Origin of the sequence: Streptomyces sp. NPDC048370, from assembly GCF_043200825.1 — a bacterium.
Taxonomy (GTDB): Bacteria; Actinomycetota; Actinomycetes; order Streptomycetales; family Streptomycetaceae; genus Streptomyces.
Genome location: NZ_JBICYI010000005.1, coordinates 1 through 226,195 on the forward strand (window position 1 = coordinate 1; position 226,195 = coordinate 226,195).

A 226,195-nucleotide genomic window follows, 5' to 3' on the forward strand; every position below is an offset into this window, starting at 1 on the left:
GGGAGCGGGGTCTGGTGCGTGCGATCGCAAGGCGGAGGAGGGAGTCAACGCGGAGCGTTGGCGACCGACGACAACGCGGCGAGCGCGCGTGCCAGACCCCGCGAGCCCGGCATGATCCAAACGAAAGGCCCTGAGGCGTGTGGGCCCGGGACCGCGGACGGCAGCCCTTGGCCCCGGGGGCGCGTGGGGCAGCCCCCGGGCCCGGGGGTCCGCGGACGGCAGCCCCCGGGCCGCCGTCCGCGATCCCCGCGGGTTCGCTACGCGCAGACGAGCGGGCCCCGCGGGTCGGCGGCCGTGCGGGCTGTCGGCGCCGCCAGGCGCGCTTCGAGGATGCCCCGCACCATCGGCCACTCCTCGTCCAGGACCGAGTAGAAGGCGGTGCTCCGTACGGCCCCGTCAAGGCCGCGCGAGTGGGCCCTGCGCACGCCCTCGCAGGTGGCGCCGAGGCGTTCGATGGCGGCCCGGGAGCGCAGGTTGCGGGCGTCGGCGCGCATCGAGACGCGCCGTACGCCCCACGCCTCGAAGGCGTGCCGCAGCATCAGCAGCTTGGCCTCGGTGTTCACGCCCGTGCCCTGGGCACGGGGCGAGAGCCAGGTGTTGCCGATCTCGGCCGCGTCGGGCACCGAGGTGAGCGGGTCGCCGTGGGGCACCCCCGGGACCGAGGGCCAGACCAGCGGCCCCTGCCAGTAGTCGAGTTCCAGAAATCGTGTCGATCCCACGACCCGCCCGTCGGCGGTACTGATGACGGCGAAGGGCAGCGCCCGGCCCGCGGCCTGTTCGGCCAGGGCACGTTCGATGTAGATCTCCGCCGCGTCCAGGCTGTGGGGGACGGGCGTGAACGCGTACGTCGTACGGTCCTCGGTGCCGGCCGCGGCGATCGCGGCGGCGTGCTGTGGTGCGAGGGGTTCCAGCCGTACGGTGCGGCCGGACAGCACAACGGAATGTGGCACGGGGCCTTCGGTCCTTCTGCGAGTGGGAGCTGCCCCGCGCCGACGTCACGGCGCGAAGGCGGTGGCACAGTCTCCGCCCCGCCACCCACGGAGTGGGAAAAGAACAGGTAAAGAACGCCCGAAGGTCGCGTGAATCCACCCTTCTGGCTGCTACCCCACTCGGCCCTTGACAAGGGGCAGCTCCAGGGTCCCGGTGTCCTCCGGCGCGGCGGTGACGATCACCGGCTTCACCCCCCGGTTCCCGCCGTACGCGTCGTCGCTCGCGGCGATCACGAACTCCAGCCGGTGCCCCGTCTCGTAGCGGTGGGCGATGCCCGGCAGCTCCACCGTGAAGAGCCGGGTCACGTCCGGTACGCGCACCGGCGCCACGAGCCGGTTGACCAGGGTCTTCCTGCCGTCCGGCGCGATGTCGTAGACCTTGGCGAAGAGCACCAGCTTGTCGGCGGCGTCGCCGGAGTCCTGGACCCGCTCGGTCTTCGGCGAGACGACCCGGAGCGTGGCCTTCGGGGAGCCGACGAGGTCGACGGGGGCGGTCAGCGGGGCGCTGGTCCAGCCGAGGTAGGTGCCCTTGGTGTCGTACGGCTGCGGGTCGGGCAGCCCGATCAGACCGGTGAGCGAGGACTCGGAGTGGCTGGTGGGGACCAGCCAGTTGCTGTACGTGCGCGAGCCGCGGGCGACCTTGGCGCGGTTGTCGACGAGCTTGCCGTCGCCGGAGAGGTAGAGCTTCTGGCTGAGGGCCGGGACGCGGGACGCCGTGGCGTAACCGCTCTGCCAGGAGCGGTAGTACGCGAACTCCGCGCCGGTGTCGGTGCTCGCGTCGCCCCGCAGGTACCGGTCGAACCAGGCGAGGACGCGCCCGCCGACGTACGTGGACTCCAGATTGCCCTGCCCGAGGTCGAGTTCGCCGGGCGCCTGTCCCCCGCTGTGCCCCCAGGACTGCCAGATCATCTTGGTCTCGACACCGCGCGACTGGAGCCGCTCGTAGGTGTCCTGGGCCTCGTTGAGGTTGAAGAGGCTGTCGGACTGGCCCTGGACGATCAGGGTCGGCGCCTTGACCCGGTCGAGGTACGAGACCGGGGAGACGCTCCGGGCGAAGTCGAGCATCTTCTTGGTGTCGGCGGCGGGGTAGCGGCCGGAGTTGAGCAGCCGGAGGGTGTCGCAGGCGTCGGTGACGAAGTGCAGACAGCGGAGGCTGTTGATGCGGGACGGATCGAGCGACGGGACGAGCAGCGGCTGCCCCTCCCCCATCAGGTAGAAGCCGTTGGCCCACTGCCATTTGAAGACGCCGGGGGTGGCGCGGTCGGCGCCGTTCGGGGCGAGGGAGTAGGCGAGGTCGTTCCAGGTGATGAGCGGGACGAGCGCGTCGAGCCGGGGGTCGACGGAGGCGGTGGCGAGCTGGATCGCGCCGCCGTAGGAGCCGCCGATCATGCCGACGCGCGGGTCGCCCGCACCGTCCTTGACGACGAAGTCCGCGCGGGTTCCGTCGTCGGCGGCACGCGTGCCGCCGAGGAAGTCGAGGAGCCGGGTGGCGGCCTGCCCGTCGATGCGGGGGTCGTCGAGGGAGATCAGGCAGCCGGACCTGCCGAAGCCGAGCCCGGAGTAGACCAGTCCGACGTAGCCCCGCTCGGCGAAGGCCTTCCCGATGGCGTCCGTGGACCCGTCCGCCTTGCTCCCGCCGAAGCCGTTGGTGGCGACCACGGCGGGCGCCGGGTGCGCCGCGTCCACCCCGGCCGGCCGGTAGAGGTCGGCGTCGACCGCACAGGTGCGCCCGCCCGCCTCGACGGTGAACGTCAGCGGGGTGACGGTGTAGGCCTGGGCCGAGGCTCCTGTCTCCGCGCCGCTCGCCGGACCGGCAAGGAGGAGCGGCGCGGCCAGCGCCGTACTCGCGGCCAGGACGAGGACCTTGCGGGAGAGCGGCAGCGCGCGGGACACGGACACGGGGCCTCCACACTGAGGATTACCGACTGGTAAGTACCGAGCGGGCCCATGGTGTGACACGTGTCAGACCGCGTCAACGCGGCTGACAGAGGTTGTTGACGGAGATTCAGTGAAGGTGTGCGCTCGCCCGGGACGGGTGCCTCGGCCACGCGCCTCAGCGGGCGCCGCCTCGTGCCACGCGCCTCAGGCGAGCGCCGGTACGTCCAGGGTGAGGGTCGCCGCGTCCGCGTCCAGGACCGCCGGTACGCCCAGCGGGAAGGTCAGCGCCGTGTCGCTGTGGCCGAAGCCCAGCTCCTCCACCACCGGGACGCCGAGTCCCGCCAGCCGGTCGGCGAGGACCGCGCGGACGCCCTCGTAGGGCCCGCACTCGGCCCAGGAGCCCAGGGCGATGCCCGCGACGCCGTCCAGCCAGCCGGAGCGCAGGAGTTGGGTCAGGATGCGGTCGAGGCGGTACGGCTCCTCCCCCACGTCCTCCAGAAGCAGCAGGCCGCCACGGGCCGAGGGGCGGGCGTGCGGGGTGCCGAGGTCGGCGGCGAGGAGGCTCACGCAGCCGCCGAGGGTGACTCCGTGGGCCCGGCCGGGGGCCATCGGGCGGGCGGTGTCGAGGCCGAGGGTCCGTACCGTCTCGGGCTCGAACAGCGTGGCGCGCAGGGACTCCTGGGTGCGCGGGTCCTTGAGGAACGTGGCCGCCGCGACCATCGGGCCGTGGAGCGTGGCGAGGCCGGCGCGGACGGCGAACGCCTCGTGCAGCGCGGTGACGTCGCTGTAGCCGACGAACACCTTGGGTCCCGCGGCCCGTATCGCCGCCCAGTCGATCAGGTCCACCATCCGCTGGGCTCCGTAGCCGCCCCTGGCGCAGAGCACCGCGGACACGCCGGGATCGCACCAGGCCTCCTGGAGGTCCCGGGCGCGACCCTCGTCGCCTCCGGCGAGGTACCCCAACTCCCCGTGGACATCGAGCACATGGGGTGCGACGACGGGTTCCAGATCCCAGCCTCGCAGGATGTCGAGGCCCGCCGCCAGCCGGTCCTCCGGGATCGGCCCGCTGGGGGCGACGACGGCGACCCGTGCGCCGGGGCGGAGGCGCGCGGGCCGGGCGAGCGGGGTCACGGTCACTTCTTCAGCTCCAGGAGGGGGACGTCGGGGCGCGCGATGCCGAAGGTCTGTGCGTACAGGGAGAGTTCGGCCTCCAGGGCGCGGATCATCGTCTCGGCGCGGCGGAAGCCGTGGCCCTCGCCCTCGAAGGCGATGGAGGCGTGCGGGACGCCCCGTCCCGCCATCCGGGCGAGGAACCGCTCGGCCTGCGCGGGCGGGCAGATCACGTCGTCGAGGCCCTGGAGCAGCAGGAAGGGGGCGGCGATCCGCTCGACGTGGTCGAGCGGCGAGCGTTCCTGGTAGCGGGCCGGTACCTCGGCGAGGGGCCCGACGAGCGACTCCAGGTACTGGGACTCGAAGTCGTGGGTCTCGTCGGTGGCCCAGCCGAGGAGGTCGAGGATGGGGTAGATGATCGTGCCGCAGGCGTAGACCTCGGAGGCGACGAGGGATGCGGCGGTCGTCCAGCCGCCCGCGCTGCCGCCCCGGACGGCGAGCCGGGCCGGGTCGGCGGTGCCCTCGGTGGCGAGCGCCTCCGCGACGGCGGCGCAGTCCTCCACGTCGACCACGCCCCACTGCTCGCGCAGCCGTTCGCGGTACTCCCGCCCGTAGCCGGTGGAGCCGCCGTAGTTGACCTCGGCGACTCCGATGCCCCGGGAGGTGAAGTAGGCGATCTCCAGGTCGAGGACGAGCGGGGCGTGCCCGGTCGGTCCGCCGTGCGCCCACACCACGTAGGGCGGCAGCTCCTGTCCCGGCGGGGTGCGGTCGGGGCTGTGCGGCGGGTAGACGTGGGCGTGGATCTCGCGGTTGTCGGGCCCGGTGAAGGTACGGATCTGGGGCTCGGGGTAGTACGACGGGTCGACCGGGTCCTCGTGGGCGGAGCCGATGACCCGGGCCCTGCCCGTGCAGGTGTCCAGCTCCACGACCTCGTAGCCGCTGCGCGGGCTGGCGGCGACGCCGACGACCCGGGTGCCGTGCGCGGCGAGGGTGGCGGCCCACTCGGTCCACGGTCCGGCGCCGTCGACGAGCTCGCCGCTCTCGGGGTCGAGTATCCCGAGCGCGGTGGCGCCCTTGCCGTGGATGACGGCGACGAGGCCGTTCTCCAGGGGCTGGAACCAGGTGATGCCGATCTTCCACAGCGGGCCGCCGAACTCCTCGGGGCGCGGGCACAGGGCGACCGGCTCGTCGCCGGCCGCCGTTCCCGCGCGGTAGAGGTTCCACCAGCCGCTGCGGTCGCTGACGTACAGGAGCTGTCCGCCGGCGGACCAGCCGACCTGCGGTACCGACTCCTCGGGTCCGCCGGCCACGGTCCGCGCCGGGCCGAACGTGCCCTCGGGGGTGACGTCGGCGAGGAGGACCTCCGTGCCGTCCCAGGGCATGCGGGGGTGGTCCCAGCCGATCCAGGTGGCCTGCCGGCCGTCCGGGGAGAGCCGGGGTCCCGTGACGAACCGGTGCTGCCCGTCGGAGAGTTCACGGATCGCGGCGCGGTCGTCGGCGGCCGATCCGTCGAGGGGTACGGCGACCAGGGCGCGGCGCACATCGGTGGGTCCGGTGCCGGTGAACTCCTCCAGGACGCACCAGACTTCGCCGCGCTCGGGGTGGATCACGGGGTCGACCCAGCGCAGTCCGCCGCCGACGGGGGAGACGGGGGTGAGCGGCCGGGGCCCGGAGTCGGTGGGGGCGTCGGGTTCGTACGCGTACAGCCGCTGGTCGGCGAAGTGGACGAACACGACGAGCGGCCCGTCGTCCCCGCGCGCCAGGCCCGCCCAGGGCAGTCCGCCGTACTCGATCACCCGGCTGCGGACGTTCCAGGGGGCCGGGAGCACCGACTCCTCGGTGCCGTCGACGCGGCGGCGTACGAGCGCGCGCCGGCCGCCCTCGGTGGGGCGGGGCGCGGTCCACCACACCTCGTCGCCGACGACGCCGACGTACTCGGGCCGCCCGTCGTGGCGGGCGGCCAGCGCGGCGTCGATGGGGGAAGGCCAGGTGCCGTAGGCGCCCGTGGGTACCATCGCGACTTCCTTTGCACGGACGTGGGGGAACGGAAGCGAACTTACGCGACCTGGCGCGGTGTTGGCGCTCGTACGCGGACTTACGCGGACTTCAGATAGCGGTCGAGGACACGTACCCCGAAGTGCAGGGCGTCGACGGGGACGCGCTCGTCGACACCGTGGAACAGCGCTCCGTAGTCGAGCCCCGGGGGGAGCTTCAGCGGGGAGAAGCCGTAGCCGGTGATGCCGAGCCGCGAGAACTGCTTCGCGTCGGTGCCGCCGGACATGGCGAACGGGACGACGTGCCCGGCCGGGTCGAAGTGCTCGACGGCCGCGCGCAGTCGGGCGAACGTGGGCGAGTCGACCGGGGCTTCCAGAGGGACCTCGCGGTGGTGGTACTCCCACTCCACGTCGGGCCCGGTGAGGAGATCCATCGTCTCCTCGAACTCCCTCTCACCGCCGGGAAGCGTCCGCCCGTCGATGTACGCGACGGCGTGCCCGGGGATGACGTTGACCTTGTAACCGGCGTCCAGGATCGTCGGGTTGGCGCTGTTGCGCACGGTCGGTTCGACGAGAGCGGCGGCCGGTCCGAGCTTGTCGAGGAGCAGGTCCACCTCGAAGCCGTCGGCGGTCACATCGGCCTCGATGCCGTACAGGGCGGCGAGTTCGCCGAGCGCGGCCCGTACGGTCGGGGTGAGGCGGACGGGCCAGTCGTGGGCGCCGATCCGGGCCACGGCCTCGGCGAGGCGGGTGACCGCGTTGGCGGTGTTCACCTTGGAGCCGTGGCCCGCCCGGCCGCTCGCGGTGAGCTTGACCCAGGCGGTGCCGCGCTCGCCCGCGGCGATCGGGTAGAGCGTCATCCCGGGGTTCGGATGGAAGCTGAACGCGCCGGACTCGCTGATGCCTTCCGTGCAGCCCTCGAAGAGCGGGGCGTGCCGGTCGGCGAGGAAGCCCGAGCCGTCCTCGGCGCTTGCCTCCTCGTCGGCGGTGTAGGCGAGGACGATGTCGCGGCGCGGTCGGATGCCCTGGCGCACCCAGGAGCGGACGACGGCGAGGACCATCGCGTCCATGTTCTTCATGTCGACGGCGCCGCGTCCCCACACCACTCCGTCACGGACCTCGCCGGAGAAGGGGTGGACGGCCCAGTCGGCGGGCTCGGCAGGGACGACGTCGAGGTGGCCGTGGACGAGGAGGGCGTCGGCGGAGGGGTCGGTGCCTTCGATCCGGGCGACCACGTTCGTACGCCCCGGGGTCCGCTCCAGCAGGGTCGGCTCCAGGCCGGCGTCGGCGAGGCGCTCGGCGACGTACTCGGCGGCCGGCCGCTCGCGGCAGTCCCCGCCGCCCCGGTTGGTGGTGTCGATCCTGATCAGCTCGGAGGTGAACGTCACCACCTCGTCGAGCGCCGTCCCGTCCGGGCCCTGGACCCGCTCAGCCATACTGCTCCTCCACCGCTGCGGAGACGATCGTGGTGACCGCCTTGAACGTGCGAATGCCCTCGTACATCGTCCCGCTGGTGTACGCGACACGGCGCTCGCCGCTCCGTGCCACGCCGGGGACGACGGTGGCGGCGGCCGCCAGATGCTCGGCGTCGAACTCGAGCTCGACGGTGAAGGGACCGCCCGCCACCGGCTCGTGCCGTACGGCGAGGGAGGCGGCGGCCTTCGCGGCGGCCCGGATCTCGCTCGCCGTGCGCTTCGGGGTCCGGCACACCGCCGCGTACCGCGAGACATGGTCCTTGACGGCGACCTTCTGTGCCTCGGGCGCGTATCCGAGGGCGTCCTCGCAGGTCAGGTCGTCGCCCGTGACGAGGACGACGGGGACGCCGTACTCCGCGACCACATGGGCGTTGAGCAGGCCCTCGCTCGCCCGCACTCCGTTCAGCCAGACGCCGGTGATGGAGTTGGCGAGGTAGGTGTGGGCGAGGACGCCCTCGGTTCCGGCGCCGGTGTGGTAGCCGACGAAGGCGATGCCGTCGACGTCGCCGTGCTGCACGCCCTCCACCATCGAGAGGGACTTGTGCCGACCGGTGAGCATCTCGGCCCGCTCGTCGAGCCGTTCGAGCAGCAGATTGCGCATGCTCCAGTGCGCCTCGTTGATCAGCACCTCGTCGGCGCCACCGTCGAGGAAGCCGAGGACCGCCGCGTTCACGTCGGAGGTGAACATGGCCCGGCACCGCTCCCACTGCGGTGTCCCCGGCAGCACGTCGGCGGGCCAGGTGACGCCGGTGGCGCCTTCCATGTCGGCGCTGATCAGGATCTTCACGAAAACCCTGTCCCCTCACGTTCGGTGACGACGACGCTCCTCCGGCGTCACGTTACGCCCCGGGGAAGGCCCAGGCCAGGACCACGGGAAGGTTTAGCGGTCTAGACCTCTAGGAGGGCTCGGCGGCGCCCGATCTCGGGCAGGAGCGACAGCAGACCGAGGACGGCGAGCACGGCGCCGAGCCAGAGCGGCGAGCGGAGCCCGTGGGCGTCGACGAGGAGGCCGCCGACGGACGAGCCGATGATGACGCCGAGGGTGATGAACGAGGAGTGGACGGTGTTCACCAGCGGTCCGGCGTTGCCGGCGCGCTGGACGCGGGTGACCATGGCAGGGTTCATGGTGACGCCCACCAGGCCGATGCCGGTCATGAGGACCACGGCGGCCGGGCCGACGTCGGCCAGCAGGGCGAAGCCGGTCAGGAACAGGACGTTGAGGGCGAGGCCGACGACCTGGACGCTCACGGTACGACGGTCCGCGAGTCGGCCGACGACCGTGTTGCCGATGACCGTGGCGGCGCCGTGGACGACGAGCAGGACGGGCACCGTTCCCTCCTCGAAGCCGCTGACCCGCGTGAGTATCGGGTTGAAGTAGCTGAAGGCGGAGAAGGTCGCGCCGATGACGAGCGTGCTGGTGGTGAGCACCAGCCACAGCCGGGGCCTGCGGAAGACCTGGACCTCGGCGCGGAACGAACCGCCAGCGTTCCCCGGCAGCTCCAGCCGGGGCACGCCCACCGCCACCGCCGCGGCGGCGAACACGGCCAGCGCGGTGATCGCCCAGAAGGCGGCGCGCCAGCCCAGGTGACCGCCGATGAACGTCGCCATGGGCAGCCCCAGGAGAGTGCCGAGCATCAGGCCGTTCATCACCACACCGATGGCCCGGCCGCGGACCTCCTCCCGGGTCAGCACGGAGCAGACGGAGATGGCGACACCGAAGAAGGCCTGTGAGGCGACGCCGGTGATGACGCGGGCCACGACCATCGCGCCGTACGAAGTGGCCGTCGCGGCCAGCAGGTTGCCCGCCAGGAAGACGCCGAAGAGCACGAGGAGCGCCGACTTGGGGCGCAGCTTGAGTACGGCGACGGTCAGGAAGGGGCCACCGACCGCCATGGCGACGGCGAACGTGGTGATGAGGTAACCGATCTGAGGGATGGTCACATCGAGCCCGGCCGCCAGCTGCGGCATGAGGCCCGCGACGACGAACTCGCTGGTGACCATGGCGAAGATGCCGATGGCCAGTACGTACACGGCGCGTGGCACGTGGTTCACGTCCTTCGTTGCTCGGGGAGAGTCTGGGATCCAGAGTTTTGGACTGATCAGTACGAAATGAGGACAGGGCTGTACGCGGCAGGGCGCGCGAAGGCACGGAAGCGAGGCGCTCGGGACGTCAGCCGGTCAGGGCGTCAGCCGGTCTGCGCGTCAAGCGGCCAGGGCGTCCAAGGCGATGGCGGCGATGGACTCGATGACGGCGCGGTCGGCGCCGTTCTGCGCGGAGACGCGCATCCCCGCGACGGCGGCGGTGAAGAACCGGGCGAGCTCGTCCGGCCGCCGGGAGCGCGCGAACACCCCGGCGCCCTGACCGGCGGCGATGGTCGCCGCGAGCGCCGCGAGCCGGCGCCCCTGGTCCCGCCCGAGGAGCGCGGCCGCCTGAGGGTCGCGCCCCGCCAGTTCGACCGTGCTGTTCACGCCGAGACAGCCGATGCCGATCCCCGCCCGACGATGGGTCTCCTCGATCTCGACGACCGACGCCATGACGCCCTTGAGACGGTCGAGGGGCGAGAGCGTCTCGTCCTCCAGGAGCGCGAGCTGCGTGCTCGTCGTCATCTCGGTGTAGCGCGTGAGCGCCCGCAGGAACAGCGCGTGCTTGCTGGAGAAGGTGTTGTAGATGCTGCTGCGCCCGAGCCCTGTCGCCTCGCACAGGTCCTGGGTGGAGGTGGCTTCGTAGCCCTTCTCCCAGAACAGATGCATCGCGGCGTCCAGGGCGCGCGCCTCGTCGAACGTCTTCGGGCGTGCCATGGAAGGACCGTAGCAAGTATTGGACCGCCCAGTCCAATACTGGGATCCGCCCGTGTCCGCCTTGATCCGAATCGGGCGATTTCCCGTCAACAGGTGCGTATAGGCTGACCGCTGCAGTTGCCCGCCCCGTCATGCCCCTACGGTCATGCCCCCTACCGTCAGGAGACCTCTCGGTGACCACCGCGATCGCCCCCGCCGAAGCCACGACCCCCGAGGAGCCCGAGGCCCCCGAGGCTCCCATGGCGACGGACTTCGTCGTCCAGGACATGCCCGACGTCGTGGTGCGGGACGCCCGGGAGTTCGGCGTCTACGCCCGGACCGGCGGCTGGGCGTTCGCGTTGAAGGTGGCGCGGAGCGTGCGCCCCGGCGGGCAGGCCGCCGGGGAGTCGGGGAAAGTCTCGGCGAAGGCCTTCGCCGAGCTGGCCGAGTGCTCCCCGGAGCGGGTCATGCGCTTCTACAAGGCCTGGGACATGGCCGCCGACGACGGGCTCGTCCCGCAGTTCGAGGCGCTGGTCCCGGGTGAGGACATCGAGCTGCCCGAGGCCGACGTCTGGCTCTCGTACTACTCCTCCCGCTCCAGCGCCTCCTCCGTGCGCGGGCACGCGATCACCGCCGCCGCCGAGGCCGAGGGCATCCGGCCGACGAAGGCCCTCGAGGTCGCGGAGAACCCCACCGCCCTGCGGGCCGCGATCCTCGCCGACCCCGGCACGGCGGAGGCCGCGCGCGGCGCGCTGCTCGACCGGATGAAGGAGGACCCGGCGCTGCAGACCGAGATGGCACGGGCCATCGCCAGGACCGGCGACCTGAAGAAGGCCGTCGCGAACGAGGCCAAGGCCGCCGACCGGATCGGGTACGTACGGCAGATCGTGGAGAACGGCCGGATCAGGACGCCCGCCGGGCAGACGGTCGAGGCGCCCGCCGCGCTGCGCGCGGAGGCCGAGCGGCACCTCTCCCTCATCGACGAGCTCGACGACGCCGAAGAGGCGGGCGAGTGGGCCGGCGAGGCGTACGACGCGGTGAAGGTCATGGTCGCGGAGGCCGTGGAGGCCGATCCCGCGCTGCGCGTCCAGGAGCGCCGTACGAAGTTCTACAACAGCCTGCAGAAGGCCACGAAGGTCTTCGAGGAGCTGACCCTCGACGAAGTCCTGGAGGAGGACGTCGTCGACGACGACATGCTCCAGCGCCTCGAAGCCCTGCAGGCAGCGATCAGCAGCTGCATCGACACGCTGCGCAAGGCGACCGCCGCCTCCTGAGGCACCTCCAGGGCCGACGCGGGCTCAGTCCTCGTGGCCGAGCTGGAGGTCGCGTTCGGTGCGTCCGCCGCCCGCGACCTGGAGCACGGTGGCGACCGGCGGATAGCCGGCCGCGATGACCGTGTACTCGCCCGAGGACAGGTCCACGAAGCGGAAGGTGCCGTCAGGCCCTGTCGTCAGGGTGTCGACCACGTTGCCGGCCGCGTCGAGGAGCGTCACCCTCGCGTCCTCGACCGGCCGGCCGCCGCCCGCGCGCACCGTCCCGCGCAGCACCGCGCCGCCCGCCAGCTCGATGTCCTGGCGGGTCTCGCGGGCGGCCTGCACGCTCACGGGCAGCGCGGCGGGCCGGAAGGCGGGGGCGCTCGCGGCGAGCGTGTACTCGCCGGCCACCAGCTCCGTGATGACGTAGCCGCCCTCGCGTCCGCTGCGCGTCGAGGCGACGACCTCACCGCGTACGTCGGTCAGGGTGACCGCCGCGTCCCGTACGGGAGTTCCGTCGGCGGTCACGACCGAGCCGGCGAGCCGGCCCGCGCCGCCGAGGACGACGTCGAGCTCCACAGGCCGCTCGCCGACGGTGACGGAGACGGCCTGCGGCTGGTGGCCGCCGGCCGCCGCGATCAGGACGTACGAGCCGGGTCCTGGGACGCTGAGCGCGTACCGCCCGTCCTCGCCGCTGCCGCCCCGGCCGATCTGCCGCCCCTGGACGTCGATGAGGGTGAGCGCGGCGCGCGGGACGCGGCTGCCGTCGTGGTGCTGGACGGTGCCGCAGACCGGGAGCCCTGCGGTGTACGCGGCGGGGGTGGGGGCGGCCGACGCGCGGGCCCGTGGGACGGCGGTGGGGGCCTCGGTGGTGGGGGTGTGGTGGGACACCAGCGGTTTCTCCTTGAGGAAGAAGGCGAGGACGAGACCGAGCACGAGGACCGGCACGAGGTAGAGGAAGATGCGCGGCATCGCGTCCGCGTACGCCTGGATGTATGCGTCGCGCAGCGCGGGCGGCAGGGCGTGCACCGCCTGCGGGGTGATCGATTCGGCGGCGGGCAGCGGCATGTTCGCCGTACGGGGCAGGGAGTCGGCGAGGGCGTCGTCGAGCCGGGAGGCGAAGAGGGTGCCGAAGATGGCGGCGCCGACGCTGCCGCCGATCTGGCGGAAGTAGTTGTGGGCGCTGGTGGCGGTGCCGAGGTCCGAGGGGCGGACGGAGTTCTGGACGGCGAGGATCAGGACCGGCATGACCAGGCCGATGCCGATGCCGAGGACGGCCTGCCAGAGGCTGTGGTGGAGGCGAGGGGTGTCGGTCTCCATGCGGGAGAGCAGCCACATGCCGAGGACGGAGACGGCTCCGCCGACCACCGGGTAGATCCTGTAGTGGCCGGTACGGGTGATCAGCTGCCCGGAGACGATCGAGGCGAGGACGATCCCGCCCATCAGGGGCAGCATGAGCAGGCCCGACTCGGTGGCGGTGGCGCCCTCGACCATCTGCAGGAAGGTCGGCAGATAGCTGGCGGCGCCGAAGAGCGCGATGCCGACGACGGCTCCGACGAGGCTGGTGACGGTGAAGACCGAGTCGCGGAACAGCCGGAGCGGGATGAGGGGTTCGGGGGCGAAGTGCTCGACGACGAGGAAGAGCAGGGTCGTTCCGGCCGCGCCTGCGGCGAGGCCGATGATGACCCTGGAGCCCCAGGCGTACTCGGTCCCGCCCCAACTGGTCAGCAGGACCAGGCAGGTGGAGGCGGCGGCGAGCAGGATCGCGCCGAGCACGTCGAGCCTCGCCCGGGTGCGGGGCTTGGGAAGTTTGAGCACCACGGCGACGACGGCGAGGGTGACGAGCCCGAAGGGCACGTTGAAGTAGAAGCACCAGCGCCAGGAGACGTGGTCGGTGAAGAAGCCGCCGAGCAGGGGTCCCGCGACGGAGGCGAGGCCGAAGGCGGCGCCGATGAGGCCCATGTAGCGGCCGCGTTCCCTGGCCGGGACGATGTCCGCGATGATCGCCTGGACGCCGATCATCAGGCCGCCCGCGCCGACGCCCTGGACGGCGCGGAAGGCGATGAGTTCGTCCATCGACCGTGACCAGCCGGCCAGGGCCGAGCCGATGACGAAGACCACGATGGCGAAGAGGAAGACGCCCTTGCGGCCGAAGAGGTCGCCGAGCTTGCCGTAGATCGGCAGGCCGATGGTGGCGGTCAGCAGATACGCGGTGATCGCCCAGGACATCCGGTCCAGGCCCTGGAGTTCGCCGACGATCTTCGGCAGGGCGGTGGCGACGATCATCTGCTCCAGCGCGGCGAGCAGCAGCGCGAGCATGAGGCCGAAGAAGACGAGCCGGACGCGGCGGGGGTCGAGGGCGCCGTCCTCGGGTGCGGCCGGTGGTGCCTGGTCGGAGGGCGGATCGTCCGCGACGCGCGGTACGTCGTCCTTCACCAGCGTGATCGCACCCACGTGCTGCTCCCCTCGTCACGACTTCAGCGCCGCGCCATTCTTCGCATTGGGCGCGAAGCGGGAGCAAGTCGGGCGGTACGGAGGCTCAGCGCCGCCCATGATCGCGAACGGGCCTGCCACGCGGCGCACTTGGGGCGCTCATCAGCGCGTTTACGGGGAGGCGTGCGACCCCCGAGCGCGCGGGGCGCTCTTGTGGGGGTCGCACGAAAACCACTCGAATCGGTGAGCGCGCGGGCGTTACTTCTCCACCTCGGTGGCGAGGTTGGCCAGCACGGCGTCATAGATCCGGCCAAGTCCCTTGGGCGCGAAGGTCTTCTCGAAGAAGCCGCCGATGCCGCCGGCGCCGTCCCAGACGGTGGTGACGACGGCCTTCGACCTGCCCTCGCCCGCCGGGGTGACGGTCCAGGTGGTGACCATGGAGGAGTTGCGGTCCTTCTCGACCAGCTGCCCGTCGGTCGGCTCGGTGACCTCCAGGAGGCAGTCGCGGATGCGCTTGCTGGTGGCCTGGAGCTTCCAGTGGACGAGGGTTCCCTCGCCGTCGCCGCCCTCGCGCACCTCGTACTCGCTGAAGTGCTCGGGCAGCACCTTCGCGCGCGTGCCGCTGTAGTCGGCGAGGGCGTCGAACACCGTCTCCGGGTCCGCCGCGATGATCCGCTCCGTGGTGGCCTCGACCTGCGCCATGGCACTTCCTCCAGCACTTGTTCTTCAGGGGTGTGGCGCCCAGCCAACCACCTGGGCGCGGGCCTCCCAAATCCGGGTTCCCCAAGGGATCCCCACGGGTTCCTTCTCGCTCCGCAACGATCAAGGGAACATGTGTTCTATTCTGGGGGCGGCTGAGGACACTGCTACCGAGGAGGCGTCCATGCGCTGGGACAATCTGGGCGACAACGGCGTCGCCGCCGAGACCGCGCTGTTCGGCACGGACGCGGTCACCACCCGCACGTTCGACACCCCCGAGTTCCGCGGGATCACCTTCCACGAGGTGCGGGCCCGCTCGATCGTGAACCGGGTGCCGGGCGCCTCCCGCATGCCGTTCGAGTGGACGGTCAACCCGTATCGCGGCTGCACGCACGCGTGCGTGTACTGCTTCGCCCGCAAGACCCACAGCTATCTGGACCTCGACACCGGCCTCGGCTTCGACTCCCAGATCGTGGTGAAGATCAACGCGCCGGAGCTGGTGCGCCGCCAGCTCTCCTCACGCCGCTGGCAGGGGGCGCACATCGCGATGGGCACGAACGTCGACTGCTACCAGCGGGCCGAGGGCCGATACCGGCTGATGCCGGGGATCATCGAGGCCCTGCGGGACCACGCGAACCCCTTCTCCATCCTCACCAAGGGCACCCTGATCCTGCGCGACCTCGATCTACTGGTCCAGGCGTCCGAGGTGACCGAGGTCGGCATCTCGGTCTCCGTCGGTTTCACGGACCAGGAGCTGTGGCGCACGGTCGAGCCCGGCACCCCCTCCCCGCAGCGGCGCCTCGACGTCGTACGGACGCTCGGCGAGCACGGCATCGGCTGCGGGGTGCTGATGGCCCCGGTGATTCCGTTCCTGGGCGACCGGCCCGAGCAGCTGCGGGAGACCGTGCGCGCGGTCGCAGAGGCGGGCGCGACCTCCGTGACCCCGCTCGTCCTGCATCTGCGGCCCGGAGCGCGCGAGTGGTTCTTCACCTGGCTGCGGCAGCACCACCCACGGCTCGTGGGGCGGTACGAGCGGATGTACGCGGATGGCGCCTACGCGCCGACCTGGTACCAGCGCCGGATCACCCGTCAGGTGCACGAGCTGGCCGCCGAGTTCGGCATCGGGCCCGCCCACCGGGGCGCGGCGCGCCGGACCCCCGTACCGGAGGAGCCCGCGCTCGCGGGGGCGCCCGAGCAGCTGAGCCTCCTCTGACTCCCCCCGACGCCCCAGCCTCCGGTCGGATGAACTGACGGATCGTCTGTTCGGGTCAACTCTGGGCGGAACAGGTCCGTTCACCTTCCCCGCTGGGCACGGACGCCCTATGACCACACGCGCAGGAATGCTGATCGCCGCTGGGGCTCTGGTCGCCGGGACGACCACCGTCCTGCCCGCTTCCGCGAATCCCCGGCCCGAGCCGACCCCCCGCCCGATCGCGCCGCTCGTCTGGAGCGGCTGTGCCACCCAGGCCTATCCGAAGCTCCAGTGCGCCACCCTCAAGGTGCCGCTGAACCACGACGACCCGGCCGGCCGGAACATCACGATCGCGCTCACCCGGATCCCGCACACCGCCAAGGAGTCCCAGGGTCCGCTGGTCGTCAACCCGGGCGGACCGGGCGGAAGCGGCCGCACGATGGCCGGGTTCGTGGCCGCCTCGCTGCCCGCGAAGGTGGCGGCGCAGTACGACGTCATCGGCTTCGACCCGCGCGGGGTCGGTAGAAGCGAGCCCGCGCTGAACTGCCGGCCCGGCCACTTCGACCCGGTGCGCCACGACTCGGTGCCGAGCGGGGCGGAGGGCGAGCAGCGGGGCGTCGAGCGGGCCCAGGCCTTCGCGAAGTCCTGCGGGGAGAAGTACGCCGACGTCCTTCCGTACATCGACACGGTCAGCACGGCCCGGGACCTGGACGCGATCCGGGCGGCGCTCGGCGCACCCAAGCTCACCTATCTGGGCTACTCCTACGGCACCTATCTCGGCGCCGTGTACGCGCGGCTCTACCCGGAGCGGGTGCGCCGCATGGCGCTGGACTCCGTCGTCAACCCGCAGGGGGTCTGGTACGAGGACAACATCGCGCAGGACTACGCCTTCGACACCCGCCACAAGGACTTCATGGCCTGGGTGGCCCGCCAGGACGCCACGTACGGACTCGGGACGGACCCGGCGGCGGTCGAAGCCGCCTGGTACCGGATGCGGGGCGCGCTGCGGCAGAACCCGGCGGGCGGCAAGGTGGGCCCGGGCGAGCTGGAGGACACGTACCTGCCGGGCGGGTACTACAACGGCTACTGGCCCAAGCTCGCCGAGGCGTTCTCGGCGTACGTGAACGACAAGGACGCGGTCCCGCTGACCCGGGCGTACGAGAACTTCGGGGCGGCGGACTCCGGGGCCGACAACAGCTACTCGATCTACACGAGCGTGCAGTGCCGGGACGCCAAGTGGCCGCGCGACTGGAACACCTGGCGCACGGACAACTGGGACGTGCACGCCAAGGCACCCTTCTCCACCTGGAACAACGCCTGGTACAACGCTCCGTGCGCGTTCTGGCCGGTGGACTCGCTCACGCCGCCGGACGTCTCGAACGACGAGGTGCCGCCGGTGCTGATCCTCCAGGCGACGGACGACGCCGCCACGCCCTACGAGGGCGGGGTCGCGCTGCACCGGATGATCCAGGGCTCCAGCCTGGTCGTCGAGGAGGGCGGCGGGAACCACGGGGTGACCCTGGGCGGCAACGACTGCCTGGACGAGCACCTGGCTACCTACCTCGCCACGGGAACCGTGCCGCGCGGCGACGGGCAGACGGAGGCGGACGCGGTGTGCGCGGCGCTCCCGGAGCCCGAGCCGAAGCCGAAGACGCAGGCGAAGACGCAGACGAAGAAGGTGGGCGAGAAGCGCACCGCCACCGTCGCGCCGGCCACCACGGCCGCCACCGGCGGCGCGGTCCTGCACGCGCTCCTCGGCCACGAGCGCTGACGGCCCGGGGGCCGGCCTCGACTGTCAGTGGCGTGCGCGAGGATGTCGGGCATGAGTTCGCACCTGACCCACGTGTCCGCCCCTGACGGTGTCGCCGCCAGCCCCCAGTACAGCCATGTCGTGTGGGGCACGGGCCGGTTCGTCGCGATATCCGGCCAGTGCTCCCTCGACGCCTCGGGCGCCGTCGTCGGGGCGGACGACCCGGTCGCGCAGGCCCGTCAGGTCTTCGCGAACCTGCGGCGCTGCCTCGGGGCCGCGGGCGCGGGGTTCGAGGACGTGGTGAAGCTGACGTACTTCGTCACGGACGTCGCCCACCTGCCCGCCGTCCGGGCGGCGCGGGACGAGGCGTTCGGCGCCGCACCGCTCCCGGCGAGTTCGGCGGTCCAGGTCGCCGCCCTGGTCCGCCCGGACCTGCTGATCGAGATCGAGGCCTTCGCGCTGGTCCAGGAGGACAGCTAGGGTCTTTCGTTTGGATCAGGCCGGATCAGGGAGCCGGGTGAGGGCCGCCGCTGCCGCCGGGCCGAGGCGGGGGTGGGGCAGGGCGGCTTCGAGGGTCGGCCTTGCGCGGGTGTCGGCGAGCGTGCCGAGGCCCTCGACGCAGGCGAGGCCCACCCGCCAGTGCGGATCGTCGCTCGCCAGGCGCCGTTCGAGGACGGCGACCAGGGTCGGTACGGACTCGGGGGCGCGCAGGTCGGTGAGGAGCCTGACCGGGAAGAGCGCGTAGGCGACGCGGAGTTCGTTGGTGGCGAGGGCGGCGGCGGCGCGCGCCGTGCGGGGGTCGCCGAGCCGGGCCAGGGCGTAGGCGGCGGAGACGCAGCGCTCGGGGTCGCGGTGGTTGAGGAGCAGGACCAGGGCCTCGAAGGCGCGCGGGTCGCCGGCGAGGCCGAGCCGGAAAGCGGCGATCTCGCGGGCCCAGAGGGGTCGTCCTGGCGCGGTCAGGACGCGTGCGAACTCCTCGGGATCGTCGAGCGCGGCGAGTTCTTCGAATGGCTTTCGATCGGCTTCGCCGGCCTCGTGGATCTCGTCCCGCAATCGATCGATCATCGAGCAGAATTCGGGGTCCTGGGCGATTTCCATGGCCGTCAGCGTATCCGCGATCCAGATCACATTTTCCGAACTCCCCGGGACTGGCGCGCTCGTTACCCGCCGGTTAATCTCAGGTGAGCGGGTAACCCCCGCACCTCACAACGGCCTGGTGACGCAGCCGTCGTGAGATCGAGTGTGTCGGTTCGGCAGTTTCAGACGTGACTCCGGGACAGAGTCCGTCGCCCCTTTTCCCGCGCGGCCCTCTCGCGCCCTCATGCGACCCGTTTCGCCCCGCACCGCGACCCGTTTCGCCCGCACGCGATCCGTTCGCCCGCTCGTACGCGATCCGTTTCGCCCCCGCGATCCGTTTCGCCCTCGCGATTCGCCTTTCGCGCCCGCAATCGCCGCCTTCAGTCGTCACTCTTCACCTCCTGGAGTCCCCTGATGGACACCCCTCTCTCCACCATCGCCGTCGTCGGTCTCGGCACCATGGGCAAGGGCATCGCCGATGTCCTCGCCCGGGCCGGCCGCGAGGTCATCGGTATCGACATCAGCGAAGCCGCCGCCGGCCAGGCGGTCGCCGCCCTGGAGGCGTCCACCGCCCGCGCGGTGGCCCGTGAGCGGATCACCGAGGAGGAGCGGCGGGACGTCCTCGCCCGCTTCCGTACCTACTCCGACCTGCAGGCGGCGGCCGACGCCGACCTCGTGATCGAGGTCGTGCCCGAGTCGTACGAGGCCAAGCAGGAGGTCTTCCGGGCGCTCGACACGATCATCCGGCCCGACGCGATCATCGCCACCGGCACCAACGCCCTCTCCGTGACCCGGCTCGCGGCCGACTCGGCGCACCCGGAGCGCGTGCTCGGTCTGCACTTCTTCACGCCCGTCCAGGCCATGAAGCTGGTCGAGGTCGTCTCCTCCGTCCTCACCGCGCCGCAGGCCGTCGAGGCCGTCACGGCCCTGGCGCACGACCTCGGCAAGGAGCCGGTCGCGGTCGGCGACCGCCCTGGCTTCGTCGCGGACGGCCTGCTCTTCGGCTACCTCAACCAGGCCGCGGCGATGTACGAGGCGAAGTACGCCTCCCGCGAGGACATCGACGCCGCCATGAAGCTCGGCTGCGGCCTGCCGATGGGCCCGCTGGAGCTGCTCGACCTGATCGGCATCGACACGGCCCGTACGGTCCTGGAGGCGATGTACAGCGAGTCGCGCGACCGGCTGCACGCCCCGGCCCCGATCCTCAAGCAGCTCAGCGAGGCGGGCCTCACGGGCCGCAAGTCGGGCCGCGGTTTCTACACGTACGACGCGGCCGGTTCGGCCACCACGGTCCGCGACGCCCTGACCCCGCTGGAGAGCGCCGCGACCACCGGGGGCCGCGAGGTCCGCTCGGTCGGCGTGGCCGGCTCCGGCACCATGGCCTCCGGCATCGCCGAGGTCTTCGCCAAGGCCGGTTACGAGGTCGTGCTCGCCGCCCGCTCGCAGGAGAAGGCCGACACCGCCAAGGCCCGGATCGCGAAGTCCCTCGCCCGTTCGGTCGACAAGGGCCGGATGACCGGCGAGGCCCGCGACGAGACGCTCGCCCGGATCACCGCGGCCGGTTCGCTCGACGCCTTCGCCGAGGTCGACCTCGCCGTGGAGGCGGTCGCCGAGGACCTGGGGATCAAGCAGGAGCTGTTCGCCCGGCTCGACAAGATCTGCAGGCCGGGCGCGGTGCTCGCCACCACGACCTCGTCCCTGCCGGTCGTCGCCTGCGCCCGCGCGACCTCGCGCCCGCAGGACGTGATCGGGATGCACTTCTTCAACCCGGCGCCCGCGATGAAGCTGGTGGAGATCGTCCGTACGGTCCTGACCGCCGACGACGTCCACGCCACGGTCCGCGAGGTCACGACGAAGATCCGGAAGCACCCGGTGGACTGCGGCGACCGGGCCGGCTTCATCGTGAACGCGCTGCTCTTCCCGTACCTGAACAACGCGATCAAGATGGTCCAGGAGCACTACGCGAGCCTGGACGACATCGACGCGGCGATGAAGCTGGGCGGCGGCTACCCGATGGGGCCGTTCGAGCTCCTCGACGTCGTCGGCCTGGACGTCTCGCTCGCGATCGAGCAGGTGCTGCACCGCGAGTTCCGTGACCCGGGCCTGGCCCCCGCGCCCCTTCTGGAGCACCTGGTGGCGGCCGGCTGCCTGGGCCGCAAGACGGGGCGCGGCTTCCGCGAATATGCCCGTCGCTGAGCCCTCCGCGGGCTGGGGAGGGCTGCTGAGCCCCGGGAGTGCCTCCGGCACCCCGGGCACGGGCCCCGGCGACCCTCCCCCACCTGGGCACACTCCCGCACTGATGCAGTACGTTCAGGACATGTCCAAGGCCGCGAAGTCACCCCGTGCCACGTCCCTGTCCACCACCGACACGGAGAGTGCCGCGGGCACCCGCGCGGCCGCGCAGCGGCTGAAGATGCGCCGTGAACTGGCGGCCGCGGCCATGGAGCTCTTCGCGACCAAGGGGTACGAGGCCACGACGGTCGACGAGATCGCGGCGGCGGCCGGGGTCGCCCGCAGGACGTTCTTCCGCCACTTCCGCTCCAAGGAAGAGGCGATCTTCCCCGACCACGACGACACCCTGGTGCGGGCGGAGGCGGTGCTGAACGCCGCTCCCCCGCACGAGCACCCGCTGGACACCGTCTGCCGGGGCATCAAGGAAGTCATGAAGATGTACGCGGGGTCCCCTGCGGTCTCCGTGGAGCGGTACCGGCTCACCCGCGAGGTACCCACCCTGCGGGAGCGCGAGATCGCCTCGGTGGCCCGCTACGAACGGCTGTTCACCCGCTATCTGCTGGGCCACTTCGACGAGCGGGACCACCACGACGGCAACGACGACCCGCTGCTGGCCGAGGTGGCGGCCTCGGCGGTCGTCACGGCCCACAACCACGTGCTGCGGCGCTGGCTGCGGGCGGGCGGCCAGGGCGACGTGGAGGCGCAGCTCGACCACGCCTTCGCGATCGTGCGGGAGACGTTCGGCTCCGGCATAGGCGCCCGGCCCGCGTCGGCGACCCAGGCCGGCCCTCAGACGTCCGCACCGGCGTCAGCGCCGGCGTCGGGTCCGGCGGCCGCCACGGTGACCGGCGAGGGCGACGTGGTGATCGCCGTGGCCCGAACGGACGCCCCGCTGGACGAGGTCATGCGGACGATCCAGCAGGCCCTGAAGGGCTGAGACAGCGCCGCTCACGACGAAGGCCGCCCCCGGCACAGGGGGCGGCCTTCGTCGCTTTTGCGGCGACCTTCGATCGATCATCGCTCATGTGTGACCAGCAGATTGCATATGAGTGAAATTGTTGGCACGCAGTGCCTTGTCAGGTGACACGCGGTGCCATACGTTGATGTTGTCCGGGCGGCCGGCGCGCCGAGGTCTCCTCGTGCGCCGGCTGTCCCCACAAGCCATCGTGATTGTGCGCCCGGACGCCTGCGTCACAGGCAACGTCAGCGCCCACCAGGCGCGGCTCACCGCACCACCCCCGCCGAACCGACGGCACACCTCCAGAGCAGCACTCCAAGACGTAACCCCCAGTGCGTCCCCCTCAGACGCCGCACCGCCGGAGGCACCCCGTGAAGGACATCCTGGACGCGATCCAGTCCCCGGACTCCACGTCCTCGGACTTCGCCAACATCAAGCTCCCCGAGTCGTACCGAGCCGTGACCGTCCACAAGGACGAGACGGAGATCTTCGCCGGGCTCGAGAGCCGCGACAAGGACCCGCGCAAGTCGCTCCACCTGGACGACGTGCCGCTCCCCGAGCTCGGCCCGGGCGAGGCCCTGGTCGCCGTCATGGCCAGCTCCGTGAACTACAACTCGGTCTGGACCTCGATCTTCGAGCCGGTGTCGACCTTCGGCTTCCTGGAGCGCTACGGCCGGCTCAGCGACCTCAGCAAGCGTCACGACCTGCCGTACCACGTCATCGGCTCCGACCTCGCGGGCGTCGTGCTGCGCACCGGCCCGGGCGTGAACTCCTGGAAGCCCGGCGACGAGGTCGTCGCCCACTGCCTCTCGGTCGAACTGGAGTCCTCGGACGGCCACAACGACACGATGCTCGACCCCGAGCAGCGCATCTGGGGCTTCGAGACCAACTTCGGCGGCCTGGCCGAGATCGCGCTCGTGAAGTCCAACCAGCTGATGCCGAAGCCGGACCACCTGAGCTGGGAGGAGGCGGCGGCCCCCGGCCTGGTCAACTCCACCGCGTACCGCCAGCTGGTCTCCCGCAACGGCGCCGGGATGAAGCAGGGCGACAACGTGCTGATCTGGGGCGCGAGCGGCGGACTCGGCTCGTACGCCACCCAGTTCGCGCTGGCCGGCGGCGCCAACCCGATCTGTGTCGTCTCCAGCCCGGAGAAGGCCGCCATCTGCGAGGCCATGGGCGCGGAGGCCGTCATCGACCGCAACGCCGAGGGCTACAAGTTCTGGAAGGACGAGCACAACCAGGACCCCAAGGAGTGGAAGCGCTTCGGCAAGCGCATCCGCGAACTCACCGGCGGCGAGGACGTGGACATCGTCTTCGAGCACCCCGGCCGCGAGACCTTCGGCGCCTCCGTCTACGTCACGCGCAAGGGCGGCACCATCGTCACCTGCGCCTCGACCTCGGGCTACAACCACGAGTACGACAACCGCTACCTGTGGATGTCGCTGAAGCGCATCATCGGCTCCCACTTCGCCAACTACCGCGAGGCCTGGGAGGCCAACCGCCTGATCGCCAAGGGCAAGATCCACCCCACGCTCTCCAAGGTCTACTCCCTGGAGGAGACCGGCCAGGCCGCCTACGACGTCCACCGCAACCTCCACCAGGGCAAGGTCGGCGTCCTCGCCCTCGCCCCCGAGGAGGGCCTGGGCGTGCGCGACCCGGAGATGCGCGCGAAGCACATCGACGCCATCAACCGCTTCCGCAACATCTGAGACCGGGACACCTCCATGACAGAGCGTCAGAAGGACCGGCCGTGGCTCATGCGGACCTACGCCGGTCACTCCACGGCCGAGGCGTCCAACGAGCTGTACCGGCGCAACCTCGCCAAGGGCCAGACCGGCCTGTCGGTCGCGTTCGACCTCCCGACGCAGACCGGCTACGACCCCGACCACATCCTCGCCCGCGGCGAGGTGGGCCGGGTCGGGGTCCCCGTCTCGCACCTCGGTGACATGCGCCGGCTGTTCCAGGACATCCCCCTGGAGCAGATGAACACCTCGATGACCATCAACGCCACGGCGATGTGGCTCCTGGCGCTCTACCAGGTGGTGGCCGAGGAGCAGGGCGCGGACGTCACCAGGCTCCAGGGCACCACCCAGAACGACATCGTGAAGGAGTACCTGTCGCGCGGGACGCACGTCTTCCCGCCCGGCCCCTCGCTCCGCCTCACGACGGACATGATCACCTACACGGTGAACCACATCCCGAAGTGGAACCCGATCAACATCTGCAGCTACCACCTGCAGGAGGCGGGGGCCACTCCGGTCCAGGAGATCTCGTACGCGATGTCCACCGCGATCGCGGTGCTCGACGCGGTCCGGGACTCCGGCCAGGTCCCGGCGGACCGCTTCGGCGAGGTCGTCGCCCGCATCTCGTTCTTCGTGAACGCGGGCGTCCGCTTCATCGAGGAGATGTGCAAGATGCGCGCCTTCGGCCGCATCTGGGACAAGGTCACCCGCGAGCGGTACGGCATCGAGAACGAGAAGCAGCGCCGGTTCCGCTACGGCGTCCAGGTCAACTCGCTCGGTCTGACCGAGGCGCAGCCGGAGAACAACGTCCAGCGGATCGTCCTGGAGATGCTGGCCGTCACCCTCTCCAAGGACGCACGCGCGCGTGCCGTCCAGCTGCCCGCCTGGAACGAGGCGCTCGGGCTGCCCCGCCCCTGGGACCAGCAGTGGTCGCTCCGCATCCAGCAGGTGCTGGCGCACGAGTCCGACCTGCTGGAGTACGAGGACATCTTCGCCGGCTCGCACGTGATCGAGGCCAAGGTCGACTCGCTCGTCGAGGAGTGCCTGTCGGAGATCGACCGGATCCAGCAGATGGGCGGCGCGATGGCCGCCGTCGAGTCCGGCTACCTGAAGTCGCAGCTGGTCTCCTCGCACGCCGAGCGGCGGGCCCGGATCGAGGCCGGCGACGAGAAGATCATCGGCGTCAACATCTTCCAGTCGACCGAGGAGAACCCGCTCACCGCGGACCTCGACACGGCGATCATGACGGTCGACCCGGCCAACGAGGCCAAGGTCGTCGCGAAGCTCCACGAGTGGCGCGACAACCGCGACGAGAACCGTGCCCAGGAGTCGCTGGCCGCCCTCAAGGCCACCGCCGCCGGGGAGGGCAACCTCTTCGCCGCCACCCTGGAGTGCGCGCGCGCCGGTGTCACGACCGGCGAGTGGTCCTGGGCGCTGCGGGACGTCTTCGGCGAGTTCCGCGCCCCGACGGGCGTCTCCTCCGCCCCGGTCGCGGTGACGGCCGAGGCCGGCACCCCGCTGGCTCTCGTACGGGAGAAGGTGGCGCGGACGGCCGCGGAGCTGGGCTCGGGGCGGCTGCGGCTCCTGGTCGGCAAGCCCGGCCTGGACGGGCACTCCAACGGGGCCGAGCAGATCGCCGTACGCGCGCGTGACGCCGGATTCGAAGTGGTCTACCAGGGGATCCGGCTGACGCCCGAGCAGATCGTCGACGCGGCCCTCGCGGAGGACGTGCACTGCGTCGGCCTCTCGATCCTCTCCGGCTCGCACGCCGAGCTGGTCCCTGACGTCCTCGACCGCCTCCGTGAGGCGGGGGCGATCGACGTCCCGGTCATCGTCGGCGGGATCATCCCGAACGCCGACGGCGCAGAACTGAAGCGCGCGGGTGTGGCCGCCGTCTTCACACCGAAGGATTTCGGTATCACAGAGATCATCGGCCGTATCGTCGACGAGATCCGGAAAGCGAACAAGCTCGACCCCCTGGAGGTCCCCGCATGACCAGCCCCGTGAACCGGCTCCGCCCGCGTCGCTCCTGCCTCGCGGTCCCCGGCTCCAACCCGCGCTTCCTGGAGAAGGCCCAGGGCCTCGCCGCCGACCAGGTCTTCCTGGACCTGGAGGACGCCTGCGCGCCGCTCGCCAAGCCCGAGGCCCGCCACACCATCGTCAAGTTCCTCAACGAGGGCGACTGGACCGGCAAGACGCGGGTCGTGCGGGTCAACGACTGGACGACCCACTGGACGTACCGGGACGTCGTCACCGTCGTCGAGGGCGCCGGCCAGAACCTCGACTGCATCATGCTGCCGAAGGTCCAGGACGCCCAGCAGATCGTGGCGCTCGACCTCCTCCTGACGCAGATCGAAAAGACCATGGGCTTCGAGGTCGGCAAGATCGGCATCGAGGCGCAGATCGAGAACGCCCAGGGCCTCAACAACGTCAACGCGATCGCCACCGCCTCGCAGCGCGTCGAGACGATCATCTTCGGCCCGGCCGACTTCATGGCCTCCATCAACATGAAGTCCCTGGTCGTCGGCGAGCAGCCGCCCGGCTACGACGCCGACGCCTACCACTACATCCTGATGAAGATCCTGATGGCCGCCCGCGCCAACAACCTCCAGGCGATCGACGGCCCCTACCTGCAGATCCGCAACCCCGAGGGCTACCGGGCCGTCGCCCGTCGCGCCGCCGCCCTCGGCTTCGACGGCAAGTGGGTGCTGCACCCGGACCAGGTCGCCGCCGCGAACGAGATCTTCTCGCCCTCGCAGGAGGACTTCGACCACGCCGAGCTGATCCTGGACGCGTACGACTACTACACCTCCGAGGCCGGCGGCAAGAAGGGCTCGGCCATGCTCGGCGACGAGATGATCGACGAGGCCTCCCGCAAGATGGCCCTCGTCATCTCGGGCAAGGGTCGCGCCGCCGGCATGGAGCGCACCACCAAGTTCGAGATCCCGGAGGCCTGAGTCCCATGCAGTTCGGCCGCACCTACGAAGAGTTCGAAGTCGGCGCCGTCTACAAGCACTGGCCCGGAAAGACGGTCACCGAGTACGACGACCACCTCTTCTGTCTGCTGACGATGAACCACCATCCGCTGCACATGGATGTGAACTACGCCGAGAACACGACGGACTTCGGCAAGAACGTCGTCGTCGGCAACTACATCTACTCGCTGCTGCTCGGCATGTCCGTCCCGGACGTCTCGGGCAAGGCGATCGCCAACCTGGAGATCGAGTCGCTGCGCCACGTGGCGCCGACCTTCCACGGCGACACCATCTACGGCGAGACCACGGTCCTCGACAAGACCCCGTCCAAGTCGAAGAACGACCGCGGGATCGTATACGTGGAGACCAAGGGCTACAAGCAGGACGGCACCCTCGTGTGCGTCTTCCGCCGCAAGGTGATGGTGCCCACCGAGACGTACATCAAGGAGCGCGGCGGCGAGCAGCCCGGCCGCCCCACGCTGATCGAGCCCTCCAAGAAGACGGAGAAGTAGCCATGGCCCGACTCGCCCAGACCGCCGGGCTCACGGACGTCCAGCAGGAGATCCTCAAGACCGTCCGGGAGTTCGTCGACAAGGAGATCATCCCGGTCGCGACCGAGCTGGAGCACCGTGACGAGTACCCGCAGCAGATCGTGGACGGGCTCAAGGAGCTCGGCCTCTTCGGTCTGATGATCCCCGAGGAGTACGGCGGTCTGGGTGAGTCGCTGCTCACCTACGCGCTGTGCGTGGAGGAGATCGCCCGTGGCTGGATGTCTGTCTCCGGCATCATCAACACGCACTTCATCGTGGCGTACATGCTCAAGCAGCACGGCACCCAGGAGCAGAAGGAGTACTTCCTTCCGCGGATGGCGGCCGGCGAGACGCGCGGCGCGTTCTCGATGTCGGAGCCGGGCCTCGGCTCGGATGTGTCGGCGATCACCTCGAAGGCCGTCAAGGACGGCGACGAGTACGTCCTCAACGGCCAGAAGATGTGGCTGACGAACGGCGGAACGTCAACGCTTGTCGCCGTTCTCGTCCGAAGTGACGAAGGACACCCCGAGGGCACGGCGGCCCACAAGTCGATGACGACCTTCCTCGTCGAGAAGGAGTCCGGCTTCGGAGAGGTCCGACCGGGCCTCACCATCCCGGGGAAGATCGACAAGATGGGTTACAAGGGCGTCGACACGACCGAACTCATCATGGACGGACTGCGCATTCCGGCCAATCGGGTCCTCGGCGGGACCACCGGCCGAGGGTTTTACCAAATGATGGACGGCGTGGAGGTCGGCCGCGTCAATGTCGCGGCACGTGGCTGCGGCGTCGCTCAGCGTGCGTTCGAACTGGGTGTCTCGTACGCCCAGCAACGTCACACTTTCGGCAAGCCGATCGCCCAGCACCAGGCGATTCAGTTCAAGCTGGCCGAGATGGCTACCAAGGTCGAGGCCGCCCATGCCATGATGGTGAATGCAGCACGCAAAAAGGACTCCGGGGAACGAAACGACCTCGAAGCAGGGATGGCGAAGTACCTCGCCTCCGAATACTGCAAGGAAGTCGTCGAGGACGCCTTCCGTATCCATGGCGGATACGGGTTCTCGAAGGAGTACGAGATCGAGCGCCTCTACCGTGAGGCCCCGATGCTGCTCATCGGTGAAGGTACCGCCGAGATCCAGAAAATGATCATCGGTCGCCGGCTGCTCGAGGAGTACCGGTTCCAGGGTTGATTGTCGGCTTTGGGTCGGTTCGGTCGCGAAGAAGATCACACCCTGTGTTCGTCTTCCGGCCGCCGACTCGGGTTCTGGCTTACCCAGTTGCGGCCCGCAACCGATAGCATCGTTTGAAAGCCGCCGTCCCCCGTTCCCGTGCGGCATCATCCGCTACGAAGGTCATCCATGCCCCACAGCCAAACCTCTGCACCTCGCGACAGCCTCTCCGGCGTACGTATCGCACGCGGAGCATCGCCGTGGCTTCTGCCGACCGTCGCCACCGCGGCGCTGAGCCTCGTGCGTGCGCGCAAGTCCCGGCGAGCCGCGGCCATCGCCGTGCCCACCACCGCGCTCGCGGCGGGCATGCTGTGGTTCTTCCGCGACCCCGAGCGCGAGATCGCTCAGGGCCGGGTCATCTCCCCCGCCGACGGTGTGGTGCAGAGCATCATGCCGTGGAAGGACGGACGCACCCGGGTCGCCATCTTCATGAGCCCGCTGAACGTCCACGTCAACCGCGCGCCGCTGGCCGGCACGGTGACGTCCGTGGAGCACGTCCCCGGCGGGTTCGTCCCGGCGTTCAACAAGGAGAGCGAGAACAACGAGCGCGTTGTCTGGCACTTCGACACCGAGCTCGGTGACATCGAGATGGTGCAGATCGCCGGTGCCGTCGCGCGGCGCATCGTGCCGTACATCCCCCAGGGGACGAAGGTCGAGCAGGGCGAGCGCATCGGTCTGATCCGCTTCGGGTCGCGCGTTGACATCTACCTTCCGGAAGGTGTCGACGTCGCCGTCGAGGTCGGTCAGACCACGACCGCGGGGGTGACTCGCATTGACCGTGATTGATCCCGACACCCGGGCAGCCGACTGGGCCGCCGACGCGGACGCGGAGGAGGCCGAAGAGGCCGAGGAGATGCCGCTGTCGTTGAGGCTGTCCATAGCGGACGCCCTCACGCTCGGTAACGCGACGTGTGGATTCATGGCGGTGTACTTCACCACCACCGGCATCCTCATCCCGCACCTCACCGGCAGCACGGAGACCGGCATGGCGCGCAACAGCGCCGCCACCGCCGTGATCCTCATGCTGGCCGCGGCGATCTTCGACCTCTTCGACGGCATCGTGGCCCGCAAGCTGCGCTCGTCGCCGATGGGCGCCGAGCTCGACAACCTGTCGGACCTGATCAGCTTCGGTCTGGCGCCGGCCTACTTCGTACTCGTGTACGGCATGGTCACGCCGGGCGCGCAGCAGAAGGTCTCGGCGGTGGCCGCGATCGTGGTGCTGCTCGCCGTGGTGCTCAGGCTCGCGAGATTCTCGTGCGTGACGATGAAGGACGGCATGTTCCAGGGCATGCCGAGCCCCTTCGGCGCGCTGACGGTCGTCTCGATCGTGCTCCTGGAGCTGCCGTTCATCCCGACGCTGCTCGCGATCATCGGTGTCGCCTGGCTGATGGTGAGCCGGGTCGAGTACCCCAAGCCGCGGGGCATCCTCGCGGTGGCGATGCTCAGCTGGATCGTGGGTGCGATGGGCATGCTGGCGGCCTGGGCGTTCGACGCTCCGGGCGGACAGCTCCTGCTCCAGACCGGCTGCGCGCTGCAGGTCGTGCTGGGCGCCGTGATCCCCCTCTTCGCGACGGCCCGGCGAGTGAACACCTTCCGTGACAACCGCCGCGAGAGCCGCGAGGCCCGCCAGGCGGAGGCCGCGCAGGTGCCGTAAGCGGTACGCGTACGTGTACGACGAAGGGCCCGGGTGCTGGGAAGCACCCGGGCCCTTCGTCGTGTCCGCGTCGCGGTGGACGATCAGCCGGGCGCCGTCGACGGCGGGGCCTCCCTCGGCTTCCTGGAGACGACGTGCGGGAGCCCCGCCGCGCGGGATGCGCGGCGGGGCTCGCGTACGCCCGGCTCAGCCGGCCTTCGGGGTGAACCCCTTCGCCGCGTCGGAGACGAAGGGCTCACGGACCGTGCGCATGCCGCCGGGGACCGTCTTGTCGGGCTGGACGATGACCGACTCGCGGGACGACGGGGCCTTCGGGTCGCTGAAGTCGTGCACCATGCCGAAGCCGAGGTCGACGTCCTTCAGGGTCAGCAGCGCCTTGTCGATGCCCTCACGGGTGAGGTCCTTGGAGCCGCAGGCCTTCTTCAGGGCCTCGCCGAAGACGCTCGCGGCCGTCCAGCCGGCGACGATGCCGTTGTCGAGGCTGTCGCCGGGGTAGGCGGCCTTGTAGTCGGCGACCAGCTTCTTCGCGGACGCGGTGTCCGCGCCGATGGGCAGGCTGGGCGAGGCGAACCAGTACATCTTCTCCAGGGCCGGACCCGCCTGGGTGCCGAGGAGCTGCGGGGCGAAGGCCGAGTTGTTGCCGATGACCGGCACCAGGAGCTTCGTCGCCGCCGCGACACCGACCAGGGAGGCGGCCTGGCGCGGGCCCGCGCTGATGACGATGCCCTTGACGCCCGCCTGCTTGAGCGCGGCGACCTGCGCGGACATGTCGTTGTCCGTGGGCTTGATCTTCTGCTCGACGACCGTGAGGCCCGCCTTCTCGGCCGCGTACTTCGAGCCCGCGAGCGCGTTCTCGCCGTAGTCGCCCTCGAAGTAGACGTGGCCGAGCTTGTCGCCCGCCTTCAGGCCCTTCTCCTTCACCAGGAAGTCGACGGCGTTGATCGTCTCGATGTCGTACGTGGAGCCCAGGACGCGGATGTACGGGGAGCCCAGGAGCGAGGCGGACCAGGCCTGGGGCAGCACGAGGCCCTTGTCCTGGCCGTCGACGCGCTGCTTGACCGCCGCGACGAACGGGGAGCCGATGAACTGGGTGTAGCCGACCACCTTCGGCTCCAGCTCGGTGTACGCGGAGAGCGCCTTCTGCGGGTCGTAGCCGTGGTCGCGGACCGTCAGCTCCAGCTGCCGGCCACAGATCCCGCCGGCCGCGTTGACCTGCTTCACGTACAGCTGCTGCGCCTGGGTGACGCTCTTGCCGAGGGTGGCGTACACACCCGTCATGTCGGTGAGCGCGCCGAGCGCGATCGTCTTGTCGGTGACGCCCTTGCCGGCCTTCACGCCGCCGGCTCCGGTGCCCTTGTCGTCGCCGGTCTTGGCCTTGGAGCTGCAGCCGGCGGCGGTCAGCGCGACGAGGGTGGCGAGCGCGACGGCCAGGGTTCTGGTCGTCTGTCGTCGGTGGATCATCGTTCCTCCCCAGAGGAGTGCGAGGGTTCGGCGGTTCGCTTGGGTTTCCGGGCGGCCAGCCGGACCAGGCCTCCGGGCAGGAAGAGCACCACCGCGACGACGGCGGCGCCGTAGAGGTAGCGCGCGGCCTCCCCCGGTGCGATCCCGCCCGTCCCGGGGGCGGAGACCAGGGGAAGCGCGTCGCTGTACCGGTTGAGGAGCTGCGGCAGGAGGGAGACGAAGACGCCTCCGATCACCGCACCGGCGACCGAGCCGAGACCGCCGATGACGATCATGGCCAGGTATTCGAGGGAGAGCAGCATGCCGAAGTACTCCGGCACGGTCCGCTGGAAGACCAGCGCGAGGAGCACGCCCGCCAGACCCGCGTACATGGACGACAGGACGAAGACGGCGGCGCGGTAGCGGGCCACGGGGATGCCCATGACGCCCGCGGCGATCCGGTGGTCCCGGATGGCGTTCATGGCGCGGCCGGGGCGGCCGCGCAGGACCCCGCGTGCGAAGAGGGCGCCCGCGAGGAGGAGGACGAGACCGAGGTACCAGAGCTTCTCGGCGGAGCCGAAGGGGACCTGGGCGACGAGCAGCTCGCTGTCGTCGAAGGTGATCCCGAAGAGGCTGAGCGGGGGCACCGCGCGGCCGTTGAAGCCGCCGGTCAGGTCGTGGGCGTTGAAGAGGACGTGCTGGCCGATGAAGATCAGCGCGAGGGTGGCGATGCCGAGGTACGCGCCGCGCAGCCGGCCCGCGATGGGGCTGAACACCCCGCCCGCGAGGCCCGCGAGGACCACGGCGAGGACGGCGGCGAGCCAGCCCGGCAGGCCGAGGCCGGTGAGGCCGTCGGAGCCGTCGCCCGCGAACGCGCAGTAGCCGTAGGCGCCGACGGCGAGGAAGAAGGCGTGGCCCATGGAGAGCTGGCCGGTGGCGCCGGTCAGCAGGTTGATGCCGATGGCGCCGATCGCGGCGGCCATGGCGAAGAGCCCGGCCTGGAGCCAGAAGCGGTCCAGGTAGAAGGGGAAGGCGGCGAGGACGAGGCCGGCGGCCGCCCAGCCGTAGACGCGGGGTCGGGCGAGCGCGGCGAAGGACCGGGGTGCGAGGGTCTCAGACACGGGCCAGCTCCTTCGTACCGAAGAGTCCGGCCGGGCGGATCAGCAGCACGGCGACCATCACCAGGTACGGGGCGAGGTCGCCGATGCCCCGGCCGAGGAAGGTCAGGTCGCCCTGGTAGCCGGTGGCGAGGGACTCGGTGACGCCGACCAGGAGGCCGCCGACGAGGGCGCCGGTGGTGGAGTCGAGGCCGCCGAGGATGGCGGCGGGGAAGGCCTTCATCGCGGCGAAGGAGGTGGAGCGCTCCAGGCCGGGGGTGGGGAAGACGGTGAGGAAGAGCGCGGCGACGGCGGCGAGCCCGCCGGCCACCGCCCAGGCGCCGAGGGAGACCCGGCCGAGCCGGATGCCCATGAGGGCGGCGGTCTCCTGGTTCTCGGCGGCGGCGCGCATGGCCACGCCCCAGGAGGTGTACCGGAAGGCCAGCAGGAACGCCGTGATGAGCAGCGCCGCGAGGAGGAGGGCCGCGATCCGGGTCTGCGCGATCGTGACCGGGCCGAAGGTGACGACGGAGTCGCCCCACGGATCGCCGAGCGACAGGATGTCGGTGCCGATGCGGCGGGTCAGCTCGGTGGCGAGCAGGATGTCGACGCCGATCGTGACGATGGCGAGGACGCTGTGGTCGGAGCCCCGGTAGCGGCGCATGACGAGGAACTCGACGGCCGCGCCGACCAGGGCCGCGCCGCCGATGCCGACGAGCAGCGCAGGCCAGAAGCCGATGTCGTCGTGGAGGACGGCCGTGAAGTAGCCGCCGGCGAGGAGCAGCGAGGCGTGGGCGAAGTTGACGACCTCGGTGGCGCGGAAGATCACCACGAAGCCGAGGGCGATGAGGGCGTAGATGGAGCCCAACGAGACGCCGTTGAGCAGGAGTTCGGCGAAGGTGGTCACTCGGCGGTCTCCTCTCCGAGATAGGCGCGGACGACCGCCGGGTCGTTCTGTACGTCGCCGGGGGCGCCGTCGGCGATGCGACGGCCGAAGTCGAGGACGGTGACGGCGTCGGCGAGCCGCATCACCACGCCCATGTCGTGCTCGACGAGGACGATGGAGATCCCGAGGCTGTCGCGGACGCCGGCGATGACGGCGGCGGTACGGCGCCGCTCGTCGGCGGTCATGCCGGCCACGGGTTCGTCGAGGAGGAGGAGCTTGGGCTCCATGCAGAGGGCCCGGGCGAGTTCGGCGAGCTTCTGCTGCCCGTACGGAAGGGAGCCCGCGGGCTGCTTGAGCTGCTTCTCCAGGCCGACGAAGGCGGCGATCTCCCGGACACGGGCCCGGTGGCGGGCGTCCTTGCGGGCGGCGGAGGGCAGCCGGAGCCCGGAGGCGAGGAAGCCGGTCCGGGTGAGCCGGTGGCGGCCGAGCATCAGGCTGTCCTCGACGGTGGCGCGGGGCGGCAGCGCGAGGTTCTGGAAGATGCGGGCGACGCCGAGCCCGGCGATCTTGTGCGGGGCCAGGGTGGTCAGCTCGTGGGCGCCGAAGCGGACGCTGCCGGATGTCGCCCGGTAGACGCCGGAGAGCACGTTGAAGCAGGTGGACTTGCCGGCGCCGTTGGGGCCGATGACGGCGTGGACGGTACCGGGACGGACGGTGAAGGAGACGTCGTCGAGGGCGGTGAGCCCGGCGAAGCGGACGGTGAGGTCACGGACTTCGAGGCTCTCGGGTTGCTCGGCCATGGGGGTCATCGCTTCGTGGCCTCCTGCCAGCGGGAGAGCACGGGGTGGACGGTGGCGGCGGTCGCCGCGTCGGCCGCGGCGTCCTCGTCCACGACGCCCAGGTAGCGGCGGCGGACCTCGTCGGACGCGGCGAGTTCGGCGGCCGGCCCCGAGAGGGTGACCTCGCCGACCTCCAGGACGTACGCGCGGGTGGCGAGCCGCAGCGCGAGCGCCGCGTTCTGTTCGACGAGGAGCACGGCGGTGCCCTGGGCGTTGATCTCGCGGATGGTGTCGGCGATCCGGGCGGCCATCAGCGGGGCGAGGCCCAGCGAGGGCTCGTCCAGGAGCAGCAGCTTCGGCGAGGCCATCAGGGCGCGGCCGACGGCGAGCATCTGCTGCTCGCCGCCGGAGAGGAGCCCGGCGCGCTGGTGGGCGCGTTCGGCGAGGACGGGGAAGAGTTCGTGGACCCGTTTCAGGGCCGCAGTCCTCCCCGCGCGGTCGCCGCTCGCGCCGAGCGCCCCGGCGCGCAGGTTGTCCTCGACGGTCATCCGGGCGAAGACCTGCCGCCCTTCCGGCACTTGGGAGACCCCGGCGGCGACGACCCGGTCGGGGGCGAGCCCGCCGATCGGGCGGCCGCCGAAGGTCACGGTGCCGGAGGTGACGGCTCCGCCGTGGAACGACAGTGTGCGCGAGACGGCTCGCAGCAGCGTGGACTTGCCCGCTCCGTTGCCGCCGAGGACGGTGACGACTCCGCCCTCCGGCACGGTGAGCGACACCTGCCTCAGCGCACGTACCGGTCCGTATCCCGCCGACAGGTCCGCGACCTCGAGGGCGAGTGCGGTCCCTCCCATGGCTCCCCTTCCGTGGCCCGTTCAGTGGCGCTCACCCCAGCACCGCGGTGCCCGTCCGTCCACGTGCGGCGGCCGAATCGCTGCCGGTGACCAGCGGGCACGGCGGTGGGTTGTGCACGCGCACAACACCGCGTGTCAGGGGCCTGTCGGGAAGGGGGCGGGGGTGGCATCCTCCGGGCATGGGACGGCGCAGACCGCGGACCGGCGACGACTGGAAGCTGCTGTCGGAGGCGTGCACGGCGCTTCTGGAGCGGCTGCCGGAGCTGGTGGACGAGCATTTGAGGGAGCTGCACGAGTACGAGCCGGCGTACGGCCGGATCGTGCCGTACGACCAGCACTGGCGTGAGGCCCAGGAGGCCCTGCGGATCGGGATCGAGATGATCTCGGCGCCGCGGGACTCGCCCCGGCGGGATCTGCAGCACGCGGACGAGCTGGGGCGGCGGCGGGCGGAGCAGGGCATGCCGCTGGAGCTGGTCGTGCACGCGTACCGGCACGCCGGGCAGCTGGTGTGGGACGCGCTGATCGAGGACGCGTCGGGGTTTCCGTCGCGGCTCGCCGCGCTGACGCAGTCGGCGACGATCATGTGGTCGGCGGTGGACGCGCAGGCGGACACGGCGTCGGAGGCGTACCGGGCGACGGAGCTCGAACTGCGTCGGCGTACGGACGAGCAGCTCCAGGCGCTCCTGGACGCGCTGCTGCACGGGCAGCGCTCGCCGGAGGTCACGTCACGGGCGGCGGCGGGTCTGGACCTGCCGGAGCACGGCCGCTACGCGGTGGTGGTGCTGCGGCACGACCGCCGGGAGGTGCCGGAGCCGTTCCATCGGCGGCTTCAGGGGGCCGGGGTGCGGTTCCTGTGGCGGATGGGCGCGGACTGCGAGTTCGGGGTGGTGTCGCTGGCGGAGGGCACGGGTCTGGACGCGCTGTCGGAGCTGCTGGAGGGGCGGTGTCCGGGTCCTGGTGGGATCAGTCCGGTGGTGACGGGGCTCGCGGAGCTGGGCCGGGCGCGGCGGCTCGCGGAGCTGGCGCTGCGGACGAGTCCGCCGGACTCACGGCAGATCGTCCGGCTCGACCGGCGGTTGGCGGGTGCGCTGGTGGTCGGCCAGCCGGAGCTTGCGGGGCTGCTGGTGACGGACGTGCTGGGCGCGTTGCTGGAGCTGGACCCGGCGGACCGGGCGATCCTGCTGGAGACCTTGGACGTCTGGCTGGACTGCGAGGGTTCGGCGGGCCGGGCGGCGTCCCGGCTGTACTGCCACCGGAACACGGTCTTCAACCGCCTGCGCCGCCTGGAGCAGCTGACGTCGAGGTCCTTGTCCCGCCCCCGGGACCTGACGGAGATGACCCTGGCCCTGGACGCGTTCCGCCTGACGGGGGCGGCGTCGGCGTGAGGCTCCCGCCGTGCGGCGCGTGGGCCCCCGTGCGGTGGGCCCCCGCCCGTGGGCGGGGGCCGGCGGTTACGCCAGGTAGTCGCGGGCGATCCGCGCCGCGACCTCTTCCAGGAGCGGGCCCGCGTTGGGGATGGACTTCGCCGGGTCGGGTTCGAGGTCCGAGAGGGGGTAGGCCCGGCGGATGCCGGCTGCCGTGAGGGCCTGCTGGGGCAGGGCCAGGCGGCCGCAGACCGCGACGACCTCCTTGCCCGCCGCCCGCGCCGCCGCCGCGACGCCCGCCGGGGCCTTGCCGTGCAGGGTCTGCTCGTCGAGCGAACCCTCGCCCGTGATGACGAGCGTGGCCCGGTCGAGGGCCGGGGCGAAGCCGAGGACGTCGAGCATCAGCTCGATGCCGGGGCGGAAGCTCGCGTCCAGGCCGACGAGCGCCCCGTACCCGATGCCGCCCGCGCCGCCCGCGCCCGGCGCGACCGCGCACTCCGACGCCTTGGGACCGATGGCCTTCTCCAGGACCGTGACGAAGTGCGCGAGGGCCGCGTCCAGCGTCTCGACGTCCGCCGGCGTCGCGCCCTTCTGCGGACCGTAGACCGCCGGCGCGCCCTTCGGGCCCGTCAGCGGGTTGTCCACGTCGCTCGCCAGGATCAGCTCGACGGAGGCGAACCGCTGGTCCAGGCCCGACAGGTCCGCCGTCGCCAGGGACGACAGGGCCGCTCCGCCCGGGCCCACCGGCTCGCCGGCCTCGTCCAGGAAGACCGCGCCGAGCGCGGCCAGCATCCCCGCGCCGCCGTCCGTCGTCGCGCTGCCGCCGACGCCGAAGACGATCGTCGTGGCGCCCGCGTCCAGCGCCGCGCGCAGCAGCTCGCCCGAGCCGTACGTCGTCGACGTGAGCGGCGCGAAGACGCCCGCGGGCAGCAGCTGGAGGCCCGAGGCCTCCGCCATCTCCACGACGGCCGTGGTGCCGCGCAGCGCGTACGCCGCCGTCACGGGGTCGCCGACGGGCCCGGTCACCCGTACCTCACGGCGTTCGAAACCGGCCGCCACCGCGGCCGCGACCGTACCGTCGCCGCCGTCCGCAACCGGCAGGGTCTCCACTTCCAGCTCCGGGACGACCCGTCGCAGACCTGCTGTGACCCGCTCCGCGACCTGTACGGCCGTGAGCGAGCCCTTGAACTTGTCGGCCGCGACGAGTACGCGTGCGACCTCAGTTACTGCTCCGTCCGTCACCTTGCATCCCTTGCTTTCGAACGTGCAGTCGCGCCGTGGCCGACCCTATCCGCACCCCAGACGGCGTGCCACCCCCTGATAAAGCGATATTCCGCACCATAGTGGGTCCATATGAGCACGGAATCGGATCCGATCGATCAAAAGTCCCCGGACCTGACGGTCGTGGGCATCGGTGTGGCGGCGGTCGTCGCGATGGTGGCGTGGGCAGCCCTCGGCAAGGACTCCTTCGACAGCGTCTCGTCCTCCGCCCTCGGTTGGGTCCTGAACAACTTCGCCTGGCTGTTCGTGATCGCCGCCGACACGTTCCTGGTCCTGTGCGTGGTCATCGCCCTCAGCCGTTACGGACGGATCCGGCTCGGCCCCGACGACTCGGAGCCGGAGTTCACCCAGCTCGCCTGGATCGCGATGATGTTCAGCGCGGGCATGGGCATCGGTCTGATGTTCTACGGGGTCGCGGAGCCGCTCCAGCACTATCTGTCGCCGCCCCCGGCGAGCGGCGCGGAGCCGGGCACCGGCGCGGCCGCCCTCAACGCCATGGAGTACTCGTTCTTCCACTGGACGCTCACGCCCTGGGCCATCTACGGCATCGCGGGCCTCGCCCTGGCCTACGCGGGCTTCCGCAAGGGCAGGGGCTCCCGGCTGAGCGCCGCGTTCGTCCCGCTGATCGGCGCCCGCAGGGCGGCGGGATGGCAGGGGCAGGCGATCGACCTGCTCGCCGTCTTCGCGACGGTCTTCGGCACGGCGACCAGCCTCGGCGTGGGCGCGCTCCAGGTCTCCAAGGGCCTGAACCTGACGATGGACGTCGAGGACTCCACGGCGACCCAGCTGATCATCATCGGCTCACTCTCCGCCGCCTTCGTCCTGTCGGCGTTCTCGGGGCTGCACAAGGGCGTGAAGTGGCTGTCGACGATCAACATCGTCCTCGCCGCCTGCCTGATGCTCTTCGTCTTCCTCCTCGGCCCGACGGTCTACATCCTGGACGCCATCCCCGCCTCCGTCGGCGGCTACCTGCACGAGCTGCTGCCGATGGCGAGCCGTACGGGCGCCTTCACGGACCCCGGGTGGCTGGGCGCGTGGACGATCTTCTACTGGGCGTGGTGGCTGTCCTGGGCGCCGTTCGTCGGCACGTTCATCGCCCGGATCTCGCGGGGCCGCACGATCCGGGAGTTCCTCATCGGGGTGCTGCTCGTGCCGAGCGGTGCGACGGTCATCTGGTTCTGCGTGATGGGCGGGACGGCGATCCGGCTTGAGTCGACGGGTGCGGCGGATCTCGCGGGCGCGGTGAAGGACGGGGCGGAGGCCTCGCTCTTCGCGATGCTGGACGCGCTGCCGATCGGCACGGTGACGTCGGTGATCGCGATGCTCCTGGTGATGACGTACTTCGTCACCAGCGCCGACTCGGCGTCGCTTGTGATGGGCTCGCTGACGAGCCGAGGGTCTCTGCACCCACCGACGTGGCTGGTGGTGACCTGGGGCATCCTCATGGCGGCGGTCGCCGCGGTGCTGCTGGTGGCGGGCGGCCTCAACTCGCTGCAGACGGCGACGATCCTGGTGGCGCTGCCGTTCGTGATCGTGATGCTGGGTCTCTGCTGGGCCCTCCTGAAGGAGCTGCGCGAGGACCCTGGGGCGGGTCCGGCCCGGCACCACGCGCTGCACGGCGTGGGGGACGCGGTGCGGGCGATGGTCGGCGACGCGCTGACGGAGCGGGGCGGCACCCGCCATCACCGCCTGCGCCGCGCGGCGAGGTCCCGCAGCGACACGGACGACGAGCGTGGCGGTGGGAGCTGAGGCGGAGAGGGCCCAGGCGGAGAGCGGCGTGTTCGGCGGGCGGGTCGGGGTGGCGTTCGGTAGACCGGATGTATGGCGTTCAAGCACAGCGAACTCGGTGACCGCATCCTCGGTGGCTGGACCGGACGGATCGCCGGGAACATGCTCGGCAAGCCCGTCGAGCGCGGCGACCTGTGGACGCCCGAGCTGATCGACCGGTACCTGCGGCTGACGGACGCGCTCCCGCTGACCGACTACCTGCCCCCGCCGCCGCCCGACGCCCTGGCCCAGGGGTTCGAGCTGCGGCCCGAGTGGCCGCAGTGCGTGCGCGGCCGGATCCAGGGGAGCTGCCGGGACGACGACATCGACTACTCGATCCTCGGCCTGCACCTCCTGGAGACCCGGGGGTTCGCCTTCACCACCGAGCAGGTGGGCGAACTCTGGCTGCTGCGGCTGCCGTACCTCCAGACGTTCACCGCCGAGCGGACCGCCTACCGCAACCTCGCCAACGGTCTGAAGCCGCCGCTCACCGCGACGTACGACAACCCGCACCAGGAGTGGATCGGCGCGCTGATCCGGGCCGACGTGTACGGCTGGACCTCCCCGGGCGACCCCCGGCGCGCCGCCTCGCTCGCCCGCAGGGACGCGGTGCTCTCCCACACGGGGAACGGGGTGTACGGCGCGATGTGGGCGGCCGCCCTGATCGCCGCCGCCTTCACCGCGCCGGACGCCCGCGCCGCCCTGGAGACGGCGCTCGAGCGGATCCCGGCGAGCAGCCGGCTCGCGCGCACGGTCCGGCACACGATCGCGCTGCACGAGTCGGGGGTGGAGTGGTCGGACGCCCTCGCCGAGCTCGCGGAGGGCACGTCCGGCCTGGGCTGGATCCACACGGTCCCGAACGCGGGGGTCCTCACGGCCGGACTGCTGTACGGCGGCGGGGACTTCACCGCAACCATCGCCCTGACCGTCAGGGGCGGCCTGGACACCGACTCGAACGGGGCGACGGCCGGCTCGGTGGCCGGGGTGATGTGCGGGGCGACGGCGATCCCGCCGCAGTGGTCCGAACCGCTGCGGGACCGGGTACGCAGCGCGGTGTTCGGCTTCGACCGGGTGCGGATCAGCGAGCTTGCCGAGCGGACGCTGCGACTGGCTACGCTGACGGCATGACGTCGACCGATTACGCCATGTACATCGCCGGCCTGCCGCGCGTCCTCGCCGGTGCGGCCGCGCTCTTCCGGGACACCGAGGGCCGCGTCCTGATCGTCGAGCCGAACTACCGCGAGGGCTGGACGCTGCCCGGCGGCACGATCGAGTCCGACACGGGTGAGACGCCCCGCCAGGCGGCGCGGCGCGAGACGGCCGAGGAGATCGGCCTGGACGTGGAGTTGGGTGCGCTGCTCGCGATCGACTGGTCGCACGGCACCGGGCGGCCGCCGATCGTCGCGTACATCTACGACGGCGGGGTGCTGCCGGAGGAGCGGTTCGCCGCGATCCGGCTCCAGGAGGAGGAGTTGCTCTCCTGGAAGCTGATCGACCGCGCCGAGGCGGCCGCCCATCTCCCGGGCTCGCTCGGCCTGCGGGTGGTCGCGGCGCTCGACGTCCTCGCGCGGGGCAACGGGCCGGTGGAGCTGGAGAACGGCCACCCGGTCCGCTGACCGGGCGCGGCCTCACTCGTCGGGCATCAGTCCTCGGGCGGCACGCAGAGCACGGGGACGTGCGACATGTGCAGGAGCTTGTGGGGCGTGGAGCCGAGGAGCGCGCCGCGCATCGGGCTCTCGCCCCAGCTGCCGACCACGATGACACGTGCGGCGTGGCGGTTCGCCGCGTCGATCAGGGCCTGTGCCGGCCTCTCGTCGAGCACCTCGACGACGGTCGGCACGCCCGCCCGGTCGGCCTCCGTCACCGCGTGCTGCAGGCCGGTGCGGCCTGCCTCGCGGATGGCCGCGATGTGGGAGCGGTACTCCTCGCCCGAAGGGCCGGGGGCCGCGGCCCCGTAGACGAGCACGAGCGTCTCGTCGAACGCGGTGGCCACTTCGACGGCGATGCGCAACGCGCGTGCGGCGCCGGGTGATTCGTCGTATCCGAGCACGACCGACATCTCAGGTCTCCTCGCCGGGACCGTGGTCGCGGCCGCGACCGTGGACCAGTGCGGGGTCGGCCACGCCCGGGCGCTCCTGCCAGAACGCCGGTGCCCACAGCCGCCGCGCGAACATGGCCACCACCCCGGTGAGGGCGATGCCGATGCCGATGACGAGCGGCGGACCGAGGCCGAACCACGAGGTGCCGGTGTACGAGTTCGCCGGGTCGGACATGTCCGAGACCGACTGCACCAGCAGCCACGCCAGCAGCCCGGCGCCGACCAGCGGGCCGAGGCCGATCAGCAGGAAGTTGTGGACGCTCTCCAGGAGATGGCGGCGGTAGTAGATCACGCAGGCGAGGCCGGTGAGCGCGTAGTAGAAGGCGATCAGCAGCGAGAGCGCGGTGAGCGAGTCGAAGAGGGCGTTGCTGCTGATCTGGTTCACCACGAGGTACCAGCCGATGGCGATGGCGGCGACCCACCACGTACTGACGTCAGGGGTGCGGAAGCGCTGGCTGATGTGCCCGTAGTGGGCGGGCAGCGCGTGACGGCGGGCCATGGACAGCGCGGTCCGCGAGGCCGGGATGATCGTGGTCTGGGTGGAGGCGATCGCCGAGGTGGCGACGGCGATCAGCAGGATCCAGTCCCAGCCGCCCAGGACGTCCCCGGCGAGCTGGGCGAAGATGAACTCCTCCTCGTCGGCGTTCTCCGCGAGGAACGCCGGACCGGCGTAGGCGACGACCGCGAAGCCGACGGACACGTAGGTCACGAGCAGGATGACGGTCGACCAGAGCCCGGCCTTGCCGGGGGCGGTGGCGGAGTCCCTGACCTCTTCGGTGAGGTTGACCGCCGATTCCCAGCCCCAGTAGATGAAGACGCCCAGGAGCAGCCCGCCGGTCAGCGCCGCGCCACCAGCGCCGAAGGGGTTGAGCCAGCTGAGGGAGGGGTCGACCGAGTCGTACACGCTCGTGCCGGCGTAGACGGCGTAGAGCGCCACGCCCACGAAGATCAGCAGGCAGGCGACCTGCGCCAGGATGAGGACGTTCTGCACCTTGGCCGACAGCTCGGTGCCGATGACGCACACGGCCGTCATCGCGAGGATGAGGAGCACGGTGAGCAGCTGGCGTACGAAGGCGTTGTCCACCCAGCTGTCGAGCCCGAAGGCGAGCAGGGCGAAGCTCACGGCCACGTCGGCGAGCGAGCCGACGACCAGGACTCCGGTCATCGCGATGGCCCAGCCGCCGAGCCAGCCGGCCCAGGGGCCCATGGCGCGGGTGACCCACGAGAAGGTCGTGCCGCAGTCCTGGTCGACCTTGTTCAGGTAGTAGAACGCCGACGCGATCAGCAGCATCGGTACGAAGGACGCGAACATCACGCCGGGCGCGTAGATCCCGACCAGGGCGACGACGGGGCCGATGACGGCCGCGAGGGAGTAGGCGGGAGAGGTGGAGTTGAGCCCGATCACGAGGGCGTCGACGAACCCGATGGCGTTCGCCTTCAGGCCCGCGGGTCGCCCGGCGGCCCCGGCGTCCTCGGTGGCGGCATCTTCGGTGGCCATGGTCCCTCCGCCCCGGTCGTACCCGAACAGGGAGACTGCTGCATTCATCGTAAGGAGGCCCGGTCCGCCCCGCATGTGCGGGAGGCCGGGCTCGACGGTCACTGTTCGCGCATGCCCCACGGTGCTCCGTACTCCGCGAGCAGGTCGAGGAAGGGGGTCGGGGGCAGCGCCTCGGGGCCGAGGACGCCACGGCCCTGCCAGGCCCCGGTCGCGAGGAGTTCGAGGGCGGCGACCGGGTTGATCGCGGTCTGCCACACGACGGCCTGGCTGCCGTACTCGCGCATCGACCACTGGTTGTCGACCACCTGGTAGAGGTACACCTCGCGGGGCCGCCCGTCCTTGGTGCCCTTCACCCAGGTGCCCGCGCAGGTCTTGCCGTGCATCCGGTCGCCGAGGGTCGCGGGGTCGGGCAGACAGGCGGCGACGACGTCCCGCGGGGAGACCGCGACCCGTCCTTCGGCGCCGGCCACCGTGACCGGGTCCGTACGGTCGAGCCCCAGCTTGTGGAGGGTGCGCAGGACCCCGATGAACTCGTCGCCGAGACCGTACTTGAAGGTGACGCGGCGGGCCTTGAGCCATCGGGGGACGAGGAGCACCTCCTCGTGTTCGACGTTCACGCACTCCACCGGCCCGATGCCCTCGGGGAAGTCGAAGACCTCCGGTTCGCTGAAGGGCTCGGTGGTGAACCAGCCGCGCCCCTCCTCGTAGACGACCGGAGGGTTCAGGCACTCCTCGATGGTCGTCCAGATGCTGAAGGACGGGGCGAAGTCGTATCCGTCGACGACCAGGTTCGCGCCGTCGCGGACGCCGATCTCCTCGATCTCGTCGAAGAGCGCGTCGGAGGCGTAGCGGGCGAAGACGTCCGCGAGGCCGGGCTCCACGCCCATGCCCACCAGGGCGAGCCGGTCCGCCGCCTCCCACTCGGCAGCCCGGTCGAACTGCGCGTCCCCCAGCTTCACCCCGCACTCCTCGTACGGGCGCGTGGGGTGCGGCCGGGACAGGGACATGGCCATGTCCAGGTAGTGGGCGCGCTCGGCGAGCGCGGCCTCGAAGAGCGGCAGGACGAATCGGGGATCGGTGGCGTTGAGGAGGACGTCGCAGCGGTGCTCGGCGAGGGCCGCCCGTACTCCGGCGGGGTCCGATGCGTCGAGCCGGACGGCGGTGAACCGGCGCTCGTCCGCGCCGAGTGCGGCGACGGCGGACTCGGCCCGCCGCAGGTCGTAGTCGGCCACGACGAGGTGTTCGAAGAACGAGCGACGGGCCGCGATCCTGGTGATCGCCGTGCCCACGCCGCCCGCCCCGACCATGAGGACGCGCATGGTGCAGCACTCCTTACGGAGGTGGTCGCCTCCTCCCGATGATGCCGCCTCGCCGCCGGTTCAGCGCGTGGGGCGGAGCGTTCCCCCGCCGGTGGTGCCGACGCTCTCCTTGGGCTCCGCGGGCCGGTCGAAGTGGCTGGTGACCATGACGGAGGCGAGCAGGAGGCCGACCACGACAAGGAGGACGGCGCCGATGACGGCGTAGAGGCAGCCGAAGGTGAGGAGCCCGGCCCGTCTGTGGGGATCCTCGGTCATCGGTCGAACCTGGGGGTCACATTGGCCATGGGCGGGAACCTAGCAGCAGGAAATCCGATCGCGGGAGGCCCGTGGACCGGCCTACGCTCGGCAGCATGACCATGGTCGCGATTCTCAGCGGAGCCGGTATCTCCACGGACTCCGGCATCCCCGACTACCGGGGCCCCGACGGGGTGTGGACACGCGACCCGGCGGCCGAGAAGCTCGCCACGTACGAGCACTACATGGCCGACGCCGACGTCCGGCGCCGTGCCTGGCGGATGCGGCTCGACGGCCCGGTACTGCGGGCCGAGCCGAACGCGGCGCACCGCGCCGTCGCCGGGTTCGAGCGGACCGGGAACCCGGTGCGGGTGATCACGCAGAACGTCGACGGGCTGCACCAGCTCGCCGGGCTCCCGGAGCGCAAGGTCCTCGAACTCCACGGCTCCGCGCGGACGGTGGTGTGCACGGGCTGTCACGCCCGCTCCTCGATGGAGGCGGCGCTCGACCGGGTGCGGGCCGGCGAGGACGATCCGAAGTGCCGTGCGTGCGGCGGGATCCTCAAGTCGGCCACCGTCATGTTCGGGCAGCGGCTCGATCCGATGGTGCTCGGCAACGCGATGTCGATCGCCAAGGCCGCCGAGGTGTTCATCGCGGTCGGTACGAGCCTCCAGGTGCAGCCGGCCGCCTCGCTCGCCGGGATCGCCGCCGAGCACGGGGCCCGGCTGATCATCGTGAACGCCCAGCCCACCCCGTACGACGAACTCGCCGACGAGATCGTGCGCGAGCCCATCGGCACCTCGCTGCCGGCGCTCCTGGAGCGGCTCCACTGAGGAGCCGGGAGCGCGTCTAGAAGAGCGCTTCCGGTCCCTCGCCCGATTCGAAGGCAAGGAGTCGCCGTTTGCGGTCGAGGCCGCCGCCGTAGCCGGTCAGGGAGCCGCTCGCGCCGACGACGCGATGGCACGGTACGACGATGCTGACCGGGTTCTTGCCGTTGGCGAGGCCGACGGCGCGCGAGGCCCCGGGGTTGCCGAGCTCCTCGGCCAACTCGCCGTAGGTACGCGTCTCGCCGTACGGGATGTGGCACAGCCGCTCCCAGACGCGCAGCTGGAACGGCGTGCCGATCAGGTTCAACGGCAGCTCGAACTCCGTCAGTTCACCGGCGAAGTACGCGTCGAGCTGGCGGATCGTCTCGCCGAAGGGGCGCGGGTCCGGTGCGCCGAAGGTCTCCTCGGCGGGGCGGTGGCGCTGGTCGGTCATGTGGACGCGGCTCAGGACGCCGTCGACGGCGACCAGGGTCAGCGCGTCGTACGGGCTGTCGATGACGGTGTGCCGGACATCGGTCATGGCGGGTCGACTTCCTTATGCGGGGAGATGGTTGATCGGGTGGCTGTCGGTGGCCCACAGGTACTGGACGGCGTACGCGCGCCAGGGCCGCCACCGCGCGGCGCGGGCGGTGAGCGCGGCGGGCGTGGCCGGCAGGCCGAGCCCCTCGGCGGCGCGCCGGACACCGAGGTCGCCGGGGAGGAAGGCGTCGGGGTCGCCGAGCGCCCGCATCGCGATGACCTCGGTGGTCCACGGGCCGAAGCCGGGCAGGGTGAGGAGCCGGGCGCGCGCCTCCTCCCAGTCGGTGGCGGGGCCGAGGCTCAGCGAGCCGTCGGCGAGGGCCCCGACGAGGGTGAGGAGGGTCGTGCGGCGGCTGCGGGGCAGCGCGAGGGAGTCGGGGTCGAGGCCGGCGAGCGCCTCGGGGGTCGGGAAGAGGTGGGTGAGGCCGCCCTCGGGGTCATCGACGGGGACACCGTGCGCGGCGACGAGCCGGGCGGCGTGCGTACGGGCGGCGGCCGTGGAGACCTGCTGGCCGAGGACGGCCCGTACGGCGAACTCGGCCGCGTCGACGGTCCTCGGGACGCGCCGCCCGGGCGCCCGCTCGACCAGTGGGGCGAGCAGGGGGTCCGCGCGCAGCTGTTCGTCGACGGCGACCGGGTCGGCGTCGAGGTCGAGCATCCAGCGGCAGCGGCTGATGGCGAGGGTGAGGTCACGGGGGTCGGTGAGGGAGAGCCGGCAGGCGATGTGGTCGGAGCGCGGGCTGAGCGCGACGATGCCGTGGCCGTGGGGCAGGGTCAGGGTCCGCCGGTACGCGCCGTCGAGCCACTCCTCCACGCCGGGGACGGCGGTCGCGGCGAGGTGGCCGAAGAGGTTGGAGGGGTTGAGCGGGGCGCGGTACGGCAGCCGGAGCGTGATCACACCCGGTGTGCGCGGGGCGTCGTCGAGAGCGGTGTTGCGGGCGACCGAGGCCCGGGCCGCCCGGGCGCGCAGCTCGCCTGGGGCGAGCGCGAAGACCTCGCGGACGGTGTCGTTGAAGGTACGGATCGAGGAGAAACCGGCGGCGAAGGCGATCTCGGCCATCGGCATCGGTGTCGTCTCGATGAGCAGCCGTGCGGTCTGGGCGCGCTGGGCGCGGGCCAGGGCGAGCGGTCCCGCGCCGAGTTCGGCGAGGAGCTGGCGCTCGATCTGCCGGGTGGAGTAGCCGAGCCGGGCGGCGAGCCCGGGGACGCCCTCGCGGTCCACGATCCCGTCCTGGATCAGCCGCATCGCCCGGGCGACGGCGTCGGCGCGGACGTTCCACTCGGGGGAGCCGGGGCTCGTGTCGGGGCGGCAGCGCTTGCACGCCCGGAACCCGGCGCGCTGGCAGGACGCGGCGCTCGGGTGGAAGACCATGTTCTCGGCCTTGGGCGGGACGACCGGGCAGCTGGGACGGCAGTAGATCCGGGTCGTGAGCACGGCGGTGAAGAACACGCCGTCGAAGCGGGCGTCCTTCGACCGGACGGCCCGTACGCAGCGCTCGGTGTCGGTGTACATGGCTCCATGATCGGGGACCGGAAGGGCCTCCGCTGGCGAGAAAACGACATGGACCTTCCCCGGGCGGGCTCCTTCCGGGCGGCTTTCGGGCGGCTTTCGGAGGGCGTCTGCCCCCTTCCGCCTCGAAATCCGGCCGCCACGGGAGGAGCATGGAGGAAGCGGATCCCCGATGCCGCCGGCGGGCCGAGGAACCGAGGAAGTGGACGGGTGACTGCAGAATCCCAGACGACAGCCGAATCTCCGAGAAGAAGAAGCACCCCATGAGCGGACGGCTGGGCCGCCGGCCCAAGGGGCTGGGGCTGCGCAGCGTCGCCGGGCAGGTGTTCGCCCTCCAGGCGGTCATCGTCGTGGTGCTGGTCACCGTGGGCACGCTCGCCCTGCTCTTCCAGGCCCGGTACGACACGGAGACCGACGCCCGCAACCGCTCGCTCGCCGCCGCGGAGGCCTTCGCACACGCTCCGGGGCTCGTGGACTCCCTGAAGGCCCCCGACCCGACCGCCCTGCTCCAGCAGCGGGCCGAGGCCGCCCGGTTGGCCGCGGGCCTCGACTTCCTCGCCGTGATGACCCCGGACGGCATCCGCTACACGGACTCCCGGCCCGAGCTGATCGGGGAGCGCGCCACCGGCGACATCGCGCGCGCCCGGGCGGGCGAGTCGTTCACGGAGGTCTTCAGCGGCGAGCCGACGGCCGCCGTACGGGCCGTCGTCCCGGTGCGCACGGAGGACGGTGACATCGTCGGCCTGGTCAGCACCGGCATCGACGTCGAGAACGTCGGCAACGTCGTCGAGGGCCAGCTGCCGCTGCTGCTCGGCACGGCAGCGGGCGCCCTGCTGCTCGCCGTGGGCGGCGCGGCGCTGGTGAGCCGGCGGCTGCGCCGGCAGACCCACGGTCTCGGGCCGGTCGAGATGACCCGGATCAACGAGCACCACGAGGCGGTCCTGCACGCCGTGCGCGAGGGGGTGCTCATCATCGACGCGGACCGGCGGCTGCTGCTCGCCAACGACGAGGCCCGGCGGCTGCTCGACCTGGGGCCCGACGCCGAGCGGCGGCACGTCACGGAGCTGGGTCTCGATCCCCGTACCGCCGCGCTGCTCTCCTCCGACCGGGTCGTCAACGACGAGGTGCACCTCGCGGGCGACCGGCTGCTCGCCGTCAACGTACGCCCCACCAAGCCGTACCGGGGCCGGCCCACCGGCACCGTGATGACGCTGCGGGACTCGACCGAGCTCGCCACCGTCTCCGGCCGCGCCGAGGTGGCCAGGGGCCGGCTGCAACTGCTGTACGAGGCGGGGGTGCGGATCGGCACCACCCTGGACGTCGTACGGACCACCGAGGAGCTCTCGGAGGTGGCCGTGCCGCGCTTCGCCGACTTCGTCACCGTGGAGCTGCTCGACCCGGTGCTGCGGGGCGAGGAGCCCACCGGCGCGTTCACCGAGATGCGGCGTACGGCGCTGTCGGGCATCAGCCCCGAGCATCCGCTCCAGCCCGTGGGAGACCGGATCCGGTGCGTCGTGCCGACCACGCCGATGGCGCAGGCGCTGGACAACGGTCACGCGGTCCTGGTGGCCGATCTGGCCCAGGCCGAGGGCTGGCGGGCGCAGGACCCCGAGGGGGCCGCTGCGGCCCTCGCGTACGGGCTGCACGCGCTCGTGTCGGTGCCGGTCCTCGCCCGGGGCGTGGTGCTGGGGATGGCGAACTTCTGGCGGTCGGAGACCGAGGAGCCGTTCGACGAGGAGGACCTGAACTTCGCGGAGGAGCTGACCGCGCGCGCCGCGGTCTCCATCGACAACGCCCGCCGCTTCACCCGCGAGCACGAGATGGCGGTGACGCTCCAGCGCAGCCTGCTCCCCCGGATCCTGCCCGACCTGTCGGCGGTCGACGTCGCGTTCCGCTATCTGCCCGCCAAGGCGGGGGTCGGTGGGGACTGGTTCGACGTGATCCCGCTGCCGGGGGCGCGGGTGGCGCTGGTCGTCGGCGACGTGGTCGGGCACGGCCTGCACGCGGCGGCCACGATGGGCCGGCTGCGGACGGCGGTCCTCAACTTCTCCACCCTCGACCTGCCGCCCGACGAGCTCCTGGGCCACCTCGACGAGCTGATCGACCGCATCGACCGGATCGACCGCGGCGGCTCGGACGGCGGGTCCGAGGACGGCTCCGACGGCGCCTCGGGCGGCGGCTCCGGGAGCGGAGGCGGCGGCGCGGGAGCGGGGCGTACGGAGTCCGGCGATGCCGGGGGCGACGAGGGGCAGGAGCGGATCACCGGCGCCACCTGCCTGTACGTCATCTACGACCCCGCCGACGGCCGCTGCACCATGGCCCGGGCCGGCCACCCGGGACCGGCGCTCGTCCATGCGGACGGCCGGGTCGAGTACCCCGAGCTGCCCGCCGGGCTGCCGCTGGGCGTGGGCGGGATGCCGTTCGAGACCACCGAGATGCACCTGCCGGAGGGGAGCCGTCTGGTGCTCTTCACCGACGGCCTCCTGGAGGACCGCGACCGGGACTTCGACACCGGTCTCGCGCTGCTGCGCGAAGCCCTGGCCACCACCGGCCGCAGCCCGGAACAGGCCTGCGCGGACGTCCTGACGGCCGTGCTCGTTCCGGCGCCCGACGACGACATCGCGCTGCTCATCGCCGACACCCGCCGCCTCGAGCCCGAGCGGATCGCGGAGTGGAACGTGCCCCCCGACCCGGCGGAGGTCTCCCGGATCCGCAACGCGGGCGCCGCGCAGCTCGCCGCCTGGGGCCTGGACGACATCGCGTTCACGGCCGAGCTCATCCTGAGCGAGCTGATCACCAACGCCATCCGGTACGGCGCCGAGCCCATCCGGGTCCGGCTGCTGCGCGACCGCCGGCTGATCTGCGAGATCTCCGACGGCAGCAGTACCGCTCCGCACCTGCGCTACGCGGCGACGACCGACGAGGGCGGTCGCGGACTCTTCCTCGTGGCCCAGTTCGCCGAGCGGTGGGGCACCCGGTACACCGACCGCGGCAAGGTCATCTGGGCCGAACTGCCCCTGACCACGGCCGGCTCGGAGCTGGCGCCGCTGCCGGTGCCGGACCTGGACGCGCTGGAGAACCTCGCCTGGTGAGGCGGGTGAGGCGGCCGCTGAGGCTGGTGAGCCTTGCGACGGGGCCGGTGAGCCGCTGTCACTTCAGGGACGTACGGGCCAGCAGCACGGCCACGTCGTCCGGCGGGGCACAGGGCAGCAGCTGCTCCAGGATCGCGTCGCACAGCTGGCTGAGCGGCCGTTCCAGATGGAGCAGCGCCTGCGCGAGCCGGTCCATGCCCTCGTCGAGGTCGCGGTCCCTGGCCTCGATGAGGCCGTCGGTGTACATCACGAGGAGGCTGCCCGGCGGGAGCAGGATCTCCTCGGTGCTGAAGTCCTGCCACCCGGTGCCGAGCGGCGTGCCGGGCGGCCCTTCCAGGAAGGTGATCGCGCCGTCGGCGGTGGCCACGGCGGGCGGCGGGTGTCCGGCCCTGGCGAGGACGACGCTTCCGGTGGCCGGGTCGTGGACGGCGTACACGCAGGTCGCCATCTCGTCCTCCCCGAGGTCGGCGACGACGGCGTCGAGGGAGCGGAGCAGCTCCGCGGGCGGGACACCGTGCCGGGCGAGGGTCCGTACGGCCGTACGGAGCTGGCCCATGACGGCCGCCGCGTGGATGCCGTGGCCCATGACGTCGCCGATGACGAGCCCGGTCCTGCCCTCGGGCAGGGCGATGACGTCGAACCAGTCGCCGCCGACGTCGTGGTCGCTCGCGGGGAGGTAGCGGCCGGTGAGCTCCAGGCCCTCGACCTTCGGGAGGACGTTGTTGGTCAGGCTGCGCTGGAGGGTGAGGGCGGCCTCGCGCTGGGTGGTGTACATGCGGGCGTTGTCGATGTTCAGGGCGGCGCGGGCGACGAGTTCGTCGATGAGGACGAAGTCCCGCTCGTCGAAGGGTTCGCGCTCGTAGAGCCGGGTCACGGAGACGGTTCCGAGGACCTTGCCGCGGGCGACGAGCGGGACGATGCGCGCGGAGCCGATGCTGTCCTCGAAGTAGCTGCGTAGGGGGGCGGTGCGCGGGTCGGGGAAGAGCGCCGGCAGGTCGGAGTGGTAGAGGTTCATCGGCCGGGCGTCGGTGATGACCTGCTCGTACGCCGTGCCCAGCGGGATCTGGAAGGTCTGTCCCGGGACGAGCATCGCGGTGGGGGCGGTCGGGTCGGGGAAGACGGCGGCGAGGCGGCGCAGCAGTCCGTGGGCGGAGGCGCCCGCCTCGTCGGGTTCGAGCACGGATTCGAGCAGCTGGACGTCGGCCGAGTCGGCGAGCTGCGGCACGAGGACCTGGACGATCTCCTCGGCGGTCTGGACCAGGTCGAGGGTGGTGCCGATCCGGGTGCCCGCCTCGGCGAGCAGGGCGAAGCGCCGGTTGGCGCGTTCGGCCTCGACGAGCGCCCGCTGGCCGTCGGTGATGTCGATGAGGGAGGCGATCACGCCGAGCCTGCGGCCGGAGCCGTCGACCAGCGGGGCGTAGGAGCAGGACCAGGTGCGGTCGTGGTCGGGGTCGGCCGGGGTCCGTCCGGTGCGGCGGACGTCGACGACCGCCTCGCCGCTCTCCAGGACCTTGCGCATGGTGCCTTCGAGGGCGAGGGCGTTGACCCCGGGCACCACCTCGGTGAGCCGTCTGCCGACGTGGTCGGCGGGCGGGACGCCGTTCATCCGCGCCAACGCGTCGTTGACGCGGATGAACCGCAGGTCGGGGCCGAGGGTGGCGAGGCCGATCGGCGACTGGGTGAAGAGGCTCTGGAGCGCGGCGAGCGAGTCCCGCATGCGCAGGACCTCGGAGGTCTCCACCGCGATGAGCATGGCTCCCGGCCGTCCCCGGGGGTCGACCTCGGGGACGATCCACATCTCCATGGTCACTTCGTGACCGTCCCGGTGCCGCACCGGGAGGGTGCCGACGACGGTCTCGCCCGCCTGGACGCGCCGGGTCAGCTGTTCAGCGAGCTCCTGGTTGGCGTCGGGCACCAGAATGGGTGCCGCGGCCCGTCCGAGCACGTCCTCGGGGCGGTATCCGAGCAGGTCCTGGGCGGCGAGCGACCACTCGACGACGCGCCCGTCCTCGTCCTCCCGCCACAGGGCGATCGGGAGCACCTCGCGCAGGACACCGGCGTACCCGATGGCCGCCGGCGGCCGTCCCGGCGTCTCGCTCGGCGACTGAGTAGTGTCCAACGCTTCGACCTAACCCCGGGGGGTGTCTTCCTACCCGATCACCCTATCCGAGCCCTCGGTACGGGGCCCTGCGGTACGGCTCCGCGGGGTGGGAGACCGCTCCAGGACCGAGGCGATCCGGAACCGCCTCGGGTCACCTGCCGGCCGGTGCGGTGAAGGGGTTCCACTCGTACCGACCCGCCGGTAACTTGGCGCCGCCCACTCCCCCACCGTCCTGGCAGGTACGAGATGCAGAGCTTGTTACGTGTGGTCCGAGGCGCCCTGCTCGTGGGCACCCTGCTGGCCCCGGCCGTCGTCCCGGGCGCCGCCGCGGCGCAGCCCGGGCCACAGTCCGCGGCGCAGCCCGGGCCATCACCCGCGGTGCGCACCGCGGCCGCCGTCGACTGGACGCCGCCGCTGTCGACCCGTGGCCGGTACATCGTCGACGCCGACGGCGACCGCTTCCGGCTCCGCTCCGCCAACTGGGACGGCGCCCAGGGCTCGTGGAACGGCTCGGGCGACATCGCCGACCCCGCCAACCACCACGCCGGGCAGAACGCCCACGGCATCCCGATCGGCCTGGACCGCACCCCTCTCCCCACCCTCCTCGCCGACTTCCGCGCCCTCGGCCTGAACAGCATCCGGCTGCCGTTCTCCAACGAGATGCTGCGCGCCACGGCCCCCGTGCCGGACTCGGCCGTCGCCGCCAATCCGGCGCTGCGCGGCAGGACGCCGCTCCAGGTCTTCGACGCGGTCGTCGCCGCCCTCACCGACGGCGGGTTCGCCGTCGTCCTCAACAACCACACGGTGACGACCCGTTGGTGCTGCGGCGTGGACGGCAACGAGCGCTGGAACAGCAGCGGACAGTCCACGGCCGGGTGGGCCGACGACTGGGTCTTCATGGCCAAGCGCTACCGCGCCAACCCGCGCGTGGTCGGCGCCGACCTGTACAACGAGGTCCGCCGCGACATCTGGGACGACCCCAACTGGGGCCTGGGCGACAACCACGACTGGCACGCGGCCGCGCAGGAGGCCGGCGACCGCATCCTGGCCGAGGCCAACCCGGACCTGCTCATCGTGGTCGAGGGCATCAACTGGCAGGGCATTCCGGTCGACGGCTTCCCGCACGGCCGCCCCACCCTCACCCCGGTCCGTACCCTCTCGCACACCCTGGTGGTGTCGAACAAGCTCGTCTACTCCGCTCACTTCTACGGCTACACCGGCCCGAACCACAGCGGCGCCACCGGTGTCGGCGAGACCAGCGACCTCCGCTACCAGGACTTCACCCGCGATCAGCTCCGCCAAGTCGTCCATGACCAGGCGCTCTACGTCTCCGCCGAGACCGGCCGGCACTTCACCGCCCCGGTCTGGGTCAGCGAGTTCGGCATCGGAGGCGACGAGCGCGTCGACAAGCCCCGTGACTGGTTCCGCAACCTGACCGAGCTGTTCGCGGACGCCGATGTGGACTACGCGTACTGGCCGCTGGTCGGCTGGAACAACAGCGGTGGCGGCGGCGACAGTTGGGCGCTGCTGCGGTACGACTCCGAGGGCCGGCGGACCGGGGTCCTGGACGCGGGCGACTGGCGCACGCCCCTCTGGACCGGCCTGACGGCCGCGTCGGGTCGTACAGGGCCCGTACCCGTCTCCCCCGCCTGGTACCAGCTGACGACCGACCATCGCGACCACAACGCCTCACTGCGCGTGCGGGCCGGCGGGGACTGGGACAGCGGCGCCCGCAAGGCCGTCTGCCCCGACGGCTCCCGGCTCGCGGGGCTCAGCCACACCGGCGGCCGCGGCCTCTGCGTGAGCTCGGGGCTGCGGGCCGCGACCGGCGGGCACACGGTCGTCCGCGACGAGTCGCACGTCCCGGCGGGCGGCGACTGGGCCTCCGGCTACACCAAGTACCAGTGTCCGGCAGGGCAGTTCCTCATCGGCTACAGCCTGCGCGGCGCCCGGGTCTCCGCCGCCCTGTGCGCGCCCGCGGGCACAGGGCTCCCGTCGGGCGGCGGCCGCACGGTGTGGTTCGACCGCGGTGACAACCGCCCGGCCGGCGCGCCCGGCGGCGAGTACGCGCGGGGCCACTACAAGGGCCAGTGCGCACCCGGCGAGTACGCGGCCGGGATCGCGTTCACCACGCGTGTCGCTGCCCGACCGTCACCGGCGGCTCTGCTGTGCCGCCCGGGGGCGTAGCGGGAGAGTCGAGCGATGCGGCTATGCCCTGCGCGAGGAACGGGATCCGATGCGCGCAGACCCCGGCGATGTTGATGCGGCCCGCGTTCGTGCCGTAGATGCCGGACCGGCCGCGCATCCGGCGCATCTGCTCCGGCGTCAGAGGCAGCATGGAGAACATGCCCTTCTGGCGCCGGAGCGACTCCGCCACCTCCGGGCGTCCGAGGGCGGTCAGGTTCTCGACGAGGTCCGCCCGGTTGGCGGCGATCCGCCCGCGCATGCCGTCGAGTTCGGCCCGCCAGGTGGCCCGGAGGCCGGCGTCCTCGAGGACGGTGGCGACGACGGCGGCGCCGTGGTCGGGGGGCATCGAGTACATGACGCGTGCGGCGTTCTGCAGGGCCGTCTCGACGTGCCGGAGCGTCTGCCGTGACGGGCCGAGGACGATGGCGCAGCCGGTGCGGTCGCTGTAGAGGCCGAAGTTCTTGGAGCAGCTGACGGCGATCAGCACCTCGGGCAGCCGGTCGGCGAGCATCCGGGTGGCCCACAGGTCGGCGTCGAGGCCGTCGCCGAGGCCGTGGTACGCGAGGTCGACGAAGGGGACCCAGCCGTTGGCCTCGGCGAGCCCGGCCAGCTCCTCCCAGGTCTCGGCGTCGGGGTCGGTGCCCGTGGGGTTGTGGCAGCAGCCCTGGAGCAGGACGACGTCGCCCCGGCGCGCGGCGCGTAGGTCGTCCACCATGCCGTCGGCGTGCCCGTACGTCCGGACCGTGAGCCCGGCGCCTTCCAGGATCGGGCGGTGGTTGACGTACGCCGGGTCGCTGATCCACACCGTGGTGCCGGGGCGGGTCTGGCGTACGAGATCGGCGAGGAGGCGCAGGGCGCCGGTGCCCGCCACGGTCTGGACGGCCGTCGCGCGGGCGGTCCTGGCCTCGGTGCCGAGGACCATGGAGAGCATGGCGCGGTTGAAGGCAGTGTTGCCGGAGAGGCCCCGGTACTCCTTGGAGACGGCGCGCTCGGCGAGGCGTATCTCGGCCTCCTTGACGGCGGCCATCACCGGGGTGGCTCCGGTGTGGTCGCGGTAGACCCCGAGGACGAGGTCGAGCCGCTCGGGGCGCGGGTCGGCGGCGAACTCGGCCGACAGGTCCCACAGCGGGTCCACGGGCGGGGCGGCGAGCAGCTCAAGCATGGGCGGAGACCTTGGTTCGGGGGCGCCGGTTGGCGAGCGCGACGCCGAGGGTGATGAGGGGGACGCCGACGAGGACGGACAGGGTCGGCGACTCGTCGAGGAGGGGTACGGCGAGCAGGACGACGGCGACCGGGCTGAGGGAGCCGACGACCGAGCTTCGCTCGGGGCCGAGGCGGCGGATGGCGAAGGCGTACAGCAGTCCGGCGCACAGGCCGACGCCCAGGCCCTGGACGACGAGGAAGAGGGCGATGTCGTCGGCGGCCGCGTGGGCGAGCCCGGTGGGCAGGACGCCCGTCACGGCGAGGAGGGCGATGACGGCGAAGGACGGCAGGCAGAGCAGGCCGATCGAGCCGACGGGGTCGAGGTCCACCTCGCGCAGGCCCACGGTGTACAGGGCCCAGAGGCCACTGGCGAGCAGCAATGTTCCCGCACCGAGCAGGACGTCGGCGTCCAGGGCCGCCGTGTAGCGCCAGACGAGCGCGGCGACTCCGGCGACGATCAGGGCGAGGCCGGCCGCCTGCGTACCGCGCGGGACGCTCTTGCCGCCCGCGACCATCAGGGCGGAGACGAAGAGCGGGACCATGCCGGGGACGATCGCGCCGACGAACGCGGCCGAGGTCAGCGAGCCGCCGTACATGGCGGCGAGGAAGAAGGGGACGCCCGCCCCGCAGACGATCTTCGCGGCGGGCCCGGGCCGCACGGCGAGCAGCTGCCGCCTGCGCCGCCACAGGGCGGGAGCCAGGACCACGAGCGGTACGCCGAAACGCAGCAGGGCCGCGTCGGCGGGCAGGAGGGTGGAGGCACTGAGGGCCCGGGCGCTGAGCGCGAAGGCGGCCCAGATCGCCACGGTGACGATCAGGGCGGCGAGGCCGACTGTTTGGGGGGAGAGGCGTGCGGTGCGGGGTGCGGCGGAGGGCGGGGTCGCGGGGGCTGGGGCCGGCGCCACTTGGGCTGATGCCGCTTGGGTCGGGGCCTCCTGGGCCGGTGCTGCCACCGCTCGTATGCCGCCCACCTGACGCCTCCCGCCCGAATCCACTGTTTCGAGCAACGGTAGGGCTTTCGGCGGAGCAGCCGATTGCCAGTTCTGCCCTCCAGACCTAGCGTGAGGGCAGAATCTGCCAAGAAATGCTCAGGAACGCTCAGGGAGTGACGTTGGACGCGGTGGACTTCCAGATCATCCACGAGTTGCAGGCGGACGGACGCCTGTCCAACCAGGACCTCGCGGACCGGATCAGGCTCTCCCCCTCACCGTGCCTGCGGCGGGTACGGCGCCTGGAAGAGGCGGGCCTGATCCGCGGCTACACGGCCATGGTGGACCAGGTCGCCTTCGGCCTGCCGATCACGGTCTTCGTCCGGATCCGACTGGAGCGCCACACCAGCGACATCGTGGCCGTCTTCGAGGAACACGTCGGCCGCATCGAGCACATCCAGGACTGCTATCTGATGGCGGGCAGCAGCGACTACCTGCTCAGGGTCGTCATCGAGAGCCTGGAGGCGTACGAATCCCTCGTGCGCCACCGTATCCACGCCATCCCCGGCATCGCCTCGATCGAGTCGAGCTTCGCCTACGGCAGCGTGAAGCAGTCCAAGGTCTACCCGCGCCCGACGGCGCGCGCGGACTTCGGCTGAGGCCGGCGCCGCCTCCGTCAGAGACCGAACTCCTGCGGGGAGAGGCCGAGCGCCGCGCACGCCTCGCGCAGGACCTGCTCCTCGGCCGGGGCGACGTACCCGTCCGCGCCGGCGACGACGAAGCCGGTCTGCACGACCGCCTTGGCCTCCGTGGGCTTCTTCGCCGCCTTGGCGATCTCCCGCAGGGCCTCGGCCTTGCCCTGCTGGAAGTTGACCGTCAGCTGGTCGACGTGCTTGTTGAACCGCTGCCGCAGCTGGTCGGGCGGGAAGTTGCTCAGGACGTCGTTCTGCAGGATCAGCGACTCCACGTGCTGTCGCTCGACCGGGTCGACCGACCCGTCGGCGGCCGCGACGAGCGCGCACATGGCCATGCTCGCGTCACGGTAGGCGCCGCTCTTGAGCTCCGACTTCAGGGAGGAGAGCTGGGACTTGAGCACCCCCACGAGCTGAGCCTTCGACCCACCGCGCGACCCCGAGCCCGACCCGGCGCCCGGTACGGACCCCGGCGCCGCGCCCGGCTGCGCATGGCCGCCGGAGCCCCGCGCTCCCTGCGCCTGCTGCTGCAGCCCCTTGGCCTGGTCCTTGATCCGGTCCCACATCGCCATCCGTGCCACCTCGCGTACGCGTTTCGCTCGACCGCGCGAGTACCGCGCGTCCCCCTGAGAACGGCTGCCGACCGGTCCGAGTTCCCCGGCAACGGGCGAGAGGCCCTACGTGAGGCGGACCCGCTTGGCGAAGGCCCGGTACGCCTCCTCGTCGAAGAGGACGAACGTGACCTCCTCGACGGCGGTCTCCGTGCCCCGCACGGTCTCCACCGCGATGCGGGCGCCGTCGTCCATGGGCCAGCCGTAGATCCCGGTGGAGATGGCCGGGAAGGCGACGGTCCGCGCGCCCAGTTCGTCGGCCACGCGGAGCGACTCGCGGTAGCAGGAGGCCAGTTGCTCCGAGCGGTCCTCCTCGCGGGACCAGACCGGGCCCACGGTGTGGATCACCCAGCGCGCGTCGAGCCGACCGGCGGTCGTGGCGACCGCCTGGCCGGTCGGGAGGCCCTTGCCGTAGTGGCCGGCCCGGAGCGCGCGGCACTCCGCGAGGATCTCGGGGCCGCCCTTGCGGTGGATCGCGCCGTCGACTCCGCCTCCGCCGAGCAGGGAGGAGTTCGCGGCGTTGACGAGTGCGTCGGCGTGCTGCTCCGTGATGTCGCCGAAGGCCAGGACGAGATCGGGTCGCGTGGTCATACGGTCATCGTCTCCCGTCGTGAACGGTCGTCACCCGGTCGCCCTGAGCCTGCGCCAGACGGCCTTCGCCGCGTTGTGCCCGGACATGCCGTGCACGCCAGGGCCCGGCGGAGTGGCGGAGGAGCAGAGGAACACGGCCGGGTGCGGGGTCGAGTAAGGGAAGAGGGACAGCTTGGGGCGGAGCAGCAGTTGGAGGCCGCGCGCCGCGCCGCAGGCGATGTCGCCGCCCACGTAGTTGACGTTGCGGGCGGCGAGTTCGGCCGGACCCGCCGTGGCACGGGCCAGGACGCGGTCGCGGAAGCCGGGGGCGAAGCGCTCGATCTGACGCTCGATCGCGTCCGTGAGGTCGCCCTCCCAGCCGTTCGGCACATGGCCGTACGCCCAGAAGACGTGCTTGCCCTCGGGGGCACGACCGGGGTCGACGAGGGTGGGCTGCGCGGTGATGAGGAACGGTGTCCTGGGTGCCGTACCGGAGGAGGCCTGGCGCAGCGCCGTGCCGATTTCGCCGCTGGTCGGCCCGACCTGAACGGTCCCGGCCTCGCGCGCCGCCTCTGCCGTCCAGGGCACGGGGCCGTCGAGCGCGTAGTCGATCTTGAAGGCGGCCGCGCCGTAGCGGTAGTGGTCGTAGTAGCCGCCGAAGCCCGCGATCCTGGCGAGGGCGGTGGGCGAGGTGTCGAAGACGTACGCGCGGGCCGGCGGCAGGTCGTCGAGACGCTTGACCTCGTAGTCGGTGTGGACCGCGCCGCCGAGCGCCTTCAGATACGCGGTGAGGGCGTCCGAGATGGACTGGGAGCCACCCCGGGGCATCGGCCAGCCGCCTTCGTGCGCGGCGAGCGCGAAGACGAGGCCGACCGCCGAGGTGGCGAACCCTTCGAGCGGGGCGATGACATGGCCGACGAGGCCGGAGAACAGGGCGCGCGCCTTGTCGTCCTGGAAGCGGCGGGTGAGCCACGTCGAGGGCCGCAGCCCGTCGAGGCCGAACCGGGCCAGCGTGACCGGGTCCCGGGGCAGCGCGGTGAGCGGCAGGGACATGAAGTCCCGTGTCAGGGTGTCCCACTTGCCGAGGTACGGGGCGATCAGCCGGCGGTACGTGCCGGCGTCGCGCGGCCCGAAGGAGGCGGCGGTCTCGGCGACGGACCGGGAGAGCACGGCGGCTGTGCCGTCGTCCCACGGGTGGGCCATGGGCAGGCGGGGGTGCAGCCACTCCAGGCCGTACCGGTCGAGCGGCATCGTCTTGAAGACGGGTGAGCCGATCCCGAGCGGGTGTACGGCGGAACAGGGGTCGTGGCGGAAGCCGGGGAGGGTCAGCTCCTCGGTCCTGGCACCACCGCCGACGGTTGATTTGGCTTCGAACACGGCCACGGAGAAGCCCCGTCGGGCGAGCTCCACGGCGGCGGTCAGTCCGTTGGGTCCCGCCCCCACGACGACGGCATCGAGCATCGACGGCACCTTGGACTCCTTCGTCAGCCGATGGCCAAGGGTCCCAGGATATTCCGGCGCGTCCGTGGGCTTCACCGCCCCCGCAGCAGTGTCCGGATCCGCTCGGCGGTGGCCTGGTCCCGCGCGGCGGTGAACGGCAGCGCGTTGCCTCCGGTGATACGGAAGGGCTCGCCCGCGATCGTCGTGTGCGCGCCGCCCGCCTCGGTCACCAGGAGCAGCCCGGCGGCGTGGTCCCAGGCGTACTCCCAGGAGAAGGCGGTGGCGTCGAGGTCGCCCCGGGCCACGGCCAGGTACTCGAGCCCCGCGGAGCCGCAGGGACGCGGCCGTACGCCTTCCACGTCCAGGCCGAGCAGGGCGCGCTTCTGGTCGTCGGTGGTGTAGTCGGGGTGGGAGGTGGCGACCTGCAGGTCCGTCCCGGTGTCCGGCGCGGCGGACCGTGCGGACCGTATCGGCGCGCCGTTGAGCGTGGCGCCGCGCCCGCGCACCGCGACCGCCATCTCGTCGAGGACCGGGGCGTACGTCCAGGAGGCGAGCAGCTCGCCGCGCCGGGCGAGGGCGACGAGGGTACAGAAGCCGGACTCGCCGTGCACGAACTGGCGGGTGCCGTCGACCGGGTCGACGATCCAGACCGGGGCGTCGCCCTGGATCGCTTCGTACACCGTCGGGTCGGCGTGGACGGCCTCCTCGCCGACGACGACGGAGCCGGGGAGCAGCGCCGTGAGGGACGCGGTGAGGTGGGCCTCCGCGGCCTGGTCGGCGACGGTCACGAGGTCGTGCGGGCCGTTCTTCTCGACGACCTCGTGCGCGGCGAGCTGCCGGAATCGTGGCGTGATCTCGGCCGCGGCCGCCTTGCGGATCGCCTCCTCCACCTCGGTCGTACCGCCGGCGAGGACGTGGTCAAGGAACTCATCGATCATGTGTCCAGCTAAGCACGGCGGTCTGACATTCAGGGAGACCGTCCCGTCACCCTCCGTTTGCCCACGGAGTACGCTTTGGACCGGTTCACCCCTTACAGGGCGGCGGGGCGAGAGGGAGGGTCCGTGCACGGCGAGTACAAGGTTCCCGGCGGAAAGCTGGTGGTCGTCGACCTGGAGGCACGCGACGGCGTCCTCGCGGACGTACGGGTCGCGGGCGACTTCTTCCTGGAGCCGGACGAGGCGATCCTCGCCATCGACCGCGCCCTGGAGGGCGCCCCCGTCGACACCGACGCCTCGGGGCTGGCGGCCAGGATCGACGCGGCGCTGCCCCCGGGCACGGAGATGTACGGGCTCACGACGGAGGGCATCGGCGTGGCGGTCCGCCGGGCCCTCGCGCACGCCACGGACTGGACGGACTACGACTGGCAGCTCATCCACGAGCCGCCGCACTCCCCCGCCCTGCACATGGCCCTGGACGAGGTGCTCACCGCCGAGGTCGCTTCGGGCCGCCGCCCGCCGACCCTGCGGGTCTGGGAGTGGGGCGCGCCGGCCGTGGTGATCGGCAGCTTCCAGTCCCTGCGCAACGAGGTGGACCCGGAGGCGGCCGAGCGGCACGGCATCGAGGTCGTGCGCCGCATCAGCGGTGGCGGCGCGATGTTCATCGAGCCCGGCAACACCATCACGTACTCGCTCTCCGTCCCCGACGCCCTGGTCCAGGGGCTCTCCTTCACCGACAGCTACGCCTACCTCGACGACTGGGTGCTGGGCGCCCTTGCCGACATGGGCGTCAAGGCCTGGTACCAGCCGCTGAACGACATCGCGACGGAGGCCGGGAAGATCGCGGGCGCCGCGCAGAAGCGGGTGGCGGCGGGCTCGGGCGCGGTCCTGCACCACGTGACGATGGCGTACGACATCGACGCCGACAAGATGACGGAGGTCCTGCGGATCGGCCGCGAGAAGCTCTCCGACAAGGGCACGAAGAGCGCGAAGAAGCGCGTGGATCCGTTGCGGCGCCAGACGGGGCTGCCGCGCGAGGCGGTCATCGAGCGGATGATCGCCTCCTTCCGGGACCGGTACGGCCTCACGGAGGGCCGGGTCACGGAGGAGGAGTCGGCGCGGGCGAAGGAGCTGGCGGCGACGAAGTTCTCGACGCCGGAGTGGACGGCTCGGGTCCCGTAAGCCATGAGCCGTATCGGGCCGTCGTAGGCTCTCCGAATGCGTGTACGTGTACGTGTCGAGGGGTCGGCGAAGCCGGGGCTGCGGATGGAGTGTGCCGACGGGCGGCGGCTGGTGCTCGTCCAGGAGGGCGTTCCCGTGCTGTTCGCGCGGCAGCGCGTCACCCACCGGGGCCTGCACTACGCGAGGACGGGCCGGTACGTCTCCCCGCTCGGGCCGCTGCGGGCCGAACATGCGCGCGCCTTCGCCGAGTTCGCGGAGCCGGGGAGCAAGGAGTGGACGGAGCGCTGGGCGGCGTACGCCGAGGCGGCGCTACGCAGGGCTCCCAACGGCCCCCTCCATGAGGGGGATTGGAACATCCTCCCTGGATCCTCCAGCTGGTTCGCGGACGTCAACTGGCCCAAACTCCTCTCCCACGACCCCGATCGGGGCCACCTCACCTGGTTCGGCTACGGCGACCCGGTCGAGGACGCCCGGGATCTGCTGCCGCTGCGGGCGCTGTCGCATCCGGAGGCGCCGCGGGTGAAGGCGTACCGCCGTCAGCACCGCGAGGGCATCCTGCCGCCGGTCCTCGCCTGGTGGATCAGCGGCCTCAACTCCCCCGTGGTGCTTGACGGTCACGACCGACTGACGGCCGTACTCGCCGAGGGGGACCGACCACGCCCCCTGGTCCTGTCGCGGGCCGTGGACGAGGACTGGATCGCCCTCTGCGCCGAACGCCCGCTGCTGGAGTACGAGAAGAAGGTCACCGCCCTCGACGGCCCCCTGGCGACCGTGCACGCGTCCGCGGCGGGACGTCAGTTGGCGGAGGCCCTGCGGAACATCGTCACGTCTCCCGACCTCACCAGGGCCTGGCCGCTGTCCGGCGGCGTGCGGGCCTGGGAGGCGGCCGCCGCCGAGTACGTACCCGGCTGGGCCCCTGACGCGGAACGCTAGGGTTTCGCCGGCTCCGGTGGGCGGTGGGCGAACCACTTCTGGTCGGCCTCCAGTTGGGCCGCGAGCGAGATCAGGAGTGGTTCGCTGCCCGCCGGGCCGAGGAGTTGCGCGCCGACCGGCAGGCCCTCGGGGGTGAAGCCGGCGGGCACGTTCACGCCGGGCCAGCCGAGGACGTTCCACGGCCAGGCGTAGGGGCAGGCGGAGGCCATCGTCAGGTCCGTGCGCCAGGCCGGCATCGTGTCGAAGGTGCCGATCCGGGGCGGGGGCGCGGCCGTCGTGGGGGCCAGGAGCACGTCGTACGTGTCGAAGAGCGCGCCGATCCTGCGGTGCTGGTGGGCCTCGCGGGCGCGGGCGGCACGCAGGGTCCGGCCGCCGAGACGGCGGCCGCTGCGGGCGGCGCTGCGGGTGCGCGGGTCCAGCAGTCCGGGCTCGGGGTGCCGGTCGGCGTACTCGGCGATCCCGGCGGTCGCGCGCGGCAGGAAGCTGAGCCCGATGAGCCCGTAGCGCGGGCGCGCCTCCTCGACCGTGTGGCCGAGCCCGGCGAGCGCGTCGGCGAGATCGGCGACGGCCCGGCGTACGCCCCGGTCGAGGGGGTTGTACGTGGCGGTGAACGGCGCCCGCCAGGCGAGCGCGATCCGCAGCCGGCCGGGCTCCCGGCGGGCCGCCGCCGAGGCGTCGACGACGGTGGGCTGGAAGCGGTCGCCGGGATGCGGTCCGGCGACCGCGTCGAGGAGCAGGGCGGCGTCGCCGACGGTCCGGGCGAGGGGGCCGTTGACGGTGAGGCCCTGGAAGCAGTCGTCGTACGGGTGGACGGAGACCCGGCCGCGCTGCGGTTTGATGCCGACGAGGTGGGTCCAGGCGGCGGGTATGCGGATGGAGCCCGCGCCGTCGGAGCCGAGCGCGGCGGGCACGATCCCGGCGGCGACGGCGGCCGCGGATCCGCCGGAGGAGCCGCCGGGGGTGTGCCCGGTGTTCCACGGGTTGCGGGTGGCGCCGAAGGCGGGGCCTTCGGTGAACGGCCACTGCCCGAGCTCGCAGGAGTTGGTCTTGCCGACGATCACGGCTCCGGCGGCGCGGAGCCGCCGCACCGCCTCCCCGTCCTGGGCCGCGTCGGGGATGTCACCGGCGCAGCCGAAGCGGGTGGGCAGTCCGGCGACGTCGGTGTCGTCCTTGACGGCCATCGGCACGCCGAGGAGCGGCGGCCGGTCCCCCTGCGCGAACATGCGGTCGCCCTGCGCGAGCCGGCGGTCGGCCTCAGCCGCCTCGGCGAGCGCCGCCTCCGGCCTCGTGCAGCGGAAGGCGTTGAGGGTGGGCTGCGTGGCCTCGATCCGGTCGAGGGCCGCCTGGACGAGGGCGGTCGAGGTGACCGTACCCTCGGCCAACCGCCGTGCCTGCTCGGCCAGTCCGCCGTACTCGACCGCGCTCACGACAGCCCCCTCGTCTGGACGAATGGCGGAACCCTACTGGAGCGTAACCTCCTTGTCAGCACGCATTGACGGCCACTGTCCGAGGTCCGTCGTAGGGTGAATGCGCACGTAAGGGACAGGAGGATGAGGTGGCCGAGACGACCTCGACCGGGACGACGGTCGCCGAGGTGATGGCCGAGCTGGCCGCGCTGGAGGACCCGAAGGCACGCGCGGTGAACGAGAAGCACGGTGACGATCACGGTGTGAACCTCGGCAAGCTGCGGGCGGTCGCGAAGCGGCTGAAGACCCAGCAGGAGCTCGCGCGTGAGCTGTGGGCGACGGGCGACACGGCGGCCAGGCTGGTGGCGATCCTGATCAGCCGCCCGAAGGCGTACGGGCGGGACGAGCTGGACGCCATGCTGCGCAAGGCGCGTACGCCCAAGGTGCACGACTGGCTCGTGAACTACGTGGTCAAGAAGAACCCGCACGCCGAGGAGCTGCGCGTGGCCTGGTCCGCCGACCCGGATCCCGTGGTCGCGAGCGCCGGCTGGGCGCTGACCGCCGAGCGCGTGGTGAAGAAGCCGGACGGCCTCGACCTCGTGGGGCTGCTCGACATCGTCGAGGCGGAGATGAAGGACGCCCCGGACCGCCTGCAGTGGGCCATGAACGCCTGCCTCGCGCAGATCGGGATCGAGCACCCCGAGCACCGCACCCGTTCGATCGGCATCGGCGAGCGCCTGGAGGTCCTCAAGGACTACCCGACCTCCCCCGGCTGCACGTCTCCGTTCGCACCCGCCTGGATCAACGAGATGGTCCGCCGCCAGGGCGAAAGACCCTAGGGCCTCTCGGGGCCTGCTCGTCTCAGGAGGGCAGCCCGGCGGCGGCCCGCTTCACCGCGCGGGCTTGGCCGCGGTGGCCGTGCTTCTTGAGGTACCGGGCGAGCCAGGTGAGGGACTCCTCGAGGCTCGCGACGTCGTTGCTCGGGTGGTGAGGGCCGCGTGCGTCGAAGAGGAGGTCGACGGCCTCCATCGTGGGCGCGAGGACCTCGTCCTCGCGGTCCGCGCGGGCCAGCCGGAGGGCCAGGTTGGAGAGGGCGTGGACCGGCCCGTACAGGTACTTCTCCGGGTCGTCCGCGCGCAGCCTGCGGTAGATCGCCACGACCTCCCGCGCCGACCGCAGCGCGTCGTCGTGACGGCCGGCGTCGGTGAGGCGGATACCGAGGCTGTTCAGGGACCGGGCGAGGCCGTGCAGGTGGGTGTCGGGGTCGGCGTCGGCGAGCTGCCGGTAGAGGGCGACGGATTCCTGGGCCGGGACGAGCGCGTCGGCGTGCCGGCCGAGGGCGGCGAGCCGGTTGCCGAGGCTGTCGAGGGCGTCGGCCAGCGTGAGCCGGATGCGTTCGGGGTTGACCTTCAGGTACCGCCGGTAGAGGTGGACCGCCTGGGCGGCGGAGGCGAGGGCGTCGACGTGCCGGCCGAGCCAGCCCTGGATCAGACCCTGGTTGTGCAGGGACCGGGCAAGCGCCAGGGCCGCGTTGGCCTCGGTTTCGGCGGGCGTACGACAGAGGGCGACGGCGTCGCGCAGGGTCTCGGCGGCCAGGTCGAGGTTGCCGGCCGAGACGAGCCGCAGGGCCTGGTCGTTCATGGCGTGCACGCGGTCGAGCTGGAGCGGCACGGCCGGGGCGGAGGGGGTGGCGGCCGAGCCCGACGGCTCACGCCGGAACCCGCCCTCCGGAGTCACCGTGTACCCGTACCGCCGCAACACGGCATCCATGAACGGAAGTTGACCGGACCGGTTCGCGGCGATGGACCGGTGCAGGGACACGGCTTCCGCCACGTACGGAGCGGCGTCGGCCTCGCGGCCGAGTTGGCGCAGTTCGTGGATGAGGGCGAGCACCGTCGCGTAGTGCTCCCCCTGATTCGCCCATGGTGCGGCGACGCGGAAGAGGTCGACGGCCTCCCTGAGCGTGACGACCGCCTCGTCGTTGCGCCCCATCTCGCCGAGCTTGATGCCCAGTTCGCCGAGCGCGGACGCGATGCCCTCCCGGTCGCCCAGCCGTCGCCGTATCGCGACGCCTTCGCGGATCACCTCCAGGGCCTCATGGTGGCGCCCCAGCTCCGCGAGGTGGTTGCCGAGGTTGGTGAGCGACCACGCGAGCCCGGGGAGATGGAGGTCGGGCTCCCCCCGGGCCAGTTCGCGGAGCAGGCCGGTGGCCTCGCGGGCCAGGTCGTACGCCTCCGCCCGGCGGCCGAGCAGACCGAGGACGAGCGCCCGGCGACCGAGCGCGGCGGCGAGGCCGGAAGTGTGGCCGACGGGATCCCGCGCGCCGAGCTCCCGGAAGACGTCGGCGGCCTCCGCGAGCACCTCGGCCGACTCTTCGAGCCGTTCGGGAAACTCCGCGAGCACCGAGGCGAGCCCGTGCAGGCAGACCCCGAGCCGCGGCAGATACCGCTCCGGGTCGGCACGGGCGAGCTCCCGCAACTCGGCGGCCTCGCGCAGCACTTCGCGCAACGTACCTTCGTCGGGCATCCCGAAACTCCCCCGTCGGTCCCCACTCCCCTACCCTCCCTGTCACGCCCACCCACCACCACCGGTTCCGCTCCTACGGGCACCTGGCCGGCGGGGTGACCGGAGACGGCGGCGGGTCATTCTCCGCGCGGCTGCCACGCGGCGGCCTGGCGAGCCGCGACGTTCGCGCCCCAGACCCAGGCCAGAGCTCGCGAACGCGTCCATCTGCCGGGGGGCCGCGTCACTCGTCCTGACGAAGAGCGCGCTGCTGCCGACCCGGGTCGGCGGTTGCCTGCGCCCACCCCGGCCCCGTGGCCAGGATGACGTGCCGCAGTCGTGGTCTCCCTCGGTCTGCTCACCCAAGTGGTGGCCTGGGCCGGCGCAGCCGCGCCCCAAGCCCGTCGGTTCCCGAGCTGAGGGCCTGGACGGCCTTGAGGCGTGTCATACGGTCCAGCGGCAGCGGCCTGCTGATGACGCCGATGTCCTGGACGAGGAGAGGGACGTAGAACTCCACGGCGGCCGGGTCCGACGGGAAGGGCGAACGCCCGTCCCAGTGGGCGTAGCGCAGTCCGGTGGGCAGGCCGGCCAGACAGGTCAACTCCGCGGGGAGCCAGACCTGTCGGGAGTCCGGGGGTGCGCCGAGGGGCACCGCGGTCAGCCTTCCGTTCGGGGCCAGGGGTACGTCTGCGTGCCCATCCTGGCCCACTACTTCACCGAGCCGGCCATCACCCCCTGGACGAAGTGCTTCTGGAAGGCGAAGAAGACCACGAGCGGAACGACGAGCGACAGGAAGGCACCCGGCGCCAGGACGCCGATGTTGCTGCCGAACTGCCTCATCTGGGACTGGAGCGCCACGGTCAGCGGCTGCGACTCGCTGTCGGCGAACAGCAGGGCCACGAGCATGTCGTTCCACACCCAGAGGAACTGGAAGATCGCCAGGCTCGCGATGGCGGGCCTGCCCAGCGGCAGGATCAGCCGCAGGAAGATCCGCCACTCGCTGCCGCCGTCCAGACGCGCCGCCTCCAGCATCTCCTTCGGGATCTCCGCGAAGTAGTTCCGCAGCAGGAAGACGGCGAAGGGCAGGCCGTACGCCACGTGGAAGAGGATCACGCCCGCGACGGTGCCGAAGAGCCCGACCGCGCCGAAGAGTTTGGCCACCGGCAGCAGGCCGATCTGGACCGGCACCACGAGCAGGCCGACGACCACGAGGAACACGTAGTCCCTCCCGGGGAAGCTCAGCCAGGCGAAGGCGTATCCGGCGAGGGCCGCGATGCCGACGACGAGCACCGTCGTCGGCACGGAGATCAGGACCGTGTTCCAGAAGGCCGAGACGAGACCGGAATCCTCGAAGAGCGCACGGTAGTTGTCGACCGACAACTGGGCGGGGTCGAGCAGCGACGTCCACCAGCCGTTCGAGGCGTTGTCCTGCTCCGAGCGCAGCGAGGAGAGGAAGAGCCCGGCGAGCGGGGTGATCCATACGAGGGCGACGAGGACAAGGAACGCCTGGACCACGGTGCTGCCCAGCCATCGGGTCGGTCCGGAGCGGCTCTTCGGGCCGGAGCGGCTTTTCGGGCCGGGGCGGCTCTTCGGGCCGGGGCGGCTCTTCGGTACGGTCCGGCTCCTCGTGCCCGTGTGGCTGCTCATGCTCCGCCCTTCCGGAAGCGCCGGATGTTGATGATCATCGCCGGTACGACGAGGAGGAGCAGCAGAACGCTGAGCGCGCTGCCGAGACCCTGGTCGTTGCCCCCGCCGAAGGAGACCAGCCACATGCGCGTGGCGAGGACGTTGGCCTCTTCCTGCACGGGGCCGGGGGCGATGATGTAGACGAGGTCGAAGACCTTCATGACGTTGATGACGAGCGTCACGAAGACGACGGTGAGTACGGGGGCGAGCAGCGGGACCGTGATCTTGCGGAAGATCTGGCCCTCGGTCGCGCCGTCCACGCGGGCCGCTTCCAGGGCGTCGCGCGGGATGGCCGCGAGCCCCGCCCCGATCAGGACCATCGAGAATCCGGTCCAGACCCAGAGGTAGGCGCCGATGATCGCCGGTGTGACCAGGGTCGGGCCGAGCCAGTCGACCCCGGCGTAGCCGGCGGCGAAGTTGGACGCGGGAACCCGCAGCGTATAGGCGTCGTCGCCGAGGTCGGCGAAGCTGAACGAGCCGTTGTCGCCCGTCTCCGCGGAGGCGACGACCGCGCCTCCGCGCAGGACCTCGACGGTCACGCCGGGAAGGCCCTTCTCCTTGGGGTCGATCTGGCCCTGCCGGCCACCCGCTCCTGGCGTGAAGTCCAGGTACACGGCGCCCGACAGGCTCCCCGCCGAAGGCTCCGGCAGCCGGGCGGGCGCCGCCCGCTGGGGCACGGCTTCGGGCGCGACGCCGACGAAGGGCAGGGCTATGTCGTCCCCCGGCCGGACCTCGACGGTCGTGTAGCCCTTGCCGGGGCTGCCGCTCAGTCCCTTCCCCTCACGCGCGCGTGCCGTCGGGTAGGGGGCCGGTTCGTCGATCGCGTCGTGGACGCCGACGATCGCCGCGTTGAGCACGCCCCGGTCGGGGTTCTGCTCGTACGCGAGCCGGAAGATGATGCCCGCGGCGAGGAAGGACACGGCCATGGGGAGGAAGAGCACGAGCTTGAACGCGGTGGCCCACCGCACCTTCTCGGTGAGGACGGCGAGGACGAGCCCGAGGCCGGTGAGCACCACGGGCGCGACGACGACCCAGATCGCGCTGTTGCGGACGGCCTTGAGGGTGGCCGGGTCCTGGAACATCTCCAGGTAGTTGTCGGCGCCGACGAAGCGGTCGCCGGTCGCGTCGAAGAGGCTGCGCCCGACGGAGAAGACGACGGGGTAGACGACCAGGGCGCCCAGGAGCAGCAGGGCCGGGAGGACGAAGAGCGCGCCGAGGAGGCGCCTCCTGCGCAGGGCACGGCGCCGCGGGTTGTCCGCGGCGCGTGCCTTCGGTGTGCGTGCCATCGCGGGGTGGCCTCAGTTCCCGTACGCCTTGGCCGCCTCGGCCTCCAGGGCCGCCGCGGTCGCCTTCGGGTTCGACGGGTCCCGCAGGAAGTCCTGGAGCAGCTTCCACTCGCCGGCGCCCTTGGTGCCGCCGAAGGCCGCGGGGGCCTGGTCGGACATGTCGAAGCGCACCGAGTCGCCGGCGGCGACGAGCGAGGCGGCGGTCGCGCGCGTGGTCGCGTCGCCGTAGGCCTCGGGCTTGACGTTCTTGTTCGGGGAGAGGAAGCCGCCGGCCGCGGCCCACACCTCGGCCGCCTCCGGCGTGGCGAGGAACTCGAGCAGCTTCATGCCGGCGTCGGCGTTCTTGGCGTCCTTCAGGACGACCGCCGCGTCCCCGCCGCTGACCACGGGCGGGGCGCCCGCACCGACCGCCGGGAAGGGGAAGAACTTGGCGTCCTCGCCGGGCTTCTTGCCGAACTCGTCCTTGGCGACGCCGCCGACGAAGTCGCCTTCGTAGACCATGCCTGCCTCGGGCTGCGGGCCGAAGACCTTCTCCACGGAGCCGGGGAAGTCGGTCTGCAGGGCCCCTTGGGCTCCGCCGGCCACGAGCTGCTTGTCCTTGAAGACCTCGGCGAGCGTCGTGAGGGCCGCGACGACGCTCTCGTCCGTCCACTTGATCTTGTGCTGGGCGAGCTGGTCGTACTTCTCCGGTCCTGCCTGGGAGAGGTAGACGTTCTCGAACCAGTCGGTGAGCGTCCAGCCGTCCTCGCCCGCGACCGCGAAGGCGGGCCGGCCGGAGTCGGCGAGCGTCCGTCCCGCCGTGAGGAGCTCCTCCCAGCTCTTCGGCTCGTTCACGCCGGCCTGGGACAGCGCCTCGGGGGCGTACCAGATGGTGGACTTGTGGGCGGCCTTGAAGTAGAGCCCGTAGTACTTCCCGTCGACCGTGCCGTAGTTCTTCCAGACGGGGGCGAGGCCCGCGGTGGCGGTCTCCGTGGTCTTCGGGGACAGCGGCGTGAGCCAGCCCTCCTTGGCGAACTGCTGGAGCACGCCGACCTGCGGGACGAGCACGACGTCGGGGGCGTTGCCGCCCTCGATCTTGCTCCCGACGAAGGTGGAGACGTTGTCGCCCGAGGGCACGAAGACGGTCTTGGCGCCGGTCTTCTCGCTGAAGGCGTCGAGCACCTTCTTGAAGTTCTTCTGCTCGCTGCCGGTCCAGACTCCGGCGACCGTGACCGTCTTGCCGCTGAGTTCTCCGCCACCGCCGGCGGCGGGTTCGGCGTTGCCACCGCAGGCGGTGGCGGTGAGCGCGAGGGCCAGCACCGTGGAGGCGGTGGCGGTGGTACGGAGGGCTATGGCGGCGGGTCGTCTCATGATGACGGTCCATCCTTCCTAGGGGAGGGGGCGGAGCGGGGAGGAGCGGGGAAGTCAGGAGGTGGGGGTGTCGGTCAACCACCAGGCGGCGGTCGCTCCGGGGAGTTCACCGGGCGGGCAGGGTCCGCTGGCCAGGAGCGGCGCACCGGCCACCGGGGCGGGGACGGTCTCGGAGCCGAAGTTCACGGCGCAGACAAGACCGTCACCGCGCGCCATGGCGAGGACCTGGGGCGGTGCTTCCAGCCAGCGCAACGCCCCCTCCCCCAACTGAGGTAGTTCGCGCCGCAGTTGGAGTCCCTCGCGGTAGAGGTGCCAGAACGAGCGGGTGTCGGCGAGGGCGCGGTCGGTGGCGTACTCGGCGAACCACTCCGGCTGCGGCAGCCAGGTGCGCACATCGGCCGCGCCGTCGCTGAAGCCGAAGGGGGAGGCCTGGCCCGACCAGGGAAGGGGGACGCGGCAGCCGTCGCGGATCCGCGCGCGGCTTCCGGTGCGGTGGAAGATGGGGTCCGTCAGGACGTCGTCGGGCAGGTCGAGCACCTCGGGCAGCCCGAGTTCCTCCCCCTGGTAGACGTAGGCGGCGCCGGGCAGCGCCAGCATGAGGAGCGCCGCCGCGCGGGCCCGCGCGGAGCCCACGTGCTCGGCGCCGGGGCCGCCCGCGTACCGGGTGACGGTGCGGACCTGGTCATGGTTGTTGAGGACCCAGGTGACCGTGGAGCCCGTACCGGCGATGTCCCGCAGGGCCTCGTCGATGACGGACCGGAAGGCGTTGGCGTCCCAGGGGGCGCTGAGCAGGTCGAAGAAGAAGGCCTGGTGCAGCTCGTCCGGCCGTACGTACAGGGCGTGTTCACGCGCGGTCGGCACCGACACCTCGCCCACGAGGAGCCGCTCGATGCCGTCGCGTGCCGTGTACTCCTCGCACACGGACCGCCAGCGGCGCCACACGTCGTGGACGTCCGGCTGGTTCCACGCCAGCGGGTTGACCGAGTCGCGTGTGCGCTCGTCCGCCGTCGGGTCGTCGGAGTCCGGGAGTTCGGGGTGCTTGAACAGGCCGGCGGCCACGTCGATGCGGAAGCCGTCCACGCCGCGGTCCAGCCAGAAGCGCAGCACCTGCTCGAAGTGGTCGCCGACGCGGGGGTCGCGCCAGTTGAGGTCCGGCTGTTCCGGTGTGAACAGGTGGAGGTACCACTCGCCGGGGGAGCCGTCCGCCTCCGTGACGCGGCTCCAGGCCGGACCACCGAACATGGCGTGCCAGTTGTTCGGGGGCAGGTCGCCGTTGGGCCCGCGGCCCGGGGCGAAGTGGAACCGTGACCTGGCACGGCTCCCCGGTCCTGCGGCCAGGGCCTTCCGGAACCACCGGTGCTCGGTCGAGCAGTGGTTGGGGACGATGTCGATCAACAGCTTGAGCCCGAGCCGGTGGGCCTGGGTCACCACGCGCTCGAACTCCGCGAGGTCGCCGTACACGGGGTCGACGTCCTGGTAGTCCGCGACGTCGTACCCGTGATCGTGCTGGGGCGAGGGATAGAACGGGCTCAGCCAGACGCCGTCGACACCGAGCTTCCGCAGGTACGGAAGCCCGGCGCGGACGCCGGCGAGGTCACCGACGCCGTCCCCCGTGCTGTCGAGGAAGCTGCGGACGTAGACCTGATAGATCACCGCGTCCCGCCACCAGGGGGTGGCGGAGCGGATGTGGGGAGAGCGGCCGGCATCGGCCGCAAGAGTGCTGAGCATCTCGCGTCGACCTGTCTGCAGTGAATGCGAGAGCACCCGAACGGGGTCTCTGCTATGCATTCATGTTAAGTAGCTGTGACGGCACGATGTCAACGACGCTGCAGAACTTCCTCGTGGAGATGCCCGATTGGGCAGAACGTACGAGCAAAGGGGAAGAGTGTTAACCAACAAGCAAGTAGAGTGCGCCGGGCCCGCGCGTCAGGAGAGGCGGGAAGGAGCGCGGGAGGCTCACGAACCGCCCGAGATGGCGCCCAGCTCGCGCGTCAGTCGCCGCACGGCTCCCTCAGGGGTGTCGCGCAGCGCCAGCACGTCCTGGCCGACCGCCTGGACGACCAGGCTGACCTGGTCGTACCGCGCGCTCTTGGGCCGAGGCACGGCCGCGAGGACGCTCTCCCTGAGGATCGGAAGATAGGGATGGGAGGCGACCAGGGACGGGTCGTCGTAGAGCGAGGCCCTCACCGGCGGCAGAGCGCCCCGCGTGAGCACCTGACGCTGCACTCGCTCGCTCGTCAGGTACGCGATGAAGTCGGCGGCCGTGGCGGCGTTCTTCGAGCGGGCGGACACGGCGAGGTTCGACCCGCCGAGCACGCTCGTTCCCGGCCCGTCGAGACCGGGCAGCGGCACGGCGCCGAAGCGTCCGGCGACCTTCGATCCCGGGCCGTTGGCGTCCGTGTAGACGTACGGCCAGTTCCGCAGGAAGAGGAGGCGGCCGTCCTCGAAGGCGGCACGGGACTCCTGCTCCTTGTACCGCAGGGCCTCGGCCGGTATCCAGCCCTCGCGCAGCCCGTCCGCGAGGAACCCGAGGCCCGCGCGCGCCGCGTCCGAGTCGACCGCGACCCGCGTGCCGTCGTCACGCAGGACGGTCCCGCCCGCGGACTGGATCGCCTCGGTGACGTTCACGGTCAGGCCCTCGTAGGGCAGGAACTGCCCCGCGTACCCGTCGAGGCCGTGCCGTGGAGCGAGCGTGCGCGCCTGGCGGGCCAGCTCGGCCCAGGTCCTCGGCGGCTTCTCGCCCGCCGCGTCCAGAATGTCCTTGCGGTAGTAGAGGAGCCCGGCGTTGGTCACGTACGGGACGGCGTACAGCCGCCCTTCGAAGGTGGCGGTGTCGACCACGGGGCGCAGGAAGGCGTCCAGCTCGAACCGGCCGCGGTCCAGGGGGGAGATCAGACCGGCCGCGGCGAACTCCGAGGTCCAGGCCACGTCGAGGTTGAGCACGTCGAACCGGCTGCTGCCGGAGCGGAGTTCGCTGAGCATCTGCGCCCGGGTCTCGTCGGCCGAGTCCGGCAGCTCGACGAGGGTGACCCGCTCGCCCGGATGCTCGCGGTTCCAGTCGTCGACCAGCGGTCCCAGGTAGTGGGTGAGGTCTCCCGCCGTGACGAACGTCAGCGGCCCCCGGCCCCCGGCCGCCGGCTCACCGGCACCCTGGGCGACGCCGGTGTACCCGGCCAGCACGATCGCCGCCGCGAGAATCCCCCTCCGTACGGCCCGCATCCACCGCATGGGTTCCTCCTGCACGTGGTCCCGGACGCGACGGGGACCATCGTGGCATATGTCGAGCCCGGGGAATCGGCGATACTGGACCCCCAGATCACATGGCCGTCACCTGGTCCACCGGCGCTCAGGTCCGGCGATCGGGTTCCGGAACGACACAGAAGGGGGAGCGTGTGCGGCAGCAGCTGCTGGCACTCCTCACCCGGGGCCCTGCCCACGGTTACGAGCTCAAGCAGGGCCTTGAACAACTCCTCGGCTCCGCATACCCTCAGCCGAACGTCGGCCAGGTCTACGTGACCCTCGGGCGGCTGGAGAAGAGCGGTCTGATCAAGGGTGAGGATGTCGAACAGTCCGGTCGCCCCAACAAGCGGACGTACGAACTGACGGACGCGGGGCGGCACGCCGTCGCCGCGTGGTTCGAGGAAACCGCGGACGAACCGCGGGTACGGGACGAGTTCTTCATGAAACTCGCGCTGGCCCCGCTGTCGGGACTCGCCGACCCGATCACCTTGATCAACAAGCAGCGGCGCCAACACCTGAACACCATGCGCACCCTCTCCAAGCTCGCCGCCACGGAGGACCGCGGCAACAAGATCGCCCAACTCCTGATCGAGGGGGCCATGCTGCACCTGCAGGCCGACCTCGACTGGCTGGAGCGTTGTCAGGAGGAGCTGGAATGACCGAAGGTCCCGTCGCGGCGCCCCCACAGGACACGATCGTGCACGCCGAGGGTCTGACCAAGACCCACCACGGCGACAGCGCCCCTGTCCAGGCGGTACGAGGTGTGGACCTGACCGTGCGGCCGGGTGAGTTCGTCGCGATCACCGGCCCGTCCGGGGCCGGAAAGTCCACCCTGCTGCACCTCGTGGGCGGTCTCGAACGGCCGGACAGCGGACGACTGTGGCTGGGCGGGGAGCAGGTCGACGGATACTCGGAGGCCCGCTGGGCGATGCTGCGGCGGCGCCACATCGGCATCGTCTTCCAGTTCTTCAACCTGGTCTCCAACCTCACCGTCGCCGACAACATCGAACTGCCGGCGCTCCTCGCCGGGGTCTCGCCCCGGTCCGCGAGGGCGAGCAGAGCGGAACTTCTCCAGGAACTGGGGCTCGAAGGCCGGGAACGGTCGATGCCGAGTGAGCTCTCCGGCGGCGAGCAGCAGCGGGTGGCGCTCGCCCGAGCCCTGGTCAACAGCCCGGACCTGCTGCTCGCCGACGAGCCCGCGGGGAGCCTCGACAGCAAGGGGACCCGCGACGTCGCGCGGCTGCTGTCCCGCTTCCACCGGCGGGGCCAGTCCATCCTCATGGTCACCCACGACGCCCGGATGGCCAGCGCAGCCGACCGGGTCATCAGCTTCTTCGACGGTCAGGTCGCCGACGACGCCGCTCTCGGCGACGGCGGCACGGCACGCCCGGGTGTGTCCGGCGTGCTCGAACTCAGAGACTGAGGCGGTGCGTCGTGCGGGCCATTCTGCGGTGGGCTCACTCCGACCTGCGCGCCCATCGCGGCGAAGCCCTGTTCGCCGTGCTCGCCAGCGCCGGCGTGATCGCCTCGCTCCTGCTCTCCGGAGCGCTCCTCAGCTACGCGGTCAACCCCTGGCAGCGTGTGTTCAACCAGTCCGAGGGCGCGCACATCTGGCTGCACACCCGCGGTGACCTGGACGCGTCCTCGGTCGCCTCGCTCGCCTCGCTCGACGAGGTCGCCGGGGTGTCCGGCCCGTTCCGTACGGCCGAGACCACCGTCGAGGTGGCCGGCGCGCGGGCGCGGGTCGTCCTGCGGGGCACGGGACCACAGCCGCCCACGGTGGCCCGACCCCTCGTCACCGGGGGAGGCTGGCTGACGTCGGCGACCCCCGACGGCCGCCCGGGCGAGATCGTCCTGGAGAGCGCCCTCGCGCGTGCCCTGTGGGCCGATCCCGGCGAGACGGTGACGGTCGTCGGCGAGGACGGCGCGCCGTTGTCCCTGCGGATCGCGGGCATCGCGGAGAGCGCCGAACCCCTCTACCGGGCCGGCCAGGGCGCGGGCGTCGCCTGGGTGTCGCCCGGGGCGCTCGACCGCGTGGCCTCGACCGGTACGGGACAGAGCGTCGGGCTACGGCTCAAGGACCCGGACGACACCGACTACGTCGTCCAGCGAGCCGTGACGCTGCTCGGCGCCCACCGGGTCGACCAGGTGACGAACTGGCAGGAGGCCAAGGCCGATGCGGGCGGCGACGACCGGCTGCTCGGCCAGATGTTCGCCGCCTTCGGCCTGGCCGCCCTCTTCGCGGCGGCGGTCGCCGTCTCCGGGGCGGTCAGGGCGCGCGTGCGGGGCCAGCTCAAGGACATCGCGGTGCTGAAGGCCATCGGCTTCACTCCCGGCCAGGTGATGTGGGGGTTCCTCGTCCAGCACCTGGGCTTCGCGATCCTCGGCGCCGGGCTCGGCACGGTGGCGACCCTGACGCTCGGGCGGTGGATACCCGGCAGGATCGGCGAGGCGGTGGTCCTCTGGCCCGAGCTGCCCGGACACCGGGCGATCGTGGCCGGACTGCCCGGCGCCGCCGTCCTTCTCATCGGCGCCGCCACCGGCCTCGCCGCCTGGCGGGCCGGCCGCGTACCGCCGGTCCCGGCCGCCAGGTCGGCGCTCCCCACCGCCGCCCCGCTCACCTTCCTCGGCCGCCGCGCCCTCGCACTGCGCCTGTCGCCTGCCCTGGTCCTCGGCTGGCGCTCCGCGTTCTCGGGCCGTGGACGCAGCCTGTTGCCGATCACCAGGCTGGCTCTCCCCGTCGCCCTGATGACGGTGGCCCTCGTGGCCTGGTCGACCCTCGACCAGTTCCGCAGCGACCCCGCCCGGATGGGCCTCGCCGCCGCCCTGACCGTACGCGCCGAGGAGCCGGGCCCGGCCGACGACCCGGCGCTCGAAGGCGCCCTGGCCACGGTCCCCGGCGTCGAAGACAGCTTCCCCGGCGCGGAGTTCGTCGCGCTCGTCCCCGGCCAGACCGGGACGATCACCCTGCGCGGCCTGGGCAGCCAGGCACGGCCGTACCCCCACACCGTCGTCGAGGGCCGGGCACCGACGGGCCCGGACGAGGCGGTCGCCGGGCAGGGGCTGCTCGACCTCCTGGGCGTACGTGTCGGGGAGTGGGTCCGGATGACGGTCGAGGGACGTCCGCAGATCCTGCACGTCGTGGGCCGCAGCGTCGAACCCGACCAGGGCGGCCGGGTGATCTCCACATCGCTCGACAGCCTCAGGGACGGCTCCCCGGAGATGAGGGCGCGCTTCCACGCGCTCGTCCTCCGGCCGGGCGCCGACCCCAGGGCGGTGGCGGCCGCCGTCTCGAAGACGGTCGACGGCGCCCTGGAGATACGTGAGACCCCGACCCCCGAGGACCGGCTCGACACCCCGCGCGGAGTCATCGCGGCGCTCATCGCCGTCCTCGCCTTCATCGCCCTCGTCGAACTGCTCACGCTGATCAGTTCCGGGGTACGCGCCCGGGTACGCGACCTCCTGGCGATGAAGGCCATCGGCCTCACCCCCCGCCAGATCGGCGCCGTCATCGTCACGGCGGCGGCCCTCACCACCCTGGTCTCCGCCCTCCTGGGCACCGTGGTCGGAGCGGCGCTCGGCCGGTGGCTCGTCGACGAGGAGGGCCGCTCCAGCGGCATCGGCGCGGGCATCGCCCACGTACCCTCACCGCTCGCCCTGGTGACCCTGGTCGCCACGGCGACCGCGGTCGGCGCCGCGGCCGCCCTCGCGCCCGCCGTGAAGACGGCACGTCGCCGCCTCATCGACTCGGCGAGCGAGACGCTCTAGCCGCGTGGACGGTGTGGACGGTGATGGTGTCGGCTCCGCATCTCACCGTTCTCCCGCACTCCAGGCCGCGTTCCGCGAGGTGCGGACCGAGCCTCCGGATACGGCCCGCTCACGGAGGCGGACGCGACGGCGACGGCGGCGTTCGCGCTGGCCGGCATCGGAGCGGGGCCGTACGCGCGGAAGCACTCCGCCGCGGTCACGGCGCCCCCCGGCGGCGGCGCTCAGCCGCCGTCGCGGAAGGTCAGCCGGAAGAGCGCGCCCCCGCCCGGCGCGGTCTCCGCGACCAGCTCGGCGGCGTGCGCCCGCGCGATCTGCCGCGCCATGGCCAGCCCGAGCCCGGATCCCGGCAGGGAACGGGCCGCCCCCGCACGGTAGAACCGGTCGAAGACGTACGGCAGGTCCTCCGCCGCGATCCCCGGCCCATGGTCCCGTACGGTCAACTCCGCCCCCGCGCCGAGCGCCACAAGCTCCACCTCCACCGGCAGCCCTTCCCCGCTGAACTTCGCCGCGTTGTCGAGCAGGTTCCCCAGCAGCCGGCTCAGCCGCGCCGGCACCCCCGGCAGGACCACCACTTCCGTACGCACCCCGAACGGCACCGCCGGCCAGTGCGCCCGCGCCGCCTCCACGCAGTGCTCCACGAGCGCGTCGAGACGCACCGGCTCCACCAGCGGGGTCGGCTCCTCGTCCCGCGCCAGCTCGATCAGGTCGTTCACCAGACCGGTCACCTCCCGCAGCTGCCGCCCGAGCGCGGCCGACGCCCGCCCCCGCTGCTCCGGTGTGAGCCGCTCCGCCCGCGCAAGGAGTTCCGCGTTGGTCCGCAGCGCGGTCAGCGGGGTCCGCAGCTCGTGCGAGGCGTCCGCGACCAGCCGCCGCTGCGCGGTGACGGACTGCTCCAGCTCCCCGAGCATGGTGTTGAAGGTCCCGGCGAGCCGCGTGATCTCGTCCTCCCGCCCGGCGGCCCCCCGCGCGGGGAGCTCGATCCGGTGCCGGGGATCGCGGGTCGCCGCGATCCGCTCCGCCGCCGCCGTGAGCCGGGTCACCGGGGCGAGCCCGGTCCGGGACACCCAGTACCCCAGCGCGGCGGCCAGCAGCACCCCGGCCGCCGCCGTCAGCAGGAGCCACCACGAGGCCTCTTCGATGCCCGCCTCGACCGTGTCGGCCCGCAGCGCCACCTGCAGCGCCCGCCCCTTCGCGTAGTCGGTCGTGAGCATCCGCGCGGGGTGCCCGGCCACCGTGATGTTCGTGTAGTACGGGGCCCGCTCCCCCGCGGCGACCTCCCGCGCGGCCGGCGCCACCGGCAACTGCCCCGGCGGCCGAGGGTCCTGGGCCGGGTCGGCCGGCACCACCTCCGCGCAGGCCGGGGCGGCGAGGAAGCGGCACTCGCCGGCCAGCGTGCCCGGCGGCCGCCCCGGATCGCGCTGCGCCGCGAGCCGCGCGGACTGGGTCAGGCTCAAATCGAGCTGGTCGTACAGCGCGGACCGTACGACGACGTACGCGGCCGCGCACACCCCGACCGCCACGAGGGCCACCGCCGCCGTGACGGCCAGCGCGAGGCGGGTCCGTAGCGGCCGCCTCCTGCGCCACACGCCCCCGAGCCGCCGCCGGCCGCCCGCGCTCACAGCGTGTCCAGCCGGTAGCCGACCCCGTGCACGGTGTGGACGAGCCGCGGCTCGCCCTCGGCCTCCAGCTTCCGGCGCAGGTAGCCGACGTAGACGGCGAGCGAGTTCGAGTCGGGCCCGAAGTCGCGCCCCCACACCAGCTCCAGGATCAGCTCGCGCGGCAGCACCTGGCCGGGGTGGCGCAGCAGCAGTTCGAGCAGCGCGGCCTCGGTGCGGCTGAACTCCAGCGGCCGCGCGCCGCGCCGCCCGGTGCGCGTGGCCGGGTCCAGTACGAGGTCGGCGAAGCCCAGGGGGCCGCTGCCCGGCGGCTCGGGCGCGGCCCGTCGCAGCAAGGCCCGGACCCGGGCGACCAGTTCGTCAAGGGCGAAGGGTTTGACGAGGTAGTCGTCGGCCCCCGCCTCAAGGCCGTCGACGCGCTCGCTGACGGAGTCGAGCGCCGTGAGGACGAGTACGGGCGTACGGTCGCCCATCGCGCGCAGCTGACGGCACACCCCGAGCCCGTCGAGCACCGGCATCATCACGTCCAGGACGACCGCGTCCGGCTCCCACCGCGCCACCTCGCTCAGCGCGGCAAGCCCGTCCGCCACTCCCCGTACGTCGTACCCCTCGACGGCCAGGCCGTCCTGGACGGCGGCCCTGACCTCGGGCTCGTCGTCGACCACCAGAATCCGATGCATGGGGCAAAGCCTGCCAAAGCCGCGGGCGGATCCTCTTAGAACGTTCTTAGGGCGCACCGGGAGTGTGCGCCCATGACCACTCGAACCCCTCGACACACACCACCTGCGGCACTGTCCGTCGTGATCGGTGCGGGCGGCACCGGCGGCCACATCTACCCGGGCCTCGCCCTCGCCGAGGCGCTGCGCGCGGCCGTCCCGGACGCCGTGATCTCGTTCATCGGGACCGAACGGGGCCTGGAGACCGAGCTGATCCCCGGCGCCGGCCACCGCCTGCACACCGTCGACATGATCCCCTTCGACCCCGCGCTCGGCGCGAAGAGGTACCTGCTGCCCGCGGCCCTGCTGCGCTCGGCGCACCAGGCCCGTTCCGTGATCCGGGCGCAGGGCGCGCGGGTCGTCGTCGGCATGGGCGGCTATCCGAGCGCGCCCGCCGTGCTCGGTGCCCGGCTCGCGGGGGTGCCCGCCGTGATCCACGAGTCCAACGCGGTTCCGGGCCGGGCCAACCAGTTCGCGGCCCGGCTCACCGAGCACGTCGCGGTGGCCTTCGACCGCAGCCGCCCCCATCTGGCGGGCGGGGCGCGGGCGTTGACCACGGGGATGCCGATCTCCGCGGCGCTCTCCGGGCTCGCGGACCTGCCGGGGCCGGAGCGGGCGGCGCTGCGCACCGAGGCCAGGCGCACGCTGCGGATCCCCGACGGGCGGCGACTGGTCGTCTTCAACGGCGGCAGCCTGGGGGCGGTCCGCCTCACCGGGGCCGCGGTCGCCCTGGCCGGCCTCTGGCAGCACAGGGACGACGTACAGCTGCTGGTCAAGACGGGCCCGGCGGCGCTGCCGGACGCGGCGCGGGACCTCGCGGCGTCCGGCGGGCAGCGGATCGCGCGGGCCGTGGCGTACCTGGACCGGATGGACCTGGTGTACGCCGCCGCCGACCTGGTGGTCTGCCGGGCGGGCTCGGCGACGGTCGCGGAGCTGGCGGCGACCGGGGTCCCGGCCGTGCTCGTCCCCTATCCGTACGCCCCGGGCGACCACCAGACCCACAACGCCCGGGTGCTGTCCGACGCGGGAGCCGGGCTGCTGCTGCCCGACTCCGAGACCACCGCCGAACGGCTCGCCGGTCTCATCGGCCCGCTGCTGGCCGACCCGGCCCGGCTGGCCTCGATGGCCGGCGCCGCCGACCCCGGCCCGCACGCGCGGGCCGCCGAACTGCTGGCCGCGGAGGTCCTCCGCGTGGCCGGCGTCCGCCTTCCCACCTTGGAGCACGCATGACCACGAACACGGCCACGGACACGAACTGGGCCGACCGCACCGTCCTCGTCACGGGGGCGGAGGGCTTCATCGGCTCGACCCTGGTGGACCTGCTGGTGGCGCGGGGCGCGCGGGTGCGCGCCTTCGTGCACTACAAGCCGTACGCGGAGAAGGGGCATCTGGCCCGCTACCTGGCCGACCCGAGCGGCCCGGTGGAGATGTGGGCGGGCGACATCCGCGACGCGGGCCGGGTAAGCGACGCGGTCGCCGGCTGTGACACCGTCTTCCACCTGGCGGCCCTGATCGGGATCCCGTACAGCTACGCCTCACCGGGCGCGTACGTGCAGACGAACGTCACCGGTACGGAGAACATCGCGGAGGCCTGCCGCCGCCACGGCGTACGCCGCCTCGTGCACACCTCCACCAGCGAGGTCTACGGCACGGCCCGGACGGCCCCCATCGCGGAGGACCACCCGCTCCAGCCGCAGTCCCCGTACTCCGCGTCGAAGATCGGCGCGGACATGATGGCGCTCTCCTTCCACCACGCCTTCGAACTGCCGGTGACGGTGGTGCGGCCGTTCAACACGTACGGCCCCCGCCAGTCGGCGCGCGCGGTGATCCCCACGATCCTGGCCCAACTCCACTCGGGCTCCCGGGAGGTCCGCCTGGGCTCGACCACGCCCACCCGGGACTTCACGTACGTGACGGACACGGCCGAGGGCTTCCTCGCGGTGGCGGAGTGCGACCGTGCCCTTGGCGAGGTGGTCAACCTCGGCTCCGGCCAGGAGATATCCATCGGCGACCTGGCGAAGGCCCTGATCACGGCCTCGGGCCGGGAGGCGGACGTGGTGGTGGACCCCACCCGCCTGCGCCCCTCGGGCAGCGAGGTGCACCGTCTCCTGTCGGACAACTCCCGCGCCCGCGAGTGGGCGGGCTGGAAGCCGATGGTCTCCCTCTCCGAAGGCCTGGACCGCACGTCGGACTGGGTCGCGGCCAACCTCAGCCTCTTCGCCCCGGACCGCTATCAGGTGTAGGGCGGGACGGCCTCGGCCACCTGAGACAACCTCTAAGCCTTGATCGGTGCGGCCGACCTGGCGGCCTGCTCGATCTTCGCGCAGTAGGCCGCACGGGCTTCCTCGTCGATCTGCTCCTCGTGTTCGGGGCGCAACCCGGTCCGGCCGTCGAGGCCCTCGCGCAGGATGTCGGCGTGCCCGGCATGCCGGATGGACTCGCCGAGGACATGGACCATGACGGCGAACAGGTTCGTCTCGGCATGAGGCTCCGGCCACCACGGCACGTGGCCGGGGGCGTCGAGGGGAAGCTTGTTGATCGTCGCGTCCGAGTGTTCCCACGTGCGCCGGTAGAACCCGATGATCTGATCGCGGGTCTCGCCCTCGGTCGCCCACAGATCGCTGCCGTCGGAGTCCTGCCACCGGGGCAGCGGTTCCGGGGAAGGGCGGTCGAAGACCTCGCCGAAGTACCTGGCCTCGACGGTGGCCACGTGTTTGACCAGGCCGAGGAGGTTGGTCCCGGTCGCCGTCAGGGGCCGGCGGGCGTCGTACTCGGACAAGCCGTCGAGTTTCCAGAGCAGCGCCTCGCGGTCCCGCCGCAGCCTCCCGTGGAGGTTGGCCTTCGCGAATTCATCGATCATGCGGCATGAGCCTGCCACGCGCTGCTCGTGGCCTCAAGACCCCGCGAGTGGTGCCGCAGGATCCTTCGCGTCCGCAGCCCACATCTGCCACCGCCGCCTGAACAGGTGAACAGCATCCTTCACGGGGGGAACGCTGCGCGACAATGGATCATGTGAACAGAACTGATGAATCCGACTCCGTCGTGGCCCACTTGTGGCAGGAACACATGCGCGCGCCGTTCCCCGCCGGACTACGCGGCGCGGATCGGGCAGGCATCGACCTGGTCCTCCTCGATGCCGACATCGCCGGGTGCGTGTCCACCTGGCAGAGCAACGGCGGTTCTCTCGATGCGGAGCGCCACAGGATCCTGCACAGGCGCATCGCGGACCTGGACCAGATCCTGCCGTTGCTCGGCGCAACAGAGGACCCCCCTTACTGGCAGCGCCTGCACCAGCTGGCTCGACTCGTAGCCGAAGCAGATCCGCGACCCACCACGACCGGTCACGTCAGTTGTTGATCAGAGGGATGATCTCCGCCCCGTAGGCGTCGATGGTCGCTTCGCGGTTGTCGTGCATGTTGTAGAGGGCGAACTGGTCGACGCCGAGGTCGCGCAGGTGGCGGAGTTTGGCGATGTGGGCCTCGGCCGGGCCGAGGAGGCAGAAGCGGTCGACGATCTCGTCGGGGACGAAGTCGGCGGACGGGTTCCCGGAGCGGCCGTGGTGGCTGTAGTCGTAGCCGTGGCGGTCCTTGATGTACGCCGTGAGGGCCTCGGGGACCATGTCGGAGTGCTCGCCGTACCTGGCGACCAGGTCGGCCACGTGGTTGCCGACCATGCCGCCGAACCAGCGGCACTGGTCACGGGCGTGGGCCAGGTCGTCGCCGACGTACGCGGGCGCCGCGACGCAGATCGTGAGCGCGTCGGGGTCGCGGCCGGCCTCCTCCGCCGCCCTGCGGACCGCCTTGACCATCCACTCCGTCAGGAACGGGTCGGCGAGCTGCAGGATGAAGCCGTCGGCCTTCTGCCCGGCGAGGGCGAGGGCCTTCGGGCCGTACGCCGCCATCCAGACCGGGAGCTTGCCGCCGGCCACCCAGGGCAGACGGATCGGATTGCCGTCCACGACCGCCTCGCGGCCCTCGGCGAGGTCGCGGATGACGTCGATCGCCTCGCCGAGGCGGGCCAGGGTGTTGGGCTTGCGGCCCGCCACCCGCATCGCGGAGTCGCCACGGCCGATGCCGCACACCGTCCGGTTGCCGTACATGTCGTTGAGGGTGGCGAAGGTCGAAGCCGTCACCTCCCAGGTCCGCGTCCCGGGGTTCGTCACCATCGGGCCGACGTGGAGCTTGGTGGTGTGTTCGAGGATGCGGCTGTAGATGACGAACGGCTCCTGCCAGAGCACGGCGGAGTCGAAGGTCCAGCCGTAGCGGAAGCCGTTGCGCTCCGCGCGGCGCATCAGGCCGACGACCTCGGATGCGGGCGGGTCGGTCTGCAGGACGAGTCCGAAGTCCACGTCGTCGTTCTCCTAGCTCAGGTACTGGCAGGTGGATCGCGGGGTGAAGGCGCCGTGCCCGGCGCGTCCGGTGAACTTCCGCTGGTCGATGACGAGTTCGCCGCGCGAGAGGACGGTCTCGACCTGACCGGTGACGGTCCTCCCCTCGTACGCCGAGTAGTCGACGTTCATGTGGTGGGTCTCCGCCGAGATCGTCTGGACGGCGTGCGGGTCGTAGATCACGACGTCGGCGTCCGCGCCGGGGGCGATCGTGCCCTTCTGGGGATACAGGCCGAACATCCGCGCCGGGGACGCGCAGGCGATCTCGATCCAGCGTCGGCGGGAGATGTGGCCGTCCACGACGGCCTGGTGGAGCAGGTCCATGCGGTTCTCCACGCCCGGCAGGCCGTTGGGGATCTTCGAGAAGTCCCCTCGGCCCAGGTCCTTCTGGCCGGTGAAGCAGAACGGGCAGTGGTCGGTGGAGACCACCTGGAGGTCGTTGGTCCGCAGGCCCCGCCAGAGCGCCGCCTGGTGCTCCTTCGGCCGAAGGGGCGTGCTGCACACGTACTTGGCGCCCTCGAAGCCCGGCTCCGCCAGGTTGTCCGTCGACAGGAACAGGTACTGGGGGCAGGTCTCGCCGAAGACCGGGAGTCCCATGTCGCGCGCCGCCGCCAGCTCGGCGACGGCCTCCTCCGCCGAGACGTGGACGACGTACAGCGGGGCGCCCGCGACCCGGGCGAGCTGGATCGCCCGGTGGGTGGCCTCGGCCTCCAGGAGGACCTTGCGGACCTCGCCGTGGTAGCGGGGGTCGGTCTCGCCGCGGGCGAGGGCCTGCTCGACGAGGACGTCGATCGCGATCCCGTTCTCCGCGTGCATCATGATCAGCCCGCCGTCGTCGGCGGCCCGCTGCAGCGCCCGCAGGATCTGCCCGTCGTCCGAGTAGAAGACCCCCGGATAGGCCATGAACAGCTTGAACGAGCTCACGCCTTCCTGGACGAGCCGGTCCATCTCCTTGAGCGTCGACTCGTTCACGTCGGACATGATCATGTGGAAGCCGTAGTCGATCGCGCAGTTGCCGTCGGCCTTGGCGTACCAGGTGTCGAGCCCTTCGCGCAGGGAGCGGCCGACGCTCTGGACGGCGAAGTCGACGATGGTGGTGGTGCCGCCCCAGGCGGCGGCCCTGGTGCCGGTCTCGAAGGTGTCGGAGGCGAACGTGCCGCCGAACGGCAGCTCCATGTGGGTGTGCGCGTCGACGCCGCCGGGGATGACGTAGCGGTCCGTGGCGTCGATGGTGCGGTCGGCGGTCCAGCCGGCGGCCGCGTCGGAGCCGTGCGCCGCCAGGGCGGCGATCCGGCCGTCCTCGATGAGGACGTCGGCGTGGATCTCGTCGGCGGCGGTGACGACGAGGCCGCCGCGGATGAGGGTTCGGGTGCTCACGGGTCTCCCCCTGGCTGAAGGCGGTGAACTACAGGGAACGGAGGGCCTGTTCGATGATCGCGGCGCCCTCTTCGGCCTCGGAGACGGTGAGCGAGAGCGGCGGTGCGATCCGCAGGGAGCTGGTGTTGTGGCCGCCTCCCTTGCCGATGAGCAGACCGCTCTCGCGGGCCGCCTCCAGGACGGCCGAGGCCGCCGCCGGGTCCGCCTCGTCCGTGCCGGGCCGGGTGAGCTCGATACCGATCATCAGGCCTCGGCCGCGCACCTCCCGTACGGCGTCGACCCCGGCACCTGCGGCCCGCAGCCGCTCCAGCAGCAGCCCTCCGACGCGCCGGGCGTTGCCCTGGAGGTCGTGTTCGAGGAGGTACGCGAGGTTGGCGAGGCCCGCCGCCATGGTGATCGGCGAACCACCGAAGGTGGAGATGGAGTTGGCGTCGATGCAGTTCATGATCTCGGCGCGGGCGACGACTCCGCCGACCGACATGCCGTTGCCGATGCCCTTGGCGAAGGTGAGGATGTCCGGCGGACCCGCCTGGCCGTGCGCCTGCCAGCCCCAGAAGTGGTCTCCGGTACGGCCCCAGCCGGTCTGCACCTCGTCGGAGATCCACAGGATGCCGTGCCGGTCGAGGACGCGGCGGAAGGCGGCGTAGAGCCCGTCGGGCGGGGAGGTGAAGCCGCCGACGCCCTGGATGGGTTCGGCGATCAGCGCGGCGACGTCCCGGGTGTGGCCGAGGAGGTCTTCGAGGTCGGCGACGCAGGCGTCGACGAAGCGCTCGTCGGTGTACTGGGCGTAGGGGCCGCGGGTACGGACGCCGCCGTGCACGTACAGGGTCTGGAGCGGGGAGAGGCTCGTCGGGGACCAGGCGCGGTTGCCGGTGATGCCGACGGTGGAGAAGGAGCGGCCGTGGTAGCTGTTGCGCATCGCGAGGATCTGGTTGGTGCGACGGTACGCGGTGGCGAGCAGCAGGGCCGTGTCGTTGGCCTCGGTCCCGGAGGTGGTGAAGAAGACGCGCGCGTCGGGGATGCCGGAGAGGGTGGCGATCCGCTCCGCGAGCTCCACCATGGGGCGGTTGAGGTAGAGCGTGGAGGAGTGGACGATCCGGCCGGCCTGTTCGGCGACGGCCTTGGTGACCTCGGGCACGGCGTGCGCGGTCATGGTGGTGAGGATGCCGCCGAAGAAGTCGAGGTACCTGTTCCCGTCGGCGTCCCAGACGTGGCGGCCCTCGCCGTGGGTGATCTCGATGGGGTCCTTGTAGTACAGGGCGACCCAGTCGGGGATCACCGCGCGATGGCGGTCGTAGAGACCGGTCACGGCTGCACCAGCCCGTCGTAGGCGTCGGGGCGGCGGTCGCGGTAGAAGGCCCACTGTTGCCGCACCTCGTCGATGAGGCGGAAGTCGAGGTCGCGGACGATGAGTTCCTCGGCCTTGTCGGAGGCGACCTCGCCGACGAACTGGCCGCGCGGGTCGACGAAGTAGCTCGTGCCGTAGAAGTCGTTGTCGCCGTACTCCTCCTGGCCGACCCGGTTGATCGCGGCGACGAAGTACTCGTTCGCGACGGCGGCCGCGGGCTGCTCCAGCTGCCAGAGGTAGGAGGAGAGGCCGCGCGAGGTGGCGGACGGGTTGTACACCAACTGGGCGCCGTTGAGGCCGAGTTGACGCCAGCCCTCAGGGAAGTGACGGTCGTAGCAGATGTAGACGCCGACCTTGCCGACGGCGGTGTCGAAGACCGGCCAGCCGGCGTTTCCGGGCCGGAAGTAGTACTTCTCCCAGAAGCCCTTGACCTGCGGGATGTGGTGCTTGCGGTACTTGCCCAGGTAGGAGCCGTCGGCGTCGACGACGGCGGCGGTGTTGTAGTAGAACCCGGCGCCCTCGACCTCGAAGACGGGGACGACGATCACCATGCCGGTCTCGCGGGCCAGCTCCCGCATCCGCGTGACCGTCGGCCCGTCGGGGACGGCTTCGGCCCAGCGGTAGTGCTCGGGCTCCTGCACCTGGCAGAAGTAGGGGGCGTTGAAGACCTCCTGGAACCCGATGACCTTGGCACCCTGCCGGGCCGCCTCGCGGGCGTGCTCCTCGTGCTTGGCGATCATGGATTCGGTGTCGCCGGTCCAGGTCGCCTGGACGAGTGCGGCGCGTACGACGTCGGTCATGAGCTGCTCCTTCGGCGCGGCGTCAGAGAGCCTCTACGCACGTAGACGCGGTGCGTAGGAGGAGAACGTAAGCCCCGTCACACCTCGGAGCAAGACCACCGCCGTGAACCGCCTGAGTCGATCATGTTTCATACCCGAGTGGTCCATGTCGGACACGCACCGACACGTTCGAGCTACCGCAAAAGCCACTCGCCGGTGAGGGCCATGACCTCCGGGCGGGTGCGACCGACGTGGTCGGCGGCGATGAAGTGGGTGCCGATGCGGACCGAGAACGTCAGTATGCAGCGGACCTCCACCTCGTCCTCGTTCGCGCAGAAATCACGGAACAGCGAGCGCAGATAGTCCATACGCCGGTTGTCGGTGCGCCGGAGCCGTTCCGCGACGGACTCGTCGCGGCGGGCCCAGTCGCGGATCGCGAGGTCGACCGGGGTACCGGTCACCGGGTGGTCGAGGCCGTCGAGGGCGTCGACGAGCGCGAACAGGCGCTCCAGCTTGACCCTGCCGTCTCCCCCGCCACTCTCGACCCGCTCGATCACCGCCTCGGTGACCTCGCGTTCCCAGGTGTCGAGCATCTCGGTCAGGAGGGCGTCCCGGTTGCGGAAGTACCCGTAGAAGCCGCCTTTGCTGACGCCGAGCGCCTGGGCGAGGGGCTCGATCCGGACGGCCTCGGGGCCGCCGGCGGCGAGCGCGCGCAGGCCTTCCTCGATCCACCTGCCGCGCGGCGTACGCGTCACGCCCATGATGTGTCTCCCCTCACGCTCCCCCGACTATACGGTGCCGTATACATGGGTGCTAGCTTGATCTATACGGCATCGTATAGACGAGGGGCCTGGCGACATGAGACTTCCCAGCACCGCGCACACCTCCCGCCCCTGGCGGATCCACGAGATCGCCCCCGACTTCCATCTGGAGGACGTGTGGGCGCTCCCGACGCCCGGCGGACCCGACGACCTCGCACGGCTCGTGGAGCAGTTCGCCAGTGAGAACGACGGCAGGGGCGACGGGGCGCTCTCCGCACCGGTCACGCGCCTGCTCTTCGCGATCCGCTGGAAGCTCGGCAAGCTGCTCGGCCTGGACAAGCCCGACTCCGGCACGGGTGCCCGGGTGGCCACCCTGCGCGACCGGCTGCCCGCCGACCTCCGCGAGGGCCCGCGCGGCCCGGACCTCAAGGAGGTTCCCTTCACCTCCGTCTACCAGACGCACGACGAGTGGGTCGCGGAGATGGCGAACCGGACCGTCCACGGGCTGATGCACATCAGCTGGGTACCCGACGGATCCGGCGGCTACCGCGGCCAGATGGCGGTCCTCGTGAAGGCGAACGGGCTGCTCGGGGCCGTGTACATGGCGTTCATCAAGCCGTTCCGGTACCTCGGCGTGTATCCCGCGCTCATCAGGGGGATCGGGCGCGAGTGGCAGGCGCGTACGGGTGGGAGCAGCGTCGGCTGACCGCGCCTCAGCCGCCCGCCAGGCCCGCGACGCGCAGGGCGTGCAGCAGGTCGCGCTCGCGGGCCGGGGACACCGTGCGCGCGGCGGCGCGGAGTTGGGGGACGAGCCCGGGCGGGTCGGCGGCGGCGAGCCGGGCGGCGTCCTCGGGCGTACGGACCCGGAGGAAGGCCGCGAGCAGGGCCTGGGCCTCTCGGTCGTGGCCCTCGGCCCGCAGCGCGGCGCACGCGCCGGCCAGCTCGCCGACCGGGCGGGCGACGCCCTGCCGCAGCAGCTGCTCGCAGTCCTCGGCCCTGCCCGCGTCGGCGAGCGCCCCGGCGACGGCGGCGAGGCGGCCGGGCGGCAACGAGGCCGCCTCCCAGAGCAGGGTGGACCAGTCGGCGCCGAGGCCGACGCGGTGCAGCTCCGCCGCGAGCGCCGGAAGCCAGCCGGGCGGCCCGGCGACGGCCTCGCAGAGCAGCACGTGCGCCTCACCGCTGCGACCCTGGGCACGCAGACGCCGGAGGGCGTACACGGCGTTCCCCGCGGCGCGGACCGCGTCCGCCCCGGTCTCCCCCGGAGAGGTACGAGCCGCGGACCCCGGCGCAGCCTCGACCCCGCCGAACCGGGCCCCTCGGGGCGCGGCCCCGGCCACGGGCAGTTCGACCACGGGCGCGGGCACGGGGTCCGGTGCCTCCTCGGCGTCGTCGAGCCAGGCGTACCGGGCACCGCGCGGCTTGCGCCGGGCGGTGGGAGCGGTGGCGGCAGGGGCGGGGGCCGGGGCAGCTGTGGGGGCGGAGGGCGCCTGGGCGCGGGGCGAGGGGCCCTGATCCCGATCGGGTCCGAGCGCCGCGAGGCGAGCCGTCAGTTCCCCGATGCGGGATGTCGCGCGGGCGTGGTCGTCTCCGGCCCAGGCCAGTTCGTCCGTGATCCGGTCGGCGTCCGAGGCGTTCCTGGCCTGCCGGAGGCGGGTGGCGAGTTCATGGGTACGGCTCTCGGCGTACCGGCGTTCGTGGTCCATCGCCGCCAGCCGCTCGCGCAGCGCCTCCGCCCCGCCCGGCCGCCGGTCGTGGGCGGCGGCGGCCGCCCCGTGCAGCGCCCTGGCCCGGGCCGCCTCGGGCCCGTGGGCCGGCTCGCCCAGGTCCTGGAGGAGCGACTCGACGACGTCCCAGGGTGGGATCTCCGTACCGGCGAAGCAGGCTCTCAGGCCCTCGGGGTCGCGGCCGGCGAAGACCCCGTACCAGCCCTCGCCCGGCACAAGGCGCACCGCCATCTCACCCAGGTGGCGCGCGAACGCACCGACCTCCGCCGGGAGTTGATACACCGTCATATCGCCCGCACCGCCCGTGCACTCGACTGGAACCTTCCGGTCCACGGGTATTCGACCCCAGTCGTGTTACGGGACGGCTACAGACTGTTTTCGCCCGGCGCCCGCCTCGCGGCGAACGGGTCGGAAGCCGACCCGCGAACAGGTCAGAAGCTGACCACTATTCCCGTGTGCGGACGCTTCCCGAGCCGGGCGATCGTCGCCGGCCAGTCGACGAGCCAGTACTGCCAGGTGTACTTGCGGGCGAGCAGCTTCCGTACGCGCCGCAGCTCCTCGCCCTCCAGGAGCCGGCCGACACCCTCCAGGCGCACCGCGCCCTCCGGGACGTTCCCGCGCACGTCGCAGACGGCGACCGCGGCGCGGGGGTCGTTGCGCAGCCGCTTGACCTTCCAGGAGTCGCTGCGGGTCCAGACGTACAGCTCGTCGCCCTCGACGGCATACCAGACCGGGGTGGCGACACCGGTGCCGTTCCGGCGGAAGGTGGTCAGGCTGACGTAGCGGCCGCGCCGCAGCTCCTCGGGAATCATGCGGTCGAGGGTACGCAGGGACCTGGCCGGATCCGCACGGCGGTGCGTCGTCAGACGGGTACCAGCGCGCACCGGACGATGATCTCGTCCATCGACAGGCCGAGGACGCCCGCGAGCGCCGCGACGGTGAAGAAGGCGGGGGTCGGGGCCCGCCCGGTCTCGATCTTGCGGAGGGTCTCGGCCGAGAGACCGGCCTTCGCCGCGATCTCGACCATCGAGCGGTCGCCGCGCGCCTCGCGGAGCAGACGGCCGAGCCGCTCGCCGCGCTCGCGCTCTTCGGGGGTCAAGGGGGTGCGCACCATGCACACCACTCTAATACCGGTATAGTAATTGGCATGGTGGAGATCAAGACAGAAGCATCCCTGCGTGCCATGCGCGACACGGGACGGGTGGTCGCCGAGGCGCTGGCGGCCGCACGGAAGAAGGCGGCGCCCGGGGTCACGGCGAAGGAGCTGGACCTGGCGGCCCGGGAGGTGCTCACGGCGGCCGGGGCCGGCTCGCCGTTCCTGGGCTACCGCCCCGAGTGGGCACCCGTGCCGTTCCCCGCGGTCGCGTGCGTCTCGGTGAACGACGCGATCGTGCACGGCATCCCGGGCGACCAGCGCCTGGCGGACGGGGACCTCGTCTCCGTCGACTGCGGGGCGCTCCTCGGAGGCTGGGCGGGCGACTCCGCCGTCAGCTTCACCGTGGGCCGGGCCCGCCCCGAGGACACCCGGCTGGTCGACACGGCGTACGCCGCACTCGAGGCGGGCATCGGCGCGGCCGTCGTCGGCAACCGGATCGGCGACATCGCGCACGCGATCGGCCGGGTCTGCCGGAGCGCCGGGTACGGCATCCCGGACGGTTTCGGCGGCCACGGCATCGGCCGGAAGATGCACGAGGACCCGGGCGTGCCCAACGAGGGACGCCCGGGCCGGGGCATGCCGCTGCGGCACGGCATGGTCCTCGCGATCGAGCCGATGCTGATCGGCGGCGGCGAGGACGACCACTACACGGCGCGGGACGGCTGGACGATCCGTACGATCGACGGCTCGCGCGCCGCCCACGCCGAGCACACGGTGGCGATCACGGACGACGGCCCGAGGATCCTCACGGCGCTCTGAGACGCGGGCCTACGCGACCGGCCCCGTACCGGCCCGCCCGACCGGCCGTACCGGTCGGGCACCGACCCACCCCACCGGCCGTACCGGCCTACCCCACCGGCCGCACGACCATCGCCGAGCCGCCGCCGCGCCGTACGGTCTCGGCGGCGGCGACCCAGCGGCCGTCCGGCAGGCGCTGGACGCCGGTCGCCGCGCCGATCTCCGGGTTCTGCCGGAAGCCGTGGCCGATGGACTCCAGCTCCGCCTTCAACGGGCTGTTCCACAGGCCCGGTTCCAGCTCCGTCGTCGTCTGGTTGCGCTGGCTCGCCCGGGGCGCCGCGATGGCGTCGACGAGCGGCAGGTCGCGGTCGAGGACGCCGGTGAGCGTCTGCAGCACGGTGGTGATGATGGTCGCCCCGCCCGGCGAGCCCAGCGCGAGGACCGGGCGGTCGTGCCGGTCGAGCACGATCGTCGGGGACATGGAGGAGCGCGGCCGCTTCCCGGGCCCGGGAAGGTTCGGGTCGTGGACGGCCGGGTTCGCCGGGGCGAAGGAGAAGTCGGTGAGCTCGTTGTTGAGCAGGAAGCCGCGGCCGGGGACGGTGATCCCGCTGCCGCCCGTCGACTCGATCGTCAGCGTGTACGAGACGACGTTGCCCCACTTGTCGGCGACCGTGAGGTGCGTGGTGTTCTCACCCTCGTACGTGGTCGGCGCGGCCGTCCCGCCGCTCGCGCAGGCCTTCGGGTCGCGCGGGTCGCCCGGTGCGAGCGGACTGGTCAGCACGGCGTCGTCGCGGATCAGGCACGCGCGGGAGTCGGCGAACCGCTGCGAGAGCAGCTCCCGCGTCGGCACGTCCTCGAAGGCGGGGTCGCCGACCCAGCGGCCCCGGTCGGCGAACGCGATCCGGCTGGCCTCGATGAAGCGGTGCAGGTAGGCGGTGCGCGAGGCGGAGGAGAGGTCGGTGCGCTCCAGGATGTTGAGCGCCTCGCCGACGCTCGTACCGCCGGAGGAGGAGGGGGCCATGCCGTAGACGTCGAGGCCCCGGTAGGAGATCTTCGTGGGCCGCTGCCGTTCCGTCTCGTACGTGGCGAGGTCACGCTCCGTCAGATCGCCGGAGCGGACGACCCGGGTGGCCCCCTCCCGTACCGGAGGCTTGCGGACGGTGTTCACGATGTCCCGGGCCAAGGGGCCCCGGTAGAGCGCCCCGACACCCTCCCGGCCCAGCTTCTCGTACGTACGCGCCAGATCGGGGTTCTTGAACGTCGAGCCGACCACCGGGAGTTGGCCACCCGGCAGGAACAGCTCGGTGGAGGCAGGGAAGTCCCGGAAGCGGGCTTCGTTCGAGGCGGTCTGGGCGCGGAAGGTGGCGTCGACGGTGAATCCGTCGCGGGCGAGGCGCCCGGCCGGTTCGAGGAGCGTGCGCAGCGGCTTGGTGCCCCAGGCGTCGAGCGCGGCCTTCCAGGTCGCCGGGGTGCCGGGGGTGCCGACACCGCGGCCGCTGGTCATGCCCTCCTCGAACGGGATGGGCGCGCCGTTCTCCACGAAGAGGTTCGCGTCGGCCGAAGCGGGCGCGGTCTCGCGGCCGTCGATCGTACGTACGGTACGGGTCCTGGCGTCGTAGTGGACGAAGTAGCCGCCTCCGCCGATGCCCGCCGAGTAGGGCTCGGTGACGCCGAGGGCGGCGGCGACGGCGACCGCCGCGTCGACGGCGTTGCCGCCCTTGCGGAGCACCTCGATGCCCGCGGCGGAGGCGTCGGCGTCGACGCTGGCCACGGCGCCGCCGTAGCCGACGGCGACGGGTTCCTTCACGGGCGGTTTCGGGCCGGTGGGCGGCGCCGCCGCGCCCACCGAGAGCACCGTCACGGCGACGGCGAGCAGAGAGACCTTCCGAGCGGCGGAACGACGCATCCGTACCTCCAGTCAACAACCGTCCGCGCAGCGTAACTTCCGTCCCGCCTTCGCGTCAGGACCACCTCGAACACGGGTGCGCCGTACCGCTACCATGCGCGCCCATGAACGAAGACCTGCGCAACGTCGTCCTGGGGGTGCTGGCGACCGGGCTCAGCGCCTCGCTGGGCTGGCTGACCCGTACCTATCTGTGGCGCCGTCGACTCGGGCGCAAGCAGGCGTTCTTCGGGCTGCGCGACGGCTCCGAGTGTCTGCTCGTGGTGAACCGCCAGGCGGGCAGCGAGCGGGCGGTGCACCACGTCGACGTCTCCGCCCTGCTGGAACTCTCCGCCCTGATCAAGGACTGCGGGTCGCGCCCGGAGATAGTCCAGCACGACGAGGCCCGGCAGGGGCTCGGGGATCGTGCGGAGTTCTGCGTCGGCGGACCGTACTCCAACCGCCGGATGGCCGCGCATCTGTCGACCCTGCTTCCCGGCCTGACGATGAGCGTGGAGACGGAACCGGCGGCGGACCGGGGCATGTTCACGGTCGGGGGCGAGGTGTACCGGTGCGTGAACGGGTCCACCGAGCACGCGATCCTCGCGCGTCTGACCGGCGGCGAGGGCGGGCTGCCGGTCTTCCTCCTCTGCGGGCAGGCCGCGGTGGCCAACCGGGCCGCGAGCCGCTATCTGGCCCGGCATCACGAGAGGCTGGCGCGGAAGTACGGCTCCGGCCCCTTCGTGCTCCTCCTGAAGGTCGTCAACTCCGATGCGTACGGCCCCGATGTGGTGGAGCTGGTCGCCGATGTCACGACGGCGGCGCGGACCGCGCCCGTGGTCGAACCGGCAGCGACTTGACGCCGTTGATGAAGTTGGAGACGAGCCGGCGGGGCGGGGCGGCGAGTTCGAGGTCCCGCAGGGCGTGACGCACCTCCTCGTGCAGGACGCGGAGTTGGAGCCGGGCGAAGTGTGCGCCGAGGCAGACGTGCGGGCCCTCTCCGAAGGAGACGTGCGGGTTGGGGCTGCGGTCCAGGTCGAGGCGGTGGGGGTCGGCGAAGGCGCGTTCGTCGTGGTTGGCGGAGGCGTGGAAGACGACGACCTTGTCGCCTGCGGCGATGCGGCGGCCCGCCAGTTCGGTGTCGCGGGTCGCGGTGCGCCGGAACGAGAGCACGGGCGGGTGGACGCGCAGGAGTTCCTCGACGGCCCGGTCCACGGCGACCTCCCCGTTCCAGAGCCGTCGGCGTTCGTCCGGGTGGCGGGCGAGGGCGAGCAGTCCGCCGGGGGCGGCGCTGCGGACGGTGTCGTTGCCCGCGACGGTCAGCAGGAAGAAGAACATCTCCAGCTCGGCGGGCCGGAGTTCGGAGCCGGCGAGCACGCTCATGATGTCGTCGCCCGGCTTCTTCCGCTTGTACGCGGCGAGTTCCTGGGCGTAGTCGAACATCTCGGCGAGCATCGCGGGCGACCGTGGGTTGACGGGCCGCCCCTGGTCGTCGAGGACGGGCGGCTCGTCGGGGTCCTGGTAGGCGATGACCCGCTCGGTCCAGGCGAGCAGCAGACCCCGGTCGCCCGCGGGCACCCCGAGCAGGTCGGTCAGGTTGAGCAGCGCGTAGTCGTCGGTGACGGCGCGGACGAGGTCCACCTCGGGGCCGGCGTCGAGGGCGGCCGCCAGCAGCTCTCGCGCGCGTGACCGGGCGGTCTCCGTGAACCGCTCGATCCGCCCGGGTGTGAAGGCCCGGCTGACGAGCCGCCGCAGCCGGCCGTGGCGCGGAGGGTCCTGATTGAGCATCATCCGCCGGATGAACGGCAGGTCGGCGGGGTCGGGGTCGCGGATCTGGGTGGCGCCGAGGTACGAGGAGTACTCCGTGGCCTCCTTGAGCACCCGTACGACATCGGCGTGCCGCGTGACGGCCCAGAACCCGGCCCCGGCGGGCCACCCGAGGACGGCCCGCTCCTCCTGCCACGCGACGGGCCGGTGGTCGCGCAGCGCGCGGTAGGCCTCGTGCGGGATGCCGTCGGCGTAGATCCTGGGGTCGAAGACGTCGGGTACGTCACTCTCGCTCTCCACACCCCCAGCCTGGTCCCCCGGCGCCCGGTTTTCCAGACGGCCCCTCACCCCTCGGCGCGCGTCCAGAGGCTCAGGTCACTGCTCGTCGCGACGGCGAGTGTCCGCCCGGACGGTGAGAAGCCGACGGCGCGGAGCTCGGACCAGGTCGCGTCGAACACGTGCCACCACGTCTCCCCGTGGGGCCCGCGGTAGGGCGCCCCACCGTCGGTGGCGAGCAGGACGCGGTGGTTGGGCCAGGCGGGCGCGACCGCGTCCACGCTCCACCCGCCGTGGGCCGTGGCGTGCAGCCCGCCGCCGTAGAGTCCGGCGATGCGCACCCGCTGCCCCGTCAGGGGCCCGAGCCCGGGGCAGGAGAGATCGGCGCCGCCGGGTATGTCGTCCTCGGGGCCCCGGTCGCGGGCGATCTTCTCTCCGGAGACCGCGTCGAACAGCCCGTGCCCGTCGCTCGAGACGACCATCACGAGGTCGTGCCCGCTGCGGGGATCGACCCCGAAGCCGATCCCGAGGAGTCCACCCACCGCGGCGTACGGCTGGAACACCGAGCGCCAGGGCGTGGGCGGGTCGACCTGCGGTGCGGCGAGGACGCGCTCTCTCAGGGCGGTTTGGTACGGCGAGAGCCCGGGGGTGGTGGTGGACATGTGGTCGTACTCCTTCGGGCGGGCGGGGCGGGCAGGCGGTTTCGGTGGCCGAGTATCGCCCATCTCACATCCGACATCACCGGAATAGATCGGATTATCGCAACCTCCGCCGCGCTGGTGCCCTCTTCCCTCGGCAAGAGAGATCACTACGGAGGTTGTCCCTGTGAACCGCACCCGCCCGCGCGCCCTGCTCACCGCCACCGCCGGGGTCCTCGCCGTCGCCGCGCTCAGTTCGTGTTCCGGGGGTGCCGCGGCCGCCGGGGGCGACGGTGGGGAAGGCGGCCGGAAAGAGGTGCCGCCGATGCGGATATCCGTGAACCTCACCGGCGACCGGGCGAAGGCCGGCGAGCCCGTCACCGTGACGCTGGCCGAGGGGACGCTGCGCGAGGTGACGGTGACCGACTCGAAGGGCGCACAGCTCGACGGGAAGGTCTCCGGGAACGGGAAGACGTGGACGTCGGCCCGGAAGGCCACGCCCGGGACCGCGTACGCCGTCGAGGCGCGGGACGCCGCCGGGGGCAGCGCGAAGGCCGCGTTCACCACCGCCGCCCCCGAGAAGGTCAACAAGCTGACGCTGGCCCCGGGGAAGAACACCACGGTCGGTATCGGCCAGCCGCTGTCGATCGTCTTCGACCACCCGGTGAAGAACAAGGCCGAGGTCGAGAAGCAGCTCAAGGTCACCACCTCGAACAACACCGAGGGCTCCTGGGGCTGGATGCAGGACTGGTCGGGCAAGGACCGGGTCGACTGGCGCCCGAAGACGTACTGGACCTCCGGCACGAAGGTCACGCTGGACGCCACGCTGAGCGGCGTCGACTCCGGCGTCGCGGGCGGCTGGTTCGTCCGCGACTACACCACCAGCTTCTCGATCGGGAAGCACCAGCTGGTCAAGGTGGACCTCGACAACCACCGGCTGACGCTGCTGCGCGACGGGCAGACGGTGAAGGACGTCCCGATGTCGGCCGGTACGCCGGGCGGCGAGAAGGCCTCCTGGCGCGGGAAGACGGTCCTGATGTCCAAGGAGGGCACCATCAACATGCGTTCCGAGACCGTCGGACTCGGCGACGCCTACGACAAGATGGTCGACTACTCGATGCGGCTGACGTGGTCGGGCATGTACGCGCACGCGGCGCCCTGGAACGCGGCGTACTTCGGCAGCGCCAACAAGAGCTCCGGCTGCATCGGGATGAGCGACGCCGACGCGCGGAGTGTGTACGACCAGGTGCAGGTCGGCGACCCCTTCGAGGTCACCGGTTCCGACGCCAAGGGGACGCAGGCCCTGAACAACGGGTACGGCGAGTGGAACCTCTCGTGGGACGAGTGGCAGACCAAGAGCGCGCTGCGCTGATCGCCCGTTCAACAATCGTTACCCTCGCGTAACTTACCGACCAGTTACCCCGAGTAAGCCCGCCAGGTTACCGTCGGGTCACTTTTGCACTGTCCCCACCAGTGACACGAGCAAGGAGTGACCCGTGCGCGCACCTCTCGCCCTCGCCGTCTCGGCCGCCCTGATGGCCGGGACGGCCCTCGGGCTCGCCCCCACCGCCCACGCCGCGCCGTCCGGCACGTCCGGCCCGTCCGTCCGGTTCGTCGACATCGCCGGCGACGGCGGTACCGTCCTCAAGGCCAATGTCGTCACCCCGGCCGGCGCCGGCGCCTCGACCCGCTACCCCGTGATCGTCCTCCCCACCAGCTGGGCCATGCCCCAGATCGAGTACCTGGTGCAGGCCCAGAAGCTCGCCGACTCCGGTTACGTCGTGGTGAGTTACAACTCGCGCGGCTTCTGGCAGTCCGGCGGCGAGATCGAGACCGCCGGCCCGAGGGACGTGGCCGACGCCTCCAAGGTCATCGACTGGGCCCTCGCCCACACCCCCGCCGACCCGGCCAAGGTCGGTATGGCGGGAGTGAGTTACGGCGCCGGGATCAGCCTCCTCGCCGCCGCGCACGACAAGCGGATCAAGGCCGTCGCGGCCCTGAGCGGCTGGGGCGACCTCATCGAGTCCATCTACAGCGGCCGCACCCAGCACCTCCAGGCCGCGGCCCTGCTCGGCGGCGCGGGCTTCCTCACCGGCCGACCGGGACCCGAACTCCAGGGAATCCTGGGCGACTTCCTCTCCTCGAACCTCGCCAAGGAGGGCGAGATGATCGAGTGGGGCAAGAAGCGGTCCCCGGCCACCTATCTGGACCGGATCAACGCCAACGGCGCCGCGATCATGCTCGGCAACGCCTGGGGCGACACCATCTTCCCGCCCAACCAGTACGCCTCCTTCTACGAGAAGCTCCAAGGCCCCAAGCGCCTGGAGTTCCGCCCCGGCGAGCACGCCACCGCCGAGGCGACCGGCCTGTTCGGGCTGCCCAACGACACCTGGACCAGCGCCCACCGCTGGTTCGACCACCACCTCAAGGGCGTCGACAACGGCATCGACCGCGAACAGCCCGTCCAGCTCAAGTCCCGGTCGACCGGCGGCTACGAGGGCTACCCGGACTGGAAGTCGGTCGGCGCGAACGAGCGCAAGATCGCCCTCGGCGGCTCGCAGCGCATCTGGGCCAACATCGACTCGGGCGCGAACGGCGGCGTCGTGCTGCTCTCCAACCTCCTGGACCAGCTGATCCAGGCCCCGCCCGTCGCCTCGATCCCCCTCCTCCCCCGCGCCTTCGCCGGCGTGTGGCAGTCCGAGCGGTACGCCGCGCCCCAGCAGGTGCGCGGCACGGCGAAGCTGCACACCACGGTCACCTCCACCAAGGAGAGCGGCACCCTCGTCGCGTACCTCTACGACGTGGGCCCGCTCGGCCTCGGCAAGCTGGTCAGCAATGCCCCGTACACCTTCCACGGCAAGACGCCCGGCACCCCGTTCACCGTGGACCTGGAGCTCTTCTCCACGGCCTACGACGTGCCCGCGGGCCACCGTCTCGCCCTGGTCGTCGACACCGTCGACCCGCTCTACATCGAGCACAACCCGACCGGCGCACAGCTGACCTTCTCCTCCCCTGCGACCGACCCCTCGTACGTGTCGGTCCCACTGCGGGCGGAGTGATCACCGGCTGCTGCCGGGCGGGCTTCGCTCCCCGCGAGCTACTGCGCGGCCGCTACGGCCCCTTGGGGGGACCCCCACCCGGCAGCAGCGTCCCTGGTTCGGCCGGGGCGACGTCCACGGCCTGTGTCTTGGGACTGCGTCGCTCCCTCCTGGCCACCCATGTGGCGAACCAGGAGAGGAGCATGCACATCCCGATGTAGATCGGCGAGATGACCATGACGACGGGGATGAACGGCAGGTCGTAGTCGAGGTTCGAGGCGATCAGCTTGCCCGCGTGCAGGAACTCCTCGTAGGTGATGAGGAATCCGAGCGAGGTGTCCTTCAGCGCCACCACCAGCTGGCTGATGATGGCCGGCAGCATGGCGCGCAGCGCCTGCGGCGACAGGACGTAGGTCATCACCTGGGTCTTGCGCATCCCGAGCGCGTAGGCGGCCTCCCTCTGTCCCCGGTCGACGGAGTTGATGCCCGTACGGAACACCTCGGCGAGCACCGAGCCGTTGTACAGGGTCAGCCCGGCGACCAGCGCGGGCAGCGGCTGGACCTTCAGCGCCACGAAGATGAAGAAGATCATCACCAGGACGGGCATGGCGCGGAAGAACTCGACCAGCAAGGTCGAGACCCACCGGAACACCGCGCGCTCCGAGAGCCGTCCGACCGCGAGTACGGCGCCGAGGGCGAGCGAGAGCACGGAGGCGTACGCGAAGGCCTTGAGGGTGTTGCCGAGGCCGCGGAGCAACAGCTCCTGGATGCCGATGTATGCGAAGGGCGACCACTTGGTGGCGGTGAACTGTTCGGTGTCGAAGAGGAGATAGAGGATCCAGCCGGCCAACGCCAGGATCGCGACGGTCGAGAGGACGCCGTAGAGCAGGTGACGCTTGCGGGTGTGCGGTCCTGGAATGTCGTAGAGGGCGGTGGACTCGGTCATCGGGCGACTCCCCAGCGCTTCTCCATGAAGTTGAAGAGGGCGCTGATGGTGAGGGTGATGATGAGATATCCGACGGCGATCCAGACGAAGGTCCAGATGATGTTGTAGCCGAGTTCGCTCAACGTCTTGTAGGTGCCGAGGAGTTCGGTGACGCTGAACGCCCCGGCGATGGCGGAGTTCTTGGCGAGCGCGATGAGAGTGGAGCCGATGGGCGGGATGACCGAGCGGAACGCCTGTGGCAGGACGACTCCGTTGAGGGTCTGACTGAAGGTCATGCCGAGGCTTCGGGAGGCCTCTCCCTGGCCGCGCGGCACGGTGTTGATGCCGGCCCGCAGCACCTCGCAGATGAAGGCCGAGGTGTAGCAGCCGAGCGCGAGGACGGCGAACAGCTTGAAGGGGAGCACAAGTCCGAAGCGCGGCAGGCCCAGCATCACGGCGAAGAAGAGCAGCGTGAGCGGGGTGTTGCGCAGGATGGTGACCCAGACCGTGCCGAAGACCCGGAACGAGCCGACCGGTGCGACCCGGAAGGCGGCCATCACGAAGCCGAGGACGAGGGCCAGGGCCGAGGCGTAGACGGTGAGTTCGACGGTGCCGAGGAAGCCTTCGCCGTAGAGCGTGAAGTTCTCTGTCAGGACGTCCATGTCGGGCGCTCCCTCCTCAGCTCGCCGGGTAGCGGTCGATGGGGGGCGGCTGCGGGGCGGGGACCCCGGAGAGGCCGAGGGTCACGTCATAGGCCTTCTTCCAGTCGCCGTTCTTCTCGTGGAAGGCGAGGGCGTCGTCGAGGGCGAAGCGCAGGGCGTTGTCGTTCCGGGGGACGCCGACGCCGTAGGGCTCCTTCGAGAACGGCTTGCCGACGACCTTGAGTTCGTCGGGGACCTTGGCCGCGTAGCCCATCAGGATCGTGTCGTCGGTGGTGACCGCGTCGACCTGGTAGGTGAGCAGGTTGTCGACGCAGACGGAGTACGTGTCGTAGGCGACCAGCTCCGCCTTCGGGTACTCCTTCTCCATCCGCTGGTACGGGGTGGATCCGGCGGCCGAGCAGACGCGCTTGCCGTCGAGGTCCTGCGGCCCGTGGATGTCGTTCTCGTCGGTGCGTACGAGCAGCGACTGGCCGGCCATGTAGTACGGGCCGGCGAATCCGACGAGCTTCTTGCGGTTGTCGTTGATGGTGTAGGTGCCGACGTAGTAGTCGATCTGGCCGTTCTGCAGGGCGGTTTCGCGGTTCGCCGAGGCGATGGTCCGGAAGCTGATCGAGGACGGGGGGAAGCCGAGCGAGGCGGAGAGCATCTTGGCGATCTCGATGTCGAAGCCGGAGTACCGGCCGGTGGCCGGGTCCTTCTCCCCCATGTAGGGCTGGTCCTCCTTGGCTCCGACGACGAGGTGGCCGCGCTTCCTGGCCCGCTCCCAGGTCGGCGAGTCGGGCAGCTGGAACGCCGACTGGACCTGGTAGACGGGGAGTTCGTCGGGCTGGGGGCCCTTGACGGGCGGGCTGCCCTCCTTGCCGCAGGCAACCAGGGCGCTCAACGAGGCGGCGAGCAGCGCGAGGACGGTGAGATGACGTCGCGTACGGTGCATGTGGTGTCCGGCCCCCGCTCAGTGCTTGAGGATCTTGGACAGAAAGTCCTTGGCGCGTTCGCTGCGCGGGCTGGTGAAGAACTCCTCGGGTGTGCGGTCCTCGACGATGCGGCCGTCGGCCATGAAGACGACCCGGTTGGCGGCGGAGCGGGCGAAGCCCATCTCGTGGGTGACGACGACCATGGTCATGCCCTCGCGGGCGAGTTGCTGCATCACCTCCAGGACCTCGTTGATCATCTCGGGGTCGAGGGCGGAGGTCGGCTCGTCGAAGAGGAGCGCCTTGGGATCCATCGCGAGGGCACGCGCGATGGCCACGCGCTGCTGCTGGCAGCCGGAGAGCTGGGCGGGGTACTTGTCGGCGTGCGCGGCGAGGCCGACCCGGTCGAGGAGTTCGCGCGAGCGCCGGTCCGCCTCCTCCCTCCTGCGCTTGCGGACCTTCATCTGGGCGAGGGAGACATTGGCGAGGACGGTCTTGTGCGCGAAGAGGTTGAAGGCCTGGAAGACCATCCCGACCTCGGCCCGCAGCCGGGCCAGTGCCTTCCCCTCCTCCGGGAGGGGCTGTCCGTCGATGATGATCTCGCCCGATTCCACGGCCTCCAGCCGGTTCATGGCCCGGCACAGGGTCGACTTCCCCGAGCCCGAGGGCCCGATGACGACGACGACCTCCCCGCGCCCGACGGTGAGGCTGATGCCCTGAAGGACGTGCAGCGTGCCGAAGTGCTTGTTGACGTCACGCAGCTCGATCAACGGATCGACGACCGCCATACGCTCCCCTGCCCCCTTCTCAGCTGTGTCGAGGTCAGCGCAAACTATCCGCCGGAAAAGGGGACTTCACGCTCGACACGCATGAAAGCGGCATAAGCCGTATTTACTGCAAAGGGGTGCGCAGAGAGCTCGCAGGGGGCGCCGAACTCAGAACTCGGCGGCCTCCCCGTACACCTGGGAGAGCTCGGGCGATCCGGTCATGGCCCAGTCGAGCCCGGCCTCGACCACATTGATCTCCCGGCCCGAAGCGAGCCGCACGAACGGCTGCCCCCCGGGCCACACCTGCCAGCTCGCGCCCGGCACGTTCCGCACGATGACGGTGCCCAGATAGAGCCCCGCGTCGTTGCCGATCCAGGGCAGCTCCTCCGGGTCGTCGCGCCAGCGCGGCGGGAGCTGGTCGAGGGCGGCGAGCGAACGCGGGGTGTCGTCCAGCGTCACCCCGCGGTCCTGGACTCTGGCGCGCAGCAGCTCACACTCGGCGAGCAGCTCACCCACCCCACTCGGGTCACGGTCGAAGGCCGCTGCCAGGGGTGAGTGATCGGCCTCATGCCGCTTGCGCCAGTTGTCCAGGAACGGGATGTTCATCCGAACAGCGTCGCATTTCACCCTCCCGTGGCACCACCCGGCGCGCGGAGATCATCCACGCGGGGGGCGCTGCGCATGAACGCCCCAGTACGCAAGCGGCGCCGCAACGGACGGCGAGCCCCCACACGGTCGAAGTTGCGAGGGCCGACGCCAGGCCAGAACAAGTATCTCGACCTCACAGATACGCCCCCGCTCTCGCATTGTGACGATATCTTCACAGTGAGCACGCACGTCCAGCACAATATGCGAGGGCATCTTGAGCCAGCAGCATTCCGGCCCGCCACAGCAGTCCAATCAGCCGCCCACCTGGGGCCGGCCTCAGCACCCGGGCCCTTGGGGACCGCCGCCGAAGAAGAAGCTGTCCACCGGTGCGATCGTCGGCATCAGCCTCGGCGGAGGCTTCGCCTTCCTCGTGGTCCTCGGCGCTCTGGTCGGAGGCGGTGAAACCGCGGACGAGAGGGCCGACGGAAAGGGGCCCGCTTCCCACGCTCCCGCGCCCGTGAAGTCCGCGAGCGCTCTGGCTTCCGCAGCCACGCCCTCCGCCAAGCCCAGCAAGAAGGCGGAAACCGGGAGGCTTCCGAACTTCAAGGGCAAGGGACTCCAGTACGCCCAGGACGAGGCCCAGTCACTCGGGTTCTACAGTCTCGTCTCTCACGACGCCTTGGGTCGTGGCCGCAACCAGGCGCTCGACCGGAACTGGAAGATCTGCTCCCAGATCCCGGCACCCGGTACGCACCGGACCGACGTCACCATCGACTTCGGTGCCGTAAAGCTGGAGGAGACATGCCCTGGCAGCGACATGGGCGCTGAGCCGGAGGTCGAGGCAGGCGGAACCATGCCCCACTTCGTCGGCAAGTCCGTGAAGGTCGCCCGAGCCTCGCTCCCGTCCAACGCAAGCATCACGGTGACGGACGCCTCGAAGGGCCGCATGGTTCTCATGGAGTCGAACTGGAAGGTGTGCACCCAGGATCCCCGATCCGGCGCCGAACTCAACGGTCAGCCGATCGCGATCACTGCGGTGAAGTTCGAAGAGTCTTGCCCCTAGTCGGCGGAGCCTAGGAGGAGGCTCCGGCCCCGCCCGGAAAGTGGGCAGCCACGTCATGGTTGGCGATCCGGCCGGCCAGGGCCCGCGGGCTCACACCATGAGCGTTGACGCGGTCGGGGTCGGCACCGGCTTCCAGCAGCAGCCGGATCGCCGGCCCCTCGCCTTGCGAACAGAACACCGCCCTCCACAACGGTGTATTGCCATGGCCATCCAGGGCATCGACCGACGCGCCCGCGGCCAAGAGGGCCTCGATGGCCGATGGCACCTGGGCCTGAGCCGCAAAATGCAACGGCGTCCAGCCTGCGGCGTCGGCTGCCTCAGGGACGGCGCCCCCGGCACGTGGCGGCCTGGAGGCAGCGGCGAGATTCCGGGCGACAGCCCCCAGGACCGGTGCAACCGCAGTCTGTTGTGGAAGACCGGCCTGCCAGCCGGAATCGACTGATCCGCCGGACAGCCCCTAGACGTCCAGGTCGACGACGACCGGGGCGTGGTCGGAGGCGCCCTTGCCCTTGCGTTCCTCGCGGTCCACGTAGCTGTCCTTGACCGCGTCGGCGAACGGCTTGTTGCCGTACACCAGGTCGATGCGCATGCCCCGGTTCTTCGGGAAGCAGAGCTGGCGGTAGTCCCAGTACGTGAAGGGGTGGTCGTACTTGAGCGGGCGCGGGACCACGTCCACGAGGCCCGTTTCGCGGAGGCCCGCCAGGGCGGCGCGCTCCGGCTCGGTGACGTGCGTGAGGCCCTCGAAGGCCGAGCGGTCCCAGACGTCGTCGTCGGTCGGGGCGATGTTGTAGTCGCCGAGGACGGCGAAGGGTCGCGCCGCCGCCGCGTCCTCGGCGACGGCCGCCTGGAGCGCCTCCAGCCAGCGGAGCTTGTACGCGTAGTGCTCGTGGACGACCTCGCGGCCGTTCGGCACGTACACCGACCAGACCCGGACCGGTCCGCAGGTCGCGGAGATGGCCCGGGGCTCCTGCACGCCCTCGTAGTCGGGCCCGCCGGGCAGGCCCGTGACGACGTCCTCCAGGCCGACCTTGGAGAGCAGGGCCACGCCGTTCCACCGGCCGGTGGCGTTGACCACCGACTCGTACCCCAGCTCGCGCAGCTCGTCGGTGGGGAACTGCTCGGCGGTGCACTTGGTCTCCTGGACGCACAGCACGTCCGTGCCGGTGCTCTCCAGCCAGGCCAGGAGTCGGGGCAGGCGGGCGGTGATCGAATTGACATTCCAGGTCGCGATGCGCATGAGCGCAAGCCTAACGGCGGGGTGTGACAGTCACAGCTCCGTGGAGTCGCCCGGGGTCAGCCGGCCGTGGTCCGTGCCGCCGAGGGCGCCGATCTGGTTGTCGTAGATCGGCCGGGCGAGGTCGGTGAGCAGGGCGTCGTGGATGTCGATGGCGCGGCGCGGCTTGACCTCGCGTACGTACTCGATGACTTCCGAGATCTTGTTCCAGGGGGCCATCACCGGCAGCATCAGCGTGTCCACCGGCTGCTCGGGGACGGTCAGCGCGTCGCCCGGGTGGAAGACCGTTCCGTCCACCAGGAAGCCGATGTTGGTGATCCGCGGGATGTCCGGGTGGATCACCGCGTGCAGCTCGCCGTGGACCTGGACGTCGAAACCGGCGGCGGTGAAGGTGTCGCCGTGGCCGACGGTGTGGACGCGGCCGGGGAAGGCGGCCGAGAGCTGCTCCGCGACGCTGCGCAGGGTCCAGATCTCGGCCGCCGGGTTGGACTCGAGGCCGGCCCGGAGCCGGTCCTCGTTGAAGTGGTCGGGGTGCTCGTGGGTGACGAGGAGGACGTCGCCGCCGAGGGCGGCGTCCTCCTCGCTGAACGTCCCGGGGTCGATGACGAGCGTCCGCCCGTCCTTCTCCAGACGGACGCAGGCGTGCGACATCTTCGTCAGCTTCACAGGACTCCACCTCACGACGGGCCGTACGGGCCCGGCCAGCCTACGCCTGGGGCGTGGTCTCCTCCTTGATCACCCTGCCGACCACGCGCAGGCCGCTCTCGGCGGCCGGCAGCCCGCAGTAGACGGCGGTCTGGAGCACGACCTCGCGCAGCTCGTCAGGGGTCAGTCCGTTGCGCAGGGCGGCCCGGGTGTGGTCGGCGAGGGCGTCGAGGTGGCCGCCGGCGATCAGGGCGGTGAGGGTGACGCAGCTGCGGGTACGGCGGTCGAGGCCGTCCCGGTTCCAGACCTCTCCCCAGGCGTACCGGGTGACGAGGTCCTGCAGGTCGGCGCCGAACTCGTCGGCCCTGGCCTGCTCCACGTGGGCGTCGCCGAGGATCTCGCGGCGGAGCTTGTCGCCCTGCTCGTACGGGTCGGGGCGCGGGGTCCCGACCGCCTCGGCGGCCGGCTCCGCGGGCGCGATCTCGGCGACCGGGACGACCGTGGCGGAGACGGGCGGCATGGGCGGCGCGGGCAGTGTGGCCTGGGTGTCGTGCACGATCCCGGCGAAGTGGTCGTTGAGCAGCTCGGTGACGGCGGCGGGCTGCTCGACGGGGGCCAGGTGGGAGGCGCCGGGGACGACGGCGAGGCGTGCGTCGGCGATCCCGGCGACCAGGGTGCGCGCCTCGGCGGGGCCGGTGACCTGGTCGTCGGAGCCGACGAGGACGAGGGCGGGAACGCCGATCCGGCCGAGGGCCTCCCGGACGTCGAAGAGGGCGAGCGCCTCGCAGGCGCCGATGTAGCAGCCGGGGTCGGTGGTGCGGACCATCTGCACGGCCCACTCGACGATGGCGGGCTGCGCGGCGGCGTACGTGGGGGTGAACCACTGTTCGGGGGCGGTGCGGGCCATGGGGTCGAGGCCGTTGGCGCGGACGATCACACCGCGCTGGCGGAACTCGTCGGCGCTGCCGAACCGGGGCGAGGCGGCGACCAGGGCGAGCGAGGCGACCCGGTGGGGTGCCCGCAGCGCGAGGTCGAGTCCGACCGCGCCGCCGATGGAGCAGCCCGCGTAGCCGAAGCGCTGGATGCCCAGCTCGTCGAGGGTGGCGAGCAGCCGGTCGCCGAGCTCGGCGACGGAGGTGAAGGGCCGGGCGGGCGCCCCACCGTGTCCGGGCAGGTCGAACCGGACGACGCGCCACTGACGGGTGAGGTCGGGTATCTGCCGGTCCCACATGTGCATGGTCGTGCCCAGCGAGGGGCCCAGGACCAGAACCGGGGCGTCTTCTCTCCCGTCGAGGCGGTATTGCAGGGTGTTCGTCGGTGTCTCACTCACGCCCTGCACGCTCTCACATGCCCCGCTACTCCAGGTGCGCGGGCCCCGTCAGGGCGTGGTCGTGGACACCACGTACACCGTGGGGGCCGCCGGGTCCGTGAGGTCGACGGTGATGTCCTCGCTGGGGCGGGGTTCGGCGCGGGAGACCGTGGTCGAGGACCAGGCGCGGTCCGTCGGAAAGGTCCAGCCGACGATGGCGGCGTCCCGCTCGCTCACGGTGACCGTGCCGGAGGTCAGCGCGGAGCGGCTGGAGCCGATCTCCTTCAGGAAGGTGTCGAGGCGGCCGGCGCTCGTCGTGAACTGGACGTACAGACGGCTGGTCTTCCAGTTGCTGGTCTCGTAGTAGGCGACGTCCGAGCTGCCCGGGGGGATCGGGATCTCGAAGATCCGCCGCTTCATCAGCGAGGGCCAGTTGTCGCTCAGGCCCGTGGCCGAGGACTCGCGCTCCTTGTCACGGCCGCTGTCGCGGCTCTGACCCGCGGAGATCATCAGGTACCCGGCGGGGATGCCGACGAGCAGCACGATGATGATCGCCGTGAGCCAGCGGCGGCGGATCATGTGCCGCCGGTCCTCCGGCATCTTCGTGCTCTGTTCGGGAGAGGTGGTCGGGGAAGGGACGGTCATGAAGGCGGGTCCTGGGTGGTGCGGGAGGAGGTGCGTGGGTCGGTGGCGCCCCGGAGGACCTGGGCGTACCGCTCGTACCGTTCGTAGCGCTCGACACGGCGGCGGTTGGCGCGGCGGAAGCGGCGGGCGACGAGCCGTGCGAGGTCGGCGGCGCCGACCATGCCGGCCTCGGGGCCGAGCTCCGCCTTGGCGATCCTGGCCTCCGGACGGTACCCGCGACCGGTGAGGTGGCGCCGGAAGGCGTCCCGGGCCGGGCCGATGAGCAGGTCGTCGGCGGCGCTGACGCCCCCGCCGATGACGAAGCACGAGGGGTCCAGGGCGGCCGCGAGGTTGGCGATGCCGACGCCGAGCCACTGCCCGATGTCCTGGAGGAGCTCGACGCACATGGCGTCGCCCTCGCGCGCGAGCTCCGTGATGAGCGGGCCCGTGATGTCCGGGACGTTTCCCTTGACCCGCTCGATGATGTTGTACGCGACGGGCGAGTCGGCCGCCGCCAGTTCCTTGGCCTCGCGAACCAGGGCGTTGCCGGAGCTGTACTGCTCCCAGCAGCCCCGGTTGCCGCAGGGGCAGCGGTGGCCGCCGGGGACGACCTGCATGTGGCCGAACTCGCCGGCCACCCCGTACTTGCCGCGCTTGACCCGCCCGTCCTCCAGGATCGCGCCGCCGATGCCCGTACCGAGCGTGATCATGACGAGGTGGTCCTCGCCCCGCCCGGCGCCGAAGCGCCACTCGGCCCAGGCGGCCGTGTTGGCGTCGTTGTCGACCATGACGGGGACGGCGAGGCGGGACTGGAGGGAATCGCGCAGCGGCTCGTTGCGCCAGGCGAGGTGCGGGGCGAAGAGGACGGTGGCGCGATCGGCGTCCACCCAGCCGGCCGCGCCGATGCCGACGGCGTGCACGTCGTGCCGGTCGGAGAGGTCCAGGACCAGTTCGACGATGGTGTCCTCGACGACCTTGGGACTCTTGGACTTGTCCGGCGTCTCGGTCCTTACCTTCTCCAGGATCGTGCCGTCCGCGTCGACGACCCCGGCCATGACCTTCGTACCGCCGATGTCGATGCCGACGGTGGGCACCCGGGGCGCGGTCAGGTGGGAGCGCCGTTCCCGGGTGCCGACGGTCCGCAGCACCGTGGCCCGGGCGGAGCCCCGGTTCGAGAGGTCGCGGTAGGTACTCATCGGCTCGATTCTGCCAGGTGCGGTGTCGGAGGGCCGTGACGAAGCGAGGGAGCGGGGCTACGAAGGGTTCGGGCGTTCCAGCTCGTGACGGAGGTCCTCCAGCTCGCTGCCGCCCGCCATCTGCCGGGTCAACTCGTCCAGGGTGACCGAGGTCTTCGTGTGGCTGCCCGCCATGACTCCGCGCTTGAGCAGGACGAACCGGTCGCCGACGAGATAGGCGTGGTGCGGGTTGTGGGTGATGAGGACCACGCCGAGGCCCTGGTCACGGGCCGCGGCCACATATTTCAGGACCACCCCGGACTGCTTCACGCCGAGCGCCGCGGTCGGCTCGTCCAGGACCAGCACCTTGGCGCCGAAGTGGACCGCCCGGGCGATGGCCACGCACTGGCGCTCGCCGCCGGAGAGGGTGCCGATGGGCTGGTCGACGTCACGCAGGTCGATGCCCATGCGGAGCAGCTCGGTGCGGGTCGTCTCGCGCATCAGCTCGACGTCGAGGCGCTTGAAGGGTCCCGCGCCCTTGGTGGGCTCGGAGCCGAGGAAGAAGTTCCGCCAGACCGGCATGAGGGGGACGACGGCCAGGTCCTGGTAGACGGTGGCGATGCCCCGGTCCAGTGCCTCGCGCGGGTTGGCCAGGGAGACGTCCTCGCCCTCGATGCGGAAGGTCCCTGCGTCGTGCCGGTGAAGGCCGGCGACGATCTTGATGAGGGTGGACTTGCCGGCGCCGTTGTCGCCGAGGACACAGGTGATCTCGCCCGCGTGGACCTCCAGGGAGACCCCTTCGAGGGCGCGGATGTTGCCGTAGAACTTGCTGACGTCGTCCAGTTCGACGAGCGCGGGGGCCGGGGCGGTGGGCTCGGCGGTGGTGGGCTCGGGGGTGGTCATTTGGTTGCCTCCACGCGCCTGCGGATCCAGGCGTTCAGCAGGGTCGCCAGCAGGAGCATCGCTCCCAGGAAGAACTTGAACCAGTCCGGGTTCCACTCCGCGTACACGATGCCCTTGCTGGTCATGCCGAAGATGAACGCGCCGACCGCCGAGCCGATGGCGGAGCCGTAGCCGCCGGTGATCAGGCAGCCGCCGATGACGGCCGCGATGATGAAGATGAGCTCGTTGCCCACGCCCTCGCCCGACTGGACGACGTCGAAGGAGAAGAGCAGGTGCTGGCCGGAGATCCAGGCGCAGAAGGCCACGCCCATGTAGAGGCCGATCTTGGTCCGGAAGACCGGGACGCCGACCGCGCGGGCCGCGTCGGCGCCACCGCCGACGGCGAAGATCCAGTTGCCGAAGCGGGTGCGCAGCAGGATCCAGGTGGCGACTGCCACGAGGCCGATCCACCACAGGATGGTGACCTTGAGGTCGACGCCGCCGATGGTCAGCTGCGAGGCGAACAGCTTCTTCGCCGAGGAGAAGCCCTCCATGTCGGCGATCGACTTGGTGGAGACCGTGCCGCTGATCAGCTTGGTGAAGCCGAGGTTCAGACCCGTCAGCATCAGGAAGGTGCCGAGCGTGATGATGAAGCTCGGCAGCTTCGTACGGGTCAGCATGACGCCGTTGAAGACGCCGATGGCGAGGGTGACGAGCAGCGAGACGCCGACGCCGACCCAGACGTTCGCGGTCATCTGGTAGCTGAACATCGACGAGATCAGCGCCGAGCTGGTGACCAGGACGCCCGCCGAGAGGTCGAACTCGCCGCCGATCATCAGCAGCGCGACGGGCACCGCCATGATGCCGAGCGTGGAGGCCGCGTAGAGGACCGTGCCCAGGCTGGAGGCCTTCAGGAAGCTGTCGGCGACGATCGAGAAGAAGACGAAGACCGCGGCCGCGCCGACCACCGAGCCGAGCTCGGGCCGGGCCAGCAGCTTCCGCAGCGGGGAGGTGCGCAGCAGCCGCTCGTCGACGTGGTCGAGGCCGTTCCCTGTCGGGGCGGTCGCGCTCATCGGGTGCCCCGCTCCGTGTAGTCCTTCAGCGCGGCGGCGTCGTCCTTGGTGATGATCTGCGGGCCGGTGAGGACCGGCTTGCCGCCGCCGAGGACGTCGGCGTTGTACTTGTACAGCCAGAGCAGGTCGACGGCCTCGTAGCCCTGGAGGTAGGGCTGCTGGTCCACGGCGAAGCCGAGGGTACCCGCGGAGAGCGCGGCGGCGACCTTGGCGTTGAGGTCGAAGGTGTCGACCTCGGCCTCGGAGCCCGCGGTCTTCTTCGCCTGGACGGCGGCGTCCGCGAAGGGCGCGCCGAGGGTGACGACGGAGTCGATCGCCGGGTCCGACTGGAGCTTGGCCTCGATGGAGGCCTGGACGTCGGGCATGTTGGTGCCGTCGACGTACAGGTTCACCATCTCGCCGTCGAAGGTCTTCTTCGCCCCGGCGCAGCGCTGCTCGTGGCCGACGTTGCCCTGCTCGTGCAGGACGCACAGGGCCTTCTTCTTCCCGCGCTCGTCCAGCTCGTCGCCGACGGCCTCGCCGGCGACGGTCTCGTCCTGGCCGATGTGGGTGAGCGCGCCGAAGGCCTTGGACTGCTCGGAGCCGGAGTTCACGGTGATCACCGGGATGCCGGCCTTGACCGCCTTCTCCACGGCCGTCTTCATCGCGTCGGGCTTGGCGAGCGTGACGATGAGGCCGTCGACGCCCTTCGCGATGTACGAGTCGATGAGCTGGGCCTGCGCCTGCGCCTCGTCGCTGTGGGCGTAGAGGAAGTTGATGTTGTCCTTGACGGCGGCCTGCTCGGCGCCGTTCTGGACGATGTCCCAGAAGGTGTCGCCGTCGCCCGAGTGGGTCACCATGGCGAAGGTCCACCGGGGGGTGTTCACGGCCGCCTTCCCCTGGGCCGCGGCCGCCTTGCGGGCGTCCTCCGCGCGCTTCCCGCCGGTGCTGCTGCACCCCGCGAGTGCGGCGGTGAGCGCCACCGCGAGCACGGCGCCGACTGCGGCGCGTACCCCTCCTGTCCGAAGCCTGGTCACGAGGCCGTGCCCTCCTTTGTGTCCTTCTGCGTGCATTGCAGTATCGGTCATGGGGGTCGCGCGGACGTCAGCGGGTCAGGGGGTCAGGGGCGGACCAGGAGCTGGAACTCGAAGGAGTACCGAGAGGCCCGGTAGAGGTGGGAGCCGAACTCGACGGCCCGGCCCGTGTCGTCGAAGGTGGTGCGTTCCATCGTGAGCAGCGGTGCCCCCTCCTTCTCGGCGAGCAGTTCGGCCTCGGTGGCCGTGGCGGCGCGGGCGCCGACGGTCTGGCGGGCGCTGTGCAGAGTGATACCGGCACCGCGCATCAGCCGGTAGAGGCCGGTCGCCTCCAGTCGGCCCGCGTCCAGGTCGAGCAGCCCGGCCGGGAGGTGGTTGCGCAGGTACGCCATGGGCTCGTCGTGCGCCGTACGCAGCCGCTCCACGTAGCGCACGTCGCTGCCCTCCGGTACGCCGAGGGCCGCCGCGACCGGGGCGGCGGCGGGTTCGACGCGGTCGACGAGGACCCGGGTGGCGGGGCGCTGACCGGCCGCCTCCAGGTCGTCGTAGAGGCTGCTGAGCTCAAGGGGGCGCCGGACCTGGCTGTGCACGACCTGGGTGCCGACGCCGCGCCTGCGGACCAGGAGGCCCTTGTCGACCAGGGACTGGATGGCCTGTCGGACGGTGGGGCGGGACAGGCCCAGGCGGGTGGCGAGGTCGATCTCGTTGCCGAGCAGGCTGCCGGGGGCCAGGGACCCGTTCTCGATGGCCGCTTCCAGCTGCCGGGCGAGCTGGTAGTAGAGCGGCACCGGGCTCGTGCGGTCCACGGAGAGGGGTGGCGGCTCGGGGGACGGCGGCTGCTTGGACACGGACGGGAGCGTAGCCCGAGGAGATGATGACAGGAAGTGGTGAAGTCCGATTGTCCTGACAAATCCTTGACAGGGTCCCGGTCCGGCACCACCTTGGGGGCCATGCGTATCGGACTGATCGGAACGGGTCGTATCGGGGCCTTCCACGCGGGCGTGCTCGCCCGCCACCCGGAGGTCGAGTCGCTGGTCGTGGCGGACGCGGACGCCGACCGGGCGGCGCGGGTCGGCGGGGCGCTCGGCGCGGACATGGCGCCGACCGTCGACGCCCTCCTGGACCACCACGCCCTCGACGCCGTCGTCATCGCCTCCGCCACCGCCGCCCACGCCGAGCTGATCGCCCGCGCGGCGGGCGCCGGGCTCCCCGCCTTCTGCGAGAAGCCCATCGCCCTGGACGTGCCGGGGACGCTCGGCGCGCTGCGGGCGGTGGAGGCCGCGGGGACGGAGCTTCAGCTCGGGTTCATGCGCCGCTTCGACACCGGGTACGCGGCGGCCCGTGAGGCGGTGCGGTCCGGGCGGCTCGGCCGGCTGCACACCGTACGGGCGGCGACCTCGGACCCGGCCCCGCCGCCCGCCGCGTACCTGCCGCTCTCCGGCGGGCTCTTCCGGGACTGCCTGGTCCACGACTTCGACATACTGCGCTGGGTGACAGGGCGGGAGGTCGTCTCGGTGTACGCGAGCGGTTCGGACGCCGGCCCGGCGATGTTCCGCGAGGCGGGCGACGTGGACACGGCGGCGGCGGTGCTCACCCTGGACGACGGCACGCTGGCGACGGCGACGGCGACCCGGTGCAACGGCGCCGGGTACGACGTACGGATGGAGCTGGCGGGCGAGCGGGACCAGATCGCCGTCGGCCTCGACGACCGGACCCCGCTCACCTCGGTGGAGCCGTCGGGCCCCGCGGCCCCGGTCAAGCCGTGGACGGGCTTCCTGGAGCGGTTCGCTCCGGCGTACGAGGCCGAACTGGACGCGTTCGTACGGCTGGTACGGGGCGAGGCCCCGAACCCCTGCGACGGCCGGGAGGCCCTGGAGGCGCTCCGGATCGCCGAGGCGTGCGAGCGCTCGCGACGCGAGGGCCGCCCGGTCCGCCTGGACGAGATCCCGTCGTAGGCGGAGTGACCGGGCGGCCGGTCCAGGGAGCGGTCACCAGCGGACGGGAAGGCGGCGGACGCCACGGATGAGCAGGCCCGGCATCCACTCCCACGGAGCGCCGTCGGGGTCGAGTTCCAGCCGCGGGAAGCGCTCCAGGAGTGTCCGGATCGCGATGGCGCCCTCAAGGCGGGCGAGCGGCGCCCCGAGACAGTAGTGGAGGCCGTGCCCGAAGGCGAGATGCCCGCGCGGTTCGCGGCGGATGTCGAAGCGGTCCGGTTCGGGGAAGCGCGTCGGGTCGCGGTCGGCGCCCGCGAGGGAGACGAAGACCGGCGCGTGGGCGGGGATGGCGGTGCCGCCGACGGTGGTCGGCTCCTTGGCGATCCGGAAGGTGCTGGTCTCCACCGGACCGTCGTAGCGCAGCCCTTCCTCGACGGCCCCGTCGAGAAGCCCGAAGTCGGCTCGCAGGTCGGTGAGTTGGTCCGGATGGGCGAAGAGAGCCCGCATCGTGTTGGAGATCAGGTTGACCGTCGTCTCGTGCCCGGCGATCAGCAACACGTAGGCCATCGCGCGTAGTTCGGGCAGGGACAGCCGGTCGCCGTCCTCGTCGCGGGTGGCGATCAGGGCGGAGAGCAGGTCGTCGGCGGGCCCGGCGGCCCGCTTGTCCTCGATCAGCTCGCCGAGGTAGGCGCCGAACCCCTCGACGATCTCCCGCTCGGGCGTGCCGCCCGTCGGCGCGACCAGCTCGTTCGACCAGCGGCGGAAGGAGTCGCGGTCGGCCGTCGGAACGCCGAGGAGCTCGCAGATGACGGTGATGGGCAGCGGGAAGGCGAAGGCGTCCACGAGGTCGGCACGGCCGGCCTGTGCCATCGCGTCGACGAGCTCGTCGGCGATCTCCTGGACGCGGGGGCGCAGGGCCTCCACGCGCCGGGCGGTGAACTCCCGCGCGACGAGCTTGCGCAGCCGGGTGTGGTCCGGCGGGTCGACGGCGAGCAGGTTGGGGCCGATGACCTCCTCGTCGACGGGTGTGAAGCCGATGACCGAGGGCGACTTGACCAGGCGGGGGTCGGTTAGGGCGGCCCGCCCCTCCTCGTGGCCGACGACGAGCCAGAACTCCCAGCCGTCGGGCATACGGACGTGGTGGACGGGACCGCTCTCGCGGAGCTTGGCGTAGTAGGGATACGGGTTCGCGGTGAAGTCCGCGCCGTACTCCCCCAGATCGATGACGGACATCGCCCCAGCGTAGATCGCGACGTCACGACCCCCTAGGCGCCGTCCTCGTCCAGGAGGCCCGCGTCGTGGACCAGGAGCGCGATCTGGACACGGTTGTTGAGGTCGAGTTTGGCGAGAATCCGTGAGACGTGGGTCTTGACGGTCGGCACGCTCAGATACAGGGCCGCGGCGATCTCCGCGTTGGACTGCCCGCGGCCGATGGCGATCGCGACCTCGCGTTCCCGCTCGGCGAGTTCGGCGAGGCGGCCGGTGGCGGTGGTGCGCCTCGGCTGCTCCTGGTGGCCGGCGACGTGCGTCATCAGCTGCCGGGTGACGGCCGGGGAGAGGACGGGGTCGCCGGACGCGACCCGGCGCACGGAGGCGACGATCTCGGCCGGCGGGGTGTCCTTGAGGACGAAACCTGCCGCTCCGGCCCGCATGGCGCGCAGGACCTGTTCGTCGGCGTGGAAGGTGGTGAGGACGACGACCTGGGGCGCGTCGGGGCGGCCGCGCAGCCGTTCGGTGGCGGTGAGGCCGTCGACGTACGGCATCCGGATGTCCATGAGGACCACGTCCGGGGCGAGCCGGGCGACGAGGTCGGGGACGTCCCGGCCGTCGGTGCCCTCGCCGACGATGTCGATGTCGTCGGCGCCGCCGAGCATGAGGGTGAGTCCCGCGCGGACCAGGGGGTCGTCGTCGACGATGAGCAGCCGGATGGTCATGGGGGCCACGGTAGCCAGGCGTGGAGGGTGAAGCCGCCGCCGGGGGCCGGACCGTGGTCGAGGCGGCCGCCGGCGAGGGTGGCGCGCTCGGTGAGCCCGATGAGGCCCTGGCCGGATCCGGGGACGTGCGGGACCGGTCCGGTGGGGGCGGGGTTGTGGATGTCCACGGTCAGCCCCTCCCCCGGGCGGCCGCGCACGGTGACGGTGACGTCGGTGCCCGGGGCGTGCTTGCGGGCGTTGGTGAGGCCCTCCTGCGCGATCCGGTAGACGGTCCGGCCGGTGGCGGCGGGGACGGTCGCCGGGTCGTCGACGGTGGTGTCGAGGACGACCTTCGCCCCGGCGGCGCGGGACTCGGCGACGAGTTCGTCCAGGCTGGCCAGGGTCGGCTGGGGACGGTCGCCCTCGCCGCCCTCGCCGGGAGCGCGCAGGACGCCGATGATCTCGCGGAGGTCCTGGAGCGCCTCGTGGGCGCTGTCGCGGATGACGCCGGCGGCCCGGGCGACCTGCTCGGGCGGGGCGTCGGGGCGGAACTCCAGGGCTCCGGCGTGCACGCTGAGCAGGGTGAGGCGGTGCGCGAGGACGTCGTGCATCTCGCGGGCGATGGCCTCCCTGGCCAGCCGCTGGGCCTGCTCGGCGCGGAGCTCCGCCTCGGCCTCGGCGCGCCGGGCCCGTTCGCGCAGCGCCTCGACGAGCTGGCGCCGGGAGCGTACGAGCATGCCCCAGGCGGTCATGAGCAGGATCAGGATCAGGCCGATCGCGATCCCGAGGGGCGCCCCGGTGGCGGGATCGGGCCGTACGAAGACCTGGGCGACGGAGCAGACGGCGGCCAGCGCGCTGATCCAGGCGATCTCGCGGAAGGGCTTGCGGACGGCGACGCTGAACAGGCTCACCAGGAAGGCTCCCCCGGCGACGGGAGCGACGACGCTGAGGAGGGAGAGCGCGACGACGAGGCCGACGGGCCACCGGCGGCGGAGCCAGAGGGCGCAGCAGGCGGCGGCGCCGACGACCTGGTCGGCGAAGGCGACGGCCTCGCTGTTGTACTGGTCGCCGGCCTCGGCGGCGAGGATGCCGACGAAGACGGCGCAGAGGAAGAGCGCGGTGTCGACGACCCAGTCCCGTACGGTCCGCCGCGGCCTGCGGCCGGACGCACCGGCTGCCGTGGGGTCGGCCATGGCCGAGGGCAGCAGCCAGGCGTAGGGGTCCGTACGTGTCATACCCACCAAAGTACGCACGTCAGAGGCGCGGAGCCGGGTCGACGGCTCCGGAAGCTACGAAAGTCGCGCGGGTGGCTACTTCGGTATCACCAGGTGTGGTCTCGCGACCGACGCGGGCACGCGGCCGCGGGCGTCAGGATCGCCCCATGAGGAAGTTCGTGGAGTTCGTGGGCGGTGTGGTGCTGTTCGGCGGCCTCGCGGGGGTGGTGCGCGAGTTGACCGGCTGGTTCCCGATCATGGGGTTCACCCGGGCCCTGACGGAGAACGTCTGGTTCCTGGAGGACCGGGCGCTGTTCGCCAACATCGTGATCGCGGTGCTCGGCTTCGTGATCGTGATGATCGCGGACACCGGCCGGCGCGCCTGAGGGCGGTCAGGGACGCGCCTCGTCGAGGCGGGTGACCTCGGCGAGGTGCTCGGCCATCCGGTGGGAGACGGCGCCGTTGGTGTAGAGCATCCCGCCGATCACCGCGAAGGGGATCGATCCGCCGAGCAGGGCGACCATCTCGGGCCAGTCGCGTTCGGCGACGCAGTCGCTGCGGTCGTCGTGCAGGTACTCGGAGCTGAAGCGGGACTCGCACTCGTCCTCGTCCCGGCCGTCGCTGGTCGTGTACGGGAGGAAGATCCCCACCGCGAACCAGATCCACATCAGTCCGGCGACGGTGAGCAGTCCGAGCCCCCAGCCCTGGGTGCGCCGCGCGCGGGCGCGGAAATCTATGTCGTACGGCAGTGAACGCATGGGGCAAGAACCTATCGGGTGCTCTCGTCTGCGGCGCGACGCCCCCAACTGGTGCCCGCGAGCACGAGGATCGCGCCCGCGATGCCCAGCGCGCCGGGGCGGTCACCGGCCAGGGCGATGCCGGTCGCGGCGGCCCACAGCGGTTCCGTACCGAGCAGCAGGCTGACTCGGGACGGGGAGGTGCGGCGGACGGCCCACATCTGCACGAAGAAGGCGAAGAGCGTGCAGAAGACGGAGAGGAAGAGCAGTCCGGCCCATTCGCGCGGGCCGAAGTCGAGCGCCACCGACCAGGGCGAGGCGCCGGTGCCGGGGACCGTGGCGAGCAGGGCGAAGACGGCGACGGCCGAGCCGAGTTGGACGGTGGTGAGGGAGAGCGAGTCGGCGTCCTGGACGGACTTGATCCGGGCCATGGCCAGGACGTGCACGGTACGGGCGAGGGCGGCGAGCAGCATCAGCAGGTCGCCGAGGGACGGGGTGGTGAAGCCGCCGCCCTGGGTCAGCAGCACCACGCCGGCCACGGAGAGCCCGGCGGCGCCGAGGAAGGCGCGGGGCGGCCTGGTCCTGGTGACGGCGGACTCGGCGAGCGGCGTGAGGATCATGGTGAGGCTGATGATCAGGCCCGCGTTGGTGGCGGAGGTGTGGACGACGCCGTAGGTCTCCAGGAGGAAGATCCCGCTGAGGATCAGGCCGAGGAGGCCCGCGCCACGCCACTGGGCCGCGGTCAGCGCCCCCAGCCCGCGCCGTCCGGCGACGGCGAGCGCGGGCAGGACGACGGCGAAGCGCAGGACCAGGACGGCCACGACGGTGTGCGTGGTGGTGATGCCCTTGGCGGCGAGATAGCTGGCGCCCCAGACGGCGGCGACGAGGAGCACCGGAAGGTCGGTGAGCCAGGCGCGGCGCGGGGCGCGGAAGGGTACGGAGGCGGCGATCGCGGACATCGTGGGCCTGCTCCAACACGTCGGACGGGGTGGAGACTTCAGTGGCTCGCACGCGGGACGATCACCGTACCGGGAGAGGCCTGTGGTGGCTACACCTTTCGTCCGGGGTCTGCCGGGCCGGTCTGTCCTACGGCCGGCCGACGGCCGTGGGCAGGCCGACGGTCATGGGCCGACGGTCACTCGCCGACGGTTCCGAACTCGGGGCGGCCGGCCAGCTCGTACGTGGTGATGGAGACGCCCGTGCTCGTGGTCCTGGAGCCGACGTTGCGGAAGGCGGTGGGCCGGGCGCCGTCGGCGAAGAACCGGAAGCCCGTACCGAGGACGATGGGGAAGACGAGCAGGTGGAGCGTGTCGACGAGGTCGGCCGCCATCAGGGACTGCCCGAGCCTGCCGCTGCCGTGCATCTGGATCTCGCCGTCGACGCGGTCCTTCAGGGCCGCGACCTCCTTGACGGCGTCGCCCGTGAGGATCGTGGTCCCTGCCCAGTCGGCCGTCTCCAGGGTGCTGGAGGCGACGTACTTGGGGAGGGCGTTGAGCTTGGAGGCGACGGGGTCGGCCGGGTCGGTCTGCTTCGGCCAGAACCCCGCGAAGATCTCGTACGTCTTGCGCCCGAGCAGGAAGGCCGTGGGCCGGGCGAAGACCTCGTCGACGAAGGCGCCGAACTCTTCGTCCGCGAACGGGAAGACCCAGCCGCCGTGCTCGAAGCCGCCCCTGCGGTCCTCTTCGGGCCCGCCGGGAGCCTGGTAGACGCCGTCGAGCGTGACGAACTGGGTGAGGGAGAGCTTGCCCATGGTGGTGCCCCTTCGCTGTGCGTGACCGGGTGCCGTGTCCCCCGGTCCATCGTGTCTCAGAAGCTCTGACCTCACCGCTCGGCGAAACTCATCGGCGCCGGATCGTCGGTGCCTGATCGTCGGTGCCTGATCGTCGGTGCCTGATCTTCGGTGTCCGATTGCCGCCAGCGTCCGGCCCACCGGCCGACTTTCATTGAACCCGCAACAACCAATGGGTACTTCTCACGGAGGTCGGCATGTCCACGATGAACAGCGCGAACGGTGTGATCGGTGCGAACGGCATGAACGGCAAGGCGGTCCTGGTGACGGGCGGCAGCCGTGGGATCGGCGCGGCCACGGCGCTGCGTCTCGCCCGGGAGGGCGCGGACGTGGCGTTCACGTACGTGACGGGCGAGGACCGGGCGAAGGAGCTGGCCGAGCGGATCGAGGCGACCGGGCGCAAGGCCCTCCCCCTGCGTGCGGACGCGGTCGACGCCGGGGACGCGGCGGGCGCGGTGGAGTGGGCGGCGGACACGCTCGGCCGGCTCGACGTGCTGGTCAACAACGTGGGGCTCGGGGTCCTCGGCCCGCTGGAGGGCCTGAGCCTCGCGGACGTGGACCGGGTCCTCGCGGCGAACGTGCGCGCCGCCTTCCTCGCCTCGCAGGCGGCGGCCGGGCGGATGGAGCGGGGCGGCCGGATCGTCACCATCGGTACGTGCATGACGGCCCGGGTCCCCGGCCCCGGCGGCACGCTCTACGCGACGAGCAAGTCGGCCCTGATCGGCCTGACCAAGTCCCTCGCGCGGGAGCTGGGCGGTCGCGGCATCACCGCGAACATCGTCCACCCCGGCCCGATCGACACCGACATGAACCCGGCGGACGGCCCGTACGCGCGGGGCCAGGCGGAGATGACGGCGCTGGGCCGCTTCGGCACCGCGGAGGAGGTCGCCGCGGTGGTGGCGTTCCTCGCGGGCCCGGACGCGGAGTACGTGACGGGCGCGGAGTTCGCTGTGGACGGCGGACACGCGGCGTAGGGCCGACGCATCGGGCCGGCGCCCGGGCAGGCGTGTGGGCCGACGCATGGGCGCGGCGAGTGAGCCGAAGGGCGCGCCGGGGGAACGACCCCGAGCGCGCGGAGCCTCCCCGAGGAACGAGGGAGGCGAGCACGGTCGGGGTCGTGAGCCCGGCTCAAGGCGCCCGGAGGCGAACCGAGCCCTGAAGAAAAAGGGGTTCGCGAGGGCGCACCGGTGCTGTCGGTCGGTGCGCCCTCGCGGGCCGGGCGGGGTGTCGTTACCCGCCCAGTTCCTGGTGGCGCGCGGTCAGGCGCGCCGCGCCCTCCTCGGTCAGCGAGCCGAAGAGGCGGAGGCGGGAGATGCCGCCGTCGGGGTAGATGTCGATCCGGACGCGGGAACCGACCGCCGGGGCGTCGAGCACGAAGCGGTGGTTGGTGTCCGGCTGGAGGCGGGTCCGGGGCAGGACCTCGGTCCACTCCTCGGAGCCCTCGGCGGCCACGGAGAGCGCCGCCCAGCCCGCGCTGTTGCCCTTGAGGTACGCCGTGTCGATCTCGATCGCGCGGATCTCCGACTCGGCGGCCAGGCTGTAGCGGATCCAGTCGTTGCCCTTGTCGCGGCGGCGCCGCGTCTCCCAGCCGTCGTCCATCTTGCGGGAGCGGCCCGGCTGGATGGTGTTGGTCGCCGGGGAGTAGAAGCGGTCGGAGGCGTCCTCGACCTGGCCGCCGTTCTCCAGGGCCGCGAGGTCGAAGGTGCCGAGGACGGCCAGCCAGCGCGGGTCGGGGGCGACCTCTCCGTACACGCGCAGGCGGGCGATGCCGCCGTCCGGGTGCTGGTTGACGCGCAGGTGCGTGAAGCGCTGCTCGACGTCGACGGCGAAGCCGTTGGCCGCGTGGCCGCCGATCGCGGTGCGCGGGACGAGGGTCGTCCACTTCACGTCGTCCGCGAGGAGTTCCTCCGGCGACGGGGAGCCGGCGACCGAGGTGGCCTCGACCGAGACGGCCTGCGGGTAGTTGCCGCGGAAGTGCGCGGTGTCGACGACGATGCCGCGTACGACGCCGGGGGCGCCGAGGCGGACGAGCGCCCAGTCGTGGTCGTCCTCGGTCGGGTGGGGCTGCTGGGCCGAGACACCACGGCGGCGGCGGGTCTCCCAGCCGTCCATGATCTTGCCCTTGTGCCCGAAGTGCTCGGGGTCGAACTCGGCGGCCTCGGGCTTCAGCATGTTCTCGCGCTCGGCGAAGAACTCGTCGTTGGCGGCGGTCACGCCCGCGCCGAGGCGCCGGTCGGCCAGGTCCGCGTACTGCGTGAAGGGGAAGTCCGCGGTGCGGTAGTCGGCGTAGGGGTCACCGCCGCCGTAGGGGCTGGCGTCGCCGGTGAAGGAGGGTATGCCGGTCACGGGTCAGTTGGTCCTTTCGAGGAGGCGGCCGGTGGGCTCGGCGAGGGTGCCGCGGTCGGCGATGCGCTCTCCGCGCAGCCAGGTCGAGGTGACGACGCCGTGCAGGGTCTTGCCCGCGTAGGCGGTGACGCGGTTGCGGTGCTCCAGCTCGGCCGGGTCGACGGTGAAGGTCGCCTCGGGGTCGATCACCGCGAAGTCGGCGTCGCGGCCGGCCTCGATGGCGCCCTTGCGCTCCAGTCCGGCGAGGCGGGCGGGGGCGGCGGACATCCAGCGGACGACGTCGGTCAGGTCGTGGCCGCGGCGCCGGGCCTCGGTCCAGATGGCGGGCAGACCCAGCTGGAGGGAGGAGATGCCGCCCCAGGCCGAGGCGAAGTCCGGGGTCTTGAGATCGGCGGTGGAGGGCGAGTGGTCGGAGACGATGCAGTCGATCGTCCCGTCCGCAAGGCCTTCCCACAGCGCGTCCTGGTTCGAGGCCTCGCGGATCGGCGGGCAGCACTTGAACTCGGTGGCGCCGTCCGGGACCTCCTCGGCCGTGAGGGTGAGGAAGTGCGGGCAGGACTCGACGGTGATCTTGACGCCCTCGTCCTTCGCGGCCCGGATGAGCGGCAGCGCGTCGGAGGACGACAGGTGCAGCACGTGGACGCGGGCGTTGAGGCGACGGGCCTGGTTGATCAGGTTCTCGATGGCTGTGTTCTCGGCGTCGCGCGGCCGGGAGGCGAGGAAGTCGGCGTACTTCTCGCCCGCCTTCTGCGGGGCGGCGGCCAGGTGGTGCGGGTCCTCGGCGTGCACGATCATCAGGCCGTCGAAGCCGGCGATCTCGGCGAGGGAGGCGGCGAGCTGATCCTGGTCCAGCTGGGGGAACTCGTCCACGCCGGACGGCGACAGGAAGCACTTGAAGCCGAAGACACCGGCGTCGAACAGCGGGCGCAGGTCCTTCACGTTGTCCGGGAGCGCGCCGCCCCAGAAGCCGACGTCGATGTGCGCCTTGGTGCGGGCGACGTCCTGCTTGATCCGCAGGTGCTCGACCGTCGTGGTGGGCGGGAGCGAGTTCAGCGGCATGTCGAGCAGCGTGGTGATGCCACCGGCGGCGGCGGCGCGGGTGGCGGTCCAGAAGCCCTCCCACTCCGTGCGGCCGGGGTCGTTCACGTGTACGTGGGTGTCGACGAGCCCGGGCAGGACGACGTCGTCGCCGACGTCCTCGAGCCGGGCTCCGGCCGGTACCTCGGCGTCGTACGGCAGCACACCGGCGATGGTCCCGCCGGAGACGGCGATCGACGCGGCCCGCGTCCCCTCCGGGGTGATGACGCGAGTCGAGCGCAGTACCAGGTTGACGTCCACCCGTACCCCTTCCAGCAAGAATTTCAACGAACTGTTGAAGGAGTCTTCACTCAGGACGACATGTCGTCAAGGGCACACTTCCAGCATGGCCCCGTCGAGCTGCGCCGCATCGGCGACACCTGGCGGCCACTTGGATGTTTCCATGAAGTGGAATGGAAATTTCGTACAGTAGAACGTAGCTCCGCACATGCGGGGCGGAGACGGACGCCGCCGGGCGGCTGCCGACACCGGACAAACACCCCCCTGACCGGCCTGTACGCCGGGACCGGGACCGTGTGTCCGACCGGACGGCCCGGTAGGCTGCTGCCTTGCCCGCCTGCCCCGAAAGGACCTTGACGTGCCGACGTCCAGCGCCAGCACCACCGACGCCGCCAAGCCCGCCGCCGCGAGCGGTGGCGTCCAGTCCCTCGAGCGTGCCTTCGACCTTCTGGAGCGGATGGCCGACGCCGGGGGCGAGGTCGGGCTGAGCGAGCTCTCCGCCAGCAGCGGACTGCCGCTGCCCACCATCCACCGTCTGATGCGCACGCTCGTGGCCTGCGGCTACGTACGCCAGCAGCCCAACCGCCGGTACGCGCTCGGCCCCCGCCTCATCCGCCTGGGCGAGTCCGCCTCCCGGCTGCTCGGCACCTGGGCCCGCCCGTACCTCGCGCGGCTCGTCGAGGAGACCGGCGAGACGGCGAACATGGCGCTGCTCGACGGCGACGAGATCGTCTACGTCGCCCAGGTGCCATCCAAGCACTCGATGCGCATGTTCACCGAGGTCGGCCGGCGGGTGCTGCCGCACTCCACGGGCGTGGGCAAGGCGCTGCTCGCCTACACCCCGGCGGACGAGGTCCGCGCGCTGCTCTCCCGTACGGGCATGCCGGCGGCGACGGAGAAGACGATCACCACGCCCGACGGCTTCCTCGACGCGCTCGCGGTCGTACGGGAGGCGGGGTACGCGGTCGACGACAACGAGCAGGAGATAGGAGTCCGCTGCCTCGCGGTGTCGGTCCCCAACTCCCCCACGGCCGCGGCGATCTCGATCTCCGGTCCTGCGGGTCGTGTGACGGAGTCGGCGACGGAGAAGATCGTCCCGATCCTCCAGGAAGTGGCCCAGGAACTCTCGACGGCCCTCGCGAACACGGCGGCCAACGGCCAGGCGTAGGGCCTCTCGTTCGGATAACGAAAGACCCTGGCCCTGACGCACGAGAAGGCCCTCTCCCCGACCGGGAGAGGGCCTTTTCGATCAGGCGGCCGGCGTCCGCGACGTCAGGCGGCCGTCCTCCACCAGGACCACCGTGTCCGCCCGTGACGCGTGCGCGCGGTCGTGCGTCACCAGGACCGTCGCCGTGCCCCGCTCCCGTGTGAGACCCGCCAGCAGCTCCATGATCGCGGCGCCCCGCTCGTGGTCCAGCGCGCTCGTCGGCTCGTCCACGAGCAGGACGGACGGGTCGTTCATCAGGGCCCGCGCGATGTTGACCCGCTGGCGCTGACCGCCGGACAGCTGGTGCGGCCGCCGGGCCGCCTGGCCCGCGAGCCCGACCGCGTCCAGGAGGTCCAGGGCCCTCCCCCGTACCGCCGAAGGCCTCGCGCCCGACAGGTGCGCCATCACCTGCACCTGCCCCACCGCCGTCAGCGACGGCAGCAGGTTCGGCTGCTGGAACACGATCCCGATCCGCTCGCGCCGCAGCGCCGCCCGCCCGGCCCGGTCCAGCGGCCCCGTGTCCGTACCGGCCACGACGACCCGCCCCCGGTCCGGCGTCACCAGCGTCGCCGCCACCGCCAGCAGGCTGGACTTGCCGGAGCCCGAGGGCCCGACGACCGCGGTGAGGTGACCGGCGGGGACCTCCAGGGAGACGGCGTCGAGGGCGGTCAGCCGCCCGTCGCCGTCGGGGTACGTCAGGGTCACGTCGTCGAGGAGGAGAGTCATCGGGCGCTCCCGAGCGCGGTCAGGGGGTCGACGGCGGTGATCCGCCGGATGGACAGGGCGGCGCCGAGGACACCGAGCACGATCATCACGGCGGCCGGCCCGAGCACGGTCAGCGGCTCCAGGACGAAGGGAACGTTCCCGCCGCTGATCAGCACCCCCGCGCCGACCGCGAGGGCGGTGCCGAAGAGCGTCCCGGCGCCGAGCATCAGCACCGCCTGCCCGAGCGCGTCCCTCAGCAGGTAGGGCGTCGACGCTCCGAGCGCCTTCAGCACCGCCACGTCACCGCTCCGCTGGATCGTCCAGACGGTGAAGAAGGCCCCTATGACCAGCGCGGAGATGGCGAAGAGGAAGCCCCGCATCAGCTGCAGCGAGCCGTTCTCCGCCTGGTAGGACCCTATGGCGGTGAGCGCCTCGTCGATCGTCCGCGACTCCGTGCCGAGAGCCGCGTCGGCGGCACCGAGGTCGGCGCCGTCCGTCACGCGCAGGGCGATGACCGTCGCCTGCTCCTCGGGTGTGGTGCCGTTGTGCCCGAGCTTCTGCCAGTCGTCGAGCGAGGTCCAGACGACGGGCGTGTGGCTGTACGAGGCGTCGCCCGCGACGGCCGCGACCCGGGCCTCCAGCGGACCGAGTCGTACGGCACCGCCCACGCCGACACCCAGTTCCTGGGCCGCGGACTCGGAGAGGACGACCCGCCCGGGGCCGAGCTTCCGGCTCTCGGGCGCGAGGGCCGCCGACGGTTCCGTACCGAAGGCGGAGACGGCGACCGTACGGTCACCGGCGGCGCCGTTGAGCGTGCGGATGGCGAGCGGCTGGGCGCTCGTCACGCCGGGCCGCTCGGCCCACCGCCGCCACTGGCCCTCCGTCACCGTCGAGTTGGTGAAGGAGACCGACCGGCCGGACGGCGGGGCGGCGAAGGCCAGCCGGTCCGCCGGGAGCCCGGTGATCGCCGAGATGTTCTCGCGGGCGAGTCCGGCGGTCAGCCCCGACAGCAGTCCGACGAGCAGCGTGATCAACACGATCACGGCTCCCATCAGGGTGAATCGCCCCTTGGCGAATCTCAGGTCTCTCCATGCCACGAACATGCCGACCAGCTTTCCCGGACCCGGTCGCCCCCGGCATCGCGCCACGGATGGCTCCGCAATCAAACTTTCGGTTGAGTCCGGATTGTCTGCCCCCGCCTACGCTGGACGGACCATGGATCCGCGTTCCCTCACCCCCGCCCTGCGCGCGCTGCGTCTCTGTCTGCATCTGCTGATGGCGGGACTGCTCGCCCTCGCGGCGCTCCGGGCGGACTCCGGGGCCGGGACCGTGCTCGCCGCGGTGACGGGCGGGGTGTACGCGGTCGGGTCCGCGCTGCCCTCCGTACGGGACTCGCAGCGGGCCGCCGCGCTCTGGCTGGCCGTGCTGTGCGCCTGCTGGCTGGCGCTGCTCTGGGCCACGCCCGACGGGCTGTGGGTGGCGTTCCCGCTGTACTTCCTCCAGCTGCACCTGCTGCCGGTCCGCTGGGCGCTGCCGTCGGTGGCCCTGACGGCGGGCGCGGCGATCCTGTCGTACGTCCGTCATGGCGCGACGCTCAACCCCGGGGTCTTCATCGGGCCGCTGCTGGGCGGCGCGGTGGCCGTGGCGACGGTCCTCGGCTACCAGGCGCTGTACCGGGAGAGCGAGCGGCGCAGGCAGATGGTGGAGGAGCTGATCGAGACCCGGGCGGAGCTGGCGGCGGCCGAGCGGCACGCGGGCACGCTCGCGGAGCGCGAGCGCCTGGCGCGGGAGATCCACGACACGCTCGCGCAGGGGCTCTCCTCGATCCAGCTGCTGCTGCGGGCCGCCGAGCGGGCGCTGCCGGAGGGCTCGCCGGCCGCCGGGCACATCGAGGGGGCGCGGCGGGCGGCGCAGGACAACCTGGCGGAGGCGCGGCGGTTCGTCCGGGCCCTGTCGCCGCCCGACCTGGAGCACGGCTCGCTGGCGGCGGCCCTGGAGCGGCTGTGCGAACCGGGCCCCGAGGGCTCCCCGAGGGCGCGCCTCACGGTGAGCGGGACGCCGGTGGAGCTGCCGACGCCGTACGAGGTGGCGCTGTTGCGGATCGCGCAGTCGGCGCTCGCGAACACGGTGCGGCACGCCTCGGCGACGCGCGCGGAGATCACGCTGTCGTTCATGGACGCCTCGGTGACCCTGGACGTGGTCGACGACGGCAAGGGTTTCGACCCGGCGCTGCTCTCTCCTTCGTCCGATGACGGCGGCTTCGGGCTGCCGGCGATGCGCGCGCGGGCGGAGTCGCTCGGCGGCGCGTTCACGGTGGAGTCCGCCCCAGGTCAGGCCACGGCCGTCGCCGTGTCCCTCCCCCTTCCCGCTGGAGTGTCGACATGACGATCCGTCTCCTTCTCGCCGACGACCATCCGGTGGTACGGGCCGGGCTGCGCGCGGTCCTGGACACCGAGCCGGACTTCGCCGTGGTCGGCGAGGCGGCCACGGCCGAGCGGGCGGTGGAGCTGGCGGTGGAGCTTGACGCGGCGGGCGGGGTGGACGTGGTCCTGATGGACCTGCAGTTCGGTGCGGGGATGCACGGCTCGGAGGCGACCGCGGCGATCACGGCGCGTACCGGCGGGCCGAGGGTCCTGGTCCTGACCACGTACGACACGGACGCGGACATCCTGGCGGCGGTCGAGGCGGGGGCCTCGGGCTATCTGCTGAAGGACGCGCCGCCGGAGGAGCTGGCGGCGGCGGTCCGCACGGCCGCGGCGGGCCGATCGGCGCTGGCGCCCGCGGTGGCGCACCGGCTGATGGACCGGATGCGGACCCCGGCGGAGGCACTGACGAAGCGGGAGCTCGAGGTGCTCCAGCTGGTGGGCGAGGGTCTTTCGAACCAGCAGATCAGCAAGGTGCTGTTCCTGAGCCAGGCGACGGTGAAGTCCCATCTGGTGCACATCTTCGCCAAGCTGGGCGTGGACTCCCGTACGGCTGCGGTGGCGGCGGCGACCTCCCGGCGCCTGATCCGGCGGTGACGGCCGGCGGCCACGGGCGGGCCCGCTCCGGTCTCACGCGCTGTCGGCGGCGCGCCGGATCGCGTCGAGCGCGCGCGTCACGTCGTCGTCGGTCGTGGACCAGTTGCTGACCGAGATGCGCATGACCCGCCGGCCGTGCCAGGTGGAGCCGCTGATCCACGTCGTGCCGTCGTCGAGGAGCCGGGTGAGGACCCGTTCCGTCCGGGCGTCGTCGCCGAAGGCGGCGCAGACCTGGGTGAAGACCACGTCGTTGAGGACGGTGGCGCCGTCGAGCGCGGCGATGCCGGTGGCGAACGCGGAGGCGTGCCGGCACAGCCGCTCGACGAGGTCGGCCACTCCTGAGCGGCCGAGGGACCTGAGGGCCGCCCAGACGGGGAAGGCCCTGCCGCGCCGGGAGAGCTCGGGGACCTTGTCGATGGGGTCACCGAGTTCGTGCTGGATGAGGTAGTCGCCCCGCAGGCCCATGGCGGCCCGGAGTGCGGGAGGATCGCGCACGATCGCGAGCCCGCAGTCGTACGGGACGTTCAGGGTCTTGTGGGCGTCGGTCGCCCAGGAGTCGGCCTGTGCGCAGCCCGCTGCCAGATGGGCGTGGCGCGGGGAGGTGGCGGCCCAGAGCCCGAAGGCGCCGTCGACGTGTACCCAGGCGTCCGCCTCGCGCGCGGCCCGGATCGTCTCGACGAAGGGGTCGAAGGCGCCGGAGTGGATGTCTCCGGCCTGCAGGATCACCAGGGTGGGGCTCCGCCCACCGGCCGCGAGGGTGTCCCGGAGGGCGTCGGGCCGGATGCGTCCCTGGTCGTCCGCGGGCACCAGTTCCGGCCTCCCCAGGCCCAGGTAGCGCAGCGCCAGGTCGATGGCCATGTGGCGGTGCTCGCCTGCGACGACGCGCACGGCCGGGCCGCCCGCGAGTCCCTCACGGGCGACGTCCCCGCCGACGCGCCGGACCACCTCGTCACGCGCGGCGGCGAGGCAGGTGAAGTTCGCCATCGTGGCGCCCGTGGTGAAGCCGACGGCGCTGCCGTCCGGCAGCCCGAGCAGATCGAGCAGCCAGGCACCGGCGATCTCCTCCACCGCCGCGTACGCCGGGGTGACGGTGCGCATCACGCAGTTCTGGTCCCAGGCGCTGACCAGCCAGTCCGCGGCCAGCGCGGCGGGTTCGCCGCCACCGACGACGAAGCCGTAGAAGCGGCCGCTGGGGAAGGCCGTGAGCCCCGGTTCACAGGCTGTGGCCAGCAGGTCGACGACGTCGGAGGGCGTGCTCGGGCCGTCGGGCAGTGCGGTGCCGAGCGCGCGCACGATCTCGTCGACCGAGGCGCGGGCGGGGACCGGGCGGTCGGACAGGCTGGCCAGCCAGCGGACGGCATGGTCGTACGCCTGGCGGAGCGCCGCCTCGCGCGCGTCCATACCTCGGACTATGGGACAGCCGCCGCCACCCCGCAAGCCGCGGCCCACCCCCTCGCGCCTGGCGACGTCACCTCAGCTCGCGCGGAGGCTCCCCGAAGAGTTCGACGGCCTGGCGGACGCCTGCCAAGCCGTTCGCGAGGGCGCTGACGGAGCCGATCGAGCCGGCGATGAGGAGCAGGGAGCGGCGCAGGCGCCGTACCTCGGGGACGCCGCTGACGGCCATCGCGTCGAGCGCGGCGAGTTCGTCCTCGGCGATGCCACGGTCGGTGAACTCGGCCCGGTGGCCCGCGAGTTCACGGCGGAGCCGGGAGACGGCGGCACGCAGCTCCGCCACCCTCGGGTCCTCGTCGCCGTCGGTTGTCACACGCCTCTGCCCAACGCTTCGCAACAAAAGTTCTCCCCCTCGCACGACACTGTGCGCCGAACTCCCCACCACGACCCGACCCGACGAACGAGGGTCAGGCGCCCGGAGCCGCTGGCAAGTTAACGCCATGCCGCGCCCGGCGCGCCACTGTGCGGACACAATTCAGGCGTCCGTGTCATGCGGTATGCAGTCAGCATGACGAACGCACAGCATCCCACCCCCCTGGTGGCCGGTCTGCTCCTCGCCGCGGGCGGCGGGCGGCGCCTCGGCGGCCGCCCCAAGGCGCTCCTGACCCATCGCGGCCGCCCGCTGATCGAGCACGCGGTGCGCGCGCTGCGCGAGGGCGGCTGCGAGGTGATCCATGTCGTCCTCGGCGCCTCGGCCGAGCGCGTACGGGAGCGGGCGCGGCTGCCCGGCTGTGTCCTGGTCGAGAACCCGGAGTGGGCGGAGGGGATGGGGTCCTCGCTGCGGGCGGGGCTCGCCTCGCTCGCGGCCGAGGCGCTGCCGGTGGACGCGGCGCTCGTGTCCCTGGTGGACCAGCCGGGGATCGGCGCGGAGGCGGTGGCGCGGGTCCGGTCGGCGTACCGCTCGCGCGACTCGCTCGTGGCGGCTTCGTACGACGGGAAGCGGGGGCATCCGGTGCTGTTCGGCGCGGACCGCTGGGCGGGGATCGCGGCGGGGGCGGTCGGCGACCAGGGGGCGCGGGACTACCTGAAGGAGCACCGGGATGCGATCACGCTCGTGGACTGTTCGGATGTGGCCGAGCCGTACGACATCGACACGGAGGCGGATCTGGCGCACCTTGAGTGAAGGGAGTGGCACTGAGCGCCATGTTCTGTCGATCCAGAGAATCTCGATATCAACAAACGATTGAACTTCCACCATGAGGAAACTAGTATCCACTGTTCAGAAGCGCCTGATCCCCTGACGGCGCTCCGCGGCCGTATCTCGGCGCTGCGGCACTGCGTGCCGCCCCGTGACGCCCGGCGGCCGCAAGGCACCGCCCGTGAAGTCCGCTGAAGGAAGTGACAGTTCATGTCCGCACCAGCGCCGTCCCCCCTGGCCGTCGTCGAAGCCGAGCCCCTGCCGAGGCAGGAGGAGGTGCTGACCGACGCGGCCCTCGCCTTCGTGGCGGAGCTGCACCGCCGGTTCACGCCGCGCCGGGACGAGCTCCTCGCCCGCCGGGCGGAGCGCCGCGCCGAGATCGCCCGTACCTCGACCCTCGACTTCCTCCCGGAGACCGCCGCCGTGCGCGCGGACGACTCCTGGCGGGTCGCGCCGGCCCCGGCGGCCCTGAACGACCGCCGAGTCGAGATCACCGGCCCGACCGACCGGAAGATGACGATCAACGCGCTGAACTCCGGCGCCAAGGTCTGGCTCGCGGACTTCGAGGACGCCTCTGCCCCGACCTGGGAGAACGTGGTCCTCGGTCAGGTCAACCTGATCGACGCGTACACGCGCAACATCGACTTCACGGACCCGCGCTCGGGCAAGTCCTACGCGCTCAAGGCGGCCGACGAGCTGGCCACGGTCGTCATGCGGCCGCGCGGCTGGCACCTGGAGGAGCGCCACCTGACCTTCGAGGGCCGCCCGGTCCCCGGCGCGCTCGTCGACTTCGGCCTCTACTTCTTCCACAACGCCAAGCGCCTCATCGAGCTCGGCAAGGGCCCGTACTTCTACCTCCCGAAGACGGAGTCGCACCTGGAGGCCCGCCTCTGGAACGACATCTTCGTCTTCGCGCAGGACTACGTCGGCATCCCGCAGGGCACCGTCCGCGCCACCGTCCTCATCGAGACGATCACGGCCGCGTACGAGATGGAGGAGATCCTCTACGAGCTCCGCGACCACGCCGCGGGCCTCAACGCGGGCCGCTGGGACTACCTCTTCTCCATCGTCAAGAACTTCCGTGACGGCGGGCAGAAGTTCGTCCTGCCGGACCGCAACGCGGTCACGATGACCGCCCCGTTCATGCGGGCGTACACCGAACTCCTCGTCCGCACCTGCCACAAGCGCGGCGCGCACGCGATCGGCGGCATGGCGGCCTTCATCCCGTCCCGCAAGGACGCCGAGGTCAACAAGGTCGCCTTCGAGAAGGTCAAGGCGGACAAGGACCGCGAGGCCGGCGACGGCTTCGACGGCTCCTGGGTCGCCCACCCTGACCTGGTCCCGATCGCGATGGCCTCCTTCGACGCGGTCCTCGGCGACAAGCCGAACCAGAAGGACCGGCTGCGCGAGGACGTGTCCGTGGCGCCCGGCGACCTGATCGCCATCGACTCGCTCGACGCGAAGCCCACGTACGACGGTCTGCGCAACGCCGTCCAGGTCGGCACCCGCTACATCGAGGCCTGGCTCCGCGGCCTCGGCGCGGTCGCCATCTTCAACCTGATGGAGGACGCGGCCACGGCCGAGATCTCGCGCTCGCAGATCTGGCAGTGGATCAACGCGGGCGTGGTGTTCGAGAACGGCGAGAAGGCCACGCCCGAGCTGGCCCGCAAGGTCGCGGCGGAGGAACTGGCCGCCATCCGCGCGGAGATCGGCGAGGAGGCCTTCGCGGCCGGCAAGTGGCAGCAGGCGCACGACCTGCTGCTCCACGTCTCGCTCGACGCCGACTACGCGGACTTCCTGACGCTCCCCGCGTACGACCAGCTCATCGGCTGAGTCCCCCCTTCTTCGGCTGACCCGCACAGCGGCCGAACAACACGCGGCGCCCCCGCACGAACGCGGTGACCCGCGAAGAACGGCTCCGCCCCCGGTGAACGCACAGCACCGGGGGCGGAGCCGTTCTCCGCTCCCCGGGAGTTTCGCTCCAGTGCGTTTCACAGGGCACGTGACGCAACCGAAACCAGACGCTACCTAGCGGTAACAAGCCATGGCGTGCCAGATTCCGCATGCCACCGGCCGGCGGCTGTCCCCCACTCCTCTGCACCGACGCAGGAGAACACAGCCATGCCCAGAACCCCCCGCCGCACGTCCCGAAGACTCGTCACCCTCGCCCTCGCCGTCGGCGCCCTCCTGACCGCCGGGGTCACCCCGACCGTCGCGGCGAACGGCTCCGGACCCACCGCCGTCGTGTCGATGGGGGACAGTTACATCTCCGGCGAGGCAGGGCGCTGGCAGGGCAACAGCCTGACGACGAGCGGCAGCCGCAACGGCACCGACCGGGCGTGGACGGGGAGCGCGTACGACCCCTCCCGGGTGTACGGGACGACGGCGGCCAACGGCTGCCACCGCTCCGACTCGGCCGAGGTGCGGAGCGCGGGCCCGATCGCCTCGACCCTCGTCAACCTGGCCTGTTCGGGGGCGACGACCCGGAACGTCTTCCGGGCCTCGCAGGGCGGTGTCGCGTACAAGGGCGAGGCGCCGCAGGCCGACCAGCTGGCGGCCGTCGCCGCCTCCCACGACGTCGGGACGATCGTGCTGTCGATCGGCGGCAACGACCTGGGCTTCGCGGACATCATCAGGAGCTGCGCCACCGACTACATCGTCTGGTACTCGTACTGCCACGACGACCAGCAGGCCGAGGTGGACGCGAAGATCGACACGGCGATGGCGGGCGTCGGGAAGTCCGTCGACGAGATCCGGGCGGTGATGGCGGGCGCCGGATACGCCGCCTCCGACTACCGGATCGTGCTCCAGTCGTACCCCTCCCCCATCCCGCGCGCCTCCGAGAACCGGTACGCGGAGAGCGGCTGGACCCGGACGAACACGGGCGGCTGCCCCTTCTGGAACCTGGACTCCGACTGGGCGCGGGACTCGCTGGTCCCCCAGGTCTCGAACCGGCTCAAGGGGGTCGCTGCGAGCAAGGGCGTCCAGTTCATGGATCTGCGCGACATGCTCCAGGGCCGTGAGGTGTGCGCGAAGAACAGCAAACTGGTCAGCGCGACGGTCCCGGCCTCGGCCACGACCAGCGAGTGGGCGCGCTGGATCGACCCGAACGAGACCCAGGGGCCGATCCAGGAGAACGTCCACCCCAACCACTACGGCCAGTTGGCGCTCGGCCGCTGTCTCGCGCTGATCCACGCGCGGCCGAGCGGGAACTTCTCGTGCCGCAACACCGCGGGGGCCGGAGCCTCCGGAATGTATCTGACGGCCGTCTCCTGACGGTCGTACCGACCCCCCACGGGGATCAGCGGGTGCGGCGTCCGCTCCGGCCGCGGCGCCGCGCCCGCTCGTTCGTCCGCTTCGTCACCGGCATCGGGATGCGGAGCGCCCCGAGGATCCGTTCCGCGAGGTACGGGTCGACGGCCGCCATCTCCGCGACCAGGGCGTCGACGCCGCCCGGCCGGCCCGCGGCGGCGGTGTCGAGGACCGTCCGTCGGTCGTCCACATGGCGGGCGAGCCGGTCCAGGACGAGGACGGCGCGGGCGGACGCCGGCACCAGGGTCTCGTCCGCCGACTCGCCCCGGGCGCGCAGCACCCCGTAGGCGTACGCACCCATCACCGGGTCGTCGAGGGCGCCGCGCAGCGCCTCGACGGGGACGGCGGCCGGGTCGAGGAAGCCGAAGAGCGCGCGGGTCCCGGCGGCCTCGAAGGTCCCCGCGTGGACGGTGCCGAGGGCGCCGAGCAGCGCGGACCAGGCGTCCACGGAGTCGCCGTGGGCGTGCAGCCACTCGGCGAGGACCCGGGTCGCGGCGGAGGCGGACCAGCCCTCGGCGGCGGCGATCACGGTGGGGGCGTCCCAGGCGGCGGTCTCCTTGCCGTCGGGCGCCGCGACCCAGCGCACGCGCAGCAGGTAGTGGAGGACCTCGACGCCCCAGGGCGTGAGGCCGAAGGCGTCGCCGGTGCGGAAGACCATGCCGGTGCGGGCGAGCCGGTCGACGGTGTCGGCCATGGCGCGGGCGCCCGGTTCGAGCGCGGCCCGTGCCTCCTCGGTGGCCTCGGTCCCGGTGAGCCGGGACAGCTCCTCCAGGGGCGGGACCGCATAGGTCTCGGGGGCGTTCGCCGGTACGAGGACGGGCGCGTCCTCGAGCCGTGGGTCGACCGGCCAGTCCTCGAACTCGGCGGCCCGGCGCGCGACCGACTCGGCGCAGGCGCCCCGCTGGTAGAGCGCGTACAGCAGGTGCGCCGCCTCGCCGTCGTAGAGGCCGCCGGCCTCCCCCTTCATCTCCTCGACGGCCGCCGCGAGCAGATCGGCGCCCGCCTCGACGGAACGCTGGGGCTCGTGGGCCTCCATGGGCGGCGGCGGCAGGGGGATCGAGGAGTCCTCGTAGTAGTTGAGGTGCTCGTCGAGGAGGGTGTCGGCGAGGACGAGGTGCGGGAAGGCCTCGGGTCCCGGCGCGAGATGGGCGTACGGCCCCGTGAGAGCGCCGGAGAGCCCTTCGGCGGTCCACCGGTCGACCAGCAGGCCCCCGAGCTTCGCCACCCCGTGCGACACGTCCGCATCGGCGAGGAGCGGTCCCGCCGGCGAGGGCGACTCCGCCTCCCGTACGTACGCACCGGTGAGCGCGTCGGCGAGGAGCGAGTCGGCGACGTCGGTCCGGTTCATCAGGTCCGCCCGGTTGAGCCCGTCGGGCGGCCGCACCCCGTCGTGCCCGGCGAGCCAGGCCCGTACGGCCGCGGGGTCGGCGGGGTCGGTCCCGTCGGCACGCAGCAGCGAGGCGTACCAGCGCTGCCAGGTGTAGTTGGCGGCGTCCTTCATGGCCCGTTCGAAGTCGGGCACGATGTCCTCGACCGCCGCCACGATCCGCGCCTGCCGCTTGCCGTTCAGCCGCCCCGCCTCCCGTACCCGCGTGGTGAGCGCCACGAGCACGGCGGGGTAGGCCGCGAGCTCCTCGGGCGTCGCGTACACGAAGGCCGGCGCGTCCTCGACGAGCAGCCGCCGCACCAGCTCCACGCTCGGCTCGGGCAGCCCGCTCCTGCGGTCGGCCCCGCGCAGGCAGAGCAGCGCGAGGACGGCATCCGCGGCCCGCACGGACGAAGGGTCACGGAGCTCCGGAGTTCCGTCGAGGAACGCGTCGAGCCCGGTGTTGGTGAGCACGGTCCCTGCCACCTTTCCCAGGGTAGTTCCGGCACGGGCCGGACGACGATGCCCGGGGCGGCGCCGTCATGGGACGACAACGGTGCGCTGGGCCGAGAAGTCACCCCAGCTGCCGTCGGGGAGGCGGGCGCGGAGTTTGACGCTGTGGCGGGCGGGCTTCGCGGTGGGGACCGTGAAGGTGTACGTCGCTCGGCCGGGTGGAGGGTCGGCGCCCCAGATGATGGTGGTGGCGAAGGCGCCGTCGAGGAAGAGCTGGTGTTCCGTGACCGGGGCGCCCGTGCGGGGTGGGGTCCAGGTCAGGGTGACCTCGCCTTTCACCGCCTTGGCCGTGAGGTCCGTGGGGGCCGTGTTGGGGGCGGCGCCGGGGGCCGGCGCGGTGGTGAGGTCGGCCGTGGCGCTGTCCGGGGAGGAGTTCTCGGCGGCGTCGCGGGCGCGGACCGTGAAGGAGTAGACGGTGCCGGCGCGCAGGCCGGTGAGGCGGGCGGTGGTGGCGGTGCCGGGGACGGTGTGGATCCGGGCGTCGGCCTGATAGATGTCGTACGCGGTGACCTCGGTGTCGTCCCGGCCAGGCTGCCAGGTCAGGGTGGCCGCGTGGGTGCCGTCGGCGGTGGCGCGCAGCGCGCGGGGGGTCGTCGGGGGTGTGCGGTCCTGGGCGGTCGCCGCGAGGGTGGTGGCCGGGACGGTCGTGCTGTGCGGGGAGCGGTTTCCGGCGGCGTCGCGGGCGCGGACGGTGAAGGCGTACGGGGTCGCGGGCGTGAGGTTCACGATGTCGACCATGAGGGTGGTGGCCGGGAGGTCCTTGACCTTGCGGCCCTGTTGGTAGACCTCGTAGCCGGTGACCGCGCGGTCGTCGGTGGCCGCGTTCCACATCACGTGGACGGTCTGGGCGCTGCCGGAGGCGGCGGTGACGCCCGTGGGGGCGGTGGGGCCCTCGGTGTCCTTCGCGGGGGCGGGTGAGCAGGCCACCGCCAGGGGGAGCGTGAGCGCGAGGGTCGTCAACATGCTTGCCGCGAGCGGGCGTTGCACAGGAATGCCTCCGTCCGTCGACTTGGTCCAGACCTGTATGGCACGGGTCCTGCGACCCCGGCAAGAGGGCGGTTGTCAGTGGCGTGCGCTTCACTGGATTCGTCACTCTAAGTAATCGACGACAGGGGGAATCGTGACGGACCGTACGACCTTTGTGACCCTCGCGGGACTGCGCGAGCGCGGCTGGACCGACCCGATGGTGCGCGACCTGCTCGGCCAGCCCGACGTGCAGGGGCGGGACCCCCGGCGATGGTCGATCGCGCCCGTGCGGCTGTACCGGCTCGCGCGGGTGGAGGCGGTGGAGCGGACGCCGGAGTTCGCCCGGTGCGCGGCCGCGTCGGGGCGCCGTTCCGCGACCGTCGAGGCGGGCGCGGAGCGGCGACGGCGGGCGGTGCTCGCGGCGATCCGGGCGGAGCCCATCGAGGTGCCCCGGCTCCCTGCGGCCGAGCTGGAGCGGCGGGCGGTCCGGCACCGGCACCTGCTCGGGGCGCGCGGCCCCGGCGCGGCGGCGGCCGGGGCGCTGGTGCGGTGGCAGGTGACCTATCTGCGGTACGCCCTGTCGCGGTACGAGACCTTGCTCGACGGCCTGTTCGGCTCGACGGGACGGGCGGAGGCCGAACAGCTGCTGCGGACACGGCTGTACGAGGCGATCGGCGCGGCCTACCCGCACCTGGCCCGGGAGTGCCGCCGGCGCGGGGAGGCCGAGCGGTGAAGGCGACTCCTCAACTCCCTCCGGACGCGGCCGGTCGAGACGTTCGCGGCCGTGGTCCCGGGGCAGGACCCGGGCGAGTGCCTCGCCCTCCTGCACGCGCTGGAGGACGAGGACGTCCGTACGGGCTCCTACGCGGCCTTCGACGGGGCCGCCGAGCTGCTGAACGCGCTGCCGGCGGGCCGGTGGGCGCTCGTGACGTCGAACTACGAGCACCGGGTGCGGGGACGGTTCGAGCGGACCGGCCTCCCGATGCCGGAGCTCGTCGTGGACGCGGCCTCGGTGGCCGAGGGGAAGCCGTCACCGGTGCCGTACCTGCTCGCCGCCGAGAAGCTCGGCGCGGACCCGGCGGACTGCCTGGTGATCGAGGACGCGCCGTCCGGGGTCCGCTCCGGGCTCGCCGCCGGGATGACGGTCTGGACGGTCAACACCGAGGCTCCGCACCCCGACGCCCACCGTCACTTCCCGACGCTCGCGGAGGCCGGGCCGCACGTCCTGGGTGCACTGGCCTGAGGGAGCCGCAGCCGTCGTCAACCGGCTCCGCGCATGATCGCGCGGGCCGTTGCTGGTCGGGGGCCCACGAGCTTCGCCGGATCGCTCCGCGCCAGTTCGCGTGCGATCCAGCGGCACGCGGCCGGGACGGGGGCGACCACCGGGACGTCGAAACGCTCGCGCAGCGCGTCCGCCGCCTCGGCCAGGGGGCCGCCGCCGATCACGACCGCCCTCGCCCCGTCCTGTACCACGCACGCCCGCACCGCCTCGGCCAACTCCTCCCGCAGCGCCTCCGGTTCGGCGGACAGCTGGCGGGCGTCGCTCCGCGTCAGGCGGATCCCGGTGTACCGGTCCGCGAGACCGAGGTCGGCGATCCGGCCGCCGATCGCCTCCGCGAGGTCCGGGGTCGTCGTCGCCACACCGAACCGGACTCCCCCGGCCGCCGCCTCCGCGCAGGCCGCCTCCGCGAGGCCCACGACCGGGACGCCCGCGAAGGCCCGCAGCTCCGCCACGCCCGGGTCGCCGAACGCCCCCACCACAAGGCCGGCGCAGTCTCCGGCCGCCAGGGCCCGGCGCGCCGCCGCGACCACCTCGGGCACCGAGGCCCTCAGCGCCGCCGGATCGGTGAGCATCCGGGGGCCGCGCGCGACCGTCACCCCGCGTACGGAGGAACCCAGGGTCCGGCGGGCGATCGCCGTCATCATCGCCGTGGTGTCGGCGGAGGTGTTCGGGTTGATCAGCACCACCGAACGCCCGCGGCCGGCCCCCGCGTCGTACGCGGGGACCGGCTCGACGGACGTCGGACGGGCGCTCAGTGGACGTGCGCCGCCTTGGCGCCACGGGCCTCGGAGATCTCCTCGCCCGGTTCCATGGGCGCGGTGACCGTGTCGTCGTCCTGGCCCTTGCCCAGGTGGTTGAAGACCAGGTTCAGCAGGACCGCCGCGACGCAGCCGGTCGAGATGCCCGAGTCCAGGATGATCTTCGCGGTCTCCGGGAAGGCGTGGTAGAACTCCGGCGCCGTGATCGGGATGATGCCGACGGCCAGCGAGACCGCCACGATCAGGACGTTGTTGTCCTTCTCCAGACCGGCCTTGACCAGGGTCTGGATGCCGCTCGCGGCGACCGAGCCGAAGAGGACCACACCCGCGCCGCCGAGCACCGGTCGCGGGACGACCGAGATCAGCGAGGCGGCGACCGGCGAGAGGCCCATCAGGACCAGGAACCCACCACCGCAGGCGACCACGAACCGGCTGCGGATCTTCGTCATCGCGACCAGACCGATGTTCTGGGCGAAGGCGCTGCACATGAAGCCGTTGAAGAACGGGCTGATGGCCGAGCCGAGGGTGTCGGCGCGCAGACCGGCCGCGATGGTCTTCTCGTCGGCCGGCCGGTCGACGATCTCGCCGAGGGCGAGCATGTCGGCGGTCGACTCGGTCATCGAGACCAGCATGACCACACACATGGAGATGATCGCGGCGAGCGCGAACTGCGGTCCACCGAAGTGGAACGGCGTCGGGAAGCCGACGATGTCCGCCTCCGTGACCGGGCTGAAGTCCGTGACCCCGAACGGGATCGCGATGAGCGTGCCGAGCACGAGACCGACCAGGACGGCGATCTGCTTCAGGAAGCCGCGGGTGAAGCGGCGGAGGACCAGGACCACCACGAGCGTGATCGCGGCGAGGGTGAGATAGGTGGTCGAACCGTAGTCCTTGGCCGCCGGATTGGGACCTTGGGCCCAGCCGAAGGCGACGGGCAGGAGCGAGACACCGATGAGGGTGATCACGGTGCCCGTGACGACCGGTGGGAAGAAGCGGACGAGTTTGGAGAAGTACGGGGCGGCTATGAAGCCGAGCACTCCGGCGACGATGATCGCTCCGAAGATGATCGGCAGCGCGTCGGCCTTGTCGTCCGTGGTGTCGACGATCGCGAGCATCGGCGCGACGCCGGCGAAGGTGACGCCGTTGACGAACGGCAGTCGGGCGCCGATCTTCCAGATGCCGAGCGTCTGGAGGAAGGTGGCGAGCCCCGCGGTGAAGAGGCTGGCTCCGGTGAGGAAGGTCAGCTCGGTGCCGGAGAGTCCGACGGCCGCGCCGACGATCAGGGGCGGGGCCACGACCCCCGCGTACATGGCGGCCACATGTTGCAGACCGCTGGTGAACATCTTCAGGGGCGGCAGCGTCTCGTCGACCGGATGCTTCTGGTCTTCGGTGTCGGCGCTTGCGTCTTGCGCTTCATTGCGAAACCTGGGCTTGGTGGCCACGGAGGTTCCTCCGGTCGGGTAACACGTCGGCGGGGACGTGGGTGTCATGGAGGTGGTGCAAAGCGGTGCAGGTCGTGCGCCTCACGGGTGCGGCTCATGAGGATGTGGGGGGGACTTCTTCATCCTTGGAAACTGCGTCGATCCTTGAAAACTGCGTCGTGTGCCCGGGGAGGCCTGGAAGGCTGACACACGTCGACCGTCCGGGGGGTGCCGTACCTCTTTTCGTACGGGCACCCCCCGTCCAGCCGGCCGCGGACCCCGCTCGGGTCCGCGGCGACCGACCAAGGGCCGTCCCCCTCGGTCGGACTCCTTGGGGAGGTCAGCCCTGGGCCGTGATCCGGGCCAGGCGCTGGGCCTCCGCGCGCGCGTCGCGGGCGATCGCCTCTTCGTCCGCGAACAGCAGGCGGTTGTTCTCCACGATCTGCTTGCCGTTGACGAACGAGGCCGTCACCGGGGCAGCGGCGCCGAACACGATCGCGGTGACCGGGTCGGCGATCGAGGAGTGGCCGAGGCCGTCGATCTTCCACAGGACGAAGTCGGCGAGCTTGCCGACCTCGAGGGAACCGATCGAGTCGGCACGGCCGAGGACCTGGGCGCCACCGAACGTCCCGAGGCGCAGGGCCTGGCGGGCGTTGAGCGCGGACTCGCGGTGGGCGCCGAGGCGGTTGATGAGGAGCGCGTTGCGCAGCTCCGTGTGGAGCTCGCCCGACTCGTTGGAGGCGGTGCCGTCGACGCCGAGGCCGACCGGGACGCCGGCGCGCAGCATGTCCGGGACGCGGGCGATGCCGGCGGCGAGGCGCGCGTTGGAGGACGGACAGTGGGCGACACCGGTCTTCGTACGGGCGAAGGCCTCGATGTCGGAATCGTTCATGTGGACGCAGTGCGCCATCCACACGTCCTCGCCGAGGAAGCCGGTCGACTCGAAGTAGTCGGTCGGGCCCATGCCGAAGAGCTCGTGGCAGAACTTCTCCTCCTCCACGGTCTCCGAGCCGTGGGTGTGCATGCGCACACCGAGACGGCGGCCGAGCGCGGCGCCCTCCCGCAGCAGGTCGGTGGAGATGGAGAAGGGGGAGCAGGGGGCGACGGCGACCTGGGTCATCGCGTCGAAGGAGGCGTCGTGGTGCTTCTTGACGGTCTCCTCGGTGGCGATGAGCGCACCCTCGGTCGTCTCGACGGCGAAGTCCGGCGGCAGGCCGCCGTCCTTCTCGCTGCGGTCCATGGAGCCGCGGGCGAGGGTGAAGCGGACGCCCATGTCACGGGCGGCGCCGATGATGGCGCCGGACAGGTCGCCGGAGCCCTGCGGGTAGACGTAGTGGTGGTCCATCGCGGTGGTCACACCACCGCGGGCCATCATCGCCAGCGAACCCTGCGCGGCGACGCGGACCATGGACTCGTCGATGCGCGACCACGTCGGGTAGAGCGCGACCAGCCAGTTGAAGAGGTTGTGGTCGGTGGCCAGGCCCCGGGTGATCCACTGGTAGAAGTGGTGGTGGGTGTTGATCAGACCGGGCGTCACCAGATGACCGGTGGCGTCGATCCGTCGGACCACGTTCTCCAGGCCCTCGGGCGCCTTGCCGGCGCCGATGGACTCGATCTTGTTGTCGGCGACGACGAGGTACCCGGAGGCGTACTCGGTGTCGTTGGCGTCTACGGTCGCGATCGCACAGTTCTCGATGACGATGCGCTGGGCTGCCGAAGGTGCTGCCATGGCGGTGGTTCCTTCATTCCTCTTGGGTGGTGTGGGCACGGCAGGACCCTAGGAGGATTTGAGTGCCGGAGCCGTGTGACGGCTCCGGGTGCCGAGATGGTGGAAGAAAAGGTTGAGCGTGACCGCGGCGAGCGCGCCCGCGCTGATGCCGGAGCCGAGCACGGTCTGCGCCCAGGCGGGGAATCCGGCGTAGAAGGTGGGCGCGGCGAGCGGGATGATGCCCGCACCGAGCGCGACGGCCACCAGGATGATGTTGGAGCTGTCGTCGAGGCCGGCTTCCGACAGGGTACGGATGCCGCTGACCGCGATCGAGCCGAAGAGCACGATTCCGGCGCCGCCGAGGACGGGCATCGGGACCATGGAGACGACCGCGCCGAGGGCCGGGAAGACGCCGAGGACGAGCAGGGCGCCACCGGCGACGGCGACGACGTAGCGGGAGCGGACCCGGGTCAGCGAGACCACGCCGACGTTCTGGGCGAACGCGGAGGTGGGGAAGCCGCCGAAGACGGGTCCTATCAGGGTGGCGATGCCGTCGGTGCGCAGGCCGCGGGTGATCGTACGGCCGTCGCTGCGGCGCTCGCAGATCTCGCCGAGGGCCAGCATGCCGGCGCTCGATTCGGTCATGAGGACCAGCATCACGATGCACAGGGAGAGGATCGCGGCGGGCTGGAACTCGGGGGCGCCGAAGGCGAAGGGCGTGGGAAGCGCGGCGACGGGCGCTTCTCGGAGCGCGCCGAAGTCGGCCATCCCGAACGGGATCGCGGCGAGCGTGCCGATGAACAGGCCGAGGAGCAGGGCGACTTGCTTGACGAAGCCCTTGCCGAAGCGCTGGAAGAGCAGGATCACGACGAGCGTGAAGCCGGCGAGCGCGAGGTACTTCATCGCGCCGAAGTCTGCGGCTTCCTTGTTCCCGCCCTGGGCCCAACTCACCGGCACCGGCATCAGGGTGACGCCGATCAGGGTGATCACGACGCCGGTGACGAGCGGCGGGAAGAAGCGGAGCAGCCGGCCGAAGAACGGGCCGACGGCGAGGCAGAAGACTCCGGCGACCATCACCGCGCCGTAGATGGCGGGGAGTTGGTGGCCGGGGGCGCTGGTCTCGGCGATCGCGAGCATCGGGGCGATGCCGGCGGACGAGGCGGCGTTGACGAACGGGAGCCGGTTTCCGGCGAAGCGGCCGGCTCCGATCGTCTGGAGGATGGTGGCACAGCCGGCGATGAGGAGACTGGCCGCGATGAGCCGGGTCATTCCGGCGGCGTCCAGACCGACCGCCTGGCCGATGATCAGCGGAGGGGTGACCACGCCCGCGTACATGGCGGCGATGTGCTGCAGTGCCGCGGGAACGAGCCGCGAGGCGGGGAGCTTCTCGTCCACCGGGTGGACCTCGTGCGAGGTGACCGATGGGGTGGAACACGGGCCTTCTGCGGATGCCGGCCCCGTTGCGGGCTGTGCCATGGGTACGTCCCTCCGGTGGTGGCGGCCCCCGCCCTTCGGCGGGCGGGCGGGGGCGGCCACGTGGTGCCGCTAGAGGTTGGTCATGTCGGCCGGGATCTGCGCCGTGGCTCCGTCACGCAGCACGGTCGCCTCGATGAGGCCGTACGGGCGGTCGGCGGCGAAGTAGACCTCGTTGTCGTTCTTGAGCCCGAAGGGCTCCAGGTCCACCAGGAAGTGGTGCTTGTTCGGGAGCGAGAAGCGGACCTCGTCGATCTCCGAACGGTGGTTGATGATGCGCGTGGCCATCTGGTACAGCGTCTGCTGCAGCGAGTACGAATACGTCTCCGAGAAGGCCTCGAGCATGTGACGCCTGGTCTGCGCGTAGGACTTCTCCCAGTTGGGCATCCGCTGGTCGTCGTCGGTCCAGTTGAACCGCCAGCGACCGGACACCTGCGTGGCCAGGATGCGGTCGTACGCCTCCTGGAGCGTCGTGTACTTGTCCTTGATGTAGCCCCAGAACTCCGAGTTGGTGGAGTTCATGACGATGAGGTCCTTGAGGCCGGAGATGACCTCCCACTTCTCACCGTCGTACGTGATCTGGGTGACGCGGGTCTCCTGGCCCTTGCGGGCGAAGGAGTGGTTCACCTCGTCCGAGCCGATGAACTTGGAGTTGGCGTCGGAGCTGGCGATCCGCTCCCACGAGTACTCCTCGATCCGGATGCGCGCCCGGCGGATCGGCTCCTGGCTGGTCACGAAGTGACGCGCCAGGTGGATGCCGAACTGCTCGGCCGACTCGATCCCGTACTCCTTGGCGAAGGCGTACACGGTGTTCTTGGTCGTGTCGGTGGGCAGGCAGTGGGCGTTGGAGCCCGTGAGGTGGACGTCGTCGAGGTCGCCGGAGAGGGCGACGGAGACGTTCAGGTCCTTGATGTGGTGGGTGGCGCCGTCCCGCGTGATCTTGACGACGCGGTTCTCTGCTTTGCCGTACTGGTTCTGGCCGAGAATCGTGGGCATGTCTGCTAGCTCCCTCGGTAAACGGAGTAGCCGAACGGGTTGAGCAGCAGCGGTACGTGATAGTGCTCGCCCGGAGTCACCGCGAAGGTGATGGTCACTTCCGGGAAGAACGCGCCGCTGTCCCTTACGCGGGGGGCGTCCTGCTGCGCCTCGGCTTGCTTGTTGGAGAAGTACGCCTCGGTCTCGAAGTCGAGACGTACGTGGGTGGTGCCCTCCGGCAGTGCCGGCAGGTCTTTGCAGCGCCCGTCCGCGTCGGTGGCGGAGCCACCGAGCGGGACCCACTGCGCGTCGGAGCCGCTGCGGGCCGCGAGCGTGATGGCCACGCCCTCGGCGGGGCGGCCGATGCTGGTGTCCAGGATGTGGGTGGACACCGAAGCGGTGGTGTCGGTGCTCATGCGCTCTCTTCCTCGTTCTCCGCGCGCTCCACGAGACGGGTCAGGCGGATGCGGTTGATCTTGCCCAGTTCGGTGCGGACGATCTCCCGCTCCTCGTCGGGCGCGTTCTCGATCCGCTCGCGGATCGCGTCGCGCATCTGCTCGCCGGTCCTGCCGGTGGCGCAGATGAGAAAGACATGACCGAACTTGTCCTGGTAGGCCAGGTTGAGTTCGAGCATCTCGGCCTTGAGCTCCTCGGAGGCGCCGGCCATCCCGCTCTGCTCGCGGGAAGAGGTCGGGTCCCCTGCCTTCGGACGACCGATCGGCGGGTGGCCCGCCATCGCCTCGGCCAGGTCCTCCGCGGTCAGCTCGGCCATGGCGGCGTCGCTGGCGAGGAAGAGGGCTTCGGCGGTGGTGTACGGGCGCTGGGCGAGGATCTTGCTCCCCCACGCCGAACTGGAGCACACCTCGTGGAGAGCGGCGACAGCGTCGCTGTCCGCCGAGGTGTTGAACCGGGTGAGGCCCGGTGTCGTACCTGAAGTCACGGGAAGCCTCCGTGGCTGTTTTTCGCTGTGCGTCGGACGGGCTGCGGATAGCTAACGCCCTTTGCCGACACCGCGTCAACACTTTGTTGAAAACTCGGGGACACAAAAGCCGTCGTCCCGACATCCGGACGACGGCTCCTGGTCATACATGATCAACTAGCCGTTCTCCGCGGCCTTTTCCCTGCTCAGAGCGGTCTCCCTGTTCAGGTAGTTGTACACGGTGAACCGGCTGACACCCAGTGCCCCGGCCACCGTCTCCACCCCATGGCGTACGGAGAACGCCCCGCGCGCCTCCAGCATCCTGACCGCTTCCTGCTTGGCCTTGCGGTCCAGATCGGCGAGCGGCATCCCGTGCCGTCGCTCCATCGCGGCCAGAATGTGATCCAGCGAGTCCGAGAGCTGCGGCAGACGGACGGCGATCACGTCCTCACCCTCCCAGGCGAGCACGACATCGTCGGTCTGAGCCTGCTCCGGGCCCAGTATCTCGGCGCCCATCGCGTCGACCAGCGGCTTCACGGCGGCGACCAGCGGGTGCTCCGTCACGACTCCTCCCCGAGGACATTGACCTGCAGGGAGACACGGGTCGCGCCGGCCGCCAGAGACTTGCGCAGCAGCGCGTCCACGGCCGTGAGCACCTCGTCGGCGCCACCCTCGGCCGTGTTTCCGAAGGGGCCGACGTCCACCGCGTCCAGCTCGGCCGACTGGATGACCTCACGAGCCACGACCGCGTGCTCCGGCGCCTCGTCCAGGTCGAAGGGCTCGGTCGTGAACTCCACTCTCAAACGCACCATGGCCCCACGCTACTGGCCGAGAGTCCACCGACGGCAGCCCTGAGCTGCCGGGCCCTCTTGACAAGCGTGCGGATCCCCTTGCAACATTCCGTCAGACAGAAAGTTACTTCCGCAATACGGAAGGAGCGCCGCCCCTCATGGCCCGCTTCTCAGAAGGCGCAGTCACGGACCAGCGCTTCGATGTGAACCTGTCGATCCTCTTCACGGAACTCCCGCTCCTGGAGCGCCCCGCGGCCGCCGCCGCGGCGGGCTTCACCGCGGTCGAGCTGTGGTGGCCCTGGATCGACACCGCCACCCCCGCCCAGAGCGAGCTCGACGCCCTCAAGAAGGCTCTTGACGACGCCGGCACCCAGCTGGTGGGCCTGAACTTCTACGCCGGGCAGCTGCCGGGCCCCGACCGCGGTGCGCTCTCCGTGCCCGGCGAGGAGTCGGACCGCTTCCGCGCCAACATCGACGTGGCGGCGGACTTCGCCGCCTCGGTCGGCTGCAAGGCGCTCAACGCGCTCTACGGCAACCGCGTCGACGGCGTCGACCCGCAGATCCAGGACGCCCTCGCCCTGGAGAACCTGGTCCTGGCGGCCCGCGCGGCCGACCGGATCGGCGCGATCCTGCTGGTCGAGACCCTGAACAAGCCGGAGTCGCCGCTCTACCCGCTGGTGAGCGCCCCCTCGGCGATCGAGGTCGTCGACAAGGTCAACGCCGCCACCGGACTCGGCAACGCCAAGTTCCTCCTCGACATCTACCACCTGTCGATGAACGGCGAGGACGTCAGCCAGGTCATCGCCGCGTACGCCGACAAGACCGGCCACGTCCAGATCGCCGACAACCCGGGCCGTGGCGCGCCGGGCACCGGCGAGCTCCCCCTGGAGCAGCTGCTCGACGAGCTCAAGAAGGCCGGTTACGACGGCTGGGTCGGCCTGGAGTACAAGGCCGCCGACGCCGCCGCGTCCTTCGAGTGGCTCCCGGCCGAGGCCCGCGCGGCCCGCTGACTTCCTCCCCGTACCACCAGTTTTCGAGAGGCACCCTCACCATGAGCAATCTCCCCAAGATCGCGTGGATCGGTCTCGGCATCATGGGCTCCCCCATGTCCGAGAACCTGATCAAGGCGGGCTACTCCGTCACCGGCTTCACGCTGGAGCAGGACAAGCTGGAGCGCCTCGCCGCGGCCGGCGGCACCGCCGCCCCGTCGATCGCCGAGGCCGTCAAGGACGCCGACGTGGTCATCACGATGGTGCCCGCCTCCCCGCAGGTCGAGGCCATCTCCTACGGCCCCGAGGGCATCCTGGAGAACGCCAAGCAGGGCGCGCTGATCGTCGACATGTCGTCGATCACCCCGCAGACCTCCGTGGACCTCGCCAAGAACGCCGCCGAGAAGGGCATCCGCGTCATCGACGCCCCGGTCTCCGGTGGCGAGGCCGGCGCGATCGAGGCCGTGCTCTCGATCATGGTGGGTGGCGAGCAGGCCGACTTCGACGAGGCCCTGCCGATCCTGGAGGCGCTGGGCAAGACCATCGTCCTCTGTGGCCCGCACGGCTCCGGCCAGACGGTGAAGGCCGCCAACCAGCTCATCGTCGCCGTCAACATCCAGGCGTGCGCCGAGGCCGTGGTCTTCCTGGAGAAGTCCGGCGTGAACCTCCAGGCCGCCCTGGACGTCCTCAACGGCGGTCTGGCCGGCTCCACGGTCCTGACCCGCAAGAAGGACAACTTCCTGAACCGGGACTTCAAGCCCGGCTTCCGGATCGACCTGCACCACAAGGACATGGGCATCGTCACCGACGCCGCCCGCAACGTCGGCGCGGCCCTCCCGGTCGGTGCCGTCGTCGCCCAGCTGGTCGCCTCCCTGCGTGCGCAGGGCGACGGCGGCCTGGACCACTCGGCCCTGCTGCGCGCCGTCGAGCGCCTCTCCGGCCAGCAGGTCTGACGCAGGTCCACCTCATGACTTCCGGTCGGCGGCGGCGCTGACAACCTGTCCTGTCGCGCCCAGGCGCCGCCGCCGCCCGGAACACCACACTTCACTTTCAACAAACTGTTGACGCTGGGTTCGAAGCGAATTTACGCTCCTGAACACCCGCACAGTCAGCGGTGCAGCTCCCGTACGGAAGGTCACCATGTCGAAGCGCGTGCTTACGACCGAGTCCGGCGCCCCGGTCGCCGACAACCAGAACTCCGCCACCGCCGGCGTCGGTGGCCCCATCCTGCTCCAGGACCAGCACCTGCTGGAGAAGCTCGCGCGCTTCAACCGTGAGCGGATCCCGGAGCGCGTGGTCCACGCCCGCGGCTCCGGTGCGTACGGCTACTTCGAGGTGACCGACGACGTCACCGGCTTCACCAAGGCCTCCTTCCTCTCCGAGGTCGGCAAGCGGACCGAGACCTTCATCCGCTTCTCCACCGTGGCCGACTCGCTCGGTGGCGCGGACGCCGTCCGTGACCCGCGCGGCTTCGCGCTGAAGTTCTACACCGAAGAGGGCAACTACGACCTCGTCGGCAACAACACCCCGGTGTTCTTCATCAAGGACCCGATCAAGTTCCCCGACTTCATCCACTCCCAGAAGCGCGACCCCTTCACGGGCAAGCAGGAGGCGGACAACGTCTGGGACTTCTGGGCGCACGCCCCCGAGGCGACGCACCAGATCACCTGGCTCATGGGCGACCGCGGCATCCCGGCCTCGTACCGTCACATGAACGGCTACGGCTCGCACACGTACCAGTGGACCAACGAGGCGGGCGAGGCCTTCTTCGTCAAGTACCACTTCAAGACGAACCAGGGCATCCGTTCGCTCTCCGCCGACCAGGCCGCCGAGCTCGTCGGCAAGGACGCGAACTCGCACCAGACCGACCTGCTGCAGGCCATCGAGCGCGGTGTGAACCCCTCGTGGACCCTGTACGTCCAGGTCATGCCGGCCGCCGAGGCCGCCGACTACCGCTTCAACCCGTTCGACCTCACCAAGGTGTGGCCGCACAGCGACTACCCGCTGCAGCGCGTGGGCCGTCTGGTCCTCGACCGCAACCCGGACAACGTCTTCGCCGAGGTCGAGCAGGCCGCGTTCTCCCCGAACAACTTCGTCCCGGGCATCGGCCCCTCGCCGGACAAGATGCTCCAGGGCCGCCTCTTCGCCTACGCGGACGCCCACCGCTACCGCCTCGGCGTCAACCACACCCAGCTGCCGGTGAACGCCCCGAAGGCGACCGCTGCCGACAACTACGGCCGCGACGGCTTCATGGCCACCCGCAACGGCCGCCGCACGGACAAGAACTACGAGCCCAACTCGTACTCCGGTCCCGCGCAGACCGACGAGGCGCTCTCCGCGCCGCTGGCGATCCACGGCTGGACCGGCACCCACGCGGCGCCCGAGCACGCCAAGGACGACCACTTCTTCCAGGCCGGTGAGCTCTACCGCCTGATGTCCGAGGACGAGAAGGGCCGTCTGGTCGCCAACATCGCCGGTGGCCTCTCCCAGGTGGGCCGCGAGGACATCATCGAGAAGAACATCGCGCACTTCGCCGCCGCCGACGCGGACTACGGCAAGCGCGTGGCCGAGGCGGTCCGCGCCCTGCGCGAGGACTGATCCACGGCGGTATCCAGACCGCGTACGGCATATGACGGGAGGTCAGATGCCGTACGCCGTCCGGACCGACGGCCCGGATGAGGGGTGGCCGGCGGTACGGACAGCGTGAGGACCGCGGCGGCGCCGAGCCAGTGCGGTGGTAATGGGCGGACCAGGACCCTTCTTGACCTGAAGGAAGGGATCCCGGGCCGACCCGTCGTCGCCGCCGCGGTCCCAACGCCCCACCTCCCCCAAGACTCCGCCCGGCGGCGCGAACGTCCTGTCGCGCCAGCCTCGCACCGTCGGGCGGGCACAACGAGAGCGTGGAACCAGGTTTACGGTCCCTGGTTCCGCGCTCTTGCGCGTTCCCCCTTCTTTACGAGCCCCAGCGCATCTCTACAGCCCCAGCGCATCGTTTCTGCGGTGAAGATCCACACCCGCACGGGCGAGCGCACCGCGATTCTCCGCGTATGCGCCCCTCCCCCGCCGCTATCCACTCGTACATGATCAAGAACCTGGTGCGGGGTCTGGCTCCGCTCGCCCTCATCCTGTCCCCGCTCGCCGTGCCCTCCCCGGCCATGTCGGCGAACGTCGTCCTCTTCCCCGACGCCCTCGCCGACCTCACGGAGGCGACCGAGGACCCCGCCGGCTACAAGGAGTCCGCGTTCAAGCACTGGAACGCCGGGCTCGACGCCGCCGACGGCTGCGACACCCGCGCCGAGGTCCTCCTGGAGGAGGCCGTCGACGCCCCGAAGACCGGCCCCAAGTGCGCGCTGACGGGCGGGAAGTGGACCTCGTACTACGACGGCCAGACCGTCACCGACCCCACCGCGCTCCGCGTCGACCATGTCGTCTCCCTGAACGAGGCCTGGGAGTCGGGCGCCTCCGGCTGGACGGCGGCGCGGCGCGAGAAGTACGCCAACGACCAGGGTTCGCCCGGCACGCTCGTCGCCGTCACCGCCCGCAGCCAGAAGGACAAGGCGGGCCGCGACCCCGCCGACTGGGTGCCGTCGGCCTCCACCCAGTACTGCCGCTACGTCGCCGAGTGGGTGGGCACCAAGCTGCGCTGGGGCCTGAGCGCCGACAAGGACGAGGTCGAGGCGCTCAAGCTGTTCGCCGACGGTCCCTGCGAGGAGACGGTCGTGGTCCGCTCGAAGGCGCCTCGGTGAGCGTGAGCGTCAGCGTGACGGCGAGCGAGGCGGCGGCGAGCACCACCATCGCCGTACGCGGTGAGGTGGCCTCGGCGACGGCGCCCGCGAGCGCCGCGCTCAGCCCCTGGAGGGCGAGCATCCCCGAGGTGTGCAGCCCGAGGGCGTGACCGCTGAGCTCGTCCGGTACGAGGGCGAGGAGACGCTCCTGGTACAGCAGGCTCGCGCCGTAGCCGACCGCCGAGACGGTCACGGCGGCGAGGGCGAGGGGCAGCCCCGGATCCGCCGCGAAGAGCAGGAACGGGGCTGCCAGCAGGGCCTGCAACGGGGCGGCGAGCCGGCCGCGGAGCCCGCTCGGCACGAACCGGCCCACGAGCGTGTCCCCCGCCAGCATCCCGAGCGCGCCGCAGGCGAAGAGCAGCCCGGCGCGCTCGGGGTCGTACGGCACGAAGAGCGACTCGCAGCCCACGACCAGCCCGTTCGGCACCCACAGGGCGACATAGACCCGGCGGCGGGCCGGGGAGGACCACAGCCGTCCGTTCGTCCGCCAGGTCTGTGCGGCCGAGGCCCGGCCGGTGGCGCGCGGGGCGCGCCGGGAGAGGCCCGTGCGGGCCAGGAGAGCGGCGGCGAGATAGAGGGCGGCGCCGGTCAGGACCGTGCCGCGCGGCGAGAGCAGGGCGACGAGCAGGCCTCCGGCCGCGAACCCGGCGATCTGGCAGGAGCCGACGGCCATGTTCATCACCGAGCGGCCCAGCAGGTATCCCTCGCGGGGCAGGATCTCGCCGAGGAGTCCGTAGCGCACCCCGCCGCCGACGGACCCGACGAGCCCCTGGACGAGCAGGATCGCGAAGACCGCCACGATCGGCAGGCCCGGCACGGCCGTGGCGGCGCTGCCCGCGGCGAAGAACAGGGCCATCCCGGCGAGCGCCGCGCGCGGCGGGAGCCGGTCGGCGGCCGAGAGGAGCGTCGCGGCGCCGAGGAGCTGGGCGAGCGAGGGCCCGAAGAGCGCCAGGGAGGACAGGAGCGGGGAGCCGGTCTGCCGGAAGACGAGCGTGGCGAGGCCGAGGCCGGCCACCGTCTGGGCGGCGACCCCGACGGAGCAGGTGAGGAAGAGAGGCGTGAACTCGGGCGTGCGGAAGAGCTCGCGGTAGCTGCGCATGCGGCGGAGTCTGCGGGCGCCGGGGGAAGGGCCGTTACTGTTTCGCGGGGAGGCGAAACATGGGCTGGTGGCAGATGGACGCGGACGCGCTCGCGGGAAGCCGGTTCGTGCTCTCGCCCTTGGCCGAAGCCACCGCCGCGCTCCAGACGCTGCACCTGAGGACGTCCGCGCATCCGGGCGAGCGGGCGTGGCTGGAGGCCCATCTGCCCGCCTACCACGCGCGGTTGGCGGACGAGCCGCTCGACGCCCTCCTCGTCCGGGCCGCGCTCGGGACCACGTGGAACGCCGACTTCGTGACCCCCACCCCGCTGGGCGACGGCGAGCGGAGCTTCGAGGAGGAGCTGACCCGGGTCCGCGAGACCCTGGCCGCCGAGGCCGTGGCGGACCTGGCCGTGTCGCTGGGCGGTCCGGTCCCCGAACCGCTGGCCTCGGCGCCCGATCTGCCGTACCGGATCGCCGAGTTGCTCACCTGGGTGTGGCGGGAGACCGTCCTGCCGACCTGGCCGCGGCGCCGGCGGATCCTGGAGGCCGATGTGCTCGCGCGCACGGCGATGCTGACCCGGGGAGGGTGGGCGGCCGCCCTGGACGAGCTGAGCCCGGGCCGGACGCGCTGGCTCGGTGAAGGCCGGCTCCAGGTCAACACCCGTGACCACCCGCCGCGTTCGGTTGCCGGCGGCCGACTGCTCTTCGTGCCGGTGACCCCGAGCCGGGGGTGGGTGTCGTGGGAGGGGACGCAGCGGTACGCGATCGTCTACCCGTGCACGGGAGCCCTGACCGACGCGGATGGCCCTGCCGTCCCCTCGGCCCTCGCGGCGCTCCTGGGGAGCGCGCGGGCCGGGGTGCTCGTACGCCTGGAATCCCCGCTGTCCACCAGCCAGTTGGTCGCACTGACGGGGCAGGGGCTCGGGTCGGTGGGGCGCCATCTGAAGGTGCTGCTCGACGCCCGTCTCGTACGGCGGCGCAGGGCGGGCCGTTCGGTCCTCTACGACTGGACGGAGGCGGGCGCGGCGCTGGTACGGGCGCAGAGCGTACGGGCTTAGAAGGTACGGGCTTGGAAGGTACGGGCTTGGAAGATACGGGCTTGGAAGATACGGGCTTGGAAGATACGGGGCCCGGCGGGCGGACGCGGAGCTGCCGGACGCGGCCCGGGCGGACGCGGAGCGGCCCCCGCTCCGGTGCTATCGGAGCGGGGGCCGATCGGTGAGGTGAGTACCGGGATCAGACCTTGAGGGCCTTGATCGCGGTCGGCGCGTGGCCGGGCTCGGTGGCGAGCTCCTCGAACTCGGTGACGTCGCTCATGTCGACCGTCTTGCTCATCGCGATGTTGGTGATCCGCTCCAGGATCGCCTCGACGACGACCGGGACCTGGAACTCGACGGCCAGCTTCTTGGCCTCCTCCAGCGCCTCGCCCAGCTTCTCCGGGTCGGTGACGCGGATGGCCTTGACGCCCAGGCCCTCGGCGACCTTGACGTGGTCGACGCCGTAGACGCCGATCTCCGGGGTGTTGATGTTCTCGAACTCGAGGTTGACCTCGAAGTTGATGCCCAGGCCGCCCTGCGCCTGACGGATCAGACCCAGGTAGGCGTTGTTCACGAGGACGTGGACGTAGGGGACCTTGTGCTGGGCGGCGACCGCCAGCTCCTCGATCATGAACTGGAAGTCGTAGTCGCCGGAGAGCGCGACGACCGGGGTCTCCGGGTCCGCGGTGGCGGCACCGATCGCGGCCGGGATGGTCCAGCCGAGCGGGCCGGCCTGGCCGCAGTTGATCCAGTGGCGCGGCTTGTAGACGTGCAGGAACTGCGCGGCCGCGATCTGGGAGAGACCGATGGTGGTGACGTAGCGCGTGTCCGGGCCGAAGGCCTTGTTCATCTCCTCGTAGACGCGCTGCGGCTTCATCGGGATGTTGTCGAAGTGCGTACGGCGCTGGAGGGTCGCCTTGCGCTCCTGGGCGGAGGCGGCCCAGGTGGAGAAGTCCGGGAGCTTGCCCGCGGCCTTCCACTCCTTGGCGATCTCGACGAAGAGCTCCAGGGCGGCCTTGGCGTCGGAGGCGATGCCGTAGTCCGGGGCGAAGATCTTGCCGATCTGGGTGGGCTCGACGTCGACGTGGACGAACTTCCGGCCCTTGGTGTACGCCTCCATGTTGTAACCGGTGTGGCGGTTGGCCCACCGGTTGCCGATGCCGAGGACGAAGTCCGACTCCAGGAAGGTCGCGTTGCCGTAGCGGTGCGCGGTCTGGACACCGACCATGCCGGCGGCCAGCTCGTGGTCGTCCGGGATGGTGCCCCAGCCCATGAGGGTGGAGATGACCGGGACGTTGATCAGCTCGGCGAACTCGACCAGCAGGTCGGTGGCGTCGGCGTTGATGATGCCGCCGCCGGCGACGATCAGCGGCCGCTCGGACTCCAGGAGGAAGCTCAGGGCCTTCTCGGCCTGCGCACGGGTCGCCTGCGGCTTGTAGACCGGCAGCGGCTCGTAGGTCTCCGGGTCGAACTCGATCTCGGTCAGCTGGACATCGATCGGCAGGTCGATGAGGACCGGGCCGGGGCGGCCGGAGCGCATCAGGTGGAAGGCCTGCTGGAAGACACCGGGGACCTGCGCGGCCTCCAGGACCGTGGTGGCGGCCTTGGTGACGGGCTTGGCGATCGTGGCGATGTCGACGGCCTGGAAGTCCTCCTTGTGGAGCTTCGAGACCGGGGCCTGGCCCGTGATGCACAGGATCGGGATCGAGTCCGCGATCGCGGAGTACAGGCCGGTGATCATGTCGGTTCCGGCGGGGCCGGAGGTACCGATGCAGACACCGATGTTGCCGGCCTTGGCCCGGGTGTAGCCCTCGGCCATGTGGGACGCGCCCTCGACGTGGCGGGCGAGGGTGTGGTTGACCCCACCGACGTTCTTGAGCTCGCGGTAGAAGGGGTTGATCGCCGCGCCGGGCACGCCGAACGCGTTGGTGACGCCTTCGCGCTTGAGGATCTCAACGGCCGCTGCGGCGGCGGTCATACGGGGCATGGGAGGGCTCCTGCTTCGGCCAGGCGGAACCGGGTCCGCCACCGTCTCGGCGGGCCGTTTCCGTATTGCGGAAGTATTGTTCTGCTATACGGAAGCAATGTAGGTCGGGGTGGCGAACGCCGTCAAGGGAGCGGGCTCGGCCGTTGGCCGAACTCCCTCCCCTCTCGTGGCGGATTGGTGGACGATGGGTTCGGAACGACAGGGGGTTCGGCGTGGGGTTCGGTGTGGGTGACTCGGTTCCGGTGCGCTGCCCGGAATGCCTCCGTACGCAGCCGTACGCAGCGCCGGTCTTCCCGTGCGCGTGCGGCACCCCGGTGGTGCCGCCGGTGATCGCCGGGGCCACGGGCGAGCCGGTCACGCACCGTAACTGGACGGACGAATGGGTCGCGGTCCGCTGCGTCGCCTGCGGCCGCCAGGACGAATGGCCCCACCCGGAGCTCGGCTGCACCTGCGGCACGGTCCTGCGCGTCCCTGTCAGGACCCCGGCCACCGACCCCACCCCTACCGGGGGCCCGGGGACGGGCGGGGGCCTGGGAGCCGGCGCGGGTGACACCACGGGGACGGGCGCCGGGCCCTGGCGCGTCGTGGAGCCCCGCAGCGCGGACGGCCCGCGCCCGGGCACGGGCTCCGGAGCGGCTCCCGGTGCCGGCTCGGTTTCCGGGTCGGGCTCGGGCACCGGTACGGGCAGTGGCTCCGGCTCCGGCACCGCAGGCGGCCCGGGGTCGGGCCCCGGTACGGGCGGCGGGACCCGTGGGTGGTTCACCCCCGGGAACAGCGGAACGGGCGGAAGCGGCGGAAGCGGCGCGGACGGCCGGTTCGAGGCGCAGGGCGGGGACGGCAGGGACGGCGGGGACGGCCGGGACGGCCGGGGCAGCAGGGACGGCCGGGGCAGCAGGGACGGCGGGGACGGCCGAGGCAGCAGGGACAGCGAGGGTGGCGGCTTCGGCGGAGAGGGCGCGGGCGGGGCGGGGCCCTTCACGGGCCCGGCCGAGAGCCGAGCCCACGCCGCCCCGCAGAGCGGCGGGCACCGCGCCTTCGCCGAGCGCTACCCCGCGCACATACCGCTGCCTCCCACGGCCCCGCACCCCGCGCCGCCGAGGCCCTCGTTCCGGCCCGTGACCATCCGTACGGCGCGGGACGCGGTCGCCGCGTCCGCCGGATACCTGCGCTGGCTGGGGTTCCGGGACGTCGTCCAGCCCGAGGAGCGCTCCACGTCCGAGGTCGACCTGCGGGCGCCAGGGCTCGTCGCCCAGGTCGACCCGAGCACCCGCCCGGCCGGCCTGCGGGCCGTCGAGTGCCTCTGGCTGAACGGCCTCAGCAGCACGGCGGTGAGCGTCTTCTTCTCGCTCGCCGGCTACACCCCGGAGGCCAGATCCCGCGCCGACGAGCTGGGCATCCCGCTCTTCGTCCTCGACCTCACGGGCACCCCGCAGCCGGTCAACACTCCGGCCGACGAACTGATCACCACCGGCGCGTAGTCCGACCGTCGGTGGCGCCCTCCGGCGTCGGGGCATGGGAAGCCATCGAGATCGGGGCACTCACAGCTCAAAAGAACCTCAGAATTCGGCCATTCACGCGTGACGATCACACTCCCCCGGGCACAACACTCTCGGGGGGTGGGGCGTCATGGGGGCGGACACGTGGTGGTTCATCGGCGCGTCCTGCGGACAACTGCTGCTCGCGCTCGCCCTGTTGCGAACGCGCAGCCCGCAGCGGGCCGAACTGGCCCCGCAGGCACTGGCGTTGCTCCGGGGAGGGCCGCAGGCGGCCGTCGTCGTCGCGCTCGTCGCACTGCACCAGCGCGGCGCGGTGGCGGCCGGCCGGAAGGGCACGATTCGGGCCAACGGCGGTCCCGGTCGGACGCGTGACCCGGTTCAACTCGGGGTGCACGGTTCGCTCCGGCGCGCCCTGGGTCTTCGGGTGCTCACCTCGCAGCCCCGGGCGCGGCGCGCCGTCGACGCGCTGCGGGCCGAGCTGGGCCGGGCGGGGCTCCTCCGCCCCTACGGCCGGCTCCGCGCCGCGCGCGTGCTGCTCGTCGGCGCGGTGGCGACGGTCGTGACGGGCCTGCTGATCACCGGCCCGTCCGGGGCGGGGCTCGCCCTCGCGCTCACCCTCGGGGCCGTACCGACCGGCGCCGCGCTCGCCCTGCTGGTCCAGCCACCGACGACACGGGCCGCCCGCCGCCTGCTGGCCGGGCTCCGCGAACGGCACCCGCTGCCGGCACACCGGCGCGAGGTGACGGACGGCAACCTGGTGCTGCTCTACGTCGCCCTCTACGGGGACCCGGCGCTCGCCCTCTTCCTCCCGCGCTTCTCGCGCGACGGCGGGCTGCTGGGCCGGGGCGGCCGGACGGACGGTTACGCGACCGGGCGGGGCTGGTTCGGCGGCGGCGGGATCGACGGGACCGGAGGAAGCGGCGGAGGCGGCGGAGACGGGGGCGGCGGCTCGGGCTGAGGGAGGAGGTCAGCGACAGGCGCCCGAGGGCCGAGGGACGAACTCAGGACAGGGGGCTCCGGCCGGGGCGCCGGGCCGCGCCATACTCGTCGTATGCGCATCCGAGCGGCCGCACCGGCCGAACTCCCGCTGCTCCAGGACATCGAGCGGGCCGCGGGCGAACCCTTCCGCTCCCTCGGCATGGCGGTCATCGCCGACGACGAGCCACTCCCCCTGGACGTCCTGGACGCCTACCGGCGGGCCGGTCACGCCTGGGTGGCCGTCGACGAGGCCGACCGGCCGGTCGCGTACCTGCTGACGGACACCGTTGACGGGGCCGCCCACATCGAACAGGTCTCCGTGCACCCGGCCGCCGCCCGTCGGGGCATCGGCCGCGCCCTGATCGAGCACCTCGCGGCCCTGGCGGCCGAGCGCGGGCTGACGGCACTGACCCTGACGACCTTCACCGAGGTCCCCTGGAACGCCCCGTACTACGCCCGCCTCGGCTTCCGCCCGCTCGCCGAGTCCGATCCGGAGCTGACCGACGGCCTGCGGGCGATCCAGCGGGCCGAGGCCGCCCACGGCCTGGCGACCTGGCCCCGGGTCTGCATGCGCCGCGAACTGGCCGGGGCCGCCGTGGTCCGACAGCCCCACCCCACGCCGTAGCGATACGCCCGCCGAGACCCCACGCCGTAGCCAAACGCCTCGCCGTGACCGGTACCCGGCGGCTACCCCTCCCCGAACTGCCGCCGCAGCTCCACCTTGCGTACCTTCCCGCTCACCGTCATCGGGAACTCGGCGAGGATCTCCACCCGGCGCGGGACCTTGTAGTGGGCGAGACGGTCGCGGCAGTACGCCGTGATGTCGTCGAGGCTCGGCGGGTCGGCGGGGTCGCGCGGGATCACGCAGGCCAGGATCTCCTCGCCGTAGCGGGGGTCGGGGACGCCCACGACCTGGACGTCCGCGATCTTCTCGTACCCGTGGAGGAACTCCTCGATCTCGCGCGGGTACACGTTCTCGCCGCCCCGGATGATCATGTCCTTGATGCGGCCGACGATCTGGACGTAGCCGTCCTCGCGCATCACCGCGAGGTCGCCGGTGTGCATCCAGCGGCCCTCGTCGACGACCTCCGCGGTCTTCTCGGGCTCGTCCCAGTAGCCGAGCATCACGCTGTAGCCGCGGGTGCGCAGCTCGCCGGGGACCCCGCGCTCGACGGTGAGTCCCGTGACCGGGTCGACGACCTTCACCTCGACGTGCGGCATGACCCGGCCGACCGTGCCTGTACGGCGTTCGAGATCGTCGTCGCGCCGGGTCTGGGTGGAGACGGGCGAGGTCTCCGTCATGCCGTAACAGATCGACACCTCGGCCATGTTCATCTCGGCGACGACCCGCTTCATCACCTCCACCGGGCAGGGGGAGCCCGCCATGATGCCGGTGCGGAGGGTGGAGAGGTCGTACGAGGCGAAGTCGGGGAGGTTCAGCTCGGCGATGAACATCGTCGGTACGCCGTACAGGGAGGTGCAGCGCTCCTCCTGGACCGCGCGGAGGGTGGCGGCGGGGTCGAAGGACGGGGCGGGGATGACCATGCAGGCGCCGTGCGAGGTGGCCGCGAGATTGCCCATCACCATGCCGAAACAGTGGTAGAACGGGACAGGGATGCAGATCCGGTCCTGCTCGCTGTAGGCGATCATCTCGCCCACGAAATAACCGTTGTTGAGGATGTTGTGGTGGGAGAGGGTCGCCCCCTTGGGGAAGCCCGTGGTGCCCGAGGTGTACTGGATGTTGACCGGCTCGTCGCAGGAGAGCGGGGCGGGGCGCAGCTCCCCCGCCGTACGGGAGAGCAGCTCGTCCCAGGTCGGGTCGTCGAAGAAGACCACCTCCCTCAACTCCGGGCAGTTTCCCGCGACTTGCTCGACCATCGCGCGGTAGTCGCTCGTCTTGTGCGTACGGGAGGCGAAGAGCAGGGAGATCCCGGCCTGCCGGAGCACGTACTCCAACTCGTGTGCGCGGTAGGCCGGGTTGACGGTCACCATGACGGCGCCGATGCGGGCTGTGGCGTACTGGACGAGCACCCACTCGGCGCAGTTGACCGCCCAGATCCCCACCCGGTCGCCCTTGGCGACCCCACTGCCGAGGAGGGCGTCGGCCAACTTCTCGACGTCCGCGCCGAATTGGGCGTAGGTCCAGCGACGGCCTGACGGCACGTCGACGAGCGCCTCGCGGTCCGGCCAGGCGGCGACGGCCCGGTCGAGGTTGGCGCCGATCGTGTCGCCGAGGAGGTGGGTGGAGCTCGCCCCGTGCGCGTAGGAGGGATTCGATCCCGTCCGGTTCGTCATGCGAGGTCCCCCTCCACGTACTCCGTTCCCTCGCCCTTCGCCGTACGCTCGCGCAGCTCGATCCGGCGGATCTTCCCCGAGACCGTCTTGGGGAGTTCGGCGAACTCGATGCGCCGCAGCCGCTTGTACGGGGCGAGTACCGCGCGCGAGTGGGCGAAGAGCGCCTTCGCCGTCTCCGCGTTCGGCTCCCAGCCGTTCGCGAGGACGACGTACGCCTTCGGGACGGCGAGCCGCAGCGGGTCGGGGGCCGGGACGACGGCGGCCTCGGCGACCGCCTCGTGCTCCAGAAGCGCGCTCTCCAGCTCAAAGGGGCTGATCTTGTAGTCGCTGGCCTTGAAGACGTCGTCACTGCGCCCGATGTAGGTGATGTAGCCCTCGGCGTCGCGGGAGCCGATGTCGCCGGTGCGGTAGTAGCCGCCCGCCATCGCCTCGGACGTACGCTCCGGGTCGCCGTGGTAGCCGGTCATCAGGCCCACCGGGTCGGAGGAGAGGTCGAGACAGATCTCGCCCTCGTCCACGTCCGTCTTCCCGCTCACCGGGTCGACGAGGGTGACCCGGTAGCCGGGGCTCGGCCGGCCCATGGAGCCCTCCTTGAGGCGCTGGCCGGGGCTGTTGGAGACCTGTACAGCCGTCTCGGTCTGCCCGAACCCGTCGCGGATGGTGACGCCCCAGGCCCGGCGCACGGACTCGATGACCTCGGGGTTGAGCGGCTCGCCCGCCGCCACGACCTCGCGCGGCGGGTGCTTCAGCTGGGTGAGGTCGGCCTGGATGAGCATGCGCCAGACGGTCGGTGGCGCGCAGAAGCTGGTGACGCCGTTCCGCTCCATCTCGGCCATGAGGCGGGCCGGGTCGAAGCGCGTGTAGTTGTGGATGAAGACGGTCGCCTCGGCGTTCCAGGGGGCGAAGAGGTTGGACCAGGCGTGCTTGGCCCAGCCGGGCGAGGAGATGTTCAGATGCACGTCGCCGGGCTTGAGGCCGATCCAGTACATGGTGGCGAGGTGTCCGACGGGGTAGGAGGTGTGGGTGTGTTGGACGAGCTTGGGGCGGGCGGTCGTCCCGGAGGTGAAGTAGAGCATCAGCGGGTCGTCGGCGCGGGTGACGCCGTCGGGCTCGAACGTGTCGGAGGCGCGGGCCGCGTCCTCGTAGGACAGCCCGCCCTCACGCCCGCCCCCCACGACGATCCGGGTGTACTCCCCCGGAACGTCGTCGAACTTGGCGGCGTCCTCGGCGCGCACGATCACGTGCCTGGCCCGGCCGCGCTCGACGCGGTCCCGCAGGTCGGCGGGGCCGAGCAGCGGGGTGGCGGGGATGACGACGGCGCGCAGCTTCATCGCGGCGAGCGCGGTCTCCCACAACTCGACCTGGTTGCCGAGCATGACGATGATCCGGTCGCCCGCCCGAACGCCTTGGTCGCGCAGCCAGTTGGCGGCCCGGTTGGAGCGCGCGGACATCTCGGCGAAGCTGACGCGCGTCTCGGAACCGTCCTCCTCGACGATGTGCAGCGCGGTCCTGTCGTTGCCGGCCGCGATGACGTCGAACCACTCCAGGGCCCAGTTGAACCGGTCGGGGCGAGGCCAGGCGAACCCCTCGTACGCCGACTCGTAGTCCTCGCGGTGCTGGAGCAGGAAGTCGCGGGCGGCCCGGAACCTCTCCGTCGCGGTGGTAGCCGTCATATGTCCTCCTCGTTGCGGGACCGGTCACGGACATCGTGTAATCAGTGACCCAGGTCTCACTACCCCCGTTCGGGGGTGAAGGAGTAGTCGCGTGCCCGAGCTGGCGGAATCGGTGGAGATGCGTGCGGCGCTGCTGCGGCTGCGCCGGTCCACAGGCCTGGAGGTCGTCTTCGGCGGACTGCTGCACGACGGCCGCAGACTGCGGATCGCGGAGCTGAACGGCGCCCTGACCCCGGCCCTGCGGGGCCTCGCGATCTCGACGGGCAGCGGCCTGGGCGGAAAGTGCCTCGCGCTGTCGCGGCCGTGCGCGGTCGTGGACTATCCGTCGGCGCGGCACATCACGCACGAGTACGACGGTCCGGTGACGGCGGAGGGGCTGCGCTCGGTGATCGCGGTGCCCGTCGTCGTACGGCGGAAGGTGCGGGGCGTGCTGTACGGGGCGCTGCGGGACGCGCTGCCGCTCGGCGACCGGGTCTTCGACGCGGCGATGGCGGCGGCCCGGGACGTGGAACAGGCGCTGGCGGTACGGGACGAGGTGCGGGAGCTGCTGGCGGGGCGGGTGGCAGGTCCTTCATCCGCAGGTCCTGCATCCGCGGATCGGGCATCCGCAGGTCGTGCAGCCGCGGGTCGTGCATCCGCGGGTCCGGAGTTCCAGGGTGGCCGGTCCTGGGAGGAGGTCCGGCAGGCCCACGGCGAGCTGCGCGAACTGGCGCCCCAGATCGCGGACCCGCTGCTGCGGGCCCGACTGCTGGAGGTGTGCGGCCGCCTGGAGACGGCCTCGGCGGGCCCTGCGCGTCCGACGGGCGTGGCGCTGACGCCGCGGGAGCTGGACGTCCTGGCGGCGGTGGCGTCGGGGGCGACGAACGCGACGGCGGCGGACCGGCTGGGGCTGCGCCCGGAGACGGTGAAGGGCTACCTGCGCTCGACGATGCGCAAGCTGGAGGCGCACACGCGCCTGGAGGCGGTGGTGGCGGCACGGAGGGCGGGCTTGCTGCCGTAGAGGGGTTCTCTCGGGTCTCTTGGGGCTAGGGGGATGGAGGGATGGGGGGCTACGCGTCGACGACCCCGAACAGGACGGTGTACGGAACCCCCTCCGGCCCCATCACCGGAAGCAGGCGCTCGGCTTCCGCTTCGAGCTCGGCGCGCTGGGCCTTGGTGGTGCGGCCGAAGGGCTGGATGGTCATCGTCGTGCGCTCCTTGGTCTCCTCCAGGCGCCAGAGCCCGGCGAGGAGGCCGTCGAGGAGGAAGACGGAGAAGGCCTGGTTCCCCTTCCAGTTGCGGTTCTTCGCCTCGGCGGAGGCGAAGCGGGTGCGGTCGGCGTGGGAGAGGAGGAGGTTGTCGAACTCGGGGAGGAAGCGCGGCGGGGCCGGGGTGTCGGGGTCGGGGCGGGGTGCTTCGGGGAGGTCGAAGAGCTCGACGCCGTGCTCGTCCTGGAAGGCGAGGAGCTGGGGGCGGAGGCGCTCGAAGGCCTCGCGGAGCCGGGTGAGGCCGCTCCAGGTCTGCATGTCCTTGACGGAGGCGGGCCCGAAGGCGGCGAGGTACCGCAGGACGGTGGCGTCGGGGGCGGGGACGGGCTCGGCGGGGGCGTCGAGCCAGGCCTCGGCGGTGGTGAGGCGGACCGCGCCGCTGCGGCGCCAGAGGCCGCGCGGGGTGACCTGGACGAGGGGCAGGAGGCAGCGGGCGGCGACCGAGAGGGACTGCGGGTCGGCGTCGGGCCAGTGGACGAGCAGGGCCTCGCGGATCTCCTTGGGGGTGCGGGGCTCCTCCTCGACGAGCGCGCGGGAGAGGGCGGCGAGGCGGTCGAGGTCGACGCCGTCGAGGCCGGCGCGGAAGATCTTGAGCTCGCGGTCGCGGGCGGCCTGGACGAGGGGCCGGAGGGTGAGGACGTCCTCGGCGGTGTGGGTGTGGATCGTGGAGCGCATGGTGACGATCCGGGCGACCTCGCGGGACTCCATCAGGTCGGAGAGGTGCTCGGGGCGGAAGCCGGCGAGCCGGGCGGCGAGGGCGTAGTACGGCGGTTTGGTGTTCTGCGCCTGGAGTCCGAGGAGGTGGGAGACGGCGTCCTTGGCGGACATCGCGGCGGGCTCCAGGAGGAGCTGGCGGGCCAGCGTGGCGCGGCCCAGGGCGCGGGTGGAGAGGACCGGGTTCGTCGAGGTGGAGGCCATGAACGGCACGCTACTCGGGCTTGCGGACAGGATGGGTCCGCAATGGCCCCGGCGATTCCCGCACGACTGCGGCAAGACGGCGGCACGACTACGGACGACTCCCGCACGACGGCGGCACGACTGCGGCACGACTACGGCACGACTACGGCACGACTGCCGTACAGCTCCCTCACGACTCCCGTACGGCTGCCGCCGCGCTGCCGTAATTCACCCCGTATATCCTGCCGGGAGACCTGGCCACGATCATGCACCGTGCACACGGAGGTGGACCCCACCATGGCGGAGCGTCGCCCCCGCGCAGCCTGGCGCCGGCAGCCGGAACCGCCGGCGCGGACGCCCCGGCCGGAGCCGCAGCCGTCCGACCCGGAGGCCGGGGCGGCCGACCGGCCGAGCGTGGTGCAGGCCACGCTGTACCGCGACGGCCGCAAGGTGGCGTCCCCCGCCACGCTGGCCGAGACCTTCCGTCAGCTGCGTGAGTACCCGGACGGCATGGCGTGGATCGGCCTGCATCGCCCGACGGAGTCGGAACTGCACTCGCTGGCGGGCGAGTTCGACCTCCATGAACTGGCGGTGGAGGACGCGCTCGAGGCGCACCAGCGGCCGAAGCTGGAACGGTACGGGGACACGCTCTTCGTGGTCCTGCGGGCGGCCCGCTACCTGGACGCCCAGGAGGAGGTCGACTTCGGCGAGCTCCACATCTTCGTGGGCCGGGACTTCGTGATCACGGTCCGCCACAGCGCGGCGCCGGACCTCTCGGCGGTCCGCCACCGCATGGAGGAGAACCCGGACCTGCTGGCCCTGGGCCCGGAGGCGGTCCTGTACGCGATCCTGGACGCGGTCGTCGACGGCTACGCCCCGGTGGTGGCGGGCGTCCAGAACGACATCGACGAGATCGAGACCGAGGTCTTCAGCGGCGACCCGGCGGTCTCACGCCGCATCTACGAACTCTCCCGAGAAATGGTCGAGTTCCAGCGCGCGACCCGCCCCCTGGTGGGCATGCTGCACGGCCTGATGGCGGGCTTCGCCAAATACGGCACGGACGAGGAACTCCAGCGCTACCTCCGCGACGTGGCCGACCACGTCACGCACACCAGCGAACGCGTCGACGGCTTCCGCCAGGCCCTGACGGAAATCCTGACGGTGAACGCGACCCTGGTCACACAACAACAGAACGCGGAAATGCGAGCCTTGGCGGAGGCAGGCTTCGAACAGAACGAGGAGATCAAGAAGATCTCCTCGTGGGCCGCCATCCTCTTTGCACCCACACTCGTGGGAACCATCTACGGCATGAACTTCGACAACATGCCGGAGCTGCACTGGGCGGGCGGGTATCCGTTCGCGATCGTGCTGATGGCGGTGGTCTGTACGAGCCTGTACGTGATCTTCAAGAAGCGCGACTGGCTGTAAGAGTCCGTGGTGCGCCTGTGTCGTGAGCTGTCGTGAGGAACCTGGCCAGGAGGACGCCTCCGGCTGGGTTCAGCGGCGGCACAGGGTGGTGTCCACGGCGCGGTCGAGGCTTCTCCGGTCGGCCTGGGCGGTGAGTTGCGTGGTGACCGCGACGTTGGCGGCACGGCCGTCGTCGGTGGCGCCGCCCCGGGTCTCGTAGCCCGGGAAGCTGCCGCCGTGGCCCCAGGAGAGACCGCCGCACGGCAGCGGCCTGCTGACGAGTCCGAGTCCGTAGCGGGCGGCGGGGCCGAAGGTCGCTTCGGCGGGGACGGTGGAGCGCATCTGGGCGAGCTGGGCCGAGGGCAGGAGACGGCCCGCCAGGAGCGCGCTGAAGAAGCGGTTGAGGTCGGAGTTGGTGGAGACCATCTGGCCTGCCGCCCAGCCCCAGGAGGGGTCGATCTCCGTGATGTCGCGCAGTGGGTCGTCCGCCGCGCCGCGGAGGTACCCGTGGGGGTGCGGCTCTCGGATGGTCATCTCTCCGGGGGTGGGGAAGTAGGTGTGGCGCAGCCCGATGCGCTCGATGATGCGCCGGTCGATCTCCTCGGCGAGGGGGCGGCCGGTGACCTTCTGGACGATCAGGCCGGCGAGCACGTAGTTGGTGTTGCTGTACTTCCAACTCGTCCCGGGAGCGAAGTCGGCCGGGTGCTGCAGGGCTGTGTCGAGCAGTTCGCGGGGGGCGTAGTAGCGCACGTCGTCCCCGAGGTAGTTGCTGTAGTTGGGGAGTCCGCTGGTGTGCTGGAGGAGCTGGCGGACCTTGATGTTGCGGCCGTCGATCCCCTCTCCGCGGACGAGTCCGGGCAGGTAGGTGTCCACCATGGTGTCGAGGCCGATCTTGCCTTCGCCGACCAGCTGCAGGACCACCACCGCGGTGAACGTCTTGGTGTTGCTGCCGATCCGTACCTGGCCGTCCCTGGGCACCTTCGAGCCGGTGGCCAGGTCGCCGACTCCCGCGGTGTGCGTACGGGTGCGGCCGTCACCGTCCTGGACGCTCGCCAGCGCGGCGGGCATGCCGTCGTCGCGCACCAGCGCGTTCAAGGCCTGCTGGACGGCGTCCGGCCTGGCAGTGGCAGCGGCGGGGCCGGCCAGTGTCATGACGCCGATGGCCACCGCGGCTGCGGCGGGCAGGGCTCGTCGGCGCCTGCCCTGACGTCGGCTCGGCGGGCGAAGCCCTTGCCGTGTCTGTCCACGCATGAGTCAACTCCTGAGGAATCGTTGGATCATCGTTCGGGTCGCCGGCTCGCCGGATGCCTGATTCATCCGCACAGGGCCCTGTCCACGGCGTCCTTCACGTGCTGCGTGGCCGCATCGTCCGTCGGGATGCTCGTGACCGCGACGTTGACCGCGCGACCGTCGTCGGTGGCACCGCCCCGGGTCTCGTACCCCGCGATGTCGCCGCCGTGGCCCCAGTAGACGCCGCCGCACGACAGCGGCCTGCTCGTGAGCCCCAGCCCGTAGCCGAGTCCTGAGGTCCCGACGGGGACCGTCGTGCGCATCTCGGCGAGCTGCGCCGCCGGGAGGAGGCGGCCGGCGAGGAGCGCGGTGAAGAAGCGGTTGAGGTCGGAGTTGGTGGAGATCAACTGGCCTGCGGCCCAGCCGAAGGAGGGGTCCATCTCCGTGAAGTCGCGCAGCGGTCCGTCCGCCGGGTTGCGGTGGTAGCCCCGGGGGTGCGGCTCTCGGATGGTCATCTCTCCGGGGGCAGGGAAGTAGGTGTGGCGCAGCCCGATGCGCTTGATGATGCGCCGGTCGATCTCCTCGGCGAGGGGCCGGCCGGTGACCTTCTGGACGATCAGGCCGGCGAGCACGTAGTTGGTGTTGCTGTATCCCCACGTCTCCCCCGGTGCCGCGTCGGCCTTGTACCGGAGGGCGATGTCGAGCAGGTCGCGGGGTTCGACGTACCGGTTCCTGATCTCGTCGTCGTCGACGTGGACGCCGTAGTCGGGCAGTCCGCTGGTGTGCTGGAGGAGTTGGCGGACCTTGATGTTGCGGCCGTCGATCCCCTCTCCGCGGACGAGTCCGGGCAGGTAGTCGTCCACCATGGTGTCGAGGCCGATCTTCCCTTCGCCGACCAGCTGCAGGACCACCACCGCGGTGAACGTCTTGGTGTTGCTGCCGATCCGTACCTGGCCGTCCCTGGGCACCTTCGAGCCGGTGGCCAGGTCGCCGACTCCCGCGGTGTACGTACGGGTGCGGCCGCCACCGTCCTGGACGCTCGCCAGCGCGGCGGGCATGCCGTCGTCGCGCACCAGCGCGTTCAAGGCCTGCTGGACGGCGTCCGGCCTGGCAGTGGCAGCGGCGGGGCCGGCCGTACCGGAGGCGGCCGAACCGGAGGCGGAGGCGCTGGAGGCGGAGGCGCTGGACGGGGTGAGGACGCCCGTCGTCATGACGCCGATGACCAGCGCGGCCGCAGCCGCGGCCGACACGGCTCGTCGCCGCCCGCCGCCCTGCTGCTGCCGGGTCGGGGAAGGAAGGCCCTGCCGGGTCTGAGCTCGCATGAGTCAACTCCTGGGGAATCGTTCGGTCGGAGCACGAATCCTGGTTTCCAGGGCCCTCTGAACGCATCGCGGGAAGGCGGGAGAAATCGCTCCCCCGATCGGGGGAGGCTGCCGGTGCGCTGCCCGGCGATACTGGCGATCATGATCAGGGGAATTCGGCCGCTGCTGCGCGGCTCCACGTATTCGGGTGTGCTGTTCGCCTATTGCGGCGCTCTGGCGAGCCTTCCGCTGCTGCCTTTCGCCCTGTTGCCGGCGCTGTCGTGGCGATCCGCTCCCGAGGGCGTGCAGATCGCCCTGGTCCTGCTGGTCTGGGCGGTACTGGTCGGGGTGGCCGGACTGGCGCGCCCTGTCAGGCGGGCGCTGGTCGTGTCCGCCCGCCGGCTGCTGCGGGTGCCGCTGCCGAATCCGGCGGCCGGTCGCCGGACTTCCGGTTCCCCCGGCGTCAAACGATGGCGGACCCCGCTCTGGCTGGTGCTGCACGTGGCCGTCGGGTGGGTGGGGGCGCTGGCGAGCGGGGTGCTGTTCATCATGGGCCTCTCCCTACCGGGGAACTGGCTCGGCGGCGAGGCGCGGGCGAGTCTGTTCGGCACGTCGGTCCGGGTGTCGGGCGGGTGGAGCAGCTGGGTGGTGGCGGCCGTGTGCATCCTGCTGGCGGCGGCCGTCTGCATACTGGTGACGAAGACCCTGCGGTGGTCGGCACCACGGCTGTTGGGACCGTCGGCGGCCGAACGGCTCGCGCTGGCTGCCGAACGGGAACTGCTGCTGGCCGAACGCAACCGGATCGCTCACGAGTTGCACGATTCGATCGGGCACACATTGACGGCGGCCACCATCCAGGCGGCGGTGGCCGGCGAGGTGCTCTCCGCCGACCCGGCGGCGGCGCGGGCCGCCATGCGCAGCATCGAGGAGTCGACGCGGGCCGCGCTGGAGGACCTGGACTACGTACTCGGAGTGCTGCGCGAGGAACAGTCGGGGACGGCGCCGACCCGGACCCTGGCCGACCTCCCCGAGCTGCTGGACCGCCTGCGGCACGCGGGGGCGGTGGTGGAACCGGAGCTGTCGGGCGCCCTGGCGCAGGTGCAGGGGACGCTCTCCCGGGCGGCGTACCGGATTCTCCAGGAGGGGCTGACGAACGCGCTGCGCCACGGGGCGGGCGGCCCGATCGAGGTCCGGGTGGCGGCCGGGCCGGACGGAGTGGATCTCACGGTGGTCAACCGGACCGGGGCACGGACGGGCCCGGGCCCGGACACCTTCCCGACCTCCGGCCACGGTCTGCCCGGACTGGCCGAGCGGGTCAAACTGCTGCACGGTGAGTTCCGGTCCGGCCCGGACGGGACGCAGCACTGGCGGCTGGCCTGCCGGCTGCCGGCACAGGTGTCGGCGTGAGCGGATCCGACGCGGGCGACGGCACGGCCCTGCCTTCCCGAACCAGCCCTTCCGTCATCAGCCCCTGCGTCACCCTCCTGATCGCGGACGACGACGAGGTCACCCGCAGCGGCCTGCGTCTGCTGCTCGCCGCGCAGCCGGGGATCACGGTGGTCGGCGAGGCCGCCGACGGGGTCGAGGCGGTCGAACGGGCGAGGATCCTGCACCCGGACGTGGTCCTGATGGACGTCCGGATGCCGCGTCTCAACGGGATCGAGGCCACCCGCCGGCTCCTCGCCGAAGCGGCCGAACCGCCGAAGGTCGTGGTGATCACCACCTTCGAGAACGACGGCTACGTCACCGGCGCCCTCAGTGCGGGCGCCAGCGGCTTCGTCCTCAAGCGCCTCCCGGTCCGCCAGATCGCCGAGGCGGTCCGGGTGGTGGCGGCGGGCGAAGCGGTACTCTTCCCGGCCGCACTGGGCCGCATGGTCGCCCCCCGCCCGCTGGGCTCCGCGGAGGCCCTGCCGCGGGCCGCCCTCACCGGCCGGGAGGAGGAGGTGCTGCGCCTGATGGCCACGGGGCTCTCCAATCCGGAGATCGCGCAGTCCCTCACGGTGAGCCTGGAGACGGTCAAGACGCACGTCGGGAATGTGCTGACCAAGCTCGGCGCGCAGAACCGGACCCATGCGGTGGTGATCGCCTACGAGTCCGGCCTGGTGGTCCCTGGCTTCGTCGACTGACCGGCTTCGGTACGGGCCGGCGACGTAGCTCCGCCCTGGCATGCCGCGGCGCGCGCAGATCATGGGCGAGCTATCCTGCGCGCATGCGTGGACAGTTCACCGGGTGGCCGGAGCAGGCCATGGACGTGCTGTGGCAGCTCCAGGGCGAACCGACCCACGCGACCCGCGAGCGCTGCCGGGCGGACCGCGAACGCCTGGTCCGGCAGCCGATGATCGCCATGCTCAACGAGATCGCGGACACCGACCCCCGGTACGAGGACTTCTCCGTCTGGCACTACCGCACCGACTCCTGGTGGTGGCAGCACCAGAGCGCGGTGATCCGACTCGGCCGCAAGGTCGAGATCGGTCTCCGGTTCTCCCTGGACGGCCTGCGGATCCAGGGCGCCTGGTGGTACCCCGACCCCGGCCAGGTGGACATGTTCCGCAAAGCCGTGGCCTCCGAGGGGAGCGGCCGCGAACTGGCCGCCATCGTCGAGGACGTGCGGAAGAAGGGCTACGACATCTCCGGGGACGTGATGAAGCGCCCTCCGCGCGGCTATCCGGCGGACCACTCCCGTACGAACCTGCTGCGCCACCGTTCGCTGATCGCCGCCCGCCCCCTCGGCTGTGAGGAGTGGTTGCACACCCCCGAGGCGGTCGACCGGGTCCTCGCGGCCGCCGCCGACCTGGACGCCCTACTGATGTGGCTGGTCCGCCACGTGAAGCGCGCCGGCTGAGGTTCGCCGCGACCGCCGATTCCGCCGAACTGACCGAGGGTGTACGGCGGTTGGGGGGCCGCGCTTGCGTATCTCAGGCCTCAGGCCTCAGGACCTCGGGCCCGGGGGGGGTGAGGCGGCAGGTCAGCAGCAGCTGCCGCGCTCCGCGGAGCCGCAGGCCGCCGGGGTGCTCGCGGCAGGGGTGTGGCCGGTGGGCGGAGCGCAACAGCCCTTGCCCTGCCAGGCGTCGCGGCCTTCCTTGAGGGCGATGGCGGCGATGACGAGCGCGGCGGTCGGGTCGGCCCAGGACCAGCCGAGCAGCGCGTGGGCCAGCAGGCCGACCAGGAGTACGGCGGAGAGGTAGGTGCACAACAGAGTCTGCCGGGAGTCGGCGACCGCGGAGGCGGAGCCGAGCTCGCGGCCCGCCTTGCGCTGGGCGGCCGAGAGGAACGGCATGATCGCGAGCGAGAGGCCGGCGAGCACGATGCCGGGGACCGAGTGGCCTGCTTCGTCGGTGCCGGTCAGCGCGCGGACGGAGTCGACGGCGACGTACAGCGCCAGGGCGAAGAAGGAGACGGCGATGATCCGCAGCGTGCGCTGCTCGCGGGCTTCGCGGACGGCGTGGTCGGGGGCGGAGAACTGCCAGGCGACGGCCGCGGCGGAGGAGACCTCGATGACGGAGTCGAGTCCGAAGCCGATCAGGGCGGTGGACGAGGCGAGGGTACCGGCGGTGATCGCGACGACGGCCTCGACGACGTTGTAGGCGATGGTCGCGGCGACGAGCAGCCGTATGCGCCGGGCGAGCACCTCGCGGCGCGCCGGGCCGACGCCGAGGGATGTCGCGGTCATTCAGCAGCAGCCCTTCTCGTCCGCGTCCGAGCAGGTCTTGTCCGCCTCGACGGCGACCACGGCCGCGAGCAGGTGGTCCAGCGCGTGGCCGAGGCGTTCGTCCGCGAGCTCGTAGCGGGTACGCCGGCCGTCGGGCACGGTGACGACGAGGCCGCAGTCACGCAGGCAGGCCAGGTGGTTCGACAGCCGGGTCCGGGAGATCTCCAGGGCGTCGGCGAGATCGGACGGGTAGGCCGGTGCCGTGCGCAGGGCGAGCAGGATGCGGCAGCGGATGGGGTCGGCGAGGGCGCGACCGAACCGCGCCAGCACGTCGATGTCAGCGGCGAGTGTCAGCACCCGATGAGAGTACATCGATTCCTGAATTCATGGAATCCTGGATCGATGCGTCCTCTCAGTGGGCGAAGACGGTGCTGGCCAGAGTCACGTGGACGGCGGTGCCGCCGAGGATGCTCAGGAGTGCGTTGCGTCGCCACAGGTGCAGACCGACGGTGACGGCGAGGGCCGCGAGCGGGGCCGCGGCGCGGGCCTCGGTCACCGGGAGGTCGTGCAGGCAGTGGACGACCAGGATCACCATGACGCCCGCGGGCATGCGGGTGCTGAGGTACTGCACGGTGGCGCTGGCCCGCAGCGGGGTGAGGGCGGCGAAGGGCAGGGCGCGCAGGGCCCAGGTGACGGCGACGGCGACGAGGACCGCGGCGACGGTGTAGCGGGGGTCAGGCATGGCGGCGGTTCCTGCCGGTGGCGACGTGGCGGGCCAGGAGCCCGGCGGTGAACAGGGCGAAGGCGGCCAGGAGCATCTGGCCAGGGAAGATCATCCGGGCGGCCAGGGCGGACAGGAGGGCGAGCACGGGGGTGGGCACGTCGCCGCGCAGGTCGCGGATGGCGTCCAGGGCGAGGACGGTGAACAGGGCGGTCAGCGCGAAGTCCAGGCCCGTGACGCCGTCGGGGATGAGGGAGCCGAGCAGGGCCCCTGCGACCGCGCTGCCGGCCCAGTACAGGTGCATGAAGAGCTGCACCCACAGGATGCGTGGGCTGGACCAGGAGCGGGACCGCTCGGTGGCCGTCAGGGCGTAGGCCTCGTCCGTAAGGGCGAAGGTGCTGTACGCCTTCCCGAGCCGGCCCCGCACCCGGTCCAGAGGGAAGGACAGGGCGTAGAAGACGTGTCGGCCCTGCACCAGGAAGGCCGCCACGGCTATGGACACCAGCGGCGCGGCGGCGGTGACCATGCCGATGAGGAGGAACTCGAACGAGCCGCCGTAGATCAACGCGGCGGACAGCCCCGCCCACCACCAGTCGAGACCGGACTGGACCACGAGCGCCCCGAAGGCGAGCCCGAGCGGGATCATTCCCAGGCCGACGGACGCGCAGTCGTGGAGCGCGTCCCGCGCGGCGGAGCGCTTCGGCGGCGGCAGGGGCATGGCTGGGCGGCACCGCTCAGCGACGGCAGGACTCGATGTCATGCCGCAATTTTAGTAAGGATGGCGCCTTATTTGATTTCCGATGAGGCCCTTACGATCTCCACATGAGCAATGAACTCCACATTGATGCAGTGGATCGAGAAATTTTGTTCCACCTGCGCCAGGACGGCCGTCTGACCAACGTCGAGCTGGCCAAGCGGGTCGGGCTGACGCCGCCCCCGTGCCTGCGCCGGGTCAAGCGTCTGGAGGAGGCCGGCGTCATCACCGGCTACCGGGCCGTCATCGACGCCGAGGCGCTCGGCCGGGGGTTGGAGGTCCTCGTCGACGTCGAGATCTACGCCAACGACCGTAGGACCGTCGAGGAGTTCGAGACGACCGTCGCCTCCTACGAGGAGGTCACGGAGTTCCGGCGCATGTACGGCCGCCCCGACTACTTCATCCGTGTCGCCGTCGCCGGCCACGCCGCCTACGAGGCCTTCCTCACGGGCAAGCTCAGCGGCCTGCCCGCCGTCCTGCGTGTGACGTCCCACCTCACGATGAAGCAGATCAAGACGACCGGCTGACGGCGTCGACGGAGCCCCGGTGGACGATCCGGAAGCTGTGGCTCTCGCGCGCGAGTTCCTTGCCCTCGGCGTCGAGGAAGCGGCCCGTCACGTCGTACGTCCCGCATCCCCGCCCGACGGGGAGCCGCTCGGTCGACAGCTGGATCTCGTACGGGCCGCCGGGACGGAATCCGCCGAGGACGCTACGGTCGGTGGCGATCACCCGCCCCTCGTGCGACCGCTCCTCCACGAAGGTCAGCCCGTCGATCTCCTTGCCGGTACGGAAGGTCAGGGCGACGCCGACCACCGTGCCCTCCGGTACATCGACGACTTCCCGGCCCTTCGCGCTCAGCGGCACGGCGATCCGGCCGAATTCGTCCGACACCAGGTCCACGCCCATCAGTTGGAAGACCGCCATACCGGACTCACGACCTCTCGCCCGGGCGTACGGCGGGGGCGGCCGCCGTCGGTCGCCGTTCCCCGCATGCGCGCCCGTGAATCCACCGTACGCCTGGACGGCGGGGCGCCCCCCAGACCGCTCCCTGCCCGCTCCCCCGGCCTGCTCCCTGCCCGCTCCCTCCGTCAGTGAGCCGCTACCCGGCGTGGCAGCCCCGTCAGGAGACCGGCCGGCGGGCGAGTGGCGTCAGGGAGGCGTACTCGAGCGGCGCGGAGGGGTCGATCGACACGTCGAGCGGCGCCGGTTCGGCACCGGAGCGTACGAGCAGATCGCCGACGGCCGCGATCATGGCGCCGTTGTCGGTGCACAGGGTCATGGGCGGGACGCGCAGTTCGACCCCGGCCGCGGCGCACCGCTGCTCCGCGAGCCCCCGGACGCGCGAGTTCGCGGCCACGCCGCCGACGACGACGAGCGTCTTCACGTCGTACGCGCGACAGGCGGCGAGCGCCTTGCGGGTCAGCACGTCGGCGACGGCCTCCTGGAGCGCGGCGGCGCCGTCGGCGACCGGGACGGCCACGCCGTGGAGCCGGTGCTTCTCGACCCAGCGGGCGGCGGCCGTCTTCAGGCCGGAGAAGGAGAAGGCGTACGGGTCGTCACCGGGGCGGGTGAGGGGGCGCGGGAAGTCCACCGCGCGCGGGTCCCCGTCCCGCGCCGCCCGGTCGACGGCGGGGCCGCCCGGGTAGGGCAGCCCCAGGATCCGGGCGACCTTGTCGAAGCACTCGCCGGCCGCGTCGTCGAGGGTGTCGCCGAGGTGCAGGATCGGCTCGCGGACGAGGTCCCGTACGAGCAGGAGCGAGGTGTGGCCGCCGGAGACGATCAGCACCACGCACGGCTCGGGCAACGGGCCGTGTTCGAGGGTGTCGGCGGCGACGTGCCCGGCCAGGTGGTGGACCCCGTAGAGCGGCACGCCCGCCGCGTACGCCAGGGTCTTCGCCCCGGCGAGACCCACCTGGAGGGCGCCCGACAGGCCGGGTCCCGTCGTGACGGCGACCGCGTCGAGCTGCGCGAGCCGCAGCCCCGCCTCGTCCAGGGCCCGGCGCACGACGGGGTTGAAGGCCTGCAGGTGGGCGCGGGCGGCGATCTCCGGCACGACGCCGCCGAACCGCGCGTGCTCGTCCATGCTCGACGCCACCACGTGCGCCAGCAGCTTCCCGCCCCGCACGATCCCCGCGCCGGTCTCGTCGCACGACGACTCGATCCCCAGCACCACCGGTCCGCTCACAGCGACCTCCTTCTGCATCACTACTGCAACTGCAATATATGTGCAATAAGGAGTGGGGCGGCGGGCGGCCCGTAGCGGGGAACGTCTTCGGTCAGGCCGCTGCCGCAGCCTCCGCGCTCACGGCCGCCACGATCTCCTCGTCCTCGAAGTCTCCGGTGGGCGTGAAGCCGAGCTCCGAGTAGAGGGCGGCGGCGGCCTTGTTGTCCGGGTGGTACGAGAGGCGGACCTCCCGGCAGGACGGCAGCGCGGCGAGGCGGCGCAGGAGCGCGCGCATCGTGGCGCGGCCGACTCCCTTGCCCTGCTCGGGGGCGTTGACGATCATGCCGCCGATCCAGTGGGTGCCGTCCTCGTCGTCGTACGCCCACATGACGTGACCCACGACCTCGTCACCGGCGCGGACCGCGAGCGAGTTCCAGAGTCCGCCCCGTAGGGAAAGGAGCAGATAGCGCGCGCCGAGTGCGGCCACGAACCGGCGCTGGTCGTCGGCGGGAGCCACGTCGGCGACGTCGCGCCAGTTCTCGTCCGTGATGTCCTCCAGCACCACGCGTCGGTCCGAGCGGTCGGTGATGTCATGCGTCGTCAAGCCGGAATCCTGCCCTCTTGCGTAGCGGTGAACGTGTGTTCACCGCATGATCGCCGCGATCCTACCCACCGGTTTTTCGCCGGGGCACGCACTTTTTCCGGGCTCGGTCATGAGGTCCGGTCGAGGAGCCGACCGGTGGCGCCGGAGGGCTTGATTCCGCTACGTGCGGGCGGGACGGGGGCCCGGGACCGTGCCCAGGATGCGCAGGTGCGGGCGGTCGTCCTCCGTCGGGTGGGTGACCGCGACGCGTACGCCGTAGACCTCGGCGACCAGGGGCTCGGTGAGGACCTCGCGGGGGGTGCCGGCCGCGACCACCTTCCCCTGGGCGAGCATGACGACGGTGTCGCAGTACATCGCCGCGAGGTTCAGGTCGTGGAGCGCCACGACCGTGGTGATCCCCAGGCTCGCCACCAGGTCGAGCAGCTCCAACTGGTGCTGGATGTCGAGGTGGTTGGTGGGCTCGTCCAGGAGGAGTTCGCGCGGCTCCTGGGCGAGGGCGCGGGCGATCTGGGCCCGTTGGCGTTCGCCGCCGGAGAGGGTGTGCCAGGGCTGGTCCGCGCGGTCGGTCAGGCCCGTGCGGCGCAGGGCGCTGCGTACCGCGTCCTCGTCCGCCGCCGTGGCCGTACTCCAGGCGCGGCGGTGCGGGATGCGGCCGAGGCGTACGACGTCGGCCACGTCGAGTTCGACGAGCGTGTCGGCCTGCTGCTCGACGACCGCCACGCGCCGGGCGACGTCCCTGCGCCGCAGCTCGTGGAGCGGGTCGCCGTCGAGGTGGACGACGCCGGAGGCGGGGGCGAGGACCCCGGAGAGCAGCCTGAGGAGGGTCGACTTGCCGGAGCCGTTGGGGCCGAGGAGGCCGGTCGTGGTGCCGGGTTCGGCGGTGAGGGTGACGCCGTCGAGGATCAGCCGCCCTCCGGCGGACCGCGTGACGCGGTCGGCGCTGAGTGTCATCGGTGGCCGCTCCTGCTCCGGCAAGGGACCGTCATCGGCGAGCGCTCCTGCTCCGGTACAGGACGAGGACGAAGGCCGGCACGCCCACGAGCGAGGTGACGACCCCGACCGGCACCTCCTGCGGTTCGAGGACGGTACGGGCGAGGGTGTCGACCCAGACGAGGAAGACCGCTCCGCCGAGCGCGGTGACGGGGAGCAGCCGGCCGTGCCCCGGGCCGACGAGGGCGCGTGCGGCGTGCGGGAGCACGAGGCCGACGAAGCCGATCGCGCCGGCCGAGCTGACGAGGGCGGCGGTGAGCAGGGCGGTGGCGCAGAGCAGGACGAGCCGGGCGCGGGCCACCCGTACCCCGAGCGCGGCCGCCGCGTCCTGGCCGAAGGCGAAGGCGTCGAGCGTACGGGCGTGGCCGAGGCAGACGGCGAGCACGGGCACGAGGACGCCGAGGCAGAGCCGTACGTCGGTCCAGCCGGCGCCGCCGAGGGAACCGAGGAGCCAGAAGAGGACGCCCCGGGTCGTCTCGGCGTCGGCGGAGGTGACGACGACGAAGGAGGTCAGCGCGGAGAACAGCTGCATGGCCGCCACACCGGAGAGGACGACGCGGTCGGTCGTCCCGCCGAGGACGTGGCTGAGCAGGAGCATCGAGGCGAACGAGCAGAGCGCGCCGACGAAGGCCCCGGCGGACACGGAGAGGACTCCCCCGCCGACGCCGAGGACGACGACCACGACGGCCCCGGTCGACGCTCCGGAGGAGACGCCGAGGACGAAGGGGTCGGCGAGCGGATTGCGCAGCAGCGACTGCATCACGGCGCCGCAGAGCGCGAGTCCGGCACCGCAGACGGCGGCGAGGAGCGTGCGCGGCAGCCGCAGGTTCCAGATGATGCCGTCCCTGATCGGGCTGAGCCCCGAGGCTTCCCCGCCGAGGTGGGACGCGACGACGGACAGGACGTCGCCGACACCGATGTCCGCGGGACCGATGGTGACGGCCACCGCGAGGGAGAGGACCAGCGCGACGCACCCGGCGGCGAGGTAGGGAAGCGTACGGCTACGGGGAGGAGCACCAGCACCACTAGCAGTACTGGTACGCGTACGGGTACGGGTCATCGGGCGGGGCGGTGGCGGCGCAGGCCGGCGGCGAGCTGCTCGATGCCCTCGACGGTACGGATCGTCGGGTTCATGGCCTGCCCGCTGAGGACGACGTACCGCTTGTTCCGCACGGCGTCCATCGTCTTCGTCACCGGGTGGGACTCCAGGAACTCGATCTTCTTGGCGGCGCTCTCCCCCGACTGCGCCTTGCGCGTCAGGTCTCCGATCACGAGGACGTCGGGATCGCGGTCGGCGACCGCCTCCCAGCCGATCTGCGGCCACTCCTCGGTGGTGCCGTCGAAGACGTTCTTCACCCCCGTCTCGCGGGTGATGACACCGGGCGCCCCGCAACAGCCCGCCATGTAGGGGGACTCGGAGTCGGAGAACCAGTAGAGGACGCTGACACCGCCCGCGTCGAGCCCCTCGGTGGCCTTCGTGACGCGCGCCTTGAGCTGCGCGACGAGCCGCTCGCCGCGCTCCTCCACGCCGAACACCCGGGCCAGGTCCCGGACTTCGCCGTAGACGACGTCCATGGTCAGCGGCTCGGTGCGCTTGCCGTCCCCGCCGCCGCTGTTGTCCTTGCCCTGGCAGTCGGACGGGGAGAGGTAGGTGGGGACGCCGAGTTGCTCGAACTGCTCGCGGGTGGCCACCCCGCCCTTGGCGAGGGTGGAGGCGAACGAGGCCGCCACGAAGTCGGGTTCGGTGTCGAGGACCTTCTCGAAGGAGGGGTAGTTCTCGGCGAGGCGAGGCACGCCGGACGCTGCCTTCTCCAGGCCCTTCATCACCGGGTCGGTCCAGGTCGCGGTCCCCACCATCCGGTCGCCGAGACCGAGGGAGAGCATGATCTCGGTGGTGCCCTGGTTGAGCGATACGGCCCGGCGCGGGCCGCCGCCCTTGACCTCCACCTTACGGCCGCAGTTCTCGATCGACTGCGTACGGCCGGAGGGCGACCCACCCGCCGTGCCCTTGCCCCCGCCTCCGCCACCACCGCCGCAGCCGGTCAGCAGCAGGGCTCCGGAGAGGAGCAGGGTGAACGTACGGGTGGCGGGGCGGGCGAGGGCCACGGGACTTCCTCGGCGTCGAGGGCCCATACGCGGGGCCCGTGTCGTACGGATCCGCCAGCAGGTCTTCGGACTCGGGATCATCCGGACGGAGCGCCTTCCCGGACCGGTTCCCCGGTCCAGTGGCTTCGTGCCCCGCCCGTCACCCTCACCGCTGCGCGTCAGCTCCGGATTCGCACCGGATTCCCTGACTCCGTACGTCACGCACGTGAGTTCGACTGGCTAGCGCAAGCTACCACACGGGCCGAACGGCCCCTTCCGGGCGAATCGATTCAGCGGCGGTTCCACTCCTCCGCGAGGAGCCGGTAGGAGCGCACCCGGTCGGCGTGGTCGTGGGTGATCGTGGTGACGAGGAGTTCGTCCGCGCCCGTGGCCTCCCTGAGCTGTTCCAGTTGGTCGGCGACACGGGCCGGGGAGCCGACGAACTGGGTGTCGACGCGGTCGGCGACGAGCGTCAGGTCCGCCTCGGTCCAGTCGTGGTCGAGGGCCTCGTCCGGGGTCGGGAAGGCGATGGCGCCCTCGCCGGTCCGGATGCTGCGGACCCAGAGTCCGTAGCCGGTGGCCAGTTCGCGCGCGGTCTCGTCGTCCTCGGCGACGACGACGTCGGTGGAGACGCTGACGTACGGTCGGTCCAGCTCCGCGGACGGCTTGAACGCGGCGCGATAGCCCTCGGCCGCCTCCAGTACGGTCGCCGGGCTGACGTGGTAATTGGCGGCGAACCGCAGGCCGTTGCGGCCCGCGACCTCGGCGCTCGCCCCGCCGCTGCTGCCGAGGATCCAGACCTCCACCTCCGCGCCCTCGCCGGGGACGGCGTGCGCCTCGATGCCGTCCGCCGAGCGGTAGTCGCCGCGCAGGAGCGCCAGGATGTCGTCCACCTGCTCGCCGTACTCCTGGGGGCGGGCGCCCGGCTGGTGCAGGAGCTGGTGCTGGAGGCGGAAGCGCGGCGAATCGACCAGGTGCTCGAACGAGAAACGCGGCGGGATCGTCAGCCCGTTGGGGGCACGGCCGCCGACACCGCCCGGCGCGTCCCCGCCCGCAGGCCCCGAGGGTCGCCCGCCCGAGCGGCCGAGGCCCAGGTCGATGCGCCCGGGGTGCAGGGCGTCGATCAGCCCGAACTCCTCGACGGTGGACAGGGCCGTACGGTGGCCGAGCAGCACGGCCCCGGAACCGATCCTGATCGTGGAGGTCGCCGAGGCGGTCAGCGCCAGCACGACGGCGGGCGAGGCCCCGGCGACGCCCGGGTTGAGGTGGTGCTCGGCGAACCAGTAGCGGGCGTAGCCGAACCGCTCGGCCTGTCGGGCGAGGTCGATCGAGTTGCGGAGCGCCTCGGCGGCGGTCGAGCCGGACGAGATCGGGACGAGGTCGAGGACCCCCAGCGGGATGGCGGGCATGAACGGGTGCTCCTCAGCGGTCGGCGGAGACAGGAATGGGGGCGAGGGAGGGGGTGGGTGACTCGCCCTGGGGGTCGAGCCCGAGGACCGGGGCCCAGGGGAACGGCGGGTCGGGGATCTCCCGTCGCAGGACCGGCGCGATGTCGGACTGGAAGCGCTCCAGGGACGCGCGGTGCTGAGCATCCGTCAATCCCCCGGCATCGGCCTGCAGATGGAGCACGCTGTGCCCGAACTGCTCGTGGTACCACCGTACTTTGTCGATGATCTGCTGCGGGCTGCCGATGAGCGCCGAGCTCCGCTCGACGAAGTCCTCCAGGGTCAGGAAGACCGGCTCGACGCCCATCTGCTTCTGGAACGCGAGGTTCGCCTCGAACACCGGCCGGTACGCGGCGATCGCCTCCTGCGAGGTACGGGCGGTGTGGAAGCCGGCCGTCCCGGCGCCGACGACCGCGCGGGCCGGGTCGTGGCCGTAGTGCTCCCAGCGCTCGCGGTAGTGCCGGACGAGCGCGGCGTACGGCTCGATCGGGTGGGTGACGTTGGCGGAGAAGAGCGGGTCCCCGTATCGGGCGGCGAGATCGACGGACTCCTCGCTGGTCGCGCTGCCGTGCCAGACGCGGACGGGGCGCTGGAGCGGTCGCGGCCACACCTCGGCTTCGGTGAGCCCTGGCCGGAAGCGCGGGGCGGCGGTGACCCGGTCCTCGCGCCAGATCCGGCGGAAGAGCTCGTAACTCTCGGCGTTGCGGTCCCACTGGTCCTCGGGGGTCACCTGGAACAGCTCACGCTGCGCGGTGCCGTTGCCCTTCCCGATGATCAGGTCGAGACGGCCTCCCGAGAGGTGGTCGAGGGTCGCGTAGTCCTCGTACGCCCGCACCGGGTCGAGCAGGCTGAGTGTGGTGACGGCGGTGAACAGCCGGATCCGGGAGGTGAGCGCGGCGATGTGGCTGAGGACCACCGGCGGCGAGGAGGAGATGAACGGCCGCTCGTGGCGCTCGCCCACGCCGAAGCCGTCGAATCCGAGCTCCTCGGCGAGGAGCGCGTTGTCGATCACCTCGCGGAAGCGCTCGCTCGTGGGTTTCTTGACGCCCGTCACGGGGTCAGGGGCGTGCACGATGAGGGTGATGGCCAGGAACTTCACGGTGCCTTCCTGAGGGATCGACGGTACGGGCAGGCGCGTGGGCCCGCCGTCACCCGGCGGCCGCCAGGACCGCCGTACGGCCGCCGAGGGCTGCGGAGAACTGGTCGACGATCTGGGTGAGGGCCCGGTCGGGGCCCGGCGCGACCGTCAGGGTGCCGTCGCCGCCGACCGCGAGGTCCTTGTCGAGCGTGAACCAGCCCTGGACGATGTGCGCGGCGCCCATGGAGCTGAGCACCGGGCGGAGCGCGTAGTCGATCGCGAGGACGTGCGCCGTCGACCCGCCGGTCGCCAGCGGAAGCACCGTCTTGCCCGCGAGGGCGTACTGCGGGAGCAGGTCGAGCAGGGACTTCAGCAGGCCCGAGTAGGCCGCCTTGTAGATGGGCGTGCCGATGACGACGCCGTCGGCGCGGTCGAAGAGCGCGGTGGCCTCGCCGATCGCGGGATGGCTGAAGTCGGCGCCGAGCAGCGCGTCGGCGGGCAGGGTGCGGACGTCCAGCGGGACGACCTCGTGCCCCTGCGCCGTCAGGCGGGCGTCCAGGTGGCGCAGGAGTCGGGCGGTGCGGGAGGTGGCGGAGGGGCTTCCGGAGACGGACAGGACGGTGGCCATGAGGGACCCTTCGGAGAGGAGCGGGGGTGGGGACGGCGGCTACTTGTTCGTCCGGGGCAGGCCGGGCGGGTTGATCTCGGAGCGCTTCACGGCCTCGTCGGTGAGTCCCCAGCGCTTCAACACCTGGGCGTACGTGCCGTTGTCGATGATCTGGTTGAGCGCGGCCGCGAGCGGCTCGACCAGGCCGCTGTCCTTCTTCGTGGTGGCGGCGATCAGGCCCTGGAGCGAGGCGCCGGCGCCGGAGTACGTGCCCACGACCTCCGTCTTCCCGGTGGTGGCCGCGTGGTAGGCGGCGGTCGGGTTGGGGCCGAGGAAGAGGTCGATGCGGCCGGACTGGAGGGCGAGGTAGGTGTCGCTGGCGTTCTGGTAGTACGCGATGTCGACCGGCTTCCGGCCGGCCTTCTCGTTCTCCTTGCTCCACTCCACGAGGAGCTTCTCCTGGTTGGTGCCGCTGCTCACGGCGACCTTCTTGCCCGCCACGTCCTCGGGCCCGGCGATCTTCAGGCCGCTGCCCTTCTTCGACTCGAAGGCCAGGTCGTCCTTGCGGTAGGTCGCGAAGTCGTACTTGTCCTTGCGCTCCTCGGTGACGGTGATGTTGCTGAAGCCGACGTCGTACTTGGCGCTGTCGAGGCCGACGAAGATGTTCTCCCACGACACCGTGTTGACGTGCGGCTTGAGGCCGAGCACGTCGGCGACCAGGTACGCGAGGTCGGTCTCGACGCCGATGACGGTCTTGTTGTCGGTCGCGTAGAAGGTCAGTGGAGCCGCCGAGCCCGAGGAGTCGACGATCTCCAGGGTGCCTCTCTGGCGGATCTTCTCCGGGACCTTGGCTGCTATGGAGTCGACCTTGGCGGTGGTGACGCGGTTCTGGTCCGGGCCCAGGTTGATCTTCGTCGTGGTGCCCGACGCCCCCTGGACCTCGGTCGTGCCGCCGTCGGACGGGTTGCCGCAGGCGGAGACGGCGAGGGTGAGGACAAGACCGATCGCGGCGGACAGGGACGTACGGCGGGTGAGCGAGGTGGTGGACATCGTCGTGCTCCTTGAGGGGGATGAACGGGGGTGGGGTCAGAGGACCTTGGAGAGAAAGGCGCGGGTGCGCTCGTGGCGCGGGTTGTCGAGGACCGCCGAGGGCGGTCCCTGTTCGACGACGAGCCCGTCGTCCATGAAGACCACGGTGTCGGCGACCTCGCGGGCGAAGCCGATCTCGTGGGTGACGACGATCATGGTGGTGCCGCTGCGGGCCAAGTCCTTGATGACGTCGAGGACTTCGCCGACCAGTTCGGGGTCGAGCGCCGAGGTGGGCTCGTCGAAGAGCAGTACCTTCGGTTCGAGGGCGAGGGCGCGGGCGATCGCCACGCGCTGCTGCTGACCGCCGGAGAGCTGGCGCGGATAGGCGTCGGCCTTGTCGGCGAGGCCGACCCGTTCCAGCAGGCGCCGAGCGGTCTCCTCCGCCTCCTTGCGGGGGCGGCGCAGCGCGGAGACCGGTGCCTCGACGAGGTTCCCGAGCACGGTCAGGTGCGGGAAGAGGTTGAAGTTCTGGAAGACGAACCCGATGTGGGTGCGCTGTCGCAGGACGTCCTTCTCCCTCAGCTCGTACAGCTTCCCGCCGGAGCGGCGGTAGCCGATGAGCTCGCCGTCGATGGTGATCCAGCCGCGGTTGACCTTCTCCAGGTGGTTGACGGTCCGCAGAAGGGTGGACTTCCCCGAGCCGGAGGGGCCGAGGATCACCGTGACCTCGCCGGCCCGCACCTGGAGGTCGACGCCGCGCAGCACCTCCAGCGGGCCGAAACTCTTGTGGACGCCGTGGACGTCCACCATCACCTCACTCATCGGTTGCCTCCCAAGGGCTTCAGGGGTACGACGGGCCGGTCGCGCCTGGCCGCCTCCGTCCGCAGGTCACGGACGAAGCGCCGGGCCCGCTGGAGCGGGGTGGGCGGCGGGGTGCGGCTGCCGCCTCGGGCGAAGTGGCGCTCCACGTAGAACTGGGCGACGGAGAGCACGGAGGTGAGGACGACGTACCAGGCGGTGGCGACGAGCAGGAGCGGGATCACCCGCCCGTTGCGGCCGTAGATGACCTGCACCTGGTAGAACAGCTCGCCGATCGCCATCACGTAGACCACCGAGGTGCCCTTGAGCAGCCCGACGATCTCGTTGCCTGCGGTGGGCAGGATGGCGCGCATGGCCTGGGGCAGCACGATCCGCCTGATCTGCCGCAGCCGGGGGATGCCGAGCGCGGCGGCGGCCTCCAGCTGCCCGTGGTCGACGGCGATGACACCGCCGCGCACGATCTCGGCGGCGTACGCGGCCTGATGCAGCGTCAGCCCGATGATCGCGGCGCCGATGGTGCCGATCAGGCTGTTGCTGTCGACGGACCAGAAGACCGGGCCGAACGGGATGCCGACGCCCAGCCTCTCGTACAGGGCGCTGAGGTTGAACCAGAACACCAGCTGGACGATCATCGGGATGGATCGGAAGATCCAGATGTACGTCCAGGCGACGGTCTGCAGCACCGGGCTGTGCGAGAGCCGCATGAAGGCGAGCACGGTGCCGAGCAGGAAGCCGAGGACGGTGGCGTACGCGGTGAGCTGGAGGGTGACCCAGACGGCCTGGACGATGGTCTCGGACAGGATGTACTCGCTGAAGACGCCCCACTCCCAGACCGGGTTGGTGGCGAGTCCGTGGGCGAACTGGGCGACCAGAACGGCCACGGCGACGGCGGCCGCCCAGCGGGCGTAGTGGCGGACGGGAACGACCTTGAGCGAGGCCGGGTCGGGTCTTGCGCTCTTGGCGGGCGGCGGCGCGTGGGCTCCCGCGCCGGAGGTCGGGGCGGTCGCGGCGAGGGCGGGGTCGGTGGAGAGTCCCATCGTGGCGAACCTGCTCAACTCTTCTTGTGCTCGGGCGGGTTGATCCGCGAACTGCCGATCGCGGACTCGGTGGTGCCCCACTTCTTCAGGATCCGGGCGTACGTCCCGTCCTTGATCAGCTCGTTGACGGCGGCCTGGAAGGCTGGGGTGAGCGGGGAGCCCTTCTTGAAGGCGAAGCCGACGTCGAGGCGGTGGAATTCGCCGAGGAAGGTGGTCTGCGAGGCGGCCTGCGCGGCCTGGTGGCGCAGCCCGTTGATGGTCGACATCACGACGTCGATCCGGCCCTGCTGGAGCGCGGTGAGCGTGGCCCCGTTCTCCGCGTAGACCTTCACGTCGTACGGCTTCCTGCCGGCCTCCGCGCACACGCCCCTGCGCGCGGTGAGGGTCGCCTCGAAGGTGGTGCCCGCTCCGGTGCCGATCGTGAGTCCGCAGAGCTGGGTGAGGTCGGTGACCTTCGCGCCGAGGGCCGTGTTGCCCTTCTTCACGGCGAAGCCCTGGCCGTCGTTGATGTACGTGACGAAGTCGATGGTCTTCAGGCGTTCGGTGGTGACCCCGAAGTTGCCGGTACCGACGTCGTACTTGCCGCTGCCGAGGGCGGGCAGGATCGTCTCGAAGGAGGCGTCCTGCCGCTCCAGCTTCAGCCCGAGGACCTTGGCCACCGCGTCGGCGAGGTCGATGTCCTGGCCGGCGGGCGCCTTGTCGGGACCGTTCGGGTAGTACGCCCCGGGCGGGTAGCCGACGGAGCTGCCGACCCGCAGGGTGCCCGACGCCCGTACGTCGTCGGGGAGCAGGGCGGCGACGGAGTCCACCGTGCGCACGGCGGCGACCGGGTCGTCGGCCGGCGGGGCGGATGCCTGGGCGCCCGCCGGGGTGGCGGCCGTGGAGCCGGAGCCGCAGGCGGTCAGCGCCACCACCGGGAGCAGCGCGAGGGGGACGGCGAGGCGCAGCCGGGTGCCGAGCGCGCGTATCGCGGGGAGCTTCACTGGTCGGCGGCCTTTCCGGTGAGGTGTGGGGCGGGGTCGGTGGTGGTGTCGGTGGTGGGGGGCGTCGTGGGGTCGGTGGTGGGGTGCTCGCTCCGGGCGAGGTCCTTCTCGAAGGGGAGGAAGCGGAGGGTCTCCGGGTCGGCCTCGGTGTCGAAGAGCGGTGTGTAGCCGGTGACCAGGTAGAGGCCGCGCGCCTCCGGCTGGCGCGGACCGGTGGTCAGGTAGATCCGCCGGTAGCCGCGGACGGCCGCCTCACGCTCCAGTTCGGCGACGACGCGCCGGGCGAGGCCGCGCCGCCGGTGGGCGGAGTGCGTCCAGATCCGCTTGAGCTCCGCCGTGTCCGGGTCGTACCGGCGGAAGGCACCGCCCGCGACCGGTTCGCCCCGCTCCAGGAGCAGGAGCAGCACACCGCCGTACGGCTCGGTGAACTCCTCGTCCGGGTAACGGGAGAGCTCGGTGTGGGCGTCCTTGCCGTACCGCGCGCTGTACTCGTCGCCGAGCTCGCGGATCAGCGGCTCCACCCGCGGGTCGGACACCGATACCTGAAGCACCGTCAATTCGTCGGCGGGGAAGGCTTGTCGGGTGGCGGCGGACGTCATGCCCGTACCGCCGTGAGCGCCTGGTCCGCGCGGCCGGCAGGGTCCGTGTGGCGGACGGGGGCCGCCGCCCGCTCCGCGTCGCGCTTGGCGACCTCCTCGCGGACGATCGGGATGACGAACCTGCCGAAGTCGATCGCGTCGCCCAGCAGGTCGTAGCCCCGGGCGGAGAGGATGTCCACTCCCAGGTCGTAGTAGTCCAGCAGCGCCTGGGCGACGGTCTCCGGGGTGCCGACGAGGGCGTTGGAGTTGCCCGCACCGCCGGTCGCGGCGGCCGTCGGGGTCCAGAGCGCGCGGTCGTACCGCTCCCCCGCCTCTGCGATGGCGATCAGCCGCTGCGAGCCGACGTTCTGCGGGGAGTCGCCCCGGTGGTGCCGGACGAGTCCCCCTTCGCGCCGGGCGCGGATGGCGCCGACCGTGCGGTGCGCCTTCTCCCAGGCCAGCTCCTCGGTCGGGGCGATGATCGGGCGGAACGCGACCTGGATGCGCGGCACGTCCGTGCGGCCGGCGGCCTTCGCGGCGGCCTTGACCGCCTCGATCTGCGCGGCGGTCTCCTCCAGGGGCTCGCCCCACAGGCAGTAGATGTCGGCCTCGGCGCCGCCCGCTTCGTACGCGGCGGGCGAGGAGCCGCCGAACGACACACCGGGGCGCGGCTGTTGGACGGGGAAGACGTCGCTGACGAAGTCGTGGAACCGGTAGTACTCGCCCTCGTGGTCGAAGGGCTCGTGCGTGGTCCAGATCTTCTTGACGATCTGGATGTACTCGCGGGTGCGGGCGTACCGCTCGTCCTTGGTGAGGGTGTCGCCCTCCCGTCCCTGCTCGTGGTCGCTGCCGCCCGTGATGAAGTGGACGGTCAGCCGACCGCCGCTGATCTGGTCGAGGGTGGCGAAGGTCTTCGCGGCGAACGTCGGGTACGAGACGTTGGGCCGGTGCGCGAGCAGGATCTGCAGCCGGTCGAGGCGGCTCGCGATGTACGCGGCGGCCGGCGCGGGATCCGGCGATCCGGAGCCGTAGGCGAACAGGACCCGGTCCCAGCCGTGGTCCTCGTGCGCCCGGGCGAGCCGGAGCGTGTACTCCTTGTCGAAGGCGCCGCCGGAGCGCGGCGTGGTCTCGGAGCCGTCGTGGGTGGCGGCGATACCGAGGAACTCCACTGGCATGGGGGATGACCTTTCCTCAAAGTCCTCTGCGGCCCCGCCGACCGCATGCCGGTGCCGGGGCACGGGGGTACGGGGTACGGGGGCACGCCGGAGCGAGCCCTGACCGCGGCCGGGCACGAGCTTGACGTCGACGGTGCTTCAGGTGCGGGGAAGCGGGAGGGTGAACAGGTGTGATGACGCCGGGGCACGAGCCCTGGCCGAGGTGGTGCGATGGCGGCTGCGGCGGCGCGTGTCACCTCACGTGGGACCGTCCGTACGCGGACGGCCGCGCACCGAGAGGTGCGACGGGTGTGCGTACGAAGGTGCCACGAGGAGAGGGGTCGGCCCGCGACGGGTTACCGAAGGAGGGAATGGGCCGGTCGGACGGCCCGCAGCCGCGTCAGCAGGCGCAACACGCGGCGGACCACACACGACCGAAGTCGATGTGGTCTCGGGTGACCAGGCGCTGATCGGCATCCATGCGACCCATTCAGCAGCACATCTCGCCGCTCGTCAACCATGGCCCGGGTTCACGGCCGGAGTTGGGCGGAACGTTTGCGTGGTTGACACAAACGGGGCGCGGACGGCGCCTACGATCGAGCTCGGAGCGGCTCCGCCTCGCGCGGCCGCCGCCCCACGCCGCGTTGAGGGACGCGGCGCGCGTGATGACGTCCTGCCGAGGCCCACCCACCCGCGCCTGCCTCTCAGGAGACCTTCTGATGGTCCCGCCCTCCGGCACCACCGACTCCGCCACCGCACCCACGCCAGCCCTCAAGGCCACCGGCCCCGACAGCCCTGGCCCGGACCGCTCCGACAGCCCGGGAAGCCCGAACAGCCTGGACAGCCCGGGAAGCCCGAACAGCCTGGACAGCCCGGACAGCCCGGACAGCCTCGAACTCGCCGCCCACGACCGCGATCTGCCGCGCATCGTGCCGCGCCGCCGCGTCGGCCGTTGGCTGACCGCGGCCGTCGCGCTGCTGGTCTTCGCGATGGTGGTCAACTCCGTCGTCCGCAACCGCGCGTTCCAGTGGGACGTGGTCGGCCAGTACTTCACCACGGCCGCCGTACTCGACGGACTGCTGCTCACCCTCTGGCTGACCGCCGTCGTGATGGTGCTCGGCTTCCTCCTCGGCACCCCGCTGGCCGTGATGCGCCTCTCCTCCAACCCGGTGCTCAGCAGCCTGAGTTGGGGCTTCGTGTGGATCTTCCGGTCCACCCCGCTGCTGGTGCAGCTGCTGTTCTGGTTCAACATCGGCGCCCTGTACCCGACGCTCGGCCTCGGCATCCCCTTCGGGCCGCAGTTCCTCACCGTCCAGACCGTGAACCTGCTCGGCCCCACGCTCACCGCCGTCATCGGGCTGACCCTGCACGAGGCCGCGTACGCCGCCGAGGTGGTGCGCGGCGGCATCCTGTCGGTGGACGCCGGCCAGACGGAGGCCGCGCAGGCCCTCGGCATCGGCCGCCGGCGCACGCTGAGCCGGATCGTCGTTCCGCAGGCGATGCGCGCGATCGTTCCGACCGCCGGGAACATGCTGATCGGCACCCTCAAGGGCACGAGCATCGTCAGCGTGCTCGCGGTGCACGACCTGCTGTACTCGGTGCAGCTGGTCTACAACCAGACGTACCAGGTCATCCCCCTGCTGATGGTCGCCACCGTCTGGTACGTCACGGTCACGACGGTGCTCAGCACGGCCCAGTTCTACGTGGAGCGCCACTACGCGCGCGGCGCCGCCCGCGCCCTGCCGCCGACACCGCTGCAGAGGCTCCGGACCCGGCTGACCGCCCTCCGGATCCGCTGAGGCCGGGCACGCGCGACCGCCTGGGCGCGACCGCCGGGCGCGTGACCGCCGGGCGCGTGACCGCCGCGCACGCGGCGGTCCGCCGTCCCGGGCCGTACGGGATACTGCACCCATGCGGATCTCAGCCAGGGCGGACTACGCGGTACGTGCCGCACTGCAGCTCGCCGCGCCACGGGACGACGAGCCACTGAAGACGGAGGCCATCGCCGAGGCCCAGGACATCCCGCACAAGTTCCTCGAAGGCATCCTGAACGACATGCGCCGGGGCGGTCTCGTCGTGAGCCGGCGCGGCGGCAACGGGGGCTACCGCCTGGCGAGGCCCGCCGAGTCCATCAGCATCGCGGACGTCATACGCGTCGTGGAGGGGCCGCTCGTCTCGGTGCGCGGGGTCCGCCCGCCGGACCTGTCGTACACCGGCCCCGCCGAGTCGCTGCTGCCCCTGTGGGTCGCGCTGCGGTCCAATGTGCGCGAGATCCTCGAAGGCGTGTCGCTCGCCGATGTCGCGTCGGCAGACCTCCCCGCCGGGGTCTCCGCGCTTGCCACCGCCCCGGACGCCTGGGTGAACCCCTGAACCGACGCCCCTCCTACCAGGGCGTTCTCAAAAAGCGAGACAATCTCGTCCAGGATATGAAATGCCCCTTGGGGTGTCCGCGCGCTTCTGCCACGATCCCTATCAACCAGGTAGGAGAACTAGGGATCCGCGAGGGGGTGGCCATGCGCACGCTCGACAGCACAGACCGCAGGTCGCTCCTGCTGACCTCCCGTCGCCACATCGACCTCGGCCACGCGTCCAGCGCCATCTGTCGGACCGCCTGAGACCCTCCGCCCACCGCCTGCACCGCAGCTCGGCGACCTCCACCCGCGAAGGCCTTCCCGCCCGTGGGGTTCACGTCTCGTACGTCCGTACCTTCCTGCTCACCCACCCTCTGAGAGGACACCTCCGTGTCTGCCGCAAGACCGCTCACCACCCTGCGCAACGTCGCCGTCATCGCGGCGCTCCCCCTTCTGCTCGCTTCGTGCGGCTACGGCTCCGACGCCAAGACCGACGAGAAGAAGGTGGCCGCCGAGGGCAAGAAGCTCTCGGCCGACACGGTCCGGCTCGGCTACTTCCCGAACCTGACGCACGCCACCGCGCTGGTGGGCGACCAGGAAGGCATCCTGCAGAAGGAGCTGGGCGGCACGCAGTTGAAGGTCTCCACCTTCAACGCCGGGCCCTCCGAGATCGAAGCCCTGAACGCCGACTCGATCGACATCGGCTTCATCGGCCCCTCGCCCTCGATCAACGGCTACACCAAGTCCAAGGGCAAGAACCTCCGCATCATCGCCGGATCCGCCTCAGGCGGCGTGAAGCTCGTCGTCAACCCCGCCAAGATCAAGACCCTCGACGACATCAAGGGCAAGCGGATCGCCACCCCCCAGCTCGGCAACACCCAGGACGTCGCCTTCCTCAACTGGATCTCCGAAAAGGGCTGGAAGGTCGACGCCCAGAGCGGCAAGGGCGACGTCTCCGTCCTGCGCACGGACAACAAGGTCACCCCCGACGCCTACAAGTCCGGCTCCATCGACGGCGCCTGGGTCCCCGAACCCACCGCCTCCAAGCTCGTCAGCGAAGGCGCCAAGGTCCTCCTCGACGAATCCACCCTCTGGCCCGACAAGAAGTTCGTCATCACGAACATCATCGTGTCCCAGAAGTTCCTCACCGAGCACCCCGACGTCGTCGAGGCGGTGCTGCGGGGCTCGTCGAAGACGAACGAGTGGATCAACGCCAACCCCGACAAGGCCAAGGCGTCCGCCAACACCAAGCTCAAGGAGCTCAGCGGAAAGCCCCTCGGCGCCGAGGTCATCGACGCCGCCTGGCCGTCCATCCAGTTCACCGACGACCCGCTCGCCGCGACCCTCCAGGCCCAGGCCGACCACGCCGTCAAGGCCGGTCTGCTCAAGCAGCCCGACCTGAACGGCATCTACGACCTGCGCACCCTGAACAAGATCCTCAAGGGCGCCGGCAAGCCCGAGATCAGCGACGCCGGCCTCGGCGCCAAGTAGGCCACGCAGGCGTAAGCGGAAGCGATCACCCCGGCGGCACGAGTCGCCGGGGTGATCGGCGTACAGTGCCCGTGTGCCGTCGTACAGCATTGGGCAGGCCGCAGCGCTGCTCGGGGTGAGTTCGGAGACCGTCCGCCGTTGGGCCGACGCCGGTCGGCTGGTCATGGACCGCGACGGCTCCGGCAACCGGGTGATCGACGGGGCGAGTCTGGCGGCCTTCGCCAAGGACCGGGGCGCCGGGGCGCACGCCGTCGCGGAGGACCTGCCCACCTCCGTACGCAACTCCTTCGTCGGGATCGTGACCTCCGTCCGGGTCGACGACGTGGCCGCGCAGGTGGAGATCCAGGCCGGTCCGCACCGGCTCGTGTCGATGGTGACCCGGGAGTCGGTCGAGGAGCTCGGGCTCGACGTCGGCGTCACGGTCACCGCCCGCGTGAAATCGACGAACGTCCACATCGACCTCCGCTGAGCACGGAGCTGTACGAGGCTGCCCACGCGAGCGGCGCCGCCGAGGAGCTGGGGGCGGACGGCCACTGGGGCGGGTCGCCCGGTCGGTCGCGTTCAACGCCCAGTGGTTGCCGCGTTCCGCCGGTACCGGCTGCCGCAGTACGCCGATGTCCCGCGCACCGAGGTCCACTTCACGCAGACGACGGACGCGATCGGTCCGCTGGGCGCGCGAGGTGGTGAGCGGCACCCGGCCGGGCTTCGACCCGGCCCGGCGCAAGGACAGGTCCCGCTTCCTGCTGGCGGTGAGCGGGGGCGACGGCCATCACACCGTGCTGTCATGGGCGGAGATCGACGCGGACTTCGGCGACGCGCCCATGCTGCTCGCGACGCGGATGGACGGCGCGGACCTCGACGACGCGGGCGCCCAGCTGGTCGTCCCGTCCGACCGTTGCGGGGCGCGGTACATCAGCGCCGTCACCAGGATCTGGGTCGGCACGTGCCGGCCACCGGCGGACGGGGACGCCTGAGGAACCTCCTGAGGAGCCCATGCGCGGGAGTTGCCCGCCGCGGGGGCATTCACCTCGGGAGTCGTTCGTCGCAGGAGTCGTTCGTCGCTATCTCCAACGCGCCTCGCATTCGCGATGGAGAGACCCACAGACTTGTTGCAGATGCCAGCTCGATCGCTCTACGGTGTCGCACATGCAGTCCTACACCATCGGCCAGGCGGCCCGTCTGCTCGGCGTCAGCCCCGACACCGCGCGGCGCTGGGCCGACGCCGGCCGCGTCGCGACCCATCGCGACGAGAGCGGCCGTCGGCTGATCGACGGGGGCGACCTGGCCGCCTTCTCCGTGGAGCTCGCCCAGAGCGACGGCGAGGACGACGCGTCCTACACCTCGGCGCGCAACGCCTTCCCCGGCATCGTCACCGGGATCAAGCTCGGTGACATCGCGGCACAGGTCGAGATCCAGGCGGGCCCGCACCGGCTCGTCTCCCTGCTGACCCGCGAGGCCGTCGAGGAGCTGGGACTGGAAGTCGGTATGCAGGCCACCGCCCGCGTGAAGTCGACCAGCGTGCACATCGACCGCACCTGACCACTGAACCCTCACGCACTCTCCGAGCGGCGGCGTCCGTCACCGACGCGGCTCGTCATGACCACAAGGAGCCTTCCCATGTCCCGCACCCTCACGTTCACCGGACGCCGGGCCGCCGTGGCCGTCGCCACCGTCGCGCTGCTCGTCCCGCTCGCCGCCTGCGGCGAGGAGGGGGCCGCGAAGGACGCCGGCGCCTCCAAGGGCGGCACGCCCCAGGCCAACCTGACGGTCCTGGCCGCCGCGTCGCTCACCGACGTCTTCAGGACGGCGGGCGCCGCGTACGAGAAGTCCCACCCGGGCACCGAGGTCACCTTCTCCTTCGCCGGTTCGCAGGAGCTGGTCGCGCAGGTCGCGCAGGGTTCGCCCGCCGACGCGCTGGTCACCGCCGACACCAAGAGCATGGACAAGGTCAAGGCGGACACCGGCACCCCGGCGGTCATCGCCAAGAACCGGCTCGTCATCGCCACCGTCGAGGGCAACCCGCACAAGGTCGACGAGCTGAAGGACCTCGCCGACACCAAGCTGAAGGTCGTGCTCGCAGCGCCGGAGGTGCCCGCGGGCAAGTACAGCCAGAAGATCCTCGACGCCCAGAAGATCACGGTGAAGCCGGTCTCCCAGGAGCCGAACGTCCGCGCCGTGCTCAGCAAGGTCGAGCTGGGCGAGGCCGACGCCGGGCTCGTCTACAAGACCGACGCCGCGAGCGCCGAGGACAAGGTCGACGCCGTCGAGATCCCCGACGCGCAGAACGCGATCGCCGAGTACCCGGCGGCCACGCTCAAGGACTCCAAGAACGCCGAGGCCGCCGCCGCCTTCGTCGCGTGGCTGTCCTCGCCCGAGGGGCAGAAGATCCTCCAGGACGCCGGCTTCCAGAAGCCGTAGCCCCGGAAGAAGCCGAGGGGGTGGGGACTGCCCGATCCGGGGGGACGGTCAGTCCCCACCCCCTCCTCCGCTCCACCCGAACCCGCAGGAACCACCGATGAAACGAACCGGCGGCCGCACCACCGGCCCCCGCGCGCCCCTCGCCCTGGCCGTCCCGGCCCTGGCGGCCGTGGCGTTCCTGCTGCTGCCGCTGCTCGGCATCCTCGTACGGACCCCGTGGGGCGAACTCGGCGACCACCTCGGCTCGCCCGGCACCGTCGAGGCCCTGCGGCTCTCGCTGGTCGTGTCGTTCTGGTCGCTCGGCCTCTCCCTGGTCCTGGGCGTGCCCCTGGCCTGGCTGCTCGCACGCGTCTCGTTTCCCGGGAAGGCGATCGTCCGCTCGCTGGTCCTGCTGCCGATGGTGCTGCCACCGACGGTCGGCGGGGTGGCGCTGCTCCTCGCGTTCGGCCGCCGCGGGCTGCTCGGCCCCTGGCTGGAGAACACCTTCGGCATCACCCTCCCCTTCCACACCTCGGGCGCGGTCGTCGCGGCCACCTTCGTGGCGATGCCGTTCCTCGTCATCAGCCTGGAAGGCGCGCTGGGCGGGCTTCGGCCCCGGTACGAGGAGACGGCGGCCTCGCTCGGCGCGTCTCCGGTACGGGTCTTCTTCACCGTCACCCTGCCGATGGTGGCGCCCGGGCTGATCGCGGGCGCGGCCCTGACCTGGGCCCGGGCGCTCGGCGAGTTCGGCGCCACGATCACCTTCGCGGGGAACCTGCCGGGCACCACGCAGACGCTGCCGCTCCAGGTGTACCTGCTGCTCCAGGACGAGCCGGAGGCGGCGACCTCGGTCTCCCTCCTGCTGCTCGCGATCGCGATGGCGGTGCTGATCGCGCTCCGGGGCCGGTGGACCGGCATCCCGTCCGACCGCCCGCGCCGGACCGCGCCCCCGGCGGACGAGGCCACGCCGGCCGAGGCCACGCCGGACGGGCCGCCGCCCGCCCTGGACGTACCGGAGCAGGCGTCCGCGCCCGGGGAACAGTGGTCGCTCCGGGCCGAGGTCACCGGCTTCACCCAGCTCTCCCTGGACGCCGCGCCCGGCACGACGATCGCCGTCGTGGGGCCCAACGGCGCAGGGAAGACCACCCTGCTGCGCGCGCTCCTCGGCCTCACCCCGCGGGCCCACGCCGCGCTCCGCCTCGGTGACATCGAGGTCACCGACCTTCCGCCGCACCGCCGGCACGTCGCCTGGGTCCCGCAGGACGGCGCCCTCTTCCCGCACATGACCGCCCTCGCGAACACCGCGTACGGCCTGCGCGTCCAGGGTGTCTCCCGGGCCGAGGCCAGGCGCGCCGCCCAGCAGTGGCTGGACCGGCTCGGCGTGGGGCACCTCGCCCACCGCCGCCCTGCGCAGCTCTCCGGCGGTCAGGCCCAGCGCGTGGCGCTGGCCAGGGCGCTCGCGGCCCGGCCCCGGCTGCTGGTCCTCGACGAGCCGCTCGCCGCCCTCGACCAGACCACCCGGGCCCATGTCCGGCACACCCTGCGCACCCACCTCCAGGACTTCGGCGGCGTCTGCCTGATCGTCACCCACGACCCCGTGGAGGCCGTCTCCCTCGCGGACCGCGTGCTCGTCCTCGACGAGGGCCGCGCGCTCCAGGACGACACCCCGGCCGAGGTCACCCGGCACCCGCGCTCCCCCTGGGTCGCCCGGATGCTCGGCCGCAACGCCTGGCCCGGCACCGCCACCCCCGACGGCCTCGCCCTCGCGGGCGGCGGCACCCTCGTCGTCGCCGACCCCCTCCCGACGGGCACCGAGGCCCTCGCCGTCATCGCCCCCGAGGCCGTCTCCCTCCACCGCGAGCGGCCCGGCGGAAGCCCCCGTAACGTCTGGCCCGGCACGGTCCGGGAGATCACCACGAGCGGCAGCCGGCTCCGCGTCCTCGTCACCTCCGACCGGACCCCCGACCTGGTCGCCGAGATCACCCCCCAGGCCGCGGCCGACCTCGGCCTCGCCGACGGGACCCCGGTCTGGACGAGCGTGAAGGCGACCGAGGCGACCGTCGTACCCCTCTGAGAAGTGCCGTGCGGGCGGGGAGTCCGAAACGGCCGAGTCCGCCCTGCCGTCCCCATGCCACTGGCGCCCATGGCACTGAGTGTGTTTTGCTGAGGGTACTCAGTGCCACAAGCCTTAGGGGAGCTCACCATCATGGGCAAGGACTTCGACCTGTATCGCCTGTCGGAGGAGCACGAGATGCTCCGGGAGACGGTCCGCGCGCTGGCGGAGGCGAAGATCACGCCGTTCGCCGCGGCAGTCGACGAGGAGGCCCGGTTCCCGCACGAGGCGCTGCAGGCGCTGGTCGCGGCCGACCTGCACGCGGTGCACGTGCCGGAGTCGTACGGGGGTGCGGGCGCGGACGCACTGGCGACCGTGATCGTGATCGAGGAGGTCGCGCGGGCGTGCGGTTCGTCCTCGCTGATCCCCGCGGTGAACAAGCTCGGCTCGCTGCCCGTGATCCTGTCGGGCTCGGAGGAGCTGAAGAAGACCTACCTCGGTCCGCTGGCGCGCGGTGAGGCGATGTTCTCGTACTGCCTGTCGGAGCCGGACGCCGGCTCCGACGCGGCCGGGATGAAGACCCGCGCGGTCCGCGACGGCGACACCTGGGTGCTCAACGGGGTGAAGCGGTGGATCACCAACGCCGGTGAGTCGGAGTTCTACACGGTGATGGCCGTCACCGACCCCGAGAAGCGGTCCAAGGGCATCTCCGCGTTCGTGGTGGAGAAGGGCGACGAGGGCGTCTCCTTCGGCGCGCCGGAGAAGAAGCTCGGCATCAAGGGCTCCCCGACCCGCGAGGTCTACCTCGACAACGTCCGTATCCCCGCCTCGCGGATGATCGGCGCGGAAGGCACCGGCTTCGCCACCGCGATGAAGACCCTCGACCACACCCGCATCACCATCGCCGCGCAGGCCCTCGGCATCGCGCAGGGCGCCCTCGACTACGCCAAGGGCTACGTCCAGGAGCGCAAGCAGTTCGGCAAGCCGATCGCCGACTTCCAGGGCGTGCAGTTCATGCTCGCCGACATGGCCATGAAGCTCGAGGCCGCCCGCCAGCTCACCTACGCGGCCGCCGCCAAGTCCGAGCGCGTCGACGGCGACCTCACCTTCTTCGGCGCCGCCGCGAAGTGCTTCGCCTCCGACGTCGCGATGGAGGTCACCACCGACGCCGTCCAGCTCCTCGGCGGCTACGGCTACACCCGTGACTACCCCGTCGAGCGCATGATGCGTGACGCCAAGATCACCCAGATCTACGAGGGCACCAACCAGGTCCAGCGCATCGTCATGGCCCGCAACCTCCCGTAACCGTCCGTCACTTGACCGCTTGACCGTTTGAAAGGAGCCAGGCCGTGACCCTGAGGATCGCTGTCTGTGTGAAGTACGTACCCGACGCGACCGGTGACCGCGGCTTCGCCGACGACCTGACGGTCGACCGCGACGAGGTCGACGGTCTGCTCTCGGAGCTGGACGAGTACGCCGTCGAGCAGGCGCTGCGCATCTCCGAGGAGTCCGACGACGCCGAGGTCACCGTGGTGACGGTCGGCCCGGACGACGCCAAGGACGCGCTGCGCAAGGCGCTGTCGATGGGCGCCGACAAGGCCGTCCACGTCAACGACGACGACATCCACGGCACCGACGTGATCGGCACCTCCGCCGTCCTCGCCAAGGCCCTGGAGAAGACCGGTTTCGACCTGGTCATCTGCGGCATGGCGTCGACCGACGGCACGATGGGTGTGCTGCCGGCGCTGCTCGCCGAGCGGCTGAGCCTCCCCCAGGTCACCCTGCTCTCCGAGGTCTCCGTCGAGGACGGCACGGTCAAGGGCCGCCGCGACGGCGACGCCGCCACCGAGCTCGTCGAGGCCCCGCTGCCCGCCGTCGTCTCGGTCACCGACCAGTCCGGCGAGGCCCGTTACCCCTCCTTCAAGGGGATCATGGCGGCCAAGAAGAAGCCGGTCGAGGAGCTGGACCTGGACGACCTCGGCATCGACGCCGACGAGGTCGGCCTCGCCGGGTCGTGGACCCTCGTCGAGTCGGCCACGGCGCGCCCGGCCCGTACGCAGGGCACGATCGTCACCGACGAGGGCGACGGCGGCAAGCAGCTCGCCGCGTTCCTCGCCACCCAGAAGTTCATCTGACCCACCGTCACTACCGTTCAGGAGCAAGGAATCATGGCTGAGATCCTGGTTCTCGTGGACCACGCCGACGGTGCGGTCCGCAAGCCGGCGCTCGAACTGCTCACGCTGGCCCGCCGGATCGGCGAGCCGACGGCCGTCGTGCTCGGCGCCGGCGAGGCCGCCGCGTCGATCGCCGCGACCGCCGGCGAGTACGGCGCTGCCACCGTGTACGTCGCGGACGGCGCCGAGTTCACCGAGCAGCTCGTCGTGCCGAAGGTCGACGCGCTCACCCAGATCGCGCAGGACAAGGGTGTCGCCGCCGTCCTGGTGACGTCCTCGGGCGAGGGCAAGGAGATCGCCGCGCGCGTCGCCCTGCGCCTCGGCTCGGGTCTGATCACCGACGCCGTGGAGCTGGAGGCCGGTGACGAGGGCCCGGTCGCGACCCAGTCCGTCTTCGCCGCCTCGTACGCGGTGAAGTCGCGGGTCTCGCACGGCGTGCCGGTCATCACCGTCAAGCCCAACTCCGCCGCCCCGGAGGCCGCCCCGGCCGCCGGTACGGTCGAGAACGTCACCGTCGCCTTCACCGGCAACGCCGCCACGGTCGTCTCGCGCACCCCGCGCGTCTCCACCGGCCGCCCCGAGCTGACCGAGTCCGCGATCGTGGTCTCCGGCGGTCGTGGTGTCGGCGCGGCCGAGGGCTTCGAGGTCGTCGAGAAGCTCGCGGACTCCCTCGGTGCGGCCGTCGGCGCCTCGCGTGCCGCCGTCGACGCCGGCTGGTACCCGCACTCCAACCAGGTGGGCCAGACCGGCAAGCAGGTCTCGCCCCAGCTGTACATCGCGGCGGGCATCTCCGGCGCGATCCAGCACCGGGCGGGCATGCAGACGTCGAAGACGATCGTGGCCGTCAACAAGGACGCGGAGGCCCCGATCTTCGATCTGGTGGACTACGGCGTGGTCGGCGACCTCTTCGAGGTCCTGCCGCAGCTGACCGACGAGATCGGCGCGCGGTAGGGACCCTGGGGACCTGGGGACACTCCCCCGGCGAAAGGAAGGGCCCGGTGGCACTCTGTGCCACCGGGCCCTTCCTCTGTGCGTCGTGTACGCGGCTCAGATCCAGCCGTCGAGGGGGACCTCCTCGCAGAGCCGGACGACCGGCTCGTGCCCCGGCACCGCGGCCAGGGAGGAGAGCCTGACGCGGACGCCGGGGCGTACCGCGTGCGGCGGTCCGTCGACCCGGCACCGGACGACGAATCCCTCGGCCATGTGGACCGGCCAGAGGTCGTTGTCGGCCGCGGCGACCCCGCGGCGTACGGAGATCACGCCCTCACCCTCGCTGCGTTCGGGAGCGAGGTCGGTCGACCCGCAGGTCGGACAGAGCAGGCGCTGGAAGGTCGTGGTGTTGCACCAGCGACAGAGCTGGTAGTAGAGCTCGGCGTCGGCGGCCGATTCCTCGGTCCGGACGGCGGTGCTCCCGTTCCTCAGTCCCATGGACCCGGTGTGGAACACGATGCGTTCTCCTTGCACTCGGCGGCTCGACCGTGCATGGAGCAAAGATATGGCACTGAGTGCCAGCAAATAAAGACCTCAGTTCCCTCAATTGATGATACTGAGATCCCCGCCGAAGATCCTGAGCCCTCCTGGGAACCTCTCAGCTGTCGCCGAGGCTCGACTCCACCTCGCGCACCACCCGCCACATCGGCGTGGACCGCTTGGTGATCACCACCACGACGTCCTCGGCATCCTCGCCCGGACCGCCCGCACCCTCGACCGCCTCACCGGTCCAGGTGGCGCGGACGAATTCCAGGGCCCGGTCCACCTCGGCCAGCGGATCGCCCTCGCCGCCCGAGCGCAGCCAGTGGCGCAGCGCGTGGTTGTGCGCGGCGACGACCGAGGCGGCGACCACGTTGGCCCGCAGGGTGCCGTCGCGCCGGTCGGCCCAACGGGTCCGCAGATAGTCGCCGAGCGTCTTCTCGTACCGCCAGACGACCGAGAGTTCGTACGTCCGCAGGCCCGTCACCTCGCGGGTGAGGCGGTAGCGCTGGACGGAGAACGTGGGGTTCTCGGCGTACATCCGCATGACGAGGCGGGTGGCGTCGCAGATCCTGACCAGCGGGTCGTCCGTGTCCGCGCTCGCGGCGAGGAACTCGGTCATGTCGGCGAGGCTCTGCTCGTGGTCGGGGAAGACCACGTCCTCCTTCGACGGGAAGTACCGGAAGAAGGAGCGCCGGCCGACCCCGGCGAGGGTGACGATGTCGTCGACGGTGGTCTGCTCGTACCCGCGCTCCAGGAAGAGCTGGAAGGCCGCGGCGATGAGGGAGTCCCGCATCGCGGGCTTCGTGGAGTTCGTCGAGGCTGTTCCCATGGCCCGAACCTAACATCCGACGGACGGCCCCGCGGCACTTGGTGCCAGCTTTCACCGGCACCAAGTGCTCTCGCTACGGGAGGCTCAGCGGGCCGCCATCCGCAGCGCGCCGTCCATCCGGATCGTCTCGCCGTTCAGGTAGTCGTGCTCGGCGACCATCGTGACGAGCCTGGCGTACTCCTCCGGACGGGCCAGGCGCTGCGGGAAGGTCACGCTCGCACCGAGCCCGGCGCGGATCTCCTCGCTGAACCCGGCCATCATCGGGGTGTCGACGATGCCGGGCGCGATGGTGACGACCCGGATGCCGAACTGGGCGAGGTCGCGGGCGGCGGTGACGGTCATCCCGGCGACGCCCGCCTTGGAGGCGGCGTACGCGATCTGGCCGACCTGGCCCTCGAAGGCGGCGATCGAGGCGGTGTTGACGACGAGTCCGCGCTGACCGTTCTCGTCCGGCTCCCGGCGGGCGATGACCTCGGCGGCAAGGCGCATCACGTTGAAGGTCCCGAGCAGGTTGACGTTCAGGACCGTACGGAAGAGGTCGAGGTCGTGCGGGCCCTTACGGCCCAGGATGCGGGCGGAGGGGGCGATGCCCGCGCAGTTGACGGCGAGCCTCAGCTCGGCGCCGTCGGCCTCGATCCGCGCGAGCGCCTCGCGGACCGGCCCCTCCTCGGTGACGTCGGCCGCGAACAGGGTGACGCCGTCGGGCAGGGGTCCTGCCGCCGCGACGGCCTTGTCCAGGTCCAGGCCGTAGACGGTGGCGCCGCGGGCGGCGAGTGCGGCGGCGGTGGCGGCGCCGAGGCCGGAAGCGGCGCCGGTGACGAGCGCGGCGGAGCCGGCGATGTCCATGGAACTCCTCGAAACGTCAGCGGGGATCGGTTGCGTCGATGAAAGGGCGGAGTGCGGTGGGTCAGCGGGCGAGCTGGCGGCTGATGACCAGCCGCTGGATCTGGTTGGTGCCCTCGAAGATCTGCATGATCTTGGCCTCGCGCATGTAGCGCTCGACCGGGAAGTCGCGGGTGTAGCCATACCCGCCGAGGACCTGGACGGCGTCCGTGGTCACCTTCATGGCCGCGTCCGTGGCGGTCAGCTTGGCCACGGAGGCCTGGCGGCTGAAGGGGCGGCCGAGGTCGCGGCGCCTGGCCGCGTCGAGGTAGGTGGCGCGGGCGGAGTCGACGGCGGCGGCCATGTCGGCCAGGAGGAAGCCGAGCCCCTGGTGGTCGACGATCTTCCGGCCGAAGGTGGTGCGCTCGTTGGCGTAGTCGACGGCGGCGTCGAGGGCGGCCTGGGCGAGCCCGGTGGCGCAGGCGGCGATGCCGAGGCGGCCGGAGTCGAGCGCGCTGAAGGCGATCTGGAGCCCCTGGCCCTCGTCGCCGATGAGCCGGTCGGCGTCGAGGACCGCCCCGTCCCAGTGGGCGGAGGTGGTGGGGACGGCCTGGAGGCCCATCTTCCGCTCGGGCTTGCCGAAGGAGAGGCCCTCGGTCTCGCCGGGGGCGAGGAAGCAGGAGATGCCGTGGCTTCCGGGGGCGGTGCGGGCGAAGAGGGCGTAGAAGCCGGCCTTGCCGCCGTGGGTGATCCACGCCTTGGTGCCGGTGACGCGGTACGCGGCGCCGTTGGGGCCGTCGTCCACGCGCTCGGCCTTGCAGGAGAGGGCGGCCGCGTCGGAGCCCGCCTGGGGCTCGGAGAGGCTGTAGCCGCCGATGGTCTCGCCGGCGAGCATCGCGGGGAGCCAGCGCTCCTTCTGCTCGGCGGTGCCGAAGGAGTGCAGGGGGTGGCAGGCGAGCGTGTGGACGCTGGTGGCGACCGCGACGGCCGCCCAGCGCGCCGCCAGCTCCTCCAGGACCTGGAGGTACACCTCGTACGGCTGGCCTCCGCCGCCGAACTCCTCGGGGTAGGCGAGACCGAGCAGTCCGGCCCGGCCGAGCGTGCTGAACAGGCCTTCGGGGTACGTCTCGGCGGCCTCGTGCTCGTCCACGCGGGGAGAGAGCTCCTTGTCGGCGATCTCCCGGGTGAGGGCGATGAGGTCCGCTGCCTCGGGGGTGGGAAGCAGGCGGTCGACATCCATGGCGACTCTCCATTGACATTCAGCCGCTCGGCACCGGCGAAACGGTACTGGGAGCGGTACGGCAGTACCGTTGAGCGTAGCGCAGAAGGGTTCCGCCGTAACCCCCCGAACGGGTCGACCGGCATACTGTTCAGGTGATCGACACTTCCGCCGCCGGCGCCCCCAAGCTGACGGGCCGCGGCGCGGCCCGCCGGTCAGCCCTGTTCGAGGAGCTGGTGGCCCTCCTGGTCGGCGAGGGCTTCGCGCAGCTGACCCTGGACGATCTCGCGGCCCGGCTGCGCTGCTCCAAGCGCACGCTCTACGGCCTCGCGGACAGCAAGGAACAGCTCGTCAGGGCCGCCGTGGTCCACTTCTTCCGGCGCGCGACCACCCGCGTCGAGGCGGTCCTCGCGGCGGAGCAGGACCCGGCCGAGCGGCTGGCCGCCTATCTGCGCGCGGTCGCGGCCGAACTCGCCCCGGTCTCCCCGCAGTTCTTCGACGACGTGGCCGCCTTCGAACCGGCCGCCGAGGTCTACGAGCGCAACACCCGCGCGGCGGCGGGGCGGGTGCAGCAGCTGATCGAGGAGGGCGTGCGCGCGGGCGTCTTCCGCGAGGTCCACGTCTCCTTCGCGGCCGACGTGATCGCCTCGGTCATGGTCCGCATCCAGCAGCGACAGGTCGCCGCGGCGACCGGCCTCGCGGACGCGGAGGCGTACGGCCAGCTGGCGGAGCTGCTCCTGAACGGCCTGCGGAAGAGCTGAGCCCCCTGGCGGGCGGGCTGCCGCCACCCGCCGCCCGGGCACTCCGCGATGCGGGAGTGCCCGGTGACCCGGTGGCCCGATGGCCCGATGGCCCGATGGCCCGCGACCCGGTGACCCGTGACCCGTACGGGATCGTCTAGAACTCGTCGCAGGTGTGCGGCAGTCGGGGCGTCTGCAGCGCCGCGTCGAGCGTGGCCGCCGCGCCCGGTGTGTGCTCCTCCACGAGGCCCGCCGCCACCAGGTCCACGACCTCCGTACCGCCGAGGTAGCAGGCGCCGAGGTCCCGTACGTCGAAGGAGAGGTCGACCGGGTCACCGGTCGGCTCGTACCGCGCCCCGTCCGGGCCCGAAGTGAGGCGGAAGCGGCCGGAGTTGGCGGGGAGACGGCTGTCGTGCACCTCCAGGACGAGATCGGCGGGGGCGGCCCAGGTCCGGGCCGTCAGCGCCGCGCGGACGTCGACGAGGCGTACCCGGAGCGCAGGGAACTGCCCGGTCACCCGCACCTGGTCACGGTCGGCGGCGAAGAGCAGCAGCGGGTCGTCGAGCGGCCTGCCCCAGGCGCGGACGGTGCCGGTCAGGTCGATCGAGGCGAGGTAGCGCCAGAGCGCGGCGGCGACGGCCGGGGTGTCGGCCTCCACCTCGTCGACGCGGACCACGCCCGGGGTGCGGGTGTCCTCGTTCTCGCCCTTGGTGCGGTAGACGGCGTATCCGGCGACCGGGTCGCCGAGCGCGACGACCCGGGCGGGCGACAGCTCGTCGTCCTCCTCGTCCTCGTCGCGCAGCCACTCGCCGGTCCAGCGCAGCTCGTCCCGGGCGATCCGGCCCGCCCGGAGCCCGCGGGTGGCCTCGAAGCAGGGCCCGACGACGGCGGGGGCGTCCGCCGGGTCGATCAGCCGCAGCGGGCGCTCGTCGGGGTCGATCCGCAGGGCGAGCGGCCGCCGGGAGTCGATCTCGACGGTCAGGCCCTGAGTGGCGGGGCCGAACCCGAACCGACCGTAGATGGCGTCCTCGGAGGCCCAGAGGGCGGCGAGCGGCACGCCCCGCTCCGCGTACCGCCGGAACACCTCGGCGATCAGGGCGGAGAGCACCCCGCGCCGCCGGTGCGTGGGGGCGACGGAGACCAGCGTCAGGCCGGGACAGGGCAGATCGCCGCCGGGTACGGAGAGAGTGAAGGGGAACGCCGCGACGAAGCCGACGAGTCGGTCGCCCTCGTACGCGCCGATCCGTTCGCAGGGCGCCAGCATGTCGCGGTGGTGCTTGCGCCGCTCTTCCTCGGGACGCTCATGGAAGACGAGGTACGAGAGATCGAGGGCACGGTCGAGATGCGCTTCGGGTACGTCGCGAATGTCCATGATCACGACCCTAACCGGCGGCCCGGAGGGGTACGTCACGGTTTTCCGTGCCCCGGACCTGACCGGCGGCCGCGCGGGGCAGGATCGGCGGAAGGGCGAGCCGTACGAGTTCCAACGCCTGGGCCGGGAACCAGTCCCCGGCCTTCGGGTCCACGGTCCCGCGCTCGGGGTCCTTCGGACCGGCCGTCCCGCGCAGACAGTGACCGTCGGACTCCCCCGGCGTCTTGATCCAGAGCTTGGCGTCGTGGAGCGGGTCGCCGGTCGCGGCCGTGGGCCGGGGGCCGAGTCCGCGCCCGGGCGGATTGCACCACTCCTGCGGGTCGGCGTGGACGCCGGCCTTCGGGATCCAGGGGCCGCGGCCCGCGCGGCTGGTGTCGGTGACGAAGTGGGCGCGGTCGGCGGCGGGGCCCGCGGCATGGGTGGTCAGCCAGGCGCGGGCGTCGGCGCGGGGCAGGCTCCGCTCGGGGCAGTCGGCGGGATCGCCGGCCCGGGCGACATGCGCGAGGCAGCCCGAGACGAGGGTGCCGTACCAGGAGCTGTCGGCGTCGGAGTGGTAGTGGGAGACGTTGACGGAGAAGCCGGTGGCGCGGTCGACGCCGGCCTTGACGAGTCGGGGCACGACGGTCTCGACGGTGTGCCAGCCGGGGTGTCCCGCGTCGATGTAGACGGCGGTGCCCGCGAGCGGTTCGAGGGTGTCGACGGCGTGGCGTACGGCGGTGTAGCGGGCGGCTGTCCGGGTCCCGGCGCTGTCGTCCTGGCCGCAGTCGGAGGGCAGCAGGGCGATGCCGTCGGGTTCGAGGACCACGAGGGCGCGGTGGGTGCCGATACCCCGGGCGACGGCGTCGGTCCAGGCGGTGTACGCCGCGTCGGTGGAGGCGCCGCCCGCGGAGTACTGGGCGCAGTCGCGGCCGGGGGCGTTGTAGAGCACGAGGAGGGGCACGGTGCCCTCGCGCGCGGCGGTCTCGACGGTGGTGCGGGCGGCGCGCTCGACCTCGGCGGGGGTGCTGTCCACCAGCCAGACGGCGTGCGGGGCGCGGACCATGGCGAGCAGTCCTGCGGCGGTGCGCACGTCCCCGCGCGCCAGCAGCTCGCGGTGCTGGGTGAGGGCGGCCGGGTTGGGGGCGGGGGCGTGGAGGTGGACGGGGTCCGGCGGGGCGCCGTCGGCCTTCACCGGCAGCAGGGCGGCGGCGAGGAGGGCGAGGGCAGCGGCGGCGAGGATCAGGAGCCGCACGGACCGGACGCGGTCGGGCACGAGCGACGCGGAGGCGGGGGGTACGGGCGCGGGTGCCGAAAATGCCGGCGGCTCGGGCGCGGGGAGTACGGGCGGCGCGGACACGCGGGATGGGGGCGCGGTGCGGGTGGACGGGACGGCGGTGGAGCGGTGGCGCATGGATGACGTCCTCTCGGCGCGCCCCGTCAGCGGGAGCGCTCCCGCGAGCGTCTCCCCACCGCTCCGTACCCGTCAATGACTCGAAAGGCTGGCGTGACTGCCCGTCAGGCGACGGAACCTATCCGTCCGTCGGGTGCGCGCGGTCCGTCGTGGTGGATCGGGGTGTGGGCGCCGGTGAGCGAGACACCGGTGCCGCCACGGCGGTTGGCGACGATCTCGGCCGCGATGGAGAGGGCCGTCTCCTCCGGGGTGCGGGCACCCAGGTCGAGCCCTATGGGGGAGCGCAGACGGGCGAGTTCGAGTTCGGTGACGCCGACCTCGCGCAGCCGCTTGTTGCGGTCCTCGTGGGTGCGGCGGGAGCCCATCGCGCCGACGTAGGCGACGGGCAGCTTCAGAGCCGCTTCGAGGAGCGGGACGTCGAACTTGGCGTCGTGGGTGAGCACGCACAGGACGGTGCGGCCGTCCACCTCCGTGGACTCCAGGTAGCGGTGCGGCCATTCGACGACGATCTCGTCGGCCTCGGGGAAGCGGGCCGGGGTCGCGAAGACGGGCCGGGCGTCGCACACGGTGACGTGGTAGCCGAGGAACTTGCCGACCCGGACGAGGGCGGAGGCGAAGTCGATGGCGCCGAAGACGATCATGCGCGGGGCGGGGACGGAGGACTCGACGAGGAGGGTGAGCGGCTGTCCGCAGCGGCTGCCGTCCTCGCCGATCTCGACGGTGCCGGTGCGGCCCGCGTCCAGCATGGCGAGCGCCTCGCCGGCGGCCGTGCGGTCGAGCGCGGGGTGGCCGCCGAGGGCGCCTTCGTACGATCCGTCGGGACGGACCAGGAGGGCCCGGCCCATCAGCTCCGCGGGTCCTTCGACGATCCTGGCGAGGGCCGCCGCCTCTCCCGAGACGGCGGCGGCCAGGGCGGCGGGGTAGACCCCGCCGCGGACCGGGGTGACGAGGATGTCGATGATGCCGCCGCAGGTCAGACCGACGGCGAAGGCGTCCTCGTCGCTGTAGCCGAAGCGCTCGACGACGGTGGTGCCGTCTTCGAGGGCCTGTTGGCACAGTTCGTAGACCGCGCCCTCCACACACCCGCCGGAGACCGAGCCGATCGCCGTGCCGTCGCTGTCGACGGCGAGCGCGGCGCCCGGCTGCCGGGGCGCGCTGCCGCCGACCGCCACGACGGTGGCGACGGCGAACTCGCGTCCCTGCTCGACCCACCGGTTCAGCTCTTCGGCGATGTCCAGCATCTCGAACTCCTCAGATGTGTGTGTGGAGGGCGGCGGCAGGGCGTCAGCCGACGCCGAGCCAGCTCTCGATCGGATGGATCGCGAAGTACACGATGAAGATCGCGGTCAGGCCCCACATGAAGGCCCCCACTTCGCGTGCCTTGCCCTGCGCCACCTTGATGACGGCGTAGGAGATGACACCGGCCGCGACACCCGTGGTGATGGTGTACGTGAACGGCATCAGGACCACGGTGAGGAACACCGGGATCGCCACGGAGCGGTCGCTCCAGTCGACGTGCTTCGCGTTCTGCATCATCATCGCGCCGATGACGACCAGGGCCGCGGAGGCGACCTCGGCGGGCACGATCGCGGTGAGCGGGGTGAAGAAGAGGCAGGCCGCGAAGAAGGCGCCGGTGACGACGGAGGAGAGACCCGTACGGGCACCCTCGCCGACGCCGGTGGCCGATTCGACGAAGACCGTCTGGCCGGAGCCGCCGCCGACACCACCGATGACACCGCCGGCGCCGTCGATGAACAGGGCCTTGGAGAGGCCCGGCATCCGGCCCTTGTCGTCCGCGAGGTTGGCCTCGGAGCCGACGCCGATGATCGTGGCCATGGCGTCGAAGAAGCCGGCCAGGACCAGGGTGAAGACGATCATGGTGATCGTGATGTAGCCGACGTCGCCCCAGCCGCTGAAGGACACTTCGCCGATGAGCGAGAAGTCCGGTGTGGAGACGGCGCTGCCGTTGAGCTCCGGGGCGCCGGAGAACCAGGCGCCCGCGCCCTTGGCCGGGATGTCGGCGACGGCGTTGACGATCAGAGCTATGACCGTACCGGCGACGATGCCGATCAGGATGGCGCCGGGGATGTTGCGCGCCTGAAGGGCGAAGATCAGAAGCAGGGTGACCGCGAAGATCAGGACGGGCCAGCCCTGAAGCTCACCGAGCGGGCCGAGGGTGACCGGGCCGCCGCCGGGAGAAGGGTTCTCGTGGACGAAGCCGGCCTTGACGAAGCCGATGATGGCGATGAAGAGGCCGATACCGATCGTGATCGCGTGCTTGATGGCAAGCGGGATCGCGTTCATGATCATCTCACGCAGGCCGGTGACCACCAGGAGGCAGATCACCACACCGTAGGCCACACACATGGCCATGGCCTGCGGCCAGGTCATCACGGAGATGACCTGCGAGGAGAGCACACCGGAGACACTGAGCCCCGCCGCGAGGGCGAGCGGGACCTTGCCCCAGAAGCCCATCAGCAGGGTGGTCACGGCGGCGGCCAGAGCGGTCGCCGTGATGAGGGCGGGCTGGCTGAGGACGTTGCCGTCCACATCCTTGCCGCCGAGGATCAGAGGGTTGAGCAGGAGAATGTACGCCATCGCCATGAAGGTGGTGACGCCGCCGCGGATCTCCGTCGCGACGGAGGATCCTCTCTCCGAGATGTGAAAGTACCGGTCGAGCCAAGAGCGGCCGGCGGGGACGTTCGAGCCGGAGCCCGCGTCCTCCGAGGCGGTCTTGGGCTCCACTGACGACTGGGTCATGGGGCCTACTCCCAAGGTTCAAAGGGGCACCCGCATAAGACTTTCCGAAGGTCAGAGAAGCTGCGGGATTTGGGATGGTGCGTTGGCTGCACGACCCGGGGGACGGCCCGAGACGAACTGGGTGAATCACGTCAATCTGGTGTTGCGCGGTACTGCAGGTGTTTCTCGGTACTGCTGGTCCTGCTGGTTACTACGGGTGTTGCTGGTACTGCCGGTTACTACGGGTGTTGCTGGTACTGCTGGTACTGCCGGTTACTACGGGTGCTGCTGTTACTGCTGGTCCCACGGATGGGTTGCTCCGGGCGGTACGGGCTGGGAAGTGTGACGTTCCTGGGAGGCACGCACCGCCCGGAGAGTCCTACAGGGTGCCGGTGAGCGCCTCGGGGCGGACCGGCGTCTTGTTGAGCTCCAGGCCCGTCGCGTTCCGGATCGCCGCGAGGACGGCCGGGGTGGACGACAGGGTCGGAGCCTCGCCGAGTCCCCGCAGGCCGTACGGCGCGTTGGGGTCGGCCAGTTCGAGTACGTCGACCGGGATGGTCGGCGTGTCGAGGATCGTCGGGATCAGGTAGTCCGTGAAGGAGGGGTTGCGCACCTTCGCGGTCTTCGGGTCCACGATGATCTCTTCCATCACCGCGACGCCCAGGCCCTGGGTGGTACCACCCTGGATCTGGCCGACGACGGAGAGCATGTTGAGCGCCTTGCCGACGTCCTGGGCGGTCGCGAGCTCGATGACCTTCACGAGGCCGAGCTCGGTGTCCACCTCCACCACCGCGCGGTGCGCGGCGAAGGTGTACTGGACGTGGCCGTCGCCCTGGCCGGTGACCAGGTCGAACGCGACGGTCGGGCGGTGCCGGAACTCGTGCTCCTGGTCGACGGTCTCGTCCTCCAGGACGTCGGCCAGGTCCGCGAGGACCTCGCCGCCGTCGGTGACGACCTTGCCGCCTTCGAGCAGCAGCTCGGCGGTGGCCCACGCCGGGTGGTACGAGCCGAACTTGCGGCGGCCGATCTCGAGGACGGCCTCGCGCACCTTCTCGCAGGTGTTCTTCACCGCGCCACCGGTCATGTACGTCTGCCGGGAGGCGGACGTCGAGCCGGCGGAGCCGACCTGGGTGTCGGCCGGGTGGATGGTCACCTGGGTGACACCCAGCTCCGTGCGGGCGATCTGCGCGTGGACGGTGACACCGCCCTGGCCGACCTCCGCCATGGCCGTGTGGACCATGGCGACGGGCTCGCCGTTGATGACCTCCAGGCGCACGCGGGCGGTGGAGTAGTCGTCGAAGCCCTCGGAGAAGCCGACGTTCTTGATGCCGACCGCGTAGCCGACACCGCGGACGACGCCCTCGCCGTGGGTGGTGTTGGAGAGGCCACCCGGAAGGGCGCGGACGTCCGCGTCCTCACCGGCCGCGAGCCACTGCTGCTCCGGCGGAAGCGGGCGGGCCTTGACCCTGCGCAGCAGCTCGGCGACCGGGGCCGGCGAGTCCACGACCTGGCCGGTCGGCATGATCGTGCCCTGCTCCATGGCGTTGATCTGGCGCAGCTCCACCGGGTCCATGCCCAGCTTCGCCGCCAGCTTGTCCATCTGCGCCTCGTACGCGAAGCACGCCTGCACCGCGCCGAAACCGCGCATCGCGCCACAGGGCGGGTTGTTCGTGTAGAGCGCGACCGCCTCGATCTCGACGTCGTCGACCACATAGGGGCCGGCGCCGAGCGAGGAGGCGTTGCCGACGACGGCCGGGGAGGCCGAGGCGTAGGCGCCGCCGTCGAGGACGATCCGGGCCTTGAGGTGCGTGAGCTTGCCGTCCTTGGTGGCGCCGTGCTCGTACCAGAGCTTCGCCGGGTGGCGGTGCACGTGGCCGAAGAAGGACTCGAAGCGGTTGTAGACGATCTTGACCGGCTTGCCGGTGCGGAGCGCCAGGAGGCAGGCGTGGATCTGCATCGACAGGTCCTCGCGGCCGCCGAAGGCACCGCCGACGCCGGAGAGCGTCATGCGGACCTTCTCCTCGGGCAGGCCGAGGACGGGGGCGATCTGCTTGAGGTCCGAGTGCAGCCACTGGGTGGCGACGTACAGGTCGACACCGCCGTCCTCGGACGGCACGGCGAGGCCGGACTCCGGGCCGAGGAAGGCCTGGTCCTGCATGCCGAAGGTGTACTCGCCCTCGACGATCACATCGGCCCGCTTGCGGGCCTCCTCCACGTCGCCGCGGATGATCGGCTGGCGGTGCACGATGTTCGGGTGCGGGACGTGACCGATGTGGTGGTCGTCGCGGCCCTCGTGGATCAGCGGCGCGTCGGGGGCGAGGGCGGAGGCCTCGTCGGTGACGACCGGCAGTTCCCTGTACTCGATCTTGACCTTGGCGGCCGCGCGGCGCGCGGTCTCCGGGTGGTCGGCGGCGATCAGGGCCACCGGCTCGCCGTGGTGGCGTACCCGGCCGTGGGCCAGGACGGGGGTGTCCTGGATCTCCAGGCCGTAGTTCTTCATCTCGGCCGGCAGGTCGTCGTACGTGAGCACGGCGTACACACCGGACATCGCGAGCGCCTCGGAGATGTCGATGGAGACGATCTCGGCGTGCGCGACGGTCGAGCGGAGCGTCTGGCCCCAGAGCATGTCCTCGTGCCACATGTCCGACGAGTACGCGAACTCACCGGTGACCTTGAGGGTGCCGTCGGGGCGGAGCGTCGATTCGCCGATGCCGCCCTTGTTGTGCTTCTGGGTGACGTTGGTCGGCGTGCCCGCCGGAGCGGTGCGCGTGTTCTGAGCCATGGTCAGACCGCCTCTCCCTGACGGGCGGCCGCCAGGCGGACCGCGTCGAGGATCTTCTCGTAGCCCGTGCAGCGGCACAGGTTGCCGGAGAGGGCCTCACGGATGTCCTGGTCGGACGGGTCGCTCTGACGCTCGAGGAGCTCGTCGGCGGCGATCAGCAGACCGGGGGTGCAGAAGCCGCACTGGACGGCGCCGGCGTCGATGAACGCCTGCTGGATCGGAGAGAGTGCCAACGGGTCGCTGCCGGCCTCACCGGTCTGCGAGTCGGCCGGCTTGGCCTGCCACTTCTTCGCCGAGTCGAGCGAGGTGCCGCAGCCGCCGGTGCCACAGGCACCGCCCGGGTGGGCGTCCTCGCGGTGCTGCGAGTAGTCGGCCAGACCCTCGACCGTGACGACCTCGCGGCCCTCGACCTGACCGGCCGCGACCAGGCAGGAACAGACCGGCACGCCGTCGAGGCGGACCGTGCAGGAACCGCACTCGCCCTGCTCGCAGGCGTTCTTGGAGCCGGGCAGGCCCATCCGCTCACGCAGGACGTAGAGGAGGGACTCGCCCTCCCAGACGTCGTCGGCTTCCTGCGGACGACCGTTGACCGTGAAATTGACGCGCATGGTTATGCAGCTCCCTCAAGCGTGCGGCCGGTGCCGCGGTACTGCTCCCAGGTCCAGCCGAGCTGGCGGCGGGCCATGATGCCGACGGCGTGGCGGCGGTATTTGGCGGTGCCACGGACGTCGTCGATCGGGTTGGCGGCGCCCGAGCAGAGGTCGGCGAACTGCTTCGCGATCGACGGGGTGATGATCTTGCCGCTCTCCCAGAAGCCGCCCTCCTCCAGAGCCGCGTTCAGGAAGGCCTCGGCCTCCTTGGCGCGGATCGGGGTGGGCGCGGCCGAACCGATGCCGGTGCGGACCGTGCGGGTCTCCGGGTGGAGCGCCAGGCCGAAGGCGCAGACGGCGATGACCATCGCGTTGCGCGTACCGACCTTGGAGTACTGCTGGGGGCCGTCCGCCTTCTTGATGTGGACGGTCTTGATGAGCTCGTCGGGCTGCAGCGCGTTGCGCTTCACACCCGTGTAGAACTCGTCGATCGGGATGAACCGGTTGCCACGCACCGACTCCACCTCGACCTCGGCGCCCGCCGCGAGCAGGGCCGGGTGCGCGTCTCCGGCGGGGGACGCGGTGCCCAGGTTGCCGCCGACGCCGCCGCGGTTGCGGATCTGCGGGGAGGCGACCGTGTGCGAGGCGAGCGCGAGGCCCGGCAGCTCGGCCCGGAGGTTCTCCATGATCTGGGTGTACGGAACGGAAGCGCCGAGGCGGACGTTCTCCTCGCCGACCTCCCACTCGCGCAGCAGCTCGATACGGTTCAGGTCCAGGAGGTACTCGGGACGCCGGTGGTCGAAATTGATCTCGACCATGATGTCCGTACCACCGGCGATGGGCACGGCCGTGGGGTGCTCGGCCTTGGCGGCGAGCGCCTCCTCCCAGCTGGCGGGGCGAAGGAAGTCCATGGTGGCTCTCTTCTTGTGCTTCTAGTGATCGGGGGTCGGTCTGACGGGCCCGGGGGGACGGCCGGCCCTCGACTTCGAATTCATGTTCACGTGCTGTTAACGCGATGTGTGGCCTAGTACACAAGCCCTGCCGCCCGGGGTGCAGTCACCGAAAACATGAAGGAGTTGGCTGGTGACCTTGTTCGTCTTGTAGATTCGAACGAAGGGCGATGCTCAGTAACCTCGCCGTTTTCCCCTGGAAACCGTGGCACCACGCCACCGGCGACAACGCGACAGTCTTCGGGACCGTCGAACCTTCCGTCGCCCCCCGGGGAGCACGACGGGCGAGTACCCCCGAGAGTGACAGACGAGTGACGGACGAGAAGGAACGGCGGCAACGAGATGCGGCTGCGCGCATTGCTGGAAACCGACGCGCTGGGGCTGCGCCTGCTCGGTGGTGAGGACGAGCTGGACCGCACCGTTCGCGGCGTGATGACCACGGACCTCAAGGACCCCAGCCGGTATCTGTCCGGTGGCGAGCTGGTGCTCACCGGCCTCGCCTGGCTCCGCGAGCCCGCGGACGCGGAACCGTTCGTCCGGATCCTGGCCTCCGCCGGGGTGGCGGCGCTCGCCGCCGGCGAGGCGGAGCTCGGGGACATCCCCGACGATCTCGTACAGGCGTGTTCTCGCCATCGGCTGCCGCTGTTCGCAGTTAACGAAACCGTTGCGTTCGCAACGATTACCGAACACGTTGTTCGACAGGTGTCCGGCGAGCGGGCCGGCGACCTGGCGGCCGTCGTCGACCGTCACCGCCGGCTGATGACCTCCGGACCGGCGGGCGGCGGCCCCGAGGTCGTCCTCGATCTCCTCGGCTCCGACCTGGACCTCCGGGCCTGGGTGCTCTCCCCCACCGGACGCCAGATCGCCGGGGCCGGAGAGCCGCTGGAGGCCGCTCTCGCCTCCACCCTGGCCGGCGAGCACCTCGCGGCGACCCGGACCGGACGGCGCGGCCCGCACCGCCTCAGCGTCGCCGGAACGACGTACTCCCTCTTCCCGATCCGCAACACCGGGCGCGGCGCGGCCCCCGCCGCACGAGACGTCCGGGAGACCGTGCTCTCCGACTGGCTGCTGGCCGTCGAGGCCGACGCGGGCGACTGGCCGGCCGCCCGGCTCGACCTGCTCCAGGGCGTCACGCAGCTGATCGCCGTCGAGCGGGACCGGCGGGACGCGGCGCGTACCGTACGGCGCCGGCTCGCCCAGGAGGTCCTGGAGCTGGTCCAGACGGGCGCCGCGCCCGCCGAGATCGCCGCCCGCCTGCGGGTCGCCGCCCCGGTCCTGCTGCCCGGCCTGGGGACCGCCCCGCACTGGCAGGTCGTCGTCGCCCGCGTCGAATGGGACCCGGAGGGCGGAGCGGGCACGGTGGACACCGGCCCGGTCGCCCAGGCGCTCCTGGAGGAGATCCTCGTCGACCCGGCGACCGTGGGCGCCGACTCCGCCGACCGGATCGCGGTCGCGCACCACGGGGACGAGGCCATCGCCCTCGTACCGCTGCCCGCGGGGCCCCTGCCGGACAGCGAGGACGAGGGCACGACCACCCTGGGCCTGCACGCCGACGCGCTGCTCGCGGCCGTACGTGACCCTCTGTCGTCCGGTCTCGCCGACGACGGCCGCCTCACCCTCGGCGTCAGCGCGGCCGTCCACTCGGCGGAGGGCCTGCGCGGCGCCCTGGAGGAGGCCCGGCACGCTCGCCGCGTCGCGGCCGCACGGCCGGGCCGCGTGTGCGCGGCGGGCCACCACGAGCTGGCCTCGCACGTGCTGCTCCTCCCGTTCGTCCCGGACGACGTCCGGCGCGCCTTCACGGCCCGCCTGCTGGACCCGCTCCGCGACTACGACCGCCGCCACCGCGCCGAGCTGATCCCCACGCTGGAGGCCTTCCTCGACTGCGACGGCTCCTGGACCCGCTGCGCGACGCGTCTGCACCTGCATGTGAACACCCTGCGCTACCGGGTGGGCCGGATCGAGCAACTGACGGGCAGGGACCTGTCGCGTCTGGAGGACAAGCTCGACTTCTTCCTGGCGCTGCGGATGTCGTAGGGGCGGGCAGGACGGGGGCTGGCGGGGGCTCCCGGGGCCGGGTACGGCCCCAGGAGGTTCCCCAGGTCCCCATGGACCCTGCTGACCTGCCGAGGCGCGTAAGCAGGGCCCACGGTGGTCAGGGCCCCGGTGGTCAGGGCGTGCGGGTCAGGAGGGCCTTGAAGGGGCCCTCCCGGGCGGTCAGCTGCTCCCAGGTGCCCGCTTCCGTGACGCGGCCGCCGTCCAGGACCGCGATCCGGTCCGCGCGGCGGATCGTCGAGGGCCGGTGGGCGATGACGACGGTTGTGCGGGTCGCCGCACCCGGCGCGGCCGCCAGGGCACGGGCGAGGTCGGCCTCACCGGCGGCGTCCAGGTTCGCGGTCGTCTCGTCGAGGACCAGGATCCGGGGCCCGGCGAGCAGGGCCCGGCCCAGGGCGACGCGGGCCCGCTGGCCGCCCGAGAGCGTGGCGCCGCGTTCGCCGACCGCGAGGCCGGAGACGAGGTGCCCCATCCCGCACAGCTCGGCCACCTCCCGTACCCGCTCGTCGGACGCGTCAGGGGCCGCGAGCCGCAGGTTGTCGGCGAGGGTGCCGTGGAAGAGCGGCGCGTCCTGGCCGACCACGGCCACGGCGCGGCGCAGGTCGGCGTCGGTGAGGTCCCGTACGTCGACGGCATGGTCGCCGACCAGCTCCACGGCGCCGGCGGCCGGGTCCCAGAACCGGGCGAGGAGATGCGCCACGGTCGACTTCCCGGCTCCGGAGGCGCCGACGAGGGCGACGGTCTCCCCGGCCCCGACGGCGAGGTCGACGCCGGCGAGGACCTCCGTACCGCCGTAGTCGAAGCGGACGCCGCGCAGCCGCAGGCCCAGGGGCCCGTCGGGCAGCGGGACCGGCCGCTCCGGCGCCGGGGCGCCCGGAGGGGCCTTGACGGCGGCGCCCACGCGGGCGGCCGCCGCCCGAAGACCACCCGCCTGGCCCAACGCGGCGGCGGAATCCGCGACGGGCGCCAGGCAGCCCAGGGCCAGGGCCATCGCGGCGGGGGCCCAAGGACCGCTCAGGGTGTGCGCGGCGGCCGCGACGACGCCGACGACCGCGGCGACGACGAGCAGGTCGCGTACGGCGGCCGCGCCCGCCTCCCAGGTGTGCTCGGCCCGCTGCGCGTCCCCGAGCCGGCGACCGTACGCGCGCAGCCGTTCCCGCCGCCGGTCGAGGGCTCCGAAGGCGAGCAGCTCGCGGAGCCCGTCGACGGTCTCGACGGTCTCGGCGGAGAGCACCGCCGCCGCGTCCCTGGTCCGCGCCCCGCGCGCCGCGCGCCCGCGCCCGTCGAGGACGGGGCCGAGGACGAGGAGACCCGCCGCGGGCAGGACGGCGGCGAGCAGCCACGGGTCGACGATGCCGAGGACCGCCGTACCGGTGGCGAAGACGGCGCCGGAGGCGAGGAGTTGGGCGACCGCGTGCGCGTAGAAGAACTCGAGGGCCTCGACGTCGCCGAGCGCGGCGGAGGCCAGGTCTCCGCTGCGGCGCCCGGCGATCCGCGCGGGCGCGCTCCGGGCGAGCCCGTCGAAGACGCGGACGCGCAGCTCGGCGAGGACGCGGTAGGCGAGGTCGTGGGAGAGGTCCATCTCCCGCCAGGTGGCGAGGGATCGCAGCAGCACGAGCCCTACGAGGGCGAGCACGGTACGGGCACCGGGCGCCTCCCCCTCCACGACGGCCGTCCCGACGGTGTGCGCGGCCAGCGTGACGAGCCCGACGAGCGCCACCTGATCGACGAGCGCGGCCCCGAAGGTCCGCACGGTCATCCCCCGATGGGCCCCGAGGACGGGAAGCAGGGCCCGCAGGGAGCGGGGCGGGGGCTCGGGGGCGGGGGCTGGGGCTGGGTCTGGGTCTGGGTCTGGGGACGTCGTCGGACGGGTGGGGCTCGGGGGCGGGGGCGGACCCCCGCCCGCTCCCGGCCCGCCCGGCTCGGAGGCCCTCTCGTCCCCGGCCGTGTCGCCCTTGGCCATGTCGTCCCTCACGCCGCCGTCTCCTCCTTCGTCGTGCTTCCCGCGGCGAGCAGCCGCGCGTACAACCCCTCCCGCTTCCGCAGGGCCGCGTCCGTGCCGATCGCGTCGACCCGTCCGCCGTCGAGGACGACGATCCGGTCCGCGTCCCGTACCGACGCCAGGCGGTGGGCGACCACCAGGCAGGTGCGCCCGCGCGCCGCCGCGCGCAGGGCGCGGCCGATGTGCGCCTCGCGGCGTTCGTCGACGGCGCTCGTCGCCTCGTCCAGGACGAGGACGGGCGCGTCGGCCAGCAACGCCCGTGCCAGGGCGAGCCGTTGGCGCTGACCGCCCGAGAGCGTCGCGCCCCGCTCGCCGACGACGGTCTCGTAGCCGTCGGGCAGCGCCCGTACCTCCTCGTCGATGCCCGCCGCCCGCGCCGCCGCCCTCAGTTCGGCGTGCGTGGCGTCCGGCCTCGCCAGGCGCAGATTGTCGGCGACGGAGGCGTGGAAGAGGTACGTGTCCTGGGAGACGACCGCGATCCCGCGCCGCAGGGACGCCAGCGTGTACGAGCCGTGGTCCGCGCCCCCGACCATGATGCGCCCGCCGTCCGGGTCGCCGCCCTGCCGCAGGAGCAGCCCGAGGAGCGTGGACTTGCCCGCGCCCGACGGGCCGACGATCGCCGTGGTCCGCCCCGCCTCTGCGGTGAACGTGACGCCCCGCAGGGCGGGTTCGGGGGCTCCGGGGTGCGTGTGGCGGACGTCCTCGAAGCGGATCTCGGGCGCCTCGGTCCAGGAGGCGACGGTCCGCCCGGTGTCCGGGACGGTGCCGACCGAGGTCCGCAGCGCCGCGATGCCGTCGGCGGCGGAGATGCCGAGGTAGCCGGAGTGCCATTCGCGCGAGAGGTCCCGTACGGGCCGGAAGCACTCGGCCGCCAGCATCAGGACGAGGTACGTGCCGGTCGCCGTCGTCCGCCCGGACACGGCGGAGGCGCAGGCGACGAGGGCGGCGGCGACCGTACCGCCCTGGACGGCGAGGTCGGTGATGCCCGTGTCGACCAGGGAGACGCGGAGCTTGGCGACGGTGGCCCGGTGGAGCTCGGCGGACCGCGCCTCAAGGCGGGCCCGGGTCCGCGCGACCGCGCCGGCGGCGCGGAGGGCGGGCATGCCCTGGAGAGCCTCCAAGTAGTCGGCGGACAGGGCCTCGTAGGCCCCCCAATGCTCCTGCCCGCGCCGCGCGAGCAGCCGGTCCCACCAGCGGGGCGCGAAGAGCGCGAGGAGCAGGGCGGGCGCGAGCACGAGCGCGGCGTACGGCTCGACGAGGGCGACGGCGAGGAGGAGGGCGGGGGGTACGGCGACGGTGACGAGGAGCTGGGGGAGGTAGCGGGAGACATACGCGTCGACCCCCTCGACGCCGTCGACGAGCGTGGCGCGCACGGCCCCTGCACGCGCGTCGGCGGCACGCGGCGCGCCGAGGACGCCGAGCCGCGCGAGGAGGGTGTCGCGCAGCCCGGTCCGAACGGTGGCGCCCGCGCGCACGGCTGCCCGCCGCTGGAAGCAGCTGAGCAGGGCCCGTACGACGACGGCCCCGAGCACCCCCGCGAGCAGCGGGCCCAGCCCGTCGGTGGCGCCCCGGGCGATCCGCGCGAGGGCCAGTGCGAGCAGGACGGCCTGGATGAGGTGCGTGGCGGCGAGGCCGACGAGAAGCCCGGTGGCGACGGCGAGCCTCCCCCACGCGGGCCGCACGGCACGGACGAGCTCCGGGTGAACCATCATGACGGCGGGGCTCCTTGCGGGGGTACGGACGGGTTGGTCGGAGGACGTGAAGGGCGGCGGCCGAGGGCCAGGGCGTGGAGGATCGGGCCGCTGCCCGGTGGGGCGCCGAGGGCCGCGCCGAGGTCGGCCGACTGCCAGGAGCCGACCGGTCGGGACGGCAACCCGGCCGTGCCGGCCAGGACTTGGGCGAGTCCCACGGCGTATCCGGCGCCGAGGTGCGCGCGGCGGACCTCGGCGGCCGGAGCGCCGTCGGGGCAGCCGTACGCGAGGAGTACGGCTCCGGCCTCGGCGAGCCAGGCCTGACCCGCCGCCCAGCGCGCGAGCGTGGGCCGGGCGTCCCCCGTGGCCAGGAGGCGCAGTTCGGGGCCGCCGAGGACCGCCGGCTCGGGACCACCGACGGCCACGCACCAGCGCACCCCCTCGGGCCCGGCCGCCTCGACGACCCGTACGAGACGGACCAGTTCGGCACGGTCCGGCACCCCACGGAAACCGGGCGCCGCGCTCCGACGAACCCCCGCGGTCTGCACGATCCCGGCCCGCTCGACGCCGTCCGGAACCCCACGCAAGCCGGGCGCCGCACCTCGGCCAGCCTCAGCAACACCGGTCGGTCCGACGCCGTCCGGGACCCCGCCGGAGCCGCGCGACGCGCGACGACCGGGCCGGGTCCGCGCAGCTACCGGCGCCGGCCCGGCTGCCACCGTCACCGGACCCGCCGTCGCCACCACCACCGGACCCGCCACCACCGGGCCTGCCGCCACCGGCACCGGCAGGCCCGGGAAACTGGACCAACTGCCCTTCCCTCCCCCGCCGGTGACCTCCCGCAGCACTTCCCACGCCGCGACAAGCACGGCGGGTGCAGGCCTCCCAGGCCCCACCGGCGCATCCCCGGGGCCGTGAGCCGCCCAGCGGGTGAGGACCTCTACCACGGGCCGACCGCCCGGCCCCAACCACACGGCCGCCACGGCGTGTTCGAGCTCGCCGAGGCCCGGCGTCGGGAGCAGGCCCGCCGCGGCGGCCAACAGCGCCCCGTCCGCGTCCCCGCAGTACGCCTCCGCCCCCGCCAGGGCGAGCGCGGCGAGCGCGTGGCCCGTGTCGAGGAGGAGCAGGGGCCAGGCGCGGTGACCGTAGTGGGAGACCGTACGGCGGGCGGTCACCGTCAGCACCGCGGCCACGCCCGGCGGTGCGTCGGCGGGCGCGCCGCTCCGCGCGCGGAGGCGATGGGCGCCCGGGTCGTACGCGTACCGCCCCGGCGCCAACTCCCCTCCCGGCCCCACCAGCAGGTGGGCGTTGACGGGGTGCAGCGCCCCCGCCGAGGCGGCGGGCCGAAGCCGCCCGCCCGCGAGCGCCCCCGCGAGCACCGCGTCCAGCTCGGCCGGCACGCGCACCGCCTCCCCCGGCCATGCGGCGACGGCCGCCCCGGCGGGGAAGTCCGGCCCCGGCTCGCGCGGCGACCGGGCGAGCACGAGCGCAGCACGGAGCCCGCCGCCACCACCGCAACCGTCCTCGTACGTCATCGTCTCCCCGCCCTCACATGTGCGGCGGCGGCGCGAGCGTGAAGTCGCCCGGGGCCGTCGGGGCCGTGGTGCGCCAGCCGCGTTCGAGCGCCGCGCGGCCGAAGCGGTCGCAGCCGAGGTACGCGAAGGCCGCCGGGGCGTTCGGTACGAGCCCGGACACCAGCACCCGCGCCACCCGCAGGGGCGTCTCGGCGATGTCCTCCGTCGTCAGGTCGACGGTGATCAGTCGGTGGCCGCCGGCCGCGAGCGACGCGTCGAGGGCGGCCCGGCTTCCGGCCGGGATCGCGTCCACGGGGACGACGCCCAGCGCCGGTTCCGTGAAGCGGCGGGCGTACGAGGCCATCCTCGGGTCCAGCCAGACCTGGACGTGCGCGCCCAGGTCCCGTACCGCCGCGAAGTCCTCGCCGGTGTCGTCCAGGTAGCGCCTGTCGGCCCGGTGGTCGAGGTACAGGCCGCGCGCGAGCATGCCCGCGTCGATGGCACGGAAGACCCAGCCGTCGGCGTCCACCGCGCCCTGTGTGAACACCCACGTGTGGACCGCCTCCAGGACCGCCTTGCGAGCGGCCTCCGCCGGGTCGTAGCGGCAGGCGAACCCGGCGGCGTGGATGCCGCGTTCGGGGTCGTACACCCACGCGGCGACGCACGGCGCGAACTCGGAGGGCATCTCGACGATCCGGACGTCGAGCCCGCACCCTTCGAGGTCGCGGTCGAGTCCGGGCACGGAGCGCGGGTCGATGCCGCGCGTGGGTCCGTCGAGGTGCCACCACAGCTCCAGGGCGTCCCGCTCGACGACTTCGAGGAGTCCGCGTTCGACGGCGTCGTCGAAGCCCTGCCCCGTGGCGATGCCCGCGTAGTTGAGGTGGTGGGTGCGCGGCAGCGAACGCAGGTCGCCCTGGCGCCAGTTGAGGTGACTGAGCGAGACCGGCACCCAGCACTCTCTGGGGCCACCCTCGCCACCCTCATGCCCCCGGGCCCAGAGCGCGGGGGTGTCGGCGTCAAATCGGCGGTAGGGGAAGCGGGGGCGCGCGTACTGCCATTCGGCGTACGTGGGCACGTCACCGGGGCCGTACAACCTCCGCCCCTCCGCGAGGAGTTCGGCGGCCGTGGCGAGGCGGGGCGCGCCCGGGTGGCCGGGCGGCGGGATCCGGTTGCCGCAGTAGCGTTCGACGGCCTCGGCGACGGCGGCGAGGCGGGCACCCTGCGGGTCGCCGAAGGTGGTGCCCAGGGAGACCCGGTCGGCGGGCCAGGCCCCGAACCGGCGCGCGTCGGCGACCTCGGCGGTCATGGCGGTGTAGCGGGGCGGGGCGCCGGTGGGGTGCGGAACGGGCTCGACTCCGCGTATGAGCCCGCAGACGGGGTCCACGAGCGCGTCGAGGGACGGTACGCCGGTGAGGGTCAACGGAGTATCTCCTGTACGGGATCGATGGCGGCGGTCCGACGGGTCACGGGCAGCAGCAGGGCGCTGCCGGCCATCCGTACGGCCCGCCGGGAGGGCAGCAGCCGGGTGGCGGTGACGGGGTCCTCGCCGGTGTGGGGGTTGCGGGCGTGCGCGGGGAAGTGGTGTCCGGCGACCTCGACGCGGAGCCGGACGCCTGCGTCCAAGCGGCGCGCGAGGTACCCGAGCGGAACGGTCAACTCCCGTACCACCGAGCTCTCTTGACCTTCCGACCGCACGACGCCGGTGGCCAGCGGCTCGGCCCGGCCGTCCGGGCGGAGGGCCACGAGCCGCACCACCCAGTCGGCGCTCCGCCCCTCGGCCGCCGTCGCGACGAGCCGTACTTCGGCCTCGCCGTGCAGGTCCAGGGGGCGCGGCAGCGGCGGGCCGACGAGCAGACAGCGGTCGGGCGCGCCGTGCTCGTCGATGTCGAGCCGGTCGGACCGCACGGGCCGCCCGGGCTCGGCGACGAACTCGGCCCCACGCACGAGCCGCAGCCCGGCCCCCTCGCCGAAGCGATACGGGACGAGGCGCTCGTGCTCCGGATCGGGAGGCGGCGCACCGGGGCCCCGGATCTCCGATGCCGCCGCGCGCCAGTGGGCGCTGCCGCCGAGGCCGATCGCACCGCGCCGCCCTGCGAGGGCTCCGGCGAGCGCCTCCCGGGCCCAGCGTGCGTACAACACGCCGAGGTCCAGGTGGTGTTCGGGACGCGCCTCGGGCGCGGGGGTGGCGGTGAGGCCGTGGCCCCAGGGGCCGAGGAGGAGCCTGGCCGGGCCGCCCCAGGAACGCCAGAGCCGGATCGTCTCGGCGGCGAACGGGTCGCGGCTGCCGCCGACGGCGAGCAGCGGCACACGGGCCGACGCGGCCCGCTCCCAAAGCCCCTCGTCGCGTCGGGCGGCCCAGACGCCGGGCCAGGACGCGAGCGGGAGCATCTGGGCGACGGGGAGCCGGTCGAGGAGGTCGGGGGTGTCCCGCAGGGTGCGCGCGAGCGCCTGGTCGTCGGAGTCGGCGCGGTCGCCGTGCGCGAGCCACCATCCGGCGCGGGCCGACAGCCGTTCCACCCCGGTCGCCTCCCGCGCCACTTCACCGGGTCCGAGCGCGGGTACGGCGACGATCACGGCATCGGGCCCGCGCCCGACGGCGCCGTGCTCAGCGACGACGTGCTCATCGGCCCCGTGCCCAGCGTCCCCGCGCGCCAGGAGGGGCGCGAGGGCGCAGTGGGCGGCGTACGAGGCGCCGACCGCGACCACGCGCCCGTCGCTCCACCCCTGGGCCCGGATCCAGTCGAGGGCGGCGGCGCCGTCGGCGGCCTCGGAGCGGTAGGGCAGCCAGGCGCCCTCGGAGGCGTGCCGCCCGCGTACGTCCTGGCCGACGGCGGCGAACCCGCGCGCCGCCCAGGCCCGCAGTTCGGCGCGGTGGCGTCGCCGGTCGTAGGGGGTCCGGAGGACGACGGCGGGGTGGGGGCCCGCGCCGTCAGGGAGGCAGAGGTCGGTGGCGAGCCCGCCGATACGAACGCTCCTCACGCCGCCCCCTGAGCCCTGCCGGGACGAGAGGCCCTGTCGCGACCGGCCTCGACCGCCCCTGGAGCCCCTACAGCCCCTTGAGCCCCCACGATCCCCGGGCCCCCGGTCACCTCAGGGACCGGCAGGATCGGGTGGGGTGTGATCGTGAGGTCCCGTACGTCGATACGGCGCAGGGTGCGGCGGGCCGCGCGGAAGCGTGGGCAGTCGGGGCCCGTGGCCCAGGCGAGGAGATCGGCGGTCAGGAGACCGGCGGTGAGGGCGGCGGAGGCCGCGTGGTGACCGGGGCCTTCGTCGCCGGCGCGCAGGCCCTTCCAGTAGGCGGCGAGTTCGCGGTGTGCCGGGGTCGCCGCGAGGCGGCGGAGTCGTACGTCGGCGGAGGTGACGTCGCCAGGACCGCAGGCCGGCGGCTCCACCCACACGTGACCGCCCTCGCGGTGGCAGCGCAACCAGGCCGTGCCGCCCTCCGAGAGCCGGTCGGCCTCGTCCCAGAGTCCCAGCGGAACCGGCCCGTCGAGACACCAGACGACGGCGGTCAGGTGCTGGGACTCGGTGGCCAGGTCGCTCAGGTCGCCGGGCTCGACGTCCCGGAACTCCCCACCCAGGTCCCGTACGCACCGGGCGAGCGGACCGGTGAGGACAGGGTCCCCGAGGGCGAGCACCGTCCGCCCGGCGAGGGACCCGAAGGGCCGGGCGGCGGGGACGGACGGGTCCCGCGTCGCGTATCCGGCCTCCTCGAACGCGGCGACCAGGTAGGCGAGTTCGCCCGCGGCTTGACCGCCGTCCCCGCCATCTCCGGCGTTCCCGCCATCTCCGCCGTCCCCGCCGTCCCCGCCGTTCGTGAGCCGGTTCACGAGCTCCTCGGGGGCGGCCGCGCCGGTGTCGACGCGAAGGAACTCCCCTTCGGGCGTGCGCACGGCGAGCCCCTGGTCGGGGACGGTGACGAGGGCGACACCGGGGGCAAGTCGGGCGGTGGTCACGGCGGTTCCTCCTGGACGGGCGGGTGGTGCGGAAGGGTCTGGAGACGGGTGGGGCCCGCCCGGGAAGGCGATCCGGGCGGGCCCCCGGGCGTCCGGCTCAGCGCCGGACCCCCGGAATCAGATGTCCGGCTCAGGTACCGGACACCGGACTCAGTTGTCCGAGTCGGTGCCCGCCTCGACGGTGTCCTCGAAGGGGTTCTCGACCAGAGCGTTCGAGTGGGTGGCGGACAGGTGGGCGAGCTGGCCCTGCTCAGCGATCGGGCTGAACACCTTGTGCTGCTCCATGAGTTGACTCTCCATTCGTTGCGGATGGGTCACGCCGTCCGGATCGGCGGCGCACCCCCGACATTAATGAATATGATTTTCATTTCGCAAGTTCCTCAGCGGATTCCAGAGGGTGATCCGGGTAACACACGGGCCACCCGCCCACCGGGTCACGCCCCACCCGCCCCGCCACACCGAGCACTTCAGCCAGCAGGGCAGGGGTGACGACCTCCTCGGGCGGCCCGTCGGCCGCCACCAGCCCCTCCCGCAGCGCCACGATCCGGTCGGCGAACCGCGCCGCGTGGCCCAGGTCGTGCAGCACCATCACCACCGTCAGACCCCGCTCCTCGCGCAACCGCACCACCGTCCGCATCACCTCCAGC

General features: G+C 72.0%; 206 protein-coding genes, 3 pseudogenes and 1 riboswitch (1 of these 210 cut by a window edge). Of the genes and pseudogenes, 74 read left to right on the forward strand and 135 right to left on the reverse strand.

The window, feature by feature from the left end:
• Positions 1-257: 257 nt before the first annotated feature.
• The 8 genes from ACGFYP_RS13055 to ACGFYP_RS13090 all read right to left on the reverse strand — a co-directional run bounded on the left by ACGFYP_RS13055 (position 258) and on the right by ACGFYP_RS13090 (position 10,245).
• Positions 258-950 carry a GNAT family N-acetyltransferase gene (locus ACGFYP_RS13055; RefSeq protein ID WP_393490988.1) on the reverse strand — a complete coding sequence of 231 codons (693 nt, stop codon included), beginning with the start codon at positions 948-950 and terminating at the stop codon, positions 258-260.
• 150 nt (positions 951-1,100) lie between these two features.
• Positions 1,101-2,882: a CocE/NonD family hydrolase gene (locus ACGFYP_RS13060; protein WP_393492267.1), complete on the reverse strand. Its 1,782-nt coding sequence runs from the start codon at positions 2,880-2,882 to the stop codon at positions 1,101-1,103.
• Positions 2,883-3,071: 189 nt separating this feature from the next.
• Positions 3,072-4,004 (reverse strand): LD-carboxypeptidase, encoded by a 933-nt coding sequence (locus tag ACGFYP_RS13065; protein WP_393490992.1) that lies wholly within the window; start codon positions 4,002-4,004, stop codon positions 3,072-3,074.
• A complete protein-coding gene (locus ACGFYP_RS13070; protein WP_393490995.1) occupies positions 4,001-5,992 on the reverse strand; it encodes a prolyl oligopeptidase family serine peptidase in 1,992 nt (663 codons plus the stop codon). Before ACGFYP_RS13070 ends, ACGFYP_RS13065 begins: the two co-directional genes overlap by 4 nt.
• Before the next feature lie 80 nt (positions 5,993-6,072).
• A complete protein-coding gene (locus tag ACGFYP_RS13075) occupies positions 6,073-7,407 on the reverse strand; it encodes a M20/M25/M40 family metallo-hydrolase (RefSeq protein WP_393491000.1) in 1,335 nt (444 codons plus the stop codon).
• The gene (locus tag ACGFYP_RS13080) at positions 7,400-8,233 is read right to left on the reverse strand and encodes a M55 family metallopeptidase (protein ID WP_393491003.1); all 834 of its coding nucleotides are present in this window, start codon (positions 8,231-8,233) and stop codon (positions 7,400-7,402) included. The genes ACGFYP_RS13075 and ACGFYP_RS13080 overlap by 8 nt, the downstream gene beginning before the upstream one ends.
• A 101-nt stretch (positions 8,234-8,334) precedes the next feature.
• A complete protein-coding gene (locus ACGFYP_RS13085; RefSeq protein ID WP_393491008.1) occupies positions 8,335-9,489 on the reverse strand; it encodes an MFS transporter in 1,155 nt (384 codons plus the stop codon).
• A gap of 159 nt (positions 9,490-9,648) precedes the next feature.
• Complete coding sequence (locus tag ACGFYP_RS13090; RefSeq protein ID WP_393491011.1) at positions 9,649-10,245, reverse strand: TetR/AcrR family transcriptional regulator; 597 nt, start codon at positions 10,243-10,245, stop codon at positions 9,649-9,651.
• A 239-nt stretch (positions 10,246-10,484) separates the two neighbouring features.
• On the opposite strand from ACGFYP_RS13090, the gene ACGFYP_RS13095 reads away from it, so the two are divergent.
• Positions 10,485-11,498, forward strand: a complete 1,014-nt coding sequence (locus tag ACGFYP_RS13095; RefSeq protein WP_393492270.1) for a hypothetical protein — start codon at positions 10,485-10,487, stop codon at positions 11,496-11,498.
• 24 nt (positions 11,499-11,522) lie between these two features.
• Here the strand turns inward: ACGFYP_RS13095 and ACGFYP_RS13100 are convergent, their stop codons facing one another.
• Both ACGFYP_RS13100 and ACGFYP_RS13105 read right to left on the reverse strand, forming a co-directional pair.
• Positions 11,523-13,931, reverse strand: a complete 2,409-nt coding sequence (locus ACGFYP_RS13100; protein ID WP_393491014.1) for an MFS transporter — start codon at positions 13,929-13,931, stop codon at positions 11,523-11,525.
• Positions 13,932-14,168: 237 nt separating this feature from the next.
• Positions 14,169-14,612, reverse strand: a complete 444-nt coding sequence (locus ACGFYP_RS13105; protein ID WP_393491017.1) for an SRPBCC family protein — start codon at positions 14,610-14,612, stop codon at positions 14,169-14,171.
• Between the two features lie 181 nt (positions 14,613-14,793).
• Between ACGFYP_RS13105 and ACGFYP_RS13110 the strand changes: the two genes are divergently transcribed.
• From ACGFYP_RS13110 to ACGFYP_RS13120, 3 genes are all read left to right on the forward strand, one after another.
• On the forward strand, positions 14,794-15,822 hold the full coding sequence (locus tag ACGFYP_RS13110; protein ID WP_393491020.1) for an Rv2578c family radical SAM protein: 1,029 nt from the start codon (positions 14,794-14,796) through the stop codon (positions 15,820-15,822).
• A gap of 109 nt (positions 15,823-15,931) precedes the next feature.
• Positions 15,932-17,572, forward strand: a complete 1,641-nt coding sequence (locus ACGFYP_RS13115; RefSeq protein WP_393491023.1) for an alpha/beta hydrolase — start codon at positions 15,932-15,934, stop codon at positions 17,570-17,572.
• Between the two features lie 51 nt (positions 17,573-17,623).
• A complete protein-coding gene (locus ACGFYP_RS13120) occupies positions 17,624-18,031 on the forward strand; it encodes a RidA family protein (protein ID WP_393491026.1) in 408 nt (135 codons plus the stop codon).
• Between the two features lie 15 nt (positions 18,032-18,046).
• Here the strand turns inward: ACGFYP_RS13120 and ACGFYP_RS13125 are convergent, their stop codons facing one another.
• Positions 18,047-18,649, reverse strand: coding sequence for a HEAT repeat domain-containing protein (locus tag ACGFYP_RS13125; protein ID WP_393491029.1), 603 nt, complete (start codon positions 18,647-18,649; stop codon positions 18,047-18,049).
• A gap of 393 nt (positions 18,650-19,042) precedes the next feature.
• Here ACGFYP_RS13125 and ACGFYP_RS13130 point away from each other — a divergent pair, with 393 nt between their 5' ends.
• From ACGFYP_RS13130 to pssA, 9 genes are all read left to right on the forward strand, one after another.
• On the forward strand, positions 19,043-20,824 hold the full coding sequence (locus tag ACGFYP_RS13130) for a 3-hydroxyacyl-CoA dehydrogenase family protein (protein WP_393491032.1): 1,782 nt from the start codon (positions 19,043-19,045) through the stop codon (positions 20,822-20,824).
• Positions 20,825-20,945: 121 nt separating this feature from the next.
• Positions 20,946-21,797 (forward strand): TetR family transcriptional regulator, encoded by an 852-nt coding sequence (locus ACGFYP_RS13135; protein ID WP_393491035.1) that lies wholly within the window; start codon positions 20,946-20,948, stop codon positions 21,795-21,797.
• 392 nt (positions 21,798-22,189) lie between these two features.
• A complete protein-coding gene (ccrA, locus tag ACGFYP_RS13140; RefSeq protein WP_361962991.1) occupies positions 22,190-23,527 on the forward strand; it encodes a crotonyl-CoA carboxylase/reductase in 1,338 nt (445 codons plus the stop codon).
• Between the two features lie 15 nt (positions 23,528-23,542).
• Positions 23,543-25,555 (forward strand): protein meaA, encoded by a 2,013-nt coding sequence (locus ACGFYP_RS13145; protein ID WP_393491040.1) that lies wholly within the window; start codon positions 23,543-23,545, stop codon positions 25,553-25,555.
• Positions 25,552-26,517, forward strand: a complete 966-nt coding sequence (locus tag ACGFYP_RS13150; protein ID WP_329114001.1) for a CoA ester lyase — start codon at positions 25,552-25,554, stop codon at positions 26,515-26,517. Before ACGFYP_RS13145 ends, ACGFYP_RS13150 begins: the two co-directional genes overlap by 4 nt.
• 5 nt (positions 26,518-26,522) lie before the next feature.
• Positions 26,523-27,047 (forward strand): MaoC family dehydratase, encoded by a 525-nt coding sequence (locus tag ACGFYP_RS13155; protein ID WP_361962995.1) that lies wholly within the window; start codon positions 26,523-26,525, stop codon positions 27,045-27,047.
• 2 nt (positions 27,048-27,049) lie between these two features.
• A complete protein-coding gene (locus tag ACGFYP_RS13160; RefSeq protein ID WP_361962997.1) occupies positions 27,050-28,255 on the forward strand; it encodes an acyl-CoA dehydrogenase family protein in 1,206 nt (401 codons plus the stop codon).
• A gap of 168 nt (positions 28,256-28,423) precedes the next feature.
• Positions 28,424-29,080, forward strand: a complete 657-nt coding sequence (locus ACGFYP_RS13165) for a phosphatidylserine decarboxylase (RefSeq protein WP_361962999.1) — start codon at positions 28,424-28,426, stop codon at positions 29,078-29,080.
• The gene (gene pssA / locus ACGFYP_RS13170) at positions 29,073-29,948 is read left to right on the forward strand and encodes a CDP-diacylglycerol--serine O-phosphatidyltransferase (protein WP_361963051.1); all 876 of its coding nucleotides are present in this window, start codon (positions 29,073-29,075) and stop codon (positions 29,946-29,948) included. Before ACGFYP_RS13165 ends, pssA begins: the two co-directional genes overlap by 8 nt.
• Before the next feature lie 186 nt (positions 29,949-30,134).
• On the opposite strand, the gene ACGFYP_RS13175 is transcribed toward pssA, so the two are convergent.
• From ACGFYP_RS13175 to ACGFYP_RS13195, 5 genes are read right to left on the reverse strand one after another with little or no spacing between them, the layout of a single operon-like run.
• Entirely contained in the window at positions 30,135-31,409 is a 1,275-nt protein-coding gene (locus ACGFYP_RS13175; RefSeq protein ID WP_393491046.1) for an ABC transporter substrate-binding protein, read from the reverse strand.
• A complete protein-coding gene (locus tag ACGFYP_RS13180; protein ID WP_393491049.1) occupies positions 31,406-32,509 on the reverse strand; it encodes a branched-chain amino acid ABC transporter permease in 1,104 nt (367 codons plus the stop codon). The genes ACGFYP_RS13175 and ACGFYP_RS13180 overlap by 4 nt, the downstream gene beginning before the upstream one ends.
• The gene (locus ACGFYP_RS13185) at positions 32,502-33,392 is read right to left on the reverse strand and encodes a branched-chain amino acid ABC transporter permease (protein WP_393491052.1); all 891 of its coding nucleotides are present in this window, start codon (positions 33,390-33,392) and stop codon (positions 32,502-32,504) included. The genes ACGFYP_RS13180 and ACGFYP_RS13185 overlap by 8 nt, the downstream gene beginning before the upstream one ends.
• The gene (locus tag ACGFYP_RS13190; RefSeq protein WP_393492276.1) at positions 33,389-34,171 is read right to left on the reverse strand and encodes an ABC transporter ATP-binding protein; all 783 of its coding nucleotides are present in this window, start codon (positions 34,169-34,171) and stop codon (positions 33,389-33,391) included. The genes ACGFYP_RS13185 and ACGFYP_RS13190 overlap by 4 nt, the downstream gene beginning before the upstream one ends.
• Positions 34,172-34,176: 5 nt before the next feature.
• A complete protein-coding gene (locus ACGFYP_RS13195) occupies positions 34,177-35,001 on the reverse strand; it encodes an ABC transporter ATP-binding protein (protein ID WP_393491055.1) in 825 nt (274 codons plus the stop codon).
• A gap of 179 nt (positions 35,002-35,180) precedes the next feature.
• Here ACGFYP_RS13195 and ACGFYP_RS13200 point away from each other — a divergent pair, with 179 nt between their 5' ends.
• Positions 35,181-36,386, forward strand: coding sequence for a PucR family transcriptional regulator (locus tag ACGFYP_RS13200; RefSeq protein ID WP_393491058.1), 1,206 nt, complete (start codon positions 35,181-35,183; stop codon positions 36,384-36,386).
• A 66-nt stretch (positions 36,387-36,452) separates the two neighbouring features.
• On the opposite strand, the gene ACGFYP_RS13205 is transcribed toward ACGFYP_RS13200, so the two are convergent.
• Complete coding sequence (locus ACGFYP_RS13205) at positions 36,453-37,607, reverse strand: glycerate kinase (RefSeq protein ID WP_393491063.1); 1,155 nt, start codon at positions 37,605-37,607, stop codon at positions 36,453-36,455.
• A 111-nt stretch (positions 37,608-37,718) separates the two neighbouring features.
• Here ACGFYP_RS13205 and ACGFYP_RS13210 point away from each other — a divergent pair, with 111 nt between their 5' ends.
• From ACGFYP_RS13210 to ACGFYP_RS13220, 3 genes are all read left to right on the forward strand, one after another.
• Positions 37,719-39,395 (forward strand): BCCT family transporter, encoded by a 1,677-nt coding sequence (locus ACGFYP_RS13210; protein WP_393491066.1) that lies wholly within the window; start codon positions 37,719-37,721, stop codon positions 39,393-39,395.
• Positions 39,396-39,467: 72 nt separating this feature from the next.
• Positions 39,468-40,541 (forward strand): ADP-ribosylglycohydrolase family protein, encoded by a 1,074-nt coding sequence (locus ACGFYP_RS13215; RefSeq protein WP_393491070.1) that lies wholly within the window; start codon positions 39,468-39,470, stop codon positions 40,539-40,541.
• Positions 40,538-41,029 (forward strand): NUDIX domain-containing protein, encoded by a 492-nt coding sequence (locus tag ACGFYP_RS13220; protein WP_393491074.1) that lies wholly within the window; start codon positions 40,538-40,540, stop codon positions 41,027-41,029. Before ACGFYP_RS13215 ends, ACGFYP_RS13220 begins: the two co-directional genes overlap by 4 nt.
• 26 nt (positions 41,030-41,055) lie before the next feature.
• Here the strand turns inward: ACGFYP_RS13220 and ACGFYP_RS13225 are convergent, their stop codons facing one another.
• The 4 genes from ACGFYP_RS13225 to ACGFYP_RS13240 all read right to left on the reverse strand — a co-directional run bounded on the left by ACGFYP_RS13225 (position 41,056) and on the right by ACGFYP_RS13240 (position 44,583).
• Entirely contained in the window at positions 41,056-41,472 is a 417-nt protein-coding gene (locus tag ACGFYP_RS13225; protein WP_393491079.1) for a universal stress protein, read from the reverse strand.
• 1 nt (position 41,473) lies between these two features.
• A complete protein-coding gene (locus ACGFYP_RS13230; RefSeq protein WP_393491082.1) occupies positions 41,474-43,009 on the reverse strand; it encodes an APC family permease in 1,536 nt (511 codons plus the stop codon).
• Between the two features lie 98 nt (positions 43,010-43,107).
• On the reverse strand, positions 43,108-44,328 hold the full coding sequence (locus ACGFYP_RS13235) for a saccharopine dehydrogenase family protein (protein WP_393491085.1): 1,221 nt from the start codon (positions 44,326-44,328) through the stop codon (positions 43,108-43,110).
• Positions 44,329-44,388: 60 nt separating this feature from the next.
• Positions 44,389-44,583, reverse strand: coding sequence for a hypothetical protein (locus ACGFYP_RS13240; RefSeq protein WP_393491088.1), 195 nt, complete (start codon positions 44,581-44,583; stop codon positions 44,389-44,391).
• 95 nt (positions 44,584-44,678) lie between these two features.
• Here ACGFYP_RS13240 and ACGFYP_RS13245 point away from each other — a divergent pair, with 95 nt between their 5' ends.
• Entirely contained in the window at positions 44,679-45,395 is a 717-nt protein-coding gene (locus tag ACGFYP_RS13245; RefSeq protein ID WP_393491093.1) for an NAD-dependent deacetylase, read from the forward strand.
• Between the two features lie 16 nt (positions 45,396-45,411).
• Here ACGFYP_RS13245 and ACGFYP_RS13250 read toward each other — a convergent pair whose 3' ends face one another.
• Together ACGFYP_RS13250 and ACGFYP_RS13255 are read right to left on the reverse strand one after the other, a co-directional pair.
• Entirely contained in the window at positions 45,412-45,909 is a 498-nt protein-coding gene (locus ACGFYP_RS13250; RefSeq protein WP_393491098.1) for a methylated-DNA--[protein]-cysteine S-methyltransferase, read from the reverse strand.
• A 15-nt stretch (positions 45,910-45,924) separates the two neighbouring features.
• A complete protein-coding gene (locus ACGFYP_RS13255; protein WP_393491101.1) occupies positions 45,925-47,421 on the reverse strand; it encodes an AlkA N-terminal domain-containing protein in 1,497 nt (498 codons plus the stop codon).
• Between the two features lie 260 nt (positions 47,422-47,681).
• Here ACGFYP_RS13255 and ACGFYP_RS13260 point away from each other — a divergent pair, with 260 nt between their 5' ends.
• On the forward strand, positions 47,682-50,510 hold the full coding sequence (locus ACGFYP_RS13260) for a SpoIIE family protein phosphatase (protein WP_393491106.1): 2,829 nt from the start codon (positions 47,682-47,684) through the stop codon (positions 50,508-50,510).
• 58 nt (positions 50,511-50,568) lie between these two features.
• Here ACGFYP_RS13260 and ACGFYP_RS13265 read toward each other — a convergent pair whose 3' ends face one another.
• Positions 50,569-52,629 (reverse strand): SpoIIE family protein phosphatase, encoded by a 2,061-nt coding sequence (locus tag ACGFYP_RS13265; protein ID WP_393491112.1) that lies wholly within the window; start codon positions 52,627-52,629, stop codon positions 50,569-50,571.
• 228 nt (positions 52,630-52,857) lie between these two features.
• Here ACGFYP_RS13265 and ACGFYP_RS13270 point away from each other — a divergent pair, with 228 nt between their 5' ends.
• Complete coding sequence (locus tag ACGFYP_RS13270) at positions 52,858-54,798, forward strand: cellulase family glycosylhydrolase (protein ID WP_393491118.1); 1,941 nt, start codon at positions 52,858-52,860, stop codon at positions 54,796-54,798.
• Here the strand turns inward: ACGFYP_RS13270 and ACGFYP_RS13275 are convergent.
• Together ACGFYP_RS13275 and ACGFYP_RS13280 are read right to left on the reverse strand one after the other, a co-directional pair.
• Entirely contained in the window at positions 54,737-55,960 is a 1,224-nt protein-coding gene (locus ACGFYP_RS13275; RefSeq protein WP_393491123.1) for an aromatic amino acid transaminase, read from the reverse strand. The two genes, ACGFYP_RS13270 and ACGFYP_RS13275, sit on opposite strands and share 62 nt — an antisense overlap.
• Positions 55,953-56,906: a DMT family transporter gene (locus ACGFYP_RS13280; RefSeq protein WP_393491129.1), complete on the reverse strand. Its 954-nt coding sequence runs from the start codon at positions 56,904-56,906 to the stop codon at positions 55,953-55,955. The genes ACGFYP_RS13275 and ACGFYP_RS13280 overlap by 8 nt, the downstream gene beginning before the upstream one ends.
• A gap of 200 nt (positions 56,907-57,106) precedes the next feature.
• Here ACGFYP_RS13280 and ACGFYP_RS13285 point away from each other — a divergent pair, with 200 nt between their 5' ends.
• The gene (locus tag ACGFYP_RS13285) at positions 57,107-57,589 is read left to right on the forward strand and encodes an Lrp/AsnC family transcriptional regulator (protein WP_393491134.1); all 483 of its coding nucleotides are present in this window, start codon (positions 57,107-57,109) and stop codon (positions 57,587-57,589) included.
• 17 nt (positions 57,590-57,606) lie between these two features.
• Here the strand turns inward: ACGFYP_RS13285 and ACGFYP_RS13290 are convergent, their stop codons facing one another.
• The 4 genes from ACGFYP_RS13290 to ACGFYP_RS13305 all read right to left on the reverse strand — a co-directional run bounded on the left by ACGFYP_RS13290 (position 57,607) and on the right by ACGFYP_RS13305 (position 61,181).
• Positions 57,607-58,194, reverse strand: coding sequence for a tellurite resistance TerB family protein (locus ACGFYP_RS13290; RefSeq protein ID WP_393491139.1), 588 nt, complete (start codon positions 58,192-58,194; stop codon positions 57,607-57,609).
• Between the two features lie 105 nt (positions 58,195-58,299).
• A complete protein-coding gene (locus ACGFYP_RS13295; protein ID WP_393491142.1) occupies positions 58,300-58,824 on the reverse strand; it encodes an O-acetyl-ADP-ribose deacetylase in 525 nt (174 codons plus the stop codon).
• 30 nt (positions 58,825-58,854) lie between these two features.
• Positions 58,855-60,273, reverse strand: coding sequence for a phytoene desaturase family protein (locus ACGFYP_RS13300; RefSeq protein ID WP_393491145.1), 1,419 nt, complete (start codon positions 60,271-60,273; stop codon positions 58,855-58,857).
• A 62-nt stretch (positions 60,274-60,335) separates the two neighbouring features.
• Complete coding sequence (locus ACGFYP_RS13305) at positions 60,336-61,181, reverse strand: inositol monophosphatase family protein (protein WP_393491150.1); 846 nt, start codon at positions 61,179-61,181, stop codon at positions 60,336-60,338.
• 123 nt (positions 61,182-61,304) lie between these two features.
• On the opposite strand from ACGFYP_RS13305, the gene ACGFYP_RS13310 reads away from it, so the two are divergent.
• A complete protein-coding gene (locus tag ACGFYP_RS13310; RefSeq protein ID WP_393491154.1) occupies positions 61,305-62,360 on the forward strand; it encodes a biotin/lipoate A/B protein ligase family protein in 1,056 nt (351 codons plus the stop codon).
• A 36-nt stretch (positions 62,361-62,396) separates the two neighbouring features.
• Entirely contained in the window at positions 62,397-63,293 is an 897-nt protein-coding gene (locus ACGFYP_RS13315) for a hypothetical protein (RefSeq protein ID WP_393491158.1), read from the forward strand.
• Here ACGFYP_RS13315 and ACGFYP_RS13320 read toward each other — a convergent pair.
• Positions 63,290-64,720: an amidase gene (locus ACGFYP_RS13320; RefSeq protein ID WP_393491161.1), complete on the reverse strand. Its 1,431-nt coding sequence runs from the start codon at positions 64,718-64,720 to the stop codon at positions 63,290-63,292. The two genes, ACGFYP_RS13315 and ACGFYP_RS13320, sit on opposite strands and share 4 nt — an antisense overlap.
• A gap of 170 nt (positions 64,721-64,890) precedes the next feature.
• On the opposite strand from ACGFYP_RS13320, the gene ACGFYP_RS13325 reads away from it, so the two are divergent.
• Positions 64,891-65,538 carry a DNA alkylation repair protein gene (locus ACGFYP_RS13325; protein WP_393492279.1) on the forward strand — a complete coding sequence of 216 codons (648 nt, stop codon included), beginning with the start codon at positions 64,891-64,893 and terminating at the stop codon, positions 65,536-65,538.
• Positions 65,539-65,560: 22 nt separating this feature from the next.
• Here ACGFYP_RS13325 and ACGFYP_RS13330 read toward each other — a convergent pair whose 3' ends face one another.
• From ACGFYP_RS13330 to ACGFYP_RS13360, 7 genes are all read right to left on the reverse strand, one after another.
• Complete coding sequence (locus ACGFYP_RS13330) at positions 65,561-67,225, reverse strand: tetratricopeptide repeat protein (RefSeq protein WP_393491165.1); 1,665 nt, start codon at positions 67,223-67,225, stop codon at positions 65,561-65,563.
• Positions 67,226-67,559: 334 nt separating this feature from the next.
• Positions 67,560-67,853 carry a hypothetical protein gene (locus tag ACGFYP_RS13335; RefSeq protein WP_393491167.1) on the reverse strand — a complete coding sequence of 98 codons (294 nt, stop codon included), beginning with the start codon at positions 67,851-67,853 and terminating at the stop codon, positions 67,560-67,562.
• A 56-nt stretch (positions 67,854-67,909) separates the two neighbouring features.
• On the reverse strand, positions 67,910-68,848 hold the full coding sequence (locus ACGFYP_RS13340; RefSeq protein WP_393491170.1) for a carbohydrate ABC transporter permease: 939 nt from the start codon (positions 68,846-68,848) through the stop codon (positions 67,910-67,912).
• Positions 68,845-70,173 (reverse strand): ABC transporter permease subunit, encoded by a 1,329-nt coding sequence (locus ACGFYP_RS13345; protein ID WP_393491174.1) that lies wholly within the window; start codon positions 70,171-70,173, stop codon positions 68,845-68,847. The genes ACGFYP_RS13340 and ACGFYP_RS13345 overlap by 4 nt, the downstream gene beginning before the upstream one ends.
• Before the next feature lie 12 nt (positions 70,174-70,185).
• Entirely contained in the window at positions 70,186-71,523 is a 1,338-nt protein-coding gene (locus ACGFYP_RS13350) for an ABC transporter substrate-binding protein (protein ID WP_361962414.1), read from the reverse strand.
• 54 nt (positions 71,524-71,577) lie between these two features.
• On the reverse strand, positions 71,578-73,251 hold the full coding sequence (locus ACGFYP_RS13355; RefSeq protein ID WP_393491181.1) for a glycoside hydrolase family 13 protein: 1,674 nt from the start codon (positions 73,249-73,251) through the stop codon (positions 71,578-71,580).
• 228 nt (positions 73,252-73,479) lie between these two features.
• Positions 73,480-74,751, reverse strand: a complete 1,272-nt coding sequence (locus ACGFYP_RS13360; protein WP_393491186.1) for an ABC transporter substrate-binding protein — start codon at positions 74,749-74,751, stop codon at positions 73,480-73,482.
• Between the two features lie 164 nt (positions 74,752-74,915).
• On the opposite strand from ACGFYP_RS13360, the gene ACGFYP_RS13365 reads away from it, so the two are divergent.
• The 3 genes from ACGFYP_RS13365 to ACGFYP_RS13375 are packed head-to-tail and all read left to right on the forward strand — an operon-like array spanning position 74,916 to position 78,531.
• Entirely contained in the window at positions 74,916-75,422 is a 507-nt protein-coding gene (locus ACGFYP_RS13365) for a PadR family transcriptional regulator (protein ID WP_393491190.1), read from the forward strand.
• Positions 75,419-76,186, forward strand: coding sequence for an ABC transporter ATP-binding protein (locus ACGFYP_RS13370; protein WP_393491194.1), 768 nt, complete (start codon positions 75,419-75,421; stop codon positions 76,184-76,186). Before ACGFYP_RS13365 ends, ACGFYP_RS13370 begins: the two co-directional genes overlap by 4 nt.
• 11 nt (positions 76,187-76,197) lie before the next feature.
• The gene (locus ACGFYP_RS13375; RefSeq protein ID WP_393491199.1) at positions 76,198-78,531 is read left to right on the forward strand and encodes an ABC transporter permease; all 2,334 of its coding nucleotides are present in this window, start codon (positions 76,198-76,200) and stop codon (positions 78,529-78,531) included.
• 221 nt (positions 78,532-78,752) lie between these two features.
• Here the strand turns inward: ACGFYP_RS13375 and ACGFYP_RS13380 are convergent, their stop codons facing one another.
• Together ACGFYP_RS13380 and ACGFYP_RS13385 are read right to left on the reverse strand one after the other, a co-directional pair.
• The gene (locus ACGFYP_RS13380; protein WP_393491202.1) at positions 78,753-80,150 is read right to left on the reverse strand and encodes a sensor histidine kinase; all 1,398 of its coding nucleotides are present in this window, start codon (positions 80,148-80,150) and stop codon (positions 78,753-78,755) included.
• Entirely contained in the window at positions 80,147-80,827 is a 681-nt protein-coding gene (locus ACGFYP_RS13385) for a response regulator transcription factor (RefSeq protein WP_393491205.1), read from the reverse strand. Before ACGFYP_RS13385 ends, ACGFYP_RS13380 begins: the two co-directional genes overlap by 4 nt.
• A 72-nt stretch (positions 80,828-80,899) precedes the next feature.
• Here ACGFYP_RS13385 and ACGFYP_RS13390 point away from each other — a divergent pair, with 72 nt between their 5' ends.
• Together ACGFYP_RS13390 and ACGFYP_RS13395 are read left to right on the forward strand one after the other, a co-directional pair.
• The gene (locus ACGFYP_RS13390) at positions 80,900-82,093 is read left to right on the forward strand and encodes a glycosyltransferase (RefSeq protein WP_393491208.1); all 1,194 of its coding nucleotides are present in this window, start codon (positions 80,900-80,902) and stop codon (positions 82,091-82,093) included.
• Positions 82,090-83,106 (forward strand): SDR family NAD(P)-dependent oxidoreductase, encoded by a 1,017-nt coding sequence (locus tag ACGFYP_RS13395; RefSeq protein WP_393491214.1) that lies wholly within the window; start codon positions 82,090-82,092, stop codon positions 83,104-83,106. Before ACGFYP_RS13390 ends, ACGFYP_RS13395 begins: the two co-directional genes overlap by 4 nt.
• A gap of 32 nt (positions 83,107-83,138) precedes the next feature.
• Here the strand turns inward: ACGFYP_RS13395 and ACGFYP_RS13400 are convergent, their stop codons facing one another.
• On the reverse strand, positions 83,139-83,723 hold the full coding sequence (locus ACGFYP_RS13400; RefSeq protein ID WP_393491221.1) for a DinB family protein: 585 nt from the start codon (positions 83,721-83,723) through the stop codon (positions 83,139-83,141).
• A 152-nt stretch (positions 83,724-83,875) separates the two neighbouring features.
• Between ACGFYP_RS13400 and ACGFYP_RS13405 the strand changes: the two genes are divergently transcribed.
• Positions 83,876-84,220 (forward strand): hypothetical protein, encoded by a 345-nt coding sequence (locus tag ACGFYP_RS13405; protein WP_393491227.1) that lies wholly within the window; start codon positions 83,876-83,878, stop codon positions 84,218-84,220.
• On the opposite strand, the gene ACGFYP_RS13410 is transcribed toward ACGFYP_RS13405, so the two are convergent.
• The 5 genes from ACGFYP_RS13410 to ACGFYP_RS13430 form a co-directional block, all read right to left on the reverse strand.
• Positions 84,210-85,211, reverse strand: a complete 1,002-nt coding sequence (locus ACGFYP_RS13410; RefSeq protein WP_393491232.1) for a TIGR03842 family LLM class F420-dependent oxidoreductase — start codon at positions 85,209-85,211, stop codon at positions 84,210-84,212. The two genes, ACGFYP_RS13405 and ACGFYP_RS13410, sit on opposite strands and share 11 nt — an antisense overlap.
• A gap of 12 nt (positions 85,212-85,223) precedes the next feature.
• A complete protein-coding gene (hydA, locus tag ACGFYP_RS13415; RefSeq protein ID WP_393491237.1) occupies positions 85,224-86,627 on the reverse strand; it encodes a dihydropyrimidinase in 1,404 nt (467 codons plus the stop codon).
• Between the two features lie 28 nt (positions 86,628-86,655).
• The gene (locus ACGFYP_RS13420; RefSeq protein ID WP_393491242.1) at positions 86,656-87,936 is read right to left on the reverse strand and encodes an aspartate aminotransferase family protein; all 1,281 of its coding nucleotides are present in this window, start codon (positions 87,934-87,936) and stop codon (positions 86,656-86,658) included.
• Positions 87,933-88,775: a nitrilase-related carbon-nitrogen hydrolase gene (locus ACGFYP_RS13425; RefSeq protein ID WP_393491245.1), complete on the reverse strand. Its 843-nt coding sequence runs from the start codon at positions 88,773-88,775 to the stop codon at positions 87,933-87,935. Before ACGFYP_RS13425 ends, ACGFYP_RS13420 begins: the two co-directional genes overlap by 4 nt.
• Before the next feature lie 173 nt (positions 88,776-88,948).
• The gene (locus ACGFYP_RS13430; RefSeq protein WP_393491248.1) at positions 88,949-89,515 is read right to left on the reverse strand and encodes a TetR/AcrR family transcriptional regulator; all 567 of its coding nucleotides are present in this window, start codon (positions 89,513-89,515) and stop codon (positions 88,949-88,951) included.
• Between the two features lie 97 nt (positions 89,516-89,612).
• Here ACGFYP_RS13430 and ACGFYP_RS13435 point away from each other — a divergent pair, with 97 nt between their 5' ends.
• Positions 89,613-90,221, forward strand: coding sequence for a DUF2867 domain-containing protein (locus tag ACGFYP_RS13435; protein WP_361962382.1), 609 nt, complete (start codon positions 89,613-89,615; stop codon positions 90,219-90,221).
• A 7-nt stretch (positions 90,222-90,228) separates the two neighbouring features.
• On the opposite strand, the gene ACGFYP_RS13440 is transcribed toward ACGFYP_RS13435, so the two are convergent.
• The 3 genes from ACGFYP_RS13440 to ACGFYP_RS13450 all read right to left on the reverse strand — a co-directional run bounded on the left by ACGFYP_RS13440 (position 90,229) and on the right by ACGFYP_RS13450 (position 92,353).
• The gene (locus ACGFYP_RS13440; RefSeq protein ID WP_393491252.1) at positions 90,229-91,527 is read right to left on the reverse strand and encodes a UL36 very large tegument protein; all 1,299 of its coding nucleotides are present in this window, start codon (positions 91,525-91,527) and stop codon (positions 90,229-90,231) included.
• 143 nt (positions 91,528-91,670) lie between these two features.
• The gene (locus tag ACGFYP_RS13445; RefSeq protein ID WP_393491255.1) at positions 91,671-92,051 is read right to left on the reverse strand and encodes a PPOX class F420-dependent oxidoreductase; all 381 of its coding nucleotides are present in this window, start codon (positions 92,049-92,051) and stop codon (positions 91,671-91,673) included.
• Positions 92,052-92,101: 50 nt separating this feature from the next.
• Positions 92,102-92,353 (reverse strand): helix-turn-helix transcriptional regulator, encoded by a 252-nt coding sequence (locus ACGFYP_RS13450; protein WP_361962376.1) that lies wholly within the window; start codon positions 92,351-92,353, stop codon positions 92,102-92,104.
• Between the two features lie 33 nt (positions 92,354-92,386).
• Between ACGFYP_RS13450 and map the strand changes: the two genes are divergently transcribed.
• Positions 92,387-93,154, forward strand: coding sequence for a type I methionyl aminopeptidase (map, locus tag ACGFYP_RS13455; RefSeq protein ID WP_393491262.1), 768 nt, complete (start codon positions 92,387-92,389; stop codon positions 93,152-93,154).
• An 88-nt stretch (positions 93,155-93,242) separates the two neighbouring features.
• Here map and ggt read toward each other — a convergent pair whose 3' ends face one another.
• Positions 93,243-95,039, reverse strand: a complete 1,797-nt coding sequence (ggt, locus tag ACGFYP_RS13460; RefSeq protein ID WP_393491268.1) for a gamma-glutamyltransferase — start codon at positions 95,037-95,039, stop codon at positions 93,243-93,245.
• Positions 95,040-95,143: 104 nt separating this feature from the next.
• On the opposite strand from ggt, the gene ACGFYP_RS13465 reads away from it, so the two are divergent.
• Positions 95,144-95,875: a hypothetical protein gene (locus tag ACGFYP_RS13465; protein WP_393491273.1), complete on the forward strand. Its 732-nt coding sequence runs from the start codon at positions 95,144-95,146 to the stop codon at positions 95,873-95,875.
• On the opposite strand, the gene ACGFYP_RS13470 is transcribed toward ACGFYP_RS13465, so the two are convergent.
• Together ACGFYP_RS13470 and ACGFYP_RS13475 are read right to left on the reverse strand one after the other, a co-directional pair.
• A complete protein-coding gene (locus ACGFYP_RS13470) occupies positions 95,826-97,082 on the reverse strand; it encodes a cytochrome P450 (protein ID WP_393491278.1) in 1,257 nt (418 codons plus the stop codon). The genes ACGFYP_RS13465 and ACGFYP_RS13470 overlap by 50 nt on opposite strands.
• Before the next feature lie 44 nt (positions 97,083-97,126).
• Entirely contained in the window at positions 97,127-97,720 is a 594-nt protein-coding gene (locus tag ACGFYP_RS13475; protein ID WP_393491283.1) for a hypothetical protein, read from the reverse strand.
• Between the two features lie 163 nt (positions 97,721-97,883).
• Between ACGFYP_RS13475 and ACGFYP_RS13480 the strand changes: the two genes are divergently transcribed.
• Both ACGFYP_RS13480 and ACGFYP_RS13485 read left to right on the forward strand, forming a co-directional pair.
• A complete protein-coding gene (locus ACGFYP_RS13480) occupies positions 97,884-99,068 on the forward strand; it encodes an Ig-like domain-containing protein (protein ID WP_393491288.1) in 1,185 nt (394 codons plus the stop codon).
• A 163-nt stretch (positions 99,069-99,231) separates the two neighbouring features.
• Positions 99,232-100,755 carry an alpha/beta fold hydrolase gene (locus ACGFYP_RS13485; protein ID WP_393492282.1) on the forward strand — a complete coding sequence of 508 codons (1,524 nt, stop codon included), beginning with the start codon at positions 99,232-99,234 and terminating at the stop codon, positions 100,753-100,755.
• Between the two features lie 52 nt (positions 100,756-100,807).
• Here ACGFYP_RS13485 and ACGFYP_RS13490 read toward each other — a convergent pair whose 3' ends face one another.
• The 5 genes from ACGFYP_RS13490 to ACGFYP_RS13510 all read right to left on the reverse strand — a co-directional run bounded on the left by ACGFYP_RS13490 (position 100,808) and on the right by ACGFYP_RS13510 (position 104,605).
• Complete coding sequence (locus ACGFYP_RS13490) at positions 100,808-101,680, reverse strand: amino acid ABC transporter permease (protein ID WP_361962362.1); 873 nt, start codon at positions 101,678-101,680, stop codon at positions 100,808-100,810.
• Positions 101,677-102,321: an amino acid ABC transporter permease gene (locus ACGFYP_RS13495; protein WP_361962360.1), complete on the reverse strand. Its 645-nt coding sequence runs from the start codon at positions 102,319-102,321 to the stop codon at positions 101,677-101,679. The genes ACGFYP_RS13490 and ACGFYP_RS13495 overlap by 4 nt, the downstream gene beginning before the upstream one ends.
• 16 nt (positions 102,322-102,337) lie before the next feature.
• On the reverse strand, positions 102,338-103,255 hold the full coding sequence (locus tag ACGFYP_RS13500; protein WP_393491296.1) for a glutamate ABC transporter substrate-binding protein: 918 nt from the start codon (positions 103,253-103,255) through the stop codon (positions 102,338-102,340).
• 18 nt (positions 103,256-103,273) lie between these two features.
• Positions 103,274-104,020 carry an amino acid ABC transporter ATP-binding protein gene (locus tag ACGFYP_RS13505; protein ID WP_393491300.1) on the reverse strand — a complete coding sequence of 249 codons (747 nt, stop codon included), beginning with the start codon at positions 104,018-104,020 and terminating at the stop codon, positions 103,274-103,276.
• Between the two features lie 147 nt (positions 104,021-104,167).
• Entirely contained in the window at positions 104,168-104,605 is a 438-nt protein-coding gene (locus tag ACGFYP_RS13510) for a DUF6278 family protein (protein WP_361962354.1), read from the reverse strand.
• 256 nt (positions 104,606-104,861) lie between these two features.
• Here ACGFYP_RS13510 and ACGFYP_RS13515 point away from each other — a divergent pair, with 256 nt between their 5' ends.
• Positions 104,862-105,650 (forward strand): hypothetical protein, encoded by a 789-nt coding sequence (locus tag ACGFYP_RS13515; RefSeq protein ID WP_393491305.1) that lies wholly within the window; start codon positions 104,862-104,864, stop codon positions 105,648-105,650.
• A 10-nt stretch (positions 105,651-105,660) separates the two neighbouring features.
• Here the strand turns inward: ACGFYP_RS13515 and ACGFYP_RS13520 are convergent, their stop codons facing one another.
• From ACGFYP_RS13520 to ACGFYP_RS13565, 10 genes are all read right to left on the reverse strand, one after another.
• Positions 105,661-106,104 (reverse strand): ankyrin repeat domain-containing protein, encoded by a 444-nt coding sequence (locus ACGFYP_RS13520; protein ID WP_393492285.1) that lies wholly within the window; start codon positions 106,102-106,104, stop codon positions 105,661-105,663.
• A 3-nt stretch (positions 106,105-106,107) separates the two neighbouring features.
• Positions 106,108-106,887 carry an exodeoxyribonuclease III gene (locus ACGFYP_RS13525; protein ID WP_393491309.1) on the reverse strand — a complete coding sequence of 260 codons (780 nt, stop codon included), beginning with the start codon at positions 106,885-106,887 and terminating at the stop codon, positions 106,108-106,110.
• Between the two features lie 30 nt (positions 106,888-106,917).
• Positions 106,918-107,535, reverse strand: a complete 618-nt coding sequence (locus ACGFYP_RS13530; RefSeq protein WP_393492290.1) for an MBL fold metallo-hydrolase — start codon at positions 107,533-107,535, stop codon at positions 106,918-106,920.
• Positions 107,536-107,590: 55 nt separating this feature from the next.
• Entirely contained in the window at positions 107,591-108,859 is a 1,269-nt protein-coding gene (locus ACGFYP_RS13535; RefSeq protein ID WP_393491314.1) for an alpha/beta fold hydrolase, read from the reverse strand.
• Between the two features lie 48 nt (positions 108,860-108,907).
• Entirely contained in the window at positions 108,908-109,483 is a 576-nt protein-coding gene (locus ACGFYP_RS13540; protein WP_393491319.1) for a hypothetical protein, read from the reverse strand.
• Positions 109,480-110,658 (reverse strand): ROK family glucokinase, encoded by a 1,179-nt coding sequence (locus ACGFYP_RS13545; RefSeq protein WP_393491325.1) that lies wholly within the window; start codon positions 110,656-110,658, stop codon positions 109,480-109,482. Before ACGFYP_RS13545 ends, ACGFYP_RS13540 begins: the two co-directional genes overlap by 4 nt.
• A gap of 57 nt (positions 110,659-110,715) precedes the next feature.
• Positions 110,716-111,540 (reverse strand): ATP-binding cassette domain-containing protein, encoded by an 825-nt coding sequence (locus tag ACGFYP_RS13550; RefSeq protein WP_361962342.1) that lies wholly within the window; start codon positions 111,538-111,540, stop codon positions 110,716-110,718.
• Complete coding sequence (locus ACGFYP_RS13555) at positions 111,537-112,592, reverse strand: ABC transporter permease (RefSeq protein WP_361962340.1); 1,056 nt, start codon at positions 112,590-112,592, stop codon at positions 111,537-111,539. The genes ACGFYP_RS13550 and ACGFYP_RS13555 overlap by 4 nt, the downstream gene beginning before the upstream one ends.
• The gene (locus ACGFYP_RS13560; protein WP_393491335.1) at positions 112,589-113,608 is read right to left on the reverse strand and encodes a sugar ABC transporter substrate-binding protein; all 1,020 of its coding nucleotides are present in this window, start codon (positions 113,606-113,608) and stop codon (positions 112,589-112,591) included. Before ACGFYP_RS13560 ends, ACGFYP_RS13555 begins: the two co-directional genes overlap by 4 nt.
• A gap of 83 nt (positions 113,609-113,691) precedes the next feature.
• A complete protein-coding gene (locus ACGFYP_RS13565) occupies positions 113,692-114,411 on the reverse strand; it encodes a GntR family transcriptional regulator (protein WP_361962475.1) in 720 nt (239 codons plus the stop codon).
• Positions 114,412-114,555: 144 nt separating this feature from the next.
• Between ACGFYP_RS13565 and ACGFYP_RS13570 the strand changes: the two genes are divergently transcribed.
• Positions 114,556-115,560, forward strand: coding sequence for a Gfo/Idh/MocA family oxidoreductase (locus tag ACGFYP_RS13570; RefSeq protein ID WP_393491341.1), 1,005 nt, complete (start codon positions 114,556-114,558; stop codon positions 115,558-115,560).
• 33 nt (positions 115,561-115,593) lie between these two features.
• Here ACGFYP_RS13570 and ACGFYP_RS13575 read toward each other — a convergent pair whose 3' ends face one another.
• From ACGFYP_RS13575 to ACGFYP_RS13585, 3 genes are read right to left on the reverse strand one after another with little or no spacing between them, the layout of a single operon-like run.
• Complete coding sequence (locus tag ACGFYP_RS13575; protein WP_393491346.1) at positions 115,594-116,772, reverse strand: cytochrome P450; 1,179 nt, start codon at positions 116,770-116,772, stop codon at positions 115,594-115,596.
• A 32-nt stretch (positions 116,773-116,804) separates the two neighbouring features.
• Positions 116,805-117,473, reverse strand: a complete 669-nt coding sequence (locus ACGFYP_RS13580; protein ID WP_393491351.1) for a response regulator — start codon at positions 117,471-117,473, stop codon at positions 116,805-116,807.
• Positions 117,470-118,687: a sensor histidine kinase gene (locus ACGFYP_RS13585; protein WP_393491357.1), complete on the reverse strand. Its 1,218-nt coding sequence runs from the start codon at positions 118,685-118,687 to the stop codon at positions 117,470-117,472. The genes ACGFYP_RS13580 and ACGFYP_RS13585 overlap by 4 nt, the downstream gene beginning before the upstream one ends.
• A 146-nt stretch (positions 118,688-118,833) precedes the next feature.
• On the opposite strand from ACGFYP_RS13585, the gene ACGFYP_RS13590 reads away from it, so the two are divergent.
• The gene (locus ACGFYP_RS13590; protein WP_393491361.1) at positions 118,834-119,052 is read left to right on the forward strand and encodes a hypothetical protein; all 219 of its coding nucleotides are present in this window, start codon (positions 118,834-118,836) and stop codon (positions 119,050-119,052) included.
• Between the two features lie 6 nt (positions 119,053-119,058).
• Here ACGFYP_RS13590 and ACGFYP_RS13595 read toward each other — a convergent pair whose 3' ends face one another.
• The 3 genes from ACGFYP_RS13595 to ACGFYP_RS13605 all read right to left on the reverse strand — a co-directional run bounded on the left by ACGFYP_RS13595 (position 119,059) and on the right by ACGFYP_RS13605 (position 121,153).
• The gene (locus tag ACGFYP_RS13595; RefSeq protein WP_393491364.1) at positions 119,059-119,424 is read right to left on the reverse strand and encodes a hypothetical protein; all 366 of its coding nucleotides are present in this window, start codon (positions 119,422-119,424) and stop codon (positions 119,059-119,061) included.
• 11 nt (positions 119,425-119,435) lie between these two features.
• Positions 119,436-120,362 (reverse strand): DMT family transporter, encoded by a 927-nt coding sequence (locus ACGFYP_RS13600; protein ID WP_393491369.1) that lies wholly within the window; start codon positions 120,360-120,362, stop codon positions 119,436-119,438.
• Between the two features lie 176 nt (positions 120,363-120,538).
• The gene (locus ACGFYP_RS13605; protein WP_393491375.1) at positions 120,539-121,153 is read right to left on the reverse strand and encodes a dihydrofolate reductase family protein; all 615 of its coding nucleotides are present in this window, start codon (positions 121,151-121,153) and stop codon (positions 120,539-120,541) included.
• A gap of 236 nt (positions 121,154-121,389) precedes the next feature.
• Between ACGFYP_RS13605 and ACGFYP_RS13610 the strand changes: the two genes are divergently transcribed.
• Positions 121,390-122,166 (forward strand): SDR family oxidoreductase, encoded by a 777-nt coding sequence (locus tag ACGFYP_RS13610; protein WP_393491380.1) that lies wholly within the window; start codon positions 121,390-121,392, stop codon positions 122,164-122,166.
• A 256-nt stretch (positions 122,167-122,422) separates the two neighbouring features.
• On the opposite strand, the gene alc is transcribed toward ACGFYP_RS13610, so the two are convergent.
• Together alc and allB are read right to left on the reverse strand one after the other, a co-directional pair.
• Positions 122,423-123,538 carry an allantoicase gene (alc, locus tag ACGFYP_RS13615; RefSeq protein ID WP_393491385.1) on the reverse strand — a complete coding sequence of 372 codons (1,116 nt, stop codon included), beginning with the start codon at positions 123,536-123,538 and terminating at the stop codon, positions 122,423-122,425.
• A 3-nt stretch (positions 123,539-123,541) separates the two neighbouring features.
• Positions 123,542-124,876, reverse strand: a complete 1,335-nt coding sequence (gene allB, locus ACGFYP_RS13620) for an allantoinase AllB (RefSeq protein ID WP_393491388.1) — start codon at positions 124,874-124,876, stop codon at positions 123,542-123,544.
• 337 nt (positions 124,877-125,213) lie between these two features.
• Between allB and ACGFYP_RS13625 the strand changes: the two genes are divergently transcribed.
• On the forward strand, positions 125,214-126,023 hold the full coding sequence (locus ACGFYP_RS13625; protein WP_361962314.1) for an IclR family transcriptional regulator: 810 nt from the start codon (positions 125,214-125,216) through the stop codon (positions 126,021-126,023).
• 81 nt (positions 126,024-126,104) lie between these two features.
• On the opposite strand, the gene ACGFYP_RS13630 is transcribed toward ACGFYP_RS13625, so the two are convergent.
• Positions 126,105-126,788: an ABC transporter ATP-binding protein gene (locus ACGFYP_RS13630; protein WP_393491392.1), complete on the reverse strand. Its 684-nt coding sequence runs from the start codon at positions 126,786-126,788 to the stop codon at positions 126,105-126,107.
• Positions 126,785-127,870, reverse strand: a complete 1,086-nt coding sequence (locus tag ACGFYP_RS13635) for an ABC transporter permease (protein ID WP_393491395.1) — start codon at positions 127,868-127,870, stop codon at positions 126,785-126,787. Before ACGFYP_RS13635 ends, ACGFYP_RS13630 begins: the two co-directional genes overlap by 4 nt.
• Before the next feature lie 112 nt (positions 127,871-127,982).
• On the opposite strand from ACGFYP_RS13635, the gene ACGFYP_RS13640 reads away from it, so the two are divergent.
• Together ACGFYP_RS13640 and ACGFYP_RS13645 are read left to right on the forward strand one after the other, a co-directional pair.
• Positions 127,983-129,152 carry a sensor histidine kinase gene (locus ACGFYP_RS13640; protein ID WP_393491399.1) on the forward strand — a complete coding sequence of 390 codons (1,170 nt, stop codon included), beginning with the start codon at positions 127,983-127,985 and terminating at the stop codon, positions 129,150-129,152.
• Positions 129,149-129,787, forward strand: a complete 639-nt coding sequence (locus ACGFYP_RS13645) for a response regulator (protein WP_393491402.1) — start codon at positions 129,149-129,151, stop codon at positions 129,785-129,787. Before ACGFYP_RS13640 ends, ACGFYP_RS13645 begins: the two co-directional genes overlap by 4 nt.
• A 33-nt stretch (positions 129,788-129,820) precedes the next feature.
• On the opposite strand, the gene ACGFYP_RS13650 is transcribed toward ACGFYP_RS13645, so the two are convergent.
• Together ACGFYP_RS13650 and ACGFYP_RS13655 are read right to left on the reverse strand one after the other, a co-directional pair.
• On the reverse strand, positions 129,821-131,188 hold the full coding sequence (locus ACGFYP_RS13650; protein WP_393491405.1) for a pyridoxal phosphate-dependent decarboxylase family protein: 1,368 nt from the start codon (positions 131,186-131,188) through the stop codon (positions 129,821-129,823).
• Positions 131,189-131,255: 67 nt separating this feature from the next.
• Entirely contained in the window at positions 131,256-131,579 is a 324-nt protein-coding gene (locus tag ACGFYP_RS13655; RefSeq protein ID WP_361962302.1) for a DUF5955 family protein, read from the reverse strand.
• Positions 131,580-131,747: 168 nt separating this feature from the next.
• Here ACGFYP_RS13655 and ACGFYP_RS13660 point away from each other — a divergent pair, with 168 nt between their 5' ends.
• From ACGFYP_RS13660 to ACGFYP_RS13670, 3 genes are all read left to right on the forward strand, one after another.
• Positions 131,748-132,362, forward strand: coding sequence for an NTP transferase domain-containing protein (locus ACGFYP_RS13660; RefSeq protein WP_393491409.1), 615 nt, complete (start codon positions 131,748-131,750; stop codon positions 132,360-132,362).
• Positions 132,363-132,587: 225 nt separating this feature from the next.
• Complete coding sequence (gene aceB / locus ACGFYP_RS13665; RefSeq protein ID WP_393491413.1) at positions 132,588-134,210, forward strand: malate synthase A; 1,623 nt, start codon at positions 132,588-132,590, stop codon at positions 134,208-134,210.
• 288 nt (positions 134,211-134,498) lie between these two features.
• Positions 134,499-135,653 carry a GDSL-type esterase/lipase family protein gene (locus ACGFYP_RS13670; RefSeq protein ID WP_393491416.1) on the forward strand — a complete coding sequence of 385 codons (1,155 nt, stop codon included), beginning with the start codon at positions 134,499-134,501 and terminating at the stop codon, positions 135,651-135,653.
• A gap of 25 nt (positions 135,654-135,678) precedes the next feature.
• On the opposite strand, the gene ACGFYP_RS13675 is transcribed toward ACGFYP_RS13670, so the two are convergent.
• A complete protein-coding gene (locus ACGFYP_RS13675) occupies positions 135,679-137,541 on the reverse strand; it encodes a hypothetical protein (protein ID WP_393491419.1) in 1,863 nt (620 codons plus the stop codon).
• Between the two features lie 54 nt (positions 137,542-137,595).
• Positions 137,596-138,531: a fibronectin type III domain-containing protein gene (locus tag ACGFYP_RS13680; protein WP_393491422.1), complete on the reverse strand. Its 936-nt coding sequence runs from the start codon at positions 138,529-138,531 to the stop codon at positions 137,596-137,598.
• 157 nt (positions 138,532-138,688) lie between these two features.
• Between ACGFYP_RS13680 and ACGFYP_RS13685 the strand changes: the two genes are divergently transcribed.
• Together ACGFYP_RS13685 and ACGFYP_RS13690 are read left to right on the forward strand one after the other, a co-directional pair.
• Entirely contained in the window at positions 138,689-139,267 is a 579-nt protein-coding gene (locus tag ACGFYP_RS13685) for a hypothetical protein (RefSeq protein ID WP_393491425.1), read from the forward strand.
• Between the two features lie 15 nt (positions 139,268-139,282).
• Positions 139,283-139,777, forward strand: a pseudogene (locus tag ACGFYP_RS13690) (HAD family hydrolase); the annotation flags it as partial.
• Positions 139,778-139,794: 17 nt separating this feature from the next.
• Here the strand turns inward: ACGFYP_RS13690 and ACGFYP_RS13695 are convergent.
• The 9 genes from ACGFYP_RS13695 to ACGFYP_RS13735 all read right to left on the reverse strand — a co-directional run bounded on the left by ACGFYP_RS13695 (position 139,795) and on the right by ACGFYP_RS13735 (position 147,879).
• Positions 139,795-140,499 (reverse strand): aspartate/glutamate racemase family protein, encoded by a 705-nt coding sequence (locus ACGFYP_RS13695; protein WP_393491429.1) that lies wholly within the window; start codon positions 140,497-140,499, stop codon positions 139,795-139,797.
• A 68-nt stretch (positions 140,500-140,567) separates the two neighbouring features.
• Positions 140,568-142,016 carry a nucleobase:cation symporter-2 family protein gene (locus tag ACGFYP_RS13700; RefSeq protein WP_393491435.1) on the reverse strand — a complete coding sequence of 483 codons (1,449 nt, stop codon included), beginning with the start codon at positions 142,014-142,016 and terminating at the stop codon, positions 140,568-140,570.
• A 319-nt stretch (positions 142,017-142,335) separates the two neighbouring features.
• A complete protein-coding gene (locus tag ACGFYP_RS13705) occupies positions 142,336-143,724 on the reverse strand; it encodes an 8-oxoguanine deaminase (RefSeq protein WP_393491439.1) in 1,389 nt (462 codons plus the stop codon).
• Between the two features lie 48 nt (positions 143,725-143,772).
• Positions 143,773-145,179 carry a nucleobase:cation symporter-2 family protein gene (locus ACGFYP_RS13710; protein WP_393491445.1) on the reverse strand — a complete coding sequence of 469 codons (1,407 nt, stop codon included), beginning with the start codon at positions 145,177-145,179 and terminating at the stop codon, positions 143,773-143,775.
• A 69-nt stretch (positions 145,180-145,248) separates the two neighbouring features.
• Complete coding sequence (gene pucL / locus ACGFYP_RS13715) at positions 145,249-146,172, reverse strand: factor-independent urate hydroxylase (RefSeq protein ID WP_393491449.1); 924 nt, start codon at positions 146,170-146,172, stop codon at positions 145,249-145,251.
• 5 nt (positions 146,173-146,177) lie between these two features.
• Positions 146,178-146,567 carry a hydroxyisourate hydrolase gene (uraH, locus tag ACGFYP_RS13720; protein ID WP_361962276.1) on the reverse strand — a complete coding sequence of 130 codons (390 nt, stop codon included), beginning with the start codon at positions 146,565-146,567 and terminating at the stop codon, positions 146,178-146,180.
• Positions 146,564-147,091, reverse strand: coding sequence for a 2-oxo-4-hydroxy-4-carboxy-5-ureidoimidazoline decarboxylase (gene uraD / locus ACGFYP_RS13725; protein WP_393491455.1), 528 nt, complete (start codon positions 147,089-147,091; stop codon positions 146,564-146,566). Before uraD ends, uraH begins: the two co-directional genes overlap by 4 nt.
• Positions 147,092-147,247: 156 nt before the next feature.
• Positions 147,248-147,586 (reverse strand): helix-turn-helix domain-containing protein, encoded by a 339-nt coding sequence (locus ACGFYP_RS13730; RefSeq protein ID WP_361962471.1) that lies wholly within the window; start codon positions 147,584-147,586, stop codon positions 147,248-147,250.
• A 44-nt stretch (positions 147,587-147,630) separates the two neighbouring features.
• The gene (locus tag ACGFYP_RS13735; RefSeq protein ID WP_361962469.1) at positions 147,631-147,879 is read right to left on the reverse strand and encodes a hypothetical protein; all 249 of its coding nucleotides are present in this window, start codon (positions 147,877-147,879) and stop codon (positions 147,631-147,633) included.
• 140 nt (positions 147,880-148,019) lie between these two features.
• Between ACGFYP_RS13735 and ACGFYP_RS13740 the strand changes: the two genes are divergently transcribed.
• The 4 genes from ACGFYP_RS13740 to ACGFYP_RS13755 all read left to right on the forward strand — a co-directional run bounded on the left by ACGFYP_RS13740 (position 148,020) and on the right by ACGFYP_RS13755 (position 152,596).
• On the forward strand, positions 148,020-148,871 hold the full coding sequence (locus ACGFYP_RS13740) for a TIM barrel protein (RefSeq protein ID WP_393491460.1): 852 nt from the start codon (positions 148,020-148,022) through the stop codon (positions 148,869-148,871).
• A 41-nt stretch (positions 148,872-148,912) separates the two neighbouring features.
• Positions 148,913-149,803 carry a 2-hydroxy-3-oxopropionate reductase gene (locus tag ACGFYP_RS13745; RefSeq protein WP_361962270.1) on the forward strand — a complete coding sequence of 297 codons (891 nt, stop codon included), beginning with the start codon at positions 148,913-148,915 and terminating at the stop codon, positions 149,801-149,803.
• A gap of 187 nt (positions 149,804-149,990) precedes the next feature.
• The gene (locus tag ACGFYP_RS13750; RefSeq protein ID WP_361962268.1) at positions 149,991-151,448 is read left to right on the forward strand and encodes a catalase; all 1,458 of its coding nucleotides are present in this window, start codon (positions 149,991-149,993) and stop codon (positions 151,446-151,448) included.
• Between the two features lie 482 nt (positions 151,449-151,930).
• On the forward strand, positions 151,931-152,596 hold the full coding sequence (locus ACGFYP_RS13755; protein ID WP_393491469.1) for a DUF1524 domain-containing protein: 666 nt from the start codon (positions 151,931-151,933) through the stop codon (positions 152,594-152,596).
• Here ACGFYP_RS13755 and ACGFYP_RS13760 read toward each other — a convergent pair.
• Positions 152,532-153,734, reverse strand: a complete 1,203-nt coding sequence (locus ACGFYP_RS13760; RefSeq protein ID WP_393491472.1) for an MFS transporter — start codon at positions 153,732-153,734, stop codon at positions 152,532-152,534. The genes ACGFYP_RS13755 and ACGFYP_RS13760 overlap by 65 nt on opposite strands.
• Positions 153,735-153,793: 59 nt before the next feature.
• Here ACGFYP_RS13760 and ACGFYP_RS13765 point away from each other — a divergent pair, with 59 nt between their 5' ends.
• A complete protein-coding gene (locus ACGFYP_RS13765) occupies positions 153,794-154,774 on the forward strand; it encodes an ArsR family transcriptional regulator (RefSeq protein WP_393491475.1) in 981 nt (326 codons plus the stop codon).
• Between the two features lie 178 nt (positions 154,775-154,952).
• Here the strand turns inward: ACGFYP_RS13765 and gcl are convergent, their stop codons facing one another.
• Positions 154,953-156,731, reverse strand: coding sequence for a glyoxylate carboligase (gene gcl, locus ACGFYP_RS13770; RefSeq protein ID WP_393492302.1), 1,779 nt, complete (start codon positions 156,729-156,731; stop codon positions 154,953-154,955).
• 1,058 nt (positions 156,732-157,789) lie between these two features.
• On the opposite strand from gcl, the pseudogene ACGFYP_RS13775 reads away from it, so the two are divergent.
• The 3 genes and pseudogenes from ACGFYP_RS13775 to ACGFYP_RS13785 form a co-directional block, all read left to right on the forward strand.
• Positions 157,790-158,218: pseudogene (locus ACGFYP_RS13775) on the forward strand (hypothetical protein); the annotation flags it as partial.
• A 148-nt stretch (positions 158,219-158,366) separates the two neighbouring features.
• A complete protein-coding gene (locus ACGFYP_RS13780) occupies positions 158,367-159,194 on the forward strand; it encodes a TIGR04222 domain-containing membrane protein (protein WP_393491478.1) in 828 nt (275 codons plus the stop codon).
• A 93-nt stretch (positions 159,195-159,287) separates the two neighbouring features.
• Positions 159,288-159,839 (forward strand): GNAT family N-acetyltransferase, encoded by a 552-nt coding sequence (locus ACGFYP_RS13785; protein WP_361962256.1) that lies wholly within the window; start codon positions 159,288-159,290, stop codon positions 159,837-159,839.
• Positions 159,840-159,901: 62 nt separating this feature from the next.
• Here ACGFYP_RS13785 and ACGFYP_RS13790 read toward each other — a convergent pair whose 3' ends face one another.
• Together ACGFYP_RS13790 and ACGFYP_RS13795 are read right to left on the reverse strand one after the other, a co-directional pair.
• The gene (locus tag ACGFYP_RS13790; RefSeq protein WP_393491483.1) at positions 159,902-161,509 is read right to left on the reverse strand and encodes an AMP-binding protein; all 1,608 of its coding nucleotides are present in this window, start codon (positions 161,507-161,509) and stop codon (positions 159,902-159,904) included.
• Positions 161,506-163,182 (reverse strand): AMP-binding protein, encoded by a 1,677-nt coding sequence (locus tag ACGFYP_RS13795; RefSeq protein ID WP_393491488.1) that lies wholly within the window; start codon positions 163,180-163,182, stop codon positions 161,506-161,508. Before ACGFYP_RS13795 ends, ACGFYP_RS13790 begins: the two co-directional genes overlap by 4 nt.
• Positions 163,183-163,273: 91 nt before the next feature.
• On the opposite strand from ACGFYP_RS13795, the gene ACGFYP_RS13800 reads away from it, so the two are divergent.
• The gene (locus tag ACGFYP_RS13800; protein ID WP_393491493.1) at positions 163,274-164,182 is read left to right on the forward strand and encodes a response regulator transcription factor; all 909 of its coding nucleotides are present in this window, start codon (positions 163,274-163,276) and stop codon (positions 164,180-164,182) included.
• Positions 164,183-164,231: 49 nt separating this feature from the next.
• On the opposite strand, the gene ACGFYP_RS13805 is transcribed toward ACGFYP_RS13800, so the two are convergent.
• Positions 164,232-165,347 carry a winged helix DNA-binding domain-containing protein gene (locus ACGFYP_RS13805; RefSeq protein WP_393491496.1) on the reverse strand — a complete coding sequence of 372 codons (1,116 nt, stop codon included), beginning with the start codon at positions 165,345-165,347 and terminating at the stop codon, positions 164,232-164,234.
• Positions 165,348-165,623: 276 nt separating this feature from the next.
• Here ACGFYP_RS13805 and ACGFYP_RS13810 point away from each other — a divergent pair, with 276 nt between their 5' ends.
• Positions 165,624-166,754: a magnesium and cobalt transport protein CorA gene (locus ACGFYP_RS13810; RefSeq protein ID WP_393492306.1), complete on the forward strand. Its 1,131-nt coding sequence runs from the start codon at positions 165,624-165,626 to the stop codon at positions 166,752-166,754.
• 69 nt (positions 166,755-166,823) lie between these two features.
• Here the strand turns inward: ACGFYP_RS13810 and ACGFYP_RS13815 are convergent, their stop codons facing one another.
• Both ACGFYP_RS13815 and ACGFYP_RS13820 read right to left on the reverse strand, forming a co-directional pair.
• Entirely contained in the window at positions 166,824-167,984 is a 1,161-nt protein-coding gene (locus tag ACGFYP_RS13815; protein ID WP_393491502.1) for a serine hydrolase domain-containing protein, read from the reverse strand.
• Between the two features lie 62 nt (positions 167,985-168,046).
• Complete coding sequence (locus ACGFYP_RS13820; protein ID WP_393491508.1) at positions 168,047-169,285, reverse strand: serine hydrolase domain-containing protein; 1,239 nt, start codon at positions 169,283-169,285, stop codon at positions 168,047-168,049.
• A 141-nt stretch (positions 169,286-169,426) separates the two neighbouring features.
• On the opposite strand from ACGFYP_RS13820, the gene ACGFYP_RS13825 reads away from it, so the two are divergent.
• From ACGFYP_RS13825 to ACGFYP_RS13835, 3 genes are all read left to right on the forward strand, one after another.
• Positions 169,427-170,671 carry a sensor histidine kinase gene (locus ACGFYP_RS13825; protein WP_393491513.1) on the forward strand — a complete coding sequence of 415 codons (1,245 nt, stop codon included), beginning with the start codon at positions 169,427-169,429 and terminating at the stop codon, positions 170,669-170,671.
• On the forward strand, positions 170,668-171,390 hold the full coding sequence (locus ACGFYP_RS13830; RefSeq protein WP_393491520.1) for a response regulator: 723 nt from the start codon (positions 170,668-170,670) through the stop codon (positions 171,388-171,390). Before ACGFYP_RS13825 ends, ACGFYP_RS13830 begins: the two co-directional genes overlap by 4 nt.
• 83 nt (positions 171,391-171,473) lie before the next feature.
• Positions 171,474-172,106: a DUF2461 family protein gene (locus tag ACGFYP_RS13835; RefSeq protein ID WP_393491527.1), complete on the forward strand. Its 633-nt coding sequence runs from the start codon at positions 171,474-171,476 to the stop codon at positions 172,104-172,106.
• Between the two features lie 123 nt (positions 172,107-172,229).
• On the opposite strand, the gene ACGFYP_RS13840 is transcribed toward ACGFYP_RS13835, so the two are convergent.
• Genes ACGFYP_RS13840 through ACGFYP_RS13855 form a run of 4 tightly spaced genes read right to left on the reverse strand, consistent with a single transcriptional unit; the run spans position 172,230 to position 174,394 of the window.
• Positions 172,230-172,934, reverse strand: a complete 705-nt coding sequence (locus ACGFYP_RS13840) for a cation transporter (RefSeq protein WP_393491534.1) — start codon at positions 172,932-172,934, stop codon at positions 172,230-172,232.
• On the reverse strand, positions 172,935-173,270 hold the full coding sequence (locus ACGFYP_RS13845; RefSeq protein ID WP_393491539.1) for an ArsR/SmtB family transcription factor: 336 nt from the start codon (positions 173,268-173,270) through the stop codon (positions 172,935-172,937).
• A 55-nt stretch (positions 173,271-173,325) separates the two neighbouring features.
• Complete coding sequence (locus ACGFYP_RS13850; protein ID WP_361962218.1) at positions 173,326-173,655, reverse strand: AzlD domain-containing protein; 330 nt, start codon at positions 173,653-173,655, stop codon at positions 173,326-173,328.
• Positions 173,648-174,394: an AzlC family ABC transporter permease gene (locus ACGFYP_RS13855; protein ID WP_393491545.1), complete on the reverse strand. Its 747-nt coding sequence runs from the start codon at positions 174,392-174,394 to the stop codon at positions 173,648-173,650. Before ACGFYP_RS13855 ends, ACGFYP_RS13850 begins: the two co-directional genes overlap by 8 nt.
• Positions 174,395-174,456: 62 nt before the next feature.
• Between ACGFYP_RS13855 and ACGFYP_RS13860 the strand changes: the two genes are divergently transcribed.
• Positions 174,457-174,915: an Lrp/AsnC family transcriptional regulator gene (locus tag ACGFYP_RS13860; protein ID WP_393491549.1), complete on the forward strand. Its 459-nt coding sequence runs from the start codon at positions 174,457-174,459 to the stop codon at positions 174,913-174,915.
• Here the strand turns inward: ACGFYP_RS13860 and ACGFYP_RS13865 are convergent.
• The 15 genes from ACGFYP_RS13865 to ACGFYP_RS13935 form a co-directional block, all read right to left on the reverse strand.
• Positions 174,899-175,312 carry a hypothetical protein gene (locus ACGFYP_RS13865; protein ID WP_393491553.1) on the reverse strand — a complete coding sequence of 138 codons (414 nt, stop codon included), beginning with the start codon at positions 175,310-175,312 and terminating at the stop codon, positions 174,899-174,901. The genes ACGFYP_RS13860 and ACGFYP_RS13865 overlap by 17 nt on opposite strands.
• A 196-nt stretch (positions 175,313-175,508) precedes the next feature.
• Positions 175,509-176,561, reverse strand: a complete 1,053-nt coding sequence (gene tsaD / locus ACGFYP_RS13870; protein ID WP_393492311.1) for a tRNA (adenosine(37)-N6)-threonylcarbamoyltransferase complex transferase subunit TsaD — start codon at positions 176,559-176,561, stop codon at positions 175,509-175,511.
• 103 nt (positions 176,562-176,664) lie between these two features.
• Positions 176,665-177,156: a GNAT family N-acetyltransferase gene (locus tag ACGFYP_RS13875; protein ID WP_393491557.1), complete on the reverse strand. Its 492-nt coding sequence runs from the start codon at positions 177,154-177,156 to the stop codon at positions 176,665-176,667.
• A 159-nt stretch (positions 177,157-177,315) separates the two neighbouring features.
• Positions 177,316-178,107 (reverse strand): ABC transporter ATP-binding protein, encoded by a 792-nt coding sequence (locus ACGFYP_RS13880; protein WP_393491561.1) that lies wholly within the window; start codon positions 178,105-178,107, stop codon positions 177,316-177,318.
• A gap of 31 nt (positions 178,108-178,138) precedes the next feature.
• Positions 178,139-179,206: a FecCD family ABC transporter permease gene (locus ACGFYP_RS13885; protein ID WP_393491564.1), complete on the reverse strand. Its 1,068-nt coding sequence runs from the start codon at positions 179,204-179,206 to the stop codon at positions 178,139-178,141.
• Positions 179,203-180,279, reverse strand: coding sequence for an ABC transporter substrate-binding protein (locus tag ACGFYP_RS13890; protein WP_393491567.1), 1,077 nt, complete (start codon positions 180,277-180,279; stop codon positions 179,203-179,205). The genes ACGFYP_RS13885 and ACGFYP_RS13890 overlap by 4 nt, the downstream gene beginning before the upstream one ends.
• Before the next feature lie 11 nt (positions 180,280-180,290).
• Positions 180,291-180,487: riboswitch (cobalamin riboswitch) on the reverse strand.
• A 34-nt stretch (positions 180,488-180,521) separates the two neighbouring features.
• Positions 180,522-181,640, reverse strand: a complete 1,119-nt coding sequence (locus ACGFYP_RS13895) for an LLM class flavin-dependent oxidoreductase (RefSeq protein ID WP_393491570.1) — start codon at positions 181,638-181,640, stop codon at positions 180,522-180,524.
• 13 nt (positions 181,641-181,653) lie between these two features.
• Positions 181,654-182,775, reverse strand: coding sequence for an LLM class flavin-dependent oxidoreductase (locus tag ACGFYP_RS13900; RefSeq protein ID WP_393491573.1), 1,122 nt, complete (start codon positions 182,773-182,775; stop codon positions 181,654-181,656).
• Positions 182,776-182,824: 49 nt separating this feature from the next.
• Positions 182,825-183,382 carry an NADPH-dependent FMN reductase gene (gene ssuE, locus ACGFYP_RS13905; RefSeq protein WP_361962207.1) on the reverse strand — a complete coding sequence of 186 codons (558 nt, stop codon included), beginning with the start codon at positions 183,380-183,382 and terminating at the stop codon, positions 182,825-182,827.
• 39 nt (positions 183,383-183,421) lie between these two features.
• Positions 183,422-184,411 (reverse strand): ABC transporter substrate-binding protein, encoded by a 990-nt coding sequence (locus tag ACGFYP_RS13910; RefSeq protein ID WP_393491578.1) that lies wholly within the window; start codon positions 184,409-184,411, stop codon positions 183,422-183,424.
• A 36-nt stretch (positions 184,412-184,447) separates the two neighbouring features.
• On the reverse strand, positions 184,448-185,212 hold the full coding sequence (locus ACGFYP_RS13915) for an amino acid ABC transporter ATP-binding protein (RefSeq protein WP_393491581.1): 765 nt from the start codon (positions 185,210-185,212) through the stop codon (positions 184,448-184,450).
• Positions 185,209-186,246, reverse strand: coding sequence for an amino acid ABC transporter permease (locus tag ACGFYP_RS13920; RefSeq protein ID WP_393491585.1), 1,038 nt, complete (start codon positions 186,244-186,246; stop codon positions 185,209-185,211). The genes ACGFYP_RS13915 and ACGFYP_RS13920 overlap by 4 nt, the downstream gene beginning before the upstream one ends.
• 14 nt (positions 186,247-186,260) lie before the next feature.
• Positions 186,261-187,229: an ABC transporter substrate-binding protein gene (locus ACGFYP_RS13925; RefSeq protein ID WP_393491588.1), complete on the reverse strand. Its 969-nt coding sequence runs from the start codon at positions 187,227-187,229 to the stop codon at positions 186,261-186,263.
• Positions 187,226-187,828, reverse strand: a complete 603-nt coding sequence (locus tag ACGFYP_RS13930) for a GNAT family N-acetyltransferase (protein WP_393491591.1) — start codon at positions 187,826-187,828, stop codon at positions 187,226-187,228. The genes ACGFYP_RS13925 and ACGFYP_RS13930 overlap by 4 nt, the downstream gene beginning before the upstream one ends.
• Positions 187,825-188,982 (reverse strand): LLM class flavin-dependent oxidoreductase, encoded by a 1,158-nt coding sequence (locus tag ACGFYP_RS13935; protein WP_393491594.1) that lies wholly within the window; start codon positions 188,980-188,982, stop codon positions 187,825-187,827. The genes ACGFYP_RS13930 and ACGFYP_RS13935 overlap by 4 nt, the downstream gene beginning before the upstream one ends.
• A 698-nt stretch (positions 188,983-189,680) precedes the next feature.
• On the opposite strand from ACGFYP_RS13935, the gene ACGFYP_RS13940 reads away from it, so the two are divergent.
• From ACGFYP_RS13940 to ACGFYP_RS13990, 11 genes are all read left to right on the forward strand, one after another.
• Positions 189,681-190,760 (forward strand): amino acid ABC transporter permease, encoded by a 1,080-nt coding sequence (locus tag ACGFYP_RS13940; protein ID WP_393491598.1) that lies wholly within the window; start codon positions 189,681-189,683, stop codon positions 190,758-190,760.
• Positions 190,761-190,872: 112 nt separating this feature from the next.
• Complete coding sequence (locus tag ACGFYP_RS13945; RefSeq protein ID WP_361962193.1) at positions 190,873-191,331, forward strand: Rrf2 family transcriptional regulator; 459 nt, start codon at positions 190,873-190,875, stop codon at positions 191,329-191,331.
• A gap of 371 nt (positions 191,332-191,702) precedes the next feature.
• On the forward strand, positions 191,703-192,803 hold the full coding sequence (locus ACGFYP_RS13950; RefSeq protein ID WP_393491606.1) for an aliphatic sulfonate ABC transporter substrate-binding protein: 1,101 nt from the start codon (positions 191,703-191,705) through the stop codon (positions 192,801-192,803).
• A 73-nt stretch (positions 192,804-192,876) separates the two neighbouring features.
• Entirely contained in the window at positions 192,877-193,272 is a 396-nt protein-coding gene (locus ACGFYP_RS13955; RefSeq protein ID WP_393491612.1) for a molybdopterin-binding protein, read from the forward strand.
• Positions 193,273-193,336: 64 nt separating this feature from the next.
• A complete protein-coding gene (locus ACGFYP_RS13960; protein ID WP_393492316.1) occupies positions 193,337-193,777 on the forward strand; it encodes a hypothetical protein in 441 nt (146 codons plus the stop codon).
• A 172-nt stretch (positions 193,778-193,949) separates the two neighbouring features.
• Positions 193,950-194,342: a helix-turn-helix transcriptional regulator gene (locus tag ACGFYP_RS13965; protein ID WP_361962183.1), complete on the forward strand. Its 393-nt coding sequence runs from the start codon at positions 193,950-193,952 to the stop codon at positions 194,340-194,342.
• Positions 194,343-194,420: 78 nt separating this feature from the next.
• Positions 194,421-195,221: a molybdate ABC transporter substrate-binding protein gene (gene modA, locus ACGFYP_RS13970; RefSeq protein WP_393491619.1), complete on the forward strand. Its 801-nt coding sequence runs from the start codon at positions 194,421-194,423 to the stop codon at positions 195,219-195,221.
• 97 nt (positions 195,222-195,318) lie between these two features.
• Positions 195,319-197,274, forward strand: coding sequence for an ABC transporter permease (locus tag ACGFYP_RS13975; protein ID WP_393491624.1), 1,956 nt, complete (start codon positions 195,319-195,321; stop codon positions 197,272-197,274).
• A 132-nt stretch (positions 197,275-197,406) separates the two neighbouring features.
• Positions 197,407-198,558 (forward strand): acyl-CoA dehydrogenase family protein, encoded by a 1,152-nt coding sequence (locus ACGFYP_RS13980; protein WP_361962459.1) that lies wholly within the window; start codon positions 197,407-197,409, stop codon positions 198,556-198,558.
• A gap of 44 nt (positions 198,559-198,602) precedes the next feature.
• Entirely contained in the window at positions 198,603-199,388 is a 786-nt protein-coding gene (locus tag ACGFYP_RS13985) for an electron transfer flavoprotein subunit beta/FixA family protein (RefSeq protein ID WP_393491627.1), read from the forward strand.
• A 33-nt stretch (positions 199,389-199,421) separates the two neighbouring features.
• Positions 199,422-200,378 (forward strand): electron transfer flavoprotein subunit alpha/FixB family protein, encoded by a 957-nt coding sequence (locus ACGFYP_RS13990; RefSeq protein WP_361962175.1) that lies wholly within the window; start codon positions 199,422-199,424, stop codon positions 200,376-200,378.
• A gap of 96 nt (positions 200,379-200,474) precedes the next feature.
• On the opposite strand, the gene ACGFYP_RS13995 is transcribed toward ACGFYP_RS13990, so the two are convergent.
• The 4 genes from ACGFYP_RS13995 to ACGFYP_RS14010 form a co-directional block, all read right to left on the reverse strand.
• A complete protein-coding gene (locus ACGFYP_RS13995; protein ID WP_361962173.1) occupies positions 200,475-200,855 on the reverse strand; it encodes a zinc ribbon domain-containing protein in 381 nt (126 codons plus the stop codon).
• A 160-nt stretch (positions 200,856-201,015) separates the two neighbouring features.
• Positions 201,016-201,729, reverse strand: coding sequence for a TetR family transcriptional regulator (locus ACGFYP_RS14000; protein WP_393491631.1), 714 nt, complete (start codon positions 201,727-201,729; stop codon positions 201,016-201,018).
• Positions 201,730-201,813: 84 nt separating this feature from the next.
• Positions 201,814-202,575, reverse strand: coding sequence for an SDR family NAD(P)-dependent oxidoreductase (locus ACGFYP_RS14005; protein ID WP_393491634.1), 762 nt, complete (start codon positions 202,573-202,575; stop codon positions 201,814-201,816).
• Between the two features lie 61 nt (positions 202,576-202,636).
• Positions 202,637-203,791 carry an acyl-CoA dehydrogenase family protein gene (locus ACGFYP_RS14010; RefSeq protein WP_393491637.1) on the reverse strand — a complete coding sequence of 385 codons (1,155 nt, stop codon included), beginning with the start codon at positions 203,789-203,791 and terminating at the stop codon, positions 202,637-202,639.
• Positions 203,792-203,925: 134 nt separating this feature from the next.
• Between ACGFYP_RS14010 and ACGFYP_RS14015 the strand changes: the two genes are divergently transcribed.
• Positions 203,926-204,531 (forward strand): TetR/AcrR family transcriptional regulator, encoded by a 606-nt coding sequence (locus ACGFYP_RS14015; protein ID WP_361962165.1) that lies wholly within the window; start codon positions 203,926-203,928, stop codon positions 204,529-204,531.
• 136 nt (positions 204,532-204,667) lie between these two features.
• Here the strand turns inward: ACGFYP_RS14015 and ACGFYP_RS14020 are convergent, their stop codons facing one another.
• The 7 genes from ACGFYP_RS14020 to ACGFYP_RS14050 form a co-directional block, all read right to left on the reverse strand.
• On the reverse strand, positions 204,668-205,882 hold the full coding sequence (locus ACGFYP_RS14020; RefSeq protein ID WP_393491642.1) for a GNAT family N-acetyltransferase: 1,215 nt from the start codon (positions 205,880-205,882) through the stop codon (positions 204,668-204,670).
• 10 nt (positions 205,883-205,892) lie between these two features.
• Positions 205,893-207,134 carry a glycoside hydrolase family 6 protein gene (locus ACGFYP_RS14025; protein ID WP_393491645.1) on the reverse strand — a complete coding sequence of 414 codons (1,242 nt, stop codon included), beginning with the start codon at positions 207,132-207,134 and terminating at the stop codon, positions 205,893-205,895.
• Between the two features lie 242 nt (positions 207,135-207,376).
• Positions 207,377-208,513: an XdhC/CoxI family protein gene (locus tag ACGFYP_RS14030; RefSeq protein WP_361962157.1), complete on the reverse strand. Its 1,137-nt coding sequence runs from the start codon at positions 208,511-208,513 to the stop codon at positions 207,377-207,379.
• Positions 208,514-208,556: 43 nt separating this feature from the next.
• Positions 208,557-210,032 carry an NCS2 family permease gene (locus ACGFYP_RS14035; protein ID WP_393491648.1) on the reverse strand — a complete coding sequence of 492 codons (1,476 nt, stop codon included), beginning with the start codon at positions 210,030-210,032 and terminating at the stop codon, positions 208,557-208,559.
• Between the two features lie 358 nt (positions 210,033-210,390).
• A complete protein-coding gene (pucD, locus tag ACGFYP_RS14040) occupies positions 210,391-212,793 on the reverse strand; it encodes a xanthine dehydrogenase subunit D (protein WP_393491651.1) in 2,403 nt (800 codons plus the stop codon).
• A 2-nt stretch (positions 212,794-212,795) separates the two neighbouring features.
• A complete protein-coding gene (locus tag ACGFYP_RS14045; protein WP_329114280.1) occupies positions 212,796-213,401 on the reverse strand; it encodes a (2Fe-2S)-binding protein in 606 nt (201 codons plus the stop codon).
• 2 nt (positions 213,402-213,403) lie between these two features.
• Positions 213,404-214,294, reverse strand: coding sequence for a xanthine dehydrogenase family protein subunit M (locus ACGFYP_RS14050; protein ID WP_361609437.1), 891 nt, complete (start codon positions 214,292-214,294; stop codon positions 213,404-213,406).
• A gap of 381 nt (positions 214,295-214,675) precedes the next feature.
• On the opposite strand from ACGFYP_RS14050, the gene ACGFYP_RS14055 reads away from it, so the two are divergent.
• Positions 214,676-216,367 carry a PucR family transcriptional regulator ligand-binding domain-containing protein gene (locus ACGFYP_RS14055; RefSeq protein WP_361962151.1) on the forward strand — a complete coding sequence of 564 codons (1,692 nt, stop codon included), beginning with the start codon at positions 214,676-214,678 and terminating at the stop codon, positions 216,365-216,367.
• A gap of 133 nt (positions 216,368-216,500) precedes the next feature.
• On the opposite strand, the gene ACGFYP_RS14060 is transcribed toward ACGFYP_RS14055, so the two are convergent.
• The 8 genes and pseudogenes from ACGFYP_RS14060 to ACGFYP_RS14095 form a co-directional block, all read right to left on the reverse strand.
• Positions 216,501-218,144 carry an ABC transporter ATP-binding protein gene (locus tag ACGFYP_RS14060; protein ID WP_393491657.1) on the reverse strand — a complete coding sequence of 548 codons (1,644 nt, stop codon included), beginning with the start codon at positions 218,142-218,144 and terminating at the stop codon, positions 216,501-216,503.
• A 212-nt stretch (positions 218,145-218,356) separates the two neighbouring features.
• Entirely contained in the window at positions 218,357-220,099 is a 1,743-nt protein-coding gene (locus ACGFYP_RS14065) for an ABC transporter ATP-binding protein/permease (RefSeq protein WP_393491663.1), read from the reverse strand.
• Positions 220,096-221,613, reverse strand: coding sequence for a hypothetical protein (locus ACGFYP_RS14070; RefSeq protein ID WP_393491667.1), 1,518 nt, complete (start codon positions 221,611-221,613; stop codon positions 220,096-220,098). The genes ACGFYP_RS14065 and ACGFYP_RS14070 overlap by 4 nt, the downstream gene beginning before the upstream one ends.
• A 13-nt stretch (positions 221,614-221,626) precedes the next feature.
• On the reverse strand, positions 221,627-223,012 hold the full coding sequence (locus ACGFYP_RS14075; RefSeq protein WP_393491672.1) for a YcaO-like family protein: 1,386 nt from the start codon (positions 223,010-223,012) through the stop codon (positions 221,627-221,629).
• On the reverse strand, positions 223,009-224,571 hold the full coding sequence (locus tag ACGFYP_RS14080; protein ID WP_393491679.1) for a CocE/NonD family hydrolase: 1,563 nt from the start codon (positions 224,569-224,571) through the stop codon (positions 223,009-223,011). Before ACGFYP_RS14080 ends, ACGFYP_RS14075 begins: the two co-directional genes overlap by 4 nt.
• On the reverse strand, positions 224,568-225,548 hold the full coding sequence (locus ACGFYP_RS14085) for a hypothetical protein (RefSeq protein ID WP_393491683.1): 981 nt from the start codon (positions 225,546-225,548) through the stop codon (positions 224,568-224,570). Before ACGFYP_RS14085 ends, ACGFYP_RS14080 begins: the two co-directional genes overlap by 4 nt.
• 150 nt (positions 225,549-225,698) lie before the next feature.
• Entirely contained in the window at positions 225,699-225,833 is a 135-nt protein-coding gene (gene amiA, locus ACGFYP_RS14090; protein WP_361969358.1) for a streptamidine family RiPP, read from the reverse strand.
• 63 nt (positions 225,834-225,896) lie between these two features.
• Positions 225,897-226,195, reverse strand: a pseudogene (locus ACGFYP_RS14095) (ABC transporter ATP-binding protein) (it continues 536 nt past the right edge of the window).

Coding starts and splice junctions, on each gene's coding strand:
- ACGFYP_RS13295 (WP_393491142.1), bottom strand. CDS start 58,824: ATGACCACGCGACCCGATCTCGTCCTGGCCTTCGGCGACATCACGGAG.
- ACGFYP_RS13790 (WP_393491483.1), bottom strand. CDS start 161,509: ATGACGAACCGGACGGGATCGAATCCCTCCTACGCGCACGGGGCGAGC.
- ACGFYP_RS13440 (WP_393491252.1), bottom strand. CDS start 91,527: ATGACGGTGTATCAACTCCCGGCGGAGGTCGGTGCGTTCGCGCGCCAC.
- ACGFYP_RS14030 (WP_361962157.1), bottom strand. CDS start 208,513: ATGCTGGACATCGCCGAAGAGCTGAACCGGTGGGTCGAGCAGGGACGC.
- ACGFYP_RS13755 (WP_393491469.1), top strand. CDS start 151,931: ATGATCAAGAACCTGGTGCGGGGTCTGGCTCCGCTCGCCCTCATCCTG.
- ACGFYP_RS13575 (WP_393491346.1), bottom strand. CDS start 116,772: ATGTCCGTCATCGATCTGGGGGAGTACGGCGCGGACTTCACCGCGAAC.
- ACGFYP_RS13785 (WP_361962256.1), top strand. CDS start 159,288: ATGCGCATCCGAGCGGCCGCACCGGCCGAACTCCCGCTGCTCCAGGAC.
- ACGFYP_RS14000 (WP_393491631.1), bottom strand. CDS start 201,729: ATGGGAACAGCCTCGACGAACTCCACGAAGCCCGCGATGCGGGACTCC.
- ACGFYP_RS13910 (WP_393491578.1), bottom strand. CDS start 184,411: ATGTCCACCACCTCGCTCACCCGCCGTACGTCCCTGTCCGCCGCGATC.
- ACGFYP_RS13165 (WP_361962999.1), top strand. CDS start 28,424: ATGCCCCACAGCCAAACCTCTGCACCTCGCGACAGCCTCTCCGGCGTA.
- gcl (WP_393492302.1), bottom strand. CDS start 156,731: ATGACCGCCGCCGCAGCGGCCGTTGAGATCCTCAAGCGCGAAGGCGTC.
- ACGFYP_RS13865 (WP_393491553.1), bottom strand. CDS start 175,312: ATGGCGGTCTTCCAACTGATGGGCGTGGACCTGGTGTCGGACGAATTC.
- ACGFYP_RS13935 (WP_393491594.1), bottom strand. CDS start 188,982: ATGCCAGTGGAGTTCCTCGGTATCGCCGCCACCCACGACGGCTCCGAG.
- ACGFYP_RS13650 (WP_393491405.1), bottom strand. CDS start 131,188: ATGGACGCGCGCGAGGCGGCGCTCCGCCAGGCGTACGACCATGCCGTC.
- uraH (WP_361962276.1), bottom strand. CDS start 146,567: ATGAGCACCGACACCACCGCTTCGGTGTCCACCCACATCCTGGACACC.
- ACGFYP_RS13815 (WP_393491502.1), bottom strand. CDS start 167,984: ATGCGTGGACAGACACGGCAAGGGCTTCGCCCGCCGAGCCGACGTCAG.
- ACGFYP_RS13980 (WP_361962459.1), top strand. CDS start 197,407: ATGGGCAAGGACTTCGACCTGTATCGCCTGTCGGAGGAGCACGAGATG.
- ACGFYP_RS13110 (WP_393491020.1), top strand. CDS start 14,794: ATGCGCTGGGACAATCTGGGCGACAACGGCGTCGCCGCCGAGACCGCG.
- ACGFYP_RS13175 (WP_393491046.1), bottom strand. CDS start 31,409: ATGATCCACCGACGACAGACGACCAGAACCCTGGCCGTCGCGCTCGCC.
- ACGFYP_RS13105 (WP_393491017.1), bottom strand. CDS start 14,612: ATGGCGCAGGTCGAGGCCACCACGGAGCGGATCATCGCGGCGGACCCG.
- ACGFYP_RS14010 (WP_393491637.1), bottom strand. CDS start 203,791: ATGGATGTCGACCGCCTGCTTCCCACCCCCGAGGCAGCGGACCTCATC.
- aceB (WP_393491413.1), top strand. CDS start 132,588: ATGTCCGCACCAGCGCCGTCCCCCCTGGCCGTCGTCGAAGCCGAGCCC.
- ACGFYP_RS13450 (WP_361962376.1), bottom strand. CDS start 92,353: ATGGTGCGCACCCCCTTGACCCCCGAAGAGCGCGAGCGCGGCGAGCGG.
- ACGFYP_RS13075 (WP_393491000.1), bottom strand. CDS start 7,407: ATGGCTGAGCGGGTCCAGGGCCCGGACGGGACGGCGCTCGACGAGGTG.
- ACGFYP_RS13550 (WP_361962342.1), bottom strand. CDS start 111,540: ATGACCACCCCCGAGCCCACCACCGCCGAGCCCACCGCCCCGGCCCCC.
- ACGFYP_RS13070 (WP_393490995.1), bottom strand. CDS start 5,992: ATGGTACCCACGGGCGCCTACGGCACCTGGCCTTCCCCCATCGACGCC.
- ACGFYP_RS14070 (WP_393491667.1), bottom strand. CDS start 221,613: ATGACGTACGAGGACGGTTGCGGTGGTGGCGGCGGGCTCCGTGCTGCG.
- ACGFYP_RS13315 (WP_393491158.1), top strand. CDS start 62,397: ATGCGTGTACGTGTACGTGTCGAGGGGTCGGCGAAGCCGGGGCTGCGG.
- ACGFYP_RS13430 (WP_393491248.1), bottom strand. CDS start 89,515: ATGGGCGTGACGCGTACGCCGCGCGGCAGGTGGATCGAGGAAGGCCTG.
- ACGFYP_RS13330 (WP_393491165.1), bottom strand. CDS start 67,225: ATGCCCGACGAAGGTACGTTGCGCGAAGTGCTGCGCGAGGCCGCCGAG.
- ggt (WP_393491268.1), bottom strand. CDS start 95,039: ATGCGTCGTTCCGCCGCTCGGAAGGTCTCTCTGCTCGCCGTCGCCGTG.
- ACGFYP_RS13130 (WP_393491032.1), top strand. CDS start 19,043: ATGGACACCCCTCTCTCCACCATCGCCGTCGTCGGTCTCGGCACCATG.
- ACGFYP_RS13825 (WP_393491513.1), top strand. CDS start 169,427: ATGATCAGGGGAATTCGGCCGCTGCTGCGCGGCTCCACGTATTCGGGT.
- ACGFYP_RS13160 (WP_361962997.1), top strand. CDS start 27,050: ATGGCCCGACTCGCCCAGACCGCCGGGCTCACGGACGTCCAGCAGGAG.
- ACGFYP_RS13640 (WP_393491399.1), top strand. CDS start 127,983: ATGGATCCGCGTTCCCTCACCCCCGCCCTGCGCGCGCTGCGTCTCTGT.
- ACGFYP_RS13215 (WP_393491070.1), top strand. CDS start 39,468: ATGGCGTTCAAGCACAGCGAACTCGGTGACCGCATCCTCGGTGGCTGG.
- ACGFYP_RS13235 (WP_393491085.1), bottom strand. CDS start 44,328: ATGCGCGTCCTCATGGTCGGGGCGGGCGGCGTGGGCACGGCGATCACC.
- ACGFYP_RS13850 (WP_361962218.1), bottom strand. CDS start 173,655: ATGCCTGACCCCCGCTACACCGTCGCCGCGGTCCTCGTCGCCGTCGCC.
- ACGFYP_RS13855 (WP_393491545.1), bottom strand. CDS start 174,394: ATGACATCGAGTCCTGCCGTCGCTGAGCGGTGCCGCCCAGCCATGCCC.
- modA (WP_393491619.1), top strand. CDS start 194,421: ATGTCCCGCACCCTCACGTTCACCGGACGCCGGGCCGCCGTGGCCGTC.
- ACGFYP_RS13975 (WP_393491624.1), top strand. CDS start 195,319: ATGAAACGAACCGGCGGCCGCACCACCGGCCCCCGCGCGCCCCTCGCC.
- ACGFYP_RS13780 (WP_393491478.1), top strand. CDS start 158,367: ATGGGGGCGGACACGTGGTGGTTCATCGGCGCGTCCTGCGGACAACTG.
- ACGFYP_RS13630 (WP_393491392.1), bottom strand. CDS start 126,788: ATGACTCTCCTCCTCGACGACGTGACCCTGACGTACCCCGACGGCGAC.
- ACGFYP_RS13435 (WP_361962382.1), top strand. CDS start 89,613: ATGAGACTTCCCAGCACCGCGCACACCTCCCGCCCCTGGCGGATCCAC.
- ACGFYP_RS13260 (WP_393491106.1), top strand. CDS start 47,682: ATGAGCGGACGGCTGGGCCGCCGGCCCAAGGGGCTGGGGCTGCGCAGC.
- ACGFYP_RS13240 (WP_393491088.1), bottom strand. CDS start 44,583: ATGACCGAGGATCCCCACAGACGGGCCGGGCTCCTCACCTTCGGCTGC.
- ACGFYP_RS13245 (WP_393491093.1), top strand. CDS start 44,679: ATGACCATGGTCGCGATTCTCAGCGGAGCCGGTATCTCCACGGACTCC.
- ACGFYP_RS13445 (WP_393491255.1), bottom strand. CDS start 92,051: ATGATTCCCGAGGAGCTGCGGCGCGGCCGCTACGTCAGCCTGACCACC.
- ACGFYP_RS13820 (WP_393491508.1), bottom strand. CDS start 169,285: ATGCGAGCTCAGACCCGGCAGGGCCTTCCTTCCCCGACCCGGCAGCAG.
- ACGFYP_RS13590 (WP_393491361.1), top strand. CDS start 118,834: ATGAGGAAGTTCGTGGAGTTCGTGGGCGGTGTGGTGCTGTTCGGCGGC.
- ACGFYP_RS13340 (WP_393491170.1), bottom strand. CDS start 68,848: ATGAGCAGCCACACGGGCACGAGGAGCCGGACCGTACCGAAGAGCCGC.
- ACGFYP_RS13595 (WP_393491364.1), bottom strand. CDS start 119,424: ATGCGTTCACTGCCGTACGACATAGATTTCCGCGCCCGCGCGCGGCGC.
- ACGFYP_RS13710 (WP_393491445.1), bottom strand. CDS start 145,179: ATGGCACAGCCCGCAACGGGGCCGGCATCCGCAGAAGGCCCGTGTTCC.
- ACGFYP_RS13505 (WP_393491300.1), bottom strand. CDS start 104,020: ATGGCGGTCGTCGATCCGTTGATCGAGCTGCGTGACGTCAACAAGCAC.
- ACGFYP_RS13305 (WP_393491150.1), bottom strand. CDS start 61,181: ATGATCGATGAGTTCCTTGACCACGTCCTCGCCGGCGGTACGACCGAG.
- ACGFYP_RS13635 (WP_393491395.1), bottom strand. CDS start 127,870: ATGTTCGTGGCATGGAGAGACCTGAGATTCGCCAAGGGGCGATTCACC.
- ACGFYP_RS13115 (WP_393491023.1), top strand. CDS start 15,932: ATGACCACACGCGCAGGAATGCTGATCGCCGCTGGGGCTCTGGTCGCC.
- ACGFYP_RS13225 (WP_393491079.1), bottom strand. CDS start 41,472: ATGTCGGTCGTGCTCGGATACGACGAATCACCCGGCGCCGCACGCGCG.
- ACGFYP_RS13795 (WP_393491488.1), bottom strand. CDS start 163,182: ATGACGGCTACCACCGCGACGGAGAGGTTCCGGGCCGCCCGCGACTTC.
- ACGFYP_RS13490 (WP_361962362.1), bottom strand. CDS start 101,680: ATGACCGAGTCCACCGCCCTCTACGACATTCCAGGACCGCACACCCGC.
- ACGFYP_RS13880 (WP_393491561.1), bottom strand. CDS start 178,107: ATGACACTCAGCGCCGACCGCGTCACGCGGTCCGCCGGAGGGCGGCTG.
- ACGFYP_RS13345 (WP_393491174.1), bottom strand. CDS start 70,173: ATGGCACGCACACCGAAGGCACGCGCCGCGGACAACCCGCGGCGCCGT.
- ACGFYP_RS13425 (WP_393491245.1), bottom strand. CDS start 88,775: ATGACCGACGTCGTACGCGCCGCACTCGTCCAGGCGACCTGGACCGGC.
- ACGFYP_RS13485 (WP_393492282.1), top strand. CDS start 99,232: ATGGCCGGGACGGCCCTCGGGCTCGCCCCCACCGCCCACGCCGCGCCG.
- ACGFYP_RS13965 (WP_361962183.1), top strand. CDS start 193,950: ATGCAGTCCTACACCATCGGCCAGGCGGCCCGTCTGCTCGGCGTCAGC.
- ACGFYP_RS13915 (WP_393491581.1), bottom strand. CDS start 185,212: ATGAGTGAGGTGATGGTGGACGTCCACGGCGTCCACAAGAGTTTCGGC.
- ACGFYP_RS13940 (WP_393491598.1), top strand. CDS start 189,681: ATGGTCCCGCCCTCCGGCACCACCGACTCCGCCACCGCACCCACGCCA.
- ACGFYP_RS13740 (WP_393491460.1), top strand. CDS start 148,020: ATGGCCCGCTTCTCAGAAGGCGCAGTCACGGACCAGCGCTTCGATGTG.
- ACGFYP_RS13395 (WP_393491214.1), top strand. CDS start 82,090: ATGACCACGAACACGGCCACGGACACGAACTGGGCCGACCGCACCGTC.
- ACGFYP_RS13645 (WP_393491402.1), top strand. CDS start 129,149: ATGACGATCCGTCTCCTTCTCGCCGACGACCATCCGGTGGTACGGGCC.
- ACGFYP_RS13190 (WP_393492276.1), bottom strand. CDS start 34,171: ATGGCCGAGCAACCCGAGAGCCTCGAAGTCCGTGACCTCACCGTCCGC.
- ACGFYP_RS13990 (WP_361962175.1), top strand. CDS start 199,422: ATGGCTGAGATCCTGGTTCTCGTGGACCACGCCGACGGTGCGGTCCGC.
- ACGFYP_RS13200 (WP_393491058.1), top strand. CDS start 35,181: ATGGGACGGCGCAGACCGCGGACCGGCGACGACTGGAAGCTGCTGTCG.
- ACGFYP_RS13150 (WP_329114001.1), top strand. CDS start 25,552: ATGACCAGCCCCGTGAACCGGCTCCGCCCGCGTCGCTCCTGCCTCGCG.
- ACGFYP_RS13885 (WP_393491564.1), bottom strand. CDS start 179,206: ATGACCCGTACCCGTACGCGTACCAGTACTGCTAGTGGTGCTGGTGCT.
- ACGFYP_RS13475 (WP_393491283.1), bottom strand. CDS start 97,720: ATGTCCACCACCACCCCCGGGCTCTCGCCGTACCAAACCGCCCTGAGA.
- ACGFYP_RS13605 (WP_393491375.1), bottom strand. CDS start 121,153: ATGGGCAAGCTCTCCCTCACCCAGTTCGTCACGCTCGACGGCGTCTAC.
- ACGFYP_RS14050 (WP_361609437.1), bottom strand. CDS start 214,294: ATGGACTTCCTTCGCCCCGCCAGCTGGGAGGAGGCGCTCGCCGCCAAG.
- ssuE (WP_361962207.1), bottom strand. CDS start 183,382: ATGGCCACCGTCCTGTCCGTCTCCGGAAGCCCCTCCGCCACCTCCCGC.
- ACGFYP_RS14045 (WP_329114280.1), bottom strand. CDS start 213,401: ATGCGCGTCAATTTCACGGTCAACGGTCGTCCGCAGGAAGCCGACGAC.
- pucD (WP_393491651.1), bottom strand. CDS start 212,793: ATGGCTCAGAACACGCGCACCGCTCCGGCGGGCACGCCGACCAACGTC.
- ACGFYP_RS13525 (WP_393491309.1), bottom strand. CDS start 106,887: ATGCGCATCGCGACCTGGAATGTCAATTCGATCACCGCCCGCCTGCCC.
- ACGFYP_RS13155 (WP_361962995.1), top strand. CDS start 26,523: ATGCAGTTCGGCCGCACCTACGAAGAGTTCGAAGTCGGCGCCGTCTAC.
- ACGFYP_RS13250 (WP_393491098.1), bottom strand. CDS start 45,909: ATGACCGATGTCCGGCACACCGTCATCGACAGCCCGTACGACGCGCTG.
- pucL (WP_393491449.1), bottom strand. CDS start 146,172: ATGCCCACGATTCTCGGCCAGAACCAGTACGGCAAAGCAGAGAACCGC.
- ACGFYP_RS13510 (WP_361962354.1), bottom strand. CDS start 104,605: ATGAACATCCCGTTCCTGGACAACTGGCGCAAGCGGCATGAGGCCGAT.
- ACGFYP_RS13805 (WP_393491496.1), bottom strand. CDS start 165,347: ATGGCCTCCACCTCGACGAACCCGGTCCTCTCCACCCGCGCCCTGGGC.
- ACGFYP_RS13270 (WP_393491118.1), top strand. CDS start 52,858: ATGCAGAGCTTGTTACGTGTGGTCCGAGGCGCCCTGCTCGTGGGCACC.
- ACGFYP_RS13210 (WP_393491066.1), top strand. CDS start 37,719: ATGAGCACGGAATCGGATCCGATCGATCAAAAGTCCCCGGACCTGACG.
- ACGFYP_RS13500 (WP_393491296.1), bottom strand. CDS start 103,255: ATGCACCGTACGCGACGTCATCTCACCGTCCTCGCGCTGCTCGCCGCC.
- ACGFYP_RS13290 (WP_393491139.1), bottom strand. CDS start 58,194: ATGGCGATGTGGGACCGGATCAAGGACCAGGCCAAGGGGCTGCAGCAG.
- ACGFYP_RS13580 (WP_393491351.1), bottom strand. CDS start 117,473: ATGACCATCCGGCTGCTCATCGTCGACGACGACCCCCTGGTCCGCGCG.
- ACGFYP_RS13255 (WP_393491101.1), bottom strand. CDS start 47,421: ATGTACACCGACACCGAGCGCTGCGTACGGGCCGTCCGGTCGAAGGAC.
- ACGFYP_RS13860 (WP_393491549.1), top strand. CDS start 174,457: ATGAGCAATGAACTCCACATTGATGCAGTGGATCGAGAAATTTTGTTC.
- ACGFYP_RS13600 (WP_393491369.1), bottom strand. CDS start 120,362: ATGTCCGCGATCGCCGCCTCCGTACCCTTCCGCGCCCCGCGCCGCGCC.
- ACGFYP_RS13895 (WP_393491570.1), bottom strand. CDS start 181,640: ATGCCCGCCATCCCGCTGGGGGTCCTCGACCTCGTCCCGATCTCGTCC.
- amiA (WP_361969358.1), bottom strand. CDS start 225,833: ATGGAGCAGCACAAGGTGTTCAGCCCGATCGCTGAGCAGGGCCAGCTC.
- ACGFYP_RS13360 (WP_393491186.1), bottom strand. CDS start 74,751: ATGCGGTGGATGCGGGCCGTACGGAGGGGGATTCTCGCGGCGGCGATC.
- ACGFYP_RS14005 (WP_393491634.1), bottom strand. CDS start 202,575: ATGGACATCGCCGGCTCCGCCGCGCTCGTCACCGGCGCCGCTTCCGGC.
- ACGFYP_RS13120 (WP_393491026.1), top strand. CDS start 17,624: ATGAGTTCGCACCTGACCCACGTGTCCGCCCCTGACGGTGTCGCCGCC.
- ACGFYP_RS13530 (WP_393492290.1), bottom strand. CDS start 107,535: ATGTCGCACGCCTGCGTCCGTCTGGAGAAGGACGGGCGGACGCTCGTC.
- ACGFYP_RS13465 (WP_393491273.1), top strand. CDS start 95,144: ATGAACGAAGACCTGCGCAACGTCGTCCTGGGGGTGCTGGCGACCGGG.
- ACGFYP_RS13095 (WP_393492270.1), top strand. CDS start 10,485: ATGGCGACGGACTTCGTCGTCCAGGACATGCCCGACGTCGTGGTGCGG.
- ACGFYP_RS13545 (WP_393491325.1), bottom strand. CDS start 110,658: ATGAGTACCTACCGCGACCTCTCGAACCGGGGCTCCGCCCGGGCCACG.
- ACGFYP_RS14020 (WP_393491642.1), bottom strand. CDS start 205,882: ATGGACATTCGCGACGTACCCGAAGCGCATCTCGACCGTGCCCTCGAT.
- ACGFYP_RS13995 (WP_361962173.1), bottom strand. CDS start 200,855: ATGGGACTGAGGAACGGGAGCACCGCCGTCCGGACCGAGGAATCGGCC.
- ACGFYP_RS13390 (WP_393491208.1), top strand. CDS start 80,900: ATGACCACTCGAACCCCTCGACACACACCACCTGCGGCACTGTCCGTC.
- ACGFYP_RS13920 (WP_393491585.1), bottom strand. CDS start 186,246: ATGGGACTCTCCACCGACCCCGCCCTCGCCGCGACCGCCCCGACCTCC.
- ACGFYP_RS14035 (WP_393491648.1), bottom strand. CDS start 210,032: ATGACCCAGTCGTCAGTGGAGCCCAAGACCGCCTCGGAGGACGCGGGC.
- map (WP_393491262.1), top strand. CDS start 92,387: ATGGTGGAGATCAAGACAGAAGCATCCCTGCGTGCCATGCGCGACACG.
- ACGFYP_RS13890 (WP_393491567.1), bottom strand. CDS start 180,279: ATGGGCCCTCGACGCCGAGGAAGTCCCGTGGCCCTCGCCCGCCCCGCC.
- ACGFYP_RS13275 (WP_393491123.1), bottom strand. CDS start 55,960: ATGCTTGAGCTGCTCGCCGCCCCGCCCGTGGACCCGCTGTGGGACCTG.
- ACGFYP_RS13585 (WP_393491357.1), bottom strand. CDS start 118,687: ATGACACGTACGGACCCCTACGCCTGGCTGCTGCCCTCGGCCATGGCC.
- ACGFYP_RS13125 (WP_393491029.1), bottom strand. CDS start 18,649: ATGGAAATCGCCCAGGACCCCGAATTCTGCTCGATGATCGATCGATTG.
- ACGFYP_RS13355 (WP_393491181.1), bottom strand. CDS start 73,251: ATGCTCAGCACTCTTGCGGCCGATGCCGGCCGCTCTCCCCACATCCGC.
- ACGFYP_RS13350 (WP_361962414.1), bottom strand. CDS start 71,523: ATGAGACGACCCGCCGCCATAGCCCTCCGTACCACCGCCACCGCCTCC.
- ACGFYP_RS13570 (WP_393491341.1), top strand. CDS start 114,556: ATGCGTATCGGACTGATCGGAACGGGTCGTATCGGGGCCTTCCACGCG.
- ACGFYP_RS13090 (WP_393491011.1), bottom strand. CDS start 10,245: ATGGCACGCCCGAAGACGTTCGACGAGGCGCGCGCCCTGGACGCCGCG.
- ACGFYP_RS13540 (WP_393491319.1), bottom strand. CDS start 109,483: ATGACCGTCCCTTCCCCGACCACCTCTCCCGAACAGAGCACGAAGATG.
- ACGFYP_RS13145 (WP_393491040.1), top strand. CDS start 23,543: ATGACAGAGCGTCAGAAGGACCGGCCGTGGCTCATGCGGACCTACGCC.
- ACGFYP_RS14060 (WP_393491657.1), bottom strand. CDS start 218,144: ATGACCGTGCGGACCTTCGGGGCCGCGCTCGTCGATCAGGTGGCGCTC.
- ACGFYP_RS13670 (WP_393491416.1), top strand. CDS start 134,499: ATGCCCAGAACCCCCCGCCGCACGTCCCGAAGACTCGTCACCCTCGCC.
- ACGFYP_RS13325 (WP_393492279.1), top strand. CDS start 64,891: ATGGCCGAGCTGGCCGCGCTGGAGGACCCGAAGGCACGCGCGGTGAAC.
- ACGFYP_RS13135 (WP_393491035.1), top strand. CDS start 20,946: ATGTCCAAGGCCGCGAAGTCACCCCGTGCCACGTCCCTGTCCACCACC.
- ACGFYP_RS13840 (WP_393491534.1), bottom strand. CDS start 172,934: ATGACCGCGACATCCCTCGGCGTCGGCCCGGCGCGCCGCGAGGTGCTC.
- ACGFYP_RS13680 (WP_393491422.1), bottom strand. CDS start 138,531: ATGTTGACGACCCTCGCGCTCACGCTCCCCCTGGCGGTGGCCTGCTCA.
- ACGFYP_RS13495 (WP_361962360.1), bottom strand. CDS start 102,321: ATGGACGTCCTGACAGAGAACTTCACGCTCTACGGCGAAGGCTTCCTC.
- ACGFYP_RS13400 (WP_393491221.1), bottom strand. CDS start 83,723: ATGATCGATGAATTCGCGAAGGCCAACCTCCACGGGAGGCTGCGGCGG.
- ACGFYP_RS13555 (WP_361962340.1), bottom strand. CDS start 112,592: ATGAGCGCGACCGCCCCGACAGGGAACGGCCTCGACCACGTCGACGAG.
- ACGFYP_RS13745 (WP_361962270.1), top strand. CDS start 148,913: ATGAGCAATCTCCCCAAGATCGCGTGGATCGGTCTCGGCATCATGGGC.
- ACGFYP_RS13230 (WP_393491082.1), bottom strand. CDS start 43,009: ATGGCCACCGAAGATGCCGCCACCGAGGACGCCGGGGCCGCCGGGCGA.
- ACGFYP_RS13220 (WP_393491074.1), top strand. CDS start 40,538: ATGACGTCGACCGATTACGCCATGTACATCGCCGGCCTGCCGCGCGTC.
- ACGFYP_RS14055 (WP_361962151.1), top strand. CDS start 214,676: ATGCGGCTGCGCGCATTGCTGGAAACCGACGCGCTGGGGCTGCGCCTG.
- ACGFYP_RS13760 (WP_393491472.1), bottom strand. CDS start 153,734: ATGCGCAGCTACCGCGAGCTCTTCCGCACGCCCGAGTTCACGCCTCTC.
- ACGFYP_RS13370 (WP_393491194.1), top strand. CDS start 75,419: ATGACCGAAGGTCCCGTCGCGGCGCCCCCACAGGACACGATCGTGCAC.
- ACGFYP_RS13730 (WP_361962471.1), bottom strand. CDS start 147,586: ATGGGCGCCGAGATACTGGGCCCGGAGCAGGCTCAGACCGACGATGTC.
- ACGFYP_RS13945 (WP_361962193.1), top strand. CDS start 190,873: ATGCGGATCTCAGCCAGGGCGGACTACGCGGTACGTGCCGCACTGCAG.
- ACGFYP_RS13765 (WP_393491475.1), top strand. CDS start 153,794: ATGGGCTGGTGGCAGATGGACGCGGACGCGCTCGCGGGAAGCCGGTTC.
- ACGFYP_RS13705 (WP_393491439.1), bottom strand. CDS start 143,724: ATGGCAGCACCTTCGGCAGCCCAGCGCATCGTCATCGAGAACTGTGCG.
- ACGFYP_RS13835 (WP_393491527.1), top strand. CDS start 171,474: ATGCGTGGACAGTTCACCGGGTGGCCGGAGCAGGCCATGGACGTGCTG.
- ACGFYP_RS13195 (WP_393491055.1), bottom strand. CDS start 35,001: ATGGGAGGGACCGCACTCGCCCTCGAGGTCGCGGACCTGTCGGCGGGA.
- ACGFYP_RS13385 (WP_393491205.1), bottom strand. CDS start 80,827: ATGCATCGGATTCTGGTGGTCGACGACGAGCCCGAGGTCAGGGCCGCC.
- ACGFYP_RS13930 (WP_393491591.1), bottom strand. CDS start 187,828: ATGACGTCCGCCGCCACCCGACAAGCCTTCCCCGCCGACGAATTGACG.
- ACGFYP_RS13660 (WP_393491409.1), top strand. CDS start 131,748: ATGACGAACGCACAGCATCCCACCCCCCTGGTGGCCGGTCTGCTCCTC.
- ACGFYP_RS13610 (WP_393491380.1), top strand. CDS start 121,390: ATGTCCACGATGAACAGCGCGAACGGTGTGATCGGTGCGAACGGCATG.
- ACGFYP_RS14065 (WP_393491663.1), bottom strand. CDS start 220,099: ATGATGGTTCACCCGGAGCTCGTCCGTGCCGTGCGGCCCGCGTGGGGG.
- ACGFYP_RS13750 (WP_361962268.1), top strand. CDS start 149,991: ATGTCGAAGCGCGTGCTTACGACCGAGTCCGGCGCCCCGGTCGCCGAC.
- ACGFYP_RS13810 (WP_393492306.1), top strand. CDS start 165,624: ATGGCGGAGCGTCGCCCCCGCGCAGCCTGGCGCCGGCAGCCGGAACCG.